This is a genomic window from Granulicella sp. WH15, from assembly GCF_009914315.1.
Taxonomy (GTDB): domain Bacteria; phylum Acidobacteriota; class Terriglobia; order Terriglobales; family Acidobacteriaceae; genus Edaphobacter.
The window spans coordinates 115,122-344,634 of record NZ_CP042596.1 but is presented as its reverse complement, the minus strand read 5'-3'; the positions used below and the strand labels follow the sequence as shown (position 1 = coordinate 344,634).

Sequence of the window (229,513 nt, the reverse complement as noted above, 5' to 3'; positions counted from 1 at the left end):
CGCGTGCCGTTGCCCGAAAGCTCGGCCTCGCTGCCGTCCGCGTTGAACAGACGCAGGAAGAACTCGCCGTTCGCGCGGCGTTCGATGAACTCGATTCCATCCGCGCCGATGCTGGTGTTACGCGCGCACAGCTTCCGCGTCAACGCAGCGTGCTTGCCCGCCGCCACGGTCTCTTCGAGGATCAGAAAATCATTGCCGCACGCATGTGCCTTTACAAAAGAAATCATTCGCTATCTCTGTCTTTCTTACTGCTCGCTATTTTTCTTTATTCCTGATCCGTATCTTCGAACACCATCACCGTATCGGCCGCGGCGCTCGCCTTCAGATCTGCCAGCAACTGTGCATGACGCAGATGATTCGCCGTCACGGTAAACACCACGCGGTCCAGTGTCGGAAGACTATCTCGTTCCATGATATTCAACCGGTAGCCAGCCTTGTCGAGCACCGCGAAGATTGCCGTGTACATCGCCGACTGCTCGCTGCCGCGCACCTCGTATATCAACGGAAACTGCTTCCACTTTGACCTGCCCTCGAGCATCCCGATCGCCATCAGAGCGACCAAGACGATCAGGGTGGCCAGCGCCGCCTCCATATAAAGCCCCGCGCCGCAGGCCATGCCGATGGCGGCCACCACGAAGACCGTCGCCGCGCTGGTAAGCCCCAGCACGCGGTTGCGCGTATGCAGGATGAGCCCCGCGCCCAGGAAGCCGATGCCCTGCACAATGTTCGAGGCGATGCGGCTCTTGTCCGGACTGTCGCCTACCATCGCCGCGGAGAGGATCGTGAACAGCGCGCAGCCCAGGCAGAGCAGCATGTTCGTCCGGAGGCCGGATGCCTTGTGCCGCCACTCCCGCTCCAGGCCGATAGCACCGCCGAGGGCGCAGGCTGTCAGCAGCCGCGAGACCGTGTCGGCGGAGAGGTGGAGCTGCTCGAGTTGGCTGAAGTGGATCGAGATAGGAGCCATCGTCCAGACGATGCTAGCGCACTTGGTGCCGTCCTCGGAGGTACTTAGTACGGTTCTCAGGTCGGAATGAAGATTCCTGCTGCCGACCAGCGGGAGGCCCTCGGAGGATCATCTCGCCCATACAGCCCCGAGAACCGCACGAAGTGCTGCCCGCCCGGCGTTAGGGCGCTTTTAGTCTTAAGGCCGAGCCACCGCCGCACCAAACTTATCCGAGCGGTAGAAGCGTGCGCAGCCCTGGCCCGACGTGCACAGAACCGTCAGCTCCGTAAGCCCCTCCGGGTGTGCCGCCACGGCCTTGGCCACCTCATCGTCGCCGATGGAGACGACGAACGCCGCGTGCTCGGCTGGCGCGCTCAACGCGCGCGACCAGCTATCCCAGTCGCTCTCGCCGACGGTCTGCTTCAACGGAATCCCTGCCGTCTGCAACGCGCCGATGTGGTTCGAGTTCTGGATCAGGATGGGCATCCCCGGCGTCAGGCCGTCGAGCTGCTTGGCGATCGAGGACTCGAAGGCCACGCGGGTGATCGAGTTCTGCTTGCCCTCCTGCAAGACCAGCGGCACGCGGTACATCATCGCAACCGAGTTCAAAACGATCAGCGCCAGAGCAATCTGCGGCATCAGCCGGGCGATCAGAGGTCTCGGCTCGGTCAGCTTGCTCTGCAGCCACTCCACCGCCACAAACGCGAAGACCGCCAGCGCCGGTAACAGCTCCATGCCATAGCGCGAGTTGTAGAACGAGTGCGGGTAGAGCTGCGGGATGAAGATGGGCACCGAACCGTAGGCGACCGAGTAGATGTAGAACGGCAGCGGCAGCCACAGCAACGTCGAGGCCAGCTCCAGCCGCTTGCGCAGCGTGCTCCACAGCCCGGTCAAAGCCGCCGCCATCAGCAGAAAGCCCGTCTCCCATGCGGCTGCGTCCACCTGCGCGGTGCGCGTGTAGAAGATGGTCGCCCAGCCGATGTTGTGCCAGCCGCGATAGTGCTGCGCGCCCGGCGGCGTGGTGCGTTTGTCGATGGCCACCGCCGAGTAAGGACCACGCATGAAGTCCAGCCAGTCGTGCTCGAAGTGCTGGTTGTACCAGAACCATAGCAACGGTCCTGCGATGGCCAGCACGGTGAGGATGGCGAAGGTGCTAGTTACCTTGACGCGCAGTGCCGGCCGTTTGAAGAGCTTATAAGCAAGGATGCACCAGACTGCCGCGCCCAGGATCCAGCCGTCGTAACGCGTCATCACCGCACAGAAGATCAGCAGGCCAATCCACACCAGCCTGCGCCTGACCAGCCGCTGCTGGCCCGCGTCGATGGCGGCGATGCACTCCATCGTCAGCAGCACCATCCAGATGAGCAGCGCGAGGAAGAGTGGCTCAGTCATCGCAGTGGTGGAGAGGTAGAGCAGGTTGGGGTTCAGGCCGTAGAACAGCGTGGCCGCGAAGGCCCAGCGCGGCGTCATCATGCGCCGCGTGAGGCGGTAGAAGCCCATGACGCCGAGGACGTAGAAGAGCAGAGAGGGCCACGCCCCCGCCATCCCGTTCTGCCACCACTCCATCTTGCCCACGAAGGGCGTCATGAGCAGGTGCGGCAACGGCAGCCACACGCCGCCCAGTTGGCCCAGCCCGGCGTTGCGCGAGTCCACTATGCGGCGCGCGATGCCGAGGTGCGAGACCGCGTCGCCGTAGAGAAGCAGATAGCCGTGCAGCACGCAGACCACCAGCGCGATGAACCCGACGGCCACCGCCCCGATGCCTACCGGCAGCGTCTCCTCGCGCGTTGCCGGACGCACGAGATTTGGATCGTAGGCCGGAATCTCCGTGCGGCGCATACGATCCGCACGCGTTACCCCGGTGCTCCGGCTTGGTCTAAGCCTGCTCATCGTCCTGCTCGAGATGCGACAACTGTACGAAGAGCTTGAAGCGGTCTTCGATCTCCGCACGAGTCAGGGTCTCGAGCCGCGTGGTGCTGAACTGCTCCACCGTGAACGAACCCATGACGCCGCCGTAGAAGAGTGCGCGGCGGAAGACTGCGGGAGTCAGCTTGGGCTGCGAGGCGATGTAGCCGTAGAAGCCTCCGGCGAACGAATCGCCCGCGCCGGTGGGGTCAACAACCTCGGCCAGCGGCAGTGCCGGAGCGCGGAAGGGACCGCTCTGCTCGAAGCCGGGGAACGCGCCGCCACGGAAGAAGGACGTGGCTCCGAACTCACCGTGCTTGATGATGACCGCCTTCGGACCCAGCGCCATCACCTTCTCGGCCGCGAGCACCATGTTGCGCTCGCCCGAGAGCATCTTCGCCTCGCCGTCGTTGATGAGCAGCACGTCGAGATCCTTCAGCATCTTCTCCAGGTTCTCGCGGAAGTGGCCGATCCACAGGTTCATCGTGTCGCCGCAGACCAGCTTCACATCGGGCATCTGGCTGCGCACCAGCGCCTGCAACACGGGGTCGATATTGCCCAGGAAGAGGTACTCGCTATCCTGATAAACCGCCGGAATCTTCGGCTGGAAGTCAGCGAAGACGTTCAGGTCGGTCTTGAGGGTCTTGGCTTCGCTGAGGTTCTCCTTGTACTCGCCGGTCCAGTGGAAGGTGAGGCCAGGGGCGCGCTCGATGCCGCGTGTATCAATGCCGCGACGGGTCATCACGGCCTCATGCTCGGGCAAAAAGTCCTCGCCCACCACGCCAATCACCCGTACGTTGGTAAAGAAGCTCGCGGCCAGCGCGAAGTATGTCGACGATCCGCCCAACACCTTCTCGACCTTGCCGCTCGGCGTCTCGATGCTGTCGAACGCCACCGACCCAACTACCAGAATTGCCATGAATCTCCTTCGAAATCTCTATTTGTAACTGATATTGATCACAGTAATACCGAGGGACTAGGACGCCGGAAGATACTTGTCCAGCAGCAGAGCCAGCTTGGTCCGGGTGCTCTGCGGAATAGCCTTCGGATCGGTCAGGATCGCGTACTTCAGCACGTCGGAGTAGGGGCTGGGCTGGTCGATAGGCAGAGCAGCAACGGCAGCGCGGACGACCTTGGCCGCGTTCTCCGCATTCTGGTGCAGCACCGCGACTACCTGCTCGATGGTCACATCGTCGTGGCCCTCGCGCCAGCAGTCGTAGTCGGTCACCATGGCCAGCGTGGCGTAGCTCATCTCGGCCTCGCGGGCCAGCTTCGCCTCCTGCAGGTTGGTCATGCCGATCACGTCCGTGCCCCAGCTCCGGTACAGGTTCGACTCGGCGCGCGTGGAGAACTGCGGACCTTCTATACACACGTAGGTGCCGCCGCGCTTGCCCACGACGCCCACCTGCTTGCAGGCCTCTTCAAAGGCCGAGGCGACCACCTTGCACACCGGGTCACCGAAGCCCACATGGGCCACGATACCGTCGCCGAAGAACGTGCTCGTCCGCGCATAAGTCCGGTCGATGAACTGGTCGGGGATCACAAAGTCCGTAGGCTTGTGCTCTTCCTTGAGCGACCCGACGGCCGAGGCGGAGAGGATGTACTCGACGCCCAGCATCTTCATCCCGTAGATGTTGGCGCGGAAGTTCAGCTCGCTCGGCGAGACCTTATGCCCGCGTCCGTGGCGCGAGAGAAAGGCCACCGGGCGGCCATCCAGCTCGCCCACCATGTACGCATCCGACGGCTTGCCGAACGGCGTTTCGATGAACTGTTCCTTCAAACCCGAAAGCCCCGGCATCGAGTACAGCCCGCTGCCGCCGATAATCCCAATCGTAACCTTCTGCACTGAAACCCCTCTTCGCTTGCTCTAAAAAGCGCGTTGCTACTGCCCCAAAGTATATCGTCTCAACGTCCCGGCCTTGACCGTGCCCATCTCGGCGAACGTCCGTACGGCGCCAAGTGACAGCTCGTGACCAGACGCCATCTGCACCTTGCCCGTTCCCTGCACCGCCAGCACGCCGGCACGCAGCTTCCGCGCCAGCGCCAGGGGAAATCCCTCGGCCATAAAGACGCCGGAGTCATCGACCGAGATGAGCACGTCGCCCTCGCTGGTGGTGTATACCTGCTCCGTATCGCCCAGTTCGTCCTTCTCTCGCCGCACCAGCCCTTCATACTTGCGCGGCAGCTCCGACTCGTACACCCGCGCGAACGAACGCGCCGAGTCGCGGTTCTTCCAGCGCGAGTAGTACAGCAGCCCCAGCGATCCGGTCGTCTGCTTCTCCGCCGCCGTAGCCGACTTCTTCTGCGCCGCGTAGTACACGCCGCCCGCCCACATGGGGGCCAGTGCCGAGGCCATCTGGCGGCCTCCGAACAGCTCCGTCATGATCTGTACATCCAGCTCGCCCATCACGCCCAGGTCGTAGGCGTCGTAGTCGGCGTCGAGCAGCGGGTGCACGTCCGGAAAGGCCAGCACCGGCACGGGCGCGTGCTCCATCCACGCCGCCGGGTGCATGATCTCGAAGCTCGAGTTCGGCGGATTGTCGAGCACGCCCGCAAACGCCGCCTGCGGGCCGCGCTTCACCAGCACCGCCTGCTCAAAACCCAGGCCGTCGCTGTAAGGAAAGAGCAGCGAACGCTGCAACAACAGCGGCGCGCGCGACATCATCGGCGAAGAGCCGGGGTCCGCCGTCGCCTGCCGCAGCCGGTCCGCGATCTCGGGCGAGTTCTGCACCGTCTTGCCCGAGCCCTTGAGCGTGTAGTCGACGAAGACCACCATCGCCTGGCCCTCGGTGACGGCCTCGCGTGCGGTCTCCAGCTCGTCTACTTGAATATGATGGGTATCGTCATGCGCGTTGTGCGAGACGCCCGTGATTCCAGAGCTTCCCCACTTTTCGAGGTTCACCTTCTGGTCCTGCAACGCGTGCGTCAGCTCGTGGGCCAGCGTGGGCTTCTGCTCCTCGGCGTCGATCGAGTCCACCAGGTTCACCATCTTGGTCTTCTCGTCGTAGAAGGCGGCGATCTGCTCGGTCAGCAGGCTCAGCATGAAGGGGCGAAGGTGGAAGTCGCGATCCAGCAGGCCGAACTTCTTCAGCACGATCTCGGCGCGTTCGAGCCGACGGGCGCTCTCGTCCTCGTCGAACTTCTTGGTGAGGTACTTGTTGACCTCGGCCCGCGAGACCAGCGTGCGCTTGACGCTGTGCAGCACGGGCAGTTTCGAGTCCTCGCTGGCAAACTGCATGATGCCGTCGACGGACTGGAAGAGTTCCTTGGCCTGCTCCTTCGTCATGGGCTTGTCAGGCTTCTCCTGCGCTCCCAGAGCCGCCGTCCCCAAAGTCAGGACAGCCGCCAACGCCCATCCCCCGCCGCGCACCAACACGTCACCAGACCTCAAATGCACTCCTCCCGCACTCCGCAAGCCGCTATCTTCCAGTGTACGCAGAGATGCCGGCGGCGTGGGCGGGAGCCGGGTAGACTGTTTCGCATGAGGCTTTCGGCTCGCTTCGTCGTGATGATCCTTGCGGTCTTGTCGGCTGCTCCGGCGGTCGCCGCCGGCTTTGACTGCGCCAAGGCAACCACCCCGCGCGAAAAGACCGTCTGCGCCGACCCGGAGCTGTCGAAGCTGGATGAGGATGTCGCCGCAGCTTACAAGGCTCTACGCAGCCAGCTCTCCCCGGCGAGCGCGGCCAGGGTACAGCAGGACCAGCGGGCGTGGCTCCGCTGGCTGGATGCAAGCTGCCCCGACCTGAAGGATAAGGAGCGGCCCATCGGCGGCTGCCTCGGGAACGCGTATCCACGACAGCTCCAGATGCTGCAAAAACAGCCGCAGCGCGTGGGCGGGATGACGTTCTTCCCCCGACTCCGCATGGCGATCGCGCCGAATACCCAGACGCCCGCGCCCGGCTCGTTCTACCCAAGCTTCGGCGTCGGCCGCTTCAGTTGGCCGGAGATCGACCAGCCGACACCCGAGCAAGCTGCATGGAACGCGGCCGTGCGGTCAGAGGCCGTAAGGCTGGGTTCGGGCACGAGGCCCAGGCAGCGAACGCCCTCCGACTTCCGCACGGCGTTCGTAGCCGACTCCGAAGTGGACGTCGGCTACGTCCTCAAGGCCGCCAACGAGAGCTTGATCTCCGTCGTGATGGGCAAGAGCATCTACGAGTACGGCGCGGCCCATCCGAACGAGGACGTGATTCCAGTTCAGTGGTGGCTACGCCTGAAGCGCCCGTTGAAGGGCGACGATATCTTCAAGACGGGCAGCGGCTGGGAGCAGTTCCTCGGCAAACGCTGCTACGAAGTTCTGAAATCGGGTGAGCAAGCGCAGTATCTATACGACGACAAAACGGTCCGCGAGGCCACGATGAGTTCGGTGAAGCAGATGAACAACTGGACGCTCGACGCACAAGGCTTCCAGGTGAACTTTCCCGAGTATGGGGTAGCGCCGCGCGTGGTGGGTGAGGTCTCGGCCAGAATCAGGTGGGAGGAGCTGAAGCCCTACCTCGCTCCCGGCTTCCGACCTGCCGACCTTCCTCAACCCAGATGAGCATCCCCTAAAGAGCAAAGACGAAAGACAAGAGCAAACGAGGATAAGAGGGATAAAAAGGATAAGAGCGGATCTTTTAAGCCCTTTTTATTTAAAACCTTTTTTTATTGTTCTTGCCTTTCATCCTTCTTATCCCTCTTATCCTCGTTTGCTCTTGTTCTTTGCCCGCACCGCTACCGCTCTGGCACAGCCTGTCCCGATGGTGGATACTCCCTACAGCGGTCCTTTCGCTCCCGCACGGCATCTAACCCTCATGATCCCGAACCCAAATCCGGAGTCGTCCCTGAAGGGCCTTCTTACCCGAGCCGCCGTGGCTCGCCTCGACAGCCCCGGCTGGCTCCGCGTCACCGGCGCAGACCGCGTGCGCTGGCTCAACGGCATGGTCACCAACTCCATCCAGGCGCTCGCCCCCGGACAGGGCTGCTACAACTTCTTCCTCAACGCGCAGGGCCGCATCCAGGCCGATGCCACCGCCTTTCTGCTCGAGGACTCCATCCTGCTCGAGACCGACCGCCACCGCGTAGGCGCGCTGGTGGTTCTGCTCGACCACTTCATCATCATGGACGACGTGGAGCTTGCCCCAATCGGCCAGCCCGGCGACCCCACCGGCGAGCGCCACGGCATCCTCATCGCCGGACCTAACTCCGCCTCCGTCCTTGCCCATCTGGGCCTGCCGGTCGAGACCCTCGGGTCTCTCGAACGCCGCCTCGCCACCTGGCAGGACTCTCCCATTGAGTTGATTCACGCCCACAGCCCGCTGGTGCCGCGCTACGAGCTGTGGCTTAACTCCGAGACCGGAGCCGCCAGCCTGACCGCCGCTCTGCTGGCCACAGGAGCCTGCAAAGCCAGCTCCGCCGACGTCGAGCAGCTCCGCATCCTCGAGGGAACGCCGCTCTACGGCACCGACATCCGCGACAAGGAGCTGCCGCAGGAGACCGACCAGACCCGCGCCCTGCACTTTGCCAAGGGCTGCTACCTGGGGCAGGAGATCGTCGAGCGCATCCGCTCACGCGGCAACGTCCACCGTACTTTTTCAGGTTTTAAGCTCACCGGGGAGCTGCCACCGGCCGGAGCCGCGCTTACGTCGGAGGAAAAGCCGGTCGGCGAACTGACCAGCGTGGCCCGCATCAATCTCCCCAGCGGCCCCATCCAACTGGCGCTGGGGTACATCCGCCGCGAGGCGCTGGACCGTGCGACCCCGATCCAATACCCCGGCGGCACGGCCACTCCGATGCAGCTTCCCTTCCCGATTTGATCTCCCCAGGCTGGGATTACACAAAAGGGTCCTCATCCGGCGCCGTTACCGGCAATAATGGGTACAGGCGCAAACATATGAGGCCAATAGTCCGATGGCTGACGCGGGGTTCTTATACGGCCCCAAGTCTATCTTTTTGAAAGATTTGCCCAAACAACATGGGGTGCGGAAGCAAGACTCTCCCACCTGACGAGTCCGTTCCCTGCTCCGCTGCATCGAACCTGAGAGAATCGAGTCAAAGACTATGTCCGAACAGAACAAGCCCTTCGTCATCACCGACCGCCGCCGCTTCAACGCTGAGGGCGAGTCCCGCCCGGACGCCGATCCGTCGCCTGCGCGTGAGCCTGAGACCCCGCAGCCGACGCCCATCGCCGTCATGCCCGATCCCAAGGCCGAGGAGGCCGTCTCCGAGCCGCTCGAAGCAGCCGATCAGGAAGACTCCGCCCTGCCGCCGCCTACGGCCGAGCAGCTCGCGCAGGCCCGCGCCGCCTACCACGCCACCGCCGAGCGCCTCGATATCGCCATCCGCTCCGCCAACCCCGGCATGGACCACCCGCCCGCGATGACCTTCGACCAGCTCGTCCAGTCCGTCTACATGCAGTCGATCCTGCAACTGGGCGGCGGGGCCAAAGAGGGCCAGCAGCCCCAGGTCGATATCCTCGGCGCGCGCCAGAGCATCGACATGCTCGGCGTGCTGGCCGAAAAGACCGCCGGAAATCTCTCGCCCGAGGAGCAGCGCCTGCTGGACTCCGCCCTCTTCGAGTTGCAGATCGCCTTCCTCGAGATCACCCAGGCGCTCGCGCGCTCGGCCCAAGCTCGGCAGCCGGGTGCTCCCGGATCTGGTCCAGGCGGTCCGAGACCCACCGGGCCTTCTATCGTTCGCTAAAAACTGTCCTGCCGGACGGGCCTCCTGCCCGGAGGGCGGTCACTTCGTGACTTGCATACCTTGTCCCGGCAGGATCAACAGCATTGGACCTCCCGCTGGTCGGAATGGAATCAATAAGGATGCTCGCTCCCGACCAGCGGGAGAACTTCAGAAGGTTATTTACCCATACCGCCCCTAAGACGGCACGAAGTGCAAAAGATGCAGGCTACCCTTACCTTTCTCGGCACCGGCACCTCCATGGGCGTGCCCACGCTCGGCTGCGACTGCGCCGTCTGCACCTCGGCCACCGCGCCCGACGGCGACCACCGCAACCGCCGCACCCGGCCGTCCATCCGGCTGGACTACAACGGCCGCACCGTCCTCGTCGACACCGGCCCCGACTTCCACGCGCAGGCCGTCCGCGAGCGCATCAACCGTGCCGACGCCGTCCTCTACACTCACCCCCACGCCGACCACATCCTCGGCATGGATGACCTGCGCCCGCTCAGCTTCCGCACCCCGGAGCCGCTGCCGCTCTACGCCGACGAGCCCACCGCCGCCACGCTAGAGTCCGTCTTCCACTACACCTTCGACAACCGGGCCCGCTACCCCACCAGCGCCCGCGTCGTGCTGCACCGCCTGGCGGAAGAGCCCGGCTCCGGCCCGACGCTCTTCGGCGCGCACTTCCAGCGCATCCCCGTCATTCATGGACGCCAGCGGATCACCGGCTACCGCTTCGGTTCCGCCGCCTACCTGACCGACATGAGCGACCTGCCGCCGGAGAGCCTGGAGCTGCTCCAGGGACTCGACCTGCTCATCCTCGACGCGCTACGCAAAGAACCCCACCCCAGCCACTCGCACCTGCAGAAGTCCATCGACTACGTGACTCTGCTGAAGCCGCGACGCGCCTTCTTCACCCACATGGGCCACGAGCTGGACCACGCCGCCACGGATGCGGAGTTGCCGCCGCACATCCGGCTCGCCTACGACGGCCTGCAACTGAGCTTCGACATAGCACCCGATGTAACCCCTGAATGACCATGCAGATCTTCCGTTCTCTCTCAGAACTTACCCCTGACTTCGGCTCCGTCGTCGCCACCATCGGCAACTTCGACGGCGTACACTGCGGCCACCGCTGGGTCATCGACCAGGTAACCGCCCGCGCCCGCTCGCTCGGCCTGCGCTCGCTCGCGCTCACTTTCGATCCGCACCCGGTCCGCGTGCTGCGCCCCGAGGCTCCGCACTCAGTCATCACGCCGCTGGCCCAGAAGCTCGATCTGCTGGCCTCGACCGGCCTCGACGCCACGCTCGTCCTGCCCTTTACGCTGGAGCTATCCCGCACCTCGGCCCGCGACTTCGCCGGGCAGATCCTGGCCCGCGCCCTCCGCGCCGTGGAGGTCCACGAGGGCGAGAACTTCCGCTTCGGCTTCGGCGCTGCCGCCGGAATCGACGGGCTGACCGAGCTGGGCCGCGAGTTCGGCTTCGCGGTGCAGTGCTACTCGCCGCACCTTCTGCGGCGCGAGCCGGTCTCTTCGAGCCGCATCCGTAAGCTCATCGGCGCAGGAGATGTCAGCGGGGCGAGGGCGCTGCTGGGTCGTCCCTTTGCAGTCCGCAGCACGCCCGCCTCTGGACGCGGCTACGGCACGCGCTACACCGTCCCCACCATTAATCTCGCTCCCTATCCGGAGCTGCTGCCCGCCAACGGCGTCTACATCACCGAGCTGAACGTTGCAGGTGAAGCCTTTGAGGCCGTCACCAACGTCGGCAACCGCCCCACCTTTGGGGCCGACTCCTTTACGGTCGAGTCGCACCTGCTCAACTTCCACCCCATCGAGCTGGCCGAGGATACACCGCTTGAGCTGAGCTTCTTGCACCGGCTCCGCGAAGAGAAGCGGTGGCCCACGCCGGAGGCTCTGCGGGAGCAGATCGGGCATGATGTTCGGCGGGCTAAGAGGTTCTTTGCCTTGCGGGCTCTAAAAACAAAAACGCCCTAACGCCGGGCGGGCGGCACTTCGTGCGGTATTGGACGCTGCGCGTGTTTTGCCAGACCCTCTACGCCGGAGGAGGATGCGCAACACCCGTCCGCTCCGGCGTCTCCACCGCTGGCTTACTTCCCGTCGGAGCCGTCGGAACCCCATTCACCGTCGGAGCCGTCGGCACCACCACCTGCCCGCCCGGCGCGGTCTCATCCTGCTCGTTCAGGCTCGGCGTGTCCCCCTGCCCAGCCGGAGTCACCGGCACGGCGAGAACCTTCTTCGGAGCGCCGTCCTTGGGGAAGTACTCGTCCGGCCTATCCGCGATGGCGGCCTTCATGAACTCCATCCACATCGGCAGCGCCGCCTTCGCGCCCTGCTCACCCTTGCCCAAAGAGGTCCGGTCGTCGAAGCCGATCCACGTTCCGCAGGTCACCGACGGCGAGAACCCGATGAACCACGCGTCGGTAAAGTCGTTGGTCGTGCCCGTCTTGCCGCCGAAGGGATGCCCCAGAGAAGACGCCGCCGCGCCCGTGCCGTACTGCACCACCGCCTTCAGCAGCACCATCATCGACCGGGCCGTCTCCACCGAGATCACCTCCGTCACCTCGGGCTTCTTCTCGTCCAGCGGAATGCCGTCCGCCTGCGTCACCTTGCGGATGTAGTGCGGCGCGATGCGCAGCCCGTCGTTGGGAAAGACCGTGTAGGCCCCCACCTGTTCGGCCAGAGTGATATCCGCCGAGCCGATAGCTACCGGCAGGAACATGGGCATCTTGCTGGTGATGCCGAAGCGATGTGCCACTTCGATCACCTTGCGGATGCCCACGCGGTCCGCCAGCCGCAGCGCCGGGATGTTGCGCGACTGGGCAAAGGCGTCGGCCAGCGTCATCGAACCCGCATAGTTGTGCTCGTAGTTGCGCGGCGTGTACGGCCCGCTGGGCGTGGAGAAGGTCGTCGGCGCGTCTACGATGGGGTCCATCGGCTTGGCTCCCGCCTCGATGGCCGCCGTGTACACGTACGGCTTGAACGACGAGCCGACCTGCCGCTGCGCCTGGGTGGCGCGGTTGAACTGCGAGAGCGCGTAGTCGCGCCCGCCCACCATCGCCATCACCTCGCCGCTGGAGTTGTCGATGGCCATCATGGAGCCCTGCGCGCCGGAGTCCTGTTGCAGCGAGGCCTTGGCAACGCCGTCTTTGTCGCCCAGATGCTCGATCCGGATGTACACCAGGTCGCCCACGCGCACCAGCTTGCGGCCGTCGTACTGCTGAGCCCAGGCCCAATCGTCGCCCGCGATGGTGGCGGTCTGAGTACCGAAGCGCACCGTCATCTGCCGTACCGCAATCTGCGTCACCATGGCGTGGATGTAGTCGCCCGCGGCCACGGTCTGGGTCCAGTCCGGGTGCTGGTAGGCCACCGGGTCGAGGCCCGCGTCGATCACGTTCTGGAGACGCCCCTTCCAGCCGTGACGGCGCTCGTAGGCCGCTACCCCGTTCAGCACGGCATGGTTGGCAACCTGCTGCAGGTCCAGGTCGAGCGTGGTGTAGACCTTCAACCCCGCGCCATGCACCTCCTCGACTCCGTACTCCTTCTCGAGCTGACGCCGGACCTCCTCCACAAAATAGGGTGCGAGGCTGTTCGGAGGGGTCTGGATGTTCAGGCCCAAGGGGGCATCTCTGGCTGCATCGGCTTGTGCCTGAGTGATCTTGTGGTCTTCCAGCATCTCGCTCAGAACCAGGTTGCGGCGGCGCAGGGCGCGGTCCGGGTACTTGATGGGCGAGTAGGCCTCCGGCCCCTTGGGCAGCGCCGCCAGCAGCGCGCACTCTGGCAGGGTCAGGTCTTTGACGTGCTTGGAAAAGTAGAACTCAGCCCCGGCCTCGAACCCGTAGGTGCCGTGGCCAAGGTAGATCTGGTTCGCATAGAGGGAAAATATCTGCTGCTTGGTGAAGCGGCGCTCGATCTGGAGCGAGAGGAAGATCTCCTGCAACTTGCGCCCGAAGGTCTTCTGCGAAGAGAGGAAGAGGTTGCGCGTGAGCTGCATGGTCAGGGTGGACGCGCCCTGCGCCCGGCCCTTGGACTGGATATCGGTGTAGGCCGCCGCCAGCGTGCGCAGCGGGTTGACGCCCCAGTTCGACTCGAAGCTCTTGTCTTCGATGGAGAGGATGGCCTCGCGCAGATTGACCGGCAGGTCGGAGTACGGCACCACCACGCGGCGCTCCTGGGCGAACGAGCCGATCAGACGGCCGTGGATGTCGAGCAGGTCGGTGGTGGTATTGGGACGGTAGCGCTCCAGCTCGTCCATCTGCGGCAGGTCGATGGAGTAGATAAGCGTGAGGCCGGAGAGTGCTCCAAAGACGGCGGAGAGACCGAGCAGCGTGATGAAGGTTGAACGAATGGCCTTCCTGCGGGTGGAGAAGTCCGGCCCGCGCAGAGTTACCCGGTCGAGGAACTGCTTCCACCGCTGCTGGGCAGAGAGCTTTGTCGGCAGCTCGTCAGTGTAAAGACTCTTCACAGCCCCTATCGTACCGGGGCCACCTGTTGGTTGGCGGAGATAATGTTTTATTTCCGACCAACGGGAGGACCACGCGAAACAGTAAAAAGGCGTGCAAACGCCCGCCCGCCGCTCAGGAGGCTCGTCCGGCAGGACGTCTATCACCTTTTGGAAAAGAGTTCCCTTTAGGCGGCTTTGGTCTTCAGCATGTCCAGCGCCTTGGTAAGCTGATCGTCAACCTGGATGGAGGTCTTGACCGCAGGAACCACCGTGGGCTTCACCGTCGGCGTGGTCGGAGCGCCGGGGGTCGTCGGCGGCTGGACAGGAGCGTCGTCGTCATCGTCGTTGTCATCGATGTCCGGAATCGGCCCGGCTACCAGTGTTCCCGGGGTCACGCCGTCGTCCTGCAGCTTCTTGCCCGAGGGCGACTCGTACTTGGCCACCGAGAGGATCAGCGCCGCTCCGTCGGGCAGCTCGAAGGTCTTCTGCTGCGCGCCCTCGCCGAAGGTCTTCTCGCCCACCAGGTCCGCGCGCTTGTCGTCGAGCAACGCTCCGGCCACCAGCTCGCCCGGGCCGGCCGTGCCGCGGTTCACCAGCACCACCATCGGCGCGGTGGGAGCGATGGCCTTGGCGGCGTCGGCGGTGTAGACGACCTTCTCGACCTTCTGGCCCTCGAGGGTCGCAATCGTGCCCGACTTGAGGAAGAAGTTCGCCAGCCGCGTCGCCTCGCCCATGTCACCAGCGGCTACGTCGCGCAGGTCCAGCAGCACCTTCTTATTCCCAAACTTCGACATCGACTTGAGCTTGACCTCGACCTGGGTCACATGGTCGTGGTCGAGCACGCCGGGCTTCAGGTAGAGGATCGAGGCGTTCTCGTACATCGAATCCGCCACCGGCGGCAGCGCCACGATGGTGCGGGTCATCGTCACCTTGTCCGGCGTGGCCTTGCGCGGGCGCACCACCGAGATCGTCAGCTCCGTGCCGGGCTGGCCTTCGAGCAGCATCTGGATCGTCGCCAGCGACAGGTCGCGCGTGTCCAGCGATCCGATCGCCTCAATAATGTCGCCGTCGCTGAGGTTCTGCTTGGCGGCCGGAGAGTTCGGCACCACCGAGACCACCGTGGCGTAGCCGAAGCGCTTGGAGACATTGATGCCCACCTGCGCCTTGCCCGCCTTGGCGGCCTTGTACACCTTATAGTCGTCGGGAGACATATAGCTGGAATCCGCGTCCAGCGACTCGAGCAGCCCGCGCAGCGCGCCGTTGGTCACGGCGTTGATGTCCGGCTCCACCACGTAGTCCGACTGGATGTGGTGCAGCACCTCGCTATAGACGTTGATCTGCCGGTAAGCGCCCTCCTGCGGTTCGCTGGCCGCGTTGACGCCGGTCGCCCTGGCTCCTACAAATACGGTCAACACCAGTACAACCGAGACAACCAGCAGCAGGATCTTCGAGCTCTTGGGCATAAACAGGAAATCTCCGGGACACGCGTTCGCAATCACGGGTTAGACGTAACCCGGTCCACAAATGATACTCTCGTCCTCTGCCTTGAGACTATTCGACACAGCGAGCGCGGGCTATCGGCAGTCGCTGCAACGATTTAGCTGGCGCGAGAAAGCGCAGGCTCGTGCTGCTCGGCTTCGATCCGCTTGGCCAGCTCGGGCCGGTCCTCCGCGATGCTGTGCAGAATCTCGGCCTTCAGCAGTTGGTAGAAGCCGGTCATCGGGCGCACATAGCAGGCTTTGACCGTCGAGTAGTCGCCCCGTTCGTCTTCTATCGTACCCAGCCCAAAGCGTACGGGCTCGGACTTGGGAAGCAGGAAGGCGCTGCCGAAGAGCCAATCCCAGACAGAGAGCCGGGAGCCGAAGTTCTTGTCCCAGTGCTCGTGCTTGGCGCTGTGGTGGACATGATGCATGAGCGGGCTGATGAAGATTCTATCCAGAGGACCAAAGCTGATCCGGAAGTGCGAGTGCTGCAACTGGCGCAGAAGGGTAAAGGTGAAAAAAAGCTCGACCATCGCGTTGAGCTCCACGATCCGGACCAGGCTCAGGTTGAAGCAAAGTTCCGCTACGACTACGGCGGGGATGATGAAGGTCGACATGAAGATGCCGTCGATCAGGTTGCCGATGGGATGGAACCGCGTGGTGGTAAAAGGCGTCAGAAAAGTGGCGGAGTGATGGACCTTGTGAAACTCCCACAGCATGGGAATCCGGTGCTGGACGTAGTGGCTCAGGAACTCCGCGAAGTCGGTCAGCAGGAAGACCAACACGACAATAATGGCGAGCGCGAGGAAGCTCTCGTGGAACGGAGCCGTCAGGTGGAAGTGATTTTTGAACCCAAGCACTATCCAGGAGACCAGCAGGGTCATACCCAACTGGCAGCCCAGGGTCACGACCTTCTGCGTCACCTTCGAGATGAGGTAGATGACGACATCTACCCGCGTGGAGCTGGTAAACCAGTGCTCCACGGGGAAGCAGAAGCGGAAGAAGCCTGCCAGCGACAGGTTCTCATTCCTCTTCCGGACATGGACGCAATAGAGAATCGCGCCGACGATCATAAAGGTGAAGATGGTGGTCGGAATGTGCCTCGCGACCACCGCGAGAGCGGATCGAACGGCCAGAATAGTTGACGCCATGTGGGTCATACGATGTCCTCTACAGTCGCAGCAGGCCCGTGCAGCTAGAGAAGGCCGGGCACTTCGATAGATCCGACGCCTTAGTCGAGCAAGGAGAAAAAATATCGAAGCAAGCTTTTGCGCAATCTACATAGCACGTACTCCACCAAACCGAAAACGAGCTGCTTTTAGGGCCGATCACCTCTGAAACAGGGTTCAATGTGCAACTATTTGCTACTTTTACCCGGAAAGCTTCCCTCGGCCATGAAGGATTCTCAGGAAATACATTAAAAAGGAGTGGGCAGCAGGATGCCGGTCAGAGGGTAAACTCCCCATAACGGCTCCGCTTGCGGTATGGTTACGGAGACCGAACCCCGAAGATTTCAACCTCAGATGGCAATGTCGCCCCCCGATCCAATCTCGAGACGCCTGAGCCTTGCCGTGGGAATCGCCACGCGCGGTCGGCCGCGGGTTCTGGCCGAGACCATCGCCGACCTGGAGCAGCAGAGCCGGCAGCCGGACCGGATCGTGATCTCCTACGCCGAGCCGGGCGATATCGGAGACGCTCCCGAGCGGTTTCCGCAGGTTGACTTCGTGCAAGGCCCGCTGGGCCTGACCAACCAGCGCAATGCCATTCTGGCCGCGCTGCATCAGGAGGACGTCGTCCTGTTTCTCGACGACGATTTCTACCTGGAGCGCGAATACATCCACAAAATGGCAAACCTTTTCCTATCGCGGCCGGAGGTGGTGGTAGCCACGGGGCGCGTGCTGGCGGACGGTATTAATGGTCCGGGGCTGAGCCTTGAGGAGGCAAAGGCCGTCATCTCCGCGCACGCGCCGGAAGAGGCTGGGAACTCCGAGACCACACCCGTTTTCAATGCCTATGGATGCAATATGTGCCTGCGGATGCAGCCCATACGGGAGCATCAACTGCGCTTCGATGTGCAGTTGCCGCTGTACGGCTGGTATGAGGATGTGGACTTTTCGCGGCAGCTTGCGGCGTACGGAGCCGTGGTGCTGCTGCCGACGGCCTGCGGGGTCCACCTGGGCTCCAAGTCCGGGCGGCAGTCGGGCCTGCGGCTGGGCTACTCCCAGGTAGCCAACCCGGTCTATCTCGCCCGGAAACGCTCGGTTCCGTGGAGCTACGCCATCGCCAGCATGATGAGCCGCTCGCTGAAGAACGTAGTGCGCAGCTTTGCACCTGAGCCCTACGTCGACCGGCGCGGGCGGCTCCGCGGCAACCTGATGGCGTGGAAAGACCTGCTGACGGGGACCATTGCCCCGACGCGCATCTTGAACTTATAAAAGACTTTATCCCCCATAAGTTGTAGCCCTTCCTCCCCATCCGGGGTGCTCGGCGGCGGCCGTTCCAGTCCCCAACAAAATCTGCGCAAACAGGCCTGACCGAACTCGGGGCGCACTTATGTGCATTTTCTTGCACATGGGCCAGGATCATTCATCCACATCGAACACAAAATAAAAGATTTATGCGATGGTCCCCCAAATGCTCCCTTGTGGGTAATTCCTACTGGGACAGAACTTCCCATTTTTGTCCAATGAGAAGTTCTGTTGCCAACAGGATCACGAAAGAACCTTAACCCAATATTCGCTCTCCCAGGTAACCCGACATGGTCTATCGCGAGTTCTACCGAACAACGAGAATCCCCCAACGAGCCGTCCTGCAATGCGCCGTGACGATGGGTCTTTTCCTGTCAGCCTCCAGCCTGTACTCCCAGGCGCTCAATGCATCCTTCGACCTTCCAGCCCGGACAGGAACGCCCAGTATGGCCATTCTGCCGTCCGAGACGCTGGGCCCGGACGACCTGCTCGAGATCATGGTCTCGTACTGCCCCGAACTGAGCCGCAGCTTCCGCGTCGGCTCCGACGGCAGCCTCTCCCTCCCGCTGATTCACCAGAAGCTGATGGTGGCCGGTCTGACTCCCTCGCAACTGACCAAGGTTCTCCAGGACACGCTCACGCACGAGAACATCATGGCCGAACCGACCGTGAACATCTCGGTGCTGGAGTATAGAAGCCGCCCCGTCAGCGTCAGCGGCGCAGTCAAAAGCCCGCTGACGTTCCAGGCCACGGGCCGGACCACTCTGCTGGACGCCATCGCCAAAGCCGGCGGCGTCAGCCCGACCGCGGGCGGCAACGTGGTCGTCACCACCAAGGCCGAGCCCGTGGACGGCAAGGTGCAGAACAACGTGCAGACCATCGCGATGAAGGCACTGCTTAGCGGCAACCAGCCCCAGCTCAACCTGGAGCTGCACGGCGGTGAAGAGATTCGCATCGCAGAAGCCAGCAAGGTGTTTGTGACCGGGGACGTACGGCGTCCCGGCATGTACCCCATGCAGGGCGACGAAGTAACGACCGTAGTGAAAGCGATTGCTCTCGGTGAAGGGCTGGACACCTTCAGTGCCAGTGAAGCCTACATCTATCGCCGCCACGACAACAGTGACAACCGTGAGGAGATCAAGGTGCCGCTCAGCCGGATCATGAGCCGCAAAGCGCCTGATGTACCTCTTCTGGCCGATGACATTCTCTACATCCCGACCAGTAACGGAAAACGCTTGACCAGCAAGGTACTCAGTCAGCTAGCAGGTTTCGGCCAAAGCGCGGGCAGTGGATTACTCATCTACCGCTAGCCCGATCATGGCTTTCATCACAGTCTAAGGTTGCTTCCCCGGCCCCATACAGGCGCCGCATTACCCGTTCGCCTGAGGTACATAACATGGAATCTCGTCCTTCGTTCGCCAATAACGCACTGACTCCCTCGCAGCGGCTTCGAGAGCGCCTCTACCTTCCCGAGCCTCTCGATCAGTTGCCCTCGCCGCTTGAAGTCGAAGCGCCGGAGCAGGTGCTCTCGATCGGTCACTACGCGTGGCTGCTGCGCCGACATGCGTGGAAGATCGCCATCGCTGTGACCGTCTGCACCACGCTGGCCGGAGTCGCCGCGTACACCATGACACCGGTCTTCGAGTCGACGGCGCGTGTCGCCATCGATATGAAGACGCCCGCCTCCGTACTCGGCGAGCCCACCGTGGCCGGCAGCGCCAGCGATGCGGAGCAGGTCTTCAACACCGAGCTGCAGCTCATCCAGTCCGACGCCGTGCTGAGGCCGGTGGCCGAACGCTTCCACCTGGTCAGCAACACGCCGACGAAGAAGATGCCCGCAGGCATGACGCCCGCCGACGCGTCGATCTCGCTGAGCAAGATGAGCGTGGTGCATCCGCCGAACACCTTCCTGATCGACATCAGCTATCGCTCGCCCGACCCGCGGCTCGCAGCCGATGTCGCCAATGCTGTGGCGCACTCGTACATCTCGCATGGCATGGAGACGCGCGCGCACTCCTCGGTCGAGCAGACGGCCTTCATGGAAAAGCAGATCGCCGAGCTGAAGAAGAACATGGATAACTCCGCGATTGCGCTGGAGGCGTATCAGCGGCGGCTGGGTATCATCAACCCCGATGAGAAGACCAGCATGTTGGCCTCTCGCCTGCTGCAACTGAACACGCAGTACACTGACGCGGCCAACGATCGCATCCGCAAGGAGGCTTCCTACCGCGCGCTCGAGTCCGGCTCCCAGGCCGCCGCCATTGAGGTCTCGACGCAGGCTGCCGATCTCGCCAAGCTGACCGATACCATGCACGTCGCGCAGCAGAAGATGGAGACGATCAAGGCCATCTACGGGCCGAACTACATCGAGTACAAGCGCGCCGCCAACGAGCTCGCCGAAGCCACGCGTGAGTACAACGACACCAAAACCAGCATCGCCAAGCGGATGCAGGTGGACTACGAAGAAGCCAAGAGCCGCGAGTCCATGCTGCTCGCCGAGCTGACGCGGGCCAAGAGCGAGTCCGATGCGGTCAACAGCAACACCATCGACTACCAGCAGTTGAAGAACGAGGCCGAAGCCAACAAGACTCTCTACAACGAGCTCTTCCGCAAGGTGAAAGAAGCGGGCATGAACGGCAGCTTCCAGGGCAGCGCCAGCCGCATCGCCGACGAGGCCCGCCCGCAGATTCACCCGGTCTTCCCGAACAAGATGGTCTTCATCTTCCTCGGCTTCCTCTTCTCGTCAGTCGTCTCGCTCATCGTGGTGATCGTCTCCGATATGTTCGATAAGAGCCTGCGCGATCCCGACCAGGCACGGCGCGCACTCGGCACCGAGATCATCGGCGTGCTGCCGCATGTACATACCTTCGGTCCCATCACATCGCGCTCCGAGCTGGCACTGGTCTCGAGCCTGCCCTTCCGCAAGTCGCAGACCGACTGGTTCAACTCCACCGAGTTCTACGACGAGTCCATCGACACGTTGCTGACCTCAATCCTCATCGACCCGCGCGAGAAGCCGCTGCACTCGATTCTCGTCACCAGCGCGGCACCCGGTGAGGGCAAGTCCTCCTGCGTGGCGCACATGGCTGCGGCCTTTGCGCGGCACGGCCATCGCACTCTGCTGATCGACGCCGATCTGCGGCGTCCCTCGCAGCAGCGCCACTTCGGGCTGGACCGGCGCAAGAAGGGTCTCTCCGACGCGATTGCAACGAAGGAGCCGCTCAGCGCCATCCGCCAGAATGTGGACGGCTACGACAACCTGCACGTCGTCACCGCGGGCAGCTCCGACCCGCAGCTCTACAACCAGGTGGGCAAGAAGGTCGAAGAGATCCTGCGGTTTGCGCGCAGGGACTACGAGATGATCTTCATCGACGCCCCGCCCATGCTCTGCTTCGCCGAGACCATTCAACTGGCCTGCGCGGCCGATGGCGTGCTCGTCGTAAGCCACGCGGGACAGACCAACCAGCGCGATGTACAGGGCGTGCTGGCCACGCTGCGCCGCCTGCGCGCCTGCACGCTGGGCGTGGTTCTCAACCGCGTACACCACAACATGAGCTCCAACTACGGCTCTTACAAGGCCTATCGCGGCTACCTCGAGGGCACGGTCGAGAACGTCGCCTAAACCACTACAGCGCCTCACGCAACGCACACCGGAAAGGAGGATCGAATGCCGACTGCAAGTACAATCCCGCTGATCCTCCTTGTCATGGTGCTCTGGCGCTATACCAAGGGCAACATCCTTGCGATCGTTCTCTTCACGTCGATCTTCGAGGCCGCATCGGCCATCAACATTGGAACGCTCGGCGTGCCGACGTGGCTCTTCGCGCTGATGATGTGCGGTGCGGTCAAGCTGCTGCGCGGCTTCAAGCCGCTGAGCATCACGCCCGGCATCAACCGGCTCTCGCTGCACCTGATGGTCTGCTTCATCGTCTACACCGTGTGGACCGGGATGCTGCACCCGTTCATCTTTCACGGCGCACCCGTGATGCACGACAGCGCGCCGATGCCGCTCGCGTGGAGCAAGTTCAACTTCGCTCAGATCTGCTATCTGCTGGCCGCCGGAGTCATCTACATGCTGGCCGTCACCAGCACGCGGGAGGAGCTGGACCTGGCCGTCACCTGGTATGTGCGCGGCTGCATCACGGCCTCCTTCTTCGCCGTGTATCAACTGGCAAACGGAATCGCTCACATCCCCTACCCGGATATTGTGCTCTACTCCAACCCCAGTCACGTCATCTATCACGCCTACCAGATCAACGGCCTGTGGCGGCTGAACTCCACCTTCCCCGAGGCTTCGGAGATGGCGACCTTCCTCACGGTCGGCATCGGGCTGATGGGCTGGCGTCTGGTCACGCGGCCTCTGCGGGCGAGTGCGCTCTTTTACTTCACGCTGATGCTGGGCGCGCTGCTGTTGACCCAGTCCAGCCTCGGCTATGCATCTCTCGCCTTCATCCTCGCCGCCGGCGGCGCGCTGACGGTGCGTTATCTCTTCGGGCAGGGCGGCATCTCGCTTGCAAAGCTGTTGCTCGTGGTAACGCTGGCTGGCGGCACGGTGGGCCTTTTTGTTACGACCAACGCCGGGGCCATGGTCAACAAGGTCATCAACTCCGTGCTGCTCGAGAAGAAGAACAGCGTCTCGTACCGCGAACGCACCGAGACACACGTAGCCGCACTTGAAACGATGGAGAAGACCTTCTACATGGGCGCGGGCTGGGGCAGCATCCGCGCCTCGGGCCTGACGTACATGCTGCTGGGCACCGTCGGCGTGCCGGGCTTCATTCTCTTCACCGGCTTCTTCCTCTCGCTCTTCGCGCCGCTGCTCCAGAAGGGACGCGCGTCCGAAAGAAACGACCTCTTCGAGCAGTCGCTCTTCGCCCTCACCATCATGATCCTGGGGCTTGGCGTGGCCGGCTCGGAGCCGGTTCAGCCCATCCTCTGGGCTCTCTTCGGCGTAGCCTCGGCAGCGCGGCCCGTGCCTCTGCGCACATCGCGGCGCAGGGCAATCAACAACGCGATCCGGACGACACGTCCGCAACCGCAGTGGCAAAGACCCACCCGTATGACGCGGCCGAGTACACAACCGCTGCTCATGCGCCCGGTCCGGCCAAGCACCATCAGGCCAATCAAAGGAGATATGGCTTATGACGCCTGACAGCTCACAGTTCATCACGCACGAGCCCGCTCTGGTCGTGAACGGCCGCTACCGCGTGCATCGCATCACCGGCGTGCAGCGCTACGCGCACGAGATCGTCTCGCGGCTCGGCAGCAACGTCGAGATCAGCAGCCCACGCTCCGCCAAGGGCGCGGTCGGCCACCTGTGGGAGCAGACCATGCTGCCGTGGGTCGCAGGCGACCGTGTTCTCTGGTCCCCATGCGGCTCCGGCCCGCTGGCTTACGGTCGGCAGGTTGTAACCTTTCATGATCTTTTTCCGCTCGAGCATCCCGAGTGGTACAGCCCCGCGTATGCGAAGTGGTACGCATTCGCCATGCCCCGTCTGGCCGCGCGTGCGCTGCGTCTCATCGCAGTCTCGGAGTTCACAAAGTCGCGCCTGGTCAAGCTGCTGGGACGCGATCCCGAGACCATCACCGTGGTGCATAACGGCTCGCAGATGATCGACCGCGCCAGCGATACACAGGTCAACGAGGCACGGATCGCGCTGAAGCTGCCCACGCGCCGCTACGTACTGAGCCTCTCTTCGCAGGAGAGCCGCAAGAACCTCAGCGGCATCCTGAAGGCCTGGTCGATGGTGCAGCAGTGGCTACCCGCGGATGTATGGCTCGTACTAGCCGGGCCGTCGGTAGATCAGTCGGTCTACGGCAAACAGCAGGTAGATGTACCGATGTCGCGCGTGCTCTTCACCGGCTACGTGCCCGAGGAGCATCTTGCCGGACTCTACTCGGGCGCATCGCTCTTCGTCTTCCCGTCGCTTGAAGAGGGCTTCGGGCTGCCGCTGCTCGAGGCGATGGCCTGCGGTGTTCGCTGCATCACCTCGAACACCTCGTCGCTTCCCGAGGTCGGCGGCGACGTCGTCGACTATGTGAACCCGCTCGACAGCCGCGAGCTTGCGCAGAAGATGCTGCACCGGCTGACGACCGATTCAACCCCACAAGTTTTATCCCGGCGATGCAGCGCGCAGCGCAGTTCACTTGGGACTCCGCCGCACGCAAGACGCTCGATGTACTGAGTGCGGCAGTCGCGGATGATTCGCGGCTTTCTATTCCCTTTCCGGGGAGGATCGCTCTATGACCCGATCTAGAAGCAGCCCCCTCCAAGATCTTTCACCTTCTTCATAAGGCAAACTCCACACCAAATTGCCGGCACGTCGCAATACCGATCAGCTTTCCACTTTCTCTCCCGGAGTTCCGTACATGGCTAGTACAACTGTCCTTGTTCCTGTTGCGTCGACTCGCACGACGAGTGCCGCCTTCAGCCGTTGGATGACTCACGGCTCCATCCTCCTGGCCGACGTCGTCGGCATCGCCGGCGCGGGCGTCGTCGCCGTCATCACGCGCTACCTCTTCCATGCGCAGTTCGCCATCAGCGATTACTTCGACTTCGCTCCCTGCGTGCTGATCTTCCTGCTCGTCTTCTCCTTCTCCGGCCTCTATCCCGGGATCGGGACCAGCCCCATCGAAGAGTTCGGCCTCATCCTGCGCTCTTCCACCATCAGCTTCCTGCTGCTCATCAGCATGACCTTCTTCCTGCGCGAAGGCATCCTCTCCTCACGCATCGTCTTCGTGCTCGCGTGGCTGCTGACGATCGTCCTGGTGCCGCTCTCCCGCCGGTTTATGCGCGGCTGGTGCGCCTGCCAGCCCTGGTGGGGCATCCCCACGGTCATCATCGGCGAGAAGGATGCGGGCCTGATGATGCTGGGCCTGCTGCGCGGACACTGCCGCGTGGGACTGCGGCCCGTCGCCATGCTGATCGACGAGAGCACCTACGACTCGAATCACTCCTTTGAGTCCTCGCCGGTCTTCTTCGGCAGCCTCTCCGATGCGAAGGTCGTGGCCAAGCAGTATCGCGACTGCTACGCGGTGCTGGCCATGCCCAACACCGGCGCGGAGCGCATCAAGGAGATCTTCAACGAGTACGCCGAGCACTATCGCAACGTGCTCATCATCCCCGACCTCTTCGGGATGCGCAGCCTCTCGGTCTCCACCAAAGACATCTGCGGCGTGCTCGCGCTCAAGCTCGATCAGAAGCTCACGCTGCTCTTTCCACGGCTGATGAAGCGCAGCTTCGACCTACTGATCTCGCTCACCGTCGGCATCCTGCTCTCGCCGGTTCTGCTGGCGCTCTGCTTCGCGGTGATGGTCAGCTCCACCGGCCCCATCTTCTACGCGCAGAAGCGGATCGGCCGCGGGAACGAGGTCTTCAACGTATGGAAGTTCCGTTCCATGGTCGTCGACGCCGATGCCGTTCTCGCATCGCACCTGGAGCGCGACCCCGCGCTGCGCGAGGAGTGGGAGCGCGATCACAAGCTGAAGAAGGACCCGCGCGTCACCTGGATCGGACGCATCCTGCGCAAGACCAGCCTCGATGAGCTGCCGCAGCTCTGGAACGTGATCTGCGGCACCATGAGCCTGGTTGGTCCACGCCCCATCGTGCAGTCCGAGGTGCAGAAGTACGGCCGCATCTACGGCCAGTACCAGCGTGTGACCCCGGGCGTCACCGGCCTCTGGCAGATCAGCGGCCGCAACAACACGACCTACGAGCTGCGTACCCGCATCGACGACTACTACGTCAGCAACTGGTCGCTCTCCATGGATATCTACATTCTCTTCCGCACGTTGAAGACCGTACTTCTCTCCGAGGGGGCCTACTGATGCCGACACCTGAATCCACTCCGCACGCGCCCATGAGCGTCGTGCATATCGTGAAGCACTGCGGCTACGGCAACGGCAATGTGCATGTCGCCGTCGACCTGGCCTGCGTGCAGGCTCGCGCCGGAGACGACGTCACCTTCGTCAGCAACGGCGGCACCTTTGAGCCGCTGCTGGCGCAGTACGGCGTGCGTCATCTCAAACTCGAACAAGAACAGAACAAGCCGCTCTCGCTTCTGCGCAGCGCATGGAAGCTGGCCGGCTTCGCCCGCCGTCGCAGGCCCGACGTGCTGCACGCGCACATGATGAGCAGCGCGCTGATCGGCTACGCCGCCTCGAAGCTCTCGGGCGTTCCCCTCGTCACGACGGTGCATAACTCCTTCGATCCGCACTCGCGGCTGATGCGGCTGGGACGCAAGGTAGTGGCCGTTAGCCGCGCCGAAGAGGCCTCGCTGTTGACGCAGGGATACAGCGAGGAGCAACTCGTCTCCGTGATGAACGCGCCCTTCAATTCTCCGCGCGAGGAGTTCATGCGCGAGACCCACATGAAGGATAACTACCCCGTCATCGAGTCGCCATGCATTGTCGCAGCCAACGGGCTGCATCGGCGCAAGGGAGTCTTCGACCTCATCACCGCGTGTGCGGAGGTCTTCCCCAGCCAGCCCGAGTGGAAGCTCTACATCGCCGGGGAAGGTCCCGACCGTGAGGCGCTGGAGGCTCTGGCCAAGTCGCTCGGCATCGCCCAGCGCGTCATCTTTCTGGGCTTCGTTCCCGCGCCCGGCCCTCTGCTCAAGCAGGCGGATATCTTCGTCCTCGCGTCCTATGCCGATCCGTGCAGCCTCGTCATCGGTGAAGCGCGTGGGGCGGGTTGCGCCATCGTTGCCACCTCGGTCGGCGGCACGCCGGAGATGCTGGAGTTCGGCCGCGCCGGTCGGCTCGTTTCTCCCGGAAGCCCGGCCGAGCTGGCCACCGAGCTGCAGATTCTCATCACCGACGACAAGGCTCGCACTCGGCTCCGCGCGGCATCGCTGCAAGGCTCTGAAATTTTCAACGTGCAGCGGCTGTTGGAGGAGTACGCTACGGTGTATCGGGCTGCTGGCTCCGCACGCCAGCGCAGCACGGTAACCAAAGCCTCATGGAACAACAAAGCCATCACCAGCAGCAAGCAGCAGGGAGAGTCGCCAACGTGGTAGGTCGCCAGACAGCTATCGGCGGGACGTGGATGGTCGCCGCGCGCCTCATCTCCAGGATCATCGACCTGGCTTCGATGCTCGTGCTGGCCCACATCCTGACGCCCAGGGACTTCGGCCTTGTCGCCATCGCGATGACCGTCATCTACATCGTGGAGGCGGCGCTTGAGCTGCCGGTCAGTCAGGCTCTGGTGCGGCTCACCACCATCGAAGACGCGCACTTCGACACGGCGTTCACGCTCAGCCTGCTGCGCGGGCTCGCGCTCACCACCATCGTGTGCAGCATCGCGTGGCCCTTCGCGCACTTCTACTCCGACAAGCGGCTGATGCCGCTGATCTGCGCGCTCAGTCTGGCTCCGGCGGCGCGCGGACTGGTCAGCCCGCGGCTGGCCGAGTTCTCGAAGAAGCTCAACTTCTCCCCCGACTTCACCATGGAGTTCCTGGGCAAGGCCGCGGCCTTCATCATCGCGGTCACGCTCGCACTCACGGCGAAGAGCTACTGGGCTATCGCCGCGGGCACCGTCATCGCGCCCGTCGCGGGTACGCTTACCTCCTACGTCCTCGCGCCCTACCGGCCCCGGCTCAGCCTGAAGGAGCTGCCCACCTTCTCCGGCTTCCTCGGCTGGATCACGGCGGCGCAGGTCGTCAGCGCCATCAACTGGCAGGCCGACCGCCTGCTCCTCGGCAAGCTCACCTCGAAGTCGGAGCTGGGTTTGTTCACCACGGCGAACGACACCGCCAACATCCCGGTGCTGGCGTTGTTCAATCCCATCCTGCGCCCGTTGCTCTCCGCGTTCTCGCTGCTGCGCGGCGAGCCCGAGCGCCTGGCCAACAGCTATCAGACCAGCGCCATCGCGATGGTCACGCTGGGCCTGCCCATCCTTGTCGGAGAGGCGCTGATCGCTCATCCGGCCGTGCGCCTGCTCTTCGGCGAACGCTGGATGGCCTCCGCGCCGCTGCTGCGCTGGCTGGCCATCAGCCTCATCCCCACGCTCTTCGCCATCCCGCTCGGCCCGCTGGTCATGGCCTTCGGACGCACCCAGATCTTCCTGAAGCGCAATGCCTTCGAGCTGGCCGTCAAGCTGCCGCTCGTCATCCTTGGAGCCATCCGCTTCGGCTTCACGGGCGTCGTCATCGCGCGCTGCATCTCCGAGACCGCCACCGTCTGGTTCTGCATGATCGTCGTGCGCCGCCTGGTCGGCCTCTCCATCCGCGAGCAGCTCATCGGCCCCTGGCGCAGCATCCTGAGCGCCATTGCGATGGCCGTCGTCGTCTCGTTCGCGCTACCGGCGTTCGCCACGTCCGCCGCCACCGGCCCGCTGGCGGTGGGAACGCTGTTCACTGTGATTCTGGGAGCGATAACCTACTGCGGCGCTCTGACTGGGCTGTGGCTCCTGTCAGGCTCTCCCGCCGGACTCGAGGCCATGGTCCTCGGCAAGGTCTCCGAGATCCTCCGCCGCACACGCCGCACCACGGCACTGGAGATGCTATGAGAACGCAGACGCCCGCCTGCTGCATCGCGTACACGACCGACAGCACGTACCTCTTTCCCACCTTCGTCAGCGCCGTGCAGGCGCGACAGTTTTCCTCGCCCGGCAAAGCCGACGTCGTCATCTTCTGCTTCGACATGACGGCCGAGGCCGAGGCCGCTTTCGCACCCGCCTGCGACCGCGAGGGCGTACGCCTCATCCCGGTCAGCAGCGCGTTGCTCGAGGGCGAGTCCATCATGCTGGCGCGGCTCTTCCTCAACGACTTCGCCCCCGCCGAGTACAGCCAGTACCTCTATATCGACGGCGACACGCAGATCGGCGGCTCGCTCGATCCGCTGATCGACGCGGAGGTTCCAGCCGGTCACTTTATGGCCGCGAACGATCCCATGACCTTTCTGCTCGCGGATAACGGGCCGATGAGCAAGGACCTCAACGCGCATCTCGCCTCCATCGGCCTCACGCCCGAGCAGGGGTTCTCCTACTTCAACAGCGGCGTTCTTCGCATCAATCGCGACGGCTGGGAGAGCATGGGCGCGGACTCGTGGAACCACTTCCGCCAGCACGGCAAGCCGCGCTTTCCCGATCAGGACTCGCTGAACGTCGTTGCGGGAAGCCGCCGTCTGCCCATGTCGCTGGCGTGGAACTTCCCTATCTTCATGCGGAACTCGCGCGTCGAAGGGCGGATTCAGCCGCGGATCACGCACTTCATGTCCAGCCCGAAGCCGTGGCATGGGAGCTTCGCCCCGTGGACCAGCGCGGCGGTCGAGCCGTACAAGGCTGCGCTCAGCAGGTATCCCGAGCTTACGAAGTTCAATATGACGATGTCGTTGCGCAGCCGGGCGTTTTATCAGTTGCAGCAGCGCCGCAAGCAGGTTCTCGAGACACTGACCTGGGGCTTCAGCCAGCGGAGAGAGCGCATCCTGAGCTACCAAAGCTCCTGCGCCGTCTAGGGTACTTCGTACCGTTCTCGGTGCGGTATGGGGAAGTTAGCTTCTGAGGGCCTCCCGCTGGTCGGCAGCGAGAATTTTTCTTCTCGACCAACGGGAGGATCACGCGAAGCAGTAAAAAGGCGTGTGAACGCCCGCCCTCCGCGCAGGAGGGCCGTCCGGCAGGACAGGTCTGTGGCGGGCCTTCAATCCTCTCCTAAATGGGTGGGGCGATTCCCTGCTTCAGCCGGGAATCTCCAGCATCGTTCTGTACGGCGACGACTCGCTTTCGTTCCTCGGAGACGGTGGCGGCAGTATGCGCTCCTCGGCGGCCGCCTCCGCTGCCGCATTCTCCGCCTCGCTCAATTTGTAAAGCAGCGAGCGATAGCTGATCTGCAGCCACTTCGCAGTCTTCTGCCGATTCCACCCATTGGCCTGCAGCACCTTGGTGATGATCTGCCGCTCCAGGTGCTGCGTTGCCTTCTTGGTGATCTGCTTCAACGCAATCGGCTTGCTGATGTCGATCTCCGCACTCACCAGATCCGCTCCGGAGGGGCGCGGCGTCATCTCCGCCACCAGGAGATCCTCATTGCCCAGCAGGATATGGCAGCGCACCAGGTTATCCAGTTGGCGGATATTGCCCGGCCAGTCGTAGGCATACATCATCCGCAGCAGGTCTTTGGAGAACGGACGCTTCTCCATCTGGAAGGCCTGCGAGTGCATCTGCGAGAAGTGCTCGATCAGCTCCGGCAGGTCCTCCACGCGCTGCCGCAGTGGAGGCAGCGAAATCGTCACCGCATTGATGCGGTACAGCAGGTCCAGGCGAAACGTCCCCTCGGAGACCTGGCGGCGCAGGTCCTGGTTGGCGATCGAGATCACCCGCGTCGAGATCCTGCGGGTCTCATCTCCGCCCACACGCGTAAACGTGCCATCCTGCAACAGTTGCAGCAGCGTCGCCTGCACAAACATATCGAGGCTGCCGACCTCGTCTAGGATCAGCGTGCCCAGATGAGCCTGCTCCACGCGCCCCTGCTTGGTCACATTGGCGCCGGTAAACGCGCCCTTCTCGTACCCGAACAGCTCGGACTCCAGCAGATCGCGCGGAATCGCCGGACAACTGACCTTCACCAGCGAGTGGCGCGAACGCGGCGACATGGCATGGATCAGCCGCGCGCACACCTCCTTCCCCGTGCCGCTCTCTCCTTGCAGCAGTACGGGAACATCGGCCTTGGCCACCAGCTCAATCTTTCGTTTTACTTCTTGCATCACGGGCGTACGGCCCAGAAGCAACTGCATTGTGGGCTCCGCCACCGACCGGTGAGCGGGCGTTGTTCGAGAAGACCGAGGAGAGTGGAGATCTGCAGGACGAACAAGAGTCATATATTTTTTGGGAACCTGCTCGTAATCGAGTCACTCTGACTATAAGCATGTAAGACGCCAAACGGACCCGCTCGAAACCCGCTCGGTGGAAACTCGCGCAAAGCACGTGAATCTCCATATTTCGGCCGATCTTGTTCCAACAGCGATCGCAACGAGGGCAAATGTTGAAAACATTTTCCCTCTGTGGGAATATCTTTCCACACGGTTAGTATAAAATTTCGAACATACAGGCACCTAGCATCGCACAAACGGCAATATTGCCTTACTTGTACGCATTCTCATGAAGACCCTTCATTCTGGGTCGGTATGTGCAGAACAGATGGAACACTCTTCTTCGTCGAGGAAGCTCGGCCAGAGAAAGTGGCATCCAACACCACGACTACAATTTTATTTTTGTGCGACCTCTCTCCTTCGTTCGCATTGGCCCACAACCATTGGAGGGAATAAAGGTTACCTTAACAGGGTCAACCACTCGTTTGCGGAGCTTTGATGCACACTCCTGAGTCCAATAGCAGTAGCCGCAGCCAGCCGCGCATCTTTGCGTTCGAACCCAATCGGCGTGTGCTGCAATATATCGAAGAGACGCTCGGAACGAGTTTTTCCCTGCATCAGTTCGACCAGGAGCAGGCGTTCCTCGATGCGTTCGACTCCATCGGGGAGCCGGATCTGTCGGTGTTCGCCTGGAAGGGCGTGAAGACCTGCGCGGCGATGTTGCAGACGCTTCGGGGACTCAGCTCCTCTGCGGGCATCCTGCTGCTGACCACCGGGGCCGAGGCGCAGGAGATCGCCACCGCCATTGAGCTTGGAGCCACGGGATTTCTCCAAAAGCCCTTCTCCCGGCAGGACTTGATCCTCGCGGTTCAGGCGCAGCTGCCGGACGAGCGCCCCGAGGCCGCTCCTGCCGCCACCGCAGCCCCTCACGACACCACCACCACCGACCTCGGCGACGGCACCTACTTTGTCCGCGTAAGCAGCCGTATGCGCGAGCTGGAGTCGCAGGCCCGTCTGGTCGCGCGCTCGGATATCCCAATCCTGATCCTCGGCGAGAGCGGCACCGGCAAGGAGATTCTGGCCAAGTACACGCACGCCTCCTCCTATCGCGCCAAGAAGATGTTCCTGAAGGTGAACTGCGCCGCCATGCCCGCCGAGCTGCTGGAGAGCGAGCTCTTCGGCCACGAGCAGGGAGCCTTTACCGGCGCGGTGCGGAGCAAACCCGGCAAGTTCGAGATCTGCGAGGGCGGCTCCATCTTCCTCGACGAGATCGGCGAGATGCCCGCCGTCCTGCAGGCCAAGCTGCTGCACGTTCTGCAGGATGGAACGTACTCGCGCCTGGGTGGCCGCGCGCCGATGAAATCCAACGTGCGGGTGATCGCCGCGACCAATATCGACATCAAAACTTCGATGGCGAACAAAACCTTCCGCGAAGACCTCTACTACCGTCTGAACGGATTCACCCTGGCGCTGCCGCCCCTGCGCGAGCGGCGCGACGAGATCCCGACCTTTGCCCGGCACTTCCTTGAAAAAGGTGCCGCGAAGTACAAGCGCCCCGCCCCTGCTCTCTCTGACATTCTCCTCTCCGCTCTCGGCGATCACACCTGGCCGGGTAACCTGCGGGAGCTGGAGAATGTAATGAACCGCTACCTGGTCATCGGGGACGAGCGCTCCATCATCGCCGAACTCACCTCCTACGCGGCCTCGCGCGCCAGCGATTCCCCGCCGAATCCCCCAACGACAGACGGGCTGAAGCAGCTCGTCCGCACATTGAAGGGTTCGGCCGAATCGGCGGCAATCGCCAGTATGCTTGAGGAGACAAAATGGAATCGCAAAATGGCGGCGTCAAAGATGCAGATCAGCTACAAGGCGCTCCTCTACAAGATCAAGCAGTACGACCTGGCGCCGCGGCAGATGGAGTCGCAAAGGATACCGACCGCGCCCGGCCCATCTTCCATCCAGTCGTAATCCGCTACCCCGACCGGCTGTTGAAGTGCTTCGCCGTGGTGCACCACTCGGACACGCTGTGGAAGGAGGAGACGCTTGCCTCCCTCGAGGTGCGCGATGCCCCCACTGGGGCTTCGGAGAAGATCTCGCTGGTAGGAGCCAAGGCGATCTTCTTCGTCAAATCCTTTGCAGGCCGGGCCTCGCACCACGAGCTGCACTTCCATGATGAAGTGGGGCCTCCGGGACGGCTTTACGTGCGCCTCACCTTTCTGGACAACGAGATCATGGAGGGGATGGTCGAGAATACCCGCAATCTCCTGGTCAATGCCGGGTTCTTTCTGGAAGCGATCGATCCGGACTCGAACAATGTGCAGATATACGTCTTCAAGGCGCAGATCAAGGACTTTCGCATCCTGGCAGTGCGGAAGGACGCGACAAGCGACAGCAGCGCAAAGCCCAACCGCCTGAGCAAACGCACCTAAAAGCGCCCTAATGCCGGGCGGGCGGCACTTCGTACGGTTCTCGGGGCGGTATGGGTGAGTGATCTTCCGAGGGCCTCCCGCTGGTCGGCAGCGAGAATATTTATTTCCGACCAGCGGGAGGACCACGCGAAGCCGAGTACAGCACGAAGTGTCGCCCTCCGCGCAGGAGGCCCGTCCGGCAGGACAGAATCTCTACTTCTTGACGGGGAGCTTGTCGGGGTCGAAGAGGTCAGGGCCAAGGGGTGGGCCGTACTTCACCTTGAGAATAAAGATCTGGCTGACCATATCTCCGTTGCGATAGCGGGTGATGTTCAGCGGAGTCTGGATACCGTCGTAAGGCTGGTAGCCGGTGTAGGTCTCCTCGTCGACGTCGTGGTCCTTGAACTGGTCGTTGCGCCACTCGAAGGTACGCTGGACGGGCAGGTGCGTGGTGGCGTCCAGCTCGATCTCGACCGTGTCGTTATCAGGCGCGAGGATGGAGACCTTGTCGACGAGATGGCGGTCGCGCATCCCGGTGCCCTCGGCGAGTACCATGACGCCGGGCGCGTTGACCCAGGAGTGCATCACCTCGTCGATGGAGTGGGCGCGGCGGCGCAGGTAGTCGGTGACCTGCGGCTTAGGCAGCTCGGTACGCCCCTTGAAGGTCAGCTCGTAGCCCTGGTCCTTGGTCCACAGGTGGACGACGTCCTTCTTCATACCGGGCATAATCATGCCGCGCACGGTCAGGTACTCGAAGCGCTCGGCGGGCCCAAGCGGCGAGTTGACGGGGCGGACGTACTCGACGAACTGGACCAGACTGCCGTTGGGCTGGTTGCGAAAGAAGGCCGCCGTCTTGCCCTCCTCGGTGATGCTGCCGCGGTTGAGCCACGCCTGACCGCCGAGCGCCTTGACCATCTCATCGAGGAGGCGACGGCCATGCTGCTCCTCGGTCTCGCCCGAGCGCGGGGCCGGGGCCGCGCTCGGGATGGCGCTGGCCTGCCCGAGGAGAGGAGCGGTCAGCATGGCGAAGAGGAGGAGGACCGTCAGGCGGCTGCGCATTGCGTTCCCTTCTGAAGAAATTTATCCGACTAAAACCGCTCCGCCGTTGACGTTGAAGATCTCACCCGAGATGAAGCCCGCCAGCGGGGTGCAGAGGAAGAGCACCGGACCGGCGATCTCCTCGACCGAGCCGACGCGGCCCAGCGGGATGAGCGACGTCGCTTTCTTAGACGCGACCGGATCGCTGAGGGCTGCGGCGGACATCTCCGTCGCGACCCAGCCGGGGGCGACGCAGTTGGCGTAGATGCCCTGCGCGGCCAGCTCGCTGGAGAGGCTCTTGGTCAGGGAGAGGAGCGCGCCCTTGCTGGCGGCGTAGTCGGCGTGAAAGGCCTCGCCGCGCTGGGCGGCGGTGGAGGCGATGAGGACGATGTGGCCCTTCACCTGCCGATCGTTGGCCAGCATGGCGACGACGCCCGCCTGCACAAGTCCGAAGACGCTGTCGAGATTGATGGACAGCGTAGACCGCCACTGGGTGTCGAGCATGGTGGCGATGGGCTGGTCATGCGCTGGCCAGACGCCGTGGTTGACGATGAGGCAGTCCAGCGTGCCGAAGGCGTCGACGGCGGCCTGAATAAGGGCACGTCCGTCTTCCGGGGTAGCCAGATCCTGCTGGACGGCGCAGGTATGCTCCGGGCCGCCGCACTCGGCGACCAGGGCCGCGGCGCGGTCGGCGGCGCTCTGGTAGCTGAAGACGACCCTGGCCCCAGCCTGGTGGAAGAGCCGGACGGTGGCGGCTCCGATGCCGCGCGAGCCGCCGGTGATGAGGGCAACCTTGCCTGCTAACGAAAGTGCGATGCTCATGTGGAAGTGTTCTCTCTACAGGTCATCCTATCCCGCTGGAGTAAGATGGCCGAAATGTAATCTTTCACGCATCGCGGAGCTGCATCCAATCTCGTTACGGAGACCTTTCCATGAAGATTGCCACACTCATCGCGCGGGTTCTGCTCGGAGCTGTCTTTCTGTTCTTTGGGCTGAACAATATCCTGTTCTTCCTCCACATGCCTGCGCCCACCGGCGATGCGGGCACCTTCGCGGGGCTGCTGATCGCGACCAAGTACATGACCTTTGTGGCGCTGCTGCAGGTGATCGCCGGGGTACTGCTGCTGGTGGGGCGCTTTGTGCCGCTGGCGCTGGTAATCCTGGGGCCGATCCTGGTCAATATCCTGCTCTTCCACTTTCTGATCGCGCACGGCGGCGCTGCGGCGGGCCTCCTTGCGACCGTGCTGGAGCTATACCTGATCTTCGTCTACCGGCTCAGCTTCCGGGGCCTGTTCGACGCCGCGCCCGAGATTCACTAGCGCCTTTGGCGGCGGCCTTTTGGGCTTCTCTGGCGGCTAGCAGCTTGCGCTGCTCGGCGATGATGCGTTTCTGATCGGCTTTGGGCAGAGCCAGTACCTTCTGGGTCTTGGGCGGCAACTTCGCCAGCTTCAGCGCATGGGCGGCGCGCAGCTCCTGCTGCCACTCGGAGGTACGGAAGACGTCCCAGCGGTGGACCGATACCCAGGAGACTCGGGCCAGATACTTGGCCGGGCGGATGCCCTCGATCTCGACCAGCTCGGCGAAGTGCTCGGGCGTGGTGGGATAAGTGACAAGACGGAAGACCGATTCCTCGCCTCCGCTGATGGCATCTGGGTTCAGAATCGCACACATCTTGCCGCCGATGGCCTTGTCGCCCACCCAGTAGACGAGTGCGCCGCCCCACTGACGGGTTTCGACGACGTGCGGCAGCGAGAGCAGGAAGGCGCGGGTGGTCTCGACGTTCATGCGTCCACGATAAAGCACTTCGTGCCGTTCTCGTTGCGGCATGGGGGAATGATCCTCTGAGGGCCTCCCCCTGGTCGGCAGCGAGAATTTTCTTTCCGACCAACGGGAGGGCCGCGCGAAGCCGAGTACAGCACGAAGTGCCGCCGCCCTCCGCGCAGGAGGCCCGTCCGGCAGGACAAGTCTTTCCAAACGCAAAACGGGAGCCCAAATGGGCTCCCGTTTTGCGTTCCTGTATTGAGGCTTACTGCTGAGGACCGCCCAACCCGCCTGCCGGAGCCGGGTTCAGCTTCTGGGCAGCGATCATGCCTGCCGGTCCCTTGGCGTCCTTGTCCTTGAGCTGCGCGTAGATCTTGCGGGCCTGGTCGGTCTTGCCCTCGGCGGTGTACAGCTCGGCAAGCTGCAACTGAGCGAGTCCGGCGGGGACCGTCGTGGTGGGCTTGTTCGTCAGGGCCTGAAGCAGGTCGATAGCCTGGGGGTCGCGGCCCGTCTGGCGATAGAGCTGCGCCAGCGAGAGCTTGCCCAGCGCACCCAGTTCACTGTCATGGCCGTCAGCAACTTTCTTGAAGGTGTCCTCCGCGGACTGGTTCTGGCCCGCGTCCATGTAGGTGAGACCTGCGAAGTAGAGGGCGTTACGGCCCACCTTCAACATGCCGTACTGGTCAGCCACAGAGAGGAACGCAGCGTTAGCCGCCTTGGCGCGCTCGACCGCGCTCGGGAAGGTCTTGACTCCCGGAGGCGCAGGCTGCGCGGGGTTCGCGATGGGGTCTGGTAGGCCGACATGGCGCGGCCGAAGGCCTCGGAAGCCGACTCGACCCGCTTGTTGTAGACGACCGCGCCGAGGATGAGCAGGACGATGACGCCCAGCAGAAGCGCGCCGGAGACGATGACCGAACGGCGGTTCTCGGAGGCCCACTCGAGGCCGTTGCCGGTGGTGGTGACGAAGTTGTCTTGCTTCAGTTCGACTTTGGTCTGGTGATCCACGGTGTTTGGGGTTCCTTCGAGTGCTTGCGGTCTCATTTATTGCGACACTTTAGTCTATCAGGCGCGCAGGCTGCGGATGTGGTAGAACGGCTGCGTGGAGGGCTTTTCGATGGCCGCCAAGGTGAATCGCCAGACTGTAGACCTCTCGCAGTATCCGGATCTCGTTGTGGTTTACCTGGGGATGCGGGTGAATCGGCTAACCGGGGTGAAGACGCTGCTGGGGTTTGGGCCGAGGATTGCCGATTCTGTCGCTGCGCGGCCCGAGGGATTATTGCTGCACGAGAACTTCGTTTTTTCCCTCTTTCCGATGCACGTGGGGATGCGCCAGTACTGGCGGGATATGGACTCGCTGCTGGGGTGGACGCGGTCGGAGCCGCATCGGGAGTGGTGGAGGGGGTTTCTGAGGGACTCGGGTGGGACGGGGTTCTGGCATGAGACATACCTCATGCGCGGCGGGATGGAGGCGATCTATGACGATGTGCCTGAGCCGATTGGGTTTATGAGGTTTGCTCCGGTGGTGGCGGCGCGCGGGGCGATGTTTGGGGCGGCGAGGCGGGTGAAGTCGGAGGGGGCTGAAGCTGTTGTTAGTGAAGAAGATCTCTACAACTGAAAAAGCTTGTCCTGCCGGACGGGCCGCCTGCGCGGCGGGCGGGCGTTTGCACGCCTTTTAAAGGCTTCGCCTGGTCCTCCCGTTGGTCGGGAAGAAAAATGCTCGCTGCCGACCAGCGGGAGGCCCCATGCTGTTTATCTTTCCAATGCAGCCCCGAGAACCGCACGAAGTGCTTATTTGATGTCGCGCCAGTTCTGGCCGAGGCCCACCTCGGCGACGATGGGAATGGAGAACTCGGCTACGTGCTCCATCTCGTGCTTGACCAGGGCCTGTAGCTCCTCGGCCTCTTCGGGGACTACGTCGAAGAGCAGCTCGTCGTGGACCTGGAGGGTCATCTTCGACTTCAGCTTGCGCTCGGTGAGCTTGCGGTCGAGGGTGATCATCGCCAGCTTGATGAGGTCGGCGGCGGTGCCTTGCAGCGGCGTGTTGACCGCCGTGCGCTCGGCGAAGCCGCGCATGTTGGGGTTGCGCGAGCCAATGTCCGGGATGGGGCGGATGCGGCCGAAGTGCGTGCGCACGGCTTGCTCGCGGCGGACCGTTTCGAGCAGCTCGTCTATGAAGCGGCGGACGCCCTGGTAACGCTCGAAGTAGGTCTCGATGTAGGTGCGGGCGACCTTCTGGTCGATGCCGAGCTGCGCCGCCAGACCGAAGGGGCTGATGCCGTAGACGATGCCGAAGTTGACGGCCTTGGCGCGGGCGCGGGTCTCCTTGTCCATGGTGGCCGCGTCGACGCCGAAGACCTCGGCGGCGGTCAAGGTATGAATATCCTGGCCGGTGCGGTAGGCGTTGAGCAGCAGCGGGTCCTGGCTGAAGTGGGCCATCAGGCGCAGCTCGATCTGCGAGTAGTCGGCGCTCATCAGCAGGTTGCCGGGAGCCGCGATGAAGGCGGCGCGGATCTCACGGCCGAGGGGGGTGCGCGTAGGAATGTTTTGCAGGTTCGGGTTGATCGAAGACAAACGGCCCGTGGCGGTGCCGACCTGGTTGAAGGTGGTGTGGATGCGGCCTTCGGAATCGGCTAGCTGCGGGAGCGCGTCGAGGTAGGTGCCCTTGAGCTTCTGGAGCTGGCGGTGCTCGATGACCAGCGCCGCGATGGGATGGTTTTCGGCCAGCTCTTCGAGCACGTCCTGCGCGGTGGAGACGACCTTGCCCTTGCCGTACTTCATCGGCTTGGGCAGGCCCATCTGGTTGAAGAGGATCTCGCCGAGCTGCTTGGGGGAGTTGATGTTGAAGCGGTGGCCGGAGTCGGTGTAGATGCGCTCGGCGAGGTTGTCGACCTCGACTGCGAGGCGGGAGGACATATCGCTCAGGAAGACCGGGTCGATGCGAACGCCGGTCTGCTCCATGCGTAGCAGGACCGGGACCAAGGGGAGGTCGATGGTGGTGTAGACGTTGAGGAGGGAGTGGTCTTCGGAGGCTTTTTGAGGAGCCTCAGCCTTCTCCGGGAAGAGCATCTCCGTGGTGACGGCTCCTCCCAGTTCGGGCTTATCCTCGGGGATCTGGTGCTGGACCGGCGCGGCCTCGGCTACCTGGGTGGCGAGGGCTTCGGCGAGGCGGACGATGGCCGCGGCGGCCTCGGGCAGGCGGTTGGGATCGGCGGGGTTGTCCTTCGTCGGCTGGTGGATGAGGGCGCGGCTGGTGGCGCGGGCGGCGATGTCGGGCAGGGTATGCGAGCCGTGGGTGGGGTTGACGAGGTAGCTCAGGAGCATCACGTCGGTGATGGGGCCGGCCAGCTCGACGCCGTGCGGGGACAGGGCGCGGAGGACGGCTTTGAGGTCGTGGACCTGCTTGGGGAGAGCGGGGTCGGTGAGGGCGGCGCGGATGCCGGGGGCGTCGAGGGGGACTTCGATGGCGGCGGTGGGGGAGGTGGCGAGGCCCAGGCGGAGGGTGAGGTCTTGCGGCGTCGGCGCGGGGGCCTCCGGCTCGGGCGTGATGCCGAAGAGGGACATGTTTTCGGCTGGAGGCGGCTCGGATTCGGTGTCGCTGGAGTCGGCTGCAACCTCCTCGGAGAGGGCGCGGGCGTCTTCGAAGACCGCCAGGGCGAGGCCGGTGGTGCGGGCTTCGGCGAGGAGAGTGGCGATCTCGGCGGGGCTGGGCTTGAGGCTGTAGGTGAGGACCGTGTTGTCGACCGACGGGGCCAGTTCCTTGAGCAGCGTCGTGAACTCCAGCTCGGTGAAGAGGTCGCGGCAGGCGGCGTTATCGACCGGCTGGGTGCGCATCTCGTCGAGCGAGTAGACGATGGGAACCGTGGTGTGGATCGTTACCAGCTCCTTCGAGAGGAGGATGTTCTCGCGGTTATTTTGTAACGATTCCCGATACGTTTTCTTCTTCACCTCGGCGGCGCGGTCGAGCGCGGCCTCGACGGTGCCGAAGGTCTGGATGAGTTCGACCGAGCCCTTGTCGCCGATGCCGGGCGCACCGGGGATGTTGTCGATCGAGTCGCCGCGCAGGGCCATCACGTCCACCACGCGCTCGGGCGGCACGCCCAGCACTTCCTCCACCTTGGCGGGGTCGAGGACGAGGTTCTCCTTGGTGGGGTTCAGGATGGAGACGCCCGCGTTGACGAGCTGCATCATGTCTTTGTCGGGCGAGACCACGTAGACGTGGTGGCCGAGCGCCGAGAGCTGGCAGGAGAGCGTGCCGAGGACGTCGTCGGCCTCGAAGCCCTCGTAGTAGAGGATGGGGATGCGGAAGGCCTCGAGCGCGCGGCGGATGTAGGGCTGCTGCTGGATGAGATCGGGCGGGGTCTCGGCACGGTTGGCCTTGTAGCCGCCGTACTCGACGGCCTCGAAGGCCTGGGTCTTGATGTTGAACTTCTGCACGTCCTTGAGCTGTCCGGCCAGCTCGTTGCGGTGCAGGGGGGCGCCGACGTCGTAGATAGCCGCGAGGTACTGGGGCTGGAAGTCCTTGCGCAGCTTGTTGATCATGTTGACGAAGACGTACGTGGCCGCGGTGGGGATGCCGGTGCGCGTGGACATGGGGCGCTGCCGCTGCATCGCGTGGTAAGCGCGGAAGATGAAGGCCATCGAGTCGAGCAGGTAGATCGGCGGCTTGGAGGTAGTTTCAGACATTACCTGATGGTAGTACTTCGGCGACGATTTCTTCCCTCCGACCAGCGGGAGGACCATGCGAAGCAGTAAAAAGGCGTGCAAACGCCCGCCCTCCGCGCAGGAGGCCCGTCCGGCAGGACAGAATCTTTTATGCAGGCAACCTTTCAAAGTGATATAGTTGCTGGCAACAGATATGCAGAGCAGCCTCCAACTCGTCTCCTCCTGCCGCATGTCCGGTTGCGCCTGCGACCGTTGTTGTTGCTAGTTCCCTCTTCTAAGTAACGCCGCCATTTTCAAAATCTGATCTGTCGCCCTGCTCCCTACGTGGATCTGCGTGGCCACCATTCCGTCTTAGGAGTCCTCTATGTCTATCCCCGCTCGTAAGTTCTCTCTCTCGCTCGATCTCTGGGCCGTAGTGCTGTCGTTGGCGCTCGCGCTGCTGGTCCGCACCGGCGTCATCAAAACCGTGGGCTGGTAAAGGAGATCCATCATGGCTACAAGCTCAACCCTTCCTCTTCCGCTCGTGAAGGATCGCGACGACGCCAACCGCAACGGCGTGCTCGGCCTGATTCCCGGCATCGCCCTGCTGGCCGTCGTCGGCTACGCGGGCAAGTTCATCGAGCAGTCCATTACCCGCTACGGCAAGGCGCACCACCAGGTGCTGCCCAACATCGAGTACGTCCTGTGGGCCATCCTGATCGGCGTCGTGATCGCCAACACCGTGGGCCTGCCGCGCATCTTTCGCGCAGGGGTAGCCACATACGAGTTCTGGCTTAAGGCCGGGATTATCCTGCTGGGGGCGCGATTCATCCTCGGCGATATCCTGCACCTGAGCGGCATCTCATTTGTCCTCATCATCATCGAGCTGGCGCTGGCGTTGACGTTTATGACGTACCTCGGACGCGGGTTCAAGCTGGCTCCGAAGCTCGTCTCGCTGCTGGCCGTGGGGTCGAGCGTCTGCGGCGTCTCGGCGATCATTGCGACGCAGGGAGCCATCGAGGCCGACGAGGAAGACTCCTCCGTCGCCATCGCCGCAATTCTGGCGCTGGGGGCCATCTCTCTGGTCTTCTTCCCGCTGGTAGGCCACGCGCTGCACATGAGCGACCACGCCTACGGCCTGTGGACCGGGCTTGCGGTCGATAACACCGCCGAGGCCACGGCTGCGGGCGCGCTGTACTCCGACGCCGCGGGCAAATTCGCCGTGCTGGCCAAGACCTGCCGGAACGCCACCATCGGCTTCGTGGTGCTGGGCTACGCGTTCTACTGGGCCAGCAAGGGCCAGGCCGCCGAGATCACCAACAAGGGCGCGTTTCTTTGGAAGAAGTTTCCCAAGTTCGTGCTGGGCTTCCTGTTCATCTCGCTGCTGGCTACGCTGGGGACGCTCGATCCGAAGGTTCATGCTTCGCTGATTCCGTTCGGGTTTACGCGGCCGCAGATCGCGGCGCTCGGCAACCTGAGTCGATGGGCGTTTCTGCTGACGTTTGCCGGAGTAGGTCTGCGGACAAACCTGAAGGATCTACTGAAGCAGGGCGTGAAGCCGTTCGTGGTTGGGGCTGTCGGCGAGATTGCGATTGCGGCGATCACGCTGGTGCTGGTTCTTGGTGCGGATCACTATTACAAGCTGTAAAGACAACAACAAGTGCGCCCTAACGCCGGGCGGGCGGCACTTCGTGCGGTCTTGGACGCTTCGCGTGTTTCTTGCTCGTTGATGGCCGCAGGCCGCCCACGGGTTTAGGATGAGGGGATGGACTGGAAGAGCAGGCGGGTGCGGGCGATTCTCGAAGGTGCGCTGCTGGAAGACAAAGCCGCGCAGGATGTGACCACAGCGTTGACCATCGACCCGAAGCTGCGGGCGACCGGAACCATCATCGCCAAGCAGCCCTGCATCGTGGCCGGTCTGGGCGCGATCCCGGTCTTTCTGGAGCTCTTCGCCGCACAGGCCGAGAAGGCGGGCAGGCCCAGCTTCGGGCGGTTCCAGGTCATCAGCCACCCGGAGATCTTCGACGGCGTCAAGGTGAAGAAGGGCGCGACTATCGCGGTCATCCGCTACAACGCCGCCGCGCTGCTGAGCACCGAGCGCGTCATCCTGAACCTGATGCAGCGTATGAGCGGCATCGCCACGCTAACCAACGAGTTCGTGAAGGCCGTGGCCGGGACCAACGCCAAAGTGCTGGACACGCGTAAGACGATTCCGGGCCTCAGGATGCTGGATAAGTACGCGGTGGCAGCGGGCGGCGGCGTGAACCACCGGCTGGATTTGCAGGACGGCATCCTCATCAAGAACAACCACATCTCGTTGGGCGGTGGCCTGCCCACGGTGCTGAAGAAGGCGATCGCCGGACGCAAGGGCAAGCAGTTGGTGCAGGTCGAAGTGCGCTCGCAGACAGAGCTGGATGAGGCGATTGCGGGTGGGGCGGAGTCGATCCTGCTCGACAACATGACGCCCGCGCAGGTGAAGAAGGCCGTGAAGCAGATACGCGCCGCGCTGCCGGGTGTGCCGGTTGAGGCCTCGGGCAATATGAACCTCGAGACCGTGGGCAAGTATGCCAAGACCGGCGTGGACTTTATCTCGGTCGGCGCGCTGACCCACTCGGCGACGGCAGTAGACCTGAGCATGAGAATCACGACGGATGCCAGCTAACTTCGATGTAGAAGCCGTCGAGGCTGGGTTGTTTGGGACGCGGTTTGCGGGATTGGTTACGCATCTTCCCGTGGTCAACTCGACCAGCACGCTGGCGCTCGAGGCCGCGCAGACCGGGGCGACCGGCGGCGTGTGGGTTGCGGACGAGCAGACGGCGGGGCGTGGGCGTGGGGGGCATCGCTGGCACTCCGTGGCGGGCGACGGGCTGTACGTGAGTACGCTGGTGACGCCCCGGCTGCCGCTGAGCGAGGGACTAAAGGTTCCGCTGGCAACAGGGCTGGCCGTACAAGCTGCGATCACCGAGGCGACCGGGCTGGCGGCGGATATCCGCTGGCCGAACGACCTGCTGCTGGGCGAGAAGAAGTGCGGGGGGATATTGGTCGAGTCGGCCTCGGACGCAGCCGGGGGTGCGGAGCCTATGCTGCGCTATGCGGTGATCGGGATCGGCATCAACGTGAACCATGCTGCTTTTCCGGAGGAACTAGAGGCGCTGGCGACCTCGCTGCGAATCGCTGCCGGGAAAGAGATGCGGCGCGAAGAACTGTTGGCAGCGCTGTTGCGCGGGCTGGATCGGGAGCTGACGGCGCTGGACACCCTCGAGGGACGTACCAGCCTGCTCGAACGCTTTGCCGCCGCCTCCAGTTGGGTGCGGGGCAAGCGCGTTCAGGTCGGTTACGATAGCGAGCGCGAGCCGGACGGCGGCTATACTGGCGTCACCGCAGGGCTCGACGCGCGTGGATTCTTGCAGGTGCAGGGCGACGATGGTCGTCTGCACACGGTCATCTCGGGCGGCGTGCGGCCCGATGTTACGAGACGAATGGAGTAAGGGATGCTGCTGGCAATCGAGGTAGGAAACTCAAACACGGTCTTCGGGCTATACCGGCTGGTGGAAGGCTCCGCGGGCGAGCAGCCGGGGCTGGTGACGACGCTGCGCGTGACCACGCCCGAGAACAGCACCGCCGACGAGTTCGGCCTGCAAATGCGGAGCCTCTTCGAGCGGCGCGGACTGAGCCTGAGCGAGGTCACCGGCATCGCCATCTCGTCGGTGGTGCCTCCGCTGGACTCGCTCCTACGCAATTTTTGCGATGTTTATTTCAAGATGAAACCGCTCTTCATCGAGCCTGGCGTCAAGACCGGGCTACCGGTCCTGACCGACAACCCGACCGAGGTCGGCGCGGACCGGATCATGAACAGCATCGCCGCGTATGAACGCTTCAAAGGCCCGTGCATCGTCGTCGATATGGGTACGGCGACCAACTTCGACGTGGTCTCAGCCAAGGGCGAGTTTCTGGGCGGGGCGATTGCGCCGGGGCTCGGTATCTCGGCCGACGCGCTGTTCTCCCGCGCGGCGCGGCTGCCCCGGATCGAGGTGAAGAAGCCCGCGAAGGTGATCGGCACCAACACCGTGGATAACATCCAGATCGGGTTGTACTACGGGTACATCGGACTGGTGGACGGGATTCTGAAGCAGATGCTGGCGGAGATGCCGCCGGAGACGAAGGTGGTCGGAACCGGCGGGCTGATGCGGCTGATCGCGGGAGGCTCGAAGTACATACGCGAGGTGGACGAGATGCTGACGCTGAACGGGTTGCGGATCGTCTACGAGCGGCACGTCGAGCGGATGAAGCGGCGCGGATAGTTGGCAACTGGGATGCGGAACTACTTCAACTACTTTACGGAGATCGAGCAGCGTTTTCAGCAGCGGCGCCGGTCGATCCTGATGCTTTCGACTCTGGACTGGGCACTGATTGAGACCTGGCGCGAGGCCGGGATACCGCTTGAGGCGGTGCTGCGCGGGATCGACTCGGCGTTCGATAAGTACGACGCCAAGGCGGTGAAGGCGAAGGGACGAGCGCGCAAGATCAACGGGCTGGCGTGGGTCTCGCAGAGCGTAATGGAGACCGTGGAACTGGCGCAGGAGGCAGCCATCGGCATGGCCCAGCCCGAGAAGACGGAGGCCGAGACCGGCTTCGAGGAGCAGCGGGTGGCGGTTTATCTGGAGCGCAACGCCGTGGCAATCGAGAAGACGGGGGTAAGCCCGGAGACCGTATCGCGGCTCCGCGAGCTGGCGGCGGCCAAGTCTGAGATGAATCTGGAGGAGTTGGACCGCACCCTGACCGTGCTTGAGGAGAGGCTGTTTGCCGCGGTGTTGACGGCCACTCCCGAGGACGAGATGGTGAGGCTGCGGGAGCAGGCGGCCCGGGAGCTGGCTCCGTACCGGGGCAAGATGCAGGCGGTTCAGATCAAGCAGGTGCAGCAGCAGTTTTTGCAGAAGCGTCTGCTGGAGGCCAGGGGGCTGCCGCGATTGAGCCTCTTCTACATGGGCGTGGGATGATCTTTCTCCCAACCAACGGGAGGGCCACGCGAAGCAGTAAAAAAGCGTGCAAACGCCCGCCCCGCGCGTAGCGCGGCCCGTCCGGCTGGACGTCTTTCCTCCTTTATAAAGAGAGTCCCTCAGCGGCGGGAAGACGGCACGGATGAAGCCTGCTCCTTAACAGACGTGCCGGACAAATGTGTCCGAAAAACAACAATAAAGGCCAAGATTTCCGGCGATTCCTCCATCTGCGGGGAACAAACCGCTCTGGATCCGGCGGCGCTGGTGTACACTTGGACCTGAAGGACTCCCCCGGAATACAGTCTTTCAATGTGGCAAAACAGTCGGGACGTGGCTCAGCCTGGTAGAGCGCACCCTTGGGGTGGGTGAGGTCGCTAGTTCGAATCTAGTCGTCCCGACCAATTTTTTCTTCAAACAGCACGTTACTTCACGCACTACTGCACAAACACTATTGCACGGAGAAGACGTATGGGATTCCTGGAAGAAGCGGAAAAGATTGCCGGAGCCGTCGCTGCTGTGGAAGCCCTCGAAAAAGTTGACCCGAACGCATCCATACTCACCGAAGGCGCGGCGGCAGTCGCGGGCTTTGAGGGCGCGGGAGCCATCGCGGATCACTTTGAAAAGAAAGAAGATGGACAGAGTTAAGCGAGAGTGGGCGTTCTGCCTCTCTGCTTCTTTGCAGGTATAACGGGCCACACTTTGTTTGCCTGATTGTTCGAAGAGCTGCTTGCCGCTCGTTGCGTAAGACATTGGAAGTCGCCAGATTGCCGTGCCTGTCGCACTGAAGTCGCTGCCTCCCCCAGCGCAGTACTTGCACCAGCCTCATCATCACACGTCATCCGTAACAGAGTGGCTGGCTTTGTGTCCTGATCGTCTCTACATGGCCATTGCGATTGCTCCCTTCTGAAAACCACTTGCCGGGCATCCGGCTGATTACCTTTCTGCCTCGATATTGATGTTGGTTCGCCAAAACACTTTCGCTATCTTTGGCATCCAAGCCCTGCATGAGGAAAATCAACTCCCCCGGCCCCGGTTGTCGCACTGTGCCCTGCACTGTGCCGAGTACAGGCGCCGTAAACTCCCCTTTTACCCTTTCGATTCCCCCTGCAACTGCTCTTTTTTCAGGAGACCCTTTATGAAATTCAATCTGCGAAATCTGAAGATCGCTGCGATCTGCGCCGGTATGTTTCTGTGCGTTGCGGCAGCCTCTTCCCAGGTAAAGACCCCGGCGGTGACCTATCCCACGCCTCTTTCGAAGGTAGATGTCTACGGCGGTTATGGCGCTTTCCTGCCGATCAGCAGCTACATCAACAACCAGCAGTTCGACTCCATCTATAACCCCAACGCCACCGTCAGCGTCACCGATTACTTCACCCGCCGCTTCGGCCTGCAGATCGAAGGCGGCTACTTCTCCGCCAGCAGCCTGCGCGGATCGTACGGCCAGTGCGTCAACGGAGCCTGCTCGGACCGCGACCAGACCCTCTACACCGCCGAGGCCGGACCCATCTTCCGCTTTCCTCATGGGCGCTTCGTCCCCTTCGTCCACGTACTGGCGGGCGGAGCCAAGGTGCGCGGCCCCTACCTGCAACCGCTGCACTGGGGCTACGGCCTGACCGGCGGCGGCGGCGTGGACTACATCCTGCCCTGGTTCCATAACATGCTCGCGGTCCGCCCGATCCAGGCCGATGTGCAGTATGAGCACGTGGATCATGGCGTGGCCCCGGTCGTCAGCCAGCTGAACTACTACGGCACGAACGACATCACCAACGTCAAGCTCTCGGGCGGCCTGGTGCTGCGCTTCGGCGATATGCAGCCGCCACCGGCAGTGATGGAGGATTGCAACGCGTCGCCCATGTCGGTGTATCCGGGCGAGCCGATCGTCGTGACCGGCGCGCCCAGCAACCTGAATCCGAAGAAGAAGGTCGTCTATAGCTGGACCACGACGGGCGGCCAGATCACCGGCAGCGATGTGACCGCGAACATCTCGACCGTGGGACTTGCGCCCGGCACCTACACCATCAGCGGCAAGGTGGTGCAGGGCAACAAGCCCTGGGAGCAGGCCAGTTGCTCGGGCAACTTCACCGTCAAGCCATACGATCCGCCGACGATCTCCTGCTCGGCCGATCCCAGCACCGTTCTGGCCGGTACGCCGGTTGCGATCACGGCTGCCGGTATGAGCCCCCAGAACCGCAGCCTGACCTACTCCTACACCAGCACCGGAGGCCAGATCACCGGCAGCGGCGCACACGTATCGCTCTCGACTGCCAGCGTTCCGGGCGGGCCGATTACGGTTACGTGTAACGTCGTCGACGACCTGGGCAAGACCGCCACGGCGACGACCACGGTGACAGTGACGGTGCCCGCGGCTCCGGCTCCGACGACCAGCAACCTGTGCAGCGTATCCTTCACGCGCGACCGCAAGCGGCCGGTGCGGGTGGATAACGAGGGCAAGGCCTGCCTGGACGACATCGCCCTGACCCTGCAGCGCCAGGCGGACGCCAAGCTGGTCATCATCGGCAAGAACTCGCCCGATGAGAAGGGGATTGCGGCGGCTGAGCGCAGCGCCAACGTGCGGCTGTACCTGACGCAGGAGAAGGGCATCGATCCGGCCCGGATCGACGTGCGGCAGGGAGCAGTCTCCGACCGGAGCGTCGATAACGTGCTCGTACCGGCTGGGGCGACCTTCGCCGATGCCGGGACGACGATGGTCGATACCTCGGCCATCCACCAGCACGGACAGCCGTATGGGCGGCCGGGTGCGCCGGTTGCTCATCGCCACCGCAAGCACCACCAACAGTAAGCAGCAGTAGAAAAGGCCCGGGGGCTGAGTCGATCGACTCAGCCCCCGGGCCTTTTGTGTCTGGCCGAAATACCTTAGAGGATATAGCGGCTCAGGTCCTGGCTCTTGACGATAGAGGCTACCTGCTGGCGGACGTACTCAGGATCGACCACGATGACCAGCTCGGTCGTGCCGTCGTCCCGGCGGCGCTCGATGACAGGCAGAGGCGGCGCGGGCGGCAGCGGGTGGTCGCCCAGCGGAGCGGAGGCCGAGACCTCGGCCACCACTCCCTCCTGCGACGACTCGGGCCGCGTGCGCTTGACCAGATCAGGAGCCTGGAAGCTGATCTCGTCCAGCACCCGCTCGAGGATCGTATGCAGCCGCCGCGCGCCGATGTTCTCGGTCGTCTCGTTGACCCGGAAGGCGAACTGCGCCATCTCCGCGATGGCCTCGGGCTTGAACTCGAGCTTCAACCCCTCGGTCTCGAGCAGCGCCGTGGACTGCTTCACCAGCGACGACTTCGGCTCGGTGAGGATGCGGACGAAGTCGTCCACGGTGAGCGATTGCAGCTCGACCCGGATGGGGAAGCGGCCCTGCAGCTCGGGGATCAGGTCCGACGGCTTGGACACATGGAACGCGCCCGCCGCGATGAACAGGATGTGGTCGGTCGAGACCATGCCGTACTTGGTTGAGACAGTCGTTCCCTCAACGATGGGCAGGATATCGCGCTGCACGCCCTCGCGGGAGACGTCCGGGCCTCCGCCGCCCTCGCGCCCGGCGATCTTGTCGATCTCATCGAGAAACACAATCCCCGAGTCCTCGACACGCTCGACGGCGAGCCGAGTAACCTGATCCATGTCGATCAGGCGGCCCTCTTCTTCCTGCACCAGATACTCGAACGCCTCGGCGACCTTCATCTTGCGCTTGCGGGTACGCTGGCCGAAGAGGCCGGGCAGCACGTCCTTCAGGCTCATGTCGGACTCGTCCATCCCCGGCGCGGCGACGAACTCGAAGCTGGGCTGATTGCGGTCACGCACGTCCAGCTCCACAGTCCGCTCGTCCAGCTTGCCCTCGCGGAACTGCTGCCGCAGCTTCTCGCGGGTGCGCTCTTCGCTGGTCTGTTCTTTCTTACCGGGCTTCTGGTCCGGCTTCTGCTCCGGTTCGATATCTTCAGTCTCAGCCGTCTCGTCCATCGAGGCCGGAAGCTGGATCACGTCGCTGGCCGCAGCCTCGGTTACAGCCACAGGTGCTGGCGGCAGCAGCAGGTCGAGCAGGCGGTCCTCTGCATTCAGCTCGGCCTTGTCCTCGATCTCTTCGAGCTTCTCCTCGCGCACCAGGTCGATGCCGATCTCCACCAGGTCGCGCACAATGGACTCGACATCGCGCCCCACGTAGCCGACCTCGGTGAACTTCGAGGCTTCCACCTTGAGAAAGGGCGAGTTGGTGAGCTTCGCCAGGCGGCGGGCGATCTCGGTCTTGCCCACGCCCGTCGGCCCGATCATGATGATGTTCTTCGGCATGATGTCGTCGGCCAGATCGGGCGGAAGCTTCTGCCGCCGCATCCGGTTGCGCAGCGCGATGGCCACGGCGCGCTTGGCCGCGTGCTGGCCCACGACATACTTGTCCAGCTCCACGACGATCTCACGCGGGGTAAGCTCGTCGAGTGCGAGTGCTTGGTCTTCGGCAGCGCCGGGTAGGTAGATGGCCATCGAGATTCTTATTTACCCTTCTTCTTAATCTAGTAAGCCAAAAGGCATTCGTAATTCGGCCGAATCAGACCAATGATCATTCTGTTCACAAATATCAATGATTTCCGTAAGTCTCTTTGTCACGACTTCGAAGTGCTCGCCATGCATTATCTCGCTACCCGGAGAATAAAGATTTTTCATAAGTTGTGGCGTGGAACTATCCGGGCTCCACGTTAGATATTTCTTTGCCCATCTCGCGGCACAACGATCTGAAAGGGTGAAGTGAGCTTCAGATAAGGCATACCAAGTATTCCGGTTGAGCGGCTCAAATTTGAGTGCCCATCTCAAACATTGCAATGTCTCAAATAGATTTCCAACATCTTTGAAATTTTCGCTCTGCCAATTTAAGGCCAATGAGGTTTGGAGTTTACGGTATTCCCCACTTGGAGATCTAAGAACTTCAACAAATTCACGTGTAAATGCCTGCCGTAATGCTGGATGAGACAAACCGAACTCAATAAAATCCTTTTGATCTTCAGGAGGCAATTCCCGAGATAAAGCAATTAGTGCGGGAGGAATTTTACGCTTTTCCCTTACATAACCAATGATGCTGAAAAGGACAAAAGTCCAAACCAAGTTCCATGGGCTTACATGAGTAAGAAGCACAACTAAAGATGTAATTGCCTGCCATGTTGAAGGATGCTGGAAGCCTTGGCCTAACGACCATATTTTTTCTTGTCCCCCAGAAGTTCGCCAACTTGATATGGACAAGTAGCCAAAGATCACGATATTGGACCAAAGGAATATTGCTGAAAACATCTACTCCCCCGTCAGCTCTTCGATCATGATGTGATCGTTGGTGTAGATGCAGATGTCGCCGGCGATCTTCATGGAGCGCTCGACGATCTCGCGGGCGGTCATGTCGGTGTTCTCCATGAGGGCGCGGGCCGCTGCCAGCGCGTAGCTGCCGCCGGAGCCGATGGTCGCGATGCCCTCATCCGGGTCGATGACGTCGCCGGTGCCGGAGAGAATGAGCGTCTGGCCGGGGTCGGCGACGATGAGCAGCGCCTCCAGTTGGCGCAGCATCTTGTCGGTGCGCCAGTCCTTGGCCAGCTCCACGGCGGCCCGGCCCAGGTTACCCGCGTACTGCTCCAGCTTGGACTCGAAGCGCGAGAAGAGCGAGAAGGCATCGGCGGTGGACCCGGCAAAACCGGCCAGCACCTTGTCCTGATAGAGGCGGCGGATTTTTTTGGCCGAGCTCTTCATGACCGTGCCGCCCATCGAGACCTGCCCGTCGGCGGCCATGATGACCGAGTTGCCGCGCCGGACGCAGATGACGGTGGTGGAACGGATGCGGCGGCCCTCCGCGAGGTCGAGCGGATGGGCTTCAAGATGAGCCGGTGCAATCCGGCTCGCGGAGAGCGATCTCTTGCGGGTTTGGCGTATTTGCGGCACTCCTCAGTATATCGCTTCGGTAGGCCGAAGCATTTGGCTTGTCTTCGAGTTCTCTTTCGGAACTGACCCACTTGCCCATGTGGTCACGACGGTACACTTCCCTCTCCGGATACACTCTATTTCGCCCTCGGCTGAGCTATGCTCGTGGCAGGCATCGCATGGTTCTCCCGCTCCTGCCCTCGGCAATCCGGATCTTGCGTCATCTCCTCCACCTTGGTTCCACGGCGCTCGGCTCAGCGACGGGAATCGGCTGTACCGTCGCCGCTGTTGCGTCCGTCGGGGCAGCGGCCTACTGGCTGGCGCGGCGGGGGCCTTCGCCCGAGGAGCGCGAGCGGGCCCGGCGGCTGCGGCTTGCCGCGGTTGGGCGCATCATCGATGGCACCGTGACCGACGCTCTACCCGCCGAACGCGATCCCGAGACGATTCTGTACGAGTACCGCATCGGCGGCGTCACGTATGAGTGCGGGCAGGACGTCTCGCAGCTACGGCAGTATCTGGGCGAGCTGCGCGTGGACCTGCCGGTGCAGGTCCGGTACGACCCCTACAATCCGGCCAATAGCATTGTGGTGGCTGAGTCCTGGAATGGACTTTGGCACTGGGACCATCCGGTAGGAACTGCGGGGAAGGAAGAAGCTCAGTAGAAGGCTTGTCCTTCCGGACGGGTCAGCTAGGCGCTGTGCGGGCGTTCACACGCCTTTTTCAGTTTCCCATACCGCCCCGAGAGCGGTACGAAGTACCCAACGGAAAGCCCTCAGAAGATCATTTCCCCATACCACCCCCAAGACGGCACGAAGTGCTTGTAGGACAATGGAAGCAGCGGCAGCATCCAATACGTGCCGCAAGAAATTAAGGACATTCGCACAATGGCAGAGCAACGCGTAGTCGGCATCGACCTCGGGACCACCAACTCGCTCGTCGCATACATGGAGGGCGACAAGCCCGTCGTCATCCCCGGCGAGGACGGCGAGCGCCTCGTCCCCTCGGTCGTGGCCTGGACCGACGCGGGCGTAGCCGTGGGCAACGCCGCCCGCTTCACCCTCATGGCCGACTCGGCCAGCGCCGTCTACTCGGCCAAACGCCTGATGGGCCGCGACCTCGACGACATTCAGGAGGAGCTGAAGCTCTTCCCTTTCAAGCTCGCCGAAGGAGCCAAGGCAGGCGAGGTCCTCCGCCTCAACGTCGGCGGCCTCACCATGACGCCGCCCGAGGTCTCCGCCTACGTGCTCCAGCAGCTCAAGCGCAACGCCGAGCGGTTCTTCGGCGCGCCCGTCACCAAGGCCGTCATCACCGTACCCGCCTACTTCAACGACGCCCAGCGTCAGGCCACCAAAGACGCCGGACGCATCGCCGGGCTGGACGTGCTCCGCCTGGTCAACGAGCCGACCGCCGCCGCCCTCGCCTATGGCCTCGACAAGAACAAGGACGGCATCATCGCCGTCTACGACTTCGGCGGCGGCACCTTCGACATCTCCATCCTCAAGCTGCACGAGGGCATCTTCGAGGTCATCGCGACCGGCGGCGACACCCACCTGGGCGGCGACGACATCGACAACCTCCTCATCGCCATCGCGCTCGACGACATCGCGGGCGACCTGAAGGTGGACGTGCGCGACAACCCCGAGGCGGTCCAGGCCATCCGCAAGGCCGTCATCGAGGCCAAGATCCTGCTCTCGACGGCGGATGCAGCCGCGCTCGACGTAGCCCTGCCCGAAGGCCGTCGCTACACCCGCGAGATCACCCGCGCCCAGTTCGAGCAGCTCATCGCGGAGATCATCGCCCGCACCGCTGCGCCCGTCCGGCAGGCCCTGCGCGACGCCGCGCTCGAGCCGGACAAGATCGACGAGGTGGTCATGGTCGGCGGCAGCACGCGCATCCCCGCGGTGCGCTCGCTGGTCACCGGCCTCTTCGACCTCGAAGCCCGCGGCAAAAAGCTCCACACCGAGCTGAACCCCGACGAGGTCGTCGCCCTCGGCGCGGCCGTTCAGGCGCAGATCCTCTCCGGCAACGCGGGCGGCTCGGCGCTCGAAGACCTGCTGCTGCTCGACGTAACCCCGCTCTCGCTCGGCATCGAGGCTCTCGGCGGCGTGGTCGCCAAGATCATCCAGCGCAACTCGACCATCCCGGCCAGCGCCACCGAGCACTTCACCACCGGCGTCGACGGCCAGACCAACGTCGCCATCCACGTAGTACAGGGCGAGCGCGAGCTGGCCAAGGACTGCCGTTCGCTGGCCCGCTTCGACCTCAAAAACATCCCCCCGATGGTGGCCGGGCTGCCCCGCATCGAGGTCAAGTTCCTCATCGACGCCAACGGCATCCTGCACGTCAGCGCGCGCGAGCAGCGCAGCGGCCAGCAGGCCGAGATCGAGGTGAAGCCCACCTACGGGCTCACCGACGAGCAGGTCGAGACCATGATCCTCGACTCCTTCGACAACGCCGAGCAGGACATTACCGAGCGCCAGGTCATCGAGGCCCGCAACGAGGCCGAGACGATCCTGACGGCGGTCGAGAAGGGCAAGTCGAACCCCGCGTGGCAGCAGCTCAGCTACGACGAGACGAGCGCCATCGCGGCCTGCGTCGATGAGCTGAAGGCCGCAGGCAAGGGCGGCGACTACAAGGTCATCCGCGCCGCGATCGAGCGCCTCGACAAGGCCACGCGCCGCTTCGCCGAGCTGATGATGGACTCGGCCGTCGCGGGCGCGATGACGGGCCAAACGATGCAGTCGGCCAGCGACAGCATGGGCGAGGGACCATCGGCCCCGCACCCGTTTGCCCCGGCCCAGTTCAGCGAAACAGAAAAGCAGTAAAGAACAGCTTCACCAATAAAAAGAGAAAAGGCACGGATCAAAGGGAAACCTAAAGATCCGTGCTTTTCACGCGAAGCGTCGAGCACCGCACGAAGTGCCGCCCGCCCGGCGCAAGGGCGCAGTTGCCTTTGCCGTTGCCTGTTTTCTTGGTTGTCATTCAGGAGCGAAGCGGAGGAATCTGCTTCTGCCTTTGTTCTTGCCTTTGCCTCTGGGGTTTGATGTCCAGGCTTTAGCCCCGAGGCATGCTTTCCTTCCCAGCCACGACCACCCATTGGCCCCCGAAAAGCGCCAACGGCGCGCCCTATACCAGCCTAGGGCGAAGCCCTAGTGAACCGGGGACAAAGGAAGAAGAGGGCTGAAGGCCCGACCTATCCCCACCACAAACCTGTCCTACCGGACGGACCTCCTACGCGGAGGGCAGGCGTTCACACGCCTTTTTACTGCTTCGCGTGCTGGCGAGAAACAAATTTCTGCTGCCGACCAACGGAAGGCCCTAAGAAGATAATCCCTCCCATACCGCCCCGAGAACCGTACGAAGTACCGAAGTGCGCCATAATCGATTTGATGCCTTCCCACTGGACACCCACCTCCTGGCCACAGCGTTTGGCCGAGCTACAAGCCTCCACCGGCGAGTTAAAACAAGCCCCCCTGCGCCGCGACGTCCGCTCCCTCGGCGCGCTGCTCGGCGAAGTCCTCCGCGAACAAGCCGGTCCCGCCATCTACCAGGCCGTCGAGAGCCTTCGCACCTCCGCCATCGCCCGCCGCGAAGACGACGAAGAGCCCGAGGCCCTCTCCGCCCAGGCCCTAGCCAGCGCCCGTCACTTCGCCAACGCAGCCGACCTCACCACCCCCTACCAGCTCGCCCGCGCCTTCAGCTTCTACTTCGAGCTGATTAACCTCGCCGAGACCAACCATCGCAAGCGCCGCCGCCTCGCCCTGGCCCTCTCGAGCACGGGCGGAGTCCAGCGCGGCAGCCTGCGCGGGACATTCCGGGCGCTGCGGGAGGCGGGCTACACCTCCGGCCAGATCCTCGAGCAGCTCTCCGAGGTCTGCGTCTCGGCGGTCTTCACCGCGCACCCCACCGAGGTCGCCCGCCGCAGCGTCATGTTCAAGCGCCGCCGCATCTCCGACCTGCTCGAGCAGCTCGACCGCATCCCCGTCTCCGAGCCGGAGCTGGAGGCGCTCGAACAGGACCTCATCGCCGAGATCACCTCCCTCTGGCAGACCGACGACGTCCGCATCGCCCGCCCGACCGTCCGCGACGAGATCCGCATGGCGCTCGACTACTACGAGTCTTCTCTGTTTGATACGTTGCCGGTTCTTTATGCCGAGGTGGCCCAAGCCATCCGCAGTGAGCTGCCCGACGCCCCGCACTCCGGCCTCGCCGATCTGCCGCAACTGGTCAGCTTCGGCTCCTGGATCGGCGGCGACCGCGACGGCAACCCCTTCGTCACCGGCGAGACCACCGCCCAGGCGCTCACCATGGCCCGTGACCTGCTGCTGACCCACTACCGCCGCCGCCTGCAAAACCTCTTCGACCAACTCGCCAGCTCGACCCAGCAGGCGGCGGTCTCGCCGGAGCTGCTGGCCGCGCTCAAGCTCTACACCGACCAGCTCCGCGCCGCCGGACAGAACAGCCTCGTAGAACGCTTCCCCCTCGAGATCGTCCGCCTCTTCCTGGCCTGCGTCATGATGCGCCTCGGCGGCACCCCCCACTCCACGGTGGAGATGCCCTCCGACCCGGCGCTCGCGCCCTACACCCGCGCCGCCGAGCTGCTCGCCGACCTGACCGTCCTGCGCGAGAGCCTGAACCAGAACCACGGCCACCGCCTGGCCACCCTGCTGGTCGATCCGCTGATCCTCGAGGTCCGCACCTACGGCCTGCACCTGCACGCGCTCGACCTGCGCCAGCACGCCCGTGTCCACGCCTCTGCGGTCGCCGAGCTTTCGGCGTGGAAGGAGACCGAGTTCCAGCTCCCGCCAGCCCTTACGCCGCAGACGGAGGAGGTCATCTCCACCTTCCGCGCCATCGCCGCGCTCAAGCAGCGATTCCCGGCAGAAGCTCTCCCCCGCTACGTCATCTCGGGAGCCACCAGCGCCGAGGATGCCCTGCACGTCCTCTGGCTGGCCCGCCTCGGCGGCGTCACGGTCGAAGGCTCGGCGAACGACCCCGGTCTCCAGCCCGTCCCGCTCTTCGAGTCCATCGACGACCTGCGCAACGCCCCCGCCATCTGCCGCCAGCTCTGGTCCAGCCCGGTCTACCAACCGCTGCTCGAGAGCTGGGGCCGCACGCAGGAGGTTATGCTCGGCTACTCCGACTCCAATAAAGACGGCGGCATGATTACCAGTACGTGGGAGATCTACAAGGCCCACCGCGCCCTGCATGACGTCGCCCGCGAGTGCGACGTCACCCTGCGCCTCTTCCACGGGCGCGGCGGCACGGTCGGGCGCGGCGGCGGGCCGACCCACCGCAGCATCTACGCCCAGCCGATGGCCAGCTTCTCCGGCCAGCTCCGCCTCACCGAGCAGGGCGAGGTGCTGAACTGGAAGTACTCCGACGTGGTGCTGGCCGAGCGCAATCTCGAGCTGATGATCGCCGCCTCGCTCGACGCCCTCGCCCGCCCCACCGGCCCCGACGCGCCCTCGCACCTCACCGGCGTCCTGCTGCCGGAGTGGGAGCGCATCCTCGACCAACTCTCTGACACCTCCTACGCCTTCTACCGCAAGCACATCATCGACAACCCCGAGACCTTCACCTACTTCGAGCAGGCCACGCCGGTCGCCGAGCTGGAGCACGCCCGCATCGGCTCGCGCCCGGCCAAGCGCACCGACGCCAGCTCCGCCCGGCAGCGCGGCATGGAGGACCTCCGCGCCATCCCCTGGGTCTTCGGCTGGATGCAGTCGCGCCACCTGGTCCCGGCGTACTTCGGCGTGGGCCATGCGATCGACGCCTACATCGCCGCCACGCCGGACGGCCTGGCGCAGCTGCAAGCTATGTTCCGCAGCTTCCCTCTCTTCATCGACATCGTCCGCAACGTGGAGATGGCGCTGGCCAAGGCCGACTTCGGCATCGCCCGCCTCTACGCCTCGCTGGTCGAAGACGAGGCCCTGCGCGACCGCGTCTTCGCCACGCTGGAGTCGGAGTTCGAGCTGACCCGCCGCACGATCCTGGCCATTACCGGCCAGGCCTCCCTGCTCGAAAGCAACCCGGTCCTCGAGCACTCGGTCCGCCTGCGCAACCCCTACGTCGATCCGATGTCACTCCTCCAGGTCGAGCTGATCCGCCGCAAGCGCGCCGGAGATGACTCCCCCGACCTGAACCGAGCCATCACCGCCACCATCAACGGCATCAGCGCCGGTCTCCGCAACACAGGTTGACACTTTCTTTATCGCCAGAAGCAGGAGCTTCCTCTACTCTGAACCTATGCGTAGGCTCCTGCTTCTTCTGCTACTTGCAGCATCGTCGCTGCTCCATGCCCAGACCACGGAAGAGGCTCTCGCGGCCCGCCTTCTCAATAAGCCACTCTATCTGCGCGGCCTCTGGCTCAGCGACAAGCTGCACTTCGATGCGGCTGGCACCCCTACGAACAAGCCCGAGCCCGGCAGCTTCACCCTGGCCGGTATCGAGATCGACCATCTCCTGCTCCAGCCCGGCCATCTTCAGTTGCAGGGACGCCGCTTCGGCCTGGAGTTCTCGCCTTCGGGATACAAGCGGGTGCAGCTCGTCCGCGCTCCCAGGAAGAAAGACCCGATAGAGATCGTGATTCATATCTCCGCACCGCCCTCGGGCGACTATGGCCCGGCACTCGATGCCATCTTCGCCCCGGAGCTTGCTGATCTGGTCCCGACCCTGCCTTCTTACTGGCAGTCCTATGCCACAACTCATCTGCTACATCCCGGCGACGCCGCTGTTCCCGTGCCGTCGCCCCCGCTAGGCGTCTACAAGATCGGTGGCGGCGTCACTCCGCCCAAAGTCCTCAAATCAAGCGAACCTCAGTACAGCAAATACGCTCGTGCTCAACTGGTCGCTGGAAATAGCCTTATCTATCTGCGTGTTGACAAGGAAGGTAAGCCAACAGAGCTGAGAATCCAGCGCCCGGTTGGTCTGGGTCTCGACGAGCAGGCGCTCGAGGCCGTGCAAAAGTATGTCTTTGCTCCCGCCATGCGCGATGGTATCCCAGTCGAAGTCGAGCTGAACGTCGATGTTAGCTTCCAGATTTTTTAGCCCGCGGAAGCGCTGAAGGCGGGCGTTCACATTCCCTTTTACTGCTTCGCGTACTCCTCCCGTTGGTCGGAAACAAAGATTCTCGCTTCCGACCAACGGGAAACCTTTCTCTCTATCCCTCCTCAAGCACGCTATGAAGCACCCCCGAGGACGACACAAGCTGTTGTTTGCGCTCCCCGGTCCCCTTCACCCACTCCCGCATCAGATCCAGGCAAGAGTGATCAATCGAGTGCAGCCGATCCGTCCGCAGATGAACCGTAGCCCCATCGGGAATCCGGTCCAGCACCGCCGTCAGCATCGGAATCCGAAAGAATGTAGCCGCCCCTTGCAGATGCAGATCGACATGCCCTTCCAGCTCAGGATGCGACTCGGTATAGACCTTCAACTGCGTCGCCCCATGCAGCAACTGCAACACCGAGAGCGTCACCCCCACCAGCACCCCCGTCAGCAGGTCGGTCGAGACGATGGTGACCAGCGTAGCCAGATAGATGAGCACCGGAACCCGGCCATATCCCGCCAGGTGCCGCACGTCCTTCACCTTGATGAGGTTGAACCCGGTAAAGACCAGCACCCCGGCCAGGCTGCACACCGGAACCATCCGCAGCACGCCCGGAAACAGCACAATCACCGCCAGAATCCACACCCCATGCAGGATCGCCGAGAGCCGACTGGTAGCCCCTGCCTGCACGTTGGCCGAGCTGCGCACGATCACGCCCGTCATGGGCACCGCCCCGACCAGCCCGCACAGCATGTTGCCCACGCCCTGCGCCATCAGCTCCTTGTCATAGTTCGTCTTCACCCGGTTCTGCATCTTGTCCACCGCCGCAGCGGAGAGCAGCGTCTCCGCACTGGCGATAAACGCAATCGCCGCCGCCGAGCCAAATACCGAGCCATCAAGCCCCTTCCAGCTCGCCAGCCCCGGCAGATGAACCACATCCAGCAAGTTGGACGGCACCTGAACATAGCTCAGCTTCAGGTGCAGCGCCTGCGCGATCAGGGTTGCGGCCGCAATCCCCAGCAGCGCCCCCGGCACCAGCTTCAGCCGTTCCGGCCGGAACCGCTGCCACGCCGCCATAATCGCAATGACCAGCAGCGCCAGCAAGACAGCCCTCTCCTCGATGCTGCCGTCCAGCGGAAAGATCCCCTGTGTAACCGCGGGCCAGACCGCCTTCAGGTTGGCCAGCCCGGTCCCCTTGGGCTTGCCGTCCAGCATCACGTGGAACTGTTGCAGCACGATCAGCAGCCCAATCCCAGCCAACATGCCGTGGATCACCGCCGGGGAGATGGCGCGAAACCATCCCCCGGCCTTCAAGGCTCCCGCAATCAACTGCATCAGCCCGGCTAAGATCAGGATCGGCCCCAGCGCCGAAAACCCATGATCGCGGATGATCTCGAAGACTATTACGGCGAGGCCCGCCGCCGGTCCGCTCACCTGCAAGGGCGAACCGGCCAGCGAGCCAACCACCACGCCGCCGATGATCCCCGTCAAAAGGCCCGCCGCCGGAGGCGCCCCGGACGCCATCGCAATGCCCATGCACAGCGGCAGCGCTACTAAAAACACCACCAGCGAGGCCGAAAAATCCTTCGTATACTTCGGGTCAATCGTCATCATTACTCTCCTTAGGAAGCCATCAGATGCAGTTGCGGCTGCGCCACGGGCGACGGGACAGAGTGCCCCGTCAGGTCGAAGAACCGCCCCTGATGGCTGTTGAAGTTCTGGATCTTGCCGGTGTGAATCTCGTAGACCCAGCCGTAGAGATTCAGCTTGCCCCGGCTCAGCCCGGCGGCCACCGAAGGGTGCGTCCGCAGATGCTGCAACTGGCCCACGACATTGGCCCGCGTCAGCGCCCGCAACATCTCCGCGTGGGTCTTGGGCGCGTTGCCCTCCACGTGGATGCCCGACTGGCTCTCCAGCACCTGCCGGGCCGAGTGCGCGTTCTGCAGCCACGAGTCCACCGTCGGCATATGCTCATGCTTCTTGCCGCTCAGCACGGCCTTCATCGCGCCGCAGTCCGAGTGCCCGCAGACGATGATGTTCTCCACTCCCACGGCCATCACGGCATACTCAATCGTGGCCGAGACGCCGCCATGAATCTCGCCGTACGACGGCACGATATTGCCCGCGTTGCGGCAGATGAACAGGTCGCCCGGATTGCTCTGAAGGATCATATCCGGAACCACCCGCGAGTCCGAGCAGGTGATGAACAGCGTCGATGGCCGCTGGCTGTGCGCCAGATCCTGGAACAAACGGGCCTGTTTTGGGAATACCTCTGCGCTGAAACGCGCATACCCCTCGAGGAGTCGCTTCATGGTGTACCTCATGTGTTGTCCTGGTTGTTGCTGCTTCAGGCCAAGGGGCTCCCACGCACCGGCTGCTCTGTAATCAGAGACACGTCGGCAACGGCCCGATGGCGCACACTGCTCCCCTCGCGATCAGAGGGCAAATCTAAAAAGAGGAAGCGGGAAGATCAGGCAACAACAGGAGGAGCGCGCCCCAGTCGGGGCAGCGGTGCAGCCGATGCGATCGGCGAGGCGTCTTCCGCCCTGGGGCTGGAGCCGCAAACGTGGAGAGCCTCAAGCAGCCCGCGATCCGGCGAAACGATCGCGGCAGTGGAGTGGCCTGCTACCTGGTTCTGGACCGTGTCATGTTGCAACACGCCATCCGCACCGGCGATCTCCGGCTCCGCGTGGGCATCAGCCGAGGTGCGGCTGCCCATGCGCAAACGGTTATGCGGCCGGGTGGAGGAGACAGGTGCCCGATGTGGCACCTGGGCATGTTTCAGATGGCCCGGATGGCAGACAGAGAGCAGACCGACGAGCAGGATCATCAGCTTGCCAAGCTGAAATTGCCCTTCGGACGGGATTCGGGTCTTCTGTCCCATTAGAAGAATGTACTACGCCACAGACGAAAAGAGGTTAACTAAATGGGAAAAAACTAAAAGCGCCCTAACGCCGGGCAGGCGGCACTTCGTGCGGTATTGGGGGCTGTATGGGGAGATCGTCAGCATGGGTCCTCCCGCTGGTCGGAGACAAAATCCTCGCTGCCGACCAACGGAAGGCCCTCAACAGACCACTTACCCATACCGCCCCGAGAACGGTACGAAGTACCTACTCCGGTGTAATCGCCGTAGCCTTGTTGTGTACGAACGTCACCCGCTGCGGATGCCCCTGTGCGTCATACTCCACGGTGCGGTCGCCAATCGTATCCTGCCCGCTCTTCGACACCTGCCCCAGCGCCATCTGCACCTGACGCTCGTTCATCCCCAGGATCGCCCGGTGCTCATCCACGGCCTTCCACACCTCCGGCCCCCAGTGCTTGTACAGCTCATGCGGGTCGTCGTAGAAGAAGATCTCATCCGTAAAGTAGGTGTACAGCCCCTTCTCCCGATACCCCACCGGCACCGCATACTTCGTTGGCTGGTCGCCCTTGGTGAACACCAGCAGCACCTGCTTCTCCCCACCCGGAATCCGGAACGTAGCCGACTTAGGAGCCACCTGCTCCATCGCGTCCACGACCACAATCGGCTCGGCCCCCAGCAGCACGCCCTGGCTCTTCGCATAGTCCGCCTTGCCGTTGAAGGGGAAGTAATCCATCTGGCCGCCCGCCGAGACCCACAGCTTCCGCCCCTTCAGGTCCTTCGCGTCCTTCAGGGTGTCGGGGTGCTCCTTCTTCAAAAAGACATTGTCATCCGGATCGATCTTGTAGGCCACAGCCTTCACCGGCGCGACATCGGCGTTGCGCTCATGGTGCAGCCACAGCACTTCGACCACCCCGGCCAGCAGTAACACCACCACTCCACCCAGCGCCAGCTTCTTTCCCGTCTCCATGCAAGCCTCCTCAGAACCCAGAGTGTATCAATGCAAAAGCAAAAACGCCCTAACGCCGGGCGGGCGGCACTTCGTGCGGTCTTGGACGCTTCGCGTGTTTCTTACAACTAATCGACCGGCTCGGCTGCGCTCAACGCTTGCTCCGCTGCCATCAAACTCTCTGCCGTCAAGGCATCCGCCTTGCGCAGTGCGGGGAAGAAGATCGCCGTCGATCCGGTCACCAGCATCGACCCAATCCCTCCCAGCACCACCGCCCGCACCGCCCCGAACCAATGCGCCGTCAGCCCCGACTCAAACTCCCCAAACTCATTCGAAGCCCCGATAAACAGCCAGTTCACCGCCGAGACCCGCCCCCGCATCTCCGGCGGCGTCGCCAGTTGTAAGATGCTCGACCGAATCACGACAGAAACCATATCGCTGGCCCCAATCGCCGCCAGCGCCGCCAGGCTCACCCACAGGCTCTTCGACAGCCCAAAGACCACCGTCGCCGCGCCGAAGACGCCGACACAGCTCAGCATCCACCACCCCGCCCGGCTCCTGATCGGCCGCAGCGTCAGCACCAAACTCACCACCAGCGCCCCCACCGAGGGCATCGCCCGCAGCAGCCCCAGCCCGCGCGGCCCCGCGTACAGAATATCGGTGGCAAAGATCGGCAGCAGCGCCACCGCGCCGCCTAGCAGCACGGCAAACAGATCCAGCGAGATGGACCCCAGTAGCAGCCGCGTCTGCAACACATACTGCAACCCGGCCAGCACCGTCTTCAGACTGAAAGCCTTCTTCTCCCGCGCCTCTCGCCGCGGCCGTATCAGCCCCACCAGCACCAGGAACCCAACCAGCATCATCAGGGTGAACAGGTAAACGATCGGCGCGCCGGTCCAGGGCCGCAGCCTGCCGGTCAGTTGCAGCGTAAACAGCAGCCCGCCCACGGCTGGCCCGGACATATTGGCCACCTGAAAGACGGTCGCGCCCCAGGTCACCGCGTTCACGAAGTCTTCCTTCTCTACCAGCGAGGGCAGCAACGCGCTCGCCGCCGGACCGCTGAATGCGCGCCCCAGCCCGATCCCCACCAGCACCGCGTAGATAGGCCACACGCCCGTGCCCAGCCAGCCGCCGCCGTGCAGCCACGTGCCGGTCCGCGCCATCCACAGCAGCACGCCCGTGCACACGGCCTGCAGCCCATAACAGGCCAAGATAATCCATCGCCGGTCATACCGGTCGGCCACGTGTCCGGCGGGCAGCACGCAGAAGATGCCCGGCAGAAACAACGCCAGCCCGGTGTAGCCGAGCGAGAGCGCCGAGTGGGTAATCTGATAGACCTGCCAGGCCACCGCGACCGACTGGGCCTCGGCTCCGAGGATGACCATCAGGCGGGCTGACTGGTACAGGCGAAAGTTCTTCGAGCGAAAAGCGCCACGGTAGCGGGATCGAGCGGGTTCGAGTGCGGCTGGCATCGGTCCCTATGGTTTCACAGAAAGGTTAGAGTTGGCCTCTACAGAGCACATCAATTCAGCAACCCTTCCCGTCGCCCGGCATCGCCGTTGCCTGTTTTCTTGGTTGTCAGGTTGTTGCTTGTTTTCTTGGTTGTCATTCAGGAGCGAAGCGGAGGAATCTGCTTCTGTCTTTGTTCTTGCTGTTGTTCTTGTTCTCGGGGTAGGTCCGGGTTTTAGCCCGGACATCAAAACTCACCGCAGAAGCCCAACCCATACCCTGGGTGCTCTAAAAGCACTGAAGGTTCGCCCCAGGTAACCGGGAACAAAAGAAGAAGAGAGCTGAAGGCCCGACCTATCCCCGCCACGAACACTGTCCTGCCGGACGGGCCTCCTACGCGGAGGGCGGGCGTTCACACGCCTTTTTCCTGCTTCGCGTGCTGGTAGGAAAAGATCAATGCCCTAAATACTGCTTATACTGCGTCTCCACCACGCCGGTCCGCCGCGCCAGCTCCAGCTTCGCCTGGTTGTACTGAAACTCCGACTGCACCACCCGCGCCTGGGCCCCGGCCAGCGACGCCTGCGCCCGCACCACCGCCAGATTGTCATCCACCCCGGCAGTAAACCGCAGCGTCGCATCATCCAGTTCCTGCTGCGAGAGCGCCACATTGCTCCGCGCCACATTCACCAGCTCGGCCGACGACTGCACATCCAGCATCGAGGTGCGAATCTCCGCCTCAATCTGCGTCTTCAGACCGGCAATCTGCTGCCGCAGCGCGGTCAACTGCGCCGACGCCACTTCACGTTCGCCGCGCAACTGGCCTTCCTGAAAAATAGGAAACTTCAAGCTCCCAATAGCGGTAAAGTCCCCGTGATACGAGCCGCCGGTCACGCCCAGCACGCCGTAATATCCACTCACCCCCACCGTCGGCAGGTACTGGTAGCGCACCGCCTTGCGGGTCTCGTCCGCCACCCCCAACTGCGCGGTCAGCGAGAGCAGGTCCTTGCGCCGCGTATAGGCCAGCGCACGCGCATCGTCGATCGACAGCGCCTCAAACGAGGCAAACGGAACCTTATCGGTCAGAATCAGTTGCTGGTCTGCCGCAATCCCCATCGCCCGATTCAGCGCAATCTTATCCTTCGCAAAGGCATTCTCGTCGGCGATCAGGGTCTGCTGCTCCTGCTGCAACTGCACCTGCGCCCGCAGCACGTCGATATGCACGCCCACGCCTGCCGCCTGCGAGGCCCGCGCATGTTCCAGCACCAGCTCATCCTGCTTCACCAGCGCGCGCGCATTGTCGATCTGCGCCTGATCCGCCAGCGCCTCCAGGTACACCGTGCCCACGTTCAGCACCACGTTCCCCAACTGGTTCTTGGTGTCCCACGCCGCCGCATCTCCGGCCTTCCGCGCCGCACGATAAAGAAAATATGCAGGCACATTGAAGAACGTCTGCGAGAGCGAGACCTGCGCGTTGGTCGTATTGACCTTCACGATCTCGGGGATCACGATGTTGGTGAAGCCGGGGATATCAATACCCGCAAGCGCGCTCGGCTTGAACCCCAGCGCCACCAGGTCGATCTCCTGAGCGCGGCTATACGCCGAGGCCTGAATATCGGGCAGCAGCGCATTGCCCACGGTCAGAATCTGTCCGGCGACATACCGCTCCTGCTGCTTCTGCACTGCGAGCTGCGTGTTGTTCAGCTCGCCCAGTTTGATCGCGTCGTCCAGCGACAGGGGCAGCGCATCGGGAGTCGCATGGTCGCGGGTCGGGAAGGCAACGGGCGTAGCGCCGGAGCTGGAGGACGATCCGGCCTGTACCTCCAGCCGCGCAACCGCACTCGGTGCAGCGGGCAGGTCGGCCGGAACGTGGTTCTCTGCCAGGTTCTGCCCGAATGCCAAACCTGAGGTCAGAACGCAGCCCATTGCCGCTGCTCGCAGTAGCGGCTTGACCGCTGGACCCTGATACATACCTTTGGTGGACGTGGAAACCATTTGTCTTCTTTAGAGTGCCACGGCAAGCCTGCGGTTGCGAAATTGTTGCCTGATTAAAGCACTTCGTGCCGCCCTCGGGGCTATATAGGGAAATCAGCCTCTGTGGGCCTCCCGCCGGTCGGCAGCGAAGATCTTTATTTCCGGCCAACGGGAGGAGCACGCGAAGCAGTAAAAAGGCGTGCAAACGCCCGCTCCGCGCACAGCGGGCCCGTCCGGCAGGACAGAATCTTTTCTCAGCGGCTAAAGCCCCCATCGCGCTCAGCTAAAATACGAACGAGTCCCCTATGCGTCTTATTCCTATGATGAATACTCCTCGCCGCTTCCTGGCCCTGTTCGCCGCCGCCCTGCTGCTCGCGCTTCCCGCTGCCCGCTCCGCCCACGCCCAGGCCGCCGTGCCTCCCGGCCAGGGGGATACCTTCCGCGACACCTCCATCCTCAAGCTGCCCGCCGACGCCACCAAGGGCGTCGCCATCCTCGAGTTCGAAGACCTCGAGTGCCCGGCCTGCTCGCACGCCTTCCCCATCGTCCACGCGGCGGTCGAGAAGTACCAGATCCCCTACATTCGCCACGACTTCCCCCTCCAGATGCACCTCTGGAGCCGCGACGCGGCCATCACCGCCCGCTACCTGCAAGACAAGGTCTCGCCCTCCATCGCCGAGCAGTACCGCCGCGACGTCTTCGCCAACCAGAGCAGCATCGCCAGCAAGGACGATCTCGGCAACTTCACCCGCAAGTGGTTCGGCACCCACGGCCAGCAGATGCCCTTCGTCATGGACCCGGCGGGCCGCTTCGCCGCCGAAGTGCAGGCTGACTACACCCTTGGCGAACGCGTCGGCCTCAGCCACACCCCCACCATCTTCGTAATCACCCAGACCGGCTGGATTCAGGTCGTGGACGTAACCCAGCTCTACAGCACCATCGACCAGGCGCTCGCGCAGGCGAAAAACAAGCCGGTTGTCCACACCGGCGTCCGCAAGCCAGCGACCTCGCAGAAGTAACATTTCTTATTGAAAAGGCGGGACTTCGGTCCCGCCTTTGTCATTCCCCCAGCATTCTTTCCACAGTTTTTCAACACCAGAGAATCGAGCCTATCCATGCCAGAACCCACCGTCCTAGACGGCATCGCCATCGCCTCCGAGATCAAAGCTGAAGTCGCCCTTGAGGTCCAGGGCCTCAAGGCTCGCGGCGTCAACCCCGGCCTCGCCGTCATCCTCGTCGGCAACGTCGCCGCGTCGGAGATCTACGTCCGCAGCAAGGTCAAGACCTGCGCCGAGCTGGGCATCTTCTCCGAGATGCTCACCCCGCCCGAGACCGTCACCACCGAAGAGCTGCTGGTGATGGTCCAGTCCCTCAACGCCCGCGAGGACATCGACGGCATCCTGATCCAGCTCCCCCTACCGGCTCACGTCAACACCAAGCTCCTGCTCGAAGCCATCTCGCCCGACAAGGACGTCGACGGCTTCCACCCGGTCAACGTAGGCCGCTTGCAGAGCGGCCAGCCCGGCCTGCAACCCTGCACCCCGGCCGGCGTCATGGAGATGCTGCGCCGCCGCAACATCGACGTCACCGGCAAGAACGCGGTCGTCATCGGTCGCTCGGACATCGTGGGCAAGCCCATGTCGATGCTGCTCCTGAACGCCTCGGCCACGGTCACCATCTGCCACAGCCGCACCTTCGACCTGCCCGCCGTCACCCGCAACGCCGACATCCTGGTCGCCGCGATTGGCCGTCCCGGCTTCGTCAACTCCACGATGGTCAAGCCCGGCGCGGTCCTGATCGACGTGGGCATCAACCGCCTGACGGACGCCAATGACGTAGCGCGTTTCTTCCCCAACAACCCTGACCGCGAGGCACTCTTCCTGCGTCGCGGCTCGGTGGTGATCGGCGATATCGACCCCGCGGCCTTTGCATTGTCGTCGGCCTACACGCCGGTCCCGGGCGGCGTCGGCGCGCTGACGATTGCCATGCTGATGAGCAACACAGTCAAAGCCGCAGCCCTGCGCCGCGCTTAGTACTTCGTACCGTTCTCGGGGCGGTATGGGTGGATTATCTTCTGAGGTCCTCCCGTTGGTCGGAAGCGAGCACCGCTTATTTCCGACCAACGGGAGGACCAATGCTCTTTAAATCCCCCAGACAAGTATGAAAGTCACGAAGTGACCGCCCCGCGCGCAGGAGGCCCGTCCGGCAGGACAGTCCTTCAGCTATCTTTCCGATAAAGCAGATTCTTCATAGCCGACCGCCGCGCCTCATTCAGCCCGGCATCCCCACGCTCCTCGGCAGCCGAGTCCTCCGCTTCCAACTCCGGCAGGCTACACTCCGGACAGCGATTCGCGAAGCCCGGCTTATCCGGCTTCAGTTCAAACTCTTCTTCGCACACCACACACACTTTGATAGGAAAAGGCATCGTTCAAAACTCCACCCTTAGTTTATCGAACAAAGCCGTTATCCTAGCCCACAGACACATGTGTTCACCCACGAGATCCCGATGCTCCGCGTAGGCCTCACCGGCGGCCTCGGCTCCGGCAAGTCCACGGTCGCCGCGATGCTCGGCGCGCACGGCGCCCACATCCTCCAGGCCGACGAGCTGGGCCGCCAGCTCATGCAGCCCGGCCAGCGGGTCTTCGGCGAGATCGTCTCCCACTTCGGCCCCGAGGTCCTTGCCGCCGACGGCACCCTTAACCGCGCCATCCTGGCCCGCCTCGCCTTCACCGACGGCCGCGTCGAAGAGCTGAACGCCATCGTCCACCCCGCCGCCATCGCCCAGCAGACCGAGCTGGCCGAGGCCATCTTCACCCGCGACCCCGCCGCCATCGTCGTAGTCGAGTCGGCCCTCATCTTCGAGACCAAATACGGCGGCCCCAACGGCTGGCGGCACCGCTTCGACAAGCTAATCCTGGTCACCGCCCCCGAGCCATTAAAGATCGCCCGTTTCATAGCCCGCAGCGGCCCCGGCGACCCCGAATCCCTGGCCGCCGAGGCCCGCCGCCGCCTCGCCTCCCAGATCACCGACGCCGAAAAGGCCCCCGCCTGCGACTTCATCGTCCACAACGACGGCACCCTCGAAGACCTCCAACGCCAGGTCGACGACCTCTGGCCAAAACTCCTCGCAGCCTCCCGCCAGCCCACCCACTAAGGACACACCTCCAGCCGCACCACCTCCGCCCCGGCTCATAGTCGTTGTTGCCGTTGCCCGTCCTGTTGTTGCCGTTGCCTGTTTTCTTGGTTGTCATTCAGGAGCGAAGCGGAGGAATCTGCTTCTGCCGTTGTTCTTGCTTTTGCCTCTGGGGTAGGTCCGGGCTTTAGCCCGGACATTAAAACCCGCCACAGATGCGGGCTTTAGCCCCCGAGGTATGCTTTCTTCAAAAGTTGCAAAGACGTCCTGCCGGACGGCCCTCCTACGCGGAGGGCGGGCGCTCCCACGCCTTTTTCCTGCTCCGCGTGCCCCTCCCACTAGCCGGAACGATAAAATAAGCTGAGCGTCCAAAGGTTCTCCACCACAATGAAGCTACGCCCGGTCCTCCTCGTACTCGTCCTTCTCTCAGGCTTCTATTACCTGACCACGCGCGGCGCGGCGCACCACCCCTGGCTCCGCTGGGCCGCCCCCCCGGCCACCGACGGCATCGCCCACATCGACTCCACCAGCGGCCCGCTCGGCACCTTCCAGCTCACCGAAGCCGCCGCCGCCCCGGCCTACGACGCCGAGGAGCAGGAGAACATCGCCGTCTACAAAAAGGCGCTGCCCTCGGTCGTCAACATCACCTCCACCGCCGTCGAGTTCGACTTCTTCAACCGTCCCGTCCCCCAGCAGGGCCAGGGCTCCGGCTTCATCCTCGACAAGCAGGGCCACATCCTCACCAACAACCACGTCATCAACAACGCCCAGCACGTCGAGGTCACCCTCGCCGACAAGCACCAGTACAAGGCCCAGGTCGTCGGCATCGACCCCGGCCACGACCTCGCGCTCCTCCTCGTCAACGCGCCCAACCTCACCCCGGCCACGCTCGCGCAGTCGAACGGCCTCGTCGTCGGCCAGCGCGTCTATGCCATCGGCAACCCCTTCGGCCTGTCTGGAACGATGACGCGCGGCATCATCTCGGCCATCCGCTCCATCCGCGGCGAAGGGGGCAATCCCATCGAAGACGCCATCCAGACCGACGCCGCCGTCAACCCCGGCAACTCAGGCGGGCCGCTGCTCAACTCGCGCGGCGAGGTCATCGGCATCACCACCCTCATCGCCTCTGGCGGAGCCAACCAGTCCGCGGGCATCGGCTTCGCCATCCCCATCAACACGGCCAAGGCGGTGCTGGACGACTTCGCCAAATATGGCCGCGTCCGCCGCCCCTCGCTCGACATCGTCACCTTCCCCATCGGCCCCGACGTCGCCGACCAGATCGGCCTCGCCGCCGACTACGGCATCCTGATCGAGCGCGTCCTACCCGGCGGAGCCGCTGAAAAAGCGGGCCTGCACGGCGGCACGCAGCGCGTCTACCAGGGCAATACGCCGGTCATGCTGGGCGGCGACCTCATCGTCGGCATCGACGGCCAGGAGATCACCAACCCGCAAGACCTAAGCGCCGCGCTCAACTCGCACCGCGCCGGAGACACCGTAGAACTGACGATCTTCCGTGGCCGCCGCCAGCTCAACATCAAGGTAGTGCTGTCAGACGCCAAGGCATCAGCAGGCGAACAGGCTTAAAAGCGCCCTAACGCCGGGCGGGCGGCACTTCGTGCGGTGCTCGGCTTCGCGTGGCCCTCCCGCCGGTCGGCAGCGAACATTGATTCCGACCAGCGGGAGGACCACGCGAAGCAGTAAAAAGGCGTGCAAACGCCCGCCCTCCGCGCAGGAGGCCCGTCCGGCAGGACACGTCTTTGCACATTCCTTACGTCCTTCGGTATCTAATAGGGCTTGTGAACCCGTCCGTCGCCACACCGCAGATCGAAGCTCCCGAACCCGTCTTCAACTGCCCCCAATGCAGCCACTGGCTTCCCGCCGGCACAATCGCCTGCCCCGACTGTCAGCACATCATCTACTCCGACCACCTCCGCCGCATCGCCCTCGCGGCCAACGAGCAGGAGCGCAGCCAGCAGTGGGCCGCCGCCCGCGAGCTTTGGCAGACGGCCCTCCCCTGGCTCCCTCCCGGCACCCAGACCGACAGCGTCCACGCCAAGGTCCAGCAGCTCACCGCCCGCATCCAATCCGGCGAAGACCGGAAGGCCCGCTGGACTAAGCGGCTCGGCCCCCTGGCCCCGGCGGCCTTCTTCCTCCTCAAGGCCAAGTCGCTCCTCTTCCTCGTCTTCAAGCTCAAGTTCCTCCTGAGCTTTGTCGTCTTCTTCGGCCTGTACTGGGCGCTCTTCGGCTGGAAGTTCGGCCTCGGCTTCACGCTATCCATCCTCATCCACGAGATGGGCCACTACGTCGCCGCCCGCCGCCGCGGCCTCAAGACCGACCTGCCCGTCTTCCTCCCCGGCCTCGGAGCCTACGTCCGCTGGTACGCCCAGGGCACCACGCTCGAGACCCTCGCAGCCATCGCCCTCGCGGGACCGACTTACGGCTTCATCGCGGCGTTGGCCTGCGGCGTCATCGCCATCGCGACGCACTCGGCCCTCTTCGCCGCGCTGGCCCACACCGGCGCGTGGCTCAACCTGCTCAACCTCATCCCGGTCCTCGGGCTGGACGGCGCACAGGCCACCTACGCCCTCAACCGCCTGCAACGCGGCCTGATCCTGGTCACGAGCCTCATCTTCCTCGCGATCTCACACGAGTGGGTCTTCCTCTTCATCGCTCTGGGCATGGGCTGGCGCACCTTCACCGGCCCCGAACAGGAAAAACCCAGCACCCCCACCATGATCCGCTACGTACTGCTGCTCTTCCTTCTCGGCGTCGTCATCTACGTCTTCCCCGACACCGGCCGCCGCTTCTAACCTCACCACGGCAGCCAAAGGGAAGAATCTGCCCTTGCCTTTGTTGTTTCTTGTTTCTTGGTTTAGTTGTTGTTTGTTTTCTTGGTTGTCATTCAGGAGCGAAGCGGAGGAATCTGCTTCTGTCGTTGCCTTTGCTCTTGCCGTTGCTCCTGGGGTAGGTCCGGGCTTTAGCCCCCGAGGTATGCTTTCTTCAAAGCCCCCATTGCGCCCAGGGCGGGAATGCAAGCATCTTTTTACTGCTTCACTTGGCACAAAGTGCTAGTTTGACAATCATGCACGTCACGCCCTCCAGCATCGCGGCCATCGTCATCGCGCTCAGCTTCGCGGCGGGCCTGAATGTCTACGCCACGGTCATGTCTCTCGGCCTGATGGCGCGCCTGCACTGGGTGGCCCTTCCTCCCGGCCTAGAGTCCCTCCAGAACCCCTGGATCATTGGCTCCAGCGCCCTTCTCTTCGCGGGCGAGTTCGTCGCCGACAAGATCCCCGGCTTCGACCTCTTCTGGAACGCCCTCCACACCTTCATCCGCATCCCCGTGGCGGCGCTTCTGGCCTACGCGGCCAGCTCGCACCTCTCGCCGGAGCTGCAACTCCTCATCACCTGTATCGGCGCGGCCTTCGCCACCATCGCCCACAGCTCCAAGACGGCTCTCCGCGTAGCCGTCACCCCCAGCCCCGAGCCGGTCTCGAACGTCGCTCTCAGCACGGCGGAGGACGGCCTCTCGATGGGCGTAGTCTGGGTCGCCCTGCATCATCCGTGGATCGCAGCCAGCACGGTCCTGGCGCTCAGCATCGCCGGAGTCATCATGATGCTCCTGAGCTTCCACCTGCTGCGCAAAGCCTTCCACCGCCTGCGCAACCAGCTCCGCGAAGCCTTCTAAGACACAGTTTCAACCGCGCCATCCCCGCAAGCTGGTGAGAAGGCGAAGGCGAAGGCATTGTTGTCGTTGCTGTTGTTCTTGCCGTTGCCTGTTTTCTTGGTTGTCATTCAGGAGCGAAGCGGAAGAATCTGCTTCTGCTTCTGCTGTTGCCGTTGCTTTTGCTTCTGGGATAGGTCCGGATTTTACCTCGGACGCACATAGGGTTTTAGCCCCCGAGGTATGCTTTCTTTCCCCAGCCACAGAAGCGGGTGCCACATGCTCGCATCTGTGGTGGAGCTCCAACGAGCCACAACCGCCCTATAGCGCTGAAGGCGCGCCCTATACCAGCCTAGGGCGAAGCCCTAGGTAACCGAACATCGCGGCAAGACAAGGGCTGAAGGCCCGACCTATCCCCACCACAAACCTGTCCTGCCGGACGGGCCTCCTACGCGGAGGGCGGGCGTTCACACGCCTTTTACTGCTTCGCGTGCCGGTCGGAAACTTTCAAATACCGCCGCCCCACTGCCTGATACTCCCCCGAGACCACCCGCCCAATCGCCTCCGCATAAGCCTGATGCTCCTGCACCAGCACTCGCGCCGAGAGCGTCTCCTCGGTATCTCCATCTTCTACAGGAACGGTCCGTTGCAACACGATCACCCCATGATCCAGGTGCTCATCCACAAAATGCACCGTACACCCGGTCACCTTGACCCCGAACTCCAGCGCCTGCCCCTGCGCATTCAACCCCGGAAACGCAGGCAGCAACGAAGGATGCACATTCAGAATCCGATCCGGAAACGCCGCCACAAACCCCGGCGAGACCAGCCGCATATACCCAGCGAGGCAAACCAAGTCCACCCCAAACTCCCGCAGTCGAGCGATAAAGAGCTGATCCCGCTCCTCCGGGGTCAGCCCGGCGGCAGGGATCGCAAAGCTGGGAATCCCCAACGCCCGCGCGGCCTCCAGCCCCGGCGCGGCCGCCCGGTTCGAGAGCACGACAGCGATCTCCACCCCCGGCAGCCCACCCTCGCGGATCGCCTCCGCGATCGCCAGAAAATTCGACCCCCGCCCCGACAGCAGAATCCCCAACTTGACCATTAGTTGTAAACGACCTTACGCGTCCCCCGCGTAATCCGCCCGATCAGGAAGTGCCGTTCATTGGCCCGGTTCAGAATCGCCTTCACCTTCTTCACCTGCTCCGCCGGAATCACCGCGATCAGCCCGATGCCCATGTTGAAGGTCCGGAACATCTCGTCCTCGTCCACATTGCCGAGCTGCTGCAAATGCTCAAACAGCGGCGGCACCGGCCAGCTCGCCCGGTCGATCACCGCATCCAGTCCCTTGGGCAGAATCCGCGGCAGGTTCTCGGTAATACCGCCGCCGGTGATATGCGCCATGCCCGAGACCAGCCCCGGCCCCGTCAGCTTCTTGATGACGCCCAGGTAGCTCCGGTGCGTCCGCATCAGCGCCGCGCCGGTCTTGTCCTTCAGCTCGTTCACGTACTGCTCCGGCCCGTACTTCGCCACCTCGAAGAGCAGCTTCCGCGCCAGCGAGTAGCCGTTCGTGTGCAGCCCGTTCGAGGGCAGCCCCAGCAACACATCGCCGTTCACGATGCCCGCGCCGGTGATGATATTCGGCCGGTTCACCGCGCCGATGATCGTTCCCGCCAGGTCATACTCGCCGTCCGCGTAGAACCCCGGCATCTGCGCCGTCTCCCCGCCGATCAGCGCGCAGCCATTGGCCCGGCAGGCCTCCGAGATGCCGCGCACGACCGTCTCGACGACCGAGTTCTCGAGCCGCCCTGTCGCCAGATAATCAAGGAAGAACAGCGGAGTCGCACCCTGCACGGCGATGTCGTTCACGCAATGGTTCACCAGGTCCGCCCCGACCGTATGGTGAATCCCCAGCTCGAAGGCCACCTTCAGCTTGGTGCCCACGCCGTCCGCGCTCGAGACCAGCACCGGCTCGGGATACTTGGCGAGGTCCAGCGCAAACAGCCCGCCGAAGCCGCCGATCTCGCTCAGCACCTGCTTGTTGAATGTCTTGCGCGCCAGCATCTTGATGCGCTGCTTGGCCCGGTCACCGGCGGTGATATCGACACCGGCATCGGCGTACGAGACCGTGGCCCCGCCGCTGTTTTTCTTGGCAGCCGGTTTTGTCTCGCTCTCCGCGTCGGGCAGCGGCAGCTCATAGTTCGGCGCAAATTCCTGCACCTGATCCAACGGATTGTCGATCTGCAAGGAATCAGTTTTTAGCTTAGTTTTTTCTGGCAAGGTGCAAACTCCGTGAATGGAACCCCTAGTTTATCAGGGCTTTTTTCCACGGAATCGAAACTACCCCTTCTTAATGACACGGTTTCAACCGTGCCATCCCTCATATGCCCGGAACGCGGCTTTAGCCGCGCAAGAACTCTCTTGTAAAAGATGAAAAAATCTCCTGCCGGACAGGCCCGCTACGCGCGGGGCGGACGTTCGCACGCCTTTTTAAAGGGGTTTATATACTTAACACCCTTAGCTTCAAAACCACAGTAAAATGCGTCTATGGAACTGACACCGGATCAGATTTGGTGGAATCTTGTCGAACTTCGATACGAGTTGCTAACAAACCGGCTGCAACATCTTGAATTGTTGGATTGCCTAGAGAAGCAAGCCACAACTCGTATGTGCGTCCCCACTTCGCATCAAGATATTGCCGCTGAAATTGCCAGTACTCGTTCTGAGTTGGGTCTAATGCGTGAACAGCACGACCAATTGCTTCGTCGTAAGCTTTCTGTGAATCGAAAGTTATCAATCTAACCCCTCAAAAACTCGCGCCAATTTAATCTCAAGCGCCTTTGCAATACGCCTTAGTGTGCTATACGTTGGGTCAAAACGGCCGTTCTCTATGGCCGAGATAGACTCCCGCGATAATGTCGCATGGTCCGCCAGGATCTGCTGCGTCCAACGACGCTCGACACGCAAAACACGTATCCTTCGTCCAAGCGCCTTGCAGTCCGCAGTTGCCATCCTTCAAGGATGGCCGTAGGATTGGGGGTGGGCGTGAAGTATGCTTCACACGAGTCAGTGTTGTGTCGAGTAGTCGTGAACTGCGCACTAGCTAGGAAAGGTGTCACGTCGTGTACAGATCATTCATTCTTGTCGCCACCCTCTTCACAGTTGGGCTGGTGACCTTAGTAGCAATTAATGGGCGTGCGGTAACGCAGCCCTCCTCCGCGCCACTCTCCCAACCAGCCGTATCCGTAACGCCTAGATCGGCGGAAGTAGACGACCCCGAGCTGCGCATGGTGCCCAATCTATTTGGCACAAATGCTATTTCAGATGGGCGGACGTATAGCGTCCTTCTTATCGACGACAACAAGAACAAGATCCCTACCGGCACGGAACTGTTCGTCCAGGGAACGATATCGAATCTATCTTGGACGCGAGACAATACTTGCGACTGGACCCTGATCAATGGTCGAGCAAGTATCCAACACGGCGACAATCCCTTGCTGTACTGCCGGTTCTCTGTGGCCCTCACTGAAAAGCGCGTAGACGGCGAAGACATGTGGCCCGCCGCAGCGCTGGTGTGCGACGTTACGCCACGAGAGCTGAAAGAAGTTTTACGGCTTTACCACCATGGCGATACCGTGCAGGCACACGGTACCTATGCGGCGTCGCTAGACTTCGAAGCAGTCTCCAATTCACTAGGTCGATTCGGTGCGCCGCTCCTTGAGGACTGCACGTTCGCCAGTCCAACAAAGCATGTTGTACGAACTGCAGAAGAGGCGAAGAGCGCCGTTGCAGACAACTGGGGCGACGCGACAACGATGCGCGCACTGCAAAAGCCCACGGCTAAGAACGAAGCCTCGGCCAGCCAGATCTACTCGCTGATGGATAAGGGCTACAGAGAGCACCCTGGCCCGCAGCCCGGCGCGGACAATGCCTTTGAACGTCCGGCGAACGAATCGCCCGCCAGACCGCAAGCGGCGGCGGCGGCGGCGGCGGCGGCGGCGGCGAAACCCGTCGCCACAGCGTGGGTACAGCCGCCACGCCTGCTGGTCAAAGTTGACCCCGTATACCCAGAGGGAGCACGTGCGAAGGGCATAGCCGGCATGGTTGGGGTTGGGTTTACTATCGATCCACAGGGTCATCCGGTAGACCTGCGCGTGGTCAAGTCAGTGTGCCCGTCGCTCGACCTGGCTGCACTCGATGCGGTTTCGAAGTATCGATTCGCACCGCCCGCGGATTCCGGGCCTCATAACATGCAGGTTGGCATTACCTTTAGATAAAGTCAGGAGATTGCTATGGATACCGTGACAAAAGCTATTGTGGAATTTAGAAAGGACCTACTCAATTCAGACATAACAGCATTGGAGTGCCAAGCCAATGTGCTGGCGTTGAAGGCTACGTTACTGGCTCTGGGTGGCCCAGATGCGGCAACTCTATTTGAGCACCACTTTCAGATTGAGCGCGGTAAGCTTGTTGAACGGATAAAAGAATTTCAAACTGCCGCGCAGACACTTCAGACAATAATTGAAAAATCTGTTCCGGCGTCACCAGAACCTCCTATTAATTGAATCTATTGTCGAACAAGAAGGCCGCCCTAATCGGCGGCTTTCTTGTGTTTGTACGGATCAACGAGCTTCTCCTCCTCAGCACGCTTCACCGCCGCCTTGGACTTCGGCTGGGGCTTGTACGCGAGGACCTTGTCGATCATTCGCACCAGATCAGGTGGAAGCTTCTTCATGCGATCAACCTCGCGTATGTCAATCGTTTTCCGTCCGCAGCAGCGATGAAGTTATTCAGCCGAATCAAGGTGTGATCTTTCACGTTGGCGTCGTTCAGGCGGAACGTTACCTCGTTTACGTAGCGGTCCAGATGTTTAGCGCTCACCTGATGCCACACCCCCACTATGCCACGTTTCAACAATGCCCAGACACTCTCGATGCCGTTTGTATGAATACCATCACGATGGAACTCACCTGCGGAGTGCATCACAGTCAAATGGTCGTAGGCCGTACCACGCAATCCGACATAACCGTACGCCTCATCCGTGCACACAACAGAACCGGGCGCTACAAGAGCCTGCACGGTGCCCTGTAGCACCGTCCTGGTGGTGTTCTTGATTATCTTCGCGATGGTGCGACCGCCGCGCTGACGCAACCCCATTACGACCGTCTTGCCGACGGTGCCGCGTCCGGCATTGAGCTTCTTCTTTGCGTGCTTGTTCTTTTCCTTGCCGCCTACGAACGTCTCGTCCACTTCGACGACGCCAAAGAGCTTTGTGGGCGTCGTTGAATCGTCTCCACATGCCTCGCGTAAACGTTGCAGCATAAACCACGCGGACTTCTGCGTAATCCCAATCTCCTTGGCAAGCTGCATCGAGCTGATTCCCTTGCGTGCAGTTACGACAAGGTACATGGCGTACATCCACTTGTGCAGCGGAATGTGGCTGCGCTCGAAGATGCTGCCGGTGCGAATGGTGAAGTCGAGCTTGCAAGGGTTGCAGCGATAGACACCCTTCTTGCGCGGTGTGATGCTCTGCTGCGTGCCGCATGTAGGACAAATGACACCGTTCGGCCACCGCCGGGCCTCCAGATAAAGCCGAGCCGTCTCGGCGTCGGGGACCATGGCAAAGAGTTCGAACATGCTGATCGTACTGCGACTCATGGATAACCTCAACTACACTGATTATAGCGCAGTTGAGGGTGTTAAGTATATAGGTCCCTTTTTAAAGCTTCGCGTGGTCCTCCCGCTGGTCGAAAACAAAAATGCACGCTGCCGACCAACGGAAGGCCCCAAAAAGATCATTCACCCATACCGCCCCGAGAACCGCACGAAGTGCCGTCCACACGCCGGACTGGCGGCACTTCGTGCGGTTCTCGACGCTTCGCGTAAAAACCTTTCCCTATACTGAACAAGACGCGGCCCAACCGCCCGAGGAATCCATGTCCACCAGCCGCCCCATGACCCGCTCCCGCGCCCTCCAGCAGCGCGCCGCCTCCCTCCTGCCCGGCGGCGTCGACTCCCCCGTCCGCGCCTTCCGCGCCGTCGGCGGCGACCCGCCCTTCGTCGCCCGCGCCCTCGGCGCCTACCTCCACGACGCCGACGGCAACCGCTACCTCGACATGTTCGGCTCCTGGGGCCCCATGATCCTCGGCCACGCCTTCCCCCCCGCCGTCGAGGCCATCCAATCCGCCGCCGCCCGCTCCGCCAGCTTCGGAGCCTCGCACGCCGACGAGGCCAACCTCGCCGAACTCGTCGTCCGCTGCTTCCCCTCCGTCGAGCGCCTCCGCTTCGTCTCCTCCGGCACCGAGGCCTGCATGTCGGCCATCCGGCTGGCCCGCGGCTTCACCGGCCGCAAGTTCATCATCAAGTTCGAGGGCTGCTACCACGGCCACGCCGACTCGCTGCTGGTCAAGGCCGGCTCCGGCATAGCCACCCTCGGCATCCCCGGCTCGGCGGGCGTACCGGAGGAGACCGCCATGCACACCCTGGCGCTCCCCTACAACGACCTCGCCGCCGTCGAGTCCGCCTTCGCCGCCTACCACGGCCAGATCGCCTGCATCATCGTCGAGCCGGTCGTCGGCAACGCCGGGACCATCCTGCCCGCGCCCGGCTACCTCGCGGGCCTGCGCGCCCTCACCCATCAGCACGGCGCGCTCCTCATCATCGACGAAGTAATGACCGGCTTCCGCCTCTCCCTCGGCGGCGCGCAACAAATCTACGGAGTCACCCCCGACCTCACCACCCTCGGCAAAATTGTAGGCGGCGGCCTCCCCTGCGGAGCCTTCGGCGGCCGCGCCGACGTCATGGAGCACCTCGCCCCGCTAGGCCCCGTCTATCAAGCGGGCACCCTCTCCGGCAACCCGCTCGCGATGGCGGCAGGCATCGCCACCCTCACCCACCTCATCGAGCACGAGCATGCCGTCTACTCGCACCTCGAGCGCATCACCCGCGCCATCGCCGAGGGCGTAGCGGCCATCGCCCACGAGCGCGGCATCCCCCTCACGACCAACCGCATCGGCTCCATGTTCACGTGGTTCTTCACCGGCCAGCCGGTCCACGACTTCACCTCCGCCGCCACCAGCGACGCGGCCTCCTTCGCCCGCTTCCACCACGCCATGATGGACCACGGCATCTGGCTCCCCCCCAGCCAGTACGAAGCCGCCTTCGTCAGCACGGAGCACGGCGACGTCGAGGTCGAGCTGATCCTCGAAGCCGCCCGCAAATCCCTCACCTAACCGCCAATCCGGGTACTCCGAAAAGCGCTGAAGGCCCGATCTATACCAGCCTGGGGCAAAGCCCCAGGTAACCGGGTGCGTAAGGATGTGAGGGCTGAAGGCCCGATCTATCTTTGCCACAGGTTTGTCTGCCGGACGGGCCTCCTGCGCGGAGAACAGGCGTTCCCACGTCTTTTTACTGCTTCGCGTGGCCCTCGTCCTTCGGCTCCATCCACATCTTCCCCACCACCACCAACACCACCAACATCCCCGCACAAACCGCAAACACATGCCGTACGCCGATCCTCTCGGCCAACTGCCCACTCAACACCAACCCCGCAATCTGAGCCGTAAACACCAGACTCATCACCGTCGATCCAACCCGCCCCATCAGCTCCGCCGGGGTCTCCTGCTGGATCATCACATTCGACGGAATCACAATCCCCGCCACCGCAAACCCAATCATCAGATCGCCCAGAATCGTCGCCCAGACAAACGGCACGGACGTCAGCACCACCAACCCCACCGCGATCCCGCCCAACCCGGCATACACCAGCGTCGTATTCTTCAGCTTCTTGCCAAAGGTGTTCAGCACGTTCACGCCCGCGAACATCCCCACCCCGATCATCGCGCTGGCCACGCCAAACACCTTCGTCGAAGCATGAAGCGTATCCCGCACATACACCGCGATCAGCGGCCCAAAGCAACCCAGCACAAACATCCCCGAGGCCAGCGCCAGGATCACGAACAGCAGCGCCGCATGGTGAACAATAAAGCCGATCCCCTGCTTCATATCCGGCCAGATGCTCGCCAGCCCGGTCTTGGAGCCGGTTTGGGGCGTGTCCTTGCCGATCAGCGCCTCGGCCTTCTTCTCCACGGAAGGACGGCTCAACGCGAGGCTGGCAATCAAGCTCCCCGAGGCCACAAAACTAATCGCATCCACCCAGAAACAGACCTTCTCGCCGAACGACGCAACCAGAAACGCCGCTGTCGGAGGCCCGACGATCCTCATCCCGAACATCACCTGCTGCATCAGCGAGTTCGCCGACCTCAGCCCATGCAGCGGCACCGCCGACCGTATGGCCACGCCCTGCGCCGGGCTGAAGAAACTGGAAACCACGCTGATCGCCGCCAGCACCAGATAAAAGCTCATGGCGCTATGGGCCACCATCAGCAGCAGCACCAGTCCAGCGCGGATCATATCGCTTGAAACCAACGTCGGCTTCAACGGCCAGCGATCGACGAAGACTCCAGCCAGCACACCCAGCACGGCGATGGGCAGCAGGTAAGAGATCTGCACACCGGTCACCTGTTCGGGTGTGGCGTGGAGCTTGAAGGTCAACACGCTGATGACGGCAAACAGCGCCAGAAAATCGCCGAAGTTGGAGACGATCTGCGCGTACCAGAGCCGACGCATGGTGGGAACAGCCAGCACCTCGCGCATAGACAGCGGTTCGGGCATACCAGTAGCGGAGGCGGTCGGAGCAGTGCTCATAGAGATGCCTCCATCTTACGTTCATTCCCGACCAACAGGAGAACCCCCCGAAGCATTAAAAAGGCGTGCAAACGCCCGTCCCACGCGCAGTGGGCCCGTCCGGCAGGACAGGTCTGTGGCAGGGACAGGTCGGGCCTTTGCATTTGATGACCTAGGGCGTTGCCCTAGGCTGGTATAGAACGCGCCTTCAGCGCTTTCTGAGGGTTAGACGGAGATGGAAATATTGCCCTTTCCCAATAGCCCCGAACGTACGCTATAAAAGCCCGCCCCAAATACATGTCGCGCACGGGACAAGAGCGCCAACGGCGCGCCCTATACCAGCCTGGGGCAAAGCCCCAGGTGAACGTCCCGATGCACGGATGAGGGCTGAAGGCCCGATCTATCGGCCGCCCCCGCCCCTCCCTACCCTCGAACCCACCGCTCCGGGGTCACCCACTTCGTCCCTAAAATCCGCTGAATCAACAGATCTGTGGCCTTGACGCTCTCCAACCGAGAAGCCCCCAACCCCAGATGCCCCCCATCGTGCAGCACCACGCTGCTCCCTTGACCAGCCTCGCGATTCCGGGCCACCCGGCTCTCAATCCGTCCCAGAAGGGTCTCGGCAGAGACGGGATTCCAATCCCCCACGATGCAGTTCCACATCACGGTGCTCATCCCCAGCTCCCGCGCCACGCGCATCACAGCCGGTCGACGCGCCCCATGAGGAGGCCGAAACAGCCTCACCGGCGCGCCAATCGCATCCTCGACCGCCTTCTGAGAATCCCCAATCTCTCCCCTGATCCGAGCCTCGGGCAGCAACGTCAGCTTGGGATGAGTCATCGTATGGCAGCCAATGGCGTGGCCTTCAGCCGCAATCTGCCGTGCCAGCAAGGGCTGCTCCTGCACAAATCTGCCGATCAAAAAAAAGGTAGCCCGCACCCGGTGCTTCGCGAGCACGGCCAGCAGCTCCGGCGTCGCCGCCGGATTCGGCCCATCGTCATAGGTCAGGGCGATCTCGTTGGGGTCGTCGCCTGCAACGATCGTCCGGCCGAAGATCTGCGAGGTCGGCCAGTTGGCGGCGTAGGCAAAACCACCCGCCGCCAACCCAACTGCCGCTACTCCCGACACGATCAGAGCACTCATCCCTTCAGCTTACCGCTACGGGAAAAACGTCCATACGTGCCACCGCGTTTCACCGTCACAAAACCGTGTTCTACCCGGCGTTTTTTACATGGTTCAGCACGGCTTCCGCGTGGCCTTCGGGCTTCACTTTGGGCCAGACGTGCAGCAGCCGCTGCTTGCCCTCGGAGTCCGCCGGAGCGATCAGGTAGGTCGTCCGCTCGATCCCCTTCACCAGCTTGCCGTACATGTTTTTCGGCTTAATTACACCGAAATAGTCGCAGATCTTCTCATCCGGATCGGCCAGCAACGGGTACTGCAGGTCGTACTTCACGGCGAACTTCTTCTGCGCCTTCACGGTGTCGCGCGAGATGCCCAGCACCACCACGCCCGCCTTGCGCAACTGGGTAAACGTGTCACGGAAACCGCACGCCTCGATGGTGCAGCCGGAGGTATCGGCGCGGGGATAGAAGAACAGAACCACGGGCGAAGCCACGTGATCCGCGAGCGAAACCGTGTTGCCATCCTGATCCTGCGTGGTGAAGTTCTCGACGATATCGTTCGGTTGTGTCGGTGCGCTCATGCCTGGGTCTCCTCTTCCGGTTTGGCCGTCAGTGCGGTCAGGGTCTTGTCCAGCGATACGGAATCTTCCACATTCAAAGCCTTCTGGGCGCGGTCGATCTGGCGCATCAGCCCGCTCAGCACGCGGCCAGGGCCGACTTCGATGAAGTGGGTCGCGCCTTCGGCTATCAGCAACTGGATGCACTCCACCCAGCGCACCGATCCGGTGACCTGGCGGACCAGGCAGTCGCGGACCTCGGATGCCTGGGTGAGCAGGCGCGCGTCCACGTTGGCCGCGACGGGGTAGGCCGGGTCGTTGAAGGTGATGCCTTCGAGCGTGGTGGCGAGGGCGTCCTCGGCGGGCTGCATTAGAGCGCAGTGGAAGGGGGCCGAGACCTTCAGGATCACCGTTTTCTTGGCTCCGGCGGCCTTGCACAGCTCGGCGGCGCGTTCCACTGCTGCCAACGAGCCGGAGATGACGGTCTGGTCGGGGGAGTTCAGGTTGGCCGGGGAGACGATCTCTTGAGGGCCGGTGGAGGCTTGTTTGCAGAGATCGGCGATCTGCGCGGCGGGCAGGCCGAGGATGGCGGCCATCGAGCCGACGCCGGGAGGGACGGCCTGCTGCATGAACTGGCCACGGGAGCGGACGGTGCGGACCGCGTCGGCGAACGAGAGCGTCCCGGCAGCGACGTGGGCCGAGTACTCGCCGAGCGAGTGTCCGGCGGCCATCGCGGGGGCGATCCCGAGGGGCTTGAGGGCGTCGATCAGGACCCGGTAGGCCGCGATGGAGACGGTCAGGATGGCGGGCTGGGTGTGCTCGGTGAGCTGGAGGTCGTCGGCGGGGCCGTCGAAGATCAGGCGCGAGAGAGGGAACTGGAGGGCCTCGTCGGCCTCTTCGAACGTCGTTCGGGCGCTCGGGAAGTTGTCGTAGAGGTCGCGGCCCATGCCGACGGTCTGGGAGCCCTGGCCGGGGAAGAGGAAGGCTGGTTTTAGAGTACTCATCGAGCTTGATGGTAAATCAGTACTTCGTACCGTTCTCGGGGTTGCATGGGTAAATAAGCGGCATGGGGCCTTCCGCTGGTCGGCAGCGAGCATCCTGATCCGGCTAATGGAGAACTACGCGAAGCGTCGAGAACCGCACGAAGTGCCGCCCGCCCGGCGTGAGGGCGCTTTTGTTGTTGCCTTTAGATACCGACGCCGAACTCCACGTCCTGCATTTCGTCGCCGGAGTGGGCGTAGAAGTCGTAGGGCGTGCGCCGGTTGAACTTGTAGCGCTGCCGCAGCTCGCGGCCGACTACCAGGCCGAGCGCGACGGCTCCCAGTCCGGCAGAGATCCAGGCAATCGTTCTCAACATCGTGGTCTCCTCCGGCGTCGCGGACGGCGCCTGGGCGGGAGCACTCTTTACGGGAGTTGCGTTTACAGAGGCGGCGAGGGGGGTGACCTCCTCAACCGTGGAGCCGAACATCCGGTTGCTGAACAGGGACTTCATGGTGGTTGGATGATACCGCAGGTTGATATCCGATGAATAGGAGGGTTGCGGGCGATTTGCCCTCCGCGTTCCCGTAAAGGTACGGATTGGAGGAGATCCGGGGCGTGTGTTTCGATTTTGGGAGATGGGTTTGAATCCGGGTTCAACCGTCTCCAGTGGCCCGGTGCGGTTGGAGGAGAGGGGAAGAAAGCATACCTCGGGGGCTAAAGCCCGCATTGGTGGCGAGTCTTAATGTCCGGGCTAAAGCCCGGACCTACCCCAGAAGCAACGGCAAGAACAGCGGCAGAAGCAGATTCCTCCGCTTCGCTCCTGAATGACAACCAAAAGAACAGGCAACGGCAAAAGCAAGAGAACAAACAACGGCAAAAGCAAAAGGGCAAGCAACGACAAAAGCAGCCACAACAGCAAAAGCAGTTGCAAGGATTCGCTAATTCACGTCTACGGTTTGGAAGCCGAGCGAGTAGAGGAGCGTCGTTACCGTCGCTCGGGCGTTCTTGCGGGCTGCGTCCAGAATCCCGTCGGAGAGGGCTGCCGCTTGTAGCTGCTGCTGGGCCTTTGCTCGGGTGTCCGATTCGAGGTTCTGGTCCACCGGCACCAGCAGGCCGGTCGAACGGGCGTAGACCCGCGTGTGCTGGTTGTCGAGCGTCGTCACGAACAGTTCGGAGGCTGGCAGGGTTACGTGGATCGATGCGCGGTTCGGGCCGCTGATCCGGACGTCCTCCGGCTTCAGCTTGGCCAGGTCGATGCCCGCGATGGACTGGCCGTGCACCACCATCAGCAGCCGGTCACCGGCCAGCAGGTCGGGGAAGATCGCGCTCGAACGGTTGCCCTCGACCACGGTATCCAGCGAGTAGACCACCGTCTCCAGACGGTTCAGCCGCTGGATCTTCTGGACCACGGCAGGGACGGAGGTGTCGAAGCTCGACGTCCGGCCGATGACTAGGCTGGCGATCCGGGCCATGGGGCCGGAGGTCGCGTTGCGCAGAAAGACGACCAGAGACGCCGCGCCCAGCAGCAGGGCGAAGAGGAAGAGCAGGAGGCTGCCGGAGGAGCTGCGGCCGGAGTTGTATTGGGTGGTCATAAGAGGATTCGATGCTCCTCAATGAGTTGGAGGATGGGGGATGCTGATTTCCCTTTGATAAGGCTTGCCCTACCGGACGGGCCGCCTGCGCGGCGGGCGGGCGTTTCCACGCCTTTTTATTGCTTCGCGCTGCCGACCAGCGGGAGGCCCCATGCTGACGATCCTGCCTATACCGCCCCGAGAACGGCACGAAGTGCCTTCGCTTGGTCCTCCCGTTGGTCGGAAACAGGAATGTTTGCTTCCGACCAATGAGAGAAACCTAGGCTTTGGCGGAGGGGACTGCGGTGTGGCTCGACTCCGACTGCGTGATCTGCGCGCGGCGGTTCTTGTGGCTGGCCCCAACGAAGTCGCGGAAGAGCGGGTGCGGCTCGAGCGGCTTCGACTTGAACTCGGGGTGGAACTGGCAGCCGAGGAAGAACGGGTGGTCCGGAATCTCGACGATCTCGACATACGTGGCGTCCGGCGTGGTGCCCGTCAGGCGCAGTCCGCCGCCAGTGAGGACCGCCTCGTACTCGCGGTTGAACTCGTAGCGGTGGCGATGACGCTCGGAGATCTCGGTGGTCCCGTAGGCCTTGGCGGCCAGCGAGCCGGGTTCGAGCACGCAGGCCCAGGCCCCGAGGCGCATGGTGCCGCCCATCTCTTCGACGCCCGTAAGCTCGCGCAGCTTGTAGATGATGCGGTGCGGCGTGGCCGGGTCGAACTCGCCGGAGTTGGCTCCCTTGAGACCGCAGACGTTGCGCGCGTACTCGATGCAGGCGGTCTGCATGCCGAGGCAGATGCCGAAGTAGGGCACCTGCTGCTCGCGGGCGTAGCGGATGGCGTTGAGCATCCCCTCGATGCCGCGCTTGCCGAAGCCGCCGGGGACCAGGATGCCGTCGAGTCCGGCGAGCTGCTGCTCGTAGTTCTCGGTCTCGAGCCCCTCGGCCTCAATCCAGGTGACGCGGAGTTTCAGGTTGTGCGCGAGCGCGCCGTGGACGAGAGCTTCCTTCAGGGACTTGTAGCTGTCCTCGTACTCGACGTACTTGCCGACGATGCCGATGAGCACCTCGTCCTGCGGGTTGTAGGCGCGCTGAACGATGTCCTGCCACTTGGTCAGGTCGGGGGTCTTGGCGTCGATGCGGAGGTACTTGAGGGCGAGGTCGTCGACGCCCTGCTCGGCCAAGTTCAGCGGCACCTCGTAGATGGAGGGCACGTCGCGGGCGATGATGACGGCCTTCTCCTCGACGTTGCAGAAGGCGGCGATCTTCGAGCGCATGTCGCGAGGGACGGTGCGGTCGGAGCGGCAGAGGAGGATGTCGGGCTGGATGCCGATGGAGAGCATCTCCTTGACCGAGTGCTGGGTGGGCTTGGTCTTCAGCTCCTGCGCGGCGGCGATCCAGGGGACCAGCGTCATGTGGACGAAGCAGGTGTTGTCGCGGCCCAGCTCCTGGCGCATCTGGCGGATGGCCTCGAGGAAGGGAAGCGACTCGATATCGCCGACGGTGCCGCCGATCTCCACGATGACGATCTCGGCGTCCTGCGCGACCTTGCGCATGGCGTTCTTGATCTCGTTGGTGACGTGGGGGATGACCTGGACGGTCTTGCCGAGGTAGTCGCCGCGGCGCTCCTTGGTGATGATCTGCTCGTAGATGCGGCCGGTGGTGAGGTTGTTGTCGCGGCTGAGCTTGGAGTGGGTGAAGCGCTCGTAGTGACCGAGATCGAGGTCAGTTTCGGCTCCGTCGTCGGTGACGAAGACCTCGCCGTGCTGGAAGGGGCTCATGGTGCCCGGATCGACGTTCAGATACGGGTCGAACTTCATCATGTTGATCTTGATGCCGCGTGCTTCGAGCAGGCATCCGATGGAGGCCGCTGCCAGGCCTTTACCGAGCGAAGACACGACGCCGCCGGTTACAAAGATGTACTTTGCAGACATGTCCGCGACCTCTTTGAAATGGGAATTTGATGGTGCGGTGTGTGCACAATCAAGTATCGCAGGGTTGGCGGTGGAGTGGCAATCCTGAAGGACGCGAGAGGGTCGGAAAAGGTGCAAAAGCGCAAAAGGCCACTGATATGCTTGCGCCATGATGGGGAACGTGTGGCTGAACTTGGAGCGGTCGGCTCTGCGCGGGATGGAGGCGTTCGGGAAGCGGTTTGGGCCGGGGCGGAGGCAGCCGGAGCATCTGCGGGCGGGACGGCGCGGGGAGATGGAGGCACTCTTCTTCTTGCGGCAGCAGGGATATGTGATCGTGGCCCGGCGGTGGCGGTGTACGGAGGAGCGGGGCGATCTCGACCTGGTGGGGTGGGATGGGGAGACGCTTTGCTTTGTGGAGGTCAAGACACGGTCCGCGCGGGCGCTTGTACCGGCAGAGATATCTGTCGATCGAGACAAGCAGAGGATGCTGCGGGCGATGGGGCGGGCTTATCTGCGGCGGATGAGCCGGGAGGAGCGGGAGAGCGTCTTAACGCGGATTGACGTGGTTTCGGTCTATCTGCCGGCCAGCGGAGTGGAGTGCGAGTTGTTGCGCGGGGCGGTGAAGACCACGGCTTGAGGAAGAAACAGGCTATGAGGGGTTAGCGGAGCGAGCCTCTCCTTCCCCCTGAGCGTCATTGTTGGCTCCAAAGCTAGACGGTCTGTTACGGCTCCGTATAGAAGGTGTAAGTCGCGGTGTAACGGACGCGTGTGGTGGTGCCCTCGTGGCCGGCGTCGCAGCCGCTGGTGGGGGCAGTGCCGCCGCGAGTGTCGGAGCGGCGCACCCAGACGACCGAGGCTAACGCTCCGGGCTGGGAAGCGGGCTTCGCTCGCAACAGCAGCCACGGGATGCTGTCGGCATCGGGCGAGGGAACCTTCTGCGCGACCTCACCCTTGACCGAGCTGCCGTCCTTCCACGTCCACGTGGGTCCGGCTCCGTGCGTCCCTACCGGGCTGCCGGTCTGGGTATCGACGAGCGTGGCCTCCGGCGCTTGAAACACCCAGGAGCCTTTCGTGCAGGCGTAGATCTGAACACCCCGGCCGGAGACGGTCTGGATGGGGTGAGCGGAGGAGGGGATTGTGTCCTCAGAGTCGGATGCCGAAGTCTGAGCGGGGGGATGGGCTGGAGCCGCCTGAGCTGGAGCCTTAGCCGGAACCTGGGGCGCGGCTTTGGGAGAGGCCTGGGCAGGAAGCTGGTTGGGGGTCTGGAGTGCGAGTGCCAGAGCGAGCGTGGGGAGAATCATCCGAACAGGCTAACACTGCCCGGTTAGGCTTGGGCGAGTCCGGGGATTTATACTGGAAACATCATGTCCGAGGTGAAGGTAACGGCGCCAGTTCGCCGCAAGAGTACGGCAAGGCGGCGTTGGCGAGCGGTAACACGAAAGCTGCGCGAGCTGGGGTCCATCGGCTCGGCGCTGGCCGGGACCGGGCACCCCTACATGGCGCACATTGTGCCGATGCGCCGGTGCAACCTGGCCTGTACCTATTGCAATGAGTTCGACGACCACTCGGACCCGGTGCCGATCGCGGAGATGGAGCGCCGCATCGACGAGCTGGGACGGCTGGGAACGTCGGTCATTACGATCTCGGGCGGAGAGCCGCTGCTGCACCCCGATCTCGACCGCGTGATTGCGCGTATCCGCAAGACCGGCGCGATTGCGGGCATGATTACTAACGGCTATCTGCTGATGCCGGACCGGATCGAGCGGCTAAACAAGGCCGGGCTGGATCACATGCAGATCTCCATCGACAACGTGATGCCGGATGCCGTGTCGAAGAAGAGCCTGAAGGTGCTGGACGCCAAGCTGAGGATGCTGGCCGAGCACGCCGACTTTCATGTGAACATCAACTCAGTCGTGGGCGGCGGCATCGCCAACCCGAATGACGCGTTGACCGTGAGTGAGCGTGCGCTGGGGCTGGGCTTCTCGTCTACCATCGGCATCATCCACGACGGCAGCGGGCAGTTGAAGCCGCTGGGCGACGCCGAGCGCGGCGTGTGGGAGAAGGTCCGCAGCCTGACGCGGCGCAGCTACTCCCGCTTCAATCACTTTCAAGAGGCCATCGCCAACGGCAAGCCGAACGACTGGCGTTGCCGCGCGGGTGCGCGCTACCTGTACATCTGCGAGTTCGGGCTGGTGCATTATTGCTCGCAGCAGCGCGGCTATCCGGGCGTGCCGCTGGCCGAGTACAAGCGCGCCGACGTGAAGCGCGAGTTCCTGACTGAGAAGTCGTGCGCGCCCAACTGCACCATCTCCTGTGTCCACCAGGTGAGCTATATCGACCATTGGCGAGCGCCGCAGACGTCCCATATTGCACCTCCTGGGACGTCTGATCTGGTACAGATCCGGTAGCCACGTAACGGCGCAGGCACCTCCCTGGCAATTCTTCGGCGAAGGCCGCGCTTCCGCTCCATGGCTCGAATAGCCTTAGGCTCGAACCGCTTTGCTTAGGATAAGGACATGAAAGAGTTTTCACGGATCTCGCGTCTGCCGCCGTATGTTTTTAACATCACCGGCGAGCTGAAGGCCGCTGCACGCAAGCGCGGCGAAGACATCATCGACTTCGGCATGGGTAATCCCGACGGCGCGACGCCTGCGCACATCGTCGAGAAGATGATCGAGGCGGCGCGCAAGCAGCAGACGCACCGCTACTCTCTCTCGAAGGGCATTCCCCGGCTGCGCAAGGCAATTTGTAACTGGTATGGTACGCGCTACGGCGTCGACCTCGACCCGAACACCGAGGCCATCGTGACCATCGGCTCGAAGGAAGGCATCGCGCACTTCTGCCTGGCGGTGCTGGACCGCGGCGACACCGTGCTGGTGCCGAACCCCAGCTATCCGATCCACATCTACGGGCCTGTGATCGCGGGCGCGGACATTCTTTCGATTCCGGTTCACTCGACCGAGGACTTTCTGGCGCAGGTCGAAGAGACGATTCCGCGCATGACCCCGCGGCCCAAAGTGCTGATCGTCAACTTTCCGTCGAACCCCACTGCGCAGTGCGTGGACCTTCCGTTCTTCGAGCGGCTGGTGGCGATCTGCAAGGAGTTCAACGTCATCCTGGTGCACGACTTCGCGTACGCCGACCTGGTCTTCGACGGCTATAAGCCACCTTCGGTGTTACAAGTTCCGGGCGCGAAGGATATCGCGGTCGAGTTCTTCACGCTCTCGAAGAGCTACAACATGCCGGGCTGGCGCGTCGGGTTCATGGTCGGAAACGAGCGTCTGGTGGGTGCGTTGGGGCGCATCAAGAGCTACTTCGACTACGGCACGTTCACACCGATCCAGGTGGCCTCCATCGCCGCGCTCGAAGGCCCGCAGGAGTGCGTGGCGGATATCGTCGAGACCTATCGGAGCCGCCGCGATGTGCTGGTGCAGGGGCTGAACCGTATGGGCTGGGAGACGCCGATGCCGAAGGCCACGATGTTTGCATGGGCGAAGATTCCGGAGCAGTACCGGGCGATGAAGTCGCTGGAGTTCTCGAAGAAGCTGCTGGCCGAGGCCAAGGTGGCGGTGAGTCCGGGGATCGGGTTCGGCGAGCAGGGCGATGAGTATGTGCGGTTCTCGCTGATCGAGAACGAGGAGCGTACGCGGCAGGGGCTGCGGGGCATCCGCCACATGCTCTCGGAGACGAAGGAGTAGCTGCGCAAAAACCGGGTGCCCCTTGTCTCAGATACGAGACGGGAGCACCCGGTTTTGTGATTGGGAGCGAGCTGGTTGCTACAGCGCCACGTCCCCGCGTTCGTCGTTCCTTATCCGGATGGCTTCGTCGACCTTCGTCACGAAGATCTTGCCATCTCCGATGGTGCCCGTGCGCGCCGCGCCCATGATCGCGTCGATTACCTTCTCGGCCATCTCGTCGGTTACCACGGTCTCCAGCTTCACCTTCGGCAGCAGGTCCACCGCGTACTCGCGCCCGCGGTAGAACTCCGTGTGGCCCTTCTGCCGCCCGTGGCCACGCGCCTCGGTAATCGTGATTCCCTCGACGCCGATCTCCACCAGGGCATCCTTCACCGCGTCCAGCTTCGACGGCTGTATCACTGCTTCGATCTTCTGCATTGCCAATCCATCCTCTCGCCCAAAATCTCCGAATGAGCTACTGCATCTTACCCTGATGAGATGTAACTGGGCTCGTTAGTGAGCCCAGTCGTATCCCTCTTCGCCATGCTGCGAGAGATCGAGACCCATCTCTTCGTCCGCCGCGCTCACACGCAGCCCAATGGTCTTATCGACTACGAACAGGATCACCAGAGTCCCCACGATGGACAGGCCCCACGCAATCGCGACGCCCGTCACCTGGTTCAGCATCTGGTGCGCGTTGCCTTCGAGCAGGCCCGTCGGCTTGCCCGCGCCGAAGATCGGGTTGATGGTGCTGGAGGCGAAGACGCCCGTCAGCAGCGCGCCCAGCGTGCCGCCCGCGCCGTGGACGCCGAAGGCATCCAGCGAGTCGTCATAGCCGAAGATCGCCTTGACCTTGACCACCATGAAGAAGCAGAACACGCCGACGATGAGCCCGATCCAGATCGCGCTCATGGGGGTCACGAAACCGGCTCCCGGCGTAATTGCCACCAGCCCGGCCACCGCGCCCGAGATCGCTCCCAGGGCCGAGGGCTTGCCGTTGCGGATCCACTCCACCGCGCTCCAGCTCAGGGCCGCAGCCGCCGCGCCGAAGTGCGTCGCCACAAAGGCCGAGGTGGCCAGCGTGCCCGCGCCCAGCGCCGAGCCCGCGTTGAAGCCGAACCAGCCCACCCACAGCAGGCACGCACCGATGAAGCTCAGCACCACCGAGTGCGGCGGCATCGGAACCTTGGGGTAGCCGAGGCGCTTGCCCAGGTAGATCGCCGTCACCAGCGCCGAGACGCCCGAGGTGACGTGGACCACCGTTCCGCCCGCGAAGTCCAGACAGGGGAACATGCCGCCCAGAGCGGCGTTCAGCAGACCGCCCTTGCCCCAGACCATGTGCGCCATCGGGCTATACACGATCAACGCCCACAGCACCATGAAGACCAGCATCGCCGAGAACTTCATCCGCTCGGCGAACGCGCCCGTAATCAGCGCGGGGGTGATGATCGCGAACATGAGCTGATACACCATGAACGTCTGCAACGGAATCGTAGCCGCGTACTTCACGTCCGGCGCAAGGCCCACGCCGTGCAGGAACATGTTGCCCAAGCCGCCGATAAATGCGTTGCCGTCGCCGAAGGCCAGCGAGTAGGTCACGATCGCCCACAGCACCGTGATGACGGCCATCATGGCGAAGGTCTGCATCATCGTACCCAGAATATTTTTCTTGCGCACCAGGCCGCCGTAGAAGAGCGCCAGTCCAGGTCCGCTCATCATCAGCACCAGCGCCGCCGAGACCAGCATCCAGGCGTTATCGCCCGCCGTCTGCGCGGCCGCAATCGCCGTCGCCTGGTCCGTCACCTGCTTTTCGAGCACCGCGATCCGGTCCGTCTGCGTTCCGCCCGCCGCTGTCGCCGAAACCATTGCCGGAGCAGATACCACCGGAGCAGCCTCCTGCGCCATCACCAGCGGGCCGCCCGCCACCACCCCAACCAACAACATCAGCAAAACCTTCACCAACCTGTTGCGCATGTACCGTTCACCTGTGTCGAGATTCACCCAGCCCCGGCAGGCAGATCGAGAGATTTACCCTGTCTCACGCTTGCCCGGAAAAAACCGATCTTGCCTAGTGCTGCCAGCTCTGCCGCAGGACCGCGACCGAAGTTTTCTATGCTGTTTCGTCTACTTTACACAAGCCGCCGCGCGCGCACGAAAGATTCCTCCGCGTGGGCCTACTTTATCTCTTCCACTACGGCCACTTCGGTCCCCCACGGATCGCGGAAGCTCGGCCCATCGCCGAAGCCTGCGGCCCTCATGCTTGCAATGGCCCCCTCGGCCTCGGGCACCACGAGCTGCCACCACAGCATGCGGGCGTCCTCCGGCGACGCCACCGGCGAGCCCGCCGCCCAGACGTTCAACCCAACGTGGTGGTGATAGCCGCCAGCCGAGGTAAACAGCGCACCGGGATAGCGCCAGACCATCACGTCCAGCCCCAACCCGCCGTGGTAGAACTCCGCTGCCATCTTCAGGTCGCCGACGTAGAGGTGCAGGTGCCCCATTGTGGTTCCCACCGGAGCACCCTGCCAGCGCCCGTGCTCCAGCGCCGCCAGTTCGCTGGAACGCAGAGGATCGGTAGCCATCTGTAGCTGATGGCCGTCGTAGCGCCACTCGGAGCGGGGTCGGTCGGCGTAGACCTCCACCTGCAAGCCATCGGGATCGGTCAGGTAGATGGCCTCGCTGACCAGGTGATCGGCCGAGCCGAAGGACACGACCGACTCGCGCAGGTGATCCACGAAGCTGGCCAGCGCCGCGCGGCTGGGCAGCAGAAAAGCCGTGTGGTAGAGGCCAAGGCGGGTCCGCGGGCCGATGGGCTTCACGCCCGGAACGGCCTTTAGTTCGAGCAGAACCGTCTCCTCCCCGTGCGCTCCCAACCGGGCGATCCCATCCGGCTCCGGCGTCCGCACGGCCAGCCCGACGACGTCGCGGTAGAACGCGACCGACCGGGCCAGATTCGAGACGGCCAGACGCACCCGGCCGACCCTGGTAGCTGCCGGGAGCCGGTACTGCGGCGGGTGGATTCCCGCGTCGAAGATTGCCTTTGAACTCATCGTGCTCGCCTCATGCATGTTTCAACATCTATAGGACGCCACGAGCCCCTGAAAGGATTCCACATACGCGCAGCGTCCAGGACCGCACGAAGTGCCGCCTGCCCGTCGCTAGGGCGCTTTTGCTGTTGTTCGTCCTGCCGGACGGGTCCGCTGCGCGCGGGGCGGGCGTTCACACGCCTTTTTACTGCTTCGCTTGGTCCTCCCGTTGGCCGGAAGCAAAAAGATGTTCGCTGCCGACCAACGGGGAATAACTACGAGGTCGCTAAAGGCCGCTCGGTCAGCAGCTTTTCGAGCCGTTCACGATACTCCGCCGCCACTGCCGGACGCACCCGCTCAATCGCCCCAAAGGTCTCCACCAGCAACAGCCGCGAAGCCAGATTCTCCGGCTCCTCGATGTACTGGTACAGATTCCCCTCGAGAATCTCCCGCTCGCCTTGCAGGAAGCTCGGCGGCACACCCTCCATCGCCGTGCAACGCGCCGCCAGCAACTGCTCCAGCCGCGACAGGTAGCCGCTGAACGAGTGCGGAACGCTATACCCCCGAGCGGGCTCATCGCCGCCCAGCAGCTCGACCACCTCGTTCGCCAACCCCAGCAGCCCGTCCTCCGGGCTGGCCGAGGGGAACTCCGCGTCCAGCTCACCGATGGTCACGCCGTCGCTGGTGCGGATGAAGACCAGCTCCGCCGTCCACGGCTCCACCGCCGCGTCGATATGCACGGTGACGACGTACTGGCTTCCGCTGCCGTCCGCCGCGACGCCCTGCACGGCCATCTCCGGCGTCCACGCCGCCGCGCCGACGACGAAGCCGCTCTGCTGGCCCATCGCCCACGGCAGCATCGACCGGCCGTTGGCGGCGGTACGCATCTCCACCTGCTCGGCCAGAAACAGCGGCAGCGCCCGGCTCATGCGACCCGGGCCGTCGAGTACCTGGGCCTCCTGGCTGCTGGTCTCGGCGGTTCCGCCGATAAAGGTGACCGTCGGCCCGCCCGCAGCCTTCGGCCCGAAGAGACCGCGCCCCGGCGACCCGGCAGGCAGCCAGACCGGCCCTTCCATCCGCAACATGCCAACCTGAATCTGATCGGGTGCCGCCGCCGTACCCTGCGCCCCACGGAGTTTCGCGATCTCCTGTTCCCAGAACTCGAGGCCCGACTTCCAATCCGGGCGTCCGAACTGCGCCAGCGTCTTGACAAGCTGCTCGGCTGCGTCGGCGTTGCCCTGGTCGAGATTGGCCTTGATGAGGTTGTTGCCCACCGGCAGGCCGTGGACCTCCGGGTCGAAGTGCGGGCTGGTGAGCCCGATCAGCTCGATCAGGCGTCCGTTGCCGCCGAGGTCGCCGCTCATCTGCATCAGCAGGTCGCCCGGAACCGGCCGGGGAGCGCGCTCGAGCGACTCCTGGTAGAGCGAGACAGCCGTGGGCATATCCTGCGCCAGCATCGCCGCTCGAGCCTGCCAGAGCTGCGCGCGCCAGCTTCCGGGCAGCGTCGCGATGGTCTGCAAAGCGGCGTTGGCAGCGGCCTCGCCGCCCTTCTGCTGTTGCAGCGAGACGTACCAGCCCAGCGCGTTATCGATGTTCGGCTCCGCCTGGATGGCTCTCCAGAGCGTCGTCTCGGCCTGCTCCTGGTTGCCGCGCATGGCGGCGATCTGGGCGAGGTTGGTCAGGACCGAACCTTCGTCGCCGTGCTTGGCGAGGTAGCCGTTCAGAATCTCCTCCGCCTCGTCCAGACGCCCCTCCTGGATGAGGATAACGGCCCACATGCAGGCTCCGCGCGCGGGGATGGTGTCGATGGCGTAGAGCTGCTGGGCTGCTGCGGCCATCTCGCTGGTGAAGCCCTCGTTGAGCGAGTTGACGATGAGCAGGTAGAGCTGCTCGGGGTTCTCCCACGCGGACTGGACTAGGTTCGGCAGGACCTGCTCCCGCCACTCGGCGCGGGGAACCAGCACCTCACGGCCATCTTGGTCGAAGGCGCGGACGACGTCCGGCTGGGCCGGGGCCTGAGCCTCGTGCTCGGGGGCCGGCTCGGCGCTTTGGCCGACCATGACCGGCGGAATCATCGACTCGAAGGACTCGCCCGCCTCGTGCTCGCCGATCGGCAGGGCGTTCTCCTGCTCGGTCTTCTCGTCTTCCTTCTTGTTCATACGATCTACAAAACCCATTCCGACCTCAAATTCATTGGCTACTGATTAGTTAAAAATTCGCCTGCATCTTTTGTTAGGAGTTCGCCTGCATCTTTTCGACGGCGAGGCCGACGCGCAGCATGGTGGCTTCGTCGAAGTGACGCGCCATGATCTGGACGCCGATGGGCAGCTTGCCCGCAGTCTCTCCGCAGGGCACGCTCATGCCGCAGATGCCCGCCAGCGACGCGGCCACCGAGTAGATGTCGGCCAGGTACATCGAGACCGGGTCGTCGGTCTTCTCGCCGATCTTGAACGGCGGCGTCGGCGTCATGGGGCCGACGATGGCGTCGCAGCTCTCGAAGGCCGTCAGGAAGTCGCGGGTCAGCAGCGTCCGGACCTGCTGGGCCTTGCGGTAGTACGCGTCGTAGTAGCCTGCGCTGAGCGCGTAGGTGCCCAGCAGAATGCGCCTCTTGACCTCGGCCCCGAAGCCCTCGTCGCGGGTCTTGCGGTACATGCCGGAGAGGGTTTTACCCTCGGGGGCGCGCAGACCGAAGCGCACGCCGTCGAAGCGCGAGAGGTTCGAGCTGGCCTCCGCCGTGGCGATGACGTAGTAGGTCGGGATCGCGTAGGCGGTGTGGGGCAGGCGCACAGGGACGATGGTGCAGCCCGCGTCCTTAAGGCCCGCGATGACGCGCTCAACGGCGGCGCGGATCTCGGGGTCGAGGCCCTCGCCGAAGTACTCCTCGGGCACGCCGATGCGGAGGCCCTCGACAGGCTTGGCCAGAGCGCCCACATAGTCGTCCACGGGCCGGTCGGAGCTGGTGGCGTCCAGCGGGTCCTTGCCCGCAAGCACGCCGAGCAGCGTGGCCGCGTCCTTCACGTTGGCCGTAAAGGGGCCGACGCGGTCGAGCGACGAAGCGAAGGCGATGAGGCCGTAGCGGCTGACGCGCCCATAGGTGGGCAGCACGCCGACCACGCCGCAGAAGGCCGCGGGTTGGCGGATGGAGCCGCCGGTATCGGTGCCGAGTGTGGCCGCGGCAAACCCAGCCGCCACCGCCGCCGCCGAGCCGCCGCTGGAGCCGCCGGGAACGCGGTCGAGCGCACGCGGGTTGCGGACGGGGCCATAGGCCGAGTTCTCGTTCGAGGAGCCCATGGCGAACTCATCGCAGTTGAGCTTGCCCAGCAGAACGGCTCCCGCCGCCTCTAGCTTGGCCACCGCAGTAGCGTCGTAGGGGGGCATGTAGCCCTTTAGAATCAGCGATCCGGCGGTGGCGGGCGAGCCGGTCATGGCCAGCACGTCCTTGATGCCGATGGGCACTCCGGCCAGCGGCGGCAGAGGCTTGCCCTGTGCGGTCAGCTCGTCGATGCGGGCCGCCTGGGCCAGGGCACGCTCGCGGCTCAGCGCGAGGAAGCTGTTGATGCCCTTGCCTGTGGCCACGTCGTCCTGCGCGATGAGGGTGTACTGGCGCTCGGCCACGGCGGTGGCGGAGGTCGCCTGAACGGCGGCGCGCGCCTCGTCAATCGTAAGTAGCTTGTTCTCGATTTGGGTTTCAGTAGAGTTCATCTATCGCTCGATCACCTTGGGAACCTTGAAGAATCGCCCATCCGTCTCGGGGGCGCTGGACATGACGGCGCGGCGGTCGACCGAGGGCCGCACCGCATCGACGCGGAGATCCTCGCCGGTCTCCTCCGCGTGGCCGGTTGCGAGTACGTCACCCACCTGCGCCATCGCCGGGACGTCGTCGGTCGCGAGCTGGTTGAGCTGCGCGATGTGCCCGAGGATGGCGTTCAGGTCGCGCTGCATCCGCGGCTCCTCCTCCGGCGTCAGTTCCAGGTTGGCCAGCTCCGCGACACGCCGAACATCTTCGAGCGTGACGGTTCCTGCATCACTCATGCACACGTCCTCCAGGTAGCTCCCGCGCCTGTTGTTTGTGGACGACAGGCCGGGCCGATTACTTCTTCAATTCAAAGTGTATCCCGGTGACCTTCACTGCCGCGATCCGGGCCAGATCGTGCTGCAGGATCGAGCGCATGGAGAGCATCTGCGCCAGCCAGGTGGAGTCCTGCACCTCGACGTGCACGACGCCCTCCTCGAAGCTCGCGATCTCGCCCCGGTCGGCCATCGTCTTGCCGCAGGCCACGGGCCAGGCGGCGGCCAGCCGGTCGAGCGCGGGCAGGGGCGCGAGGCTCCGGCCCAGGCTCCGGCGCAACATATCCCGCATCCCTTCCATCAGGCTCTCTTTTCCGCAGAAGCTATCGTAGGAGCAGGCTCCATCTCGGCTGCTGCGGCGGGGACTTTTTCGAGGATCAGCGCGCGCATCCGCTCCAGAAAGACGGGCGTGGCGAACTCGGCGGCCCACGCCTGCGCGGTCTCGGGGGTGAAGCGCGACTCCTGCGCCTCGAAGCGCTGGATGCCCTCCATCGCCGACTCGACCGTCTGGTGCTCGAAGTAGACGCCGGTGGGGTGGTCGCCCGTGCCCCGCACCGTCTCCAGCGAGCCGCCCGAGCCGTAGCAGATGACTGGACGCCCGCAGGCCTGTGCCTCCAGCGGCACCATGCCGAAGTCCTCGTCGGCGGCGAAGAGCAGCGCGCGGCACTCGGAGTACTCGCGCCAGAGTTCTTTGCTCGGCAGTGCGCCTAAAAATTCAACTTGAGATCCCGCGTCCGCAGCCGCCAGACGGCGTAGCTTTGCCTCCTCGGGGCCGGTGCCCACGATGCGCAGCTTCCGCCCCAGACGGCGGCAGGCCTCCATCAGCAGTTCGGTCTGCTTGTAGCCGACCAGCCGCCCGGCGCAGAGGTAATGGTCTCCCGGCGCCGCAGCAAGCTGGGCACGGTGCAGGTCGATGGGCGGGTGGATGACCGTGCTCTCGCGGTTATAAAAACGCTGGATGCGCTTGGCGACGTAGTTCGAGTTGGCGATGAAGTAATCGACCCGCTGGGCGGCCTGCGTGTCCCAGCGGCGCAGCCGTCCGGCAGTGGCGGTGAACAGCGCTCGCGTCAGCCCCCTCATCTGGCTCCGGTAGGCGTCGTAGCTGTCGTACAGGTAGCGCATGGGTGAGTGACAGTAGCAGAAGTGGACCGCGCCCGGATCGAGCCGCACCCCCTTCATAGGGCCGGAGTCGGACGAGATAACCAGGCCGAAGCCGCGCAGGTCCAGCCCCTCGGTTGCCGCGGGGTACAGCGGCATCATGTGGCGGTGGTGGCTCTTGCCGAAGGGCAGTTTTTGCAAAAAAGAGGTGTGCAGCTTGCGGCTGGCCAGAGACTCGGGCAGCCCCTCTTCGCCCGAGACCAGCGTAAAGATCTCCGCCTCGGGAAAGAGCGAGGCGATGCACTCGGCGACGCGCTCACCGCCGCCCCGCGTTACAAACCAGTGATGAACGATGGCTACCCGCACCCGACTAGTATGCGCTGTCGAGGTCCATAGCGGGAACAAGATTCCTGATTTTGAACGTTGCCCCCCTCTTCTAGGCGGTTCGCCCCCCTTCACTACCGAACTTTCCCGGTATTATGCACAGATGCAGGTTTTGAACACGGCTTTACAGGACGTCAAATTACTTCAACCCAGGCGCTTTGGCGACGATCGGGGATGGTTCGCAGAGTTCTACAGCCAGACCAAGTTTCAGTCAGCCGGGCTTCCCACCAGTTTCGTTCAGGACAACCAGTCCTTCTCTACCCGTGGCGTTCTGCGCGGGCTGCACTACCAACTGGGAAAGCCCCAGGGCAAGCTGGTGCGTTGCGTCTCCGGCCATATCTGGGATGTGGCGGTGGATCTCCGGCGCGGCTCGCCGGATTTCGGCAAGTATGTCGGCGTCTCGCTGAAGCCGGTCTCGGACGCGGGCGAGCTGCAGATGTTGTGGATTCCAGAGGGTTTCGCCCACGGATTCGTCGTCCTCTCGGAGACGGCGGAGGTCCTCTACAAGACCACCGACGGCTACTACCCGGAGGGGGAGCGGTGCGTTCGCTGGGACGATCCGACGCTCGCCATACCTTGGCCGCTTGCGGGAATTACGCCGGTCGTCAGCGACAAGGACGCCAAGGGCGCGAACTTCTTAGAGGCTGAACTGCCGGAAGCCTAAAAGCGCCCTCACGCCGGGCGGGCGGCACTTCGTGCGGTTCTCGGGGCGGTATGGGCAAGATTGTCTTCTGAGGGCCTCCCGTTGGTCGGCAGCGGGATCTTTCTCTCTGACCAGCGGCTTTAATCTGGGTTCTCGATCAGCCAGCTTCTGACCTCGGCCAGCGTCTCCACGGCCAGATACTCGCCGGAGCAGCCGTGCTCTTCGGTCCCGGCGATCAGGAACGCCTGCCGCAGCCCCGCCGTGTTGGCTGCGGCGATATCCGAGCAGCGATCCCCCACCATCACCGACTCCTCCAGCTCCAACCCGAACGCCGCCGCGCCGCGCCGCAGCATCCCCGCGCCGGGCTTGCGGTCCTCGTGCTCGCGCCGGAACTCACCGACGCCGTGCTCGGGGTGGTATGGGCAGTGGTACACCGCGTCCAGCGCGATCCCCTCCCGCTCGAACTCCAGCCGCATCCACGCCATCAGCTCGTCGAACTGGCCGGTCGTGTAGTAGCCGCGTGCGATGCCGGACTGGTTCGTAACCACGATCAGCCGGTACCCCAGGCTCTGCGCCGTGCGGCAGAGCGGGAAGATGCCGTCGACGAAGCGCACGTCCTCGGCCCGGTGCAGATAGCCGACCTCGTGGTTGATGACACCGTCGCGATCGAGAAACAACGCCCGTCCGGCCATTTCAGTCTCCCCTCTATGCACTTTACCCGACGGCGCTTACAGCCCCGATCTTCTTACAGATCAGACACTACCTGCGCCAACGACTCCTGCCAGTCCATCATCCGCCAGCCGAAGGTCTGCTGGAGCTTGCGGCAGTCGAGACGGCTGTTCAGCGGGCGGCGCGCGGGGGTGGGATACTCGCTGGTCGGAATGGGCAGCAGCTCGGCGAACCGGGTTTCAGGCTCGAATGGCTGCCGCAGCTCGATGCCGCGCCGGGCGAAGCCGAACCAGCTCGTCTCGCCCTCACCGGCGGCGTGGTAGATGCCGCTCAGCGGGGCCACAGCCTCCCGCTGCTCACAGAACTGAATGACGTGCGCCGCCATGTTGGCCAGATCGCGGCTCCACGTCGGCGCACCGTGCTGGTCGGCGACGATCTTCATCTGCTCGCGCTGGCGGGCGAGGCCGAGGATCGTCCGCAGAAAGTTCTTGCCCGTGGCTCCGTAGACCCAGCTGGTGCGAAAGATCAGATACGCCGCGCCGCTTGCAGCAAGGGCCTGCTCTCCGGCCAGTTTGCTGGCCCCGTAGACGCCTGCCGGGTGGGTCGGGTCGATCTCGCGATAGGGCTGCGCGCCCTCGCCGTCGAAGACGTAATCGGTAGAAAAATGCAGGATTGTCGCCCCAACCGCTTTGGCCGCGAGGCCCATCGCTCCGACGCTTCGGTGATTGATCGCATCGGCCAGCTCCGGCTCCGATTCCGCCTTGTCCACCGCCGTATAGGCCGCGGGGTTGACGATCCAGCGTGGCCGCAGCTCTCGAATCAGGCTGCCTACGGCGGTTGGGTCTGCCAGATCCAACTCGCCCCGGCTCGGCGCGATGACCTCTCCCAGCCGCTCCAGCACCGGCAGAAGCTCGCTCCCCACCTGCCCCGTCGAACCCGTCAGTAAAATCCTCATGCCCAAATCAATAGACCACGTCTTCCAGCAGGCGCAGCAGGTACTGTCCATAGCTGCTCTTGGCGATCTTGGACGCGAGCTGCCGCAGCGTATCGGCGTCGATGTATCCGAGCCGGTAGGCGATCTCCTCGGGGCAGGCAACCTTCAGGCCCTGCCGCCGCTCGATCGTCTGGATGAAGTTCGAGGCCTCAAGCAGCGAGTCGTGCGTGCCGGTGTCGAGCCACGCCATGCCTCGCCCCAGCAGCTCTGTGCGCAGCTGGCCGCGCTCCAGGTACCAGCGGTTGACGTCCGTGATCTCCAGCTCGCCGCGCGGCGAGGGCTTCAGCCCCTCAGCCACAGAGACCACCTGCGCGTCGTAGAAGTAGATGCCCGTCACCGCGTAGCGCGACTTGGGCTTGCGCGGCTTCTCTTCGAGCGAGATGGCGCGCCGTTGCGAGTCGAACTCCACCACGCCGTAACGCTCAGGGTCCAGCACCGGGTACGCGAAGACGGTCGCGCCACTCTGGTGCGCACCGGCTGCGCGCAGCGTCCGGGCGAAGTCGTGACCGTAGAAGATGTTGTCGCCCAACACCAGGCAACAGCCCTCTCCGGCGAGAAACTCACGACCGATGAGGAAGGCCTGCGCCAGCCCATCGGGCGAAGGCTGGACCTTGTACTGAAGCGATAAGCCCCATTGAGAACCGTCGCCGAGAAGCTGCTCAAAACGCGGCGTGTCGTCGGGCGTCGAGATGATGAGGATCTCGCGAATCCCCGCCAGCATCAGCACCGAGAGCGGGTAGTAGATCATCGGCTTGTCGTAGACGGGCAGCAGTTGCTTGGAGATGGACTGGGTGACCGGATGCAGCCGCGTGCCGGAGCCTCCGGCCAGAATGATTCCCTTCATCGGGCGGCCTCGCCTGCTTCCACCACGGCGCGACTGCCGTAGTTCTGGCCGATCCATTGCTGGTAGGCCCCGCTGGTCACGCCCTCGACCCAATCGCGATTAGCCAGATACCACTCCACGGTGCGCCGCAACCCTGTCTCGAAGCTCTCCTTTGCTGTCCAGCCTAGTTCCGTCTCTAACTTGCGCGCGTCGATGGCGTAGCGCCGGTCGTGGCCGGGGCGATCCTGCACGTAGGTGATCAGTCGCACGTGGGGCACGAACTTGGAATCGGGCACCAGCTCATCGAGCAGCGCACAGAGCGTCTTGACGACCTCGAGATTGCTGCGCTGATTGCCGCCTCCGACGTTGTACGTCTCGCCCACGCGGCCTGTGGCCAGCACTGTGCGCAGCGCGCTGCAGTGGTCTTCCACGTAGAGCCAGTCGCGGACCTGCAGGCCATCGCCGTAGATCGGCAGCGGCTTGCCCGCGAGCGCGTGCAGGATCATCAGCGGAATCAGCTTCTCCGGAAACTGGAAACGACCGTAGTTGTTGGAGCAGTTGGTGACGATGGCGGGCAACCCGTAGGTATGGACCCAGGCACGCACCAGGTGATCGGACGCGGCCTTCGAGGCGGCGTACGGGCTGTTGGGCGCGTAGGGCGTCTCTTCGTGAAAGGCGGGGTCTTCAGGGGTCAGCGTGCCGTAGACCTCGTCGGTCGAAACATGCAGAAAACGGAAGGCATCGCGCTCGGCCCCGGTGAGCTTGCCGAAGTAAATCCGCGCGGCCTGCAAGAGGGTAAATGTACCGTCGATATTGGTCTTGAGGAAGGCCTCCGGCCCGGCGATGGAGCGGTCGACGTGGCTTTCGGCGGCGAAGTGTACGATTGCCTCGGGCCGGTACTGCTCGAGCAGCGAGGCGACCAGGGCCGCATCGCATATATCTCCCCGCACCAGTGTGTACTCCGGGCGGCCTTCAAGCGAGGCCAGATTGGCCGGGTTCCCCGCATAGGTCAGCTTGTCGAGGTTCACGATCGAGCAGTCTCCCTGCTCGAGCATGTGAAGCACGAAGTTCGACCCGATAAAGCCCGCGCCGCCGGTAACTAAAATAGTTTTCAACCGCAATTCCCTTTCAACCGCAACACCCGTCCCATGCCTTGCTTTCATGGGGGATCTAGATACTCTGAATGACCCCACACAGGTGGATCTTGTCTACCCAAACACACCAGGATTCGCCCTGCCGACCACGCAATTCATCGCTCACAGAGACTTTATCCCGTGGCCTAGTACGATCAGTCCTCGAGGAAAAAATCTTTCAAACAAGCTAATAAAATACCATCTCCCGATAAGTTCCATTGCATCTTCGCACATGGCTCAATGCAGCAAATCATCTAAGGATGATACCCCTCGGCCACGGTCGGCAGCAGAGAAATAACGGGGGTCTCGCCGGACGTATGCAATCAGGCACGGGTATTCGCAGGAGCCTTCCGTCTAATCTTCTGCGAGGTGCGGGCAACTTCGAGACCCGGTGTGCCCCATCAGAGAGACAGGCGCGCTCCGGGCTGCCGGATTCCCGATTCAGCTCCCGAAGCTGCCAGAGAAAGAGGCCCCGATGTCAGTCAATCCCCGCAGTGGCACAACACGCAACCCAGCGGTCGAGCCCTCCGGCTACCGCGGCGACAACCCCGCGACCGCAGGCCCCGGCAAGACCGAGGTCCAGTCCTCCACGCCCGAGAACCGCACCGGCCACCTGAATCCTTCGCCCGAAGACGCCAATGCGACGCCCGGCACAGTCGGCGAAAAGTAACCGTCCTGCGCACGGCGCTCCGCACAGTACAATCAATGGGGCGCGTTCCCCTGTCCTCTCGGCCGGGTGTTGAGACGTGTGCCGGGCAGGGCCTATAGCTCAACGGTTAGAGCAGGGGACTCATAATCCCTTGGTTGGGGGTTCAAATCCCTCTGGGCCCACCACTTCGCCACAATGAGTTCCAATTCCCGAAGCAAAAAAAATCCGTGCAGGGAGGAAAGTTCCCCCTGCACGGATGCGAGGCTGCTGCAACGGGTTAGTGTTTTATGGAAAAGCCGAAGATTACCGAGACCATCACGCTGCGGCCCGGAAGCACGCCAAGGTTATCGCCTCCGTTGATCGGGGTCTGCCCCTTGGTGTTGAAGGGATCGGTATAGGTGGTGCCGTTGGCCGCGATCGTCTGCGTCAACGCCGAGCCCACAATGTTGTCGCTGGTGATGTTGTGCTGGTCGAAGATATTGTTGAAGCTCAGCCTGATCTTGGTCTGATCGAAGCGCGAGTTGTTGCGGATGGTGTAGTTGAAGAACAGGTTCGTCAGCGTGAACGGGTCGATGGTGGCCTGGTTATGGTAGGCCCCGTTATCGTAATAGAACGTGCCGACCCGCTTGTTGAACAGGCCCATGTCCCAGCTCTTGTGCTGATAGGTCACGCCTATGGTCTCCACATCCGATGGAGTATTCTGCACCCAGAGCCCGCTCGGAGCCTGTACCGTGATCGGCGCGGCCGTGCATTTGCTCGGCGCACAGGCCACCGGCAGCACGCCCACGTACGTGGCCCGTCCGACGCTCGCGTTCAGGTACACGCTCAGGCCGTGTGCGATGTAAACGTTGCTCTCCGCTTCAAAGCCCTTGGTGATCGAGCTGGGCTGCAGGAAGTACTGCGGCTCGCCGCTGGAATCCGGCGTGGACGAGTAGCTGTTCTGGAAACGGATATGATACGCATCCGCATCGAAGGTCACGTGCTTCAGCTTCAGCACCGTTCCGCCCTGATAGGTGGTAGAGCGCTGCTGCTTAGGCAGTGTCTTGACCGGAATACCGGCCGCGCTCTGCGTGTAGTCGAAGACCTTGCTCGGCGGCACCACGCTGCCGGTCGAAAGCTGCCCGTACACCGACCAGATGTTCTTGATCCGGTAGTTGGCGTCGATCGAGGGCAGCCACGCCGAATAGCTGCCGCTGTTGGTGATGAAGGTGTTCGGGTCGTTCGTGCCCAGGCCGCCGATGGTCTTGCCGTTGTCGGCGAACTGCTTGGTATGGATGGTGTAGTAAGAGAACTTCGTTCCCGCCGTGATGCTCAGCTTCTTCAGCACGTGGAACTCGTACTCGCCATAGGGCTGGTAGGAGTTCGTCCAGAACTGCTCGTTGAAGTTCGAGAGCGGCTGGTCGGCCCAGTTGTTCAAGGGGTCAGAGGGGAACTGGTGACGGTTCGTCGCGGCCCACTCGTACCAGAGGCCCGCGCGCAGGATACCGAACCGCGATACCTGGCTCAGGGCTCCGGTCTCACCGTACTTGCGATAGCTGTTGTACTTGTCCACGCCGCAGGGCAGCTTGCCCTTGACCTGCACATTACACGGCTGAACCGCGATGCCGAACCATGTGGTCGAGTTGGGGTTGCCGTTGAAGTTCACCGTCTTCGACTCGGTGATCGGCGCGGCGTTCGAGTACTTCTCCGAGTTGTCGTAGTTGTAGGTGTAGGGCTTGATGTCCAGAGTCACGCCACGGCCCAGCTCCGAGTGCACGCCGACGTACTCGAAGTCCGTGGGCACATGGTAGTAGTTGTACTGCTTGTCCAGGTAGTTGATCGGGTCCGAGTTATCCGCGTTCAGGAAGTTGATGCCCGCGCCCGTATACGGCAGCAGGACCTTGCCCGTCGCGATACACGTCGTGGTCGAGTTGGCGTTTGAGGCACCGTACATCTGGCAGCGCGTGGCGTTGAAGTTCGGCGTATTCGCATCCAGCCAGATGACGCCCGAGAAGCCTGTCAGCGTGGTGCGCTCGCCGAGCTTGTACACCAGCTTGATCGCGCCCGCGTTGCGGGTCTGGTCGTTGTTAGTCTGGTAGCCATCCGATTGCAGGTGATGCACGTCGATCTGGAAGTTCAGTTTGTGGCTGGGAAGGAGATTTCCCGAGTCATACTCCAGGTCGTAGAGATAGGTGTGATACGAGCCGCCCGAGAACTGCACCCGCGTGTTCTGGATGGGCGACATATCCTTCGAGAGCAGGTGAATGGAGCCGCCGAACGGGGTAGGCCCAATGGTAGAGGCTGTACCGGGGCTGCGGTCGAAGTCGATTCCGCCCAGGAACTGCGCGGGGAAGAAGGCCCACGAGTGGTGCGTCGGCGTGTTGGTGTCGTAGAACGGGATGCCGTCAAAGTCTATGTCGTAGTTGCCGTCGGGAAAGCCACGGAAGTAGGTCGCGCTCTGTCCCAGTCCGACGCCGTTGCCGTTGGTGGTAAAGGTTCCGGGGGCCATCTCGACTGCTTCGCCGAAGTCCGATACCGGCGAGGTGAAGTTGTTGATGAACGCCGAGGTGATCACGGTGCGGGCCGAGCGCGCCTCGAGCAGCGCGTCCATCGGAGCCAGCGCCGCGGCGATTGAGCCGGTGGCCGCGGCCTCGACGGTAACATCGGCGCTGGTGCCGCCAATCTGCAATGTCAGCTCTGCGCTATCGGAGTGGTCTGCGGCGACGTGCAGCGTCTTGCGCGAGACCAGGCCAAAGCCCGGAGCGGTCGCCTCGACGGTGTAGCTCCCGACCGGCAGACCCGACACGGAGAAGTGTCCCTGGGCGTCGGTTGAGGTAGTGGCAGTGCGGCCTGTGCTCTCGTTGAGCACGTTCACCTTTGCCCCGGCGATCATGCCGCCCTTGGCATCGCTGACCGAGCCCTGTAGCGGTGCGCCCGTTCCCTGCGCGTGCATCAGCACCGCCGAGAGGGCGAACAGGAACACTCCTGCGATAAGTCGAATTGAGTTTCGTAGCGTCTTCACTGTGGCTTCCTTTAGTTGCGTTCTAGTCAGTCAATTCCCCATAGCTTCTGGGTGTGGGTCGTGATGTTGCGTGGTGTGGATGCCTGCGCGCCATTGGCCCCGGCCGCCAGCGTTGCTTCACTTCGAGGCCGAAGTAAACTCGGGGTGCGCGCGCAGCTCGATGCGTGCTGCATCGAGGTCGTGGGCGAAGCGCGGTGTAGCCAGCATGTAGCCGAAGACGAGGTAGGCTGCACGACGGCTGGCGTCGAGGTCGCTGGGGTAGTGGACCCCGCAGACCAGCCGGTTGTGCGCGTAGTCGTCGGCGCGGTCGAGGATCTGCTGCTTCCGCTCCGGCAGCAGCTCGGCCAGCGTGAACGCCAGCAGATAGCCGGAGAGTGTGTGGCCGCTGGGATAGGAGTTCCGAGCCTCGGTCACGGCGCAGACCGGGTGCAGCGTCTTATCCGCCTGGTAGGGACGCGGACGCGCAAACATCTTCTTCGCCTCGCCACTGGCCACACCCTCTTCGTTATGCACATGAGCCGAGAGCGCCGCTGTCAACGGCAGCAGGTCGGCGCGGAAGCTATCTCCCAGCACGGTGCGGAAGCTGAAGATATCTTCCTCTTCATCGTCGGCCTTCGCGGCCGCTACCTGCGCCGGAGTGCGCGCCGCCTCGATGCGATGCAGCGTCGCCAGCTCCTCCTGCACCGTGGCCGAACCCGCAGCGGGCGGCGCGGGCAGCAGGGCCGCCAGTCGAACAACAGAGGCGTCGATGTAGTAGGCGCTATGCTCCTTCGCTTCCTTGGCGGGCTTCGCCTCCTGCGCCCACGCTCCAGCGGAGCAGCAGAGCACAGCCCATGCAGCCAGCAGACAGGTGTTACGGTGCATGGATGACGGGACCGTCTGGCCGTGCGAAACGAGGCTTCGCCCAAAGCGCTGCCCGGCCCCTTGTGGTCGTACTCTCAAGGCTTCTCCGTTGACTACGGTTGAAATAGTTGACGGATTTGAGTTTGTCAGCCGGTCGCTCTGGAGGCGTGAGCGGAATGTGAATGTTTCGAGAACGTACAGTAAACAGACCTTAAGAAAACCTTAAGAAATCTGTGGTTTATGGCCTTCCACTCGCACTGGATTCATTGTTTTGCAACGCAAGTTACACTCGATCCAACCCCTCTTCGGGGCTCGGACGGAGACCCAGATGAACCTGTCGCCCAAGACCGTTCTTACCCATCTCGACGAGCTGCGCGCCCTCACCTCCGACGTGTACGGAGCCCAGCGCATAGCCTGGACACCCACCTGGGCCGCGGCCCGCGCCTGGTTCGACCGCAAGCTCGACGAACTGCCCTTCGCCGCTCTGCTCGAACGCCACCAGGACGCCGCGGGCAACCGCTGGATCACGCTGCCCGGCACTTCGCCGCGCGCCCTCATCCTCGGCAGCCACCTAGACTCGGTCCCCAATGGCGGCTGGCTCGACGGAGCCATCGGCGTGGTCACCGCGCTTGAGGTCCTGCGTGCGCTGGGCGAGGCGCATAGTGGTCATCCCCCTTGTACCATTCGCCTCGTCGACTGGGCCGACGAGGAGGGCGCGCGCTTCGGCCGCAGCCTCTTCGGCTCCTCGGCCTTCGCGGGCACGCACTCCATCGACGCCGACCGCGCTCGTACCGACCGCAACGGCATCACCATGGAGGACGCTGTCGCCCCCTACGGCGTGGCCATCGAGCGCATCGGTGACGCCGCCATCGAGCGCCAGAATGCCGCCGCCTACCTCGAGCTGCACATCGAGCAAGGCCCCGTGCTCGAAGCCCGCAACGAGCCGCTGGCCGTCGTCCTCGGCACCAAGGGCGTCGAGCGCCACGCAATCACCTTCCACGGCCAGGAGGCGCACTCCGGCTCCACGCCCATGTCGGTGCGGCGCGACGCTCTCGCCGCCGCCGCGCAGCTCGCGCTCGAGATCCGCCCCATCGCCCGCCGCCACCCCGACGCCGTCGCCACGGTCGGCTTGCTCAAGACCTTCCCCGGCATCGTCACCGCCGTCGTCGGCCGCGCGGAGATGACGCTGGACATGCGCGATCTCGACGCCGCCGTCCTGGCGGGCATGTACGCCGACGCGCAGAGCGCAAGCCGACGCTTCGCCGAACAGGAGGGTTGCACGGTCGAGTGGGCCCGCATCTGGTCCATCGAGCCGGTCCCCTTTCACCCCAAGCTCATCGAGCTATGCACCGCCGCCATCGCCGACGTTACCGGCCAGACGGAGGTCACACAGCTTCCCTCCGGCCCGCTCCACGACGCGGCCGAGGTCGCGCACTGCGGCATCCCCACGGTGATGATGTTTGTGCAGTCGCTGCGCGGCCTGAGCCACAACGCCGCTGAAGACACACGACGCGAGCACATCGAACAGGCGGTAGAAGCCTTCGCTCAACTCGCCGAAAGGACCATCGACTGGATCATCGCAGAGTAGCCTTTCACGCGAAGCGTCGAGAACCGCACGAAGTGCCGCCCGTCCGGCGTGAGGACGCACTTGCTGTTGTTTTTAAAGGCATGTCCTGCCGGACGGGCCCGCTGCGCGCAGTGCGGGCGTTCACACGCCTTTTTAACGCTTCGCGTGCTCCAATGCGATAATCAAACCTCCCAAGGAGCGCCGCCGCGTGAGCAAGCCTCTCCTCTTCTCCGACCATCCGCCAACGCCCGCAGAGACCCGCGCTCGCTTCCCCGATCTCCACCCCGCACTCACCCCGCAGGCCGCCATCCCCGAGGCTAACCGCTGCCTCTTCTGCTTCGACGCGCCCTGCACTACCGCCTGTCCCACCCACATCGACGTTCCGCGCTTCATCCACAAGATCGCCTCCGGCAACGTCGCAGGCTCGGCCCGCACCATCCTCGAAGCCAATATCCTCGGCGGCTCCTGCAGCCGTGCCTGCCCGGTCGAGGTCCTCTGCGAGGGAGCCTGCGTCCTCCACCACTCCGGCCAGCAGCCCATCGAGATCGCCCGCCTGCAACGCTTCGCCATGGACGCACACCAGTCCGCCGGAGCACCGCTGCCCTTCACGCCCGCACCCGCCTCTGGCCATAAGGTAGCCCTTATCGGAGCCGGTCCCGCCTCACTCGCCTGCGCGGCTGAGTTGCGCCGACACGGCATCGCCGCAACGATCTACGATGCCCGCCCGCGGCCCGGCGGTCTCAACACCTACGGCATCGCCGAGTACAAGCTGCCCCTCGCCGAGAGCCTCCGCGAGATCGACCTCATCCCCCGCCTCGGCGTCGAGTTCCGCTTCAACACCACCATCGACGCGGCCCAACTGGAAGAGCTGGAGCGCACCCACGACGCCATCTTCCTCGGCATCGGCCTCGGAGCTATCCACGCCCTCGGCATCGCGGGCGAGCAGCTCCCCGGCGTCACCAACGCACTCGACCTCATCGCAGGGTACAAGTCCGGCGCGGTCCTTACATCACCGCCGCGCGTAGCCGTCATCGGCGCGGGCAACACGGCCATCGACGCAGCCATCGCCTCCATCCGTCTGGGCGCGGAAGAGGTCACGATGATCTACCGCCGCGGCCCCGGCCAGATCTCGGCCTTCGCCTTCGAATACGAGCACGCCAAACGAGAGGGCATCCGCTTCCTCTGGCACACGCAGCCCGCCGCCATCTTGGGCACAGAGCGGGTCGAAGCCCTTGCTCTCATCCGCACTACAGATGACAGCAGCTTCCACCTACCCGTGGACACCATCATTCTCGCCATCGGCCAGTCCACCCACAGCCACGTCTTCGCCGACAAGGTATCCACCGAACGCGGCCGCATCCTCATCGACCGCGCCACCGGCCAAACCTCCAACCCCAGATACTTCTCCGGCGGCGACTGCACCAACGGAGGCCGCGAGGTCGTCGACGCCGTAGCCGACGGCAAGCGCGCCGCGCTCGGCATCGCCGCCTTACTCACAGGCACGCGGAGGGAGGCAAACCATGCCGACATTAGAATGTAACTTTTCCGGTATCAAATGCCTGAACCCCTTCTGGCTGGCCAGCGCGCCGCCCACTAACTGCGGCGAGCAGGTGATGCGCGCTTTCGATGCAGGCTGGGGCGGAGCCGTCTGGAAGACCATCGGCGAGCCCATTACCAACGTCAGCTCCCGCTACAGTTCCATCGACTGGGCCGGGCAGCGCATGATGGGGCTCAACAATATCGAGCTCATCAGCGACCGACCGATAGCCACCAACCTGCGTGAGATCGCCGAGGTCAAGCGCCGCTATCCGAAGCACGTCGTCATCGCGTCGCTGATGGTCGAGAGCAAGCGCGAGGCGTGGCACGAGATCGTCGCCCGCGCCGAAGACGCCGGGGCCGACGGCCTCGAACTGAACTTCGGCTGCCCGCACGGCATGAGCGAGCGCGGCATGGGCTCGGCCGTGGGCCAGGTGCCCGAGTACGCCGAGCAGATCACCTACTGGGTGAAGGAGCGCGCGCGCACGCCCGTCATCGTCAAGCTGACGCCCAACATCACCGACATCCGCATGGCCGCACGCGCCGCTAAACGCGGTGGGGCCGACGCGCTCTCGGCCATCAACACGATCAACTCCATCACGGGCATCGACCTCGACACGCTGGTCCCCAACCCCAACGTCGATGGCCTCTCTTCACACGGTGGTTACTGCGGTCCGGCGGTCAAGCCCATCGCTCTCAACATGGTCCAGCAGATCAACGCCGACCCCGCCTCAGTGCTGCCGCTCTCGGGCATCGGCGGCATCGGCAGTTGGCGCGACGCGGCTGAGTTCATCCTGCTCGGCTGCGGCAACGTGCAGGTCTGCACTGCGGCTATGCACTACGGCTACCGCATCGTCGAAGACATGGCCGACGGCCTGCTCGAGTGGATGCGCCAGAAGGGCTTCGAGACCATCGAAGACTTCCGCGGCCTCTCGCTGCCCAACGTCCGCGAGTGGAAGCACCTGAACCTGAACTACAAGATTGTCGCCCGCATCGACGCGGCGAAGTGTATCGGCTGCCAGCTCTGCTACACCGCCTGCTGGGACGGCGCGCACCAATGCATCCACCTCGACCGCACCCTGCCCACGCCGGATACTACTCGCACACCCGCGCAGATACAGGCCGTATCCTCTACGCGCATCACCACGACGCCTATCCCCAAGCTGGACGACGCCGGCCCGCAAACCGCAGGCACGCCGCTCGACCGCATCCCCCGCGTCGATGAACACGAGTGCGTAGGCTGCAACCTCTGCTCGCTGGTCTGCCCGGTAGAAGAGTGCATTACGATGGAACGCATCGACAACATGCCACCACAAACATGGGAAGAACGCACGGCCTCTCCTACAGCAACGCATTAGTCTTACCTATGCCCAAATTGCCGCAGTCGCTCCAGAGTTCGCTTTTACAGTTGCCGTTGCCTCTCTTTATAAAGAGACTAAATGCACCTATATGACTAAGAGGAAAGCAATATCGACAAGCAAACAAGACTTTAAGAATGCCTCTGCCTATTTGCTCTTGTTGGTATGGGAGAACCTATGACAAAGAAGTTGGCGTTCAAGGCTTTTCTATTGTCTTTTTATCTTTGCATTGCCTCAAAGCTTCCTGCGCAATCAAAAAATCTCAGCATACAAATTCTCGATGCAAAAACTGGCAAACCCATAGCCAACAATCATGTCCTACTCTTCTTCGGCACCACAACCGATGACTTACGATCCTTAGGACAACATGCAGAATTGACTACGAATAAAGACGGTCTCGCTCCTCTTCCTGAAACCGCGAAGACCTCAACGCTCTTGCAGGTATCAGTGGATTGGCACCAATTATGTGGAACTGACTTTGCCAGTAGAACTATTGAACTTGAGAGCATCGTAAATCAAGGAGTTTCAGTCAATCACTGCACCATCCGTACTTTTCAAACGACTCCAGGCCGCCTTGTTATCGCAGTGAGGCCGGAGACACTTATGGAAAAGATGAGGCACTAGTTTCTGGCGAGGGCATCATGGGCATTTTGATTCAACACGGCACTGTCATCAATGCCGACTCCACCACCAAGGCCGACGTCCTCATCGAAGGTAAGCGCGTCGACGCCGTTGGCCCAAGCCTCCCCACGGAGAACCACCAGCTCATCGACGCCACCGGCTTGCTCGTAATGCCCGGCGGCATCGACGTTCACACCCATCTCGACATGCCCTTCGGCGGCACCACCTCGGCTGACGACTACCTGACCGGCACCCGCGCCGCCGCTATCGGCGGGACGACAACGGTGATCGACTTCGCCCTGCAATCTCGCGGCCACACTATGCGCGAGGCGCTCGACATCTGGCGCAAGAAGGCTGCGGGCAAAGCCTGCATCGACTATGCCCTCCACATGGCCGTTACCGACCTCGGCCCACGCTTCGAGAACCTCGCCGAGATGGACCAGATGGTCGCCGAGGGCATCACTTCCTTCAAGCTCTTCATGGCCTACCCCGACTCGCTGATGATCGACGACGGCCTGATGTTCCGCGTCATGCAGCGCGCCGCCGCGCTCAACGCGCTCGTTTGCATCCACGCCGAGAACGGCGCTGCCATCGACGTCGTCGTGGCCCAGACGCTCGCTGCCGGACACACCGCGCCGCACTTCCACGCGCTTAGCCGCAGCACGCTGGCCGAGGCCGAGGCCACTCACCGCGCCATCGCCCTGGCCGAGATGGCAGGAGCCACGGTCTACATCGTTCACCTGTCTAACTCCGACTCCCTCCGCGAGCTACGCGCAGCGCAGGCCCGTGGTCTGAAGGCCCTGGCCGAGACCTGCACCCAGTATCTCGTGCTCTCGCTCGAAGAGCAGATGCCCGGCCTCAGCTTCGATGAAGCGAAGTACGTCTTCACCCCGCCGCTGCGCAGAAAAGAAAACCACGCACCGTTATGGGCTGCACTTCAGGACGGCTCGCTCACAGTTGTCTCCACCGACCACTGCCCCTTCCGGCTCGACCAGAAGGCACTGGGCAAGGACGACTTCACCAAGATCCCCAACGGCGGCCCCGGCATCGAGAACCGCCTCCAGCTCCTCTGGCACCACGGCGTCAACGCGGGTCGCATCACGCCACAGCAGTTCGTCGAGCTGACCGCCGCAGCCCCCGCCCGCATCTTCGGGATACCCACCAAGGGCGTCATCGCCCCCGGCAAGGACGCCGACATCCTCCTCTGGGACCCCGCCGCGCAGTACACCATCTCCGCCGCCACCCAGGCCATGAACACCGACTACTCCATGTTCGAGGGCTGGCAGGTACAGGGCAACGTAGCCAAGGTCTTCTCTCGCGGCGAACTGGTCGTCGATCAAGGCAAGTTCATCGGCATACCCGGCCGAGGCCGCTTCCTCCATCGCGCCGCCAACGCCGGAGGACTCGCATGATCGAAGCGCCCGTCTCCATAGAGCACGACCCGCGCCTCTACAACGCAGACCTCGCCCCCACCACGCCCGCCCACCGCACCTGGACCACCTACAACTACATCGCGCTCTGGTTCTCCATGTCGATGGAGGTGACCACCTACATGCTCGCCAGCTCGCTCATCGCGGGCGGTATGAACTGGGTCCAAGCCGTCGGCACCATCCTGCTCGGCAACCTCATCGTCCTCATCCCCATGATCCTCAACGCGCACGCCGGGGCCAAGTACGGCATCCCGTTCCCGGTCTTCGTCCGCGCCAGCTTCGGCACGCGCGGAGCCAACATCCCCGCGCTGCTGCGGGCCATCGTGGCCTGCGGCTGGTTCGGCATCCAGTCCTGGATCGGCGGCCAGTCCATCGCCGCGATGGTCAACGTGCTCTGGCCCGCGACCGCCGCGCAGCCCGCCGTCCTGTGGGTCTGCTTCCTCGGCTTCTGGCTCCTGAACATGTACGTCGTCTGGCGCGGCGTCGAGTCCATCCGCTTCCTGCAATCGTTCTCCGCGCCCTTCCTGCTGGTCATGTCGCTGGTCCTGCTCGCCTACATGACAGTGAAGGCCGGCGGCTTCGGCCCCATGCTCTCCGCGCCCAGCCGCTTCACCAGCACCGGCGCGTTCCTGCACTTCTTCTTCCCCATGCTCACCGCGATGGTCGGGTACTGGGCCACGCTCTCGCTCAACATCCCCGACTTCACCCGCTACGCCAAGTCGCAGGAGTCCCAGATCGTCGGCCAGGCCTTCGGGCTGCCGGTGGCGATGACGCTCTACAGCTTCATCGGCATCGCCTGTACGTCGGCCTCCACGGTAGTCTTCGGCGAGCCGATCTGGAGCCCCATCACTCTGCTCGGCCGCTTCCACCAGCCCTTCGTGGCGTTCCTCGCGCTCATCTCCATCCTCATCGCCACGCTCAACGTCAACATCGGGGCCAATGTCGTCAGCCCCTCGAACGACTTCTCAAACCTCGCTCCGCGCTACATCAGCTTCCGCACCGGCGGCCTCATCACGGGCTTCCTTGGACTGGCCATGATGCCGTGGAAGCTGATGGCCAGCTTCGGCAACTACATCTTCGGCTGGCTGGTCGGCTACTCCGGCCTGCTCGGCCCGGTCGCGGGCATCATGGTCGCGGACTACTTCCTCATCCGCCGCACGCAGCTCTCGGTCTCCGACCTCTACCGCCGCAACGGCATCTACGAGTACAGCGCAGGCATCAACCCGCGTGCGCTCATTGCACTCGCCACCGGAGTCATCGCCGCTCTCATCGGTCTCTTCGTCCCGTCTCTGCGATTTCTCTATGACTATGCGTGGTTCGTTGGCTTCTTTCTATCCGCCGCGATCTACGTCATACTCATGCGTGCTCAGAAGATGGGGGTCTCATGTTAGAAGGCAAGCAGATATTCGAAGGTTCGCATGATCTCTCCCCTCGGGAAACCATTCGCTGGTGGATTGCTCGCCTTCCCCTATTCAACCTTTCGCTCTTTGTTGTAGGAATCATTACCTGGCTTCTCGTTCTTATTGCTGGTTCAAATGCCGTAAAACCCGGAGAAGATTTCGAAGAACCATTCATGATGATTCTTGGGCCTCCGGTTTATGCAGTACTAGCCAACCTTTGTTACTTTCTTGGCCCTCTTTCGGATGTGCTCTTTCGGATAGGTCAAAGACGTGTCACTCTCTTCAAAACTGGCTTCGTCTTTTCTCTTATTCTGACTGCACTGCCAGGCGCTTGGGCAGTTACCGCTTGGCTGATTACGATTCACACAGGCAAAAAGCTCGGCACTTGAAAGGGGCGAATCCATGTCCGAACTCACCACTCAGCAGGTAGTCGACACTATCCGCACCACTAACTACGGCACCTGGCGCTTCCAGAAAACCTGGAACCCTCTTCACATCGTCGACGCCATCGACTCCACCATCATCGACGCGGCGGGCAAGCGTTACCTCGACCTCTCCGCCCAGCTCATGTGCTCAAACCTCGGCCACAAGAACCCGGCCGTCATCGCCTCCATCGCCCTTCAGGCCGAGCAGCTCGCCTACGTCATGCCGAGCTACGCCACCACCTGCCGCGCCGAGCTATCCGAGCTGCTGCTGCCCCTGCTGCCGCCCAGCCTCAACAAGTTCTTCTTCACCACCAGCGGCACCGACGCCAACGAGGCCGCCTTCAAGATCGCCCGCATGTACACCGGTAAGACTAAGATCATCGCGCGCTACCGCAGCTACCACGGCAGCACCTCCGGCAGCATCGCCGCCACGGGCGACCCGCGCCGCTGGGCCGCCGAGCCGCGCGCGAAGACTCCCGGCGTCATCTTCGCGCCCGAGGCCAACTGCTACCGCTGCCCCATCAAGCACACCTACCCGCAGTGCGGCATCGCCTGCGCCGACTACCTCGAGCACATGATCCGCAACGAGTCCGACGTGGCCGCAGTTTTAGTCGAGCCGATCGTCGGCACCAACGGCGTCATCGTACCGCCCGACGAGTACATGCCGAAGCTCCGCCGCATCTGCGACGAGACCGGAACGCTCCTTATCGCCGACGAGGTGATGACCGGCTGGGGCCGCACCGGCAAGTGGTTCTGCATGGAGCACTGGGGCGTCGTGCCCGACATCATGACCACGGCCAAGGGCATCACCAGCGCCTACTCGCCTTTGGGACTATGCGTAACGAGCGAAGCGATTGGAGCATACTTTCACGACCACCTCTTCGCCCACGGCCACACCTACGAGGCCCACCCCATCACGCTCGCCCCCGCTGTCGCTACCATCAAGGAGATGCAGCGGCTTGGCTTGGTCGAGCGCGCCGCTGAGTTAGCGCCTTACGTTCAGAGCAAGCTCGAAGCCCTCAAAGCCAAACACCCCAGCGTCGGCAACGTCCGCGGCAAGGGCCTCTTCTGGGCGGTCGAGTTGGTCAAGAATCAAACCACCAAAGAACCCTTCAACAACTACACCGAGAAGATCTCCGGCGCACCGCTCGTGGTCGATCAGATCGCCGCCAAGTGCATGGCCGACGGCGTCATCCTGCAAGCCTGGGTCTCGCACTTCATCATCGCGCCGCCCCTCATCGTCACGAAGGAGGAGCTGGACCACGGCATCGACACCCTCGACCGCCACCTGTCCCTGGCCGATGCTTTAGTCACAGCGAACTAAGACAACAGCAAAAACGCCCTCACGCCGGGCGGGCGGTACTTCGTACCGTTCTCGACGCTTCGCGTGAAAGGCAAATAACTATGCTTTCTTTGGCTCTGCGCTCTGAAAAAGATAGACCGCCAACACGCAGATGATCGGTTCCAACGGATGACGAAACCGTGCATGAGCCGTCACCAGGTAATACGGCAGCGGCAGCAACAAAAACGCCCACGCAAACACCCACGCCCCGTCCTTCCCCCGAGCAATCGCCAACGCCAACCCGAAGAACCCGCACAGGCTGATGAACCCGTGGTTCAACAGCCGCCCCACCTCGGAGGCCGCGCTCTCGTCCGCAGCATGAGGCACCCCTGCCCAGAAGAAGTAAACCCGCAGCAGGGTATCCGCGACGAAGTGCTTCGGGTCGGCCTTGATGACCGCCTTGGCCGCCTCGCCGCGCATGGCCACGTACTTTACCTCGCCCATTCTGGCGTACAGCCGAAGCTGATCCTGCGCCAGAAAAGGATGGTCGTACTCCATCAAGAAGCCTGTGGCCCCCGGCCCATTGCCCAGGTAAAGCTCCGCGCCGAAGTTCCCTCGCAGCGGAATGAACTTGTGAAACACCGTATAGTTCCGCACCGTCCACGGCGTTACACAGGCTAGAAACACCACTCCGGCCAGCACCGCGCCGCTTACGCGCCAACGCGTCCCCGCCAACACCCAAAGGCCGCACACCGGCAGAAAGAGCAGCAGCGTCGAGTTCGAAAGCGCGATCAAACCCCAGAGCAGCCCGAACAACAACCACCGCCGCGTCTGCCTGGTATCGGAAGAACCGGACTCCCGCATACGCAGTGCCAGCACGATGACCCACAGGAACAGCGCGGTGGTGATGCTCATCTCCCATACCCACTTCACCGCGTACTGCATGGCCGACGGATGCAGCGCCCACAGCCACCCCGCCCACACTCCGCAGCGCCGACCCGCGAAGCGGAAGCCTATCTCCCATACCGACATCGCGGTAAACGCGCTGAAGATGCTGTTGATCGCCAGGATGACCCATCCCGATAGGTGCGTATAGATTCCGAAGAGCCGAAACACCCCGGCCAGCAACAGGGGATAGACCGGCGGCAGCCACGCCGTTGGCCCTGTGTGGCGGACGACGATGTTGGAGAACGGGTCCGCGTAGCCGTGACCCGAGACCAACGCAGCCGCAATCCGCCCGGCCTCGTAGCCGAAGTCAAAGCGCTCGCCCCAGCCGTGAAAGCGAAAGGTGTGGGCCAGGGTTATGAACGCCAGGCGCACGCCCAGAGCCACCCAGAAGACCCGCCAGGGAGCGGTGACACCGATGGTATGGGGTTGAAAGAAGGCCTTCAGGCGCGCTCGCATCGTAAGCCTGATTCTAGCCGCTGGCCGCGCCTTTCACGCGAAGCGTCGAGAACCGTGCGAAGCACCGCCCGTCCGGCGTAAGGACGCACTTGCTTTTGTTTCTATATCATTCAGGCGTATATCGTGTTGTAGAGACCACCCCAAGGAAGCCCGATGACCTTACTCAACGCACCGCAGTTCGACTCCAAGGCAGAGAAGCGCAAACGCTCGCTGATCATAGGCTCCGGCGTTATCTTCGCCGTCGCTGTCGTGGTCTGCCTGGCGGGCTTCCTGCTGGGCCACGGCTGGTTCTTCTCGAACCTGCCCATCGAGCACAAGGTCGACCGCTTCTTTACCGCGCTCGAGGCCAAAGACTTCGGCGGAGCCTACGCCATCTACACCAACGACCCCCAGTGGCAGCAGCACCCCGACCAGCACAAGGACTACCCCCTGCGCCGCTTCACCGAGGACTGGACCACCGAGAGCCCGGTCAAGACCGCCATCGTCAACCACCACATCGACATCTCGAAGACCGATGGCTCCGGCACCTTCGGCTCAGGCGTCATCGTCGCGGTACGCGTCAACGGCGACCACAAGGTCTTCATGTGGTATCAGCGTAGCGACGGCAGCCTGACCTGGCCCGCGCCGCATATCTTGGAATATTAAAAGCGCCCTCACGCCGGGCGGGCAGTACTTCGTACCGTTCTCGGGGCTGCATGGGCGGGATCATCTTCTGAGGGCCTCCCGCTGGTCGGCAGCGAGGAGGCCCCATGACTCCCCGAGAACAGTTCGAAGTACTACTTCTCGCTGGTAGGCGGCACAAGCCCCTTCAACCGCAGGTAGAGCGACAGCGTTGCATACTGCTCGTTGTCGTGCGACACATTGCCCCACGCAATCCCCAGCTTCGACCGCTTCGCCTGCCCCACCTGCAACAGCTCGCCATCCAGCACCGACGCGTAAGCCTTGTCGCACTCATCGAACGACGCCTTCAGCGCCGCCACGATCTCCTCCTTCGAGGCCGTATCCGAGGGCATCTTCGACGCATCCCACGGCGTATGGTTGATCGCGCCGCAGCTATGGAACTGCGCCTCGGTGATATGGTTGACCACCCGCGCAAACGTCCGGATATCCGGCGTCGGCTTGTACTGGTAGTCTGCCGCGGGCATCTTCTCGGCAGCCTTGATAACGTTAGGCTTCAGCCTGGAGTAGCTGCCCTGCGCCTCGACACCAGGCCCCGTGGCCGTCATCGCAGCCGGAGCCTGCGCCAGCATCACACCGGTGAACACCACACTCGCTACCGCCGTACACGCACTTACGATCCGCTTCATTCCGTTCCCTCGCTTCTTTTTGCACCCCAAGCCTACCGGGACCGAGCCCTCCCGACAAGGCCCAATTTGGAACCCTATACTTGAAGTGTCGACAGCAGTATGAAGTACCGCCGGTGGTATTTTTTGCTGTCGCTTCTCAACAAAATCCCGCTAAAAACCTAATTTCAATATCACATAAATAGGCGTATTTCTCATTGACACGGCATTTTCCCTGCACTAAAGTTTGGTTATCTTCCCCTGAATCATGGCAATCGGCCATTCTCTATCACTTTCCACACGGCGGTGACAAATGAGTGTCCCTAATCCATCTACTCGAGCAGTCTGGACAGAGGCCGAAAGACGCGAAGCCGTAGCTCGCGCCAAGGCCAATATCGAAGCCCACAACCAGAGTTCACCCGATCCCAACCGTAAAAGCTTCTTCGCCCCCTCCAACAGCCTCTTCGTTGCCACCGGCGTGGCCTTTATCCTCTACGCCTTCAACGTTGGCGGATTCCAGGATTTTCTGGACGGTTTCTTCAGCAAGCTGATTCTCTCCGTTCAGTTCGAAAATAAAGCCCTTGCAGCCGCCATCCCGCATACCTGGATGACGCTCCTGGTCTTCTCCGCCCTGCTCGGCCTCTTCCTTGTCGTCGATGAGCTGAAGTTCCGCCAGAGGGCTCGCAGCCGCGCCGCGCGCAAGCCCATCACCATGGAGGAGTTCATCGGCTTTGCGGCGCAGCACCACATCAGCGCCACTGTGGCCGAGGAGGCGTACAAGCTCCTGCTGCCGCACTATCTGAAGCACCTGCGCACCCGTCTCACCGACAGCCTCAGCAAAGACCTGCAGCTAACGCCCACCGAACACCTGGCTCTCTACCGCAAGCTCCTCTCCCGCACCAACCGCACGCAGTCCGACCCGGCGCAGATCGAGACCGTACTCGACCTACTGACGACCGTGGAGGCCTCTTCGCCCCGCTTCGCGACGCAGCTCGATGAGGAGTCGCTCCTCGTCGCTGTGCCGGAGTAAGAAAGCCTCAAAAAAAATTTGCGCGAAGCGTCCAAGACAGCATGAAGTGCCGCCCGCCCGGCGTGAGGACGCTTTTGCCGCTGCTTTTCGCAATCTCCATTGACCCGACCCCCAAACCACGGTACACTCGTTAAGTTTGGCGATGCAGCTTGTTCTCCCGCGAAGAAGGTTGGGAAAATACAGGCTGCAGGGTCGGCCAGCCTGAGAGCTTGGTATCATAAAGCCTCACCGGCAGGCGGACTTGATGCAGATCATCCTGTATACGCCCCTTGAACTACATATTTCTAAGGGAATGCAAGCGCACCAGCGCTGAAGAGGGTTTGGCTATGTACGCAGTAATTCGCACAGGTGGCAAGCAGTACCGGGTCGCTCCGGGTGATGTCCTCAAGATCGAGACCGCCGCACACGAGAACGGCGCGATCGAGTTCGCCGACGTGCTCGCCGTCTCCGGCTCCGAGGGCAACTTCGAGCAGGAGCTGACCGGCGCCAAGGTCACCGGCACCGTCCTCGGCCAGGGCCGCGGCGAGAAGATCCTGGTCTTCAAGTTCAAGCGCAAGAAGCAGTACAAGCGGATGCAGGGCCACCGTCAGGCCTTCACGGAAGTGAAGATCAACGAGGTTCTGGTCAACGGCAAAAGCTTCACCGCGTAAATTTATTTTGAGAGCGCCAGTCCTTTAGCGACGGCGCGGAAGAGGTACAGAGATGGCACATAAAAAAGGTCTAGGCTCCTCCAAAAACGGCCGCGACTCGAATGCACAACGGCTCGGCGTCAAGCGGTTTGGCGGCGAAGCAGTCCTTGGCGGCTCCATTCTGGTCCGTCAGCGCGGCACACCGCTCAAGCCCGGCGCCAACGTCGGCCGCGGCAAGGACGATACCCTCTTCGCCAAGATCTCCGGCGTAGTCCGCTTCCAGGATCGTGGCCAGAAGGGCCGTTTCGTCTCCATCGATCCGGCTGAAGTCGTCGCGGTCCACGCGTAGTCTTTGCTGCAAAAAATCTGAAAGAGCCCTGCTCCGGCAGGGCTTTTCTGCGTTTGCCCGCCCTTGCCGTTGCCTGTTCTTGGTTGTCATTCAGGAGCGAAGCGGAGGAATCTGCTTCTGTCTTTGTTCTTGCTTCTCAGCCGCAAATGCAACAGCAAGAGCACCCTGACGCCGGGCGGGCGGCACTTCGTGCGGTGCTCGACGCTTCGCGTGAAAGACCTTTCAAATCTTCGGGATGGCCACCGGCTTACCCTTGTCGTTCAGCTCGACATACGCCGCCGGAACATGATGGTCGTGCGTAAACAGTACCAGCCACCGCTCCGGAATCGCCCGCGCCAGAAACCGTTTCCTCTCCGCAATACACCGCACCGGGTCCAGGTCGTACCCCATCACCCACGTCGGATCGAGATGGTTCGACGTCGGATGCAGATCGCCGATGTAGCACGCGTGCTCACCTCCCGATTCGATATGCACCCCCATCATCTGCGCCGTGTGCCCCGGAAAGACCTCCAGCGAGATCCCCGGCACAATCTCCGGGTCGGCCTCAATCGCGTCGTCATCGACCAGAATCATCTGCCCGCTCTCGATCAGCGGATCGTAGTTCGGCGACAGGTAGCTCACACGGTCACGATCCAGTTGCAGGTGCCCGTGCTCCATCTCGCCGCGATGCGCGAAGTACCGCGCATTGGGAAAGGTCGGAGTCACGGAGCCATCCGGATACAGCGTCGTATTCCAGCCGCAGTGGTCGAAGTGCAGGTGCGTGTTGATGACCACGTCCACCTCCTCCGGCCTGATGCCTGCGGCGGCCAGCGACGCAGGCAGTCGCGCCTGGTTCTGGTGGATCTCCTGCATCTTGGCGCTCTGCTTGTTGCCGATGCCGGTCTCGATCAAAACGGTGTGCCGCCCGGTCCGAATGACGGTTGTGTTCAGCCCAAGCAGGATGCGGTTGTCGTCGTCGGGCTTCATGCGGCGCTGCCACATGGTCTTGGGCACCACGCCGAACATGGCTCCGCCGTCGAGCAGGTAGGTGCCGTCGGAGCAGATGATGGTCTCAAAGTCGCCGAGGGCGAAACGGGCACGGACAAGATTGTCGTCGGTCGGGAGAGCTGCTGGGTGCATAGTCTGTCGGAGTGGTGCAGGGGAATCTGCGTTGCCCGTAGCCAGGAAAGGAGAAACAAAAGAGCTTTTACACGAAACGTCCAGAACCGCACGAAGTGCCGCCCGTCCGGAGTGAGGATGCTTTTGTTGTTAAGCTTTTGGCGCCTCAGCCGCAGCAGCGATCATTCCCGCCGAGACCTCGGTATCCGACTGCGAGAGGACATTCGCCAGGTTGACGGGGACAGGCGCGGCGATATCCGCCGTGATGGAGGCGAGATCGGCAGCGGTAGCGACCGACGAGTTCGCCGAGGCGTTGGCGATAGAAGTGGAAGCCAGCACAGCGGCTTCAGGTGCCAGGATCGCGCCATAGGTGTTCGTCGAGAGGTCGGTCAGCGCGGTCGCGGTCGCATCGCCGGTGAGAACGGCAGGCGGGGGTGCGGCGGGGGGAGCAGCCTTGAGCTTGACCTGGAAGCACTGGCGGCACAGCACGGGGCGGCCCTGGGTCGGCTTGAAGGGAACGGTAGTCTCGACCCCGCACTCCGAGCACTCGGTGCGTGTTTCGGTGCGGGAGATACCCGCGGCAACCGGCCCGGAGGCGGGCTTTCCGGCCAGTCCGGCGCGCCGCGACTTGCACGGCTTACAACGTTTGGGATCGTTTTTAAACTGTTTATCCGCGAAAAAAAGCTGCTCCCCTGCCGTGAAGATGAACTCTCCACCGCAGTCTGAGCACGTCAGCAATCGGTCAACGAATCTGTACTCCATCTCACTTCTCCCGTATGGGCCATCCACTTGAAACAAGCGTGTCTGCTGATACAGCAGAGGAACGGGCCCGGGTACGATCTGTCTGGGGAGTAGTTGTCGGGGTACTTGTGTTGGGAAGAAGAGCCGCCTTCATCGCTGAAGGCGGCCCAACCGTGTTGCTTACAAGCTAGTCCTGTTCCTTACGGACCTTCTTGCGATTACGTTTCCGGGCGAGCGCCTCTTTAACACGCTTCTTCTCGCCTGGCTTCAGATAAAAGGAGTGACGCTTGACCTCTTTGATAATGTCTTCGGTCTGGACTTTGCGCTTGAAGCGGCGCAGGGCATTTTCGAGGGGTTCGCCTTCCTGAACGCGAATCTCTGCCAAGGGAAATACACCTCACAATCGGGCCTTAATCAGGCTATCTTCTAGATTACCCCCTATGTGGGCCGGATGTATCAGAAAACTCGTACTTTTTTTACGATATGTCGCAACCGGCTAGAATCAACGCCGAGGAATCCAAACCATGATCCGTAGCTATCAGGGAATCCGCCCCACCGTTCCGGCCACCTGTTATGTCGATATCAGCGCGCAGGTTATCGGCGACGTCCAGCTCGGCGAGCACGCCAGCGTCTGGATGAACGCCGTCCTGCGCGGCGATGTGAACGCCATCCGGATCGGCGCGCGGTCTAATGTGCAGGACTGCGCCGTGCTGCACGGGATGCGCTACCTCTACCCGGTCATCGTCGGTGAGCTGGTGACGATCGGCCACAACGCCACCGTTCACGGCTGCGTGCTGGAGGATAAGGTGCTGGTCGGCATCGGCGCGACGATCCTGAACAATGCCCGCATTGGCGAGGGGTCGATCATCGCCGCCGGTTCGGTGATTCCGGAGCAGACGGTGATTCCGCCGCGCTCGCTGGTGGCCGGGGTTCCGGGCAAGATCCGCCGTTCCATCACCGACGCGGATATGGAGTCGATCCTGAAGTACGCGCACAACTATCTGGATTACGTGGAGATGTACCTGAAAGAGACTTAAAAGCCTTTCACGCGAAGCGTCGAGAACCGCACGAAGTGCCGCCCGCCCGGCGCGAGGGCGCTTTTGCCGTTGTTTCTATAAAATGAAACTCTTATGTCGACTCTCAAGGCCGTTCGCGGCACCCGGGACTTACTGCCGCCCGACACCGATCTCTGGAACCGCGTAGAAGCCACCGCCCGCTCCGTCTTCAGCCGCTACGGCTTCGGCGAGATCCGCACCCCCATCATCGAAGCCACCGAACTCTTCGCCCGCGGCGTGGGCGAAGAAACCGATATTGTCTCCAAGGAGATGTACACCTGGGAAGATGGTGGCCGTCCCGAAATCAAACTTCTTAAACGCACATGGCTCCAAGCAAACCCTCAATATGAGATCGAAGATCCGCCAATTGGAATAGGCGCAATCAAGCCACTCCCAGATGAATTTGTCATTGCCCGAAACTTTGATCAGCGTATCTTCATTGAGTTTCGCGTCAAACCTCCAACTACAATCGATGTAGACTTGCGCGCTCGTCATGAATGTCTTGTGCTATTGGGGCTGAATCACATAGTAGTTGTACCTAGAAGCAAAATCGATGCTTTGGCTCAATCAAGTTACGAGGCATCGAGCATTCTTCTCGAGCCGATGGCAGGTACATTCGAAACTAGTACCCAGCTCCTGACCCTGCGCCCCGAGAACACCGCCGGGGTCGTCCGCGCCTACATCGAGCACAAGCTCGGCGACACCGGCCAGCTCCAGAAGCTCTTTTACATCGGCCCGCAGTTCCGCCGCGAGCGCCCGCAGCGGGGCCGCTACCGCCAGTTCTGGCAGATCGGCGCGGAGGTCCTCGGCCCGGTCAGCTCCGGCGCGGAGTCCGCCATCCGCGATGCCGAGGTGCTGGAGATGCTGGCCACGCTGCTCGATGAGCTGGGCGTCACCGGCTGGCGGCTGGAGGTCAACTCGGTCGGCTCGGCCACCGACCGCCCCCGCTACGTGGCCGCGCTGCGTGAGGCGCTGGCCCCCATCAAGCATCAGATGTGCGAGGACAACCAGCGCCGCGCCGAGACCAATCCGCTGCGCGTGCTGGACTCGAAGGACCCCAACGATCAGGAGCTGATTAACGGCCTGCCGAAGATCGCCGACTATCTGGACGAGGCCTCGACCGACCACTTCCGACAGGTGCTGGCGGCGCTCGACGCGGCAGGCGTGCCCTACCACGTAAACCCGCGGCTGGTGCGAGGGCTGGACTACTACACCCGCACCACCTTCGAGTTCACGGTGCCGGACGGCAGCGGCCTGGGCACGCAGAACGCGCTGCTGGGCGGCGGCCGCTACGACGGGCTGAGCGAGATGCTCGGCGGCCCCAAGGCTCCGGGGATCGGCTTCGCCATTGGTGAAGATCGCCTGATCCTGACGCTGGAAGCGCAGGCCAAGACGGCGGAGACGAAGAAGCTGGACGCGTACATCGCCCCCATGGGCACCGCTCAGAACGCGGCTGCGCTGGCACTGGCTCGGGAGCTGCGCCGGGCCGGGTTGTCGGTGGAGCTGGGAGACGGCAGCTTCCGCCTGAAGAAGAGCTTCGAGGCAGCCGACAAGGCCGCTCGCCGCGTAGTGATTCTGGGCGAGGACGAGCTGACCAGCGGCATCCTGACGGTGAAGACCTTCGCCACCGGCGATCAAACCAAGGTAGCCCGAACTGATCTGTCAGCCTTCCTTCAGTCTTAACACGCGCAACGTCCAAAACCGCACGAAGTGCCGCCCGTCCGGCGTGAGGACGCACTTGCCGTTGCTTGTTTTCTTGGTTGTCATTCAGGAGCGAAGCGGAGGAATCTGCTTTTGCTGTTGTCTTTGCTTCTGCCGTTGCGGTTGCTTCTGGGGTAGGTCCGGGCTTTAGCCCCGAGGTATGCTTTCTTCTCTCGGCCATAGAAGCAACAGCAAAAACGCCCTCGCGCCGGGCGGGCGGCACTTCGTGCGGTGCTCGACGCTGCGCGTAAAAACCTCTTCACGCAGAAAAGCCCCGTCGAGACGGGGCTTTTCCAAAAGCAAAAACCCCTACTGCGTCAGCAACAACGTCGTCAGCAGCAGATTCTGCACACCCTTATACGAATCCGTCGCATCAAAACTCTCGCTCAGAGCATGAGCATTCAACCCAACACCACCGCCCCCCATCGTCACCGCAGGGATGCCGAGGTGCATCGGCACATTCGAGTCGGTCGAGCTGGCCTCCAGCTCCGGCTTGCCCAGGTGCATCGCCGTAATCGACGCCCCCACCGCCTTCACGATTGCCGCATCCGCAGGCGTGTTGCCACAGGGACGATTGCCCACCGTCTCGAGCTTCACCGTAATGGTGCCCTTGCCCGGATGCAGCGCGTTCTCCTCGGCCACACCGTCCGCAACGGCCTTCTTGAACTTCGCATCCACCTCATCGAGCGAGGCCTGGTCCGACGAGCGCTCGTCGAACTCGAACCACGTCTCAAACGGAATCGAGTTGACTGACGTACCGCCGCCGATGCGGCCGACGTTGAAGGTGGTCTTGATCTTGGTCGGCACCTGAATATGAGCGATCTTCGCGATGGCGAGGCCCTGCGCGTTGGCCGGGTTCACCAGCCCGAATGCTCCGTAGCTATGCCCGCCAGGTCCGGTAAAAGTGACCTTGTAGCGGTAGCTGCCCACACCCACGTTGACGATGCGCGAGGGGTCGGTGCCGTCGATCGAGATGAACGCATCGATCTGGCCCTTGAGCGTGTCGTTGAAGAGCGCCTTCACGCCGCGCGAGTCGCCCAGGCCCTCTTCGCCCACGTTGGCCACGAAAGTGACCGTGCCGGGAGTGCTGATCTTCGAGCCTTGCAGCGCCGATATGAGCGCCAGCATCGAGGCCAGGCCGCGGCCGTCGTCGCTGATGCCAGGAGCCGCAAGCATATTGCCGTTACGCTTCACATGCACGTCCGTACCCTCGGGGAAGACAGTGTCGAGGTGCGCGGCAATAACGAGGCGCGGGTGCGCTGAGACGCCGGGACGGTCGCCCAGCACGTTGCCGGTGGCGTCGATGCGTACGTTCTGGAGCCCGGCAGCGAGGAAGAGCTTCTTCAGTTCGGCAGCGCGCGTCTGCTCGTGGAAGGGCGGCGCGGCAATCTCGGTGATGCGCGCCTCTTCGTCGATGAAGTGCGGCTCGTTGGTCTGGATCGACTGCATGACGGCCTTGACGGCAGGGTCGGCGAGAAACTGCTCGGCGGTCTTCTTCGACTGAGCCAGTACGGAGGTTGAGGCGAGAGCAATAAGGCAAAGGGATGTTGCCACAAGCGCGAGGGCGCGATGCTTCATGGATCGTCTCCAACAAAAGGGATAGGAACATGATTGCACACCGGCCCGCTTCGCTTCAGGCGGGCAGCTCGGGCGTGGCGGCGATGAGCTGCTGCGTGTAGGGCTCGCTCGGGTGCTCGCAGACGCTGAGCACGTCGCCCACCTCGACCAGACGGCCGCGCTGCATCACCGCCACCTGGTCGCAGAGGTAGCGCACCAGCGGCATGGAGTGCGAGATGAACAGGCAGGTAAGCCCGTGGGCGCGTTGCAGATCGCGCAACAGGTTGATGACCTGCGCCCCCACCGAGACGTCGAGCGCGCTGACCGGCTCGTCGAGCACCAGAAACTCGGGCTTGAGCGCGAGCGCCCGAGCGATGTTGATGCGCTGTCGCTGGCCTCCGCTGAACTCGTGCGGGTAGCGGTCGAGCACGTCCGCCTCCAGCCCCACGCTGGCCATCAGCCCGAACACGCGCTCCCGCACGTCGCTGCGCGTGTAGCCGCCGTGAATGGCAAACGGCTCGGCGACGATCTGGCGAACGCTCATGCGTGGGTTGAGCGCGGCATACGGGTCTTGAAAGACGATCTGCATCCTCTGCCGCAGCGCACGCAGCCGAGAGGATGAAGCCGCCAGAACATCTTCTCCCTCGAACCGCACCTCACCGGCCGTCGGCTCGATCAGCCGCAGAATCATCCGCGCCACGGTGCTCTTACCCGAGCCGGATTCGCCCACCAAGCCAAGGGTCTGCCCACGCCGGATCGAGAGCGAGACGCCATCGACCACACGTGCCGAGCCATAGGACTTCACCAGCCCCGTAGCGGAGACGAGCACGTCGGGTTCTGTCGGCGCAAGCGGCGGCATCTCCGGATGTTAGCACCGCAACGCCCACGCGAAGCATCGAGAACCGCACGAAGTGCCGCCCGCCCGGCGTGAGGGCGCACTTGCTGTTGCTTGTTAAAAAGAAAACCGGGGACAGCCCTCTCAGGCCATCCCCGGTTGCTGCATCTACCTTACTTCGTCTGTCCCTTGGGAGGAACAGTCGTCGTAGCGGCGTAGTTGTAAAGCTCATCGACGATCGACTTCTCCGCACCGGCCATACCGTACACCTTGCCCGCGCCCTCGATCACCCAGAACTCGTTCGCCGCGTGCGCTCCGCCACCGTACCCGGCGCTGCCGCCAGCGATCGGCAGGCTGATCGGCGTCGTGCCCGGATCGCCCTGCTTGCCGTTGGTGAACAGGTAGCCCGGCCAGGCGCCGGACATATTCGTATCTGCCGCATCGGTCGCGTTCATGGTGTTGGTCTTGCTCATCGGCGGCGTCCACGGAATCCCGAAGTGATCGAACATCTTCTCGACCGCGTGTGCCACGTCGGTATCGAAGTCCATCGTCGACCAGGGCTGGTCGCCGATCAGCGTCAGCTTCACGTCCTGGTAGCCGTTCTTGTCGAGCTGCGCCCGAATCTTCTTCAGCAGGTCCGCGCTGGTCATGTTCGGCACATAGCGGATGCTGTGCTTGGACGTGATCTTGTTCGGCAGGATCGCGCCCGAGCCGCCCGGATACATATTGCCGCCCCAGATGCCGTCCAGGTTGAACGCCGTGCCGAAGCTCGACATCTTGAGCACCGTGTACGGATCGTCCGAGATGAACCGCGCCACGCCCACACCCGCCGCCATCTTCTTCAGGTCCATCTTGGCCGCGGCGTCGTGCATCCGCTTGTCGGCCTCGGGCGAGATCGGGACGATGTTGTCGCTAAAGCCGGCAATCGCAGGCGTGTTTCCATCGCTGCCCATCAGGCTCGAGAGCATCTTGATGTGCCGCCAGGCCGGGCTATCCACCGAGCGCTTGAAGATGCCGTGGATATCCGATACCGTCGGTCCGCGGCCCCAGTCCTTGCCGCTGGTCGAAAGCTCGATGTACATCAGGCCCTCGGACGCGCCCATCACCGAGGCGGCGCGCGCGCCGTTCTGGCCGCCGAACATCAGCATCGCATCGGCGGGCTTCAACAGCTCGGGATGCGTGGTCACAAACTTGTTCAGGCCCATCGACATGCGCTCTTCGTCGCCCTCTGCCACAAAGATCAGGTTCACCGGCAGCTTGCCGTTGACGGCCTTGATCGACATGAGCGCGTTCAGCTCAGTCATCTCAGGCCCCTTCGAGTTCACCGCGCCGCGCCCAATCAACACCTTCTTGAAGGACGGGTCGATACCCGCCGTCGCTCCGTCCACCAGGCGTGCCTCGAACGGCGGCGCGATCCACACATCCGGCTGCGTGATCGGCATGGTGTCGTACATCCAGTACACCAGCAGCGTCTTGGGCGCACCCTCGTCGCACTTAGCGTAGACGACGGGGTTACCGGGCTGGCCCCACTTGGTCACGCCCACGTCGAAGACGCGGGTGGTCTGGCAGCCCAGCTTGTCGAAGAAGCCCTTCACCATCTCGGCCGACTCGGGAATGCCCTCGCCGCTGTTCGAGATGCTGGGCTGTTGAATCCACTTCTGCAGGTTCTCGACGTGCTCGTCGATATGCTCGTCGATGAACGAGAACACCTTCTTCTCCGCGTCCGGCATCGAGCTGGTGTCTATCTTGACCGTCTCATCGCCGTAGGGGCGGATACCGAGCGTCTTGGCTGCGGTAGGAGGAGGCGGTGCGCTGGACTTCTGTTTCGTGCATCCGGTCAAGCCGAGACCGAGTACAAGACAAGCTGCAATGTATTGGCTACGCATGATTCGCTCCGGAAAACAGATAAAGAAAATAAGCCTTAAGCCACCGCAGATGGATCCCGAAGCCCTCCCCTGGGAGAGGAGCTTTGGATGAAGCAAAAAGATTAAGGACTTGTGCAGACAAGTGTATTCAATTTCCGGGCAAACGACGAATGAGAGGAAATAAACTTTCCCACGCGCAGCGTCGAGCACCGCACGAAGTGCCGCCCGCCCGGCGTTAGGGCGCAGTTGTTGTTGCTTGTTTTAGAAACAAAAGCAAAGACGCCCTAACGCCGGGCGGGCGGCACTTCGTGCGGTCTTGAACGCTTCGCGTGAGAAGCGTTTATTTCTTTTCTTCGTGGTACTCCTGCTCGGTGTTGATGCTCCAGATGCCAGCCTTATCCACTCGCCCGGCCACCAGCCCATCCACCACCGTCATCGCCGTCAGCATGGAGTGATCCTGGTTGTTGTACTTGTGCATCCCATTCCGCCCAACCAGAAACAGGTTCTCGAACGAGTCCGTAAAGCTCCGTAGCTCGTCAAAGCGGTCGTAAGTGCCAAAGTAAGCCGGATAGGTCTTAGGCACCCGCACCACATGACCATCGCTCACCGCGCCCGGAGCCAGAATCCCGATCTTCTCCACCTCGGCGATCGCGAACGCCTTCATCTCTTCGTCGGGCATCTTCCACAGCGGGTCCGTGTCGTAGCAGAAGTACTCCAGACCAATCCACACCTTGCTCGGATCGGCCACGAGGTACGGGCTCCAGTTGTTGAAGATTTGTAACCGTCCCAGTAACACATCCGGCTCCTGTACGTAGATCCACGTATCCTGCAGCAGCCCGCCGTCCGGTTCAGTCACCTTCAACTTATCGGCCAGCAACCCCACCGTAATGAAGTCGCGATACTCCAACCCGTCGGAGACCTCTTGAACATTGGCTGGAATGGGGCAATCGAGCGCCCGCGTCAACTCCTTCATCGGCATCGTGGAGAAGAAGTAATCTCCCTCGAACCGCTGCCGCTCGCCCTGTTCATTGATCGCCGTAACGGCGGTGACGCGCTTGCCGTCGCAGTGAATGCCTTCTACCTTCCAGCCCATGTGGATCTCGCCGGATTTGCCACCGATACCGTTATAAATAAGATCGGCCACATGCTCCCACAGTTGTCCGGGACCGAACTTCGGGTACATGAACCGCTCGATCAGGCTGGTGTCCGTGTCCTTCTGCGAGACGTCGCCCTCACTCTTGCGGGCAAACGCACGGCTGACAAAGTGCTTCACCGCCGTCGTCAGCGACAGGCCCTTGATCCGCTGCGCGCCCCACTCGGCGGAGATGCGGTCGCACGGCGTTCCCCAGACCTTCTCGGTGTAGCTCTTGAAGAAAGTGAGGTACAGCTCGCGCCCGAAGCGATTAATCAGAAAATCCTCAAGGCTCTTCTCGGGCGTAATCTGGTGCATCCGCGACGCCAGATAGCTGGTGCCGACTCGCCAAGTCCGCGTGATGCCGAGGTTGGTCAGCGTGCTGGCCGTCAACCGAATCGGGTAATCGAAGAACTTGCGCAGATAATAAATACGGCTCTTGCGCGGACGAATCAGCATTACCAGATCAGGATCAACCGGCTGCGTCTCAGCAGGCTGCTCGGGCACCGCACGCGTCTTGCCCTGGTACGAGATCGCCTCCGCCGCCTCCGCCGGTGGCATCAGCTCCATCCACCACTGCATCACCCTATCGGACTTCGAGAAGAAGCGGTGCCCGCCGATATCCATGCGGTTGCCCTTGTACCGGATCGTCCGCGAGATGCCGCCGATCTCGCCGCTCGCCTCGAGGATTATTGGCTGAATGTCCGTCCGACGCAGAAGCTCCAGCCCGGCTGTAAGCCCCGCTGGCCCGGCTCCGATGATAATGGCTCGTTTACTCACGCAACTTCTAAGTATAGTCGCGTTTGCTGTTGCTTCTGGGGTAGGTCCGGGCTGGTAGGTCCGGGTTTTAACCCGGACGCGCATAGGGTTTTAGCCCCGAGGTATGCTTTCTTTCGAATCAGCAAAAACTGTCCTGCCGGACGGGCCTCCTGCGCGGAGGGCGGGCGTTTACACGCCTTTTTACTGCTTCGCGCGGTCCTCCCGTTGGTCGGAGTTGAAATTCTCATCTCCGACCAACGGAAGCACTCACTTATCGGCCAGCCACTGTGAACGTCAGCCCATCCGCAGCCGCATCCACCAGCACCTTATCCCCATGCAGCACCTCGCCGGCCAGAATCTTCACCGCCAGCTTGTCCTGCACCATGCGCTGAATCGCCCGCTTCAACGGCCTCGCTCCATAAGCCCGGTCGTACCCGGCCTTGAAGAGCGCCGCCCGCGCCGCCTCCGTCAGCTCCAGCGTAATCTTCCGATCCGCCAGCATCTGCTTCAGGTCGTTCAGCCTCAGGTCGATGATGTGCGTCAACTGCGACTCACCCAGCGGATGGAAGACCACGATATCGTCCACGCGATTCAGGAACTCCGGCCGGAACTGCTGCCTGAGCGACTCCATCACCCGCGTCTTCGCGTCCTCAAAGCCCTCCGGCCCCGCGGCCCACGCCGTCGTCAACGCCGACGCGCCCACGTTCGAGGTCATAATCAGTACCGTGTTCTTGAAGTCCACGGTCCTGCCCTTCGAGTCCGTCAGCCGCCCGTCGTCGAGCACCTGCAACAGTACATTGAACACATCCGGGTGCGCCTTCTCGATCTCATCGAAAAGAACCACCGAGTAAGGCCGACGCCGCACGGCCTCGGTCAACTGGCCGCCCTCGTCATACCCGACGTACCCCGGAGGCGCGCCGATCAGCCGCGCCACCGCGTGCTTCTCCATGTACTCGCTCATGTCGATCCGCACCATCGCGGCCTCGTCATCGAAGAGAAACTCGGCCAGCGCCCGCGCGGTCTCGGTCTTGCCCACTCCCGTCGGCCCCAGGAAGATGAAGCTCCCAATCGGCCGCTTCGGATCGCTGAGTCCGGCCCGCGACCGGCGAATCGCATTCGCCACCGCGGCCAGCGCCTCGTCCTGCCCGATCACGCGCTCGCGCAGACGATCCTCCATCTGCACCAGCTTCTGCATCTCGCCTTCGAGCATCTTGGCCACGGGAATCCCCGTCCACCGCGAGACGATCTTCGCGATATCCTCCTCGTCGACCTCCTCCTTCAGCATCCGGCCCGAGTTCGTGCTCGCGTCCGCCGCCGCCGTCAGAGTCGCCAGTTCGCTCTCGAGCCGAGGAATCTCCCCGTACTGCAACTCGGCAGCACGCTGTAGATTCCCCTTACGAGTCTCCTCCCCGGCCTGAAACCGAAGCTGCTCCAACTTCTGCTTCAGCTCAGCGATCTTGCCGATAGCACCGCGCTCGGTCTGCCATCTCGCCCGCAGCCCGCTCGCCGTCTCCTGCACCTCGGCCAGCTCGCGCTCCACCTCTTCCAGCCGCTCCTTCGAAGCAGCATCGCTCTCCCGCTTCAGTGCCTGCTTCTCGATCTCGAGCGAGGTCGCCCGCCGCTCCAGGTCGTCGATCTCCACCGGCACCGAGCCGATCTGGATCGCCAGCGCAGCAGCCGCCTCGTCCACCAGGTCAATCGCCTTGTCGGGCAGGAACCTGTCCGAGATATAACGGTGCGACAGCGTCGCCGCCGCCACAATCGCCGAGTCCTTGATCCGGATCTTGTGGTGCGACTCGTACCGCTCCTTCAGCCCGCGCAGGATCGCGACCGTATCCTCCACGTTCGGCTCGCCGACGAAGACGATCTGGAACCGCCTCTCCAGCGCCGCGTCCTTCTCGATGTACTTGCGATACTCGTTGAGCGTCGTAGCGCCGATGGCCCGCAGCCCGCCCCGCGCCAGCGCAGGCTTCAGCATGTTGCTGGCGTCCATCGCGCCCTCGGACGCACCCGCGCCCACCAGCGTATGCAGCTCGTCGATGAAGAGAATGATCTCCCCGTTCGACTCCTCGATCTCCTTCAGCACGGCCTTCAGCCGCTCCTCGAACTCGCCGCGGAACTTGGCCCCGGCGATCATGCTGGCCAGGTCGAGCGCCACTACGCGCTTGTCCTTCAGGCTCTCGGGAACGTCGCCTGAGATGACACGCCGTGCCAACCCTTCCACAATCGCCGTCTTACCCACACCCGGCTCGCCGATCAGCACCGGGTTATTCTTGGTTCGCCGCGAGAGCACCTGCACCACCCGCCGAATCTCCTCATCGCGCCCGATCACCGGGTCCAGCTTGCCGCGCCGCGCCAGCTCGGTCAGGTCCTTGGCGTACTTTTCGAGCGCCTGGAACTTGCCCTCCGGAGTCTGGTCGGTCACACGCGAGCTGCCGCGAACGGCGCTCAGGGCCTTGAGAATCGCCTCATGGGTCGCCCCAAAGGTCGCCAGCGCCGCCTGCACAGCGTCGCCCTTGCCCTCCGCGAGCGCCAGCAGAAGGTGCTCGGTCGAGACGTACTCATCTTTGAAGTTCTCCGCCTCCTTGAAGCCGCGCTCCAGCACCTTCTGCAACGCGTTCGACATCCCCGGCTGTGCGCCGCCCTGTACCTTCGGCAGCTTGGCAATGGCCGAGTTCACGCCCGAGAGCAACTGCTCCACCGGCACACCCACCTTCTCCAGCACCGGGATCACGACACCCTCGCGATCCTCCAGCAACGCCGCCATCAGGTGCAGCGGCAGCACCTCCGGATTGCCGTTTTCGGCTGCGTGTCCACCCGCCGCCTGCACAGCTTCCTGCGATTTGACCGTCAATCTATCCCAACGAATTGCCATACGTTCTCTCCTCCCACGCGAAACGTCGAGCACTGCACGAAGTGCCGCCTGTCCGGCGTGAGGACGCACTTGCCATTGCTCCTAAACCTTATAAACAAAAAGAGGGAGACCGGCTATGATCTCCCTCACATCCAAAGATCACACTACTCCAGCCTTACGCTGCCTGCGGAGCCTCCACCTGCTTCGGGGTAGCGGAGCCGATCTCGATCTTGACCTGCTTCGGCCTGGCTGCCTCCTTCTTGGGCAACGTCACCGCGAGCACGCCGTTATCGTACTTCGCCTGCACCTCGGCGGTATCGACCGTCTGGGGCAGGGTAAAGCTGCGGACGAAGCTGCCGAAGCGCCGCTCAATGCGATGGAAGTTCTCTTCCTTCTCCTCGGCCTCGAACTTGCGCTCACCCTTCACGGTAAGTGTCTGATTCTCAACGCGGATATCCAGATCCTCCTGGCGGATGCCCGGGACCTCCAGCTTCAGAACGACCTTCTGGGCGTCCTCATACACGTCCACAGCGGGCACAAAGCTGCCGGCACCGAGGCTCTCGGGCGTGGTGAAGTCACTGAAGATCGAGTTCAAACGGTTCTGCAGTACGGCAACATCGCGCAACGGGGTGCGGAACGGTACAAATCGGGTCATGGTCATGGCACTTTCTCCTTTTCGTTACCTGAAATCTATGGGTGCGGGGCCAAGCCCACGCACTCAATAAGACGCATGGCGGATAAAAAGGTTGCAAATAATATGACAATAACCCACTCATATATTTGCAGTGATTCGTACTTTTCAAAACAGCAGCAAAAGCGCCCTGACGCCGGGCGGGAGGCACTTCGTGCGGTTCTCGACGCTTCGCGTGAAAACAAAAAAGAGCGGCGAGATGATCGCCGCTCTTTTTCTCCGTGTCTTTTCTTCTTTTACTTGGCCGGAAGAATCTCCGCCACATCCACCCATTGCGTCGGATAATGCCCCGTATAGCAAGCCGAGCAAAACGAAGCCGGAGAAAGCCCCGTCGGCGGCTCCCCCGTCGTACACGAGTGCGTCAGCCCCACCAGCGAGAGATACGCCAGCGAATCCGCCTCGATAAACTCGCAGATCTCCTGCAAAGACTTGTTCGCCGCGATCAGGTCCTTCTTCGACGGAGTATCCACCCCGTAAAAACAGGGCGAGATCGTCGGCGGACACGAGATCCGCATATGAACCTCGATCGCTCCCGCCGCCCGAACCATCCGGACGATCTTGCGCGAGGTCGTCCCGCGAATAATCGAGTCGTCGATCAGGATCACGCGCTTGCCCTCAAGCAGCGCCCGGCTCGGATTCAGCTTCATCCGCACGCCGAAGTCCCGCACCCGCTGGGTCGGCTCGATAAACGTACGCCCTACATAATGATTGCGGATCAGCCCAAAATTGAACGGAATCCCCGACTCTGCCGCATACCCCAGCGCCGCCGTTACGCCCGAATCCGGCACCGGCACCACCAGGTCCGCCGGAACGCCCGACTCCCGCGCCAACTGCCGCCCCATCTCCTCGCGGCTGGTCTGGACCCAGCGGCCATAGATTCTGGAATCCGGCCGGGCAAAGTAAACATGCTCGAAGATGCACGAGGCCGTGGGCGTGCTCTGCGGCGAGAATCTCCGGCTGGTCACTCCGTCCTCGGACACCATCACCAGCTCGCCCGGCTCCACGTCCCGCTCATAGCGGGCGTGCAGCAGGTCCAGCGCACAGGTCTCGCTGGCGAAGACGAAGGTATCCGGCTCGCCGTCCTTGCCGTCGATCCGCCCCATGCACAGCGGGCGGAAGCCGTGGGGGTCGCGCGCGGCGAAGATGCGGTTGCGCGTCATCATCACGATGGAGAACGCGCCCTCCACCTGGCTCAGAGCGTCGGCCATGCAGTCGATCAGGGTGTTCTTGGTGCAGTGCGCGATCAGTTGGATGATGATCTCGGAGTCCGAGGTCGTCTGGAAGATCGCGCCGTCGCGTTCCAGCCGCTCTTTGGCCGTGCCCAGGTTGATGAGGTTGCCGTTATGCGCAATCGCAATCAGCCCCTTGGTCGACTCGACCGAGATCGGCTGCGCGTTCAGCAGCGCCGAGTCTCCTGTGGTCGAATAGCGCGTATGCCCGATTGCGATGTGCCCCGGCAGCTTGGCCAGCACATCGTCGGTAAAGATCTCCGACACCAGCCCCATGCCCTTGATATCGTGGACAATCTCGCCATCGGCCGAGGCGATTCCGCCCGACTCCTGCCCGCGATGCTGCAACGAGTACAAGCCCCAATACGTCATCCGGGCTGCATCGGGATGGTTATAGATCGCCATCACGCCGCACTCTTCGCGCAGCTTGTCGAAGGGCGTCTCATCCTCCTCAAGGTCAGCATCCCCTTGGCGACAGGAGCTTTCAGCCAGCAGCAAACCATCCTTCAGCAACTCTTCGTTCACGCCAGAACCTCTTCAGCAAGCTGCGCTTCGAGAGCATCCGACCACGCAGTTTTGAACTCCGCGACCGGCCCGGAGATGACGGCCAGTTGCGCCGTCGAAGCCTCGTCCACAAAGCTGATATTGACCTCTCCCGCCGTAATCGTCCCCAGCGGAGCCAGCCACGCACCCGTGTGCCGGGCCACAATCTTCTGGATCTCTTCGACAGAAGCCGGATCGGCCGAGAGCAGCACCGAAGAGGGAATCTCGCTGAAGATCCGCTCCTTCAAGGTCCACTCTGCCTCGGCGGCCTCGCTCCGCAGCGTCTGCTTTACCTCGACACCCAGACCGCGCGAGAAACCAGCCTCGATCATTGCAGCAAACGCGCCGCCATCGGAGATATCGCAGGCCGAGTGCACCAATCCTGTGGCTCCCAGCTCGATCAGGCAGCGATGCAGCACAGCCTCTGCCGTCACATCCAGCACCGGAGGAGTACCCCATAGCTCGCCCAGCACAGTTCGGGCGTACTCGGTCGAGCCGAACTCCTGCTTCGCATCGCGTCCCTTACCGGTAAAGGTCGAGAGTAGCAGCAGCGCATCGCCAGCCCACTGGAAGCTCGACGGCACAGCCTTGGTCGTATCCTCGTGGATACCCACGATCCCAAGCACCGGAGTCGGATAGATTCCTTCACCTTTGGTCTCGTTATAGAGAGAAACATTGCCACCTGTAATCGGCGTGCCCAGCGCAGTGCAAGCCTCCGCGATGCCGTCGATGGCGTTCGAAAGCTGCGCCATAATCTCCGGCTTCTCGGGGTTGCCGAAGTTCAGGCAGTTGGTCGCCGCCACCGGCTTGGCCCCGGTACAGGCGACCTTCCGAGCGGCTTCAGCCACTGCGTGCATCGCGCCCAGCTTCGGGTCGAGATACGTCCAGCGGCCATTGCCCGCCAGCGCCATCGCCAGCCCGCGCTCGCCCTTGGCGGCCTCGATCACGGTCGATTCATCCCCGCCCAACGGCGCAAATCCAATCACGCCCGGCATCATCGTGTCGAGCGAGGGCGACGTGTGCATCGCCGGATGCCCGGTGCCCTTGATCCGCATCACGCCGGCTTCGCCGCCCGGACCCTGCACGGTGTTGGTCTGAACCATCGAGTCGTACTGCTCAAAGATGTACTTCTTATCGCAGATATTCGCGCTGGCCAGCAGCTTCTTCAGATCAGCCTTATAGTCCCGCGGCTTGTTCAGCTCAGCGAGCACCGCAGCCGTCGGGTCTTTAGGAACCGGCGGATTCCACACGCCCACAGGCCGGTGGTAGAGCGGCGCATCGTCGGTTAGGGACTTGTTCGGAATCTCCGCCACCAGCTCGCCATGATGCGTCACCCGCATCACATCGTCGGCGGTCACAATCCCAATCTCCGAGCAGTCCAGCCCCCACTTGGTGAAGACCGCCTTGACCTCGTCCTCGCGGCCCTTCTCGGCCACCAACAGCATCCGCTCCTGCGACTCCGAGAGCATGATCTCGTACGAGTTCATGCCGGTCTCACGCTGCGGCACCAGGTCCAGCTCAATCGTCAGGCCCAGTTCTCCGCGCGCGCCCATCTCGCAGGTCGAGCAGGTAAGCCCGGCCGCACCCATATCCTGAATCCCCAGCACAGCGCCGGTCTTCATGGCCTCAAGGCAAGCCTCAAGCAACAGCTTCTCAAGGAACGGGTCACCCATCTGGACGTTGGGACGCTTCTGCTCCGAACCTTCGGTGAACTCCTCGGACGCCATCGTGGCCCCGTGGATGCCGTCGCGGCCCGTCTTGGCCCCGACGTACAGCACCGGGTTACCCACGCCGGTCGCCTTGGCGTAGAAGATCTCATCCATCCGCACCATGCCCAACGCAAAGGCGTTCAGCAGGGGATTGCCCGAGTAGCACTCCTCGAACCGCGTCTCGCCGCCCAGGTTGGGCACGCCGAAGCAGTTCCCATACCCGCCCACGCCATGCACGACGCCCTTCATGGTCGTCCGGTTGCGATGGTAATCGACACCCTGCTCCTCGCCCATCAGAGGGCCAAAGCGCAGCGAGTCCATCACCGCCAGCGGCCTTGCGCCCATGGTGAAGATGTCGCGCAGAATGCCGCCGACGCCCGTCGCCGCGCCCTGGTAGGGCTCGATGTAGCTGGGGTGGTTGTGGCTTTCGATCTTGAACGCGCACGCCCAGCCATCACCCACCTCGATGATACCGGCGTTCTCGCCCGGACCCTGCACGACCAGCTCCGACTTAGTCGGAAGCCGCTTCAGGTGGACGCGCGAAGACTTGTAAGAGCAGTGCTCGGACCACATCACCGAAAAGATCCCCAGCTCGGTGAGCGAGGGCGTGCGCCCGAGGGCGGCTTCGATGCGGGTGTACTCCTCCGCCGTGATGCTGTGGGTCTTGAGCAGGGCGGGAGTAATGGTAGCCGGGCTAGGAAGGGTGCGGCTGGGCTGAACGTGCTGATTTGGCATGGCTCGCTGGTAACGATTGTCGCATGGCTGCGCGTGAGATGAACCTGTGGTAAATGCGTCCGTAGGCTTGTTTAAGTACCGGTAGACCCCGGTCAGGCCCCCGTAGACCCAAAACCGCGCTCTCCCCGGGCCGCCTCGGCGATCGCATCCGCTTCAACGAACTCCGCCGTAATCCTCTGCACGATCCGCAACTGCGCGATCCGGTCCCCGGCGGCGACCTCGTAGGGGGTCTCGTTCAGGTTCAGGACGACGACTTTGATCTCCCCGCGATAGCCGGGGTCGATGACGCCCGCCAGAGTCGTAACCCCTTTGACGGCCAGCCCGGAGCGGTCTTCGACCAGCGCACCGTAGTCGGAAGGGAACTCAAGCGCGATGCCGGTCGAAACCAACGCACTCTTCCCCGGCGGCAGGGTCGTAGCTTCGAGCGCGTAGAGATCGGCGGCCAGATCCCCCCAGGGGCCGGTGTGGGAGTAGCGCGGCAACTGCGCATTGGGGTTGAGACAGAGAACCTTAATCGTAGGCATATCTTCAATCTTAATGGCAAAGGAGCCTTGAGTTCCTGTCTGTTACGCGAAGCGTCCAAAACCGCACGAAGTGCCGCCCGCCCGGCGCAAGGGCGTTTTTGCTTTTGCTTCTAAAGAAGAAAAACGTCCTGCCGGACGGGCCTCCTACGCGAAGGGCGGGCGTTTGCACGCCTTTTTACTGCTTCGCGTGGCCCCCTGACACTCCTTCTACCCGACCCACGTATAACGAGAAGTGGAGACACGCATCACGATGCTCGCAGCCAACTCGACCGGCACCGGATCACCCACACTCATCCTGATGCACTTCCTCGGCGGCTCCGCGCGGGAGTGGCAAGAAGTCGTCGCCGCGCTCGGCCCCCAGGTCCACACCGTCGCGGTCGATCTCCCCGGCTTCGGCGACTCGGCCCACCTCCCCGGCTACACCGTCACCGAGATGGCCGACGCCGTCGCCGAGCTGATCGACTCCCTCCACCTCGAGCGTTACCTCCTCGTCGGCCACAGCCTGTCCGGCAAGGTTGCCGCCGTGCTGGCCGCCCGCCGCCCCACCGGCCTCGAGGGCATCATCCTGATCGCCCCATCCCCCCCTGGCCCCGAGCCCATGGCCCCCGGCAAGCGCGAGAAGATGCTGGCGGCCTTCGGCGCACTCCAGCCCGACGACCACCTCCGCGCCCGCGCCTACGTCACCAAGTACGAGGAGCGCATCCTCGCCGAAGACGTGCTGGCCCGCGCCACCGAGGACGTGCTGCGCATGAACCGCGCCGCGTGGACGGCCTGGATCGAGCGCGGCAGCCTCGAGGACTGGTCCGCCCGCGTCGGCACCCTCACGCTGCCCACGCTGCTGGTCACCGGCGACCGTGACACCTCCCTCGGCCTCGCAATCCAGCAGCAGACCACCCTGTCCCACTTCCCCAACGCCATCACCAAAGTCGTTGCCGAGTGCGGGCACCTGGTTCCCATGGAAAAACCCCACGAGCTGGCCACCCTTATCGCCGAGTTCCTCGCAACCCTCAGTATTCCGCAGCCCTACCTGAACTTCATCCACTCCGACCGCGTCTCCCCGCGCACCCGCGAGCTTCTTTTAGAACGCACGAAACCCCGTAGCGCCACACCCCGCGCCCTCACCGAAGCCCAGATGACGACGCTACGAGCCGTCGTCGCCCGCGTCATCCCCCAGCAGCAGAACCCCATCGACCTCGCCGGATTCATCGACGAGCGACTAGCCGCAGGCCACACCGACGGCTGGCGCTACGACGTCCTGCCGCCCGACCGCGAGGCTTACGCTGCCTCCCTCGACGCGCTGGCTGCCCAGTCTTTCAGCATCCTCCCCGCAGCCGATCAGGACGCCATCCTCCACCAGATCGCCGCCACGCCATCCGCGCAAGCCCGCTGGTTCGAGGACCTCCGCGCCGACGCCGTCAAGTTCTGGATGGCGCACCCCCAGACCCTCGCCCGCATCGGCTACAGCGGCATCGGCATCGGCGGCGCGCATACCCCTCACGCGGGATTCGTCACCCTCGACCCCGGCACCACCGAACCCTGGGAACCAGCCTCATGAAGCAATACAGCACCTCAGAGACAGTAGATGTAGTCGTCATCGGCACCGGAGCCGGAGGCGCGCCCGTAACCGAGCGCCTGGCCCGAGCCGGGCTTTCGGTCGTGGCTCTCGAAGCCGGTAAGTGGCGTGATCCCGCGCACGAGTTCGCCGCCGATGAGGTCGCCGCAGCCGACCTCTACTGGCTCGGCGACCGCCTGAGCGCGGGCGAGACCCCAACGGCCTTCGGGGGCAACAATAGCGGCACCGGCGTCGGCGGCTCGACCCTGCACTGGGGAGCCTTCGTCCCCCGCGCCTACCCACGCGACCTGCGCCTCGCCACCGAATCCGGCCTGGCCCCGGAGATCGACTGGCCCCTCACCTACGCCGACCTCCTCCCTTACTACGAGGAGACCGAGCGCTTCATCGGCGTCTCCGGCCCGGCCCACTACCCCTGGGACCCGACCCGCCGCTATCCCCTCGGCCCCGTGCCCCTGAACGCCCCCGCGCAGGCCATGCAGCGCGGCTTCGAGGCCCTGGGACTCACAACCGCCGAGGCCCCCGTGGCCACGGCCTCGCGGCCCTACCAGCAGCCCGGCTACCCCGAGCGCCGCGCCTGCGTGGGCTGCGGCTACTGCCACCAGGGCTGCGTCTTCGGCGCGAAGTCCAGCATGGACGTCACCTTCATCCCCTCGGCCGTCGCCGCCGGAGCCGAGATTCGTCCCGGCTGTTTCGTTCACACCCTCGAGCGCGATGCGTCCGGCCTCATCACCGCCGTCGTCTACAGCTCGGGCGGCGAAAATGTCCGCCAACCCTGCCGCGCCCTCTACCTCTGCGGCGGAGCCGTCGAGACCCCGCGCCTGCTGCTGCACAACAGCCTCGCCAACGGCTCCGGGCAGCTTGGCCGCAACTTCATGGCGCACGTCTCCACGCAGGTCTGGGGCACCTTTGACGAGCTGATGCGCGGCCACCGAGGCTTCCCCGCCTCGCTCATCTCCGAGTCCGACGCCACAATGCGCCCCGAGAACGCCGACTTCGCCGGAGGCTATCTGGTCCAGAGCCTCGGCGTCGTGCCTGTCACCTTCGCCCAGCAGGTTGCCCGAGGCCGCGGCCTGTGGGGCCAGCCGCTGGTCGACTACCTGACTCGCTACAACTACGTTGCGGGCCTCGGCATCAGCGGCGACTGCCTGCCCTACGACCACAACTTCCTCGAGCTGGCCGAGGAAACCGACGAGTTCGGCGTCCCCCGCGCCCGCATCCACTTCAGCTACGGCGAGAACGAGTGGGCTCTCTCGCGCCACAGCGCCCACCTGATGACGGCGGCGTGGGAGGCCGCCGGGGCCAGCGACATCTGGACCTTCGAGCGCTCGGCCCACGTCATCGGCACCGCCCGCATGGGTAACGACCCGGATACCAGCGTGGTCGATCCGTGGGGGCGCAGTCATGAGATTCCGAACCTCTGGATCTGCGACAACTCCATCTTCCCCAGCGCATTAGCGGCGAACCCGGCCCTGACGATCATGGCTCTGGCGCTGCGCTCGGTGGAGAAGTTCCTCATCTCCTGAAGACATCGTTCACGCGAAGCATCGAGAACAGCACGAAGTGCCGCCCGCCCGGCGTTAGGGCGCTTTTGTTGTTGCTTGTCCTGCCGGACGGGCCTCCTGCGCGGAGGGCGGGCGTTTACACGCCTTTTTACGGCTTCGCGTGGTCCTACCCTTGGTCGGGATAAAAGATTCTCGCTGAGGTTACTTCCCCATGCAGCCCCGAGAACCGCACTCGGTGTCAAGGTTGGCGAGGACACGCTCGAGAACAACGCTAAGGCTGCGAAGCTCCCCGACCGAGAGGCCCGCCCAGGCATCCGCCTCCACCTCGCGGACGATCTGCTCGGCGTAGGCAAGCAGCTTCTCCCCCGCCGGAGTCAGGCGCGCCGTCACCAGCCGTCCATTCTCTTTGTCCGCCCCGCGAACAATCCATCCCGCCTTCACCGAGCGCACCAGCATCGCCTGCGCAGTCTGCGGCGTAATCGAGCACGCCCGCGCAAGCTTCGCCCCGGAGATGCCGGGAGTCACCTGCAACTCACGCAGCAACCGCAGTTGCGCCGAGGTGATCTTGCGCTCGCGGAGACGTTCATCCATACGGCCGCGCAGCGCAATTAGCAGATGCTTAATGTTGACACCGGCCCGGCGCATCTCCGTCTCGCGTGTTGATTTCTTAATCTTCTCCTGAGGCGTTTTCATATCAGCTAGCTGATACTATATCAGTACACTGATATGCCTGATACTGCGCATCACGAAGACGAGTGGAAGCCGCGTTACAATCCCTGGGCGATCGCGCTCACGGTCACGCTGGCCACGTTCATGGAAGTGCTCGATACCTCCATTGCCAACGTGGCTCTGCCGCACATCGCCGGTTCGCTCGGCGCATCGCAGGAGGAGGCGACATGGGTGCTGACCAGCTACCTGGTCAGCTCGGCCGTGGTGCTGCCCATCTCCGGCTGGCTCTCGAACCGCATCGGCCGCAAGCGTTTTTACATGACGTGCGTCGCGGTCTTTACCGTCTGCTCGCTGCTATGCGGACTCGCGCCGTCGCTGCCAATCCTGATCCTGGCCCGCATCCTGCAAGGTGCAGGCGGCGGCGGTCTTGCACCATCGGAGCAGGCCATCCTGGCCGATACCTTCTCGGTAGCCAAGCGTGGGCAAGCCTTCGCGGTCTACGGCACCGCCGTCGTCATCGCCCCGGCGATCGGGCCGACGCTGGGCGGCTACATCACCGACAACTACAACTGGCATTGGATCTTCTTCATCAACCTGCCCATCGGCCTGCTGTCGCTCTGGCTCTCGAACCGTATGGTGGAAGACCCACCGCAGTTGAAGGCGCGCACCAAGATCAAAGCTCCCGTCGATTTCATGGGACTGGCGCTGGTAGCGTCGGGTGTCGGCTGCCTCGAGTTCTTCCTCGACAAGGGACAGGAGAAGGACTGGTTCGGCGATCCGATGATTACGACCGTCGCCATCCTCGCGGCCTGCCTGCTCATCACCTTCGTCTTCTGGGAGTGGCGGCACCCCGATCCGATTGTGGACCTGAAACTGTTACAAAATCGGAACTTCGGCACGGCTGTCTTCTTGCAACTCATCCTCGGCATGGTGCTGTTCGGCTCCACGGTCCTCATCCCGCAGTATCTCCAATCTCTGCTCGGCTACACCGCCGAACGCGCCGGTATGGTGCTGTCGCCGGCGGGCTTTGTGATGATGTTCGGCATGATCATCGCGGGCCGCTCGCTAGGGTGGAAGATCGACCCGCGCCTGACGGTCTGCCTCGGGTATCTGGCCACGTCCATCGGCATCTACAACCTGACACGGCTCTCGCTCGACAGCAGCTTCGGCACGGTGACGATCTGGCGTATGTTGCAGGTGATCGGACTGCCGTTCATCTTCATCCCCATCTCGACGTTGAACTACGTGGGCGTGCCGCGCTCGAAGTCGAACCAGATCTCTAGCCTCTCGAACTTTGCTCGCAATCTCGGCGGCTCGGCGGGCACGGCGCTGTTGACGACGTTCCTGGCGCGCACGGCGCAGACGCACCAGCAGGTGCTTGTGAGTAACGTGATTCCCGGCAGCCCCGGCTATCGCGGCTACATGGACGCTATCGTCTCGATGCTGCGTTCGGGCGGTATGACTGCGGCCCAGGCCGCACAGACTGCTACCGGATACGCCTATCAGCAGATGCTTCGGCAGGCTTCGATGTTGAGTTACAAGAACGCCTTCGCAGTGTTGTCGATGATGATTCTTTGCCTGTGCCCGCTGCCGTTCCTGATGAGGCTGCCGAGCAAAGCTGAGAAGCCTCTACCCGAAGACGCTGTAGCCCATTAGCACTTCGTGCCATTCTCGGGGTGGTATGGGGAATTGATTCTCTGAGGTCCTTCCGCTTGTCTCCGACCAGCGGGAGGACCGATGTCTTTTGAGTCATCAAGACAAGGTATACGCGTCACGAAGTGACCGCCCTCCGCGCAGGAGGCCCGTCCGGCAGGACATGCCTTTACTTGCGCGGGGCGCGGAAGCGATTCGCCTTGCCGAACTCTTCGCGCAGCTCCGGCGTCTTCAGGTTCTCGCGGATGTGGGCAAGCCGCTGCTCCAGTGCGAAGAGCGTTGCGGCGACAGGCGCGGTGTTGGTCATGGCGACGTCGCGCCACATGCTGTAGGGGCTGGCCCCTAGCCGAGTCATCTCGCGCAGCGCACGTCCGCCGATGGCGGCAATCTCATCGGCTCCGGCCAGCTCATCTTCGAGCAGCGCAGCCATCGCGGTCGCGACCATCTGGGGCATGTGGCTGACCCAGGCGCAGAGCGTGTCGTGGCGGGCCGGATCGAGGTTCATGCTGCGGCAGCCGAACTTCGCCACCCAGTCGCGCCACGCGGCCTCGATGGAGGTCTCTTCATCAACCGGCGTAAAGAGCCACATCGCATTATCGAGCAACTTCGCCTCACCCAGAGCCGCTCCGCCCGACTCCTTACCCGCCATCGGATGCCCCGGCAGAAAGCGGGCCGCATCGCCATTGAGCTTCAGCTTGCGGGAGTGCTCCACGATGGCCAGCTTGGTGCTGCCCACATCGGTGATGAGCTGATGCGCGCCCATCCGTGGCGCGAGCCGCTCCATCCAATCCATGATGGCGAGCACGGGCACGGCCAGCACGGCGACGTCGGCCTGCGTCACATCATCGAAAACGCCCGCGCGTGAGATCGCGCCCATCGCCACGGCTGTTTCCAGCTCCGCGGCGTTGTTGTCTACGCCGACGATCTCGCCCGCAAAACCCGCCTCACGCAAAGCGAGGCCGATCGATGTTCCGATCAGCCCCGTTCCGACGATTGCAACTCGTTCCATTCCGCGATGCTACTACGCCACGCTGCGGCCGACGATGGGGGCAATCTGCCGCAACTGCGCGACCAGCTTCTCAAGCTGCTCCGGGAAGAGGCTCTGGGCACCGTCCGAGAGGGCCTTGTCGGGATTCGGGTGCATCTCCATCAGCAGCCCGTCCGCGCCCGCAGCTACAGAGGCCAGGGCCATCGGCGCAACGAACTCCCGCTTGCCGACGCCGTGCGAGGGGTCGCCCAGCACAGGCAGGTGCGTCAGCTTCTTGAGCACCGGGATGGCCGAGATATCCATCGTGTTGCGTGTGTAGGTCTCGAAGGTGCGGATTCCGCGCTCGCAGAGCATCAGGTCGTAGTTGCCGCCGGAGAGGATGTACTCGGCCGAGAGCAGCACCTCTTCAATGGTGGCGGCGATGCCGCGCTTCAGCAGCACCGGCTTGCGCACATAGCCCAGCTCGCGCAGCAGGTTAAAGTTCTGCATGTTGCGCGCGCCCACCTGGAAGCAGTCGATGTAAGGCAGCATGAGCTCGATCTGCGAGATCTCCATGACCTCGGTGATAACGAGCAGGCCGGTCTCGTCGGCGACCTCGCGCAGCAGCTTCAGGCCCTCGAGCCCCATGCCCTGGAAGCTGTACGGCGAGCTGCGTGGCTTGAAGGCTCCGCCGCGCAGGAACTGGCCGCCTGCAGCCTTCACCTGCTGGGCGCTGAGCAGGATCTGCTCGGGCGACTCGACCGAGCACGGCCCGGCCATGATGGTTACGTTCTCGCCGCCGACCACGACGCCGTTGGGGAACGTGATGGTGGTGCCTTCGGGGCGGAAGCCGCGTCCGGCCAGCTTGTACGGCGAGCTGATCCGGTAGGCCTGGTGAACGCCCTCAAGCACCTGGAACTCGGCGACATCGAAGTGTCCGGGCTTGCCGACTCCGGCGAGAATCGTCGAGGTGGCTCCGGTGGTGCGGTGGACGTCGAAGCCGATCTCCACCATCTTTTCGATGACCTGTTGTATTAGCTCTTCTTTAGCCTCATCCTGCATCGCTACGATCATTGCGTGTCTTCCTTCTTCGTTTCCAGAAGCTCTTATCTGTAACCAGAATTGAGCAGAATTTTTGCTGCGGTAAATATGTAACTTGTTTGGTGCTAATTGCTAAAACTTTGCGGTGAAGCTTTGCTTTACCGCCGCTGCAAGGTCCGCATCACATCCATAATGCGCTCGTAAACGTGGACGATCTCCGCATTGGCCAGTGGCCCCGGGTTCACGGCCTGCACGTGCTCCAACACTTCCTTCTCGCGCTTCGGTTCATAGACGGGGATGTCCGTCACCTTTTTCAACTGGCCGATGGCCTGAGCCGCCTCGGCCCGCGTGCTGATGAGCTTGACGATCTGTTCATCCAGCTCGTCGATTCTTTGCCGCAATTCCACAATTTCCATAGAACGTCCTCCGAGACCTTGAACCTCCATCATAGAGTCCCCGCCGCTGGACTGGCTGGGTTGGCGCGCAAGCTGCCGATAAATCTTCCGACTGCGGTGGCTGCTTCTTCGGGTGCCGACCGCTCGATGAGCGCGACCAGCGCCGAGCCGATAATCGCCGCGTCGGCAAACTGGCCGACCGCCTGCACATGCTCGGGCGTCGAGATGCCAAAGCCTACAGCGATAGGCAACTGGGTGAACCGGCGCAGCCGCCCGACCAGCTCCGCGGCGTCCGCGGCGATGGTCTGCTGCGCGCCCGTGATGCCCACTCGCGAGATGGCGTAGACGAAGCCGCGTGAGGCCTCGCCGATGGCTTTCAGGCGGGCATCGGGGCTGGTGGGCGCGGCCAGAAAGATGGGGGCCAGGTTGTTTGCGGCCATCTCGGCCCGATACTCGTCGGCCTCTTCGACGATCATGTCGGTCAGCAGGACGCCGTCGGCCCCGGCCTCAGCCGCCGCCGCGCAGAACGCCTTCATGCCCATGCGGACGACGGGGTTCAGGTAGCTGAAGAGCACCAGTCCGCAGTTGGGGCGCGCCGTGCGCAGCTCCTTCGCCAGGGCGAGCACGTCGGTCAGGCGGACGCCTCGCGCGACGGCCCGTTCGCTGGCCCGCTGGATGACGGGGCCATCGGCCAGCGGGTCCGAGAAGGGCACGCCCAGCTCGATGACGTCCGCGCCGTTGTCGATGGCGGCGAGCGCGATATCGCGGGTGGTGTTCAGGTCCGGGTCGCCCGCCGTCAGGTAGGCTACGATGCCGGGTTTGGTGCGAAATTCGATTGCCATGCGTTCCTCGAACTACGTTCTAAGAGCTACGTTCTAAATTTTTGCGGTTGCGCCTTGAAGATCCAGTTCCCGCGAGAGAATCCCCATATCCTTGTCGCCACGGCCGGAGAGGTTGACCATCAGGATCTGGTCAGTCCCCATGGTCGGCGCGAGGCGGATAGCCTCGGCAACCGCGTGTGCGGATTCGAGCGCCGGAAGAATCCCCTCGGTGCGCGAGAGCGTAACGGTAGCTGCGAGCGCGGCGGCATCGGTGGCCGAGACGTACGAGGCGCGGCCCGAGTCATGCAGCATCGCGTGCTCCGGGCCGACGCTGGCGTAGTCCAGCCCCGCGCTCACCGAGTGGGTCGAGCTGACCTGTCCGGCATCGTTCTGGAGCACATACGAGTACGTCCCCTGCAACACTCCCGGAACGCCGCCGCCGACCCTCTGGAACCGCGCCGCGTGCTCGCCCAGCGCCGTGCCGCGGCCACCGGCCTCGACGCCGATCAGCCGCACGTTTGCATCGGGAATGAACTCATAGAAGGCCCCAATGGCGTTCGAGCCGCCGCCGACACAGGCGACGACTGCATCCGGCAGCCGACCCACTTCCTCCAGAAACTGCCTGCGCGCCTCGATCGAGATGACGCGGTGGAAGTTGCGCACCATCGTCGGGTAGGGGTGCGCGCCAAGCGCCGAGCCGAGAATGTAATAGGTCGTGCGGACGTTCGTCACCCAGTCGCGCATGGCGTCGTTGATAGCGTCCTTCAGGGTCGCCGAGCCGGAGGCCACACCGCGCACCTCCGCACCCAGCAGGCGCATCCGGTAGACGTTCAGCTCCTGCCGCCGCATGTCCTCCTCGCCCATGTAGATCACGCACTCCAGCCCCAGCAGCGCGCACACGGTCGCGGTGGCCACTCCGTGCTGGCCTGCGCCCGTCTCCGCGATGATGCGCTGCTTGCCCATGCGCTTCGCCAGCAAGCCCTGTCCCAGCGCGTTGTTGATCTTGTGCGCGCCGGTGTGGAGCAGGTCTTCGCGCTTCAGGTAGATCTTCGCGCCGCCCAGGTGCTCGCTCAGCCGCTTGGCGAAGTAGATCGGCGTAGGCCGTCCGCAGTAGTTGCGCAGCAGCCCGTCCAGCTCGGCATGGAAGCCGGGGTCGGCGTCGGCTGCGGCATAGGCGGCCTCCAGCTCTTCGAGCGCGGCCATCAGGGTCTCGGGCACGTAGCGTCCGCCATAGGCGCCGAAGCGTCCTTTGAGGTCGTGGGCCGGGATTGTCATCGTTGCCATTGCCTGTTCTCCAAAAATCTCTCTGCTGACACTAAAAAACCGCTACCCGGATGTGGGCAGCGGCTCGTGGGTCGTATGGAATCGTCTGAAGCGTGAAGCAATCTGTCAGATGAGTCCTATATCTACACCGCCGAGTCCGCCCCCACACGCCAATAGGCGCGCCAGAAGCGGATGGTAAACGACGGGCTAAAGCTCTGGATCATCTTGCCCTTTACCTTACACCGCGGCGGAGATATCTGCAACTTGAGCCCATGCGAAGCGTCCAAGGCCGCTCGCATGGTTGTTCCGCTGGCTCAGAATCGCACGAAGTACCGTCAGGCTGGTTGCGGGGTGGTCGCGGTCTCCGGCTCCAGCTTCGTGGAGGCCGACTGGACCTGGTTCCGGCCATTGTGTTTCGCGCGGTACAACGCGGCATCCGCCATCCGGATCAGCTCCTCGCCCCGCTTGCCCGCCACCGGATACATCGCAATGCCCGCCGACACCGTCACCGACCGCAGCACCTCGCCGCGAAACTGCATCTGTGTCTCGGCAACACTCGTAAGAATCGACTCCGCGCGCAGCCTCGCGATCTGCTCCGTCACATCCGGCATGATGATGATGAACTCCTCGCCGCCATACCGGCAGATCACGTCCTCCTCCCGCACCGCCCTGCGGAAGCACTCCGCCACCTGCCGCAGCACGATATCCCCGGCCTCGTGCCCGAAGGTGTCGTTGAACTGCTTGTAGTGATCCACATCCAGCATCAGCACGGCCAGCGTGGTCTTCTGCCGCTTCACCCGGCGGATCTCGCGCTCCAGTGCAATCTCCATGAAGTGCCGGTTGAAGAGCCCGGTCAGCCCGTCACGGATCGACTGCCGCTCCAGCCTCGCGCGCAGGTTGAGGCCCGCGATCGACAGCGACCCCAGCTCGGCCAGCTCCATCACCAGCGGACTACGCGCCTCAGCCAGCGGCACGGCCTCGGGCTTCTCGAAGCTGATGAACGCGAACCCCATCGTCTCGCCGTAGGCGGCCAGCGGCACGCATAGGTAAGTATCGGGCGGCGCTCCGAGAAAGTGCGCACAGTCCAGCTCCGAGAGTCCCGGCTTGCGCCAGCGCAGCTTGCCTGCGCGCAGGCCGCAGCACGCGTTCAGATCGACGCCGTCCAGCAGCGCGGTGGGGTGCCCCCACTCGGAGACGATCTCCACCATGCGCCGCGAGTTGCTGATCATCAGGATCGCGCCATTCGTATCCGGCAGCAGCCGCTGCATATGGTGCGCCGCGCAATCATACGCCTGCTGGGCCGAGGTGCAGAGCTGCAGCTCGTCGCGGGCCGAGGTCAGCAGCGCCGACTCGTGTACCCGCTCCGTCAGCTTGAGAACCGTCGCCTCCAGCTCGTTGTTGGCCGCGAAGAGCCTCCGCTCATCGTGCCGCCGCCGCCAGCTATCGCGAAAGAGAAAGCCGAAGAGCAGCGCCACGATCACAGTCGAGACGCCCAGGTAGCCGATTGTCAGCAGAAAGCTGCGGTAGAAGCTATTGCGTGAGCCGTCGCTCCGCTGTCGCAGCAGAGCGCGCTCCTCCTGCAACAGGATGCTGAGCTTGTCGCGACAGACGGAGATCTGTCGCTCAGGTACCGGCCGGTTCTGGGGGTCGGTCCGGCTATCGGAGCCCACATCGGGTTGGTTGAGCGCGTTCACCAGGTCCGCCACCGCCCGATCCAGCTCCTGCACGTGGCGTTCCTGCGAGTCGTTATCCTTCATCTGATCGCGTAGCTGCACCAGGCTGATGCTGAGGGTCGACAGGTTGGACGAGGCCATCTTCAGATGGGCTCGCACTCCGGTCAGGCTGTACAGTTGCAGGCCATAATCCACTCGATCGAGCCGCTGCTCCTGCACCTGCAGATTCGTGACGATGCCCTGCGAGTGGCTCACCCAGGCCCTGACTTCCTCGGTGTTTCGCATATTGGAGTAGACCGTGAAGCCGCCGGCGATGATGAACGCCGCTGCCAGCACTGCCGAAAACAGCAGAGAGGAGATGCTGCCGAGCTTCAGCCAGCGTGGCAGAGGAAAGATCGGGTTGTCGGAGATCGGGGAGTCAGTCATTGTGAGACGTGTACTCGAGATCTTATCGTCGAAGCTTTACATGAATTGGACGATCCAGAACCAGCCGGAAGTACTGGACCGAGACGGAGGCAAACTCTGTACGTCTCTTCACTCTGCAGCAGATGAGGCTTCGGCTAAATATCATCTCCATCTGTTCGATGTAGATATGAACCGGGGCGATCTGATTTATGACAACAAAGGTAACATCCGTCTCGTTTTTGAGGCGAAAATAATCGCCCCTCATCGTGCCGATGGGGGCGATCTCGACTTTGCTGTTTTTATATGTCCGACGCGCCGACTTTGTCGATCTTCTTCAGGACCTAAAGTTCAAGATACTGGGAGAATCGCGTTACTCGGCAGTCGTCGCAACGGGCTCGGCCTTCGCGGCCGGAGCCTGTGCCGCGGGAGTGGAGGCCGCAGGAGCCGGCTTCTTCGGCGGCGGAGCCTGCTGCTGCTGCTCGGCCTTCTTCGAAGGTGCCAGGATCGCGTGCAGGGTGGTGCCTTCCATGCGCGGCATAAACTCGACCAGTCCGGCGTCGCCGATATCGACGATCAGGCGGTTGATGATCTTGTAGCCCAGATCGCGGTGGGCCATCTGGCGGCCCTTGAAGCGCAGCGAAGCCTTTACCTTGTCGCCTTCACCGAGGAAGCGCACGGCCATGTTCTTCTTGGTCTGGTAGTCGTGCTCGTCTACCGTGACGGAGAACTTAACCTCTTTGATAACAATAACTTTCTGCTTCTTGCGCGCGGCGCGGTCGGACTTGTCCTTCTCATAAAGGAACTTGCCGTAGTCCTGGATCTTGCACACAGGGGGAACGGCATTGGGCGAAATCTCGACCAGGTCGAGCGAGCGCTCGCGGGCCAGCTTCAGGGCCTCGAAGGGGACCATGACGCCCAACTGCTCGCCGTTCTCGTCGATGACGCGGACTTCGCGGGCGCGAATGCGCTCGTTGGTGCGGATAAAGGATTTTGCGGAACGCTTATCAATCGGTGGAATAGGTGGCCTCCACGGACGGCACACCGGCCGGCCATGTCTGTGGTTAGGAGTTTAGACGCGGGTTTGCCCCAGTTCGGCAAAAGCCGCTGCAACGTGGAGTATAGCACTAATCCACGTCTTTTCTGTGATATCGGCGTATCTGGCCCACGTTGCACCAGAAGTTGTGCCGGAACGGGATAGCTTCTGGGCTTACAGTCGATTAGATGACCGTTCGGCCTCCGTGGTTGCGGAGACTGCGGTCTGCGATGATGATAGGAGCGCAGAAAGATGCTGCATGACATGAGTCCGGATCGAACGACTCTGGTAATTGAGGAGAGCTGAACTGTGAGCAAGCGTCGAATCCTGCTGGTGGACGATGAAGTGGCTGTGCTTCTTACCCTGAAAGCCGTGCTGGAGATCAGCGGTTTCGACGTGGACACCGCGGCCAGCGCGCGCGAGGCCAGGGCCCGGCTGAAGGCCCGCGAGTACCACATGGTCATCACCGACATGCGGATGGAGTCCGACGAGGCTGGCCGCGAGGTGATCGTGGCGGCTCGCACCGCGGCCTACCATCCGGCCGTGGCGCTGCTCACCGCCTTCCCCGTCGCCGACGAAGACTGGCAGAACATGGGCGCGGACAAGATGCTGGTCAAGCCCATGCAGACCCGCACGCTGATCCAGTCGCTCGAAAAGCTGCTCGAAAGCCACGCCGACAAGCTGAAGCAGTTGGAGTCCGCGACGGATGGGACCAAGGCAGCTCTGGCCGCGGGATTCGCGGCGGGGCTGGCCTCGGCGAGCGTCGGCAAGCCGGTGAAGGCTGTGGGAGCGCGGCGCGCCACGGTCGCGAAAAAGGCAGCGGCCCCGCGTGTGGCCAAGCGGACGGCTAAGAAAGTCGTCAAGAAGGCCGCGAAGAAAGCGGCCAAGTAGCTACTTGGCCGTGTGCGCCTTGATGTAGTTGCGTAGCGCCAGGTTGATCTCGAGCGCCTTCTCCACGCCGCCGTCGAGCATCCCCAGCCACGCCGCAGCCGGTTCCTTCAGCTCGGCGGTCGAGAGCAGGTAGCTGGTCTGCACGATGATCTCGAGCGCGTTCGACAGGTCGTGCGCGTAGCGGCGTATGTCGAGTGCAAGCTCGTCGGGAATCAGCTCCGAATTGGCATCCGTGGCCCCGGCTGGAGCCGGTTTGGGCGGCACTGGCGTCATAGAAATTAGGACCTCTTGCGTTGGCGCTCGCCAGGGAGGGAGTTATGCTAACCGAACTCGGGACGTCAACCTGAACCCAGTGTACCGAAGGCAGCCGGAATTGACACCAGGGGCCAAATTTGGCATACTCAGGATTCAGGCAAGGAGTTCGGGAGTGCCTCCCCGGATGGCTTGAAGGTAGTGCCGTAGTGGCGGAATTGGCAGACGCGCGTGGTTCAGGTCCACGTACTCGCAAGGGTGTGGGGGTTCGAGTCCCTTCTTCGGCACCAAAGTTCTAAAAACACCCCTCCAGCGTGAGGGGTGTTTTGTTGCTCGTAACACTTTCTCCAGGAGATCGCATGTCCACGCACCTCGAAAAGATCATGGCCACCACGCTGCTGCGGGTGATGGAGCGCAAGCAGGCAGCCGACCTCGGCCATCTGGAGGCGCTCGCCAAGGCCCACCAGCCGCGTGGCTTTGCCGCCGGGCTGCGCAGCGTCGCCTCCACCGGCCCAGCCATCATCTCCGAGGTCAAGAAGGCATCGCCCTCGCGCGGCGTCATCCGGGCCGACTTCCAGCCCGCGTGGATCGCCCAGCGCTACCAGTCGGCAGGTGCGGCGGCCATCTCCGTGCTCACCGACGAGGACTACTTCCAGGGCTCGCTCGCCGACTTGCAGGCGGTCTCCCGCGTCGTCTCCATCCCCGTGCTGCGCAAGGACTTCATCCTCGATCCCTTCCAGATCCTCGAAGCCCGTGCCGCCGGAGCCGACGCCATCCTGCTGATCGTCGCGGCGCACCCCGATGCAGTGCTGGCCGAACTGGCCTCTGAGGCCGCACGCCGGGGTCTCGACGTCCTCTGCGAGGTCCACAACCTGTCCGAGCTGGAGCGTGCGGTCGCCCTCGGGTTCGAGGTCATCGGCGTCAACAGCCGCGACCTCAAGACCCTCGAGGTAAAGCCCGAGACCCACACCGAGCTGGCCGCGGCCATGCCCTCGGGCGTCCTGCGCGTGGCCGAGAGCGGCATCCGCGACTCCGCAGACATCGAGCGTCTGCTCGGAGCGGGCTACAACGCCTTTCTCGTCGGCGAAACGCTGATGCGGGAGCCGGACCCGGCGGTGGCGCTGGCCCAGCTCATCGGCAAAGCTGCCCCCTGCGCGGTTTAAGCCATGTGGATCAAGATCTGTGCCAACACCACTCTCGATGACGCCCTGATGGCCGCCGAAGCCGGTGCAGACGCAGTGGGCTTCGTCTTCGCGCCCAGCAAGCGCCGCGTGGTCGCCGCACAGGTAGCGGCTATTACGCCACATCTGCCCAGCCACGTCGAGAAGGTCGGAGTCTTCGCCACGCCGGACGCGGAGGAGATCGCCCGCGCCGCCACCGAGGCCGGTCTCGATACGGTGCAGCTCCACGGCGGCGTCAATCTGGCCCTGGCGCGGGCCGTGGCCGCCAAACTGCCCGGCGTCCAGATCATCCCCACCCTCTCCTGGGTCGTCGATGGAGGCCCAGAGCAAGAAAACGAAGCCACCCGCCAACTGGCCGAGGTGGCCAGCGCACCAGAGGGCTACCGCGTGCTGGTCGATTCCAAGATTGGCTCCGCGACCGGCGGAACCGGGGTCCACTTCGACTGGGGCCGCGCCCGCGGCGTTTTGAAGCAGCACAATGCCTTGCGGCTGATCGTAGCCGGTGGCCTGACTCCTGAGAATGTGGGGGAAGCGATTGCGGCGCTTGAACCGTGGGGCGTGGACGTTGCCAGTGGTGTGGAGCAATCGGCCGGGGTAAAGGACCGGGCCAAGGTTGAAGCCTTTATCCAGAGAGCCCGGGCTACCGCGCGCTAGCTTCGCGGCCGTCCGAAACTCTAACTCTGGAGATCAGGTGCTTTACAGCAGTTTAGTGGTGGGCAACAGAGCCGCGATCAACGTGCATACGCGCGCTGCGATCGTGGAACAGTACCGGGCGCTGGTGAACGCCGCTGGATTGGATGGGCCTTGCGAAGGCGAGCGCGGGGCTCAGCACAAGAGCAAGAACCGACAATGTTTTCAAGCTGCGATTCGTCATCGACTCCTCCTTCCGCATACATCCATAGGACTCCCGAAAGGTTGCATGGATTCAAAGATTTCCCGTGTGTACGGCGTAAACAGCCCGCCCTTACAGGCTACTTGTGCAAGATCAACAGTTATCAGACGTTGAAACACGGATCATCACTCCTCGGCCCGCACGCTGCGGCCCTTCTTGGGCCGTACGGTATTGGCCTCGATGCACTTGTCGGAGACTAGCGCCGGGTTCGAGCACTGCTTGGCCGCAGCCCGCGTGAACGAGCGGTAGAGGGCTCCGACGTCGATCCGGCCCTGGCGCAGCTCGCGCTGCACCGCCGCGTGCATGGCGGAGAGCAGCTCGTCGCGCAGCTCATTCAGGACCTTGTCGATATAGATATACGGCACGGGGAAAGCCTCATCTGAGATGCTACAGGGCTTTGCCGGGAAGACGCGGGCCACATGCCAGCGGTGAGCCAGGGAGTAACCCCCGCACGTCGGCACTTCGTGCGGTTCTCGGGGCGGCATGAAGCCTCCCGCTGGTCGACAGCGAGAATCTTTCTTCCGACCAGCGGGAGGACCACGCGAAGCCGTAAAAAGGCGTGCAAACGCCCGCCCTCCGCGCAGGAGGCCCGTCCGGCAGGACACTTTCCCCTGAGGCCGTGCAAAAACGGATGGCCCACCCATGAGCGATAAAACCGCGTATGAATAGGCCATCGAGATCTTGCTGTCGCTTGTTTTTTGTTTGCCTTCAGGAGCGACGCGGAGGCATCTGCTGCTGTCGACCAAGGCTCTAGCCAGCCCCCGGGAAACTCCCGGAGGCCTTCAGCCAGAATAGGCGGCTATGCCTGCCTTAGCGATGATGCTCTTCCCCGCCACCCCGTGGCGGAGCCGCCCGCTGAGGCTGGGGCTGCGGGTGCGCCTGCTGCATCTGCGGCCTCGGCTGCTGTTGCTGCTGGGGACGCTGCTGCTGCATCTGCGGGCGAGCCTGCACCTGTGGCCTCTGCTGCATCTGCCGTTGCTGTTGTTGCTGCTGCTGTTCGCGCTGCTGGTTCACCTGTTGCTGCTGACGTTGCTGAACCTGCATCTGCTGCTGACGCTGTTGCTGCTGCACCTGCTGCTGCCTCTCCATCTCCTGCGGGCGCTGCTGCTGCTGCGGACGCTGCGTATTCTGTTCGTTCCGCTGCTGGTTCACCTGTGGCTGCTGACGCTGCATCTGCTCATTCTGAGCGCCCCGGTTCTGCTGCACCTGATTCGGCTGCTGCATCCGGTTCTGCGGTCCGCCGCGTTCAGCTCCCGTCGGCTGCTGCGGCCTCTGCTGCTGCTCGCGCTGCTGGTTGCCCTGTGGCTGGTTCCCCGGCTGCGGACGCCCATTCATCTGCTGCGGATGCTGCCCGTTCATCTGTTGCAGCCGCTGCTGGTTCTGCTGCTGCACATGCTGCATGGCAGCCGGAGCGGCGACGCGGTTCGCCTGATAGGGCCGGGCCGCGGCTGCTACCGCAGGGCGTCCCTTGTTCTGGTTGAAGAACTGCTGGCGGTTCTGCCCGGCCGAGCGCACGGCGTCGATCTGGGTCCGCATCGCCGGAACCCGCTGCTGCCTCATGGCCGCCATCTCCGCCGGCCGCGGCCGCACGGTAAGACCTCCACGCCCGCCGTTATAGCTGACGCGGCTGTAGCCGCCACGGCTCTCTACAGGATGCTCGTAGAAGTTGCGGATACCCGGATTGATCCGGTTGACCGAGCGGTTGTAGTAGAAGTTGTTGCCGTTCCAGTAGCCGCCGCTGTAGCCGTAGCCCGTGTACCCGAAGCCGTAGTTGATGCCGCCATAGAAGCCCACGTACGGCCCCCAGTAGCCCCGGTGGAAGAGGTAGCGGCTGCCGCCGTATCCCCAATATCCGGGCGTCCACAGAGCACCCATGAAGGGCGGAGCCACCCATGCGCCGGGCACCCAGAAGTAGCCGCCGGGGCCGAAGCTCCAGTAGCCGGGCGTCCAGATGTAGTTAGGGTCGTCGACCACAGGCTGCTCGTAGACGGGCAGCGGCGGCGGCGGCTGGTCGGCGTAGAGCGCGTCCTCACCGGCATCGGCCTGGCTGTCGTACGAACCCTGATCCCCAGCCGCATACTGCTGGTTCGGGCCGTAGTCGTCGGGGTTCGCCGGAGCCGTCTCGCCCGGAGGCGGCTGCTGCGGGGCGGCCTGCTGCGGCGGATACTCTTCGCCGGACTGGGTGCCGCTGTAGACCGAGCGCGCGCCCATCACCTGCCCTTGCGCGGGAGCCGGCGCAGCGCCATTGACCGGAGCCATATTCACGGCGGCAGGGTCCACGCCTGTGCCGGTGCTCGCCGTCGCAGCCGCCGTGTTGATGACGTTGGGGGCCTGGGCCGGGGAGCTGCTCTTGCAGCCTGCTACGCCCAGAAACAGGGCAAGTGCTACCGTCGTGCCGGTACGGCTCAGAACCTTCGTGTTCATGCTCTTCGTTCGCATTGATAACATCCTCACTTTGACTGAGATGCAGGTTGCCGCCTGGATTGCCGTTCGCGGCACAGCCAAAAAAGACTTGTGGCTCGCATTATCGACGCTCCACGTAACAACAAAACCCTTGTTCGCGAGATAAGTCTCTTTTCAAGCGGAAAACAAAGGGCATAGAATCGGCGTATGGCTCGCCGAGTGTCTCCTCTCGTCTCCGGTTCCCTGCAGGTCGTCCCCGGCTGCGTGCAGTTGAAGCGCTTCCGCCATGGCCGCCGCGATCGTGGCCGCTAAGTTCTTCCCCTGACGCGCCTTAGCGTCCCTTCTCCCTCTGTATCCTTATCCAGACGTCCGCACAACCGCGCCCCGAGCGCCGTTCCACCACCGAGGAAAACCGACCATGAATCCCGCATCGCACCCCGACTCCTTCAAAGCCAAAGCCACCCTCACCTCCGGCTCCACCACGGTCAACTACTTCAGCCTCGCCGCGCTGCCGAACCTCGCCCGCCTGCCCTTCTCGCTCCGCATCCTGCTCGAGAACCTGCTGCGCCACGAGGACGGACGCACCGTAACCGCTGACGACATCAAGTTCCTGGCCGCATGGGACCCCAAGGCCGAGCCTGCCCGCGAGATCGCCTACATGCCCGCCCGCGTGCTCATGCAGGACTTCACCGGCGTCCCCGCCATCGTGGACCTGGCAGCCATGCGTGACGCCATGCGCGCCCTCGGCGGCGACCCCGAGAAGATCAACCCGCTGCAGCCCGCCGAGCTGGTCATCGACCACTCCGTGCAGGTCGATGAGTTCGGAACCGCCGGGGCCTACGACATGAACGCCGCGCTCGAGTTCCAGCGCAACCGCGAGCGCTACGCCTTCCTCAAGTGGGGCCAGACGGCCTTCAACAACTTCTCCGCCGTGCCGCCGGGCATGGGCATCTGCCATCAGGTGAATCTCGAGTACCTGGCCCGCGTTGTCTTCACCACGCAGCCCGACGCCGACGGTTCCCTCACCGCCTATCCCGACACGCTGGTCGGCACCGACTCCCACACCACCATGGTCAACGGCCTGGGCGTCCTGGGCTGGGGCGTCGGCGGCATCGAGGCCGAGGCCGCCATGCTGGGCCAGCCGGTCTCCATGCTCATCCCGCAGGTCGTCGGCTTCCGCCTGACCGGCAAGCTGCGCGAGGGCACCACTGCCACCGACCTCGTCCTGACCGTCACCGAGGCGCTGCGCAAGCTCGGCGTCGTGGGCAAGTTCGTGGAGTTCTACGGGCCTGGAATCGCGGAGCTGCCGCTGGCCGATCGCGCCACCATCGCCAACATGGCCCCCGAGTACGGAGCCACCTGCGGCATCTTCCCCGTCGATAAGGAGACGCTCTCCTACCTGCGCCTCACGGGCCGTTCGGAGGAGCACATCGCCCTGGTCGAGCAGTACATGAGGGTCCAGGGCCTCTTCCACACCGCCGACGCCCCCGAGGCCGAGTACTCCGCGACGCTCTCGCTGGACCTCAGCACGGTCGAGCCCTCGGTCGCCGGACCCAAGCGCCCGCAGGACCGCGTCCTGCTCTCTGGCGCGGCTGCGTCCTTCAAGCAGCAGCTCCCCAACCTGCTCGGCCCGGCGGGCAACAAGTCTGTAGCCCGCCAGATGCTGCGCTGGGAGGGTGAGGGCGGCCACGCCAGCGCCGCCGGGGATCTCACCAGCAGCGTCGGCGCGCCTGCGCTCGTTGCCGATAACGTGGTTCCAGTCTCCGCCCTCACGCACGTCGAGGCTCCGGTCACCAGCGTCAAGGGGCGCTACGGCATCGACCCCGAGCCGTACCTCGACCACGGCTCCATCGTGATCGCCGCCATTACGAGCTGCACCAATACCTCGAACCCCTACGTGATGCTCGCCGCCGGTCTGCTGGCCAAGAAGGCCGTGGAGAAGGGCCTGCGCACGCCCCCCTGGGTCAAGACCTCGCTGGCCCCCGGCTCGCGCGTCGTCACCGACTACTACGTCAAGTCCGGCCTGATGCCCTACCTCGACCAGCTTCGCTTCCAGGTCGTCGGCTATGGCTGCACCACCTGCATCGGCAACTCGGGACCGCTGCCCACCGACGTCTCGAAGGCCATCGAGGACCACGGACTGGTGGCCGTCTCGGTGCTCTCCGGCAACCGCAACTTCGAGGGCCGCATCTCGCCCGAGGTCCGCGCCAACTACCTGATGAGCCCGCCGCTCGTCGTCGCCTACGCCCTCGCGGGCAGCATTCACCACGACTTCGCCAACGAGCCGATTGGCTACGACCAGGCCAAGCAGCCCGTCTTCCTCAAGGACATCTGGCCGACCCAGCAGGAGGTCATCGACACCGTCGCCAGCTCCATCGACTCGACGATGTTCCGCAAGCAGTACGCCACCGTGGCCGACGGCGACCAGAACTGGCAGCACCTCAGCTTCCCCTCCGGCGACACCTACGGCTGGGAGCCGGACTCCACCTACATCCGCAAGGCCCCGTACTTCGATGGCATGGCCGCCACCCCGGCTCCGGTGGAGGACATCCGCGCCGCCCGCTGTCTCGCCGTCCTCGGCGACTCGGTGACGACGGACCACATCTCCCCCGCTGGCTCCATCAAGAAGAACGGCCCCGCTGGCAAGTACCTCACCGAGCACGGCGTCTCCCCGGCTGACTTCAACAGCTACGGCTCGCGTCGCGGCAACCATGAGGTCATGGTGCGCGGCACCTTCGCCAACGTCCGCCTGCGCAACAAGATGGCTCCGGGCACCGAGGGCGGCGTCACCCGCCTGCTCCCCGAGACCACCGAAATGTCCATCTACGACGCCTCGGTCATCTACGCCGAGCGCGGCACGCCGCTGGCCATCCTGGCCGGTAAGGAGTACGGCTCGGGCAGCTCGCGCGACTGGGCCGCCAAGGGGCCGCGCCTGCTCGGCATCCGCTTCGTCATCGCGGAGTCGTACGAGCGCATCCACCGCTCCAACCTCGTCGGCATGGGGATTCTTCCGCTCCAGTTCGAGCCGGGCTCGAGCGCGGAATCGCTCAACCTGACGGGTGAGGAGATCTTCCACATCGAGGGCCTGCGCGCGATGCTCGACGCGAAGTTCGCCGACGGCAAGACCCTGATGGTACAGGCGGAAAACATGACCGGCACCACCGTAGAGTTCCCGGTGACGGTACGAATCGACACTCCGCAGGAGATCCTCTACTACCAGCACGGCGGCATCCTCCAGTACGTTCTGCGTCAACTGGCCGGTAAAGCCTAAAAAGCGCCCTAACGCCGGGCGGGCGGCACTTCGTGCGGTTCCCGGGGCGGTATGGGTGAGTGATCCTCTGGGGTCCTCCCGCTGGTCGGAAGCAGACATTTTGCTTCCGACCAGCGGGAGGACCTTTGCTGTTGATCCTGCCCATAGAGCCCCGAGAACGGTACGAAGTACCCCGTCCGGCAAGACAGTTTTTTATACGCCTCGTTGCGAGTAGTACTCGGCCACGCGGCTGGCCTGGAACTCAAACGGCACATGGTCCAGCCCCGGCTCCATCCGCACCACTCCCTGGGTATCCACACCCTCGACGGCAAAGTTCAGATACCCCGGCAGCGGCAGACGCGGCGAGCGACGGCTCGGCAAGGTCATCTCCCCGGCCGCATACTCGGTCAGCGCCACAACATCGCCCACCCCCACCAGCGCCGAGCCGATCGTCAGCATCTTCCCATTCACCAGAACATGCCCGTGGCTCACCAACTGCCGGGCCGCCGCCATGCTCCGCGCAAAACCCAGCCGGAAGACCACGTTATCCACCCGCTTCTCCAGCAGTCCAACCAGGTTCTCCACCCAGTTCGACCCCGGCAGCGACCGCGCCGTGCGCACAAACCGCTGTAACTGTTCCTCGCGCAGCCCGTAGTGAAAGAGCAGCTTCTGCTTCTCTTTCAACTGCAATCCGTACTCAGTCGGCTTCTTCTTGCGGGCCTGTCCATGCTGTCCCGGCGGGTAGTTGCGCTTCTCGAGAGCACCCGGCTTACCCAGCCCGGGCAGCTCCAGCCCGAGCGCACGCTGCATCTTGAACTTCGTTCTCTGACTCATCCTGTAACCTCGGCGCGCCGCCGCAGCGACCCAGTCCGGGACGCGCAGCAGCACGGTGTCGATCTCAGCCAGCCAGCCGGTGCCTCGCCAAAGACCACCGACCAGCAGCTCGAATAAACTAAGACTAACTTAGTCCGAGATGCTCTGCCAAGTCGTCGAGCAATTTTCTTTCCCGCGAATAGTGCTTTTCACGCGAAGCGTCGAGCACCGCACGAAGTGCCGCCCGCCCGGCGCAAGGGCGCACTTGCCGTTGCTTGTTTTCTTGACTGTCATTCAGGAGCGAAGCGGAGGAGTCTGTTGTTGCCGTTGTTTCTGGGGTGGGTCGAGGCTTAGCCCGAAGTATGCTTTCTTCAAAATCCGCAAAGACGTCCTGCCGGACAGGCCGCCTGCGCGGCGAGCGGGCGTTTGCACGCCTTTTACTGCTTCGCGTGGTCCTCTCGCTGGTCGGGAAGAAAATTTACGCCGCTCAACTGCTCACAAACCGTCCACAACCGCCGTTGCGCCGCCTCATCCCTCGCCTGCGGAGCTACCTTGGCCGGTCCCACATCCCCACCCCGCATCTCCTGAAACCCCTGCGACCCGTAGTACCCACCACCCACCGCGTCCGGTGACGTTGCCGCAAATAATGTGGGTACCGCCCCACCCTCCTGCGAGTTCAGCAACGCGCCAATGGCCCCCGCCAGCACCCGCTCGGCCAGCCGCGACAGGCCCGTGCTGGAGCCGATCTTGAACAGCTCCGTCCTGGCCACGCCCGGATGCACCGCCACGCTCGTCACCCGCGATCCCGCCGCCCGCAGCCGCCGCTCCAGCTCAAACGCAAACATCAGATCCCCCAGCTTCGACTGCTGGTAAGCCCCCATGGGAGAGTACCGCCGCACCGATTGCAGATCCTCGAAGTCGATCTTTCCCCGCTTGTGTGCGATCGACGCCACCGTCACCACTCGTGCCGCCGCCGCTTGCTCAAGCAACGGCAGCAGCAGCGCCGTCAGGTAAAAGTGCCCCACCACATTGGTACCGAACTGCAACTCCATCCCCTCAACCGTCTCCCTGCGTTCCGGCGGGGCCATCACACCGGCGTTGTTCACCAGGCAGTCCAGCGGCCTATCCTGGGCGATCTGAGCCTCAGCCAGCGCCCGCACCGAAGCCAGCGACGACAGATCCAGCATCGCCAGCTCGGCCCGTGACGCCGCCGAGTCCGGCCCATCGGCGTCTTGCCGTAGCCGCACCAGCGCAGCCTCGCCCCGAGCACGATCCCGGCACGCCAGAACCACCTCCGCACCCTTCCGCGCCAGCTCGACCGCAGCGGAGTACCCAACTCCGCTGTTTGCACCGGTAATCAGGACTCTCTTGCCCGCCTGCGAGGGTATCTCTGCAATCTTCCAGCTCATATTGCCTCCAGTACCCGGTCTTTTAGGGCCGTCCGTCTCCATAGGACTACCTGGAAGCCATTGCCGTTATCAGCCCCTATCCCCAGCCAATAGGCTTCCCGGAGAGCGCAAATAGAGCCTCAACCTTCGCAGAACTCTCTGAAATCGAGTTTTATCACCCGAAAAGATGGGAGAACTTTGCCTCCACCACATGGGAAAGCATCAGAAATGGCGGGTAAAAGGACATCAGACAACTTTATTACCTTAGTAATTTCATGACGATATTATCCTGCTATATTGTTCATTTTGTTGGACTTACCCATTCTCATATCTTAGTTTTACTTCATCGGGCCTGTCCAGAGAAATTTTGAGTTGCACCAGAAAAAAATAGGAGCCACACCATCATGAAAAACATCATTGTCCGCACATTCGTCCTCTCCCTCGCCCTCACCGGAGCCGTCTCCTCCGCCCACCGCGCCAACGCCTCCACCGCGGCGACCATCATGCCAAAGCTCAGCGCCGGCCCCATCCCGATGTGCCCGCCCAACGACCCCCACGCCTGCGGCATCACCGAACTCGGCCACTAAAGAGCGGTTGCTCCCTCGAGTCTTGAGCCACTAACCACTTCAGAATCAATAATTTAATTCCTTCAGGAGTTTTTCCATGAAAAACATCATTGTCCGCACATTCGTCTTCTCCCTCGCCCTCACCGGAGCCGTCTCCTCCGCCCACCGTGCCAATGCCTCCACCGCGGCGACCATCATGCCGAAGCTCAGCGCCGGTCCCATCCCGATGTGCCCCCCGAACGACCCACACGCCTGCGGCATCACCGAACTCGGCCACTAAAGAGCGGTTGCTCCCTCGAGTACTGAGCCACTAACTATTTCAGAATCAACAATTTAATTCCTTCAGGAGTTTTGCCATGAAAACATCATTGTCCGCACATTCGTCTTTTCCCTCGCCCTCACCGGAGCCGTCTCCTCCGCCCACCGTGCCAACGCTTCCACCGCGACGACCATTATGCCGAAGCTCAGCGCCGGTCCCATCCCGATGTGCCCGCCCAACGACCCTCACGCCTGCGGCATCACCGAACTCGGCCACTAAAAAAAAACTCTGCCCCGTCCTCTCTTGGGATATCCTTTATGTTGGAGGGGACGGTTATGAAGGCAGCGGGATTTATAGACTTCTTGACATACGCCGAGCCCGTAGCTTGCCTCATCGCGCTTATCGTCATGCGCACACGGAGACAGCTCGGGATATATCGGTTCTTGTCGGGCTTTCTATTTATCCGCATGTTCAGTACTGCCGCTGAGATCACCCTGCTCCGGTTTGGATTCAGGCATCACGAACATGCTCATCTGGTATATGGGCTGTACTTCTACCTCTACTGGATCAGCTATACGATCGAGGCGTTTCTCGGCCTTGGAATCATCTACAGCATCTATCGGCTGGCGATGGCGCCCCTCAAAGGTCTCCAGACCCTTGGAATGCTTATGTTCCGCTGGGCTGCCGCTATCTCGGTAGCGGTCGCGCTGGGAATGGCGCTCGGACCGCGGATGACTACCCTGCAGTTCCTGGTAGCCGCCGCGTCACAGTTGCAGCAGACTCAGAGCATCCTCACGCTCTGCATGCTCCTGTTCGTCACCTTTGCGATTCGCCCGATGGGACTCTCGTACCAGAGCAAGATCTTCGGTGTTAGCCTGGGCCTCGGCATCTATGCTGCGATGGGCCTCGTCAGCTCCGGATGGTTTATCCACTTCTCGAAGATGAACTCGTCGGTAAATCTTCTGAACGGCATCTCAATTCTCGTAGCCGTCTCGACCTGGATCGTCTACTTTGCGTTGCCGGAGCCTAAGCGCCGGATCATCGTGCTGCCGACGACCTCGCCGTTCCTGCGCTGGAACCAGATATCGGTGGCGCTGGGGGATAATCCCGGATTCGTCGCGGTGGGCGGCGTGCCGCCCGAGGTCTTCGCGCCGTCGGAGCTTGAGATCATGCGCCGCGCCTCGTTGAAGATGGTCGCGGGCCACGCGCAGCGGTAAGGAAGTAGCTTCCCTGAACCACCCCACACCTTATGGGCACGGCTTCGACCGTGCCGTCTCCACACGCTGGTAGATCGGCTTAACTCTTTCTTTGTAAAGAGGAAAGACTCTGTCCTGCCGGACGAGCCCGCTACGCGCGAAGCGGGCGTAGCACGCCTTTTTAGAGCTTCGCGTGGCCCTTCCCCCTTGGCGGGAAGAAAGATGCCCACCGCCGACCAGCGGGAGGCCCTCGGAAGATGATCTTGCCCATACCGCCCCGAGAACGGTACGAAGTACCCCGAGAGGCGCGCAAAATGCCACAAAGGCCGCCCCGAAGGACGGCCTTTGTGTATTGCAAAGAGTAGATTTACTCTCCTGCGTCTTCCCGCTCAGCGCGCTTCCAGTTCAGCAGGTCGCCCAGCGTGGTGGAGCTGGAGCTCGAAGAAGAAGAGCTGGACTGTCCGCTCTGGCCCTTCTTGCCGCCCGAGTACTCGCGCTCCTTGTAGGACTCGACCTCGGCCCGGCTGGCCTCTTCGCCGACAGCGCGAATCGACAGACCGACCTTCTTCTCGTCCTGGTTCATCTTGACGATCTTGAACTCATGCTCCTGATCGACCTGTAGATCGACCGGCTTGCCGGTGTCATCGACCGCCTCGGAGACGTGGCACAGACCCTCGACGCCCTCAGCGATCTCAACGAAGGCTCCGAACTGCGCCGTGCGCAGAACCTTGCCCTTGATGACGTCGCCGATACGGTGCTGGGCGAAGAACGTATCCCACACATCCGGCTGGAGCTGCTTGACACCCAGCGACAGGCGGCGGTTTTCCGGCTCGACGCCGAGCACGATGGCCCGGACCTTCTCGCCCTTCTTCAGAACCTCCGACGGGTGCTTGATGCGCTTGGTCCAGCTCAGGTTCGAGACGTGTACCAGGCCGTCGATGCCGTCCTCGATCTCGATGAACGCACCGAAGTCGGTCAGGTTGCGCACGCGGCCCTCGATGATGGCGCCGGTGGGGTACTTGTCCTCGAGCTGCTCCCACGGATTCTCCTGGAGCTGCTTCATGCCCAGCGAGATGCGGCGATCGTTCGGGTTGACCGAGAGGATGATGGTGTCGACCTCGTCGCCGGGCTTGACCAGCTTGGAGGGGTGCTTCATCCGCTTCGACCAGGTCATCTCGGAGACGTGAACCAGACCCTCGATGCCCTGCTCCAGCTCGACGAACGCGCCGTAGTCGGTGACCGACAGAACGCGGCCGCGAACCTGTGCGCCGATGGGATAGCGCTCGGTCGCATCGAGCCACGGGTCAGGCGTCAACTGCTTGAAGCCGAGCGAGACGCGCTGCTTATCCTTGTCGAACTTGAGAACCTTCACCTGGATCTCATCGCCGACGTTGACCAGGTCGCGCGGATGCGTCAGGCGGCCCCAGCTCATATCGGTGATGTGCAGCAGGCCGTCGAGGCCGCCGAGGTCGACGAACGCGCCGTAATCGGTCAGGTTCTTGACCGTTCCGGTCAGGACGCTGCCCTCTTCGAGGGTAGCGAGCGTCACCGACTTCTTGGCGTTCTGCTCCTCTTCGAGAATCTCCTTGCGGGAGATGACGACGTTGCCGCGCTTCTTGTTCAGCTTGATGACGCGGACTTCGATCTCGGTGCCGACGTAGCCGTCCAGATTGCGGACGGGCCGGACCTCGATCTGCGAGCCGGGCAGGAACGCCTTGATGCCGATGTCGACGGTGAGTCCGCCCTTGACGCGGCTGACGACCATACCCTTGACGGGCACCTTGTCGTTCGCAGCCTGCTCGAGCTTGTCCCAGACCTTGTGGCGCATCGCCTTCTCGTAGCTGACGATGTATCCGCCGCCATGAGTCTCTTCGCGCTCCACCACAACCTCAACCACATCGCCGGCCTGGAACTTTGAAACGCCGTTGATATCGAGCACCTGCTCGAGCGGAATGAGACCCTCGGACTTGAGACCGATATCGACGACGACGTGCTTATCGGTAACCTTAATGACGGTTCCGGGCACGACGATCTCGTCGGCGGTCAGGCTCTGAGCCGCGGCGGACTCGACAGCCTGCTCACGGTCGAAGTTCGCGAGGGCAGCAGCAAAGTCGGCGTCTTCATAGTCCGGCTCTTCTGCGGTCTCGACGGAGGCTGCGATAGCGACGGGCGCGGGTGTGGCGGCTGTCTCTACGGTTGCAGTCTCGGTCTGGGTCTCGGTGAGGGTTGGGGTGGATTCGGATGACAGGTCGGCTGTCGCTTCGGGCGCCAAGGTTTCCAATTCGGTGTTCAGGGGTTTGCTCTCGATATACACAGGATTATGGTCGTCTACCATGATTGATGCGGCTCCGGGTTCCAAGAACCTGCTCGGCCTACTCTTCTGGACGCGTCGTTTCTCTTTGGAGGGACGGCGAGTTTGACTCTCGCGTGCCTGGGGGCGACGCTGGTCTGGCTTGGGTCCCATAATCCTTCGAGTTGGCTTCGCTGACAGGAAAGTAGAGTACGTCGTGCAGAGTAAATCAGAGCGGCTGCACTTGGATCCCACACGCAGGGGCTCACTAAAAAGCATACCAACCGCTGTGGACGCAGTCAACCATTGGTAGCGCGCAAAGCCCTTATACTGGCCGCATGGACAGGCTTTGGACCCCTTGGCGTTACAGCTACATTACAGGTGCGGACTCCGCTTCGAATGTGGATTCAGATAAGCCGTCGCGGCCCGGGGTTCCACGAGCGCTCGCGGGCTGGCCAGAGGAGAACGACCACCACTGCGTCTTTTGCAACCTGATCGGGGCGGTAGAGTGGGCCATCTCCTCCGGAATGAGCGCGGAAGAGGCCGAGCGAGCGGGTAACGTCATCCTGCGCGGGCCCCACACCTTTACCTGCCTCAACGCCTTTCCATACTCCTCCGGGCACGTACTGATCGTGCCGTACCGGCATGTGGCCTCGCTGGCCGAGCTGGACGAGGCCACAGCGGGAGAGATAATCCTGACGGCGCAGCGCCTGGAGACGGCCCTGAGGGGCGTTTATCGGCCGGACGGAATTAACATGGGGCTGAACCTGGGACAGGCGGCGGGCGCGGGCGTGGCTGGGCACGTCCACATGCACGTGCTGCCGCGCTGGTTTGGCGACACCAACTTTATGACCGTGACGGCCGAGACCCGGGTATTGCCGGAGCTGCTGGAGGCTACCTGGAACCGGCTGCGCGAAGAGCTGGCCCGGAGTTGAAGAAGTCTTCGCATGAATCGGGCTCGGGCGCAATACAAATCTTTGCATATTTTAATAATCGAGCAACTAAAAAGTAACTAGACTGCATCTACTTCTTCGACGGCACCAAAAAATTGTTCGAGAAGATGGGGTGTCTTATGCCGATCCTGATCGAAACAGCACCAGCCTCTGTCCGGATGATGCCCGCGGGGCTCCGTGATCCCAAAGGTCTTGGAGCGAAAACTGCGGCCAGCGCCGAGGCGCGGGCTCATCTGGTCCATTCGGTCCAGGTAAGCCGCTCGTTCCGCGAGATGGAAGAAGTTCGAGAGATGCAGTCGAGCCGCTTTGCGCGGATGCCGCATGAGCCGGAGGACGCCCGCATCACCGGGGTGACCCGCTCATTGACGCGCCGCCTATTGGCCTTGAATCTCAGCGGTTCGCTGCGTCCAATGCCGGTCCGGAGCGTCGAACGGGTTACCCAGACGGTAGTCCAGGTCGCCTAGACGCGTAGCGTCCAAGACCGAACGAAGTGCCGCCTGCCCGGCGGGGGCGCTTTTGCTTGCTTTCTGTTGTTATCCAGCAGCAAAGCGCATCAAGTCGTATGGTCGATGATGATCTTCCAGCCATCCTTGGTCTTCTCGAAGACCAGTGAAAAGACCCCATCGGCATTACCCCCGACCTTCTTCGTCCGCTCCAGATGGTACTTTCCCAGAACAACTGTAAAGTTCGCATCGAGCGGATGCGCCTCCAGCTCGGAGAAGGTTAGCTGCCCCATCGCCTCCCGAGTGGCATAGGTGTGCTTATAGTCGGAGAGCATCTGCTCAAACCCTCGCCCAATATGAGGCCCGACGAAGAGCGTCTCGGGCGAGTCCTTATAGCCGGAAGCATACCCATCCAGATCCCCGGCGTTCCACGCCTTCTCCTGCGCCACCAGAACCTTGATGACGTCGAGCTGCTGGCGCGAGAGCGTGGTGAGTTGGGTGGGATTCTGGGCATAACCAGACGGCATCAGGCCAAGCAGCAGGGCGAGTGTCAGCAGAGTCTTCATGGTCGGTTCACCGGGTGTTCGGGTTGGCGGGTGCGGGCTTGAGTGCCGAAACTGGGAACAATCCAGAGCAGGGTAACGATGGCGATGACGGCCAGGGCGACGCGCGGCTGCCAGTAGGCCAGCGGCAGCGAGACCAGGTAGATGAAGGCGCTAAGCAGGTGCTTGCGCTGGACGGCGCGGTCGTCTTCGCCCAGCGTTCCGTCCAGGCAGAGCAGGCGGTTGACCGCGATGCGCAGGCCGCCGAAGGCGACGCCGTTCAGGATCATGGCCCCCGCGTAGAGCGCCACCGAGAAGGAGTCGATCTCTTTTTCTACGACGTAGCTGGTAAAGAAGGGAAGCAGCGAGAGCGAAAAGAGGAAGAGCAGGTTGGCGTACAGGATGAACGAGTCCACGTGCTTGATGCGGTGCAGCAGATCGTGGTGATTGATCCAATAAATGCCTGTGAAAGCGAACGACAGCAGGTAGATGAGCAGGGTGGGGACGATGGCGTAGAGGCCACCGAGGCCGTTCTGCACGGGGACTTTCAGCTCCAGCACCATGATGGTGATGATGACGGCGATGACTCCGTCGGAGAAGGCTTCGAGCCGGGCGGGGGATGGATGTTCTCTGGGCATAGGCGGGTGAATTGGGAAAAGAATACACCGGGGGCGTTCAGGCGTTTACACGCCTTTTTAAAGCTTCGCGTGGCTCTTCCGTTGGTCGAGAAGAAAAATTCTCGCCGCCGACCAACGGGAGGCACGCAAAAGATAACTTACCCATATCGCCCCGAGAACGGTACGAAGTACCGCCCGCCCGGTTGTCAGGGCGTTTTTAAATGCGCACCTGCCCTTCTTTTAGGGCAGGTGCCGTAGTGGAAACGAGGGAGCCACTCGCATGGGGAGAGTTGCTCCCTTATAATCGAGGCTTACCCAAGGTGTTTGTCCGGGTTGCGATTTTCAAGCGAGGGTGTGGTTATCTTTACCGTAGACGGAACGAGCGGAAGCTCCCTGAAGCAGATCGATCGAGAGAGCCTCCCTACCAGGGGCAAGCAGGTCCCGGACGTCTCCGTCCTGGCGGGCAAGACCTTACGGGCAGGGATCGGGGTTAGCTCCCTGGCGACTATGCTTGCGATGGCATTGTCAGCCCCGGCTGCATGGGGACAGGCCTCTCCCGCACCAATATCTCCCGAAGCCGCAGTGCAGAACGGCAACGCGCAGGCACTTTGCACTCCGCAGGTGATCGGCAACCGCCGCATCCCGAAGGAGTCCGTGCTGGCTCGCCTGTTCAGCCGCCAGGGCAACCTGTACGATCCGCTGATCGTCGAGCGCGACTTCAACTCGCTGTGGAACACGGGCTACTTCGAAGACGTCCGCATCGAGCGGACCGATACCCCGGCCTGCGTGCAGCTTGTCATCTACGTGCGCGAGAAGCCCACCATCCGCGAGATCAACTACAAGGGCGTCAACGCCGTCTCGCAGTCGGATATCCTCGAGCGCTTCAAGAAGGACAAGGTCGGCCTGACGGTCGAGAGCCAGTATGACCCGACCCGCATCAAGCGGGCCGAGGTGGTGCTGGCCGCTTTGCTCTCTGAGCACGGCCACCAGTTCGCCACCATCAAGACCGAGGTCAAGACCATTCCGCCGGCGGCTGTCGCCGTGACCTTCAGTGTCAAGGAAGGCCCAACGGTCAAGGTCGGCAAGATCGTCTTCGACGGCAACAATAGCGTGCCCGACCGCACGCTGCGCGCCTCGATGAAGAACCTGAAGCCGGTCGGGATTCCGCACTCGATCATCCTCGAGAACCTGTTTGCCCGCACCTTCGACGCCAGCAAGCTGGACGAAGACTCCGAGCGCGTGCGCCAGGCGTATCGCGACCGCGGCTACTTCAAGGCCCTGACCTCCGAGCCGCAGACCAAGGTTCGCGACGCGGGCGGCATCAACATCCTGACGCTGCGGCCTTCGACCGGCAAGCGCATCGACATCCTGATGCCGGTGGAGGAGGGCGCGCGCTACCGCCTGGGCGGTATCACCTTCAAGGGCAATAAGGCCGTCACCAACACCAAGGTGTTGCGGGCGCAGTTTGCCCAGAAGGATGGCGAGTACTTCAACGCCACGCTCTTCGGCAAGGGCCTCGAGCAACTGCGCAAGGCTTACGGCGAGCTGGGCTACATCAACTTCGTTCCGTTGCCTGAACCGCGCATCGACGAGGCCAAGAAGCTGGTTTACCTCGATATTAACGTGGAAGAGGGCAAGCCCTTCTACGTCTCGCGCATCGAGTTCACCGGCAACACCATCACCCGCGACAAGGTCATCCGGCGCGAGCTGCTGCTCGAAGAGGGCCAAGTCTACAACAGCCGCCTGTGGGATCTGTCGATCATGCGGCTGAACCAGCTCAATTACTTCGAGACGCTAAAGGCCGAGCAGGACTCCGAGAGCCGCCAGAACGCGGACGACGGAACGGTTGACCTGCTGCTGAAGCTGAAGGAGAAGGGTAAGAACTCCATCGGCCTGAACGGCGGTATCAGCGGACTTTCGGGAACGTTCATCGGTCTGAACTACGAGACCAACAACTTCCTCGGTCTGGGCGAGACGCTCTCGGCGCAGGCGCACATCGGCGACCTGTCGCGGAACCTCAGCCTCGGATTCACCGAGCCGTACCTGCGCAACAAGCCGATCTCGCTGGGCGCGCAGGTCTTCGACAGCAAGTTCGACTACAACCCGGCCAAGGCGTACTCCATCGCCAACGGGGCGAGCGCGAACCAGACCAACGCGACCAACTCGCAGTTGACAAACTACAACACCTCCACGCGCGGCGCGACAATCTCGGTCAGCGAGCCGCTGAAGCACCTGTTCGCACGTACCGGCGTCACCCGTATCGGCGTCTCATACTCGCTGTCGCGGTCATCGGTCACGACGTTCAACGACAACACCCGCAACGTCTTCCAGTCGCTGGCTTTCCGGTCGGGCGTCGAAGGCCAGAACCAGTTGAGCGGCATCGTTACCTCGGTGATCTCGCCGAGCTTCACGTTCTCGAGCCTCGACCGCGCCGTTGGACCGCACTCGGGTAAGGACTTCAACCTCTCGGTGCAGATCGCGGGCGCGGGCGGAAACGTGAAGTACGTCCAGCCTGCGGTGAGCTTCCGCCAGTTCTTCCCGATGAAGGGCCTGCGGCGCAACCGCGAAGGCCACAACGTGCTGGGCTACCGTATACAGTTCGTCCACGTCTCCGGCTTCGGGGGCGAGGTGGCCCCGCCGACCAGCCGTATCTACGGCGGTGGCGAATCCGACGTGCGTGGATTCGATATCCGCGCGGCGTCTCCGTACGTCTTCATCCCGAACAAGGTGTTGTTCAACCTGACCAACCCCGACGGCTCGCTGGTTCCACGCGATCCGACGAACCCGGCGCTGGGCGCGGTGCAGATTCCGCTGCCGCTGTACCGGCTGGTCTCGGTGGGTGGCGACACGCAGTTCACCTCGAACGTCGAGTACCGCATCCCGATCGTGAGCCAGGTGACCTTCGCCTTCTTCACGGACTTCGGCATGACCTTCAACCTGCAGCCGGGCCAGTTGCTGCAGAGCGTGGCTGGAAACTCGGTGGAGAACGGGCCGTCTTACGGTTGCCCGGTCTTCGTCAACGGAGCCTGCTTCGGCGGACAGAAGGTTACGTTCGCGCGGCAGTTGAGCACCGCGCCGGGCTCGAACTATGTGCCGCGCATGTCGAACGGAGCCGAGTTGCAGGTGATTCTGCCGGTGGTCAACGCGCCGTTCCGCCTGTACTACGCGTACAACCCGCTGCGCCTGTACAAGAGCCTGCCGCAGCAGCTTGCGCTGCCTCTGACGGCTCCGGCCGGGCAGCCGGTCTTCCGCGACCTGTTCCCGAACACGGGTGCTGGTCAGTTCACCTATCAGGAAGCTGTGCAGCTCTACGGTGCGGATTACCTGCTCCGCGAGCCGCGTAAGACGTTCCGCCTGACGGTGAGCACCACGTTCTAAGCACTTCGTGCCGTTCTCGGGGCGGTATGGGAAAGTAATCTTCTGAGGTCCTCCCGCTGGTCGGAAGCTGATATTTTGCTTCCAACCAGCGGGAGGACCTTTGTCGTTGATCTCGCCGAGACAGGATAGACGCGTCACAAAGTGACCGCCCCGCGCGTAGCGGCCCGTCCGGCAGGACATCTTTCTTCAACGACTAGAACAAAAACACACCCCAACGCCAGATGGCCCGATGTCTCTCATCCGAGACATCGGGCCATCATCATTCCCATCTGTCGATCAGGATTAATACTCGCGCTGATAGGTCCGCGAGAGCCGGTCGTGCCAGCCGAGGTTATCCTCATCCAGCACCGCCCAGGCGAACCCAAGCCCTAGCGGGCAGATCGCCAGCAGCGTCGCCCAGAGCCGCCGTTGCCGCTCCTTGCGGGTGGGGTTTTCGTCGTCGAAGGTGCAGAGTGCGATGCGCGCATAGCTCATCCCCGGCGTGTGGTCGGAGAAGGTGAAGAAGAGCACGTGATAGAGAACCGCCAGCACCACCGCCGCAGCCACGGCGGCGAGAGCCAAGGGAAGCCCCATGGGCAGCGTGCCCGCCAGCGTGATGAAGACCGTCGCAAAGACCACGAAGCCGGTAAGGACCAGCACTGCATCGACCGCGGCAGCCATAGTGCGGCGGCCGAATGCGGCGGTCTGCGGCGGCAGCGGGCCGGGGACGAGGTTTGGGTGCAGCTCCGGCTCCGCCATCGTGTAGGAGGCGTCCGTATAGGCCGCGTCCGCCGTTGCGGGCGAAGGCGTGTCCAGCCAGATCGAAGTCCACTCGGGCTCCGCCGAGGGTGGCGTCGGTTCGGTCGAGATCTGCTCCGGTTCGACCTCGAAGATGCGCAACTGACCTGAGGGTGGCGCAGCCGTATCGAGCAGCGGCCCCAGTGCGAGCATCGGACGTGCCTTGCGCGTGGCCACCAGTTGCCGGGGGAACTCGAGCAGGTTCGCCGGAATAGGTACCGTCGGCGTGGCTGGCTCCTCGAAGACCGGGGCCTGGCGGAAGGCAATCTCTTCGTCCAGGGTCAGGTGCTCGTCCGGGTCCGCCAGTGCGGCGGAGCTGCGGTTGGTCTGCACCGGAGCCGGTCCGGTGGGGCCGAGATCCTCGTAGAGCCGCACGGTCAGCCCAGCGGAGGTGACGGTGGTGGGGCTGGTGGTCTCGGCTTGAATCTCGAGCTGGGTTGGAGCTGGAGCCGGAGCCTTCGGCTGCTTCTTCGGCGCGGCGACGCGGGGAGCCTCCGGCTTGCTGGCAACCGGCGGCGCGGCTATTGGACCGGGAGATGGCGACTTGGCCTCCCAGAGGTCCAGCTCCTCGAGAAGCTGCTGCTGCGCGTGGGCAATGGCGTCTGCGTTGCGCTGGGCGACCTCGGCGGCGGCGGCGGCCTGCTGGCGGCCGGCTGGCCTCTTCCGCGAGAAACGTGCGGTAGCTGGGCGAGTGCGCATAACGCTCGGCGACTGCTGCGGCGATGGCGTTGGGCCGTCGCGTGGACGAAGACGGCGTGACCAGCTCGGGTGCGAGCGGCGTCAGGCGGGCGCGGCGCTCGCGGTGGGCCGCGAGGCGGGCGGCAACCTGCTGTTTCAGCTCTGCCTGCCGGTCTGGTCGCCGGTCTGGGCCGGCTTCTTCGGGAGAAGGAATATCGCGCTGCGCTGCGCTCATGCTGTTCAAGAGAGGACTCGCTTCCGTGAAATCGTTTAGCCTGTGACTGTGGTGCTTGTGAGCGGCTTGGAACCAGTCTGGAAGATGACCGACAAAAGTTTGAGAGACGATCGAAGCCGTAAGCAATGGCCGGGCCTGGGGCGTTGTTTGTTCTATCGTTCGCGGCGTTGCCCTGCGCCGTCGGCGTTCCGGACTAGTTACCTCTTTATAACTATCATGCTGCTCGCGGCGAATCATCTGCTTCTTCAGGCGCAGGAGATAACGACTCAGGCACCCCCCCCGATTGGCGCGGAAACATCCTCCAGCCAGGCTGGAAATAGTTCGGAGACAACCGGTTCAGGCGGGTATCAGGTGCTTACCTTTACCTCCGCTTCGGCGACCGACGACCTGCCCGAAGGCCCCGACCAGATCCGCTACCCGGTCGCCCACGTGGTGCCCCCGGCGGACGACTCCAACCGCGTCCGCTTCGAGTCGGCGACGCAATCCGAGCAGGGCGGCGTCTACACGCTGGACGGCCACGTCGTCGTCACCTACCGCGACCGCGTCATCGAAGCCGACCACATGGTCTACGACCGCAACACCGACCTGCTGACCGCCACCGGGCACCTAGTGGCCAACGGCGGCCCCAACCAGGAGCACATCGAGGCCAGCCACGGCACCGTGAACCTGAAGGCTCAGACCGGCCGCTTCTACGACGTCAACGGTTCGGTCGGGGTCAAAAAACTTCGTACCGGCATCACCGTCAAGACGGTCTATACCAACAGCAACCCGCTGTTGTTTACCGGCCACCTCGTCGTGCGCACAGGCCCGCAGGAGTATGAGGTCTACGACGGCACGGTCACCTCCTGCCTGCTGCCAAACCCCGACTGGCTCCTCTCGGCGGCGCACTTCTCGGTGGACTCGGAGAAGGCGCGGGCCAAGGGCAGCATCTTCCACCTGCTCAACTTTCCGCTGATCTACCTGCCCTATGTCACACACCCCACCAACGCGGAGCCGCAGAGCGGCTTCATGATCCCGATCATCGAGCAGTCCAGCATCAAGGGGCTGGTGATCGGCGAGAGCATCTATCTGGTGCTGAACCGCAGCGCCGACCTGCTGGTGGGCGCGGAGTACTACTCGCAGCGCGGCTTTGCGCAGAACGTCACCTTCCGCTATCGCGGCCGCAACCTGGACTTCGTGACAGCGCACTACAACGGCTTGCTCGACCGCAGGCCGCCGGGGCCGACCAACGAGGGCGGCGAGGACGCGCTCGTCTCCGCCCGCCACGACCTCGGCAACCAGCCGGTAGACGCGCCGACGCGCTTTGCCGCCAACGTCGAGTACCTGAGCAGCTACGTCTACCGCCAGGTCTTCGCGCCCACCTTCAACCAGGCCGTCACCAGCGACGTGGTTTCGACCGCCTACGCGGTGCATCAGTGGAACGGCATCGAGGCGGCGGGCGTGGTGGACCGTTACCAGGGCATCAAGCTGGTACAGCTCGGCTCGAACCCCGGCGAGCAGGTGCGCATCTTCCATGCGCCGTCGGTCGATCTCGACACCACCGAACACCGCCTGGGCGCGACGGGCCTGTACTTCACCATGGAAAGCTCACTGGCGGGCCTGAAGCGCAGCCAACCCAACTTCGCCACCGGCGGCATCGTGGAGCGGTTTGACCTGCACCCGGAGCTGATCTATCCGCTGCACTTCGCGGGCTGGAACATGCGCGCCTCGGCGGGCGTGCGGGAGACGGTCTACAGCCGTGGCCGCGAGGCCTCGAGCGCCACGGCGTCGATCCCTGTGCAGAGCATGAGCGCGGTCAACCGGGCTGATTTCGAAGGACAGTTCGAGCTGCGGCCGCCGGTCGTCGAGCGGACCTTCGAAACGGGTTGGCTGCCGAATCTGCTCAAGCACGAGGTACGCCACACCATCGAGCCGGAGCTGACCTACCGGTACGTCAGCGGCGTCGATAACTTTATGAGCCTGCTGCGCTTCGACGCGACCGACGTGGTCAGCGACACCAACGAGCTGGAGTATGGGGTAACGCAGCGGCTCTTCGTCAAGCCGCGCGCGGGCAAGCAGTGCAGCACCGACGAACTGGCCCAGGGGCCGGGTCTCGACAGCGAGGAGACCTCGGACGCCATCAGCAGCGAGGCCGGGCCGGAGGTGCCGCACAAGGGCTGCGGCAACGAAGAGCTGATTAGCTGGCGGCTGACCCAGAAGAGCTTCTTCAACCAGGACTTCGGCGGCGCGATTCTGGTGGGACGCAGGAACCTCTTCGACACGACGCTGGGCCTCTCGGGCGTGGCCTTCCTGACGGAGCCGCGCCAGATCTCGCCGCTGATTTCGCGGCTGCGGGTGCGCACCTCGGCCAAGACGGACATCGAGTGGGACTTCGACTACGATACCGGCGCGAAGAAGTTCACGTCGAACAACTTCTACATGGACCTGCACCAGGGCAAGACCTTCGGGGCGCTGAGCTACGCTCGTCTGGACGCGCCGGGGCGGTTCTATACCGAGGGCGTCAGCTCATCGGTCTCAAACTTCAGCCAGATGCGCCTGCTACTGGGCTACGGGATGCCGACCAAGCCGGGGCTGAGCGTGGCGGCGAACGCGGGGATCGACCTGAACTCGGGCACGAACACCTCGACGACCCCGGCGACGGCGACCAGCCCGGCGATCACGACGACCACCACCTCGCCTCTGATCCAGTACGCGGCCCTGCAGACCTCGTACAACTGGAACTGCTGCGGGTTGAGCATCGAGTACCGCAAGTACGAGCTCGGCGCGGACCGCAACGAGAACACCTACCGGTTCAGCTTCACGCTGGTGAATATCGGCGCGGCAGGAAACCTGCGGCGGGCGGAACGGCTGTTCTAGGCGTTTCGTGCCGTTTTGGACGCTTCGCGTGTTTTCTTTTGGGGGCCGGAGGTCTCGGAAATAGGCCTATTGTCTCTATCCTGCAACGCCTGCATGAGATAATCGAGGCTGTGTCCGTTCTCTTTCAGCCGCGCCCGATCCTCCTCAAATCCCTCGGGATCTGTCTCTTCGCCTTAACGTTGACCGGCATCGGCTGCCACGCGCAGCCCCCCGCCAACGGCCTCTCCCCCGAACTGGCCCGCCGCGTCGAGGTTCTGGTGCGGCAGAAGACCAACGTGCCGCCCGAGTACGTCATGACCATCGGCGCGAAGTCCAAGAGCCCGGTCCCCGGCTACGACCAGATTGCTGTGACCTTCAGCGACGGCCAGAACTCCAGCAAGCCGATCCCGTTCCTCATCTCGAACGACGGCAAGACCCTGGCGCAGTTCAACACCTTCGACATTAGCCGCGACCCCAAGACGCTGGTCTCCGAGGCCGGTCGCCCCGCGCGCGGCGGCCCGATCAACGCCCCGGTCACCATCGTCGAGTTTGACGACCTGGAGTGCCCGTACTGCGCCAAGATGCACGCGCAGCTCTTCCCGGCGCTGCTCGAGCGTTACAAGGATCAGGTCCACATCGTCTACCGCGACTTCCCCCTGAGCCAGCACCCCTGGGCGATGCACGCGGCGGTGGACAGCTACTGCCTGGCGGCCCAGAGCCCGACCGGCTACTGGAACCTGGTCGACTACGTGCACGCGCACGCAGGAGAGATGGGCGGCGAGCAGAAGAGCCTGGTCAAGGCCAACGAGACACTGGACACACTGACGCTCGAAGAGGGCAAGCGGCAGAAGATCGACAGCGCCAAGCTGGCGGCGTGCGTGCAGAAACAGGATGACGCCCCGATCAAGGACTCCATGCAGGTCGCCGAAGGGCTTGGAGTGGACTCCACCCCGGCCCTGTTCATCAACGGCGAAAAGCTGGAGGGCGCGGTGCCGATGGAGTATCTCTACCGGATGATCGACGGCGCGCTGACGGCTCAGGGGCTGACGCCTCCACCGGCCCCGGTGGCCCGGCTCCTACTCCCACTCCGAAGGCTAATGGTGGAAATTAAGATGGATCGAATCAACAGCAGGATCTGGAGTTCGATGACGACGAACGGCAACATGAATAATATTGTGACTTCTTCTGTTACAACCTCCCCCTCGCGGCGCATGGCTCATAGTGTAGCGGGCAGCCTGTTACTGGTACTCGCAGCCGGCATGACGGGCTGCAAGCAGAGCCACAACGCCGATGTTGTCGCGACCGTCAACGGCCACGCCATCATGCGCGCCGAGATGGACAAGATGTACAAGGAGCAGCTCGGCGACGCGCAGCACCAGCAGGAGCCTACGCCCGAGCAGGCCGATTCTCTGCGGCTTGGCGTGCTCAAGGATCTGGTCGACGAGGAGATCGTGCAGCAGCGCGCGGCCAAGATGAACCTGACCGCGACTCCCGAAGAGGTGGACGCGAAGCTCGCCGAGATGAAGGCTCCGTACAGCGAAGAGCAGTTCCAGCAGCGGCTGCAGGCCAGCAACCACACGCTGGACGAGGTGAAGCGCGACCTTCGCCGCACCCTCACGATCAACAAGCTGCTGAACAAGGAGATCAACTCCAAGATCACGGTCTCGGACGCGGACATCACCGGCTACTACAACGCGCACAAGAGCGAGTTCAACAACATCGAGACGCAGTACCACCTGGCGCAGATCCTGGTGACCAGCTCGCCCGCAGCCAACCCCGGCAACCTGCAGGGCAACAAGGCCACCAACGACGCGGAGGCCAAGAAGAAGATCCAGGCGCTGCGTAATCGTGTGGATAGCGGCGAGGACTTCGGTTCGCTGGCGATGAACTTCTCGGAGAATCCGCAGACCTCTTCGAGCGGCGGTGACATGGGTTCCATCTCGGAGTCGCAGCTACGCTCGAACCCGGAGGTCTTCAACGCGGTGAGCAAGCTGAAGGTGGGCCAGGTGACGGATATCATGCCGTTCCCCGATCCAAGCGATCCGAAGAAACCGGGTGGATATGCGATCTTCCAGCTCATCGGGCGCGAGCCTGCGGGGCAACACAGCGTAAGCGAGCCGCAGATTCAGCAGCGGATTCGGCAGGGATTGCGCGATGCGCGGTCGCAGCTCCTGAAGGGTGCGTACTTCGAGATGCTGCGCGATCAGTCCAAAGTAGAGAACTTCTTCGCCGAACAAATCTTCAAGAACGGCGCTCACTAGTACTTCGTACCGTTCTCGGGGCGGTATGGGTGAATAATCTTCTGAGGTCCTCCCGTTGGTCGGAAGCAGACATTTTCTGCTTCCGACCAGCGGGAGGATCTTTACTCTTTGAGTCATCGAGACAAGTGTGAAAGTCACGAAGTGACCGCCCCGCGCGCAGCGGGCCCGTCCGGCAGGACTAAAGTATTGCCATCCTCTTAGCAGTGCTCGTCAACACCTCAAGCGCCTGATCCAGCTCCGCACGCGTGTGCTCGCTGGTCATGATGATGCGGATGCGCGCCTTACCCTCCGGCACCGTGGGGAACGCAATCCCCGTGGCCATCACGCCCTGCGCAAACAGCTCGCGGCTGAAGTCCATCGTCTTGCGGCCCTCGCCGAGGATGATCGGAATGATCGGCGTCTCGGACGCGGGCGTGCTGCGCCCACCGATATCGAAGCCCGCGTCGGCGAGCTGCTGCTTGAAGTAGCGCGTGTTGTCCCACAGCCGCTCGATACGTTCCGGCTCGTTCTCCAGAATGTCGAAGGCAGCGATACAAGTGGCCGCAACCGATGGCGGATGCGAGGTGCTGAAGAGGAACGGCCGCGCCCGGTGATAGAGGAAGTCGATGAGGTCGCGCGAGCCACACACATACCCGCCCAGCGCGCCGATGGCCTTCGAGAGAGTGCCCACCTGCACATCCACCATGCCGTGCATGTTGAAGTGGTCCACGCTGCCGCGTCCGTTGCGACCCAGCACGCCCGAGGCGTGAGCATCATCGACCATCATGATGGCCCCATACTTCTCGGCCAGCTTCGCGAGCTGATCGACCGGCCCGATATCGCCGTCCATCGAGAAGACGCCGTCAGTGATGATGAGCTTCTTGCCCGGCTCGTTCTCGATCTCCTTGAGCAGCTCCTCGCAGTGGGCCACGTCCTTGTGCCGGAAGACCTTGATCTTGGCCCGCGAGAGCCGTGCGCCGTCGATGATGCTGGCGTGGTTCAGCTCGTCCGAGAGGATGAAGTCTTCCTTGCCCAGAATGCTCGACACCGTGCCCGCGTTGGCGGTAAAGCCCGACTGGAAGACGACGCAGGCTTCGACGTTCTTGAAGGCGGCGATCTTCTCCTCCAGCTCCATGTGGATCTTCATGGTGCCCGCGATGGTCCGCACCGCTCCCGAGCCGACGCCGTGCTCGGTGATGGCGCGGTGCGCGGCCTCTTCGAGCTTGGGGTGGTTGCACAGTCCCAGGTAGTTATTGCTGGCCAGGTTGATGACCTTGCGGCCATCGTAGGTGCAGACGGGGCCCTGTATATCGTCGAGCTGACGGAGCTTGAAGAAGGTGCCGAGACGGCGAAGCTCATCGAGCTGGGCCGTCAGGTGGGCGAGCTGGGGGCGTGCAGAGGTTTGGGCGGACATGGATAAATCGTAAACCTTTTCTTTGCCGGGGTCTCCGAATACCGCACATGGAGCATCACACCATGTGGACAGGCGTGTGCTTATCTCCGCCGCGGGTCCGATAGCAGAAGCAAGGCGAACGCAGCAAAAGAACGAGGACGACCATGATCTCTGTACACAAGCTCTCTTTAGGAACGTTTCACGGCGCGGCCCTGAGCGCGATACTGTTCGGCGCGTGCCTGTTTACGGGCTGCAAGTCGAAGATGGACAAAGCGATCGAGCAGGCGAAGCAGCAGGCCGCGGCCACCGGACAGGCCCAGCAGGTCATCTCCACCGACGACAGCGGTACCACCACCACGACCGTGGTGCAGCCGCCCGCGCCGGGCCAGACGACGCAGCAGGTCACCACGACCACATCCAGCTCGAAGTCCGTCCCGGCGAGCGCGTCGGCACCGCCCGCACCCGCGCCCGGAGCCGCTCCGGTAGTCTCGGCCTATAACGCAGCCCCGGCCGCCAGCCCCGCGCCGCCGATGATGAGCGACGGCTCGAGCGCTCCTCCAGCCCCTGCTCCAGCGCCGAACAGCCCAGTGGTCTCTCCCGTCAACATCCACGTTCCCGCCGGAACCAGCCTGGCGATCCGGATCAACCAGCGCATCAGCGTCAAGACGAGCCGCGCGGGCGAGCGTTTTACCGGTGAGGTCGAAGCCCCGGTCACAGTGGCGGGCAGCGACAGCATCGTCATTCCGCGCGGCACGCACGTCGATGGAGCGATCGTCGAGGCGCATCGTCGCGGGCACTTCAAGGGCCGCTCCATCCTGGAGCTGCGGCTGATTTCGATGACGCTGAACGGCCAGCGTTACGCCCTCAACACGCACGATCTGACCCAGACCAAAAAGGGCAAGGGTAAGCGCTCGGCGGCCTTCATCGGCGGCGGCACGGGGCTGGGGATGCTGATTGGCGGCGTGGCCACGGGCGGGGTTGGGTTGCTGGTCGGCGGCGCGGTTGGTGCGGGCACAGGCACGGCGCTGGGCGGACTGACGGGCAACCGTGACATCGTCATCCCGGCCGAGTCAGTGATGAACTTCCGGCTGGCGGATGATCTGGTGATTCAGCCTTCGTAAGGGGCGTCTTTAAAAGGCAAGAGCAAGGCGCAACGGGGATAAAAGGGGATAAGAGCGGAGCCTTGAGGTCTTTGCTTTTACGCGTAGCGTCCAAGACCGCACGAAGTGCCGCCCGTCCGGCGTGAGGACGTTGTTATTGCCTGTCTTCTTGGTTGTCATTCAGGAGCGAAGCGGGGAATCTGCTTCTGTTCTTGCTGTTGCCTTTGCTTCTGGGGTAGGTCCGGGTTTAATCCGGACGACATAGGGCTTTAGCCCCCGAGGTATGCTTTCTTTCGAATCAGCAAAGGCTGTCCTGCCGGACGGGCCTCCTGCGCGGAGGGCGGGCGTTCACACGCCTTTTTACTGCTTCGCATGCTGCTCCACCAACTCAACCGCCTGCCTCAACACCTCCGGATCATCTCCCGTCCCCTCCAGCCAATGCACTCCCGGCTCCCGCCGAAACCACGTCATCTGCCGCTTGGCATAGTTGCGATGCCCCTGCTGCGCCTGCGCAATCGCCTGATCGAGCGTCAGCTCCCCCCGCAGCACAGCCGAAGCCTCGGCATAGCCCAGCGAAGTCAACGGACGGCTATCGGCCCCATGCCGCGCGATGAGCGCCTCCGTCTCGGCCACCAAGCCCAGATGAAACATCGCCGCCGCCCGCTGGTTGATGCGGTGATACAGCTCCGCACGCGGCGGGTTCAGGCCGATCCGCAGAATACGATAGCCGGTAAGCGCATCGCGGCCCGCCTCCCACTGCTCTGTGATGGGTCGCCGCGCCGCCAGCGAGACCTCGATAGCGCGGATTACCTTGGGCACGTCGTTGCGGTGGATAAGCGCGGCGGCCTTCGGGTCGAGCCGTTCGAGAATCGTGTGCAGCCTCTCAGGCGTGCGCCTGCGCAGCCGTTCGCGCAGGCCGGGATCGGCAGGCGGGGAGGGGAAGAGCCCGTCGATGAGCGCGCGCAGGTAGAGGCCGGTTCCTCCGGCGACGATGGGCAGGTGGCCCCGCTCGGTAATGCCCGCAAGCGACTCGCGGGCGCTGCGGGAGTAGTCTCCGGCGGTGCAGGCGTGTTCGAGGTCGTAGAGGTCGAGCCCGTGATGCGGCACCAGGGCGCGCTCGGCGGGCGTGGGCTTGGCGGTGCCCAGCTCCATGCCGCGATAGACCGCGACGGAGTCGCAGGAGATGATCTCGCCCGCGAAGTGCTGGGCCAGTGCGAGCGAGAGCGCGGTTTTGCCGGAGGCGGTTGCGCCGAGGAGGACGACGAGCGGATTCATAGGGCTAAGAGAAGTCTAGGGCGTATCGGGAGATTATCCAATTACGCGAAGCGTCGAGAACCGCACGAAGTGCCGCCCGCCCGGCGCAAGGGCGTTGTTGTTGTTGCTTCTAACCGGCAAAGACGTGTCCTGCCGGACGGGCCTCCTGCGCGGAGGGCGGGCGTTCACACGCCTTTCTACTGCTTCGCGTTCTCCTCCCTGAGCACCTCGTACAATCTGTGCGAGGTCTGTTCATGTCGGTTTCGCGGCTCCTGTTTGGCGGCGCGGTCTTTGTGGCGTCGTTCCTGCTCTTCCTGGGTGAGCCGATGGCCGCCCGGCAACTGCTCCCGGTCTTTGGCGGCTCGGCCGCGGTCTGGATGACCTGCCTGGTCTTCTTCCAGCTCGTCCTGCTCGGCGGATACCTCTACGCCCACCTCGTCACCCGCGGCTGGACCCGGCACTGGCAGCGGGCCTTGCACCTCGCGCTACTGGCACTCGCCGTGGCATCGGCGCTGGGTTGGGCGATGGGCCTCGCCCCGCTCAACCCGGCAGTGACCCACCCGGTCCTGAGGATCTTCGCCGCACTGAGCCTGCGCATCGGCCTGCCCTTCCTGATGCTCGGCGCGACCTCGCCGCTGCTACAGGTCTGGTGGACACAGGTCGAGCGCAGCCCCATCCCTTACCGCCTCTTCGCGCTCTCGAATCTGGCGTCACTACTGGCTCTGCTGCTGTACCCCAGCCTCATCGAGCCGCACATGACGCTGCGATTTCAGCGTTGGGCCTGGGCCATCGGAGTGGTCGTCTACGCGGCCATGTCGGCACTGCTGGCCCTGCGCACGCCTCTAGCTGAACCCATCCCACAACAAGAGACAACCACCCGAACCCCCTGGCCGCGCCGCCTGCTCTGGTTCCTGCTGCCGCTCGCCGCGTCCATGCAGCTCAGCGCCGTCACCGGCCACCTGACGACCAACATCGCGGCCATCCCGCTGCTCTGGATCGCCCCGCTCGGCGTCTACCTCATCACCTTCATCCTCGCCTTCGAGACGCCGTGGTTCTACCAGCGCCCTATCATGGTGCGTCTGCTGGTAGTGATGCTGGCGGCGCTGGGCTACGTCCTCTCGCACGCGGACGTCTCGTTCCCCATCGGCATCGCCATCCTGTTCTTCCTCGCGGAGCTGTTCTTCGCCTGCCTCTTCTGCCACGCGGAGGCCTACCATCTGCGCCCGCAGGGAACGGCCGAGTCCACCCTCTTCTACCTGATGATCGCGGCCGGTGGCGCGGCCGGATCGTTCCTCATCGGCATCGCGGCCCCACTGGTCTTCTCCTCCAACTACGACGTCTCCATCTCCTTCCTGATAACAGCAATACTCGCTCTGGCAGTTGTATGGCAGGACGGCCGGATGCCCCGCCTGCTCTGGGGAACCGTCAGCATCCTGATGCTGGTGCTGGTCTTCGCCCTGCGCGCCGCCTACGACCGCGGCACGCTACTGGCGACCCGGAACTTCTACGGCAGCCTGCGCGTGAAGGGCGAGATCTCGCAGCACGGCGACCCCACCCGCACCCTGCTGAACGGCAGCATCCGCCACGGGATGCAGATCTTCTCGCCCGCGCTGCGCCGCACGCCGACGACCTACTACGCCGAGGACTCGGGCATCGGCACGGCGCTGGCAGCCTGTTGCTCCACGCGAGCGAGAAACATCGGCGTAGTGGGCCTGGGCGCGGGTACACTAGCCGCGTACGGCCGCCCCGGCGACCGTATGCGCTTCTACGAGATCAACCCGTCGGTCCTGCCCATCGCGCACAACCTGTTCACCTACCTGCGCGAATCCGGCGCGCAGCTCACCTTCGCCGAGGGAGACGCACGCACGTCGCTGGCCGGGGAGCAGCCGCAGGGCTTCGACGTTCTGGTCGTGGACGCCTTCTCGGGCGACGCGATCCCGCTGCACCTGCTCACGGTCGAGGCGATGCGCGTCTATCGTCGGCACCTGGCCCCAGGCGGCGTGCTGGCCTTCCACGTCTCCAACCAGTACCTGGACCTGCCGCCGGAGATCGGCGAATTGGCCACGGCTGCGGGGATGCAGGCCCGCGAGGTCGCCAGCGCGGGCAACGATGCGAAAGGAGAGTTCTCGGCGACGTGGGTGCTGGTCTCTGATGACGCGGCCTTCTTCACACGTCCCGAAGTGGCCGACCGGATCACTCCCATCGAGCCACGCGCCGGGGTGCGCGCCTGGACGGACGACTACTCCAGCCTGTTGAAGGTATTGCGCTGGTGAGGTGAATCAACAACAAAAGCGCCCTGACGCCGGGCGGGCGGCACTTCGTGCGGTTCTCGACGCTGCGCGTAAAAACTATCTCCACGTCAGTGGTCCTACCAGTAGGGTAAGATTCTCCCGAAGCAACTTCACAGGAAAAGAGAAGCTGGAATGAAGCGGAAGAGCGCAGCGCTGGCAGTCGCATTGGGAGCCCTATCGATAGCAGCCAGAGGCCAGGTCATCTGCGACGCGCACACCTACGGCGCCAAGGGCGACGGCGTCACCAAGGACACAGCAGCGATCCAGCGGGCCATCGACACCTGCTCGGCCAAGCACGGAGTCGTGAAGCTAGCCGGAGGCCAATTCGTCAGCGGCCCGCTCACCCTCAAGAGCCACGTCACGCTCGACATTGAAAAGGACGCTGCTCTGCTGGCCTCGGTCGACCGCAGCGACTACAAAGCCGCCACGCTAATGCGCCAGCCCACCATCGAGCCCTTCCTCCACGTCCTCAACGCCGACGAGGTCACCATCTCCGGCGGCGGCCTCATCGACGGCCGCGGCCAGGTCTGGTGGGACTACGTCAAGGGTGTCAAGGACGCGGGCATCCTCGGCAACGACCACCCCCGCCCCATGGGCCTGCTCATCGACCACTCCAAGCACTTCACTATGGAGAACGTCACCTTCCAGAACGCGGGCTTCTGGCAGGTCGTCCCCTACTATTCGGAGTACCTCGTCTTCCGCAACCTGCGCATCCTGGCCCCGCAGCGCGGAGCTCCCAACACCGACGGCATCGACCCCTTCAGCTCCAGCCACATCGTCATCGACCACTACTTCGCCTCGGTCGGCGACGACGATATCGCCATCAAGAGCGGCGCCATCAACTCGCCCGGCCCCGACGCTCCCTCGACCGATATCACCATCACCGACTGCGCCTTCGAGTCCGGCCACGGCCTCTCCATCGGCAGCGAGGTCGCGGGCGGTGTGCAGCACGTCCACGCCGAGCGCATCAGCTTCAAGGGGACCGACCAGGGCATCCGCGTGAAGGCGAACCGCGACCGCGGCGCGGATATCAGCGACCTCAGCTTCAAGAACATCACCATGGACGGCGTGCGAACCTCGATCCTCATCAGCGAGTACTACCCCAAGGTGATGCCCGAGGGCGAGGTCGCGGCGGCTTCCATCGGCCGCCTGACGCCGCACTTCCACGACATCCTCATCGAGAACGTGAAGTCGATCAACAGCGACTGGGCGGGAGTGGTCATCGGCCTGCCGGAGTCGCCAGTCATTGGCCTCACGCTGCGCAATGTTTCGATTGAGGCCACCAAAGCGATGGAAATTGCCTACGCCAAGGTGAAGCTAGAAGGCGTCTCGATCAAACTCGGAACGCACGTAGCGCCCACGGCCACAGTCACCGGCAAGTGAAGCATGGCCTCCCGCTGCTCGCTGCCGACCAGCGGGAGGCCCCTTGCAGATCATTCACCCACACCGCCCCGAGCACCGCACGAAGTGCCGGTCTTTCGAGTACAGCACGAAGTGCCCCGGCGTGAGGGCGCTTTTAGCGGTTGTTTTCAATCATGATTGATCGCGGTGGCCCAACAGCATGATGCTTGTCGAGTGACGCTACGATGCCGCCCCTTAGCGGCGAACCACTCCGCACCAGGAAGCACTCACGATCACCTTCGCCGTAACCCCAGTGCTGGCGCTGGCGATAGAAGGGCGACCCATACGAGAGCAGCCACAGCTCGTATCCCTCCGCACCGCGCACCATGTTGTGCGTCATCTGCTTCCACGAGCGCGTCGAAGACGACGCAGGCCAACTAGGTTTGAGCACGCAGCTATCATCTGGGTCGGGGTGAAAGGCGATCAGGTCGGGGCCGAGCGCGGCTATATCTTCCGCCTGAATGGGGTGCTTGGCGAACTTCGCCGTGTTCAACCCCCACGCATCGTAGGCTACCCAGCCCGAGCCGTAAGTCAGCAGCCCAGCCTCGGTCGTCAGCAGCGAGCCACGCGCAGGAAGCTGCTTCAAATCCTGCGCGATCCCTTGCACATCTTGAAACTGATAATCGCGGAAGGTACGTATTTCGCGCGAAAAGGGAAGACGCAGAAACAGAAGCCATGCCACAACGCCCGCGTATAAAACCATGCGGCGGCGCGCTGTATCCAACTCAGTCCAGCACAACGCAATCACCAGCGCCGAGGCCAGCGGCAGATAGAAGAAGAAGCGGTCGCCCACATTCTGATCGAGTCGCATGGCCCAGAAGAAGAGCGTCGGCAACAGAACCACTGCCACGAGCAGACGACGCAGCCGCGGCGTAAACGGCCGACGCAAGAGCACCGGCAACAGCAGCACAGCATCGAAGAGCAGATACTTCGTGCTCTGCAAAAACGAACGCGCCACCACCAGCCCCAACGCGCGGTGCGTATCGGACTTCACCAGAAACGGCAGCGGAAACAGCTCGCCGAAGTAGTGTGCGCGCCACGCAAAGTACATCAGCCCCGGCAGCACGAACAGGCCCGCAATCACGCCGGCCCGCTTCCACCGTCCAGGCAACAAAGACCCCAGCAGCGGCACCGCAAACACAACCCCATCGGGCCGGAAGAGACAGAGGACAAGCCCTAGCAAAGAAGCTGCGACAACCCATTGCCTCTCCACCGCAAGCACCAGCAGAACCAGCAGCAGGGCATTGGGCAACACCGAAAAACCCGCGCCAGCCGCGAGGATCTGCGGCAGCAGCCCCGCTGCTCCGGCGACGGCAAGAACTCGTAGCGGAGTGATACGAACGCGTCCCAACCGCAGCAGAGCCAGCGCCAACAGCGGCAGCGAGAGGAAGTTCACTATCGCGACAAAGACAAAGGGATCAGCCCCGAGCCTGACGGCCCCGGCGATCAACACCATCCAGGCGAAGTCGGTCGCGCCCTCGGCGTGCGGCCCTCCCGCGTAGTACGTGATTGCGCCGTGATGCGCGAGGTTCTGGCTGTACTGGTAGAGAATGACCGCGTCTTCAGCGGGCAGAAAGAGATGCGGCACCGCCAGCAGCATGACGAGCACAAACACCCCGTAAAGCGCCAGCAGCGCGAGCAGAGACCGATCCAGCCAGCGCCAGCGCGGTGTATCGGGTGCTCCGCTCTCGGCTATCTCTCCACGCATCCGTCCCCATTTCATTCCATACAGTCTAGGGCGTTTTTTGATTGGCTTAGAAGCAACAGCAAAAGCGCCCTGACGCCGGGCGGGCGGCACTTCGTGCGGTTCTCGACGCTGCGCGTATTTCTCTGCTAGGTTTTGCTTCCAATCTCATCCGCAATCGCATCCCACAGCGCAATCCGCGCCTCAACAGCCTCAACCGCCGCTTCCGTCGCCTCGCGCCAGCGAGCCCCATCCTCCCCACACAACTCGGCGATCATCTCCAGCGCCATCGGCCCATGCTCATCGCCATCCACCTCGATATGCCGATCCAGATACCAGCGAAAGAGCGCCAGTCGCCCCTGCAACCGCTGGTCCTGATCGCGGATGAACCCGCGAAACATATCGGGAATCAGGTCCTCACGGCCAAAGGTAAATGCTGCGGCAGTCGCATGAAGCTGCCCACGCTCGATCCTCCGAAAGGTACCCGCAACAAACTTCTGCGCGCCAGCCGATGCACCACTCTGTGCCAACGCATCCTGCCAACCCTTACCCGCCCGCACACCCATCAGCATCGCGTCGATAGCAGTGGTCGAAGCCCCAGCCAGCCGCATCGCCTCCAGATAAATCTCAAAGTGGCTGGCCGCGCGGCCCTCGTACACATCGCTCTCTTCGCCCAGCACAATCTCGTTCACCAGCCGACGGCTGCGCGGAAACTCGCTCGGCAGCCACGGCACATCCACCGAGGTAAGCCCGCGCTGCAGCGTCTTCAGCAGGCTCATAAAATCCCACACCGCGAAGACGTGCGACTGCATGAAGAGACGCAGGTCTTCCACGGTGCGGAAGCTGCGATAGAGCCTGTGCTCGGCCAGCCGCGCATACAGCGGGGCCAGACGCTCTTCCAGCAATGTAACTCCACTTGTTACATATGCGGTCTCGCTCATTCTGCCCTGGTTCCTTTGCAGAGAGTGCACAGGCATACGCGTCGCAGATACTCCCAGCTATAAATGCCGCTCTCGTGCCCGTCGTTCCACTTGAAGCGCAGCGCGTAGCGGCCCACGGGCGTCACCTCAATTGGCCGCGCCGGAGCCTCGTACATCATCAGCAGAGCCTGCGGTTTGGGCTTCGGCTCGCCCGGCTTGCGGCCCGTGTGCTGCCGCTCTTCATTACACGTCGCACAGGGACAGGCATTGCGCAGCCACGCAAAGTTCCACGCGCTCTGGTGCCCGTCCTTCCAGTCGATCTCGACGCCCGTGCCCTCTGACTTCTTCACCCGGACCTTGGCCGGAGTCACTGCCTCGGCGGGCAGCCGGACCTCGTCCGCGCTCTCGCGCCGGGCCTGTTCTTCACTGACGATGCGGATGCCTTCGTGACTCATAGCTCAAGCTCTCTCATGCTTCTTTCCAGAAAAAATACACCGCCATGGCTACGCCGATGACGACCACTACCGCGCGCAGCACGGCAGGATTCATGCGCCGCGTGTAGCGCGCGCCGATGTACCCGCCCGCCGCGGCAAAGACCATCGCGACCAGGCAGTAGTGCCACAAAATAGCGCCCTTCGCAATAAAGGTGAAGATGGCGCAGAGGTTCGACAGGCAAGCTGCCACGACCTTCATCGCGTTCAGCGTGTGCATCTCCTCGATGCCGAAGAGCGCGAGAACCGTCATGATGAGAAACCCGCCGCCCGCGCCGAAGTACCCGACATAGAAGCAGATAGGCAGCAGCCCCAGGAAGAGCGGAATGGGAGAGATCCGCGCATCGTGATGATGCTCCAACTCGCTCTTCTTCGAGCGGTTGCGCAGCCACTTCGAGACCGGCCCGCTGATGCCGAAGAGCACCGCGCCGGTCAGCAGCAGCCACGGGATCAGGTGCATGAAGGTGACCTGCTTCGTATGCAGCAGCACCATCGCCCCCGCGATGCCGCCGGTAATCGAGGCCAGCGCCACCACCGGCATCAGGTCTCGCCGCACATCCCCGCGCAGCGCCGCCAGCGAGGTCAACTGCCCCGGCCACAGCGCGACCGTGTTGGTAGCGTTGGCCTGTATGGGCGGCACTCCCACGCCGAGCATCGCCGGAAATGCGACGAAGGAACCGCCGCCGGCCATCGCGTTCATGACGCCGGCGATAAAGGAGGCCGCCACCAACCAGAGATAGTGCCAGTTCATAGTCAGGGCGGAGAGCATTCTCTTATCATTGTAGCGTTCCGGCTGCGGAGTCGCCGGGGCAGGACTGGCCGAGCGGGCCTGACGGTGCTAGACTCGCTCATCCGGCGGTCTTTTTCGCCTGAGATGGTGTTGTGGAGTGTAGATGCATCCTGATCTAGAGAAGCTGATGGTGCTACAGGGCTACGACCTCGAGGCCAAGCGTCTGCGCGATGAGATGACCGCGCTCCCCCGGCTGGTGGCCACGCTCGAGACGCAGGCCAAAAATACGGCGGGACAACGGGCCGTCGTGCTCGACCTGATCGCGAAGGAAGAGGCGCTGCGCCGCCGCCAGGAGTCGGACGTCAAGGACCTGCAGCAGAAGATCGCACGCGCCCGCCAGAAGGTCGAAAACGCCACCACCACCGTGCAGGTCACCGCGCTCGAGCACGAGATCACCTTCGCCGAGCAGGCCATCTCGAAGCTCGAAGACGCGGAGCTGGAGTCGATGGAGCGCAGCGAAGAGCTTGACGCCCAGAAGCTCGTGGCCGACAAGGCCGTTGCGGACGCCGAGGCCAAGCTGGCCACGGAAAAGCAGCGCGCCACAGAGACCATCGCCGCCGACAAAATCGCGCTGGCCGCCGTCGAAGAGAAGCGCACCGCACAGCGGGCCGAGATCGGCGAAGAGGCGCTCTCGCTCTACGACCGCATCGCCAAGGCCAAGGGAACCGGCATCGCCGAGGCCGTGAACCAACAGTGTTCCGCCTGCCGGATGATGGTTCGGCCCCAGCGCTGGAACGATCTGCGCGACCGCGACAACACCACCGAGATGATGACCTGCGAGAGCTGCGGCCGCCTGCTCTTCTACGACCCCGCGCGCGACTCCCCGCAGCGCAAGGTCGTCGCGGTCGAGAGCATTGCGGCCTCGATCGTGAGGGGCTTGTGAAACGTATCTGTGTCGACATGGATGAGGTGATGGCGGACGCGGTGGCCGAGCATCTCCTCCGCTACAACCGCGATTTCTCCGCCAACCTCACGGTCGCCGACCTGAGCGGCAAGTGGCTCTGGGACGTGGTCGAGGTCGAGCACCACCCCGCGCTCGAGGCCTACCTGCGCTCGGAGGACTTCTTCGCCGTCCTCGACGTCATGCCTGACGCACCGCGCGTCCTCCGCGAGCTACAGAAGAAGTACGAGGTCTTCATCGCCACCGCGGCCATGGAGGTCCCCACCTCGTTCGCAGCCAAGTACCAGTGGCTGGGCCGTCACTTCCCCTTCATCCCAGCCTCGCACATCGTCTTCTGCGGCGACAAGAGCATCCTCAAGGCCGACTACCTGATCGACGATAACCCGCGCCAGTTGCGGCGTTTCACGGGCGAGGGCATCCTCTACCACTCGCACCACAACATCGACGTGACGGATTTCCGCCGCGTCAAGAACTGGCTCGAGGTCGAAGCGCTCTTCCTCGGCTCGGGTGCCGAGCTTTAAATTCACACAACTTTACCGATACAGCTCCGCCTCGAACCGCGCAAAGGCCGCGTCGTTCCAGGCGTGGCTGGCCTTCTGCCACGTATCGCCGTTCTCCTGCATAAAGTTCGGAAAATCCAACCGGCAGTACCCTCGCCGCTGCGCGAAGTCGAACATGCCCTGCGCGGTTCCGTCCAGGTACAGCACGGCCTCAAGCCCGTTGCGGGACCACTCTACCGCGGCCAGCCGCTCGTTCTCGGGGTTCTGCATGGTGCCCACGTTGTAGATCAGCATCGCGTCCATAATCGCGTGCTCCTGGGTCTCCTGCGAGCGGTCGCAGGCGTAAAAGTAGCCCGCAATCCCCTCATCTTCGAAGACAACGGTCCACGGAACGACGGGCGAGTTGGACGAAAGAAAGGCGCGGCCGGGGCGGAAAGAGATCGACTCCATATCCCTCACGATACACTCGGAGGGGCGGCTGTCTCCGCTGCCGCATCCTGATCCCGCTTCACCGGAACCCGAACTCAGCGCATGTCGCGAAAGCTCCCCAGCATCCATATCGGCCGTCCTCAGCAGCTTGCCGCGCTGCTCCTGCTCGTATTCCTCTGCGAGTGCCTCTTCGTCGTCAGCCGCCAGAGCCTCTCGGCCGACGACTACCGCTACGCCCGCTGCGGCCGCGAGATGTGGGAGCGGCCCTCGCCGCTGGCCGGTTACTTCACCACCTGCGGCAACCTGAACGGCGACGGCACCTTCGCCTACCGGGTCGCGGGCCTGCCGCTCACCACGCAGCGCCTCTTCCTGCTCGGCACCGACCTGCTGCGCAAGCCGGAGAACCGCCTCTACACCTCGGGCACGCTCAACGGCTCTACGTGGGAGGCACGGCACGAGCTGGTCGACGTCAAGTACCTGCTGCACCTGCCCTTCCTCTTCTTCGCGCTCTGGCTGGGCGGCGGCGTCTGGTGGGTCTCGCGCCGCCTCTTCGGCAACGAGGGCGGCTTCTTGGCGCTGGGCCTCTACGTCTTCTGCCCGGCCATCGTGCGCAACGCCGTCACGCCCAACAACGAAGTCCTCGCCATGTGGGGGCTGTACGGGCTGGTCTACGCGGCGATGGGCGTCGCCCACGCCATGCAGGGGCCGCGCCACAAGTGGCGGCCGCGCATTGTGCTGCTGACGGTGGCGCTGGGACTCACCGCCGCAGCCCATCTTCTGGCCGCGGGCATCGGCTTCTGCGCCGCCTTCTTCTTCATGTTCTACCTGGCCGAGCGCCGCCGCAGCTACGTCATGCAGATCCTGGTCTACGCGGCTCTGGGCGCGCTGGCCATCGTCTTTGCCTCGTACAGCTTCCGTCCCGCGCCGTTCAGCTACGTCTTCACCGGCGGCGGCGCGCGGTTCTGGTTCTCGCTCGAGGGGGCGCGCCACTTCCTCACCAGCCCGGAGAACCTGCCTCTCTCCGCCGGAGCCGCCGTTGCGCTCTTCCTCTGGATCATGGTCCGCCGCAGCCGCTACTTCGGCAACACCGCGCCGCTGCTGATGATCCTCGTCCTCAGCCCGCTCATCACCACCCAGACGATCAGCCGTCCCTGGCTCTGGGCGCTGCCCTTCCTCTTCACCTTCATCGGCGGAGTCTTCGCGGATGCGCTCGAGACCAAACACCGCCGCCTCTTCCTCGCAGTCACAGGACTATTGCTCATCACGCAAGCATCCCTCTGCCTGGTAAGCCTGCCCGCGCTGGCCCGTTAGCACACGCGCAGCGTCGAGAACCGTACGAAGTACCGCCCGCCCGGCGTTAGGGCGCAGTTGCCGTTGCCTGTTTTCTTGGTTGTCATTCAGGAGCGAAGCGGAGGAATCTGCTTCTGTTTTTGCCGTTTTGCCGTTGCTTCGAAGCCACAAAGGCAAAGGCAAAACCGCCCTAACGCCGGGCGGGCGGCACTTCGTGCGGTTCTCGACGCTGCGCGTACCCCTCACCTCCGCCCCAAATCCGTCGATACATCCCAAAAGACAAGCTAAACTGGTCACCACCTCACTCGCCGCCCCGAATCCTGCATCCTATCGGAACGAAGCGCCTATCAGGAAGAGCTGCAATACCTTACGAAGGGTCTCCCCGCAGATGAAAACCCGTTCCGCCCTGCTGCTTCTCCTCTCCACGGCCCTGGTCCTCGCGCCCATCGGCTGCAAGCGCCACCGCAAGACCACCTCGCAGCCCAACTCCGACGCCTACGCCGACAACCTGAAGCCCCTCGTCGCCGCCAAGAAGATGCAGGTGCTCCACTGGCCCGACTACGCCGACTACCAGCCCCTCGTCCAGACCTTCTACGACGACCGCAACTACGAGATCGCCTGGAGCCGCGACGGCAAGCCCACCCCGGCCGCCGAGGGCTTCATCCAGGCCTTCCAATCCGCCGACACCAAGGGCCTCTTCCCCGAAGACTACGACGCCTCCCGCTGGGCCGAACGCGTCCAGAAGCTCGCCGCCAAAAATGACGACGACATCGTCTCCTACGACGCCGCCATGACCGTCAGCGTGATGCGCTACATCTCCGACCTGCACATCGGCCGCGTCAACCCGACGCACTTCAACTTCGACATCAATGCCCAGCAGAAGAAGTACAATCTGCCCGAGTTCGTCTCCGACCAGGCCGTCGATGCGACGGACATCCCCAAGCTGATCGCCTCGGTCGAGCCCGACTCCGACCTCTACCGCGAGACCGAAACCTCGCTCGTCCACTACCTCGATCTGGCCAAGCAGCAGGACGAGGCTCAGGCCCCGCCGCTGCCGACCGTCCCCAAGGCTCTCGCCCCCGGCCAGAGCTACCCCGCGCTGGACGCCCTCAAGAGCCGCCTCACTCTCGAAGACTACGGCCCCTTCGATACAGAAGACGCAAAGGACACCCCCCACACCTCCACCGTGCTCGACCACGCCGTCTCCGGGGCTCTCAAGACCTACCAGAGCCGCCACGGTATCTCCCCCGACGGAAAGCTCACCCCCGCCACCATCGCCTCGCTCAACGTCCCCCTGCGCGCCCGCTCCCGGCAGCTCGCCGATTCGCTCGAGCGCTGGCGCTGGCTGCCCAACGAGTACCTGAATCCGCGCCTCATGGTGAACCTGCCCGAGTTTGTCCTGCGCGGCTACACGCCCGATCACAAGCAGGACTTCAAGATGAACGTCGTCGTCGGCCAGGTGATGGGCGCGCACCAGACGCCCGTCTTCGCCCACATGATGAAGTACCTCATCTTCCGCCCCTACTGGAACGTGCCCAACTCCATCGTGCGCAAGGAGCTGATGGGGCACATCGCCAAGAGCGGCCTCGGCTACCTGGCCTCGAAGAACTTCGAGGTCACCGACACCAAGGGCAAGGTGCTCACCAGCTACACACCGCACCAGGTGGAGCAGGGCAGCGTGATGGTTCGCGAAAAGCCCGGCCCCCGCAACTCGCTCGGTCTGGTCAAGTTCATGTTCCCTAACGAGTACGACGTCTACCTCCACTCCACCCCGGCACCGCAGCTCTTCGCCCGCTCCCGCCGCGACTTCTCGCACGGCTGCGTCCGTGTCCAGCGGCCCGATGAGCTGGGTGCCTGGGTGCTCGACGGCCAGTCCGACAAGGACGGTCCCTGGGACCTCGAGCGCGTGCAGAACGCCATGAACACCGGGCCGGACAACCACCAGGTCAACCTGAAGAAGCCCCTGCCCATCGTCATCTTCTATGTCACGGCCAACGTCGATGAGAACGGCCAGACCCAGTTCTTCGACGATATTTACGGTTACGATAGGGATCTCGAAGCAGTTCTGGCCAAAGGGATGCCTTACCCCGCGCAGCAGGGCAAGATCAACCCCAGCCAGCACTTTGGAGACACCAACTAAGCGGAGGCAGCTCACGGATGGATCGAGGCGCGAAGGTCGTCTGCATCACCCTGCTGAGCGCGCTGCTGGTCCACACAGGGAAGGCCTTCGCCCAAACCACCATCTCCGGCCGGATCGCCGATGAGACCGGCCGCGCCATCGCCGGAGCCACCCTCACCGCGCTCTGCCCGAGCGGCCCCGTAGCCGTTACCGCAACCCCCGAGGGCGCGTTCACCCTGCCCTGCGCCGACGTGCGCCAGCTCAAGGTCTCCGCCCCCGGCTTCCTCCCCGTCACGCTCGACACCGCCACCACCCGCATCGTCCTCCACCCCGCCGGAGCCTCCGAGCAGATCACGGTCACCAGCGACCGCGCCTCCGACGTCCCCGGCGACACGGCGAAGACCGTCTACACCCTCACCTCCGAGCAGCTCCGCGACTATCCTTCGCTCACGCTGGACGAGGGACTCCGGCAGCACGCCGGATTCCAGCTCTTCCGCCGCTCCTCCTCGCGCGCGGCCAACCCCACCAGCGACGGCGTCTCCCTGCGCGGCCTCGGCTCCACCGCCGTCAGCCGCACCCTGGTGCTCGAAGACGGAGCACCCCTCCTCGACCCCTTCGGCGGCTGGGTTCACTGGAACGAGAACCCGCAGCAGACCATCCGCTCGGCCACCATCGTCACCGGCGGCGGCTCCGACCTCTACGGCTCAAGCGCCCTCGGCGGCGTCATCGACGTGGTGCCCGAGTCGCCCTCCAGCAACTCGGCGGGCAACTCTTTTGAGGCCATGGGCGCGGGCGGCTCGCAGTACACCTCGAACCTCCAGGCCACCGGCTCCCACGCGGGCAGCCACATCGGCGGTCTGCTCGCGGGCGAGTCCCTCCGCACCGGTGGATACCGCAGCGTCGCGCCCGAGCAAGCCGGGCTCATCGACATCAACTCCACCGTCCTCAGCCAGTCCTTCCGGTCTGAGATCGGCCGCCGCGACCTGCCCACCAAGCGCCTCTTCCTCACCGGAAACCTGCTGAACGAGTCCCGCAACAACGGCACCCCGCTCCAGACCAACGCCACCCGCCTCTGGCGTTACCTGGGCGGGTACGACGCGCCCGACAACGGCGTAGCCACGGGCCGCGTCCGCGTCTTCGGCAGCCAGGAGGGCTACCGCCAGAGCTTCACCTCCACCGCCGCCAACCGCAACTCCGAGGCCCTCACCCGCCTGCAACGCGTCCACACGCAGGAGATCGGCTTCACCACCGACACCACCGTGCGTCTCCGCCACGTCGCCGCTGTCTTCGGGGCCGACCTGCGCGACATCCGCGCCGACGACGCCGAGAACCCCGTCTCAAAGAACGTCGCCACGGGCCTGCAGGACACCACGGCCCGCCAGCGTTTCTTCGGCGGCTTCGGCGAGCTGCTGGGCGAGCGAGGCCCCTGGTCGGGAGCCATCTCGCTCCGCGCTGACCGCGCCACGAACCTCGATATCGTCCAGAGCACCTACACCTACGCACCCGCTTCGGCCACCATCGGCGGCCAGCCCAACCGCACCGAGATCGTCCTCAGCCCCCGCGCTGGCCTCGTCCGCAACTTCGGCCAACTGGTCTCGATCCACGCCAGCGGCTTTCGCGCCTTCCGCACCCCGTCGATGAACGAGCTGTACCGCACCGGCCAGGTGGGACAGGCCACCACCCTCGCCAACGCCGCCCTCAGCTCCGAGCGGGGCACGGGCTGGGAGATTGGCACCAAGCTGGCCCGTCCCTCCGGCCTCGCCCGGCTCCAGCTCACCTACTTCTGGACGATCATCAACCACCCTGTCTCCGCGGTGCTGCTCTCGCAGACGGCCACGTCCTCCATCAGCGAGCGCGAGAACCTGGGCCAGATCCGCAGCCGTGGCGTGGAGGCGGCGCTGGACCTGCTGCCGGCGCGCCCTGTCTCGTTCACCATCGGCTACCAGTATGCAGACGCGACGGTGACCAAATTCTCCGCGCAGCCCTCGCTGGTGGGCAACTGGATTCCGCAGGTGCCGCGCCACAGCGCCAGCGCGGCCATGCACGCCTCGCGCCCTCGCCTCGGCGAGCTGACCGTGGCGGCACACTTCAGCGGCACAGCCTATGACGACTCCAGCAACTTCTACTCGCTCAAAAGCTCGTTCCAACTGGACGCCTCGGCCCACCACACGTTGACGCACCGGCTGGACCTCGAGCTGATGGCCCAGAACCTGACCGACCGCCGCGCGCAGGTAGGCCGCACGCCCACGCTGACGCTAGGAACGCCCTTCTACGCGCAGGCCGGGCTGCGTATCCGGTTAGGTCATCTGTCACGCTAGAAAAAGAGCAAGGCGAAACGGGGATAAAAAGGGAAAAAAGGATAAAAGCGGAGCCTTGAAATCTTTGCCTTTACGCGAAGCGTCCAAGAGCGCACGAAGTGTCTCCTGGCCGGCGTTAGGACGTTTTTGCCGTTGCCATTGGCTGTTTTCTTGGTTGTCATTCAGGAGCGAAGCGGAGGAATCTGCTTCTGTCTTTGCTGTTGCTTCTGAGGCAGGTCCGGGCTTTAGGCCCGAGGTATGCTTTCTTCCAAATCCGCAAAGACTGTCCTGCCGGACGGGCCCGCTACGTGCGGGGCGGGCGTTTGCACGCCTTTTTACTGCTTCGCTTGGTCCTCCCGTTGGTCGGAAATAAATATTCTCGCTGCCACATTCATCCCAACTCAGCGACAATGTTTACCAAGTTCAATCCCGCGCAAAATGGTGACCCAAAAGTGACCGCAGCAACCGCCCGCAAGAAGATCTTTGTCACCCGGCTACTGCCGCCCGACGTCGAGAGCCGCATGGCTGAGCACTACGACGTCGTCCACAACCCAAGCTACACCTCGCTCTCCGACACCGATCTGGCCAGCATGGCCACGGGCTTCGACTACCTCCTCGTCTCCGGCTCCGACCAGGTCTCACGCCGCGTCTTCGAGGCCCTCGCCGGAACCCTCAAAGTGGTGCTCACTCTCTCGGTCGGCTTCAACCACATCGACATCGAAGCGGCTAAAGCCTTCGGCATCCCGGTCCTCTACACTCCGGGCGTGCTCTCGGACGCCTGCGCCGACCTCGCCCTGATGCTCCTGCTGAGCGCCGCCCGCCGCGCCCACGAGGCCGACATGGTGGCCCGCTCGGGCAACTGGCCGGGCTTCGCGCCCACGCAGCTCATGGGGATCGGCCTTGCTGGCCGCCGCGCAGGCATCTTGGGCATGGGCGGAATCGGACAGGCCGTGGCCCACCGCCTGCGGGCCTTCGGAGTAGCGGTCCACTACCACAACCGCCGTCGTCTCCCGGCAGAGCAGGAGCTGGACGCCACCTACCACGAGACCGCCGAGAGCCTGCTGGCGGCGAGCGACTTCTTCCTCATCTGCGCCCCGGCCACGACCGGGCTGGGTGGCTTCCTCAACCGCGAGCGGATCGCCCTGCTGCCCAAGGGAGCTATCGTGGTCAACGTCGGGCGCGGCGATCTGGTGAGCGACGACGCACTGATCGAGGCGCTCCAGTCGGGCCACCTCTTCGCGGCGGGATTGGACGTCTACCCCAACGAGCCGCACATTGATCCGCGTTACTACCCGCTGCCGAACGCCATTCTGATGCCGCACATCGGCAGCGCGACCACGGATGCCCGCAACGCGATGGGCTTTCTGTTATTAGACGGCCTGGCCACGCTGGAGGCTGGAGGCAAGCCGGAGAATCAATTGTGCTAAACAAAAAAACACGCGAAGCGTCGAGTACCGCACGAAGTGCCGCCCGTCCGGCGTTAGGACGTTTTTGCCATTGTTTTTTTCTGCTTCTGCTCCTTAGCCGCACCGCTTTGGCGCAAGACCCACCCCACGGGCAAGTCATCGCCGCTACCCTTCCCCCCGGCCAGTTCTACCCCGGCACGCCCCACGCCTACTCGATCTACATCCCGGCCCAGTACAACGCGAATCACCCCATCCCGTTCACCGTATTCATGGACGGAGCCAGCTTCCTCCGCGAGCCGATCCGCACCGCGCAGGTCCTCGACCAGCTCATCGCCGAACACGCGATTCCGGCCATGATCGGCATCTTCGTGGACCCCGGCGTCCTGCCCGCCATCTCGCCGTCCGCGCAAAACCGCTACGAGCGCTCCTTCGAGTACGACGCGCTGAGCGACCGCTACTCGCGCTTTTTGCTGGAGGAGCTGATCCCCGCCGTAGCCACGCACTATCGCCTCTCGACATCCCCCGACGACCGGGCTCTGGCGGGCATCAGCACCGGCGCGGCTGCGGCCTTTATCGCCGCGTGGAACCGTCCCGACCAGTTTCATCGTGTAATCAGCTTCATCGGAACCTATGTCGCGATGCGCGGAGCCGACTCGCTTCCCGCGCTGGTGCGCAAGACTGAGCCGCGTCCGCTACGCGTCTATCTTGAAGACGGTTCCAACGACCACATCGTCGCGGGTGAGCCCTACGGCACCTTCTACGCGGGCAGTTGGCCCATCAACAACCAGGTGATGCTCGAAGACCTTGAGTTCGGCGGCTACGATGTGAAGCTGACGCTCGGCCAGGGTGGCCATGAGATGAAGGGCGGAGCGGCGATCCTGACCGATGCGCTGCGCTGGATGTGGCGCGACTACCCTCAACCCATCGTGCCCCACGCGCCCAAGGCCCTGAACCAGCCGGGCTGGGACTCGCGCGGCAGCATCTTCTCCACGATTCTTCCCGATGAACCGTGGCAGCCCGTAGGCACCTCGTCGGTCAGCTCCATCGGCGTGCATCCCAGCGGCGATGTGATCGTCGCCGACGCGCAGAGCGGCAGCATCCAGCGGCTGGACTCCACGGGCACTACGCACGAGATAGCCCACGACAACGGTAATCCCACGGCGCTGACGGTAGGGGCCGACGGCCGAATCTTCGTCTACCAGCGGGCGCGCAGGAAGATCGTCGCCTATCGCAGCACAGTGGCTGAGGATGTGGCCACAGGTGTCGACGTGGCCGAGATGACGATCACGCAGAAGGGACGCCTTTACTTCAGCGACCCCGCCCAGCATCGGCTCGGATATGTGGACACGGCCCATCCTTCAGCCGCGTCCTATACGCCGCTGGCGATGGATGACCCCGCCGGAGTCACCCTCTCGCCCGACCAGGCGATGCTTGTGGTCACCGACGCCAAGGGGCGCTATAGCTGGTCGTTTCAGCTAGGCCCGGACGGCAGGCCGAGGAACGGCGAGCCCTTCTACCGGCTCGAGGTGAAGGACGACAGCACTACCAGCGAGGTGCGCGGGGTCGTGGAGGACTCGATCGGGCAGGTCTACTTCGGCACGCCGCTGGGCGTCCAGGTCACCGAGGCCAGCGGGCGCGTCGCCATGATTCTGAATGGCCCGGAGTATGGAGCCGTGGGCTCGCTGCGATTCGCGGGGCCGCACTACGATTGGCTGTACGCGATCCACAAGGGCAAGCTGTACCGACGTCATCTGCGCACGTTCGGCGTCGCAGTAGACGCTCCGAAGAAGCCACCGCTACCGCCGCTGTAGCGGTGGCCGGTAAGAGCACGGCTTTAGCCGCTAAGAAACTCTTTTTATAAGAGAGGACAGATCTTGTCCTGCCGGACAGGCCCGCTACGCGCGATGCGGGCGTTCACACGCCTTTTTACTGCTTCGCTTGGTCCTCCCGTTGGTCGGAAGAAAATATGTTCGCTGCCGACTAACAGAAGACCCCATGCTGTTGATCCACCCACGTCGCCCTGGGAACGGGACGACGTACTAGAATCAGTCTCTATGAAAGCCGCAGATCGGGAAGGACTTAGTCCGTCCCAGATAAGAAACTTCCGCAAACATCTTGCCGACTGGTATCGCCTGCACGCCCGCATCCTGCCCTGGCGCGGAGCCCACGATCCCTACCGCGTCTGGGTCTCCGAGATCATGCTGCAACAGACCCGGGTCGCCGCTGTCATCGACCACTATGAGCGCTTCATGCGCCTCTTTCCCACGCTGGTCTCGCTGGCCCTCGCGCCCGAGGCCGACGTGCTGGCGGCCTGGTCCGGCCTGGGCTACTACCGGCGCGCCCGTATGCTGCACAAGGCAGCCCAGTTCGTCACCCAGGAGCTTAGCGCCAAGCTGCCCACCGACTCGGTGGGGCTGCGAACGCTGCCGGGCATCGGCGTGTACACCTCCGCCGCGGTGGCCAGCATCTGCTTCGGCGAGCGCATCGCCGTGGTAGACGGCAACGTCGAGCGGGTACTGCTGCGCATTACGGGAAGGCCGGAGGTCGCCTCGGCTGCGGCGAAAAACTTTATCCACCATCTGGCCTCGGATCTGGTCCCGGCCAAGCGGCTGAACGAGAAGGGTAACGCCGCAGGCGACCACAACCAGGCCATGATGGAGCTGGGCGCGACCATCTGCCTGCCGCGCGGACCGCTCTGCCTGCACTGCCCGGTGTATGGGCTATGCCGCACCCGCGGCGAGCACCTGACGCCGCCGCGACCGCGCCAACGGAGCCGTCCCGCTGCCTACCTGCTGGCCACGCGCAAGCGCCGGGTGGTAACGGAGGTGCTGCTGGAACGTCGCGCCGATGACGCGTCGCTGATGCCGGGGATGTTGGAGCTGCCGCCGCTGCCGCTGGACGCGGTGGAGGGCCGGGAGCCGATCTTGCGGCTGCGCCACTCCATCACCAACACGAACTACTACGTGGGTATTTATGCGCAGACGGGTAGTACGAGCGGGGCGCTGCGGCGGGCGGTTCCGGCGGCGAAGGCGGACCTCGTCTGGCACCCGATCACTCGGATTCAGGAGCTGCCGGTGACGGGGTTGACGCGGAAGGTGCTGGCGCGGCTGCGGCTGGACTCCGTGATTGGGCCGGAGACACCGGAGCAGAGACGTGCGTAGCGGAAGCAAGCAACACGCGAAGCGTCCAAGACCGCACGAAGTGCCGCCCGCCCGGCGTCAGGGCGCTGTTGCTTTTGCTTCTAGTAAAAATCCGCACAGCTAAGAAAATACCCGCAAAACCGGCAGACGAGCTTGCACCGCGAGTCCTGGAGCCGCGATCCGCAGGTGGGGCAATAAACACACAGATGCTCGTCGGGAATCGCGCAGACTCTCTCGACCGGCTGTGCGTCTTCATCCTGCACGGGGCTGTCCATACGCCCAGCTTATCTCTGCCGTAGCGGAAAATTCAAATACCAAGTACCTCCACGAGCATCCTATGACCGGTAGCATTAGGTTCAAAGGAGACACACATGGATCGCAGCGCAAGCGCAGTCTGGCACGGCAACCTGAAAGAGGGCAACGGCAGCATCTCCACCCAGAGCGGCACCCTGAAGGAAGCCCAGTACAGCTTCAAGACCCGGTTCGAGAACGGCGTCGGCACCAACCCCGAGGAGTTGATCGCGGCGGCGCACGCCGGATGCTTCACCATGGCGTTCTCGAACGAGCTGAGCACCGCCGGCCACGTTCCGGAGTCGGTGGAGACCACGGCGGTCGTCACGCTGGAGTTCCCCGGCGGAGCCCCGACGGTGACAAAGATTCACCTGGTCTGCAAGGCGTCGGTTTCGGGCATCGAGAAGGAGAAGTTCGACGAGGTGGCCAAGACGGCCAAGGAGAACTGCCCCATCTCGCGCCTGCTGAAGGCCGCCGAGATCTCGCTCGACGCGACACTCCTTTAAAAACAAAAGCGCCCTTACGCCGGGCGGGCAGTACTTCGTACGGTTTTGGACGCTGCGCGTATTTCCTGCCTCAACCACGAACCCGGGTGCCCATGTCTCGATTCTGAGACATGGGTTTCACCCTAATGCGTATGTGCGTGGCCGTGGCTATGGTCGTGCCCATGATGATGATGCCCATGCGCCCCCACCGTCTCCAATTCCGGCGGAGCCGAACACCCATGCGTGGTCTCGCATCCCTGAGTTTCGAACTGGATCGTCGTGTGCTGAATGTGGAACCGGTTCCACAGTGTCGCATTGAGATTCTCGAGCAACGCAGCGCTAGCCGAGACCTCCATCTCGCAGATGAGCACATGGCAGGCCAGGATGTAGCTCGAAGAGCCGAGGCTCCAGACGTGCAGATCATGCACGCCCTGCACGCCGTCAACTGTCTCCATCGCCGTGCGAATCTCCCTGAGCTGCAGGTCTTTGGGCGTGCCCTCCAGCAGAATGTGCAGCGTCTCGCGGACGATGCCGTAGGAGCTGTAGAGTATCATGCCCGCGATGACGATCGAGAGCACCGGGTCGATCCAGTAGAGGTGTGTAAACAGAATGCCCGCGCCACCCGCAATGACCGCCGCAGTCGAAAGCGTATCGCCCAGCATGTGCAGAAAGACGCTGCGGATGTTGACGTCGCCCGAGAACTTCCACAGCAGGGCCGCGATGAAGCCGTTCATCAGGACGCCTGCCACGGCGACCTCCATCATCAGCCGCGGCTCAACGCTGACCGGAGCCGCCAGCCGGTGAATGGCCGAGATCGCGATCCAGCCCGAGAGCACGATGAGCGTCAGCGCATTGACGAACGCCGCAAGTACGCCCGCGCGCTGGTAGCCGAAGGTCTTCTCCTCGGTGGCCGGGCGGGCCTGAAAGTACACGGCCACAAACGAGAGCACGATGGCCAGCATGTCGGAGACGTTATGACCGGCCTCGGAGATGAGCGCCAGCGAGTGCGCGCGCACGCCGAAGTAGAGTGTCGCCACGACGTAACAGAACGTCGCCACCAGCGAGACCTGGAGCACTCGCTGCATCGCCCGGTTATTGCTCGCGACCATGTGCATGTATTTAGTGTATTCCTGGTACTTCGTGCCGTCTCGGGGCGGACGGGAAATGATCTTCTGAGAGCGTCCGCTGGTCGGCAGCGAGCATAATTTGTTCCTCCAGCGGAGGACCATGCGAAGCAGTAAAAAGGCGTATAAATGCCCACACCGCGCGTAGCGGGCCTGTTCGGCAGGGCATTTGCCGTTGCTTATCTGGAAGAAAGCATCTCCCGGAGCTAAAGCCCCGACCTACCCTAGAAGCAGCATTACTCTCAACAGATTCATCTGTAGGAGGTTGCCATGGCTGAAGATACAACCAAAAATGTTGCTAAATCCTGCGTCTCCACCGTCATTCCGGCGATGCGCTATCGTGATGCCCGCGCCGCTATCGCCTGGCTGGGCAAGGCGTTCGGGTTTCATCCGCAGGCCGTCTACGACGGTCCCAACGGCACCGTGGCCCACGCTCAGCTTACCTTCGGCAATGGCATGGTGATGCTGGGCTCGGTCCAGAAGGATGGCGAGTGGAGCAAACGGATGGTGCAGCCGGATGAGATCGGCGGGCGTGAGACTCAGTCGGCGTGCCTCATAGTGAGCGATGCCAGGGCTATCTACGAGACCGCCAAGGCCGCCGGAGCGGAGATTGTGCAGGAGCTGGCCGAGATGCCCTACGGCGGGTTGGCCTTCGGGTGCCGCGACCTTGAAGGCCACCTGTGGTCGATTGGGGAGTATGACCCGTGGGCGCAGGCTTAGCCGACGCGGCGTGCGGCGTGGTAAGTTCTTGGGATGGAAACGAATCCTTACGCCTCGTGCCTGGGCGATCAGGACGCGCGCGCTGTGCTGGCGGCGACGCCCGGGCTGCTGCACACCGCTGTCTCCGCACTGACGCCTGAACAGATAGAAGCGCCGATTGCGCCGGGCAAGTGGAGCCCGCGCCAGATCGTCGCGCATCTGGCGGACTGTGAGCTGGCCTTCAGCTTCAGGATGCGGCAGGCACTGACGGACCCTCCGCCGGTGGTGCAGCCGTTCGACCAGACGCAGTGGGCGGTGCACTATGGGGTCTACGATATGGCTTCGGCGCTGGAGCTTTTTCGGATGACACGGGGTTGGAACCTGAAGCTCATCGGTGGGTTGAGCACGGCGGACTTTGCTCGTGAGGTGACGCACCCGGAGCGCGGGACGATTACGTTTCAGACGATTGTCGAGACCATTGCGGGACATGATCTGAATCACCTGCCGCAGTTGCAGCGGCTGGTCGGAGAACAATCCTAGCTTCCGACCAGCGGGAGGCCCTCAGAAGATCATCCTCCCCATACCGCCCCGAGAACCGCACGAAGTGCAGCCCGCCCGGCGTTAGGGCATCTTTTAGCTTTTGAAGACTACTCGGCCACCGACTACAGTGGCCTTGATCCGGCCCAGCATTGCGGCCCCGTCGAAGGGCGTGTTCTTCGACATGGAGCGTGAGGCCGAAGCGGTGAACTGCCACTCCGCACCTGCGTCGAAGACGACCAGATCGCCCCATGCTCCGGGCTTGAGCGAACCTGCGTCATTGAGCTTCACGATGCTTGCGGGGTTCGCGCTCATCAGGCTGATGACGCGTGCGAGGGGCATCCCATGCTCACGATGCAGGACGCGCAGGGCCAGGCCCAGCGCGGTCTCGAGGCCGGTGATGCCGTTCGGGGCGCGCTCGAACTCCTGCTCTTTTTCGTGGCGGGCGTGCGGCGCGTGGTCGGTGGCGATGCAGTCCACCGTGCCGTCGAGTAGCGCGGCGATCATGGCCAGCCGGTCGGATTCGACACGCAGCGGCGGGTTCATCTTGGCATTGGTATTGAAGTCGCCGATGGCCTCGTCGGTGAGGGTGAAGTGGTGCGGCGCGACCTCGCAGGTCACGTGCAGGCCGTCGGATTTGGCGCGCTGAATCGCCTGCATCGCGCGGGCCGTGGAGACGTGCTGGACGTGCAGGTGCGGGCGCACGCCGTCCTTGGCTTCAATGTCGCGGAGCAGGGCAATGTCGCGCTCGACGATGCGGGACTCGGCCTCGATCGTCATGCCGCGCAGGCCGAGCCGGAAGGCCACCGGACCGGCGTTCATGCTGCATCCGCCGGTCAGGCGCGTGTCCTCGGCGTGCTGCGAGACGACCAAGCCCAGGCGTCCGGCGGAGAGCAGGGCGGCGCGCATCATCGCGTCTTCGAGCACGGGCTTGCCGTCGTCAGTGAAGCCGACTGCGCCCGCGCGGGCAAGTGCGGGGTAGTCGCTCAGCTCCGCGCCCATGCTGCCCATCGTGGCGGCGGGCATGGCGAAGAGCCGGACCGCCGAGTTGCGGGCGGGTTCGAGCATCCATTCAAGGGAGGCGACCGTGTCGTTGACCGGCACGGTGTTGGGCATAGCGACGACGGAGGTGAAGCCGCCCGCCGCGCCCGCGCTGGTGCCGGTGGCGATGGTCTCCTTGTAAGTCTGGCCGGGCTCGCGCAGGTGGACGTGTACATCTACGAAGCCCGGCGCGACTACGCAGCCGGTGGCGTCGAGGGTCTCGGCGACTTCTACTCCGGCGAGGACGCCGGGGGCTTCTACGGCGGCAATGACGCCGTCGCGAACCAGAATGTCACGCTGCGCGTCCAAACCGCTTGCCGGGTCGATCACACGGCCGTTTTTGATCAACATGCTACTCATTTTGTTACACACTCGCGGCTTCTGATATTTATGCCACTCAAACAGTTACAAACTAACGCCTAGCGCTCGTACCAGCAGGGCGGTACGGACTGCCAGACCGTTGCTGACCTGCTGCTCGATGGCCGAGTTGGGGCTATCGGCTACCTCGCCCTGAATCTCGAGGCCGCGAATCATCGGGCCGGGGTGCATCACCAAGGCGTTGGGAGAGCAGCGTTCGAGACGCGCCGCCGTTAGCTGATATCCGGCGATGTACTCGTTCAGATCGAGCTTCAATCCGGCGAGGCGCTCGCTCTGGATGCGCAGCATCATCGCGACCTGCGAGCGGCGCAGCGCGGTGTCGAAGTCGCGCACGATTTCTACGCCCTCGCCCAGCGTTGCGGCCTCTTCGGGGAGGAGTTCTACTGGTCCGCAGAGCAGGACTTTCGCGCCAAGGCGCGGCAACAGCATCGCGTTCGAGCGGGCCACGCGGCTGTGGCGGATGTCGCCGGTGATGGTGATGGTGACGCCTGCGAGTACCTTGTCGTCCACGGGGCGGTCGGCGAGGCCAAGCCGCGAGAGGATCGTGCGCAGGTCGAGCAGGGCCTGTGAGGGATGCTGGTGCATTCCGTCGCCCGCGTTCAGAACCGGCAGGCCGGTGGTGCGGGCCAGCAGAAAGGGCGCTCCGCCCGCCGAGTGACGCAGCACGATGCACTCGGCTCCAAGCGCGCGCAGGGTCAGTCCCGTGTCCTTCAGGCTCTCGCCCTTTTCGATGGAGGAGGATTTGTCGCTGACCAGCGTGGTGGTCGCGCCAAGCGACTTTGCCGCCAGCTCAAACGAGGTGCGGGTGCGGGTGCTGGACTCGTAGAAGAGCAGCGCCAGGGTGCGTCCGGCCAGCAGTTGGCGGCGCTCGGCGGCGGCCATCTTTTCGAGGCGGGTCGTCAGAGCCAGGATCGAGGCGACCTCGGCGATGGGGAGACCAGCGACTGTTATCAAAGAACCGGGGGCGTAGGGCGAGAGCGAATCCGTCATTCCGATCAGTCCACCAACTCGACCAGCAGCACCTGCTCGTCTTCGTCGACCTCGCGCAGCTTGACCTCGATGATCTCGCGGCTGGAGGTGGGGACGTTGCGGCCGACGAAGGTGGCTTCGATGGGCAATTCGCGGTGGCCGCGGTCGATGAGGACCAGAAGCTGTACGCTCTTGGGGCGGCCGTGGTCGAAGAGGGCGTCGAGCGCCGCGCGGATGGTGCGGCCGGTGTAGAGCACGTCGTCCATCAGGATGATGTCGCGGCCGGTGATGTCGAAGCCGATAGCGCCGGGCGTCACTACGGGGCGCGGGCCCTGCGTGGTGAGGTCGTCGCGGTAGAAGCTGATGTCGAGCACGCCCGTATCGACGGGCTGCTTTTCGATCTTGGCGATCAGGGCTCCGAGCCGGTTTGCCAGGGGGACGCCGCGCCTCTTGATGCCGACCAGGCCCACGTTGGCGCTGCCGTCGTTCTTTTCGACGATCTCGTGCGCAAGCCGTACCAGCGTGCGCTCAATCTCCGACGCCGACATGAGTCGGCCCTTGATCCGCAGTTTCTGACTTCTGGTTTTATCGCTCATATGTTGTGCTTTCCGCTCCTCAGATTCTAGTGCACTTCATGCCGTTCTCGGGTCGGTATGGGGAAATTAGCCTCTGAGGGCCACCCGTTGGATGGCAGCGAGCATATTTTTTTCGACCAACGGGAGAAGCACGCGAAGCTTTAAAAAGGCGTGTGAACGCCTGCCCGCCGCGCAGGCGGCCCGTCCGGCAGGACAACGTTGTGGCAGGGATAGGTCGAGCCTTCAGCGCTTTTCGGGGTAGTGGTTTAGTTGCCGGGGGTCAGTCTGGCGCGGGTCCGCATCATGCCCGCAAACGCGCCGCCCGCCGTCGAGACCGCGATGAGCACGATGGCCATTGAAGCGAAGACCGTCAGCATCATTCCGGCGATGAACTCCTGCGAGTAGAAGATGCCCAGCCACTCCGTCGGCACCGGGTTGGTCGCGGCCATCTGGGTGATGGAGGCATGTATCCGAATCGACATCTCGTGGTCGAGATCGCCCATGTTCTTCAGGCCGAAGCGCGCCACCAGCCCCATGATCGAGGTCGCCAGGGCCAGGGCGGCCGTCATCGCCAGCCCCACCACCAGGCCGATGCGCGCGCCTACTCCAGCGTCTATCCAGGCCAGCGGGCGCTGCTTCTGGTAGAGCCCCAGCGCGATGACCGAGCCGCTGACGATCCAGCCCCAGCAGAGCAGGCCGAGCAAGGGGAACGGGCCGCTGAGGAGGGAGAGGACCGCTCCGCCGCCCGCCACCACGGCAGCGCAGCGCAGCGCCATCTGCCACTCGATCTGGCGGGGATCGGGCGGGGGAGGCGGTGCGGCCGCGCCGGTGGAGTCGGGGCCGGGGTCGCTGGGCATGTAGTCGCGCAGGTAGAGCTGGGGGGCTCCGCAGTGCGGGCAGTAGGACGAGTTCGGCAGCCCCGAAAGCTCCTCCCCGCAGCGATGACAGAGTTCATACATACCCGCTTATTGTAGCGGGGATCCCATTTGTTTCCCGTGAGGGGGCTATTGCTTCCGCTCAGCCTTGTCCTTGTCGGAGTCCTTGTCCGCGTCGTCGTCCGAGAACGAGAGCTGCCCCGGCAGATCCAACGCCACCAGTTCGAACCGGGTTCCACCGTTCTCAGGGCGGATGGAGACGATGTGCTGGTGCTGCCTGGAACCGACCTTCAGATTGATCTTTCCGGTCTCCGGCTTGCCCTCGTTGGCGTTGACCACGACGTGGTTTCCGCTGTCGTGGTCGCAGGTCAGGCCCTCGGGCGTCCGCGTCGGCGTGCCCACGGGCTTGTCGCCCGAGCAGGTGAGGATAGAGCCGAACTTCGCCAGGCTGGTCCGGTAGAAGGTCTGGACCTTCTCGGGCGAATCGGTGGTCCGGTAGGTGGCAGCCTTGACCCGCAGGCTGAATCGGCCGAAGCTCATGTTCACGTCGGCCGCGCCCTCCTCGTCGTGGGCCTTCTTCACCGGCTGCGCGCCGGGGTAGACGTCGAGGCCGGTCACGCCCGCGACTACGTTGTCAGCGGTCTTGATGGTCATGCCGCCGAAGGGCGTGGCGATCTTCACGTTCTCTCCGCCACCCGCGCTTTTGTGCTCGTCGACCCGGCACCCGACGGCTAATCCTGCCGCTGTCAGCATCGCCAAGGCCGCTACTGCCTGGTTCGTCCGCATCTTTTTGCCTCCGCACGCGCCGCTGCTCAGCGTGCAATCAAGATACGCGGGATTGGGCGGTTTCGTTCCTTACATTCATGCTTCCGGAATCCCCAACCGGTAGAATGGAATCAAACGCGTGAGAGAGCAGTTTCAGAGAACATTTATGTCAGAGATTCAGCAAGACCAGATTATTGATACCAGCAAGCCGCCCGCCGAGAACATGGTTCGCGTCACCTTCCAGACCGAGGGCCAGCCTGAGAGCAAGACAGTCGAGTTCCCCTTCGATGCGTTGCCCTACGACGGGCACGGCCTGCCGATGTCGTTTCTGGATGTAGCCGAGAACTTCGGGGTCTTCCTCGACCATGCGTGCGGCGGCGTCTGCGCCTGTACGACGTGCCATCTGCATGTGATTGAAGGTGCCGGCGGCATCAGCGAGGCTGAGGATCTGGAGCTGGACCGCATGGAGACGGCTCCGGGGATTCAGTTGAACTCGCGGCTGGGGTGCCAGGCGGTGATTGAGAAGCCGGGAGCTTATGTGGTCGATATTCCGGCTTGGAACCGGAATTACGTGCAGGAAGGCAAGCCTGCAACCACGCCTAAGTAAGGCACGCGAAGCTTTAAAAAGGCGTGTAAACGCCCGCCCCGCGCGTAGCGGGCCCGTCCGGCAGGACGTCTTTGTTGTTTAGAAGCAAAGGCAAAAGCGCCCTTACGCCGGGCGGGCGGCACTTCGTGCAGTACTTGACGCTTCGCGTGAAAAGATTAAACAGCTTTGCGTTGGAAGGTCGTCTTCTTCGTCGCGCCGAAGGAGTCCTTCGCCTTGAAGCTCGCCGCAGACGCGTTGGGGAGCGGTTTGCCGCTGCTCTTTGCAGTGGCGTTGGCAGCCTTCTCGCGGGCCGCCTGTAGCTTCTGCGCCTTGCGGCTCAGTCCGCCGATCTTAATTGCACCAAGTTTGGGAATGAAATCACTCATAAACAAATCCTCTCACGTTCGGGACTCGAATTAGATCTTCTGCACGCGCTGTACGTCGCGAACACCGGGCACCTTGCGCAGATTCTGAGTCAGCTTGGTCAGGTGGCGCACGTCCACCGTCTCGACCACGAAGTCCACGATCGCGCCGCCGTCGGGCGTGGGCCGCGAATCGACCGACCGGATATTGGTCCCGTCGTCCGAGATGATCGCCGTGAACTCCTTCAGTAGGCCGGTGCGGTCCTCGCAGAGCACGGTCAGCTTGACCGGGTAGGTCGTCGGCTTGTTCGCCGTCGGCTCCTGTCCCCACTCGACCTGGATGCGCCGGTCGGACTCGTAGAGCAGGTTCTGCACGTTCGGACAGTTGCGCTGATGCACCGCCACGCCCTTGCCCCGGGTCACGTAGCCGATAATCGCCTCGCCGCGAATCGGATTGCAACATCGCGCGCGGTAGACCAGCAGGTCGTCCTGCCCTTCCACCTGGAGCGAATCCGAACCCTTGCCGAAGAAGACGCGCTTGACGGCCTCGGACATCTCACCGGGCTTGGGAGCGGCTGTTCCCTCCGTCGCCGCAGGCTCGGCGGCCATGGTGCTGCCCGGCTCCAGCTTGTTGAGCACGACGCGGGCCGAGTACTTGCCGAAGCCCACGCCCGCCAGCAGCTCCGGCTGGGAGCCGAGGCCGTACTCGTTGGCGACCCGGATGTAATCTTCTTCCTTGAACTTGTGCAGCGACAGCTTGTACTTGCGGGCCTCACGGTCCAGCAGCTTCTGCCCGATCTCGATGGCGCGCTGGCGCTCGTGCTCGTTCAGCCAGTGCTTGATCTTGTTGCGGGCGCGGGAGCTTTTGGCGAAGGTCAGCCAGTCGCGGCTGGGCGAGTGGCCCGCCTGCGTCAGCACCTCGACGATATCGCCGTTGCGCAGCTTGGCCCTCAGCGGCACGATGCGCCCGTTGACCTTGGCCCCGATGGTCGTCGTGCCGACCTCGGTGTGGATCGCGTAGGCGAAGTCGATGGGGCTGGCGTCCTTGGGCAGCACCACCACCTTACCCTTGGGGGTGAAGGTGTAGACCTCCTCCGGGTACAGGTCGATCTTCAGCGTCGACATGAACTCGTTGGGATCGGTCATCTCGCGCTGCCACTCCATGAGCTGCCGCACCCAGGCCAGACGCTTCTCGTCCTTGGCCGAGACCGAGTCCGACGCCTTGTACTTCCAGTGCGCGGCGATGCCCTCCTCGGCGATGCGGTGCATCTCCTCGGTGCGGATCTGCACCTCGAACTGGTGGCCGCCGGGCGCGATGAGCGTGGTGTGCAGCGACTGGTAGAGGTTGGGGCGGGGGGTGGCGATGAAGTCCTTGATGCGCCCCGGCACGGGCTGCCAGATGCTGTGGAGCAGGCCCAGCATGGCGTAGCAGTCGGGCACGTTGTTGCAGATGACGCGAATCGCCAGCAGATCGAAGACCTGCTCGACCGGGATTTTTTGCGCTACCAGCTTCTGGTGGATCGAGTAGAGGCGCTTGATGCGCGACTCGACGCGACCCTGAATCTTGAACTCGGCCAGCTTGGCCTCGATGGCGGCGACGGCGGTGGCGAGGAACTCCTCGTTCGCGCCCTTGAGCGACTCGACCTCCTGCGCGACTTGCAGGTAGGTGTAGGGGTCGGTGTAGCGGAAGGCGAGGTCTTCCAGCTCGCCGCGCAGCTTGCCCATACCCAACCGGTGCGCCAGCGGAGCGTAGATGTCCAGCGTCTCGCGGGCGATCTTCTGCTGCTTCTCGGGCTTCAGGTGCTCGAGCGTGCGCATGTTATGCAGACGGTCGGCCAGCTTGATGATGACCACGCGCACGTCGGTCACCATGGCCAGCAGCATCTTGCGGATGTTCTCGGCCTGGTGGTCCTCGCGGTTGGCGAACTTGATCTTGTCGAGCTTGGTGACGCCTTCGACGATGTGCGCGACCTGCTCGTTGAAGCGGCGGGCAATCTCGGGGCTGGTGACGTCGGTGTCTTCGACGGCGTCGTGGAGCAGGCCCGCGGCGATGGCGGTCGAGTCCATCTTCAGGTCCGCGAGGATCTGGCAGACCTCCAGCGGGTGGATGATATACGGCTCGCCCGAGGCGCGCTTCTGGCCCGCGTGCTGCTGGACGCAGAAGGCCCAGGCATGGCGGATGATGGCGAGATCGTCGTGCGGGCGGTTGGCCCGAACGGTGTCGAGCAGGTGCTCGAATTTAGCTTCGAGGAGGGCATCGACCGCCGGTTTTTCCGACTCGGGCTGGGTGGAAGCAGTTGGGGCGTCGGAGGAATCGTCCGGCTGCTCCTGACGGCTGAGGATGGCGGCTCCGGGATCGGGACGGGCGGCCTCAAGCTCCATTCCGCCGTCGCTCTCCGGATCCAGAGCGATCCCAGCGACTGGCGCAAGTACGCCCAGCGTGTCGGGATTGCTCGGATTGGTAGCGGCCGGCGTGACCGGCGTGGAGCTTGCCATACTTTATTATAGGCCGGGTTCATGCAGTGGTCTGTTCGGCCCAGATTGTACGTTTCCATTTAGCAGTGGCAACGTTCTTTATTCGTCGTTACTATCCCGTCCATGAAGAGTTTTTTAACCTCAAAATTGGCCCGTGTCCAAAAGAAGTCCTCAATGACTCGCGATTTGAAGCCACCGTAGCCATTCATGCTCCTTCGAGTACGTCGCCTGAACAGCGGAATTTCCGCAGGAACTTCAGGGCAAATTCGATGGAATGCCTAGCCGAACAACTGTCCAAACGATGGGAAATCAGTTTAAGTTCTGAATTCGAAGCCATAATCGCAAAAGGTTCGATCGTCTGTGGCAACAATCAGATTTCAGATCAGGATGTCGCTCGGTATTTTGCACCCTAGCAGAGTCTTTGCTGTTGCTCTCAGTGGCTGGCGGTGTGGTTGGCGGCGGACATCGTCTCCACATGGCGCGGCTGCGGGGGAGGAGGCAGCATCCCCGGCGTTGGCCGCTGGCCGGTATCGACCCAGCGCACCAGCTCGTCGAAGGTCCGCCCAACCTCATCAGCAGAAAAAGTGCAGTGGCCGTCGCGTTTCACATACTGCTGGACTAAATTCTGCTCGAACCCCGCCGACGCCACATCGTGGGCGTAGTTGGCCAGGCTCCAGCCCGGAATCAGCGGATCGTAGGTCGTGTGCAGGGCCAGCATCGGGTGGTTCAGCCGTCCGCTGGGAGTGTAGTGGCGCAGCAGGTAGGTGCGCGCCTTGGGGTCGGCGGCGTAGCGGCGCACCCCGTCGTTCAGCGTGTTGTCCGAGGCCGAGCTGCCCGGCGTCGTGCCGGTGTACAGGTAGTTCCGGTTGTCGAACGGATTGCCCCCCGCTCGGTGCTGCATGTCCGTGATAATGAAGGTGTAGTAGACCATGTTGTGGGCTACCTCGCGGTCCACGTGCAGCCCGGTCAGCGAGCGCATCATCGCCGCCGCCGTGGGGTTCGCCTTCATCGCGGCCTCAGCCCTCTGGCGCAGCGCCTGGGTCTCTTCGAACTCCGCCGGACCCGGCACCAGCGGCGGCATCACGCCGGGAAAGTAGTAGTCGAATGCCGCCCGCTGGGCGAATCGCCGCTGAAAGGCGATGTCGGTCGCCCCCACGGCCCCGCACAGGTCCAGCCCCGCGAGATACGGCTTGGGGTTCAGCTCCAGCGTCGCCACCACCAGCGCCCCGCCCATGGAGCCGCCGACCACGAACGTTCGCATATTCTTGGCCGCAGCCTTGCCCGCCGCGGGCTGGCCGTACTTTTTGAGGAAGTACTGCCGCAACTGCTCGGTCTCCGGGTACGCCTGCTCCAGCGCCCAGCCCGTGGCCGAGTAGCCGGACTGCACGATAGCGTAGCCCCGGTCGAACATGGGTTGCGTCTGCTCGTTCAGGGCGCTGGTCGCCCGGTAGCCCCAGGGCCGCTCCGCGTAGCCGTGGTAGTAGACGATCAGCGCGTGGTTCCACACGGTCGGGATGTCGATCCGGTAGGGGGTCGAGGAGAGAGTGCCCACCTCCACGGTGCCGGAGGGCATATGCACCACCTCGGGCGTCGGGTCCGACTTCGACTTGGCCGTCGCGTCCGGCGTCGCCAACAGGGCGAACGGCAGAGTCAGCAGCAGGGACGTGCGCATGAGGGTGCGAAGAAGGCTCGGCATAAGCAGGTTGAGGTGGACTGATTCTACGCTTGTGTCCCTTTACGCATCTATCGGCAGGTTCCGATAGATGCGTAAAGGGACTGTCCTGCCGGACGAGCCCGCTATGCGCGGCACTTCGTGCAGTACCCATCTTCGCGCGGTCCTCCCGTTGGTCGAAGACAAAAATCTTCGCTGCCGACCAGCGGGAGGCCCTCAGAAGCCAATTCCCCCATACCGCCCCGAGAACGGTGCGAAGTACTAACGATTTCTGTTGCCGTTGCCGAATCTGTAACTGACTCCAATGCTCACCACGGGAAAGACCCGCAGCGCGCTCAGGTCGTTCTCCAGATCCTTCCGCTCGATCGCGATATTCGGGTCACCCACGATTGTTCCGCAACCATCGGACGAGCAGGCTGAGCCAGCCAGGTCCAACTGCACCGTCGGGGCCGAGATGTACTGGAACCCGATCTCGAACGGCACGCTCCAGTGCCCGCTGCCGCGCGGAATCATATTGCCGAAGCCGACCGTCAGCCGAGGCACCACGTGGTTGCCGAAGACAAAGTGCGTGGTACCGTGGATCGGGTCGGACGCGGAGCTGGTGTAATCCCCGTCGCCCAGCGAGAAGTGTCCGCCCGCGGGCACGCTCAACAGCGCGCCAATATGGGTGTCGTTGTAAAAGTTTGCCCCAGGGCTGATATGGAACGATGAGTGCCGGAACGGATAGTAGTCCACTGCGGCGATGACGCCCTGGAGCGTCAGGGTGCCGTTGATGTGCAATCCGTCATCGTTCAGGTTAGTGGTGAACGAGGTGAACGAGCCGCCCACACGCAGGTTGACCTGTCTCGCCAGAGGAGTAGCGATATCGACGCCGAAGCCGTTGGAGCTGGCCTTGGCCGCTACCGCGAACGAGGAGAAGGCCCAGCGTCCCTGCGACGAGGCGGGGATCGCCTGCCCGCCAGCCGCGGCGGCGGCAGCGGGGGCCGGGGCCTCCGGCGTCTCCACCGCCGGTACGGACGAGGAAGACAGCGGCTCGGCCGATGCCACTAAAGTTCCGGTAGACTCCGCCGTCCATCGGGGAAGCAGCGGTGCCGCGCTCTGCGCGGATACATAGCCCGCGCCGCCGGTGAGAAGGAATAGAAGTGCGCACGCACGCGTAATCGGGCGCGCCGAAAGAGAAGTAAACATTGTCATCAAGCAGGCTCCTGCCGTTCAAAAATGGAGTCGGTTCATGAAACATGTTGGGTCGAACGCCCAGGGGAGGGGCGCTGTTCTGTTGTCCGGTTCAGCGATCGGGCCGTCTCTTGGACGGTCTATGGAATAGGCAGCACTGAACCGACAAGGAAAATGTCAACAGACAGGGAAGGTCTTCAAGCCCGATTGTACGAGGGCCAGGATAGAGCTGCATAAAAGGCTAGAGAAGGGGTCATGCTGTGCCTAAAGCCACCCATCGGCGGTGAAGGATGATTCCCGTTTTTCTCTTGATCCTGCTCTCTCACTTCGTCCTGCTCCCCACATAGATGCCTGTTCCCAGCCCTTGGTTGGGTACTTCGAACCGTTCTCGGGCTGCATGGGGAATTGGTTTTTAAAAGCCTCCGCTGGTCGGCAGCGAAGATTTTTGTCTTCGACCAACGGGAGGAGCACGCGAAGTACTGCAAGAAGTGCCGTTCTCTGCATAAGAAAGCGGCTGAAGGCGTGCCCTTTAATGCCCTGTGGATTCGTTTCTGAATCTAAATCCAGCCTAAACCAGTCAAAGGAGTGTAAGTACCAATCAAAACTATGCCAAAGACCCCATGTACTCCCCTGCTATGCGCCTTTGTCGCGTTTTTCACGATATCCTCGAGCCGTTTTAGCCATGCGCAGGAGCAGGCCGCGTTGACGCCGCCGAGCCTCTCGGCCTCTGATGATGCCTCCTCTTCGTCGTCGAGCCTGCCGGATGATCCGGCGCAGGAGGCGCACGCGCAGGCTCCGCATCAAGACGTCCAGACGAAGCGCATCCTGGGTGTCATTCCGAACTTTCGTGCGGTTACCGCCGACCAGCATCCTCCGGCGCAGTCGGTAAAGGACAAGTTCATCACTGCGAGTCAGGATTCGTTCGACTACTCCTCGCTCCTGCTGCCGGTGGTGGTAGCGGGCATCAACCAGGCGCGGAACAATACGCCGGAGTTTCACCAGGGAGCGCCGGCCTACGGGCGGTACTTCTGGCACTCGTATGTGGACCAGGCAGTAGAGAACTACTCCGTGGAGTTCATTGTGCCGGTGATAACCCATGAGGACACGCGCTACTACACGCTGGGCAAGGGCGGTTTTCTGAAGCGGGCGGGCTACTCGCTGAGCCGGGTGGTGGTGACGCGCTCGGATAAGGGGGCCGATACGGTCAACATCAGCGAGATTGTAGGTGCCGGGATGGGTGCGGGAATCTCGAACCTGTACTATCCGTCGCCGGAGCGCACGTTCAGCAATACGGCGCAGATGTGGGGCACGAATATCGGGATTGATGCGGCTACCTTCCTGTTCAAGGAGTTCTGGCCGGACATCAACCACTCGCTCTTTCATCAGCAGAACTGAAGTAGCCACGCGAAGCTTTAAAAAGGCGTGCGAACGCCCGCCCTCCGCGCAGGAGGCCAGTCCGGCAGGACGTCTTTTGTCGTTGAGAAGCAACGGCAAAAGCGCCCTCACGCCGGGCGGGCGCCACTTCGTGGGGTATTGGACGCTTCACGTGAAAGGCGTTCTTTTCTTCTACACTCAATAGTTAAGCCGATGGCCGATAACTTTGCACAGACCGTAAAGCAGCAGGTAGACATCGTCAAGATCGTCGAAGGCTACCTGAAGCTGCGCAAAAGCGGTGCCCAGAACTACACCGGGCTGTGCCCCTTCCACAAGGAAAAGACCGGCTCCTTCTCGGTCAACGCGACCCACCAGTACTTCTACTGCTTCGGCTGCCACGAGAAGGGCGACGTCTTCACCTTCGTGATGAAGATGGAGTCGCTGAGCTTCCCCGAGGCCGTGCGGGCGGTCGCCCAGAAGGCCGGAATCCCGCTGCCCAAGCGCGAGTTCAGCTCGCCCGAAGAGGCCCGCGAGGCCGGGATACGGCGGCACCTCATCGACATCCACGAGGCCGCGACGCAATACTTCGAGGCGCACCTTAAGAGCCCCGGCGCGGCCCGCGCGCGCGAGTACCTGACCGGTCGGGGCGTCGGCCCCGATACCATCGCGCAGTTCCGCATCGGCTACGCGCCCGACGACTTCAACGATATGCGCGACCGGCTGAAGGGGCACTTCAACGAAGAGGTGATGCGCGCCTCCGGTCTCTTCTCGAGCAAGGAGCAGGCCGACGGCGGCCAGGGACAGATGTATGCGCGGTTTCGCAAGCGGATTACCTTCCCGATTGCGAATGAGCAGGGTAAGACGATTGCCTTCACGGCGCGGGCGCTCGAGGCGACCGACGACAAGGGGCGGCCCATCGCCAAGTACATGAACTCGCCCGAAACGCCGCTGTATACGAAGGGGAATATCCTCTTCAATCTCGACAAGGCCAAGGCCGCGATCCGGGCCAACAACGGCGCGCTGCTGGTCGAGGGACAGATGGACTGCATCTCGGTGTACATGGCCGGGGTGAAGAGCGTGGTGGCCACCAGCGGCACGGCGTTTACCGATGCGCAGGTGCGGCTGCTGCGGCGGTTTACGCAGCGGGTTTACCTCAACTTTGACCCCGACACTGCGGGCCGGGAGGCGATGGAGAAGTCGATTGCGCTGCTGACCGAGGAGGACTTTGAGGTCAAGGTCATTGCGCTGGAGGACGGGCTGGACCCCGACCAGTATGTGCGGCAGCACGGGGTGCAGGCTTACGTGGCGGCGATCCAGGGGGCGCAGCGGTACTCGGATTACCTGATCGAGCGGGCGCGGACGGAGTTTCCGGGCCGGACCTCCGAGGCCAAGGTGAAGGCGATGAACTTTCTGCTGCCGTACATCCGGCGGATGCCGAACCGGATTCAGCGGGATGAGTTCGCGGCGGACGCGGCGCAGAAGCTGGGGATCGACTCGGCGCTGCTGCGGCAGGAGCTGAGGGAGGCGGCGGCGCAGAAGCTGGGGAGCGTGCGCTCGCACCGGGCGGACCCGGCGAGCGAGGTGGAGCGTGTGCTGCTGCGGGCGCTGGTGCAGCCGGAGGGGGATGGCGCTCGTACGCTGGCGGCGGAGCGGCTGGCGGCTAATACGGACTGGTACGACGGACTGGCGGCGGGGCCGCTCTTCGATGTGCTGGCGCAGGGGCCGGTGCCGGAGAATCCCCTGGATGCGGCGGCCGATAACGATTCGCGGGCGCTGCTGGCGGAGGTGCTGCACACGGCGCATGATGGGTTGTTGACGGCCGAGGAGGTCGATGGTGCGTTGCAGACGCTGGAGGTGCGGCGGATGCAGCGGCGACAGCGGGAGCTGCGGGCGAGCATCGCGGAGGCTGAGCGGCGGGGGGATCAGGCGATGGTGGAGAAGTTGATGGTCGAAAAAATGGCGGTTGATCGGGAGTTGCGGCTGCGGTAAAACACGCGCAGCGTCGAGAACGGTACGAAGTACCGCCCGCCCGGCGCGAGGGCGCTTTTGCCGTTGTTCTTAAGCGGGATACGCCGGATCGGCCTGAATCTGCTCGATCTGGAGGGCGTGCCGCGAGGCGTGCTGGGCGATCACCAGCAGCCACTGGTAGCAATCAAGATCGCCAAAGGCGATGTGGGGAAAGAAGTGGTCGCGCAGGTCGGCCTGGATCTCGGTGGCGAAGGCGATGGTGCGGGCGCGGGCTTTGCGCAGCTCCGCGATCTTCTCGGCGGGATCGGGCCAGCGGCCGGTGGGGCGGACGGTCTCGCGGGCGTTGAGCCGGTTGGCGCGGGAGGTTGCCAGTCCGAGTACGAGGGGTTCTTTGGTGGCGGACAGCTCCTTTTTGCCGGGATCGGCTGGGGTGGCCAGTGATCTTTCGATCACGTCGGTGATGAAGTGCTCGAAGGCGATGCAGTGCTCGATGTTTTCGGCGATGGACCAGCGCTCCGGGGACTCGCGGAAGCTCCATTGTTCCGGGGTCAGGCCGTTGGTGAGCTTCAGTAGCTGGGCCTCGCTCGCAGCCAGTTGATTCAGAAGGAATTGCCGTTCGTGGGAATCCATTTTTCCTCGTTTTCCACAATATTATCCATTGGCTGTGGATTGTTCTTCTGGGCCGGGAGAAGAAAGCATACCTCGGGGGCTAAAGCCCTGACCCACCTCAGAAGCAAGAACAACGGTAACTGCAAAGGCAGAAGCAGATTCCTCCGCTTCGCTCCTGAATGACAACCAAGAAAACAAGCAACGGCAACAGACAAAAAACAAACAACGGCAAATGCGCCCTTGCGCCGGGCGGGCGGCACTTCGTGCGGTCTTGGACGCTTCGCGTGTTTTTCTGGTGGTGAAGTGCCTAGCGAGTGGTCAGGCGGGCTTCGGAGAGGTCCAATTCGGTCTCCAGATGGCGCAGTACGTCGTCGCCGATGGTCTCGTTGTCGCGCAGCTCGATCAGCGTGCTCCGTTCAATGCGCAACGCGTCCAACTGAAGCTCCTTGCCCCGCTGCAGGGCGGCTCCCGCGCCTTGCAGGTTCTGGCCAACACCCTGGACCGCCTCCAGCCGGTAGCGATAACGGTTCAGCAGCTCGCGATAGGCGTGTGTCTCGGCCTCGCTGGCCGCTGCGCCGCTCGTTCCGCCGCGAGCGCCCGCCTCCAGATGCTCGATGGCCGCCCGCAGCATGACGCGCCGAGCGTACCGCTCCTCCTTCTCCCCGTCCGGCCCCTCGCCCGGGGTTTTGGCCAGCCCCAGCCGACGGATCAGCGCCGGAAGGCTCAGCCCCTGCACCACCAGCGTCACCAGGATGACCGAAAAAGTGAGGAAGACGATCAGGTTGCGCTGCGCGAAGACGCGGCCGTCCCCCAGCGTCTCCGGCAGGCTGATGGCCGCGGCCAGCGCCACCACGCCGCGCATCCCCGTCCAGCCGAGCACGAAGATCTCCCGGCCCTGCGGACGCTCGACCGGCTGCTTCAGCAGCTTGCGGCGCACGAAGCTGGCGAAGATCGACGCCGGGTACATCCAGATGAGGCGCAGCACGATGAGCACCAGGCTGAAGACGGAGCCGTACTGTAGCAGGGTCGGCCAACTCTCGTTGCGGATGCCCGTCATCACATAGGGCAGTTGCAGGCCGATCAGGACGAAGACCAGGCCGTTCAGCATGAAGTTCAGCGCGTCCCATGCGCCGAGGATCTGGATACGTGTCGTCGGGGAGAAGAACTGCGCGCTGCGGCGGCTCAGGTAGAGCCCGCAGGTCACCACGGCGATGACGCCGGAGGAGCGGATGCCCTCGCCCGCCAGGTAGGCGGCGTAGGGGGCGATGACGCTGACGACCATCTCCACCGGGCCGTCGTCCACCCAGCGCTCCAGCCAGGCGATGACCACGCCCAGCAGCAGCCCCACGAGCACGCCGCCGCCCAGCAGCCAGAGGAGCCGGATGGCTCCGCCCGCAACCGTCGGGGTCTCGTTGCGCAGCAGCAGGCCCAGGCCGAACTCCAGCGCCAGCAGGCCGGTGGCGTCGTTGACCAGGCTCTCGCCCTCGAGGATATCGACGATGCCCTGCGGCAGTCCGATGGACTTGGCGATGGAGGCGGCGGCGATGGCGTCCGTCGTGGCCACGACCGCGCCCAGCAGGAAGCCGCTCTTCCAGTCCAGCGCGGTGATGAAGCGGTCGGCCACCTCGGCGACGCCCCAGACCGTGAAGGCCACCAGCCCCAGCGCCAGCATCGCGATGGTGACGAGGTTCTTGCGGAACTCGCGGAGGTTGGTATTCCATGCCGAGGCGTAGAGCAGCGGCGGCAGAAAAACCAGGAAGATGAGGTTCGGATCGAGGGGGATTCGCGGCACGCTGGGGACGAAGCTGATTCCCAGCCCCGCCAGCACCAGCACGATAGGATAGGGAATCTTAAGCCGCTGCGCCAGCGCGGCAAAGAGAGCAACCAGCACGAGCAGGAAGAGGAAGACCGTCTCTGCTGTATGTAAATTGCCCGCCAACGGCATTGTCGCCCCCTGTCAGAGAAAGATTAGCCGAAAAAACCTTGTCCTGCCGGACAGGCCCGCTACGCGCGGGGCGGTCACTTCGTGACGCGTATACCTTGTCTTGGTGATTTAAAAAGCAAGGGTCCTCCCGCTGGTCGGAAACGAGAATTTCGCTTCCGACCAGCGGGAGGACCCTTGAAGATTACTCACTCATACCGCCCCGAGAACCGCACGAAGTGCCGCCCGCCCGGCATTAGGGCGCTTTTTAAGCCTCTTTCACGCCGTCGACGAACGCCTTCAGCTTGCGGCTGCGGCTAGGATGACGCAGCTTGCGCAACGCCTTAGCCTCTATCTGCCGGATGCGCTCACGCGTCACCTGGAAGCTCTGCCCCACCTCTTCCAGCGTGTGCTCGGAACCATCTTCAAGCCCGAAGCGCATCTTGATGACGCGCTCCTCGCGAGGAGTGAGCGTGCGCAGCACCTGCGAGGTGTACTCCTTCAGGTTCACCGAGATAACCGCATCGGCGGGCGAAACCGCCATACGATCCTCGATGAAGTCGCCAAGGTGCGAGTCTTCCTCTTCTCCAATCGGCGTCTCGAGCGAGATGGGCTCCTGCGCGATCTTGAGGACCTTGCGGACCTTCGCGACCGGGATATCCATGCGCCGGGCGATCTCTTCGGACGAAGCCTCACGGCCCAGCTCCTGCACAAGCTGGCGGCTGGTGCGGATCAGCTTGTTGATCGTCTCGATCATATGGACCGGGATGCGGATGGTGCGGGCCTGGTCCGCGATGGCGCGGGTGATGGCCTGACGAATCCACCACGTCGCGTAGGTCGAGAACTTGTAACCACGGCGGTACTCGAACTTATCGACCGCCTTCATCAGGCCGATGTTGCCCTCCTGAATCAGGTCGAGGAACTGGAGTCCGCGGTTGGTGTACTTCTTCGCGATCGAGACGACGAGGCGAAGGTTAGCCTCGATCAGCTCGCGCTTGGCCTTCTCCGCGTCCATGTCGCCCTGAATCATCTCGCGCTGCGTGCGCTTCAGGTCGGCGATGCTGATGCCCGCGTCCTGCTCCACGCGCTCGAGGTCGAGCTTGCAGTTCTTCTGCTGGCGGCGGTACTCCTTCTTCAACTCCTCGGACTTCGATGCCTCGAACTTGGCGTCCAGCGACTTGATCTGCCGCTCCAGCGTCCGCATGGCGTCGACGGTCTTGTTCACCTTGTCGAGCAGGCGCTTCTTCTCGGCGTTGGTGTACTTGAACTCGCGCACGACGCGGTTGATGTACACATGCTCGCGGCCGATGAGCCAGCGGGTCTTGCGCTGATCGCGGGCCTTGGCCTTGGCGTCCTTGCCCGCCGGGGCCTCGTGCTTCTCTTCGAGCGCCGTCACCTTCTTCTGGTGCTTGACGATCACGTCGATGCGGGCGACCGTCTGGCGGACGCGCGACTGGAGGATGTCCTCGGTCAACTCCTCCTCATCGAAGGTGACGACCTCTTTGATATTGCGGACGCCGCGGCGCAGGTCTTCGCCCAGGCCCACGATCTCGCGGATGACGATGGGCGAGCGGGAGATGGCCTTCATGACGCGGATCTGTCCGCGCTCGATGCGCTTGGCGATCTCGACCTCGCCCTCGCGGGTGAGCAGGGGGACCGTACCCATCTCGCGCAGGTACATGCGCACAGGGTCGTTGGTCTTTTCGAGCGTGCCGGGAGAGAGGTCCAGCTCGACGTCGTCCGACTCTTCGCCAGCCTCCGGCTCGTACTTGTCGCGGTCCATGCGCGACTCGCTGCCCAGTTCGATGCCCTGGGTGTTGATGGTCGTCAGCAGATCATCGAGGTCGTCGGGGGTGGTGATGTCGCCGGGGAGAAGGTCGTTGACCTCACCGTACGTCAGGTAACCCTTCTCTTTACCGGTGTCGATCAGCTTGTCTATATCGTCTTCGTACTTGTCAATGTCTTCGGCCACGGCTAAACGCGCTCCTGCGGGAGAAAATTTTGTTTGGGAAGGCTCTGCCGGAGTCGAAACCTGGTCACTTCTAGTCGTCCCAGGTCACTTGCAGGCGGAGTTATCCCTTGGTTGTGTCGTAAGGCGCGGGAGATAAGGTGCGGTTTAGACCGCGGTGGCAAGCTCAGTGACTTTATGTGCACGTTGGCGAAAGTCAGAGCATTCAGAGGCACACGTCCCCAGCGAATCACAGAATACCATATTCTTAGACGCTCCAGATTGGAAAAAGATTCCTATTGGGAGTGGAAACACGCGAAGCGTCCAAGACTGCACGAAGTGCCGCCCGTCCGGCGTGAGGACGCTTTTGCTGTTGTTTCTGAAGAAAGCAAGCCTCGGGAGTAAAGTCCGAACCTGCCCCAGAAGCAACAGCAAGGACAGAAGCAGATTCCTCCGCTTCGCTCCTGAATGACAACCAAGAAAACAGGCAACCGCAAGTGCTGACTGCCCGATGTGAGGAAGCTTTTGCTTCTAAAAAGCGATCCACAGTTGAGGATTAAGTTTGTGGAAAACAAGGAAAACAGGTCCGGCGGCTAAGAACCGGCGCTCACCAGGGAGGCGGCCAGCCCTTCGCGGATGCGCTCGCGGAAGCCGCTCCAGCGCAGCTCGTCGGAGAACTTCTCGATCTCCGCATGGGGCAGCCCCTCGCGGAAGTGCCGCTGGTAGGCTCCCTCGAGCGCCTGCATCATCTGCTCCATGCCCCCGGCATCGACGACGCTGGCGAGATCGGGCGGAACCCCGAGATCGGGCAGCCCCGTGTTCTCCGTGCCGATCACGTAGCAGCCGGCCGCCAGCGCCTCGAGGTAGACGAGGCCGAAGCCCTCGACCAGCGACGGCATGATGAAGACGTGGGCGTTGGCGAACTCGGCGTTCAGCTCGTTCTTGGGGATATTCGACCGGACCCGGATGTCGGGGGTCACGTGGGGCTGCAGGGCCGCGTCCAGGTGCGAGCAGATGAGGGTGAGGGTGGCGTTGGGCAGCGCGAGCCGCTTCCACGCCATCAGCAGATGATGCAATCCCTTGCGCTGCCTGCCCTGCCCGACGAAGAGGAAGCGGCACTCAGGCCCGGTGCGCGGCACCGAGAAGGACTTCTGGGGCGTCGCGCCGTAGGGAGCCACGTGGATGGTCTCGGCGGCCTTGCCCGCGCAGAGCAGCGAGCGCTTGGTGAACGAGCTGGCGCAGAAGATCAGGTCGGCCCGCTCCAGCTCGACGTCCTCGCGTACCTGCTTGCGCTCCTCCTGAACGTTCTCCTTGACGGCCCAGGCGAACTCGGGGAAGCGCTCCTGATCCTCGGCCAGCGTGTTGACGATGAGGGTGCGATGGGGGTGGACCCAGAAGAGTACGCGGCGACGATCCGCGAGTTTGGGGTGGGTGAAGGCCTCGTAGGCGTACTGGCTGTAGAGGAAGAGGTCGGCGCCGGTGCGGATGGCCTCGTT

199 protein-coding genes, 3 tRNA genes and 1 pseudogene (2 of these 203 only partly in view) are annotated in these 229,513 nt (G+C 63.3%); 97 read left to right on the top strand and 106 right to left on the bottom strand.

Translation table 11 applies throughout. The features are described 5' to 3' along the window. From dapF to FTO74_RS01475, 6 genes are all read right to left on the bottom strand, one after another. Nucleotides 1–227 carry the 5' end (the start) of a diaminopimelate epimerase gene (gene dapF / locus FTO74_RS01500; RefSeq protein WP_162536562.1) on the bottom strand. The gene continues 577 nt to the left of window position 1, outside the view, so the window shows 227 of its 804 coding nt (coding positions 1–227); the start codon lies at nt 225–227; the stop codon falls past the left edge of the window. Nucleotides 228–265: 38 nt separating this feature from the next. Continuing rightward, nucleotides 266–964 (bottom strand): MgtC/SapB family protein, encoded by a 699-nt coding sequence (locus FTO74_RS01495; RefSeq protein WP_162536561.1) that lies wholly within the window; start codon nt 962–964, stop codon nt 266–268. Nucleotides 965–1,141: 177 nt separating this feature from the next. Further along, entirely contained in the window at nt 1,142–2,833 is a 1,692-nt protein-coding gene (locus FTO74_RS01490; RefSeq protein WP_255462440.1) for a glycosyltransferase family 39 protein, read from the bottom strand. After that, nucleotides 2,820–3,767, bottom strand: a complete 948-nt coding sequence (locus FTO74_RS01485) for a PfkB family carbohydrate kinase (RefSeq protein WP_162536560.1) — start codon at nt 3,765–3,767, stop codon at nt 2,820–2,822. The genes FTO74_RS01490 and FTO74_RS01485 overlap by 14 nt, the downstream gene beginning before the upstream one ends. 57 nt (nt 3,768–3,824) lie before the next feature. Further along, on the bottom strand, nt 3,825–4,694 hold the full coding sequence (mtnP, locus tag FTO74_RS01480) for an S-methyl-5'-thioadenosine phosphorylase (protein WP_162536559.1): 870 nt from the start codon (nt 4,692–4,694) through the stop codon (nt 3,825–3,827). Between the two features lie 36 nt (nt 4,695–4,730). Next, on the bottom strand, nt 4,731–6,239 hold the full coding sequence (locus tag FTO74_RS01475; protein ID WP_162536558.1) for a hypothetical protein: 1,509 nt from the start codon (nt 6,237–6,239) through the stop codon (nt 4,731–4,733). Nucleotides 6,240–6,329: 90 nt separating this feature from the next. Between FTO74_RS01475 and FTO74_RS01470 the strand changes: the two genes are divergently transcribed. From FTO74_RS01470 to FTO74_RS01450, 5 genes are all read left to right on the top strand, one after another. Further along, the gene (locus FTO74_RS01470) at nt 6,330–7,385 is read left to right on the top strand and encodes a DUF3298 domain-containing protein (RefSeq protein WP_162536557.1); all 1,056 of its coding nucleotides are present in this window, start codon (nt 6,330–6,332) and stop codon (nt 7,383–7,385) included. A 148-nt stretch (nt 7,386–7,533) separates the two neighbouring features. Continuing rightward, the gene (locus FTO74_RS01465; RefSeq protein ID WP_255462439.1) at nt 7,534–8,640 is read left to right on the top strand and encodes a folate-binding protein; all 1,107 of its coding nucleotides are present in this window, start codon (nt 7,534–7,536) and stop codon (nt 8,638–8,640) included. 244 nt (nt 8,641–8,884) lie between these two features. After that, entirely contained in the window at nt 8,885–9,526 is a 642-nt protein-coding gene (locus FTO74_RS01460) for a DUF1844 domain-containing protein (RefSeq protein ID WP_162536556.1), read from the top strand. 198 nt (nt 9,527–9,724) lie between these two features. Then, nucleotides 9,725–10,543 carry an MBL fold metallo-hydrolase gene (locus tag FTO74_RS01455; RefSeq protein ID WP_162536555.1) on the top strand — a complete coding sequence of 273 codons (819 nt, stop codon included), beginning with the start codon at nt 9,725–9,727 and terminating at the stop codon, nt 10,541–10,543. Further along, the gene (locus FTO74_RS01450; protein ID WP_345933887.1) at nt 10,540–11,499 is read left to right on the top strand and encodes a bifunctional riboflavin kinase/FMN adenylyltransferase; all 960 of its coding nucleotides are present in this window, start codon (nt 10,540–10,542) and stop codon (nt 11,497–11,499) included. The genes FTO74_RS01455 and FTO74_RS01450 overlap by 4 nt, the downstream gene beginning before the upstream one ends. A 58-nt stretch (nt 11,500–11,557) precedes the next feature. On the opposite strand, the gene FTO74_RS01445 is transcribed toward FTO74_RS01450, so the two are convergent. From FTO74_RS01445 to FTO74_RS01435, 3 genes are all read right to left on the bottom strand, one after another. Then, nucleotides 11,558–13,987: a PBP1A family penicillin-binding protein gene (locus tag FTO74_RS01445; RefSeq protein WP_162536554.1), complete on the bottom strand. Its 2,430-nt coding sequence runs from the start codon at nt 13,985–13,987 to the stop codon at nt 11,558–11,560. 164 nt (nt 13,988–14,151) lie between these two features. Continuing rightward, a complete protein-coding gene (locus FTO74_RS01440; protein ID WP_162536553.1) occupies nt 14,152–15,429 on the bottom strand; it encodes a S41 family peptidase in 1,278 nt (425 codons plus the stop codon). 134 nt (nt 15,430–15,563) lie between these two features. Beyond that, complete coding sequence (locus FTO74_RS01435) at nt 15,564–16,598, bottom strand: sterol desaturase family protein (RefSeq protein WP_162536552.1); 1,035 nt, start codon at nt 16,596–16,598, stop codon at nt 15,564–15,566. Nucleotides 16,599–16,970: 372 nt separating this feature from the next. Between FTO74_RS01435 and FTO74_RS01430 the strand changes: the two genes are divergently transcribed. From FTO74_RS01430 to FTO74_RS01390, 9 genes are all read left to right on the top strand, one after another. Further along, on the top strand, nt 16,971–17,882 hold the full coding sequence (locus tag FTO74_RS01430) for a glycosyltransferase (protein WP_162536551.1): 912 nt from the start codon (nt 16,971–16,973) through the stop codon (nt 17,880–17,882). Nucleotides 17,883–18,361: 479 nt separating this feature from the next. Further along, nucleotides 18,362–19,225, top strand: coding sequence for an SLBB domain-containing protein (locus FTO74_RS01425; protein ID WP_162536550.1), 864 nt, complete (start codon nt 18,362–18,364; stop codon nt 19,223–19,225). Nucleotides 19,226–19,311: 86 nt separating this feature from the next. After that, the gene (locus tag FTO74_RS01420) at nt 19,312–21,537 is read left to right on the top strand and encodes a polysaccharide biosynthesis tyrosine autokinase (protein ID WP_162536549.1); all 2,226 of its coding nucleotides are present in this window, start codon (nt 19,312–19,314) and stop codon (nt 21,535–21,537) included. A gap of 45 nt (nt 21,538–21,582) precedes the next feature. After that, nucleotides 21,583–23,067: a hypothetical protein gene (locus FTO74_RS01415; RefSeq protein WP_162536548.1), complete on the top strand. Its 1,485-nt coding sequence runs from the start codon at nt 21,583–21,585 to the stop codon at nt 23,065–23,067. Beyond that, nucleotides 23,057–24,100: a glycosyltransferase family 1 protein gene (locus FTO74_RS01410; protein WP_162536547.1), complete on the top strand. Its 1,044-nt coding sequence runs from the start codon at nt 23,057–23,059 to the stop codon at nt 24,098–24,100. The genes FTO74_RS01415 and FTO74_RS01410 overlap by 11 nt, the downstream gene beginning before the upstream one ends. A 184-nt stretch (nt 24,101–24,284) precedes the next feature. After that, nucleotides 24,285–25,742 carry an undecaprenyl-phosphate galactose phosphotransferase WbaP gene (gene wbaP, locus FTO74_RS01405; RefSeq protein WP_162536546.1) on the top strand — a complete coding sequence of 486 codons (1,458 nt, stop codon included), beginning with the start codon at nt 24,285–24,287 and terminating at the stop codon, nt 25,740–25,742. After that, a complete protein-coding gene (locus tag FTO74_RS01400) occupies nt 25,742–26,932 on the top strand; it encodes a glycosyltransferase (protein ID WP_162536545.1) in 1,191 nt (396 codons plus the stop codon). The genes wbaP and FTO74_RS01400 overlap by 1 nt, the downstream gene beginning before the upstream one ends. After that, a complete protein-coding gene (locus tag FTO74_RS01395) occupies nt 26,875–28,422 on the top strand; it encodes a lipopolysaccharide biosynthesis protein (protein ID WP_162536544.1) in 1,548 nt (515 codons plus the stop codon). Before FTO74_RS01400 ends, FTO74_RS01395 begins: the two co-directional genes overlap by 58 nt. After that, on the top strand, nt 28,419–29,369 hold the full coding sequence (locus FTO74_RS01390; protein ID WP_162536543.1) for a glycosyltransferase: 951 nt from the start codon (nt 28,419–28,421) through the stop codon (nt 29,367–29,369). The genes FTO74_RS01395 and FTO74_RS01390 overlap by 4 nt, the downstream gene beginning before the upstream one ends. A 219-nt stretch (nt 29,370–29,588) precedes the next feature. Here the strand turns inward: FTO74_RS01390 and FTO74_RS01385 are convergent, their stop codons facing one another. After that, on the bottom strand, nt 29,589–30,641 hold the full coding sequence (locus FTO74_RS01385) for a sigma-54 dependent transcriptional regulator (protein ID WP_255462437.1): 1,053 nt from the start codon (nt 30,639–30,641) through the stop codon (nt 29,589–29,591). A 573-nt stretch (nt 30,642–31,214) separates the two neighbouring features. Between FTO74_RS01385 and FTO74_RS01380 the strand changes: the two genes are divergently transcribed. Both FTO74_RS01380 and FTO74_RS01375 read left to right on the top strand, forming a co-directional pair. After that, nucleotides 31,215–32,684 (top strand): sigma 54-interacting transcriptional regulator, encoded by a 1,470-nt coding sequence (locus FTO74_RS01380; RefSeq protein ID WP_162536541.1) that lies wholly within the window; start codon nt 31,215–31,217, stop codon nt 32,682–32,684. Between the two features lie 20 nt (nt 32,685–32,704). Next, nucleotides 32,705–33,145 carry a hypothetical protein gene (locus FTO74_RS01375; RefSeq protein WP_162536540.1) on the top strand — a complete coding sequence of 147 codons (441 nt, stop codon included), beginning with the start codon at nt 32,705–32,707 and terminating at the stop codon, nt 33,143–33,145. Between the two features lie 192 nt (nt 33,146–33,337). On the opposite strand, the gene FTO74_RS01370 is transcribed toward FTO74_RS01375, so the two are convergent. Next, nucleotides 33,338–34,183: a hypothetical protein gene (locus FTO74_RS01370; protein WP_162536539.1), complete on the bottom strand. Its 846-nt coding sequence runs from the start codon at nt 34,181–34,183 to the stop codon at nt 33,338–33,340. A 21-nt stretch (nt 34,184–34,204) separates the two neighbouring features. Further along, nucleotides 34,205–34,984, bottom strand: coding sequence for an SDR family oxidoreductase (locus FTO74_RS01365; RefSeq protein ID WP_162536538.1), 780 nt, complete (start codon nt 34,982–34,984; stop codon nt 34,205–34,207). 110 nt (nt 34,985–35,094) lie between these two features. Between FTO74_RS01365 and FTO74_RS01360 the strand changes: the two genes are divergently transcribed. Beyond that, complete coding sequence (locus FTO74_RS01360) at nt 35,095–35,481, top strand: DoxX family membrane protein (protein ID WP_162536537.1); 387 nt, start codon at nt 35,095–35,097, stop codon at nt 35,479–35,481. Here FTO74_RS01360 and FTO74_RS01355 read toward each other — a convergent pair. The 3 genes from FTO74_RS01355 to FTO74_RS19605 all read right to left on the bottom strand — a co-directional run bounded on the left by FTO74_RS01355 (nt 35,438) and on the right by FTO74_RS19605 (nt 36,964). Further along, complete coding sequence (locus tag FTO74_RS01355) at nt 35,438–35,989, bottom strand: MmcQ/YjbR family DNA-binding protein (protein WP_255462436.1); 552 nt, start codon at nt 35,987–35,989, stop codon at nt 35,438–35,440. The two genes, FTO74_RS01360 and FTO74_RS01355, sit on opposite strands and share 44 nt — an antisense overlap. A gap of 199 nt (nt 35,990–36,188) precedes the next feature. Beyond that, on the bottom strand, nt 36,189–36,614 hold the full coding sequence (locus FTO74_RS19610; RefSeq protein ID WP_255462435.1) for a tetratricopeptide repeat protein: 426 nt from the start codon (nt 36,612–36,614) through the stop codon (nt 36,189–36,191). Further along, nucleotides 36,590–36,964 carry a hypothetical protein gene (locus FTO74_RS19605; RefSeq protein ID WP_255462434.1) on the bottom strand — a complete coding sequence of 125 codons (375 nt, stop codon included), beginning with the start codon at nt 36,962–36,964 and terminating at the stop codon, nt 36,590–36,592. The genes FTO74_RS19610 and FTO74_RS19605 overlap by 25 nt, the downstream gene beginning before the upstream one ends. 73 nt (nt 36,965–37,037) lie before the next feature. On the opposite strand from FTO74_RS19605, the gene FTO74_RS01345 reads away from it, so the two are divergent. Then, complete coding sequence (locus FTO74_RS01345; protein ID WP_162536536.1) at nt 37,038–37,538, top strand: DUF4188 domain-containing protein; 501 nt, start codon at nt 37,038–37,040, stop codon at nt 37,536–37,538. Nucleotides 37,539–37,711: 173 nt separating this feature from the next. On the opposite strand, the gene polA is transcribed toward FTO74_RS01345, so the two are convergent. After that, on the bottom strand, nt 37,712–40,606 hold the full coding sequence (polA, locus tag FTO74_RS01340; RefSeq protein ID WP_162536535.1) for a DNA polymerase I: 2,895 nt from the start codon (nt 40,604–40,606) through the stop codon (nt 37,712–37,714). Nucleotides 40,607–41,075: 469 nt separating this feature from the next. On the opposite strand from polA, the gene FTO74_RS01335 reads away from it, so the two are divergent. The 8 genes from FTO74_RS01335 to FTO74_RS01305 all read left to right on the top strand — a co-directional run bounded on the left by FTO74_RS01335 (nt 41,076) and on the right by FTO74_RS01305 (nt 48,361). Beyond that, a complete protein-coding gene (locus FTO74_RS01335; protein WP_162536534.1) occupies nt 41,076–42,212 on the top strand; it encodes a putative sulfate exporter family transporter in 1,137 nt (378 codons plus the stop codon). Nucleotides 42,213–42,329: 117 nt separating this feature from the next. Beyond that, nucleotides 42,330–43,226 (top strand): carboxylating nicotinate-nucleotide diphosphorylase, encoded by an 897-nt coding sequence (nadC, locus tag FTO74_RS01330; RefSeq protein WP_162536533.1) that lies wholly within the window; start codon nt 42,330–42,332, stop codon nt 43,224–43,226. Next, the gene (locus tag FTO74_RS01325) at nt 43,216–44,052 is read left to right on the top strand and encodes a biotin--[acetyl-CoA-carboxylase] ligase (RefSeq protein WP_162536532.1); all 837 of its coding nucleotides are present in this window, start codon (nt 43,216–43,218) and stop codon (nt 44,050–44,052) included. Before nadC ends, FTO74_RS01325 begins: the two co-directional genes overlap by 11 nt. A gap of 3 nt (nt 44,053–44,055) precedes the next feature. After that, nucleotides 44,056–44,865, top strand: coding sequence for a type III pantothenate kinase (locus FTO74_RS01320; protein ID WP_162536531.1), 810 nt, complete (start codon nt 44,056–44,058; stop codon nt 44,863–44,865). 12 nt (nt 44,866–44,877) lie between these two features. Continuing rightward, a complete protein-coding gene (locus FTO74_RS01315; protein ID WP_162539631.1) occupies nt 44,878–45,561 on the top strand; it encodes a hypothetical protein in 684 nt (227 codons plus the stop codon). 324 nt (nt 45,562–45,885) lie between these two features. Beyond that, a tRNA-Pro gene (locus FTO74_RS01310) sits at nt 45,886–45,962 on the top strand. Nucleotides 45,963–46,029: 67 nt separating this feature from the next. Beyond that, nucleotides 46,030–46,206: a hypothetical protein gene (locus tag FTO74_RS19340; protein WP_174242203.1), complete on the top strand. Its 177-nt coding sequence runs from the start codon at nt 46,030–46,032 to the stop codon at nt 46,204–46,206. 490 nt (nt 46,207–46,696) lie between these two features. Then, on the top strand, nt 46,697–48,361 hold the full coding sequence (locus FTO74_RS01305; RefSeq protein WP_162536530.1) for a hypothetical protein: 1,665 nt from the start codon (nt 46,697–46,699) through the stop codon (nt 48,359–48,361). Between the two features lie 74 nt (nt 48,362–48,435). Here FTO74_RS01305 and hslU read toward each other — a convergent pair whose 3' ends face one another. The 3 genes from hslU to hslV are packed head-to-tail and all read right to left on the bottom strand — an operon-like array spanning nt 48,436 to nt 51,381. After that, the gene (hslU, locus tag FTO74_RS01300) at nt 48,436–50,049 is read right to left on the bottom strand and encodes an ATP-dependent protease ATPase subunit HslU (protein WP_162536529.1); all 1,614 of its coding nucleotides are present in this window, start codon (nt 50,047–50,049) and stop codon (nt 48,436–48,438) included. 24 nt (nt 50,050–50,073) lie between these two features. Beyond that, a complete protein-coding gene (locus FTO74_RS01295) occupies nt 50,074–50,847 on the bottom strand; it encodes a hypothetical protein (RefSeq protein WP_162536528.1) in 774 nt (257 codons plus the stop codon). Next, a complete protein-coding gene (hslV, locus tag FTO74_RS01290; protein ID WP_162539630.1) occupies nt 50,848–51,381 on the bottom strand; it encodes an ATP-dependent protease subunit HslV in 534 nt (177 codons plus the stop codon). A gap of 296 nt (nt 51,382–51,677) precedes the next feature. On the opposite strand from hslV, the gene FTO74_RS01285 reads away from it, so the two are divergent. The 4 genes from FTO74_RS01285 (at nt 51,678) to FTO74_RS01270 (ending at nt 58,512) form a co-directional block, all read left to right on the top strand. Further along, nucleotides 51,678–52,124 (top strand): DUF3592 domain-containing protein, encoded by a 447-nt coding sequence (locus tag FTO74_RS01285; RefSeq protein WP_162536527.1) that lies wholly within the window; start codon nt 51,678–51,680, stop codon nt 52,122–52,124. 222 nt (nt 52,125–52,346) lie between these two features. Next, nucleotides 52,347–54,287 (top strand): Fe-S protein assembly chaperone HscA, encoded by a 1,941-nt coding sequence (hscA, locus tag FTO74_RS01280; protein ID WP_162536526.1) that lies wholly within the window; start codon nt 52,347–52,349, stop codon nt 54,285–54,287. Between the two features lie 564 nt (nt 54,288–54,851). Further along, the gene (locus FTO74_RS01275) at nt 54,852–57,665 is read left to right on the top strand and encodes a phosphoenolpyruvate carboxylase (protein ID WP_162536525.1); all 2,814 of its coding nucleotides are present in this window, start codon (nt 54,852–54,854) and stop codon (nt 57,663–57,665) included. Nucleotides 57,666–57,711: 46 nt separating this feature from the next. Further along, complete coding sequence (locus FTO74_RS01270) at nt 57,712–58,512, top strand: energy transducer TonB (RefSeq protein WP_162536524.1); 801 nt, start codon at nt 57,712–57,714, stop codon at nt 58,510–58,512. A 112-nt stretch (nt 58,513–58,624) separates the two neighbouring features. Here the strand turns inward: FTO74_RS01270 and FTO74_RS01265 are convergent, their stop codons facing one another. The 6 genes from FTO74_RS01265 to FTO74_RS01240 form a co-directional block, all read right to left on the bottom strand. After that, on the bottom strand, nt 58,625–60,124 hold the full coding sequence (locus FTO74_RS01265) for a SulP family inorganic anion transporter (protein WP_255462433.1): 1,500 nt from the start codon (nt 60,122–60,124) through the stop codon (nt 58,625–58,627). Between the two features lie 8 nt (nt 60,125–60,132). Continuing rightward, nucleotides 60,133–60,822, bottom strand: coding sequence for a carbonic anhydrase (locus FTO74_RS01260; RefSeq protein ID WP_162536523.1), 690 nt, complete (start codon nt 60,820–60,822; stop codon nt 60,133–60,135). 158 nt (nt 60,823–60,980) lie between these two features. Further along, nucleotides 60,981–61,394 carry a hypothetical protein gene (locus FTO74_RS01255; RefSeq protein ID WP_162536522.1) on the bottom strand — a complete coding sequence of 138 codons (414 nt, stop codon included), beginning with the start codon at nt 61,392–61,394 and terminating at the stop codon, nt 60,981–60,983. A gap of 226 nt (nt 61,395–61,620) precedes the next feature. Further along, on the bottom strand, nt 61,621–62,340 hold the full coding sequence (locus tag FTO74_RS01250) for a hypothetical protein (RefSeq protein WP_162536521.1): 720 nt from the start codon (nt 62,338–62,340) through the stop codon (nt 61,621–61,623). Between the two features lie 107 nt (nt 62,341–62,447). Further along, entirely contained in the window at nt 62,448–63,791 is a 1,344-nt protein-coding gene (locus FTO74_RS01245; RefSeq protein WP_162536520.1) for an MFS transporter, read from the bottom strand. Between the two features lie 430 nt (nt 63,792–64,221). Beyond that, complete coding sequence (locus FTO74_RS01240; protein WP_255462432.1) at nt 64,222–65,760, bottom strand: TolC family protein; 1,539 nt, start codon at nt 65,758–65,760, stop codon at nt 64,222–64,224. Between the two features lie 299 nt (nt 65,761–66,059). Here FTO74_RS01240 and FTO74_RS01235 point away from each other — a divergent pair, with 299 nt between their 5' ends. Together FTO74_RS01235 and FTO74_RS01230 are read left to right on the top strand one after the other, a co-directional pair. After that, on the top strand, nt 66,060–66,758 hold the full coding sequence (locus FTO74_RS01235) for a thioredoxin domain-containing protein (protein ID WP_255462431.1): 699 nt from the start codon (nt 66,060–66,062) through the stop codon (nt 66,756–66,758). A 96-nt stretch (nt 66,759–66,854) separates the two neighbouring features. After that, on the top strand, nt 66,855–67,772 hold the full coding sequence (locus FTO74_RS01230) for a bifunctional 5,10-methylenetetrahydrofolate dehydrogenase/5,10-methenyltetrahydrofolate cyclohydrolase (RefSeq protein WP_162536518.1): 918 nt from the start codon (nt 66,855–66,857) through the stop codon (nt 67,770–67,772). Nucleotides 67,773–67,957: 185 nt separating this feature from the next. Here FTO74_RS01230 and FTO74_RS01225 read toward each other — a convergent pair whose 3' ends face one another. After that, nucleotides 67,958–68,164 carry a hypothetical protein gene (locus tag FTO74_RS01225; protein WP_162536517.1) on the bottom strand — a complete coding sequence of 69 codons (207 nt, stop codon included), beginning with the start codon at nt 68,162–68,164 and terminating at the stop codon, nt 67,958–67,960. A gap of 60 nt (nt 68,165–68,224) precedes the next feature. Here FTO74_RS01225 and coaE point away from each other — a divergent pair, with 60 nt between their 5' ends. The 4 genes from coaE to FTO74_RS01205 all read left to right on the top strand — a co-directional run bounded on the left by coaE (nt 68,225) and on the right by FTO74_RS01205 (nt 72,560). After that, the gene (coaE, locus tag FTO74_RS01220) at nt 68,225–68,893 is read left to right on the top strand and encodes a dephospho-CoA kinase (RefSeq protein WP_255462430.1); all 669 of its coding nucleotides are present in this window, start codon (nt 68,225–68,227) and stop codon (nt 68,891–68,893) included. A gap of 366 nt (nt 68,894–69,259) precedes the next feature. Beyond that, entirely contained in the window at nt 69,260–70,456 is a 1,197-nt protein-coding gene (locus FTO74_RS01215) for a trypsin-like peptidase domain-containing protein (RefSeq protein WP_162536515.1), read from the top strand. A gap of 212 nt (nt 70,457–70,668) precedes the next feature. Further along, nucleotides 70,669–71,682 (top strand): site-2 protease family protein, encoded by a 1,014-nt coding sequence (locus tag FTO74_RS01210; protein ID WP_162536514.1) that lies wholly within the window; start codon nt 70,669–70,671, stop codon nt 71,680–71,682. 272 nt (nt 71,683–71,954) lie between these two features. Further along, nucleotides 71,955–72,560 (top strand): DUF4126 domain-containing protein, encoded by a 606-nt coding sequence (locus FTO74_RS01205; protein ID WP_162536513.1) that lies wholly within the window; start codon nt 71,955–71,957, stop codon nt 72,558–72,560. Nucleotides 72,561–73,014: 454 nt separating this feature from the next. Here FTO74_RS01205 and purN read toward each other — a convergent pair whose 3' ends face one another. Continuing rightward, nucleotides 73,015–73,638 (bottom strand): phosphoribosylglycinamide formyltransferase, encoded by a 624-nt coding sequence (gene purN / locus FTO74_RS01200; RefSeq protein WP_162536512.1) that lies wholly within the window; start codon nt 73,636–73,638, stop codon nt 73,015–73,017. Continuing rightward, entirely contained in the window at nt 73,638–74,720 is a 1,083-nt protein-coding gene (gene purM, locus FTO74_RS01195; RefSeq protein ID WP_162539627.1) for a phosphoribosylformylglycinamidine cyclo-ligase, read from the bottom strand. Before purM ends, purN begins: the two co-directional genes overlap by 1 nt. Before the next feature lie 360 nt (nt 74,721–75,080). Between purM and FTO74_RS01190 the strand changes: the two genes are divergently transcribed. The 3 genes from FTO74_RS01190 (at nt 75,081) to FTO74_RS01175 (ending at nt 77,098) form a co-directional block, all read left to right on the top strand. Beyond that, entirely contained in the window at nt 75,081–75,335 is a 255-nt protein-coding gene (locus FTO74_RS01190) for a hypothetical protein (RefSeq protein WP_162536511.1), read from the top strand. Nucleotides 75,336–75,820: 485 nt separating this feature from the next. Then, nucleotides 75,821–76,810, top strand: coding sequence for an energy transducer TonB (locus tag FTO74_RS01180; protein ID WP_162536509.1), 990 nt, complete (start codon nt 75,821–75,823; stop codon nt 76,808–76,810). A gap of 15 nt (nt 76,811–76,825) precedes the next feature. Beyond that, complete coding sequence (locus FTO74_RS01175; protein ID WP_162536508.1) at nt 76,826–77,098, top strand: hypothetical protein; 273 nt, start codon at nt 76,826–76,828, stop codon at nt 77,096–77,098. A gap of 26 nt (nt 77,099–77,124) precedes the next feature. Here FTO74_RS01175 and FTO74_RS01170 read toward each other — a convergent pair whose 3' ends face one another. Together FTO74_RS01170 and FTO74_RS01165 are read right to left on the bottom strand one after the other, a co-directional pair. After that, complete coding sequence (locus tag FTO74_RS01170; RefSeq protein ID WP_162536507.1) at nt 77,125–77,268, bottom strand: hypothetical protein; 144 nt, start codon at nt 77,266–77,268, stop codon at nt 77,125–77,127. After that, on the bottom strand, nt 77,265–78,170 hold the full coding sequence (locus FTO74_RS01165; protein WP_255462429.1) for an IS1595 family transposase: 906 nt from the start codon (nt 78,168–78,170) through the stop codon (nt 77,265–77,267). Before FTO74_RS01165 ends, FTO74_RS01170 begins: the two co-directional genes overlap by 4 nt. Between FTO74_RS01165 and FTO74_RS19335 the strand changes: the two genes are divergently transcribed. Together FTO74_RS19335 and hemL are read left to right on the top strand one after the other, a co-directional pair. Next, nucleotides 78,169–78,438, top strand: coding sequence for a hypothetical protein (locus FTO74_RS19335; protein ID WP_174242197.1), 270 nt, complete (start codon nt 78,169–78,171; stop codon nt 78,436–78,438). The genes FTO74_RS01165 and FTO74_RS19335 overlap by 2 nt on opposite strands. 31 nt (nt 78,439–78,469) lie before the next feature. Beyond that, the gene (gene hemL, locus FTO74_RS01160; protein WP_255462428.1) at nt 78,470–79,765 is read left to right on the top strand and encodes a glutamate-1-semialdehyde 2,1-aminomutase; all 1,296 of its coding nucleotides are present in this window, start codon (nt 78,470–78,472) and stop codon (nt 79,763–79,765) included. A 175-nt stretch (nt 79,766–79,940) separates the two neighbouring features. Here hemL and FTO74_RS01155 read toward each other — a convergent pair whose 3' ends face one another. The 7 genes from FTO74_RS01155 to FTO74_RS01125 all read right to left on the bottom strand — a co-directional run bounded on the left by FTO74_RS01155 (nt 79,941) and on the right by FTO74_RS01125 (nt 87,381). Continuing rightward, a complete protein-coding gene (locus FTO74_RS01155; RefSeq protein ID WP_162536505.1) occupies nt 79,941–81,239 on the bottom strand; it encodes an MFS transporter in 1,299 nt (432 codons plus the stop codon). Nucleotides 81,240–81,641: 402 nt separating this feature from the next. Beyond that, a complete protein-coding gene (locus tag FTO74_RS01150; RefSeq protein WP_162536504.1) occupies nt 81,642–82,361 on the bottom strand; it encodes a polysaccharide deacetylase family protein in 720 nt (239 codons plus the stop codon). Between the two features lie 70 nt (nt 82,362–82,431). Beyond that, complete coding sequence (locus tag FTO74_RS01145; RefSeq protein WP_162536503.1) at nt 82,432–82,920, bottom strand: peroxiredoxin; 489 nt, start codon at nt 82,918–82,920, stop codon at nt 82,432–82,434. After that, the gene (gene fabD, locus FTO74_RS01140; protein ID WP_162536502.1) at nt 82,917–83,900 is read right to left on the bottom strand and encodes an ACP S-malonyltransferase; all 984 of its coding nucleotides are present in this window, start codon (nt 83,898–83,900) and stop codon (nt 82,917–82,919) included. The genes FTO74_RS01145 and fabD overlap by 4 nt, the downstream gene beginning before the upstream one ends. Nucleotides 83,901–84,082: 182 nt before the next feature. Further along, a complete protein-coding gene (locus tag FTO74_RS01135) occupies nt 84,083–84,388 on the bottom strand; it encodes a hypothetical protein (protein ID WP_162536501.1) in 306 nt (101 codons plus the stop codon). Nucleotides 84,389–84,815: 427 nt separating this feature from the next. Then, entirely contained in the window at nt 84,816–85,469 is a 654-nt protein-coding gene (locus tag FTO74_RS01130) for a DUF4230 domain-containing protein (RefSeq protein ID WP_162536500.1), read from the bottom strand. A gap of 259 nt (nt 85,470–85,728) precedes the next feature. Beyond that, nucleotides 85,729–87,381, bottom strand: a complete 1,653-nt coding sequence (locus tag FTO74_RS01125) for a CTP synthase (RefSeq protein ID WP_162536499.1) — start codon at nt 87,379–87,381, stop codon at nt 85,729–85,731. 148 nt (nt 87,382–87,529) lie between these two features. Here FTO74_RS01125 and FTO74_RS01120 point away from each other — a divergent pair, with 148 nt between their 5' ends. After that, on the top strand, nt 87,530–87,997 hold the full coding sequence (locus FTO74_RS01120; RefSeq protein ID WP_162536498.1) for a YraN family protein: 468 nt from the start codon (nt 87,530–87,532) through the stop codon (nt 87,995–87,997). Nucleotides 87,998–88,082: 85 nt separating this feature from the next. On the opposite strand, the gene FTO74_RS01115 is transcribed toward FTO74_RS01120, so the two are convergent. Next, complete coding sequence (locus FTO74_RS01115) at nt 88,083–88,661, bottom strand: DUF3455 domain-containing protein (RefSeq protein ID WP_162536497.1); 579 nt, start codon at nt 88,659–88,661, stop codon at nt 88,083–88,085. A 63-nt stretch (nt 88,662–88,724) separates the two neighbouring features. Between FTO74_RS01115 and FTO74_RS01110 the strand changes: the two genes are divergently transcribed. Both FTO74_RS01110 and alaC read left to right on the top strand, forming a co-directional pair. Next, nucleotides 88,725–89,768, top strand: coding sequence for a radical SAM protein (locus FTO74_RS01110; protein WP_162536496.1), 1,044 nt, complete (start codon nt 88,725–88,727; stop codon nt 89,766–89,768). A 108-nt stretch (nt 89,769–89,876) separates the two neighbouring features. Then, a complete protein-coding gene (gene alaC / locus FTO74_RS01105) occupies nt 89,877–91,058 on the top strand; it encodes an alanine transaminase (protein WP_162536495.1) in 1,182 nt (393 codons plus the stop codon). A gap of 78 nt (nt 91,059–91,136) precedes the next feature. Here the strand turns inward: alaC and FTO74_RS01100 are convergent, their stop codons facing one another. The 8 genes from FTO74_RS01100 to FTO74_RS01065 all read right to left on the bottom strand — a co-directional run bounded on the left by FTO74_RS01100 (nt 91,137) and on the right by FTO74_RS01065 (nt 99,595). Next, nucleotides 91,137–91,475 (bottom strand): P-II family nitrogen regulator, encoded by a 339-nt coding sequence (locus FTO74_RS01100; protein ID WP_162536494.1) that lies wholly within the window; start codon nt 91,473–91,475, stop codon nt 91,137–91,139. A 75-nt stretch (nt 91,476–91,550) separates the two neighbouring features. Next, nucleotides 91,551–93,011, bottom strand: a complete 1,461-nt coding sequence (locus tag FTO74_RS01095) for an ammonium transporter (protein WP_255462427.1) — start codon at nt 93,009–93,011, stop codon at nt 91,551–91,553. Nucleotides 93,012–93,211: 200 nt separating this feature from the next. Then, a complete protein-coding gene (locus FTO74_RS01090) occupies nt 93,212–94,087 on the bottom strand; it encodes a VOC family protein (protein WP_162536493.1) in 876 nt (291 codons plus the stop codon). A gap of 251 nt (nt 94,088–94,338) precedes the next feature. Then, entirely contained in the window at nt 94,339–96,222 is a 1,884-nt protein-coding gene (locus tag FTO74_RS01085; RefSeq protein WP_162536492.1) for a tetratricopeptide repeat protein, read from the bottom strand. A 73-nt stretch (nt 96,223–96,295) separates the two neighbouring features. Beyond that, the gene (gatA, locus tag FTO74_RS01080; protein ID WP_162536491.1) at nt 96,296–97,765 is read right to left on the bottom strand and encodes an Asp-tRNA(Asn)/Glu-tRNA(Gln) amidotransferase subunit GatA; all 1,470 of its coding nucleotides are present in this window, start codon (nt 97,763–97,765) and stop codon (nt 96,296–96,298) included. Continuing rightward, a complete protein-coding gene (gene gatC, locus FTO74_RS01075; protein ID WP_162536490.1) occupies nt 97,766–98,095 on the bottom strand; it encodes an Asp-tRNA(Asn)/Glu-tRNA(Gln) amidotransferase subunit GatC in 330 nt (109 codons plus the stop codon). Nucleotides 98,096–98,153: 58 nt separating this feature from the next. After that, nucleotides 98,154–98,432 (bottom strand): DciA family protein, encoded by a 279-nt coding sequence (locus tag FTO74_RS01070; RefSeq protein ID WP_162536489.1) that lies wholly within the window; start codon nt 98,430–98,432, stop codon nt 98,154–98,156. Further along, nucleotides 98,432–99,595: a glycosyltransferase gene (locus FTO74_RS01065; protein WP_162536488.1), complete on the bottom strand. Its 1,164-nt coding sequence runs from the start codon at nt 99,593–99,595 to the stop codon at nt 98,432–98,434. The genes FTO74_RS01070 and FTO74_RS01065 overlap by 1 nt, the downstream gene beginning before the upstream one ends. Nucleotides 99,596–99,716: 121 nt before the next feature. Between FTO74_RS01065 and rfbC the strand changes: the two genes are divergently transcribed. Further along, nucleotides 99,717–100,277, top strand: a complete 561-nt coding sequence (gene rfbC / locus FTO74_RS01060) for a dTDP-4-dehydrorhamnose 3,5-epimerase (protein ID WP_162536487.1) — start codon at nt 99,717–99,719, stop codon at nt 100,275–100,277. 119 nt (nt 100,278–100,396) lie between these two features. Here rfbC and FTO74_RS01055 read toward each other — a convergent pair whose 3' ends face one another. Genes FTO74_RS01055 through rfbB form a run of 4 tightly spaced genes read right to left on the bottom strand, consistent with a single transcriptional unit; the run spans nt 100,397 to nt 103,905 of the window. Next, the gene (locus FTO74_RS01055; RefSeq protein WP_162536486.1) at nt 100,397–100,948 is read right to left on the bottom strand and encodes an HAD family hydrolase; all 552 of its coding nucleotides are present in this window, start codon (nt 100,946–100,948) and stop codon (nt 100,397–100,399) included. Between the two features lie 53 nt (nt 100,949–101,001). Beyond that, nucleotides 101,002–101,880 carry a dTDP-4-dehydrorhamnose reductase gene (rfbD, locus tag FTO74_RS01050; protein WP_162536485.1) on the bottom strand — a complete coding sequence of 293 codons (879 nt, stop codon included), beginning with the start codon at nt 101,878–101,880 and terminating at the stop codon, nt 101,002–101,004. A 7-nt stretch (nt 101,881–101,887) separates the two neighbouring features. Beyond that, nucleotides 101,888–102,763 carry a glucose-1-phosphate thymidylyltransferase RfbA gene (gene rfbA / locus FTO74_RS01045; RefSeq protein ID WP_162536484.1) on the bottom strand — a complete coding sequence of 292 codons (876 nt, stop codon included), beginning with the start codon at nt 102,761–102,763 and terminating at the stop codon, nt 101,888–101,890. Further along, on the bottom strand, nt 102,760–103,905 hold the full coding sequence (gene rfbB, locus FTO74_RS01040) for a dTDP-glucose 4,6-dehydratase (RefSeq protein WP_162536483.1): 1,146 nt from the start codon (nt 103,903–103,905) through the stop codon (nt 102,760–102,762). The genes rfbA and rfbB overlap by 4 nt, the downstream gene beginning before the upstream one ends. Before the next feature lie 445 nt (nt 103,906–104,350). On the opposite strand from rfbB, the gene FTO74_RS01035 reads away from it, so the two are divergent. Further along, on the top strand, nt 104,351–104,545 hold the full coding sequence (locus FTO74_RS01035) for a hypothetical protein (RefSeq protein WP_162536482.1): 195 nt from the start codon (nt 104,351–104,353) through the stop codon (nt 104,543–104,545). An 88-nt stretch (nt 104,546–104,633) separates the two neighbouring features. Continuing rightward, a tRNA-Ile gene (locus FTO74_RS01030) sits at nt 104,634–104,709 on the top strand. Between the two features lie 92 nt (nt 104,710–104,801). Here FTO74_RS01030 and FTO74_RS01025 read toward each other — a convergent pair. Both FTO74_RS01025 and FTO74_RS01020 read right to left on the bottom strand, forming a co-directional pair. Next, nucleotides 104,802–107,486, bottom strand: a complete 2,685-nt coding sequence (locus tag FTO74_RS01025) for a TonB-dependent receptor (RefSeq protein ID WP_255462426.1) — start codon at nt 107,484–107,486, stop codon at nt 104,802–104,804. A 156-nt stretch (nt 107,487–107,642) separates the two neighbouring features. After that, the gene (locus FTO74_RS01020; RefSeq protein ID WP_162536481.1) at nt 107,643–108,389 is read right to left on the bottom strand and encodes a phosphatase PAP2 family protein; all 747 of its coding nucleotides are present in this window, start codon (nt 108,387–108,389) and stop codon (nt 107,643–107,645) included. Between the two features lie 307 nt (nt 108,390–108,696). On the opposite strand from FTO74_RS01020, the gene FTO74_RS01015 reads away from it, so the two are divergent. The 8 genes from FTO74_RS01015 to FTO74_RS00980 all read left to right on the top strand — a co-directional run bounded on the left by FTO74_RS01015 (nt 108,697) and on the right by FTO74_RS00980 (nt 118,029). Further along, nucleotides 108,697–109,956, top strand: a complete 1,260-nt coding sequence (locus FTO74_RS01015; protein ID WP_162536480.1) for a Zn-dependent hydrolase — start codon at nt 108,697–108,699, stop codon at nt 109,954–109,956. A gap of 187 nt (nt 109,957–110,143) precedes the next feature. Further along, nucleotides 110,144–111,475, top strand: a complete 1,332-nt coding sequence (locus FTO74_RS01010) for an NAD(P)-dependent oxidoreductase (protein ID WP_162536479.1) — start codon at nt 110,144–110,146, stop codon at nt 111,473–111,475. Next, nucleotides 111,456–112,829, top strand: a complete 1,374-nt coding sequence (gene preA / locus FTO74_RS01005; protein ID WP_162536478.1) for an NAD-dependent dihydropyrimidine dehydrogenase subunit PreA — start codon at nt 111,456–111,458, stop codon at nt 112,827–112,829. Before FTO74_RS01010 ends, preA begins: the two co-directional genes overlap by 20 nt. A gap of 177 nt (nt 112,830–113,006) precedes the next feature. Continuing rightward, on the top strand, nt 113,007–113,453 hold the full coding sequence (locus tag FTO74_RS01000; protein ID WP_162536477.1) for a hydroxyisourate hydrolase: 447 nt from the start codon (nt 113,007–113,009) through the stop codon (nt 113,451–113,453). A 17-nt stretch (nt 113,454–113,470) separates the two neighbouring features. After that, nucleotides 113,471–114,862, top strand: coding sequence for a dihydropyrimidinase (gene hydA / locus FTO74_RS00995; RefSeq protein ID WP_162536476.1), 1,392 nt, complete (start codon nt 113,471–113,473; stop codon nt 114,860–114,862). Next, nucleotides 114,859–116,271 carry an NCS1 family nucleobase:cation symporter-1 gene (locus FTO74_RS00990; RefSeq protein WP_162536475.1) on the top strand — a complete coding sequence of 471 codons (1,413 nt, stop codon included), beginning with the start codon at nt 114,859–114,861 and terminating at the stop codon, nt 116,269–116,271. Before hydA ends, FTO74_RS00990 begins: the two co-directional genes overlap by 4 nt. Further along, entirely contained in the window at nt 116,265–116,669 is a 405-nt protein-coding gene (locus FTO74_RS00985) for a hypothetical protein (protein ID WP_162536474.1), read from the top strand. Before FTO74_RS00990 ends, FTO74_RS00985 begins: the two co-directional genes overlap by 7 nt. A 13-nt stretch (nt 116,670–116,682) precedes the next feature. Next, a complete protein-coding gene (locus FTO74_RS00980) occupies nt 116,683–118,029 on the top strand; it encodes an aminotransferase class III-fold pyridoxal phosphate-dependent enzyme (RefSeq protein ID WP_162536473.1) in 1,347 nt (448 codons plus the stop codon). Between the two features lie 78 nt (nt 118,030–118,107). Here FTO74_RS00980 and FTO74_RS00975 read toward each other — a convergent pair whose 3' ends face one another. Then, nucleotides 118,108–119,391 (bottom strand): glycosyltransferase family 39 protein, encoded by a 1,284-nt coding sequence (locus FTO74_RS00975; RefSeq protein WP_162536472.1) that lies wholly within the window; start codon nt 119,389–119,391, stop codon nt 118,108–118,110. 153 nt (nt 119,392–119,544) lie between these two features. On the opposite strand from FTO74_RS00975, the gene FTO74_RS00970 reads away from it, so the two are divergent. Further along, nucleotides 119,545–120,036 (top strand): hypothetical protein, encoded by a 492-nt coding sequence (locus FTO74_RS00970; RefSeq protein WP_162536471.1) that lies wholly within the window; start codon nt 119,545–119,547, stop codon nt 120,034–120,036. Between the two features lie 131 nt (nt 120,037–120,167). On the opposite strand, the gene FTO74_RS00965 is transcribed toward FTO74_RS00970, so the two are convergent. Continuing rightward, nucleotides 120,168–120,698: a DinB family protein gene (locus FTO74_RS00965; protein WP_162536470.1), complete on the bottom strand. Its 531-nt coding sequence runs from the start codon at nt 120,696–120,698 to the stop codon at nt 120,168–120,170. Between the two features lie 289 nt (nt 120,699–120,987). On the opposite strand from FTO74_RS00965, the gene FTO74_RS00960 reads away from it, so the two are divergent. The 3 genes from FTO74_RS00960 to rpmA all read left to right on the top strand — a co-directional run bounded on the left by FTO74_RS00960 (nt 120,988) and on the right by rpmA (nt 122,682). Next, nucleotides 120,988–121,704: a hypothetical protein gene (locus FTO74_RS00960; protein ID WP_162536469.1), complete on the top strand. Its 717-nt coding sequence runs from the start codon at nt 120,988–120,990 to the stop codon at nt 121,702–121,704. A gap of 326 nt (nt 121,705–122,030) precedes the next feature. Further along, nucleotides 122,031–122,354 carry a 50S ribosomal protein L21 gene (gene rplU / locus FTO74_RS00955; RefSeq protein ID WP_162536468.1) on the top strand — a complete coding sequence of 108 codons (324 nt, stop codon included), beginning with the start codon at nt 122,031–122,033 and terminating at the stop codon, nt 122,352–122,354. Nucleotides 122,355–122,406: 52 nt separating this feature from the next. Continuing rightward, nucleotides 122,407–122,682, top strand: a complete 276-nt coding sequence (gene rpmA, locus FTO74_RS00950; RefSeq protein ID WP_162536467.1) for a 50S ribosomal protein L27 — start codon at nt 122,407–122,409, stop codon at nt 122,680–122,682. A 222-nt stretch (nt 122,683–122,904) separates the two neighbouring features. Here rpmA and FTO74_RS00945 read toward each other — a convergent pair whose 3' ends face one another. The 3 genes from FTO74_RS00945 to rpsU all read right to left on the bottom strand — a co-directional run bounded on the left by FTO74_RS00945 (nt 122,905) and on the right by rpsU (nt 124,906). Continuing rightward, nucleotides 122,905–123,801: an MBL fold metallo-hydrolase gene (locus FTO74_RS00945; RefSeq protein WP_162536466.1), complete on the bottom strand. Its 897-nt coding sequence runs from the start codon at nt 123,799–123,801 to the stop codon at nt 122,905–122,907. A gap of 129 nt (nt 123,802–123,930) precedes the next feature. Then, complete coding sequence (locus FTO74_RS00940) at nt 123,931–124,542, bottom strand: zinc-ribbon domain containing protein (RefSeq protein WP_162536465.1); 612 nt, start codon at nt 124,540–124,542, stop codon at nt 123,931–123,933. 166 nt (nt 124,543–124,708) lie between these two features. Next, nucleotides 124,709–124,906, bottom strand: a complete 198-nt coding sequence (gene rpsU / locus FTO74_RS00935) for a 30S ribosomal protein S21 (protein ID WP_013581735.1) — start codon at nt 124,904–124,906, stop codon at nt 124,709–124,711. Nucleotides 124,907–125,045: 139 nt separating this feature from the next. Between rpsU and FTO74_RS00930 the strand changes: the two genes are divergently transcribed. The 3 genes and pseudogenes from FTO74_RS00930 to hisS all read left to right on the top strand — a co-directional run bounded on the left by FTO74_RS00930 (nt 125,046) and on the right by hisS (nt 127,259). Further along, nucleotides 125,046–125,558: a gamma carbonic anhydrase family protein gene (locus FTO74_RS00930; RefSeq protein WP_162536464.1), complete on the top strand. Its 513-nt coding sequence runs from the start codon at nt 125,046–125,048 to the stop codon at nt 125,556–125,558. A gap of 93 nt (nt 125,559–125,651) precedes the next feature. Beyond that, nucleotides 125,652–125,864, top strand: a pseudogene (locus tag FTO74_RS19935) (ATP phosphoribosyltransferase regulatory subunit); the annotation flags it as partial. Beyond that, nucleotides 125,847–127,259, top strand: a complete 1,413-nt coding sequence (gene hisS, locus FTO74_RS00920; protein WP_255462603.1) for a histidine--tRNA ligase — start codon at nt 125,847–125,849, stop codon at nt 127,257–127,259. The pseudogene FTO74_RS19935 and the gene hisS, both read left to right, overlap by 18 nt. A gap of 327 nt (nt 127,260–127,586) precedes the next feature. Here hisS and FTO74_RS00915 read toward each other — a convergent pair whose 3' ends face one another. The 9 genes from FTO74_RS00915 to dut form a co-directional block, all read right to left on the bottom strand. Then, nucleotides 127,587–128,855 carry a M20/M25/M40 family metallo-hydrolase gene (locus FTO74_RS00915; protein WP_162536463.1) on the bottom strand — a complete coding sequence of 423 codons (1,269 nt, stop codon included), beginning with the start codon at nt 128,853–128,855 and terminating at the stop codon, nt 127,587–127,589. 55 nt (nt 128,856–128,910) lie between these two features. Further along, entirely contained in the window at nt 128,911–129,693 is a 783-nt protein-coding gene (locus FTO74_RS00910; protein WP_162536462.1) for an ATP-binding cassette domain-containing protein, read from the bottom strand. 149 nt (nt 129,694–129,842) lie between these two features. After that, on the bottom strand, nt 129,843–131,555 hold the full coding sequence (locus FTO74_RS00905; protein WP_162536461.1) for a M20/M25/M40 family metallo-hydrolase: 1,713 nt from the start codon (nt 131,553–131,555) through the stop codon (nt 129,843–129,845). A 319-nt stretch (nt 131,556–131,874) separates the two neighbouring features. Further along, nucleotides 131,875–133,446 (bottom strand): NAD(P)/FAD-dependent oxidoreductase, encoded by a 1,572-nt coding sequence (locus FTO74_RS00900; RefSeq protein ID WP_162536460.1) that lies wholly within the window; start codon nt 133,444–133,446, stop codon nt 131,875–131,877. A gap of 250 nt (nt 133,447–133,696) precedes the next feature. After that, nucleotides 133,697–136,300, bottom strand: coding sequence for an ATP-dependent chaperone ClpB (gene clpB, locus FTO74_RS00895; protein WP_162536459.1), 2,604 nt, complete (start codon nt 136,298–136,300; stop codon nt 133,697–133,699). Between the two features lie 154 nt (nt 136,301–136,454). After that, complete coding sequence (locus FTO74_RS00890) at nt 136,455–136,940, bottom strand: Hsp20/alpha crystallin family protein (RefSeq protein WP_162536458.1); 486 nt, start codon at nt 136,938–136,940, stop codon at nt 136,455–136,457. Nucleotides 136,941–137,206: 266 nt separating this feature from the next. After that, a complete protein-coding gene (gene purF / locus FTO74_RS00885) occupies nt 137,207–138,604 on the bottom strand; it encodes an amidophosphoribosyltransferase (RefSeq protein WP_255462602.1) in 1,398 nt (465 codons plus the stop codon). Between the two features lie 116 nt (nt 138,605–138,720). Continuing rightward, complete coding sequence (gene purL / locus FTO74_RS00880) at nt 138,721–141,186, bottom strand: phosphoribosylformylglycinamidine synthase subunit PurL (protein ID WP_162536457.1); 2,466 nt, start codon at nt 141,184–141,186, stop codon at nt 138,721–138,723. Between the two features lie 92 nt (nt 141,187–141,278). Further along, nucleotides 141,279–141,710, bottom strand: coding sequence for a dUTP diphosphatase (dut, locus tag FTO74_RS00875; protein WP_162536456.1), 432 nt, complete (start codon nt 141,708–141,710; stop codon nt 141,279–141,281). A gap of 250 nt (nt 141,711–141,960) precedes the next feature. Between dut and FTO74_RS00870 the strand changes: the two genes are divergently transcribed. Next, complete coding sequence (locus tag FTO74_RS00870; protein WP_162536455.1) at nt 141,961–143,265, top strand: alpha/beta hydrolase; 1,305 nt, start codon at nt 141,961–141,963, stop codon at nt 143,263–143,265. Next, entirely contained in the window at nt 143,262–144,806 is a 1,545-nt protein-coding gene (locus tag FTO74_RS00865; RefSeq protein WP_162536454.1) for a GMC family oxidoreductase, read from the top strand. The genes FTO74_RS00870 and FTO74_RS00865 overlap by 4 nt, the downstream gene beginning before the upstream one ends. A gap of 180 nt (nt 144,807–144,986) precedes the next feature. On the opposite strand, the gene FTO74_RS00860 is transcribed toward FTO74_RS00865, so the two are convergent. After that, complete coding sequence (locus FTO74_RS00860) at nt 144,987–145,478, bottom strand: MarR family transcriptional regulator (protein WP_162536453.1); 492 nt, start codon at nt 145,476–145,478, stop codon at nt 144,987–144,989. A gap of 33 nt (nt 145,479–145,511) precedes the next feature. Here FTO74_RS00860 and FTO74_RS00855 point away from each other — a divergent pair, with 33 nt between their 5' ends. Continuing rightward, on the top strand, nt 145,512–147,110 hold the full coding sequence (locus tag FTO74_RS00855) for a DHA2 family efflux MFS transporter permease subunit (RefSeq protein WP_162536452.1): 1,599 nt from the start codon (nt 145,512–145,514) through the stop codon (nt 147,108–147,110). A gap of 166 nt (nt 147,111–147,276) precedes the next feature. Here FTO74_RS00855 and FTO74_RS00850 read toward each other — a convergent pair whose 3' ends face one another. The 8 genes from FTO74_RS00850 to infC all read right to left on the bottom strand — a co-directional run bounded on the left by FTO74_RS00850 (nt 147,277) and on the right by infC (nt 154,681). Continuing rightward, a complete protein-coding gene (locus FTO74_RS00850) occupies nt 147,277–148,116 on the bottom strand; it encodes a prephenate dehydrogenase (RefSeq protein WP_162536451.1) in 840 nt (279 codons plus the stop codon). A gap of 12 nt (nt 148,117–148,128) precedes the next feature. Continuing rightward, complete coding sequence (gene aroF / locus FTO74_RS00845; protein WP_162536450.1) at nt 148,129–149,148, bottom strand: 3-deoxy-7-phosphoheptulonate synthase; 1,020 nt, start codon at nt 149,146–149,148, stop codon at nt 148,129–148,131. Nucleotides 149,149–149,273: 125 nt separating this feature from the next. Then, nucleotides 149,274–149,531 (bottom strand): chorismate mutase, encoded by a 258-nt coding sequence (gene pheA, locus FTO74_RS00840; protein WP_162536449.1) that lies wholly within the window; start codon nt 149,529–149,531, stop codon nt 149,274–149,276. A 29-nt stretch (nt 149,532–149,560) separates the two neighbouring features. Continuing rightward, a complete protein-coding gene (gene trpA / locus FTO74_RS00835; RefSeq protein WP_162536448.1) occupies nt 149,561–150,352 on the bottom strand; it encodes a tryptophan synthase subunit alpha in 792 nt (263 codons plus the stop codon). A 33-nt stretch (nt 150,353–150,385) separates the two neighbouring features. Further along, on the bottom strand, nt 150,386–151,615 hold the full coding sequence (gene trpB / locus FTO74_RS00830) for a tryptophan synthase subunit beta (protein WP_162536447.1): 1,230 nt from the start codon (nt 151,613–151,615) through the stop codon (nt 150,386–150,388). Nucleotides 151,616–151,737: 122 nt separating this feature from the next. Next, nucleotides 151,738–151,893, bottom strand: coding sequence for a hypothetical protein (locus tag FTO74_RS00825; protein WP_162536446.1), 156 nt, complete (start codon nt 151,891–151,893; stop codon nt 151,738–151,740). A 36-nt stretch (nt 151,894–151,929) separates the two neighbouring features. Continuing rightward, nucleotides 151,930–153,693, bottom strand: coding sequence for a sensor domain-containing diguanylate cyclase (locus tag FTO74_RS00820; RefSeq protein WP_162536445.1), 1,764 nt, complete (start codon nt 153,691–153,693; stop codon nt 151,930–151,932). Between the two features lie 349 nt (nt 153,694–154,042). After that, the gene (infC, locus tag FTO74_RS00815; protein WP_345934244.1) at nt 154,043–154,681 is read right to left on the bottom strand and encodes a translation initiation factor IF-3; all 639 of its coding nucleotides are present in this window, start codon (nt 154,679–154,681) and stop codon (nt 154,043–154,045) included. 333 nt (nt 154,682–155,014) lie between these two features. Here infC and FTO74_RS00810 point away from each other — a divergent pair, with 333 nt between their 5' ends. Further along, nucleotides 155,015–155,596, top strand: coding sequence for a response regulator (locus FTO74_RS00810; RefSeq protein ID WP_162536444.1), 582 nt, complete (start codon nt 155,015–155,017; stop codon nt 155,594–155,596). Here the strand turns inward: FTO74_RS00810 and FTO74_RS00805 are convergent, their stop codons facing one another. Next, nucleotides 155,597–155,869, bottom strand: coding sequence for a hypothetical protein (locus FTO74_RS00805; RefSeq protein WP_162536443.1), 273 nt, complete (start codon nt 155,867–155,869; stop codon nt 155,597–155,599). Nucleotides 155,870–156,051: 182 nt separating this feature from the next. Here FTO74_RS00805 and FTO74_RS00800 point away from each other — a divergent pair. The 3 genes from FTO74_RS00800 (at nt 156,052) to FTO74_RS00790 (ending at nt 157,683) form a co-directional block, all read left to right on the top strand. Continuing rightward, nucleotides 156,052–156,138, top strand: a tRNA-Leu gene (locus FTO74_RS00800). Between the two features lie 69 nt (nt 156,139–156,207). Continuing rightward, nucleotides 156,208–157,011, top strand: coding sequence for an indole-3-glycerol phosphate synthase TrpC (gene trpC, locus FTO74_RS00795; RefSeq protein WP_162536442.1), 804 nt, complete (start codon nt 156,208–156,210; stop codon nt 157,009–157,011). 3 nt (nt 157,012–157,014) lie between these two features. Next, nucleotides 157,015–157,683, top strand: a complete 669-nt coding sequence (locus FTO74_RS00790) for a phosphoribosylanthranilate isomerase (protein WP_162536441.1) — start codon at nt 157,015–157,017, stop codon at nt 157,681–157,683. 52 nt (nt 157,684–157,735) lie between these two features. Here FTO74_RS00790 and FTO74_RS00785 read toward each other — a convergent pair whose 3' ends face one another. The 3 genes from FTO74_RS00785 to FTO74_RS00775 all read right to left on the bottom strand — a co-directional run bounded on the left by FTO74_RS00785 (nt 157,736) and on the right by FTO74_RS00775 (nt 160,360). Beyond that, complete coding sequence (locus FTO74_RS00785) at nt 157,736–157,903, bottom strand: hypothetical protein (protein ID WP_162536440.1); 168 nt, start codon at nt 157,901–157,903, stop codon at nt 157,736–157,738. Nucleotides 157,904–158,046: 143 nt separating this feature from the next. Then, nucleotides 158,047–158,406 carry a hypothetical protein gene (locus FTO74_RS00780; protein WP_255462424.1) on the bottom strand — a complete coding sequence of 120 codons (360 nt, stop codon included), beginning with the start codon at nt 158,404–158,406 and terminating at the stop codon, nt 158,047–158,049. A 325-nt stretch (nt 158,407–158,731) separates the two neighbouring features. Further along, a complete protein-coding gene (locus FTO74_RS00775) occupies nt 158,732–160,360 on the bottom strand; it encodes a YXWGXW repeat-containing protein (protein WP_162536439.1) in 1,629 nt (542 codons plus the stop codon). Nucleotides 160,361–160,742: 382 nt separating this feature from the next. On the opposite strand from FTO74_RS00775, the gene FTO74_RS00770 reads away from it, so the two are divergent. Next, the gene (locus FTO74_RS00770) at nt 160,743–163,595 is read left to right on the top strand and encodes an aconitate hydratase (RefSeq protein ID WP_162536438.1); all 2,853 of its coding nucleotides are present in this window, start codon (nt 160,743–160,745) and stop codon (nt 163,593–163,595) included. Between the two features lie 192 nt (nt 163,596–163,787). Here FTO74_RS00770 and rpsD read toward each other — a convergent pair whose 3' ends face one another. Together rpsD and FTO74_RS00760 are read right to left on the bottom strand one after the other, a co-directional pair. Further along, nucleotides 163,788–164,408, bottom strand: a complete 621-nt coding sequence (gene rpsD / locus FTO74_RS00765; protein ID WP_162536437.1) for a 30S ribosomal protein S4 — start codon at nt 164,406–164,408, stop codon at nt 163,788–163,790. 416 nt (nt 164,409–164,824) lie between these two features. Continuing rightward, nucleotides 164,825–165,796, bottom strand: a complete 972-nt coding sequence (locus FTO74_RS00760; protein WP_162536436.1) for an SDR family oxidoreductase — start codon at nt 165,794–165,796, stop codon at nt 164,825–164,827. 383 nt (nt 165,797–166,179) lie between these two features. On the opposite strand from FTO74_RS00760, the gene FTO74_RS00755 reads away from it, so the two are divergent. The 3 genes from FTO74_RS00755 (at nt 166,180) to FTO74_RS00745 (ending at nt 167,817) form a co-directional block, all read left to right on the top strand. After that, entirely contained in the window at nt 166,180–166,362 is a 183-nt protein-coding gene (locus FTO74_RS00755; RefSeq protein WP_162536435.1) for a hypothetical protein, read from the top strand. 76 nt (nt 166,363–166,438) lie between these two features. Beyond that, complete coding sequence (locus FTO74_RS00750) at nt 166,439–166,621, top strand: hypothetical protein (RefSeq protein WP_162536434.1); 183 nt, start codon at nt 166,439–166,441, stop codon at nt 166,619–166,621. A 446-nt stretch (nt 166,622–167,067) separates the two neighbouring features. After that, nucleotides 167,068–167,817 (top strand): hypothetical protein, encoded by a 750-nt coding sequence (locus tag FTO74_RS00745; RefSeq protein ID WP_255462423.1) that lies wholly within the window; start codon nt 167,068–167,070, stop codon nt 167,815–167,817. Between the two features lie 346 nt (nt 167,818–168,163). Here the strand turns inward: FTO74_RS00745 and FTO74_RS00740 are convergent, their stop codons facing one another. After that, entirely contained in the window at nt 168,164–170,131 is a 1,968-nt protein-coding gene (locus FTO74_RS00740) for a 30S ribosomal protein S1 (RefSeq protein WP_162536432.1), read from the bottom strand. Nucleotides 170,132–170,424: 293 nt separating this feature from the next. Here FTO74_RS00740 and FTO74_RS00735 point away from each other — a divergent pair, with 293 nt between their 5' ends. Both FTO74_RS00735 and FTO74_RS00730 read left to right on the top strand, forming a co-directional pair. After that, nucleotides 170,425–171,021, top strand: a complete 597-nt coding sequence (locus FTO74_RS00735; protein ID WP_162536431.1) for an HIT domain-containing protein — start codon at nt 170,425–170,427, stop codon at nt 171,019–171,021. 137 nt (nt 171,022–171,158) lie between these two features. After that, entirely contained in the window at nt 171,159–171,503 is a 345-nt protein-coding gene (locus FTO74_RS00730; protein ID WP_162536430.1) for a hypothetical protein, read from the top strand. 89 nt (nt 171,504–171,592) lie between these two features. Here the strand turns inward: FTO74_RS00730 and FTO74_RS00725 are convergent, their stop codons facing one another. Both FTO74_RS00725 and FTO74_RS00720 read right to left on the bottom strand, forming a co-directional pair. After that, nucleotides 171,593–172,048, bottom strand: a complete 456-nt coding sequence (locus tag FTO74_RS00725) for a DUF4440 domain-containing protein (protein ID WP_162536429.1) — start codon at nt 172,046–172,048, stop codon at nt 171,593–171,595. After that, the gene (locus tag FTO74_RS00720; protein ID WP_162536428.1) at nt 172,045–172,662 is read right to left on the bottom strand and encodes a TMEM175 family protein; all 618 of its coding nucleotides are present in this window, start codon (nt 172,660–172,662) and stop codon (nt 172,045–172,047) included. Before FTO74_RS00720 ends, FTO74_RS00725 begins: the two co-directional genes overlap by 4 nt. Before the next feature lie 495 nt (nt 172,663–173,157). Here FTO74_RS00720 and bamA point away from each other — a divergent pair, with 495 nt between their 5' ends. After that, complete coding sequence (gene bamA / locus FTO74_RS00715; protein WP_255462422.1) at nt 173,158–176,019, top strand: outer membrane protein assembly factor BamA; 2,862 nt, start codon at nt 173,158–173,160, stop codon at nt 176,017–176,019. A gap of 282 nt (nt 176,020–176,301) precedes the next feature. On the opposite strand, the gene FTO74_RS00710 is transcribed toward bamA, so the two are convergent. Next, nucleotides 176,302–177,495: an RDD family protein gene (locus FTO74_RS00710; RefSeq protein WP_162536427.1), complete on the bottom strand. Its 1,194-nt coding sequence runs from the start codon at nt 177,493–177,495 to the stop codon at nt 176,302–176,304. Between FTO74_RS00710 and FTO74_RS00705 the strand changes: the two genes are divergently transcribed. The 3 genes from FTO74_RS00705 (at nt 177,488) to FTO74_RS19595 (ending at nt 182,805) form a co-directional block, all read left to right on the top strand. After that, a complete protein-coding gene (locus FTO74_RS00705; RefSeq protein WP_162536426.1) occupies nt 177,488–177,748 on the top strand; it encodes a hypothetical protein in 261 nt (86 codons plus the stop codon). The genes FTO74_RS00710 and FTO74_RS00705 overlap by 8 nt on opposite strands. A 312-nt stretch (nt 177,749–178,060) precedes the next feature. After that, nucleotides 178,061–180,565: an LPS assembly protein LptD gene (gene lptD / locus FTO74_RS00700; RefSeq protein ID WP_255462421.1), complete on the top strand. Its 2,505-nt coding sequence runs from the start codon at nt 178,061–178,063 to the stop codon at nt 180,563–180,565. Nucleotides 180,566–180,675: 110 nt separating this feature from the next. After that, nucleotides 180,676–182,805, top strand: coding sequence for a thioredoxin domain-containing protein (locus FTO74_RS19595; RefSeq protein ID WP_255462420.1), 2,130 nt, complete (start codon nt 180,676–180,678; stop codon nt 182,803–182,805). Nucleotides 182,806–182,983: 178 nt separating this feature from the next. Here FTO74_RS19595 and FTO74_RS00685 read toward each other — a convergent pair whose 3' ends face one another. Then, nucleotides 182,984–184,198, bottom strand: coding sequence for a glycine C-acetyltransferase (locus FTO74_RS00685; protein WP_162536424.1), 1,215 nt, complete (start codon nt 184,196–184,198; stop codon nt 182,984–182,986). 143 nt (nt 184,199–184,341) lie between these two features. On the opposite strand from FTO74_RS00685, the gene FTO74_RS00680 reads away from it, so the two are divergent. After that, a complete protein-coding gene (locus FTO74_RS00680; protein ID WP_162536423.1) occupies nt 184,342–185,298 on the top strand; it encodes a hypothetical protein in 957 nt (318 codons plus the stop codon). 339 nt (nt 185,299–185,637) lie between these two features. Here FTO74_RS00680 and miaA read toward each other — a convergent pair whose 3' ends face one another. Continuing rightward, nucleotides 185,638–186,552 carry a tRNA (adenosine(37)-N6)-dimethylallyltransferase MiaA gene (miaA, locus tag FTO74_RS00675; RefSeq protein WP_162536422.1) on the bottom strand — a complete coding sequence of 305 codons (915 nt, stop codon included), beginning with the start codon at nt 186,550–186,552 and terminating at the stop codon, nt 185,638–185,640. A gap of 233 nt (nt 186,553–186,785) precedes the next feature. On the opposite strand from miaA, the gene FTO74_RS00670 reads away from it, so the two are divergent. Together FTO74_RS00670 and FTO74_RS00665 are read left to right on the top strand one after the other, a co-directional pair. Continuing rightward, complete coding sequence (locus FTO74_RS00670; RefSeq protein ID WP_162536421.1) at nt 186,786–188,804, top strand: fused MFS/spermidine synthase; 2,019 nt, start codon at nt 186,786–186,788, stop codon at nt 188,802–188,804. Nucleotides 188,805–188,954: 150 nt separating this feature from the next. Continuing rightward, the gene (locus FTO74_RS00665) at nt 188,955–190,205 is read left to right on the top strand and encodes a glycosyl hydrolase family 28 protein (RefSeq protein ID WP_162536420.1); all 1,251 of its coding nucleotides are present in this window, start codon (nt 188,955–188,957) and stop codon (nt 190,203–190,205) included. A gap of 133 nt (nt 190,206–190,338) precedes the next feature. On the opposite strand, the gene FTO74_RS00660 is transcribed toward FTO74_RS00665, so the two are convergent. The 4 genes from FTO74_RS00660 to FTO74_RS00645 all read right to left on the bottom strand — a co-directional run bounded on the left by FTO74_RS00660 (nt 190,339) and on the right by FTO74_RS00645 (nt 194,087). After that, nucleotides 190,339–191,946, bottom strand: a complete 1,608-nt coding sequence (locus FTO74_RS00660) for a hypothetical protein (protein WP_162536419.1) — start codon at nt 191,944–191,946, stop codon at nt 190,339–190,341. A gap of 110 nt (nt 191,947–192,056) precedes the next feature. After that, complete coding sequence (locus tag FTO74_RS00655) at nt 192,057–192,848, bottom strand: DUF3050 domain-containing protein (protein ID WP_162536418.1); 792 nt, start codon at nt 192,846–192,848, stop codon at nt 192,057–192,059. After that, entirely contained in the window at nt 192,845–193,282 is a 438-nt protein-coding gene (locus tag FTO74_RS00650) for a DUF971 domain-containing protein (RefSeq protein WP_162536417.1), read from the bottom strand. The genes FTO74_RS00655 and FTO74_RS00650 overlap by 4 nt, the downstream gene beginning before the upstream one ends. A 13-nt stretch (nt 193,283–193,295) precedes the next feature. Continuing rightward, entirely contained in the window at nt 193,296–194,087 is a 792-nt protein-coding gene (locus FTO74_RS00645; RefSeq protein WP_162536416.1) for a sulfite exporter TauE/SafE family protein, read from the bottom strand. 124 nt (nt 194,088–194,211) lie between these two features. On the opposite strand from FTO74_RS00645, the gene FTO74_RS00640 reads away from it, so the two are divergent. Both FTO74_RS00640 and FTO74_RS00635 read left to right on the top strand, forming a co-directional pair. Further along, the gene (locus FTO74_RS00640) at nt 194,212–194,991 is read left to right on the top strand and encodes a C4-type zinc ribbon domain-containing protein (RefSeq protein ID WP_162536415.1); all 780 of its coding nucleotides are present in this window, start codon (nt 194,212–194,214) and stop codon (nt 194,989–194,991) included. Continuing rightward, nucleotides 194,988–195,530 carry a 5'-3'-deoxyribonucleotidase gene (locus FTO74_RS00635; RefSeq protein ID WP_345933853.1) on the top strand — a complete coding sequence of 181 codons (543 nt, stop codon included), beginning with the start codon at nt 194,988–194,990 and terminating at the stop codon, nt 195,528–195,530. Before FTO74_RS00640 ends, FTO74_RS00635 begins: the two co-directional genes overlap by 4 nt. A 12-nt stretch (nt 195,531–195,542) precedes the next feature. Here FTO74_RS00635 and FTO74_RS00630 read toward each other — a convergent pair whose 3' ends face one another. Continuing rightward, nucleotides 195,543–195,959 (bottom strand): DUF2251 domain-containing protein, encoded by a 417-nt coding sequence (locus FTO74_RS00630; protein ID WP_162536414.1) that lies wholly within the window; start codon nt 195,957–195,959, stop codon nt 195,543–195,545. Nucleotides 195,960–196,040: 81 nt separating this feature from the next. Here FTO74_RS00630 and FTO74_RS00625 point away from each other — a divergent pair, with 81 nt between their 5' ends. From FTO74_RS00625 to FTO74_RS00595, 7 genes are all read left to right on the top strand, one after another. Continuing rightward, entirely contained in the window at nt 196,041–197,249 is a 1,209-nt protein-coding gene (locus FTO74_RS00625) for a hypothetical protein (protein ID WP_162536413.1), read from the top strand. Between the two features lie 367 nt (nt 197,250–197,616). Continuing rightward, nucleotides 197,617–199,368 carry a L,D-transpeptidase family protein gene (locus tag FTO74_RS00620; RefSeq protein ID WP_162536412.1) on the top strand — a complete coding sequence of 584 codons (1,752 nt, stop codon included), beginning with the start codon at nt 197,617–197,619 and terminating at the stop codon, nt 199,366–199,368. 17 nt (nt 199,369–199,385) lie between these two features. Next, entirely contained in the window at nt 199,386–201,665 is a 2,280-nt protein-coding gene (locus tag FTO74_RS00615) for a TonB-dependent receptor (protein WP_162536411.1), read from the top strand. Between the two features lie 431 nt (nt 201,666–202,096). After that, nucleotides 202,097–203,071 carry a D-glycerate dehydrogenase gene (locus FTO74_RS00610; RefSeq protein ID WP_255462419.1) on the top strand — a complete coding sequence of 325 codons (975 nt, stop codon included), beginning with the start codon at nt 202,097–202,099 and terminating at the stop codon, nt 203,069–203,071. Between the two features lie 107 nt (nt 203,072–203,178). After that, entirely contained in the window at nt 203,179–204,861 is a 1,683-nt protein-coding gene (locus FTO74_RS00605; protein WP_162536409.1) for an alpha/beta hydrolase-fold protein, read from the top strand. A 243-nt stretch (nt 204,862–205,104) separates the two neighbouring features. After that, the gene (locus tag FTO74_RS00600) at nt 205,105–206,211 is read left to right on the top strand and encodes an A/G-specific adenine glycosylase (protein ID WP_162536408.1); all 1,107 of its coding nucleotides are present in this window, start codon (nt 205,105–205,107) and stop codon (nt 206,209–206,211) included. 350 nt (nt 206,212–206,561) lie between these two features. Then, the gene (locus FTO74_RS00595; RefSeq protein WP_162536407.1) at nt 206,562–206,987 is read left to right on the top strand and encodes an OsmC family protein; all 426 of its coding nucleotides are present in this window, start codon (nt 206,562–206,564) and stop codon (nt 206,985–206,987) included. A gap of 122 nt (nt 206,988–207,109) precedes the next feature. Here FTO74_RS00595 and FTO74_RS00590 read toward each other — a convergent pair whose 3' ends face one another. Next, complete coding sequence (locus tag FTO74_RS00590; protein WP_162536406.1) at nt 207,110–208,081, bottom strand: cation diffusion facilitator family transporter; 972 nt, start codon at nt 208,079–208,081, stop codon at nt 207,110–207,112. A 279-nt stretch (nt 208,082–208,360) separates the two neighbouring features. On the opposite strand from FTO74_RS00590, the gene FTO74_RS00585 reads away from it, so the two are divergent. Further along, the gene (locus FTO74_RS00585; protein WP_162536405.1) at nt 208,361–208,810 is read left to right on the top strand and encodes a VOC family protein; all 450 of its coding nucleotides are present in this window, start codon (nt 208,361–208,363) and stop codon (nt 208,808–208,810) included. 33 nt (nt 208,811–208,843) lie between these two features. Next, complete coding sequence (locus FTO74_RS00580) at nt 208,844–209,329, top strand: DinB family protein (RefSeq protein WP_162536404.1); 486 nt, start codon at nt 208,844–208,846, stop codon at nt 209,327–209,329. Between the two features lie 93 nt (nt 209,330–209,422). Here the strand turns inward: FTO74_RS00580 and FTO74_RS00575 are convergent, their stop codons facing one another. The 5 genes from FTO74_RS00575 to FTO74_RS00555 all read right to left on the bottom strand — a co-directional run bounded on the left by FTO74_RS00575 (nt 209,423) and on the right by FTO74_RS00555 (nt 213,950). Beyond that, nucleotides 209,423–210,718 carry a dihydroorotase gene (locus tag FTO74_RS00575; RefSeq protein ID WP_345933848.1) on the bottom strand — a complete coding sequence of 432 codons (1,296 nt, stop codon included), beginning with the start codon at nt 210,716–210,718 and terminating at the stop codon, nt 209,423–209,425. A 54-nt stretch (nt 210,719–210,772) separates the two neighbouring features. Next, nucleotides 210,773–211,735, bottom strand: a complete 963-nt coding sequence (locus FTO74_RS00570; protein WP_162536402.1) for an aspartate carbamoyltransferase catalytic subunit — start codon at nt 211,733–211,735, stop codon at nt 210,773–210,775. A gap of 5 nt (nt 211,736–211,740) precedes the next feature. Then, nucleotides 211,741–212,310 (bottom strand): bifunctional pyr operon transcriptional regulator/uracil phosphoribosyltransferase PyrR, encoded by a 570-nt coding sequence (gene pyrR / locus FTO74_RS00565; protein WP_275938916.1) that lies wholly within the window; start codon nt 212,308–212,310, stop codon nt 211,741–211,743. Between the two features lie 245 nt (nt 212,311–212,555). Further along, a complete protein-coding gene (locus tag FTO74_RS00560; RefSeq protein ID WP_162536401.1) occupies nt 212,556–213,248 on the bottom strand; it encodes a zinc ribbon domain-containing protein in 693 nt (230 codons plus the stop codon). Between the two features lie 45 nt (nt 213,249–213,293). After that, nucleotides 213,294–213,950: a hypothetical protein gene (locus FTO74_RS00555; protein ID WP_162536400.1), complete on the bottom strand. Its 657-nt coding sequence runs from the start codon at nt 213,948–213,950 to the stop codon at nt 213,294–213,296. A gap of 145 nt (nt 213,951–214,095) precedes the next feature. Here FTO74_RS00555 and FTO74_RS00550 point away from each other — a divergent pair, with 145 nt between their 5' ends. Beyond that, nucleotides 214,096–214,536 carry a 2Fe-2S iron-sulfur cluster-binding protein gene (locus tag FTO74_RS00550; RefSeq protein ID WP_162536399.1) on the top strand — a complete coding sequence of 147 codons (441 nt, stop codon included), beginning with the start codon at nt 214,096–214,098 and terminating at the stop codon, nt 214,534–214,536. 155 nt (nt 214,537–214,691) lie between these two features. Here FTO74_RS00550 and FTO74_RS00545 read toward each other — a convergent pair whose 3' ends face one another. Together FTO74_RS00545 and FTO74_RS00540 are read right to left on the bottom strand one after the other, a co-directional pair. Then, nucleotides 214,692–214,901: a hypothetical protein gene (locus FTO74_RS00545; protein ID WP_162536398.1), complete on the bottom strand. Its 210-nt coding sequence runs from the start codon at nt 214,899–214,901 to the stop codon at nt 214,692–214,694. Nucleotides 214,902–214,931: 30 nt separating this feature from the next. Further along, entirely contained in the window at nt 214,932–217,373 is a 2,442-nt protein-coding gene (locus tag FTO74_RS00540; RefSeq protein WP_255462418.1) for a bifunctional (p)ppGpp synthetase/guanosine-3',5'-bis(diphosphate) 3'-pyrophosphohydrolase, read from the bottom strand. Between the two features lie 65 nt (nt 217,374–217,438). Here FTO74_RS00540 and FTO74_RS00535 point away from each other — a divergent pair, with 65 nt between their 5' ends. Beyond that, the gene (locus FTO74_RS00535; protein ID WP_162536397.1) at nt 217,439–217,765 is read left to right on the top strand and encodes a hypothetical protein; all 327 of its coding nucleotides are present in this window, start codon (nt 217,439–217,441) and stop codon (nt 217,763–217,765) included. A 20-nt stretch (nt 217,766–217,785) separates the two neighbouring features. On the opposite strand, the gene FTO74_RS00530 is transcribed toward FTO74_RS00535, so the two are convergent. Both FTO74_RS00530 and FTO74_RS00525 read right to left on the bottom strand, forming a co-directional pair. After that, the gene (locus tag FTO74_RS00530; protein ID WP_162536396.1) at nt 217,786–219,048 is read right to left on the bottom strand and encodes an alpha/beta hydrolase; all 1,263 of its coding nucleotides are present in this window, start codon (nt 219,046–219,048) and stop codon (nt 217,786–217,788) included. 237 nt (nt 219,049–219,285) lie between these two features. Next, nucleotides 219,286–220,218, bottom strand: coding sequence for a hypothetical protein (locus tag FTO74_RS00525; protein WP_162536395.1), 933 nt, complete (start codon nt 220,216–220,218; stop codon nt 219,286–219,288). Between the two features lie 585 nt (nt 220,219–220,803). On the opposite strand from FTO74_RS00525, the gene FTO74_RS00520 reads away from it, so the two are divergent. Beyond that, complete coding sequence (locus FTO74_RS00520) at nt 220,804–221,592, top strand: hypothetical protein (protein WP_181955716.1); 789 nt, start codon at nt 220,804–220,806, stop codon at nt 221,590–221,592. 192 nt (nt 221,593–221,784) lie between these two features. Beyond that, nucleotides 221,785–223,560, top strand: a complete 1,776-nt coding sequence (gene dnaG / locus FTO74_RS00515) for a DNA primase (RefSeq protein ID WP_162536394.1) — start codon at nt 221,785–221,787, stop codon at nt 223,558–223,560. 69 nt (nt 223,561–223,629) lie between these two features. On the opposite strand, the gene FTO74_RS00510 is transcribed toward dnaG, so the two are convergent. From FTO74_RS00510 to FTO74_RS00495, 4 genes are all read right to left on the bottom strand, one after another. Then, nucleotides 223,630–224,169 carry a DinB family protein gene (locus FTO74_RS00510; protein WP_162536393.1) on the bottom strand — a complete coding sequence of 180 codons (540 nt, stop codon included), beginning with the start codon at nt 224,167–224,169 and terminating at the stop codon, nt 223,630–223,632. Between the two features lie 286 nt (nt 224,170–224,455). Beyond that, nucleotides 224,456–226,093 (bottom strand): Na+/H+ antiporter, encoded by a 1,638-nt coding sequence (locus FTO74_RS00505; RefSeq protein ID WP_162536392.1) that lies wholly within the window; start codon nt 226,091–226,093, stop codon nt 224,456–224,458. A gap of 244 nt (nt 226,094–226,337) precedes the next feature. Next, entirely contained in the window at nt 226,338–228,041 is a 1,704-nt protein-coding gene (rpoD, locus tag FTO74_RS00500; protein ID WP_162536391.1) for an RNA polymerase sigma factor RpoD, read from the bottom strand. A 569-nt stretch (nt 228,042–228,610) separates the two neighbouring features. Next, on the bottom strand, nt 228,611–229,513 hold the 3' portion of the coding sequence (locus tag FTO74_RS00495; protein ID WP_162536390.1) for a glycosyltransferase family 4 protein. Its footprint extends 309 nt past the window's final position; only the last 903 of its 1,212 coding nucleotides appear in the window; the start codon falls outside the window, past its right edge; it ends in the stop codon at nt 228,611–228,613.

Excerpts from the sequence above, each read along its gene's own strand:
- FTO74_RS01495 (WP_162536561.1), bottom strand. The coding sequence starts at position 964 with ATGGCTCCTATCTCGATCCACTTCAGCCAACTCGAGCAGCTCCACCTC.
- FTO74_RS01490 (WP_255462440.1), bottom strand. The coding sequence starts at position 2,833 with ATGAGCAGGCTTAGACCAAGCCGGAGCACCGGGGTAACGCGTGCGGAT.
- FTO74_RS01485 (WP_162536560.1), bottom strand. The coding sequence starts at position 3,767 with ATGGCAATTCTGGTAGTTGGGTCGGTGGCGTTCGACAGCATCGAGACG.
- FTO74_RS01470 (WP_162536557.1), top strand. The coding sequence starts at position 6,330 with ATGAGGCTTTCGGCTCGCTTCGTCGTGATGATCCTTGCGGTCTTGTCG.
- FTO74_RS01460 (WP_162536556.1), top strand. The coding sequence starts at position 8,885 with ATGTCCGAACAGAACAAGCCCTTCGTCATCACCGACCGCCGCCGCTTC.
- FTO74_RS01455 (WP_162536555.1), top strand. The coding sequence starts at position 9,725 with ATGCAGGCTACCCTTACCTTTCTCGGCACCGGCACCTCCATGGGCGTG.
- FTO74_RS01450 (WP_345933887.1), top strand. The coding sequence starts at position 10,540 with ATGACCATGCAGATCTTCCGTTCTCTCTCAGAACTTACCCCTGACTTC.
- FTO74_RS01440 (WP_162536553.1), bottom strand. The coding sequence starts at position 15,429 with ATGCCCAAGAGCTCGAAGATCCTGCTGCTGGTTGTCTCGGTTGTACTG.
- FTO74_RS01435 (WP_162536552.1), bottom strand. The coding sequence starts at position 16,598 with ATGGCGTCAACTATTCTGGCCGTTCGATCCGCTCTCGCGGTGGTCGCG.
- FTO74_RS01430 (WP_162536551.1), top strand. The coding sequence starts at position 16,971 with ATGGCAATGTCGCCCCCCGATCCAATCTCGAGACGCCTGAGCCTTGCC.
- FTO74_RS01425 (WP_162536550.1), top strand. The coding sequence starts at position 18,362 with ATGGCCATTCTGCCGTCCGAGACGCTGGGCCCGGACGACCTGCTCGAG.
- FTO74_RS01420 (WP_162536549.1), top strand. The coding sequence starts at position 19,312 with ATGGAATCTCGTCCTTCGTTCGCCAATAACGCACTGACTCCCTCGCAG.
- FTO74_RS01415 (WP_162536548.1), top strand. The coding sequence starts at position 21,583 with ATGCCGACTGCAAGTACAATCCCGCTGATCCTCCTTGTCATGGTGCTC.
- FTO74_RS01410 (WP_162536547.1), top strand. The coding sequence starts at position 23,057 with ATGACGCCTGACAGCTCACAGTTCATCACGCACGAGCCCGCTCTGGTC.
- wbaP (WP_162536546.1), top strand. The coding sequence starts at position 24,285 with ATGGCTAGTACAACTGTCCTTGTTCCTGTTGCGTCGACTCGCACGACG.
- FTO74_RS01400 (WP_162536545.1), top strand. The coding sequence starts at position 25,742 with ATGCCGACACCTGAATCCACTCCGCACGCGCCCATGAGCGTCGTGCAT.
- FTO74_RS01395 (WP_162536544.1), top strand. The coding sequence starts at position 26,875 with ATGGAACAACAAAGCCATCACCAGCAGCAAGCAGCAGGGAGAGTCGCC.
- FTO74_RS01390 (WP_162536543.1), top strand. The coding sequence starts at position 28,419 with ATGAGAACGCAGACGCCCGCCTGCTGCATCGCGTACACGACCGACAGC.
- FTO74_RS01385 (WP_255462437.1), bottom strand. The coding sequence starts at position 30,641 with ATGCAGTTGCTTCTGGGCCGTACGCCCGTGATGCAAGAAGTAAAACGA.
- FTO74_RS01380 (WP_162536541.1), top strand. The coding sequence starts at position 31,215 with ATGCACACTCCTGAGTCCAATAGCAGTAGCCGCAGCCAGCCGCGCATC.
- FTO74_RS01370 (WP_162536539.1), bottom strand. The coding sequence starts at position 34,183 with ATGCGCAGCCGCCTGACGGTCCTCCTCCTCTTCGCCATGCTGACCGCT.
- FTO74_RS01365 (WP_162536538.1), bottom strand. The coding sequence starts at position 34,984 with ATGAGCATCGCACTTTCGTTAGCAGGCAAGGTTGCCCTCATCACCGGC.
- FTO74_RS01360 (WP_162536537.1), top strand. The coding sequence starts at position 35,095 with ATGAAGATTGCCACACTCATCGCGCGGGTTCTGCTCGGAGCTGTCTTT.
- FTO74_RS01355 (WP_255462436.1), bottom strand. The coding sequence starts at position 35,989 with ATGCCGCAACGAGAACGGCACGAAGTGCTTTATCGTGGACGCATGAAC.
- FTO74_RS19605 (WP_255462434.1), bottom strand. The coding sequence starts at position 36,964 with ATGAGACCGCAAGCACTCGAAGGAACCCCAAACACCGTGGATCACCAG.
- FTO74_RS01345 (WP_162536536.1), top strand. The coding sequence starts at position 37,038 with ATGGCCGCCAAGGTGAATCGCCAGACTGTAGACCTCTCGCAGTATCCG.
- polA (WP_162536535.1), bottom strand. The coding sequence starts at position 40,606 with ATGTCTGAAACTACCTCCAAGCCGCCGATCTACCTGCTCGACTCGATG.
- FTO74_RS01335 (WP_162536534.1), top strand. The coding sequence starts at position 41,076 with ATGGCTACAAGCTCAACCCTTCCTCTTCCGCTCGTGAAGGATCGCGAC.
- nadC (WP_162536533.1), top strand. The coding sequence starts at position 42,330 with ATGGACTGGAAGAGCAGGCGGGTGCGGGCGATTCTCGAAGGTGCGCTG.
- FTO74_RS01325 (WP_162536532.1), top strand. The coding sequence starts at position 43,216 with ATGCCAGCTAACTTCGATGTAGAAGCCGTCGAGGCTGGGTTGTTTGGG.
- FTO74_RS01320 (WP_162536531.1), top strand. The coding sequence starts at position 44,056 with ATGCTGCTGGCAATCGAGGTAGGAAACTCAAACACGGTCTTCGGGCTA.
- FTO74_RS01315 (WP_162539631.1), top strand. The coding sequence starts at position 44,878 with ATGCGGAACTACTTCAACTACTTTACGGAGATCGAGCAGCGTTTTCAG.
- FTO74_RS19340 (WP_174242203.1), top strand. The coding sequence starts at position 46,030 with ATGGGATTCCTGGAAGAAGCGGAAAAGATTGCCGGAGCCGTCGCTGCT.
- FTO74_RS01305 (WP_162536530.1), top strand. The coding sequence starts at position 46,697 with ATGAAATTCAATCTGCGAAATCTGAAGATCGCTGCGATCTGCGCCGGT.
- hslU (WP_162536529.1), bottom strand. The coding sequence starts at position 50,049 with ATGGCCATCTACCTACCCGGCGCTGCCGAAGACCAAGCACTCGCACTC.
- FTO74_RS01295 (WP_162536528.1), bottom strand. The coding sequence starts at position 50,847 with ATGTTTTCAGCAATATTCCTTTGGTCCAATATCGTGATCTTTGGCTAC.
- hscA (WP_162536526.1), top strand. The coding sequence starts at position 52,347 with ATGGCAGAGCAACGCGTAGTCGGCATCGACCTCGGGACCACCAACTCG.
- FTO74_RS01275 (WP_162536525.1), top strand. The coding sequence starts at position 54,852 with ATGCCTTCCCACTGGACACCCACCTCCTGGCCACAGCGTTTGGCCGAG.
- FTO74_RS01270 (WP_162536524.1), top strand. The coding sequence starts at position 57,712 with ATGCGTAGGCTCCTGCTTCTTCTGCTACTTGCAGCATCGTCGCTGCTC.
- FTO74_RS01265 (WP_255462433.1), bottom strand. The coding sequence starts at position 60,124 with ATGATGACGATTGACCCGAAGTATACGAAGGATTTTTCGGCCTCGCTG.
- FTO74_RS01260 (WP_162536523.1), bottom strand. The coding sequence starts at position 60,822 with ATGAAGCGACTCCTCGAGGGGTATGCGCGTTTCAGCGCAGAGGTATTC.
- FTO74_RS01255 (WP_162536522.1), bottom strand. The coding sequence starts at position 61,394 with ATGGGACAGAAGACCCGAATCCCGTCCGAAGGGCAATTTCAGCTTGGC.
- FTO74_RS01250 (WP_162536521.1), bottom strand. The coding sequence starts at position 62,340 with ATGGAGACGGGAAAGAAGCTGGCGCTGGGTGGAGTGGTGGTGTTACTG.
- FTO74_RS01245 (WP_162536520.1), bottom strand. The coding sequence starts at position 63,791 with ATGCCAGCCGCACTCGAACCCGCTCGATCCCGCTACCGTGGCGCTTTT.
- FTO74_RS01240 (WP_255462432.1), bottom strand. The coding sequence starts at position 65,760 with ATGGTTTCCACGTCCACCAAAGGTATGTATCAGGGTCCAGCGGTCAAG.
- FTO74_RS01235 (WP_255462431.1), top strand. The coding sequence starts at position 66,060 with ATGATGAATACTCCTCGCCGCTTCCTGGCCCTGTTCGCCGCCGCCCTG.
- FTO74_RS01230 (WP_162536518.1), top strand. The coding sequence starts at position 66,855 with ATGCCAGAACCCACCGTCCTAGACGGCATCGCCATCGCCTCCGAGATC.
- FTO74_RS01225 (WP_162536517.1), bottom strand. The coding sequence starts at position 68,164 with ATGCCTTTTCCTATCAAAGTGTGTGTGGTGTGCGAAGAAGAGTTTGAA.
- FTO74_RS01215 (WP_162536515.1), top strand. The coding sequence starts at position 69,260 with ATGAAGCTACGCCCGGTCCTCCTCGTACTCGTCCTTCTCTCAGGCTTC.
- FTO74_RS01205 (WP_162536513.1), top strand. The coding sequence starts at position 71,955 with ATGCACGTCACGCCCTCCAGCATCGCGGCCATCGTCATCGCGCTCAGC.
- purN (WP_162536512.1), bottom strand. The coding sequence starts at position 73,638 with ATGGTCAAGTTGGGGATTCTGCTGTCGGGGCGGGGGTCGAATTTTCTG.
- FTO74_RS01190 (WP_162536511.1), top strand. The coding sequence starts at position 75,081 with ATGGAACTGACACCGGATCAGATTTGGTGGAATCTTGTCGAACTTCGA.
- FTO74_RS01180 (WP_162536509.1), top strand. The coding sequence starts at position 75,821 with ATGGTGCCCAATCTATTTGGCACAAATGCTATTTCAGATGGGCGGACG.
- FTO74_RS01175 (WP_162536508.1), top strand. The coding sequence starts at position 76,826 with ATGGATACCGTGACAAAAGCTATTGTGGAATTTAGAAAGGACCTACTC.
- FTO74_RS01170 (WP_162536507.1), bottom strand. The coding sequence starts at position 77,268 with ATGAAGAAGCTTCCACCTGATCTGGTGCGAATGATCGACAAGGTCCTC.
- FTO74_RS19335 (WP_174242197.1), top strand. The coding sequence starts at position 78,169 with ATGCTGATCGTACTGCGACTCATGGATAACCTCAACTACACTGATTAT.
- FTO74_RS01165 (WP_255462429.1), bottom strand. The coding sequence starts at position 78,170 with ATGTTCGAACTCTTTGCCATGGTCCCCGACGCCGAGACGGCTCGGCTT.
- hemL (WP_255462428.1), top strand. The coding sequence starts at position 78,470 with ATGTCCACCAGCCGCCCCATGACCCGCTCCCGCGCCCTCCAGCAGCGC.
- FTO74_RS01155 (WP_162536505.1), bottom strand. The coding sequence starts at position 81,239 with ATGAGCACTGCTCCGACCGCCTCCGCTACTGGTATGCCCGAACCGCTG.
- FTO74_RS01150 (WP_162536504.1), bottom strand. The coding sequence starts at position 82,361 with ATGAGTGCTCTGATCGTGTCGGGAGTAGCGGCAGTTGGGTTGGCGGCG.
- FTO74_RS01145 (WP_162536503.1), bottom strand. The coding sequence starts at position 82,920 with ATGAGCGCACCGACACAACCGAACGATATCGTCGAGAACTTCACCACG.
- fabD (WP_162536502.1), bottom strand. The coding sequence starts at position 83,900 with ATGAGTACTCTAAAACCAGCCTTCCTCTTCCCCGGCCAGGGCTCCCAG.
- FTO74_RS01135 (WP_162536501.1), bottom strand. The coding sequence starts at position 84,388 with ATGAAGTCCCTGTTCAGCAACCGGATGTTCGGCTCCACGGTTGAGGAG.
- FTO74_RS01130 (WP_162536500.1), bottom strand. The coding sequence starts at position 85,469 with ATGACCACCCAATACAACTCCGGCCGCAGCTCCTCCGGCAGCCTCCTG.
- FTO74_RS01125 (WP_162536499.1), bottom strand. The coding sequence starts at position 87,381 with ATGTCTGCAAAGTACATCTTTGTAACCGGCGGCGTCGTGTCTTCGCTC.
- FTO74_RS01120 (WP_162536498.1), top strand. The coding sequence starts at position 87,530 with ATGATGGGGAACGTGTGGCTGAACTTGGAGCGGTCGGCTCTGCGCGGG.
- FTO74_RS01115 (WP_162536497.1), bottom strand. The coding sequence starts at position 88,661 with ATGATTCTCCCCACGCTCGCTCTGGCACTCGCACTCCAGACCCCCAAC.
- FTO74_RS01110 (WP_162536496.1), top strand. The coding sequence starts at position 88,725 with ATGTCCGAGGTGAAGGTAACGGCGCCAGTTCGCCGCAAGAGTACGGCA.
- alaC (WP_162536495.1), top strand. The coding sequence starts at position 89,877 with ATGAAAGAGTTTTCACGGATCTCGCGTCTGCCGCCGTATGTTTTTAAC.
- FTO74_RS01100 (WP_162536494.1), bottom strand. The coding sequence starts at position 91,475 with ATGCAGAAGATCGAAGCAGTGATACAGCCGTCGAAGCTGGACGCGGTG.
- FTO74_RS01095 (WP_255462427.1), bottom strand. The coding sequence starts at position 93,011 with ATGCGCAACAGGTTGGTGAAGGTTTTGCTGATGTTGTTGGTTGGGGTG.
- FTO74_RS01090 (WP_162536493.1), bottom strand. The coding sequence starts at position 94,087 with ATGAGTTCAAAGGCAATCTTCGACGCGGGAATCCACCCGCCGCAGTAC.
- FTO74_RS01085 (WP_162536492.1), bottom strand. The coding sequence starts at position 96,222 with ATGAACAAGAAGGAAGACGAGAAGACCGAGCAGGAGAACGCCCTGCCG.
- gatA (WP_162536491.1), bottom strand. The coding sequence starts at position 97,765 with ATGAACTCTACTGAAACCCAAATCGAGAACAAGCTACTTACGATTGAC.
- gatC (WP_162536490.1), bottom strand. The coding sequence starts at position 98,095 with ATGAGTGATGCAGGAACCGTCACGCTCGAAGATGTTCGGCGTGTCGCG.
- FTO74_RS01070 (WP_162536489.1), bottom strand. The coding sequence starts at position 98,432 with ATGGAAGGGATGCGGGATATGTTGCGCCGGAGCCTGGGCCGGAGCCTC.
- rfbC (WP_162536487.1), top strand. The coding sequence starts at position 99,717 with ATGCAGGTTTTGAACACGGCTTTACAGGACGTCAAATTACTTCAACCC.
- FTO74_RS01055 (WP_162536486.1), bottom strand. The coding sequence starts at position 100,948 with ATGGCCGGACGGGCGTTGTTTCTCGATCGCGACGGTGTCATCAACCAC.
- rfbD (WP_162536485.1), bottom strand. The coding sequence starts at position 101,880 with ATGAGGATTTTACTGACGGGTTCGACGGGGCAGGTGGGGAGCGAGCTT.
- rfbA (WP_162536484.1), bottom strand. The coding sequence starts at position 102,763 with ATGAAGGGAATCATTCTGGCCGGAGGCTCCGGCACGCGGCTGCATCCG.
- rfbB (WP_162536483.1), bottom strand. The coding sequence starts at position 103,905 with ATGAAAGCAAGGCATGGGACGGGTGTTGCGGTTGAAAGGGAATTGCGG.
- FTO74_RS01035 (WP_162536482.1), top strand. The coding sequence starts at position 104,351 with ATGTCAGTCAATCCCCGCAGTGGCACAACACGCAACCCAGCGGTCGAG.
- FTO74_RS01020 (WP_162536481.1), bottom strand. The coding sequence starts at position 108,389 with ATGCACCGTAACACCTGTCTGCTGGCTGCATGGGCTGTGCTCTGCTGC.
- FTO74_RS01015 (WP_162536480.1), top strand. The coding sequence starts at position 108,697 with ATGAACCTGTCGCCCAAGACCGTTCTTACCCATCTCGACGAGCTGCGC.
- preA (WP_162536478.1), top strand. The coding sequence starts at position 111,456 with ATGCCGACATTAGAATGTAACTTTTCCGGTATCAAATGCCTGAACCCC.
- FTO74_RS01000 (WP_162536477.1), top strand. The coding sequence starts at position 113,007 with ATGACAAAGAAGTTGGCGTTCAAGGCTTTTCTATTGTCTTTTTATCTT.
- hydA (WP_162536476.1), top strand. The coding sequence starts at position 113,471 with ATGGGCATTTTGATTCAACACGGCACTGTCATCAATGCCGACTCCACC.
- FTO74_RS00990 (WP_162536475.1), top strand. The coding sequence starts at position 114,859 with ATGATCGAAGCGCCCGTCTCCATAGAGCACGACCCGCGCCTCTACAAC.
- FTO74_RS00985 (WP_162536474.1), top strand. The coding sequence starts at position 116,265 with ATGTTAGAAGGCAAGCAGATATTCGAAGGTTCGCATGATCTCTCCCCT.
- FTO74_RS00980 (WP_162536473.1), top strand. The coding sequence starts at position 116,683 with ATGTCCGAACTCACCACTCAGCAGGTAGTCGACACTATCCGCACCACT.
- FTO74_RS00975 (WP_162536472.1), bottom strand. The coding sequence starts at position 119,391 with ATGCGAGCGCGCCTGAAGGCCTTCTTTCAACCCCATACCATCGGTGTC.
- FTO74_RS00970 (WP_162536471.1), top strand. The coding sequence starts at position 119,545 with ATGACCTTACTCAACGCACCGCAGTTCGACTCCAAGGCAGAGAAGCGC.
- FTO74_RS00965 (WP_162536470.1), bottom strand. The coding sequence starts at position 120,698 with ATGAAGCGGATCGTAAGTGCGTGTACGGCGGTAGCGAGTGTGGTGTTC.
- FTO74_RS00960 (WP_162536469.1), top strand. The coding sequence starts at position 120,988 with ATGAGTGTCCCTAATCCATCTACTCGAGCAGTCTGGACAGAGGCCGAA.
- rplU (WP_162536468.1), top strand. The coding sequence starts at position 122,031 with ATGTACGCAGTAATTCGCACAGGTGGCAAGCAGTACCGGGTCGCTCCG.
- rpmA (WP_162536467.1), top strand. The coding sequence starts at position 122,407 with ATGGCACATAAAAAAGGTCTAGGCTCCTCCAAAAACGGCCGCGACTCG.
- FTO74_RS00945 (WP_162536466.1), bottom strand. The coding sequence starts at position 123,801 with ATGCACCCAGCAGCTCTCCCGACCGACGACAATCTTGTCCGTGCCCGT.
- FTO74_RS00940 (WP_162536465.1), bottom strand. The coding sequence starts at position 124,542 with ATGGAGTACAGATTCGTTGACCGATTGCTGACGTGCTCAGACTGCGGT.
- FTO74_RS00930 (WP_162536464.1), top strand. The coding sequence starts at position 125,046 with ATGATCCGTAGCTATCAGGGAATCCGCCCCACCGTTCCGGCCACCTGT.
- hisS (WP_255462603.1), top strand. The coding sequence starts at position 125,847 with ATGTACACCTGGGAAGATGGTGGCCGTCCCGAAATCAAACTTCTTAAA.
- FTO74_RS00915 (WP_162536463.1), bottom strand. The coding sequence starts at position 128,855 with ATGAAGCATCGCGCCCTCGCGCTTGTGGCAACATCCCTTTGCCTTATT.
- FTO74_RS00910 (WP_162536462.1), bottom strand. The coding sequence starts at position 129,693 with ATGCCGCCGCTTGCGCCGACAGAACCCGACGTGCTCGTCTCCGCTACG.
- FTO74_RS00905 (WP_162536461.1), bottom strand. The coding sequence starts at position 131,555 with ATGCGTAGCCAATACATTGCAGCTTGTCTTGTACTCGGTCTCGGCTTG.
- clpB (WP_162536459.1), bottom strand. The coding sequence starts at position 136,300 with ATGGCAATTCGTTGGGATAGATTGACGGTCAAATCGCAGGAAGCTGTG.
- FTO74_RS00890 (WP_162536458.1), bottom strand. The coding sequence starts at position 136,940 with ATGACCATGACCCGATTTGTACCGTTCCGCACCCCGTTGCGCGATGTT.
- purF (WP_255462602.1), bottom strand. The coding sequence starts at position 138,604 with ATGGCGATCTATAACCATCCCGATGCAGCCCGGATGACGTATTGGGGC.
- purL (WP_162536457.1), bottom strand. The coding sequence starts at position 141,186 with ATGCCAAATCAGCACGTTCAGCCCAGCCGCACCCTTCCTAGCCCGGCT.
- dut (WP_162536456.1), bottom strand. The coding sequence starts at position 141,710 with ATGCCTACGATTAAGGTTCTCTGTCTCAACCCCAATGCGCAGTTGCCG.
- FTO74_RS00870 (WP_162536455.1), top strand. The coding sequence starts at position 141,961 with ATGCTCGCAGCCAACTCGACCGGCACCGGATCACCCACACTCATCCTG.
- FTO74_RS00865 (WP_162536454.1), top strand. The coding sequence starts at position 143,262 with ATGAAGCAATACAGCACCTCAGAGACAGTAGATGTAGTCGTCATCGGC.
- FTO74_RS00860 (WP_162536453.1), bottom strand. The coding sequence starts at position 145,478 with ATGAAAACGCCTCAGGAGAAGATTAAGAAATCAACACGCGAGACGGAG.
- FTO74_RS00855 (WP_162536452.1), top strand. The coding sequence starts at position 145,512 with ATGCCTGATACTGCGCATCACGAAGACGAGTGGAAGCCGCGTTACAAT.
- FTO74_RS00850 (WP_162536451.1), bottom strand. The coding sequence starts at position 148,116 with ATGGAACGAGTTGCAATCGTCGGAACGGGGCTGATCGGAACATCGATC.
- aroF (WP_162536450.1), bottom strand. The coding sequence starts at position 149,148 with ATGATCGTAGCGATGCAGGATGAGGCTAAAGAAGAGCTAATACAACAG.
- pheA (WP_162536449.1), bottom strand. The coding sequence starts at position 149,531 with ATGGAAATTGTGGAATTGCGGCAAAGAATCGACGAGCTGGATGAACAG.
- trpA (WP_162536448.1), bottom strand. The coding sequence starts at position 150,352 with ATGGCAATCGAATTTCGCACCAAACCCGGCATCGTAGCCTACCTGACG.
- trpB (WP_162536447.1), bottom strand. The coding sequence starts at position 151,615 with ATGGCAACGATGACAATCCCGGCCCACGACCTCAAAGGACGCTTCGGC.
- FTO74_RS00825 (WP_162536446.1), bottom strand. The coding sequence starts at position 151,893 with ATGCGAGCGGCCTTGGACGCTTCGCATGGGCTCAAGTTGCAGATATCT.
- FTO74_RS00820 (WP_162536445.1), bottom strand. The coding sequence starts at position 153,693 with ATGACTGACTCCCCGATCTCCGACAACCCGATCTTTCCTCTGCCACGC.
- FTO74_RS00805 (WP_162536443.1), bottom strand. The coding sequence starts at position 155,869 with ATGACGCCAGTGCCGCCCAAACCGGCTCCAGCCGGGGCCACGGATGCC.
- trpC (WP_162536442.1), top strand. The coding sequence starts at position 156,208 with ATGTCCACGCACCTCGAAAAGATCATGGCCACCACGCTGCTGCGGGTG.
- FTO74_RS00790 (WP_162536441.1), top strand. The coding sequence starts at position 157,015 with ATGTGGATCAAGATCTGTGCCAACACCACTCTCGATGACGCCCTGATG.
- FTO74_RS00785 (WP_162536440.1), bottom strand. The coding sequence starts at position 157,903 with ATGACGAATCGCAGCTTGAAAACATTGTCGGTTCTTGCTCTTGTGCTG.
- FTO74_RS00780 (WP_255462424.1), bottom strand. The coding sequence starts at position 158,406 with ATGCCGCCCCGAGAACCGCACGAAGTGCCGACGTGCGGGGGTTACTCC.
- FTO74_RS00775 (WP_162536439.1), bottom strand. The coding sequence starts at position 160,360 with ATGCGAACGAAGAGCATGAACACGAAGGTTCTGAGCCGTACCGGCACG.
- FTO74_RS00770 (WP_162536438.1), top strand. The coding sequence starts at position 160,743 with ATGAATCCCGCATCGCACCCCGACTCCTTCAAAGCCAAAGCCACCCTC.
- rpsD (WP_162536437.1), bottom strand. The coding sequence starts at position 164,408 with ATGAGTCAGAGAACGAAGTTCAAGATGCAGCGTGCGCTCGGGCTGGAG.
- FTO74_RS00760 (WP_162536436.1), bottom strand. The coding sequence starts at position 165,796 with ATGAGCTGGAAGATTGCAGAGATACCCTCGCAGGCGGGCAAGAGAGTC.
- FTO74_RS00755 (WP_162536435.1), top strand. The coding sequence starts at position 166,180 with ATGAAAAACATCATTGTCCGCACATTCGTCCTCTCCCTCGCCCTCACC.
- FTO74_RS00750 (WP_162536434.1), top strand. The coding sequence starts at position 166,439 with ATGAAAAACATCATTGTCCGCACATTCGTCTTCTCCCTCGCCCTCACC.
- FTO74_RS00745 (WP_255462423.1), top strand. The coding sequence starts at position 167,068 with ATGTTCAGTACTGCCGCTGAGATCACCCTGCTCCGGTTTGGATTCAGG.
- FTO74_RS00740 (WP_162536432.1), bottom strand. The coding sequence starts at position 170,131 with ATGGTAGACGACCATAATCCTGTGTATATCGAGAGCAAACCCCTGAAC.
- FTO74_RS00735 (WP_162536431.1), top strand. The coding sequence starts at position 170,425 with ATGGACAGGCTTTGGACCCCTTGGCGTTACAGCTACATTACAGGTGCG.
- FTO74_RS00730 (WP_162536430.1), top strand. The coding sequence starts at position 171,159 with ATGCCGATCCTGATCGAAACAGCACCAGCCTCTGTCCGGATGATGCCC.
- FTO74_RS00725 (WP_162536429.1), bottom strand. The coding sequence starts at position 172,048 with ATGAAGACTCTGCTGACACTCGCCCTGCTGCTTGGCCTGATGCCGTCT.
- FTO74_RS00720 (WP_162536428.1), bottom strand. The coding sequence starts at position 172,662 with ATGCCCAGAGAACATCCATCCCCCGCCCGGCTCGAAGCCTTCTCCGAC.
- bamA (WP_255462422.1), top strand. The coding sequence starts at position 173,158 with ATGGCATTGTCAGCCCCGGCTGCATGGGGACAGGCCTCTCCCGCACCA.
- FTO74_RS00710 (WP_162536427.1), bottom strand. The coding sequence starts at position 177,495 with ATGCGCACTCGCCCAGCTACCGCACGTTTCTCGCGGAAGAGGCCAGCC.
- FTO74_RS00685 (WP_162536424.1), bottom strand. The coding sequence starts at position 184,198 with ATGTCCGCCCAAACCTCTGCACGCCCCCAGCTCGCCCACCTGACGGCC.
- FTO74_RS00680 (WP_162536423.1), top strand. The coding sequence starts at position 184,342 with ATGATCTCTGTACACAAGCTCTCTTTAGGAACGTTTCACGGCGCGGCC.
- miaA (WP_162536422.1), bottom strand. The coding sequence starts at position 186,552 with ATGAATCCGCTCGTCGTCCTCCTCGGCGCAACCGCCTCCGGCAAAACC.
- FTO74_RS00670 (WP_162536421.1), top strand. The coding sequence starts at position 186,786 with ATGTCGGTTTCGCGGCTCCTGTTTGGCGGCGCGGTCTTTGTGGCGTCG.
- FTO74_RS00665 (WP_162536420.1), top strand. The coding sequence starts at position 188,955 with ATGAAGCGGAAGAGCGCAGCGCTGGCAGTCGCATTGGGAGCCCTATCG.
- FTO74_RS00660 (WP_162536419.1), bottom strand. The coding sequence starts at position 191,946 with ATGAAATGGGGACGGATGCGTGGAGAGATAGCCGAGAGCGGAGCACCC.
- FTO74_RS00655 (WP_162536418.1), bottom strand. The coding sequence starts at position 192,848 with ATGAGCGAGACCGCATATGTAACAAGTGGAGTTACATTGCTGGAAGAG.
- FTO74_RS00650 (WP_162536417.1), bottom strand. The coding sequence starts at position 193,282 with ATGAGTCACGAAGGCATCCGCATCGTCAGTGAAGAACAGGCCCGGCGC.
- FTO74_RS00645 (WP_162536416.1), bottom strand. The coding sequence starts at position 194,087 with ATGCTCTCCGCCCTGACTATGAACTGGCACTATCTCTGGTTGGTGGCG.
- FTO74_RS00640 (WP_162536415.1), top strand. The coding sequence starts at position 194,212 with ATGCATCCTGATCTAGAGAAGCTGATGGTGCTACAGGGCTACGACCTC.
- FTO74_RS00630 (WP_162536414.1), bottom strand. The coding sequence starts at position 195,959 with ATGGAGTCGATCTCTTTCCGCCCCGGCCGCGCCTTTCTTTCGTCCAAC.
- FTO74_RS00625 (WP_162536413.1), top strand. The coding sequence starts at position 196,041 with ATGTCGCGAAAGCTCCCCAGCATCCATATCGGCCGTCCTCAGCAGCTT.
- FTO74_RS00620 (WP_162536412.1), top strand. The coding sequence starts at position 197,617 with ATGAAAACCCGTTCCGCCCTGCTGCTTCTCCTCTCCACGGCCCTGGTC.
- FTO74_RS00615 (WP_162536411.1), top strand. The coding sequence starts at position 199,386 with ATGGATCGAGGCGCGAAGGTCGTCTGCATCACCCTGCTGAGCGCGCTG.
- FTO74_RS00600 (WP_162536408.1), top strand. The coding sequence starts at position 205,105 with ATGAAAGCCGCAGATCGGGAAGGACTTAGTCCGTCCCAGATAAGAAAC.
- FTO74_RS00595 (WP_162536407.1), top strand. The coding sequence starts at position 206,562 with ATGGATCGCAGCGCAAGCGCAGTCTGGCACGGCAACCTGAAAGAGGGC.
- FTO74_RS00590 (WP_162536406.1), bottom strand. The coding sequence starts at position 208,081 with ATGCACATGGTCGCGAGCAATAACCGGGCGATGCAGCGAGTGCTCCAG.
- FTO74_RS00585 (WP_162536405.1), top strand. The coding sequence starts at position 208,361 with ATGGCTGAAGATACAACCAAAAATGTTGCTAAATCCTGCGTCTCCACC.
- FTO74_RS00580 (WP_162536404.1), top strand. The coding sequence starts at position 208,844 with ATGGAAACGAATCCTTACGCCTCGTGCCTGGGCGATCAGGACGCGCGC.
- FTO74_RS00575 (WP_345933848.1), bottom strand. The coding sequence starts at position 210,718 with ATGTTGATCAAAAACGGCCGTGTGATCGACCCGGCAAGCGGTTTGGAC.
- FTO74_RS00570 (WP_162536402.1), bottom strand. The coding sequence starts at position 211,735 with ATGACGGATTCGCTCTCGCCCTACGCCCCCGGTTCTTTGATAACAGTC.
- pyrR (WP_275938916.1), bottom strand. The coding sequence starts at position 212,310 with ATGAGCGATAAAACCAGAAGTCAGAAACTGCGGATCAAGGGCCGACTC.
- FTO74_RS00560 (WP_162536401.1), bottom strand. The coding sequence starts at position 213,248 with ATGTATGAACTCTGTCATCGCTGCGGGGAGGAGCTTTCGGGGCTGCCG.
- FTO74_RS00555 (WP_162536400.1), bottom strand. The coding sequence starts at position 213,950 with ATGCGGACGAACCAGGCAGTAGCGGCCTTGGCGATGCTGACAGCGGCA.
- FTO74_RS00550 (WP_162536399.1), top strand. The coding sequence starts at position 214,096 with ATGTCAGAGATTCAGCAAGACCAGATTATTGATACCAGCAAGCCGCCC.
- FTO74_RS00545 (WP_162536398.1), bottom strand. The coding sequence starts at position 214,901 with ATGAGTGATTTCATTCCCAAACTTGGTGCAATTAAGATCGGCGGACTG.
- FTO74_RS00540 (WP_255462418.1), bottom strand. The coding sequence starts at position 217,373 with ATGGCAAGCTCCACGCCGGTCACGCCGGCCGCTACCAATCCGAGCAAT.
- FTO74_RS00530 (WP_162536396.1), bottom strand. The coding sequence starts at position 219,048 with ATGCCGAGCCTTCTTCGCACCCTCATGCGCACGTCCCTGCTGCTGACT.
- FTO74_RS00525 (WP_162536395.1), bottom strand. The coding sequence starts at position 220,218 with ATGACAATGTTTACTTCTCTTTCGGCGCGCCCGATTACGCGTGCGTGC.
- FTO74_RS00520 (WP_181955716.1), top strand. The coding sequence starts at position 220,804 with ATGCCAAAGACCCCATGTACTCCCCTGCTATGCGCCTTTGTCGCGTTT.
- dnaG (WP_162536394.1), top strand. The coding sequence starts at position 221,785 with ATGGCCGATAACTTTGCACAGACCGTAAAGCAGCAGGTAGACATCGTC.
- FTO74_RS00510 (WP_162536393.1), bottom strand. The coding sequence starts at position 224,169 with ATGGATTCCCACGAACGGCAATTCCTTCTGAATCAACTGGCTGCGAGC.
- FTO74_RS00505 (WP_162536392.1), bottom strand. The coding sequence starts at position 226,093 with ATGCCGTTGGCGGGCAATTTACATACAGCAGAGACGGTCTTCCTCTTC.